The 206,358-nt window shown below is 71.3% G+C and carries 180 protein-coding genes, 3 tRNA genes and 4 pseudogenes (1 of these 187 cut by a window edge); 89 read left to right on the top strand and 98 right to left on the bottom strand.

Translation table 11 applies throughout. The features are described from left to right. Positions 1-205 precede the first annotated feature (205 nt). The 4 genes and pseudogenes from ACN27J_RS33030 to ACN27J_RS33015 all read right to left on the bottom strand — a co-directional run. Positions 206-994: pseudogene (locus ACN27J_RS33030) on the bottom strand (ISAs1 family transposase); the annotation flags it as partial. A gap of 100 nt (positions 995-1,094) precedes the next feature. Beyond that, positions 1,095-1,394 (bottom strand): annotated as a pseudogene (locus ACN27J_RS33025) (transposase family protein); the annotation flags it as partial. Between the two features lie 224 nt (positions 1,395-1,618). Beyond that, the gene (locus tag ACN27J_RS33020) at positions 1,619-2,380 is read right to left on the bottom strand and encodes a hypothetical protein (RefSeq protein WP_421362030.1); all 762 of its coding nucleotides are present in this window, start codon (positions 2,378-2,380) and stop codon (positions 1,619-1,621) included. Between the two features lie 2 nt (positions 2,381-2,382). Then, positions 2,383-3,042, bottom strand: coding sequence for an SH3 domain-containing protein (locus ACN27J_RS33015; protein WP_421362028.1), 660 nt, complete (start codon positions 3,040-3,042; stop codon positions 2,383-2,385). Positions 3,043-4,079: 1,037 nt separating this feature from the next. On the opposite strand from ACN27J_RS33015, the gene ACN27J_RS33010 reads away from it, so the two are divergent. Then, a complete protein-coding gene (locus ACN27J_RS33010) occupies positions 4,080-4,613 on the top strand; it encodes a hypothetical protein (RefSeq protein ID WP_421362026.1) in 534 nt (177 codons plus the stop codon). A gap of 29 nt (positions 4,614-4,642) precedes the next feature. On the opposite strand, the gene ACN27J_RS33005 is transcribed toward ACN27J_RS33010, so the two are convergent. Next, entirely contained in the window at positions 4,643-5,425 is a 783-nt protein-coding gene (locus ACN27J_RS33005) for a transposase family protein (RefSeq protein ID WP_421362024.1), read from the bottom strand. A gap of 276 nt (positions 5,426-5,701) precedes the next feature. After that, positions 5,702-5,941: a winged helix-turn-helix domain-containing protein gene (locus ACN27J_RS33000; protein WP_421362022.1), complete on the bottom strand. Its 240-nt coding sequence runs from the start codon at positions 5,939-5,941 to the stop codon at positions 5,702-5,704. Positions 5,942-6,248: 307 nt separating this feature from the next. Here ACN27J_RS33000 and ACN27J_RS32995 point away from each other — a divergent pair, with 307 nt between their 5' ends. The 7 genes from ACN27J_RS32995 (at position 6,249) to ACN27J_RS32965 (ending at position 10,485) form a co-directional block, all read left to right on the top strand. After that, positions 6,249-7,268 (top strand): ABC transporter substrate-binding protein, encoded by a 1,020-nt coding sequence (locus tag ACN27J_RS32995; RefSeq protein ID WP_421372058.1) that lies wholly within the window; start codon positions 6,249-6,251, stop codon positions 7,266-7,268. Next, positions 7,265-8,059: an ABC transporter permease gene (locus ACN27J_RS32990; protein ID WP_421372057.1), complete on the top strand. Its 795-nt coding sequence runs from the start codon at positions 7,265-7,267 to the stop codon at positions 8,057-8,059. Before ACN27J_RS32995 ends, ACN27J_RS32990 begins: the two co-directional genes overlap by 4 nt. Before the next feature lie 76 nt (positions 8,060-8,135). After that, positions 8,136-8,948, top strand: coding sequence for a class I SAM-dependent methyltransferase (locus ACN27J_RS32985; protein WP_421372056.1), 813 nt, complete (start codon positions 8,136-8,138; stop codon positions 8,946-8,948). A 69-nt stretch (positions 8,949-9,017) separates the two neighbouring features. Further along, positions 9,018-9,197 carry a hypothetical protein gene (locus ACN27J_RS32980; protein ID WP_416555659.1) on the top strand — a complete coding sequence of 60 codons (180 nt, stop codon included), beginning with the start codon at positions 9,018-9,020 and terminating at the stop codon, positions 9,195-9,197. 16 nt (positions 9,198-9,213) lie between these two features. After that, positions 9,214-9,414 carry a hypothetical protein gene (locus ACN27J_RS32975; RefSeq protein WP_421372055.1) on the top strand — a complete coding sequence of 67 codons (201 nt, stop codon included), beginning with the start codon at positions 9,214-9,216 and terminating at the stop codon, positions 9,412-9,414. Continuing rightward, positions 9,371-9,625, top strand: coding sequence for a hypothetical protein (locus ACN27J_RS32970; protein ID WP_416555663.1), 255 nt, complete (start codon positions 9,371-9,373; stop codon positions 9,623-9,625). The genes ACN27J_RS32975 and ACN27J_RS32970 overlap by 44 nt, the downstream gene beginning before the upstream one ends. After that, complete coding sequence (locus ACN27J_RS32965) at positions 9,622-10,485, top strand: hypothetical protein (RefSeq protein WP_421372054.1); 864 nt, start codon at positions 9,622-9,624, stop codon at positions 10,483-10,485. Before ACN27J_RS32970 ends, ACN27J_RS32965 begins: the two co-directional genes overlap by 4 nt. A 285-nt stretch (positions 10,486-10,770) precedes the next feature. On the opposite strand, the gene ACN27J_RS32960 is transcribed toward ACN27J_RS32965, so the two are convergent. From ACN27J_RS32960 to ACN27J_RS32950, 3 genes are all read right to left on the bottom strand, one after another. Next, positions 10,771-10,845, bottom strand: a tRNA-Val gene (locus tag ACN27J_RS32960). 11 nt (positions 10,846-10,856) lie between these two features. Then, a tRNA-Cys gene (locus ACN27J_RS32955) sits at positions 10,857-10,927 on the bottom strand. A gap of 35 nt (positions 10,928-10,962) precedes the next feature. Then, positions 10,963-11,035: transfer RNA gene (locus tag ACN27J_RS32950), tRNA-Gly, on the bottom strand. A 255-nt stretch (positions 11,036-11,290) separates the two neighbouring features. On the opposite strand from ACN27J_RS32950, the gene ACN27J_RS32945 reads away from it, so the two are divergent. The 6 genes from ACN27J_RS32945 to ACN27J_RS32920 all read left to right on the top strand — a co-directional run bounded on the left by ACN27J_RS32945 (position 11,291) and on the right by ACN27J_RS32920 (position 18,467). Beyond that, positions 11,291-11,893, top strand: coding sequence for a TetR/AcrR family transcriptional regulator (locus tag ACN27J_RS32945; RefSeq protein ID WP_278168229.1), 603 nt, complete (start codon positions 11,291-11,293; stop codon positions 11,891-11,893). A gap of 201 nt (positions 11,894-12,094) precedes the next feature. Further along, positions 12,095-13,138 carry a LacI family DNA-binding transcriptional regulator gene (locus tag ACN27J_RS32940; RefSeq protein WP_421372053.1) on the top strand — a complete coding sequence of 348 codons (1,044 nt, stop codon included), beginning with the start codon at positions 12,095-12,097 and terminating at the stop codon, positions 13,136-13,138. Between the two features lie 50 nt (positions 13,139-13,188). Then, positions 13,189-13,695 (top strand): L-rhamnose mutarotase, encoded by a 507-nt coding sequence (locus ACN27J_RS32935; protein WP_421372052.1) that lies wholly within the window; start codon positions 13,189-13,191, stop codon positions 13,693-13,695. Continuing rightward, the gene (gene rhaI, locus ACN27J_RS32930) at positions 13,692-14,852 is read left to right on the top strand and encodes an L-rhamnose isomerase (protein ID WP_278168226.1); all 1,161 of its coding nucleotides are present in this window, start codon (positions 13,692-13,694) and stop codon (positions 14,850-14,852) included. Before ACN27J_RS32935 ends, rhaI begins: the two co-directional genes overlap by 4 nt. Before the next feature lies 1 nt (position 14,853). Further along, positions 14,854-16,989, top strand: a complete 2,136-nt coding sequence (locus ACN27J_RS32925; protein ID WP_421372050.1) for a bifunctional aldolase/short-chain dehydrogenase — start codon at positions 14,854-14,856, stop codon at positions 16,987-16,989. Beyond that, entirely contained in the window at positions 16,986-18,467 is a 1,482-nt protein-coding gene (locus ACN27J_RS32920; protein ID WP_421372049.1) for a rhamnulokinase, read from the top strand. The genes ACN27J_RS32925 and ACN27J_RS32920 overlap by 4 nt, the downstream gene beginning before the upstream one ends. Here the strand turns inward: ACN27J_RS32920 and ACN27J_RS32915 are convergent. After that, positions 18,390-19,358: a hypothetical protein gene (locus tag ACN27J_RS32915; RefSeq protein ID WP_421372047.1), complete on the bottom strand. Its 969-nt coding sequence runs from the start codon at positions 19,356-19,358 to the stop codon at positions 18,390-18,392. The two genes, ACN27J_RS32920 and ACN27J_RS32915, sit on opposite strands and share 78 nt — an antisense overlap. A 218-nt stretch (positions 19,359-19,576) precedes the next feature. Here ACN27J_RS32915 and ACN27J_RS32910 point away from each other — a divergent pair, with 218 nt between their 5' ends. Then, positions 19,577-20,269 carry a class I SAM-dependent methyltransferase gene (locus tag ACN27J_RS32910; RefSeq protein WP_421372046.1) on the top strand — a complete coding sequence of 231 codons (693 nt, stop codon included), beginning with the start codon at positions 19,577-19,579 and terminating at the stop codon, positions 20,267-20,269. Between the two features lie 4 nt (positions 20,270-20,273). Beyond that, positions 20,274-21,428 (top strand): annotated as a pseudogene (locus tag ACN27J_RS32905) (cytochrome P450); the annotation flags it as partial. A 127-nt stretch (positions 21,429-21,555) separates the two neighbouring features. On the opposite strand, the gene bioD reads toward ACN27J_RS32905, so the two are convergent. Continuing rightward, positions 21,556-22,260, bottom strand: a complete 705-nt coding sequence (bioD, locus tag ACN27J_RS32900; RefSeq protein ID WP_421372678.1) for a dethiobiotin synthase — start codon at positions 22,258-22,260, stop codon at positions 21,556-21,558. Between the two features lie 17 nt (positions 22,261-22,277). Next, complete coding sequence (locus tag ACN27J_RS32895) at positions 22,278-23,417, bottom strand: 8-amino-7-oxononanoate synthase (protein WP_421372044.1); 1,140 nt, start codon at positions 23,415-23,417, stop codon at positions 22,278-22,280. A 41-nt stretch (positions 23,418-23,458) separates the two neighbouring features. Between ACN27J_RS32895 and bioB the strand changes: the two genes are divergently transcribed. Both bioB and ACN27J_RS32885 read left to right on the top strand, forming a co-directional pair. Continuing rightward, on the top strand, positions 23,459-24,454 hold the full coding sequence (gene bioB / locus ACN27J_RS32890; RefSeq protein WP_281554119.1) for a biotin synthase BioB: 996 nt from the start codon (positions 23,459-23,461) through the stop codon (positions 24,452-24,454). Positions 24,455-24,464: 10 nt separating this feature from the next. Continuing rightward, positions 24,465-24,653: a hypothetical protein gene (locus ACN27J_RS32885; protein ID WP_421372043.1), complete on the top strand. Its 189-nt coding sequence runs from the start codon at positions 24,465-24,467 to the stop codon at positions 24,651-24,653. 37 nt (positions 24,654-24,690) lie between these two features. Here the strand turns inward: ACN27J_RS32885 and ACN27J_RS32880 are convergent, their stop codons facing one another. Further along, positions 24,691-28,893, bottom strand: coding sequence for an AAA family ATPase (locus ACN27J_RS32880; RefSeq protein ID WP_421372042.1), 4,203 nt, complete (start codon positions 28,891-28,893; stop codon positions 24,691-24,693). A 257-nt stretch (positions 28,894-29,150) separates the two neighbouring features. Between ACN27J_RS32880 and ACN27J_RS32875 the strand changes: the two genes are divergently transcribed. Next, a complete protein-coding gene (locus tag ACN27J_RS32875; RefSeq protein WP_421372041.1) occupies positions 29,151-30,338 on the top strand; it encodes a S8 family peptidase in 1,188 nt (395 codons plus the stop codon). A gap of 32 nt (positions 30,339-30,370) precedes the next feature. Further along, positions 30,371-31,162: a lysozyme gene (locus ACN27J_RS32870; RefSeq protein WP_421372040.1), complete on the top strand. Its 792-nt coding sequence runs from the start codon at positions 30,371-30,373 to the stop codon at positions 31,160-31,162. 96 nt (positions 31,163-31,258) lie between these two features. Here the strand turns inward: ACN27J_RS32870 and ACN27J_RS32865 are convergent, their stop codons facing one another. From ACN27J_RS32865 to ACN27J_RS32820, 10 genes are all read right to left on the bottom strand, one after another. After that, complete coding sequence (locus ACN27J_RS32865) at positions 31,259-32,443, bottom strand: low temperature requirement protein A (RefSeq protein ID WP_421372039.1); 1,185 nt, start codon at positions 32,441-32,443, stop codon at positions 31,259-31,261. 156 nt (positions 32,444-32,599) lie between these two features. Further along, the gene (locus tag ACN27J_RS32860; RefSeq protein ID WP_421372676.1) at positions 32,600-34,954 is read right to left on the bottom strand and encodes a glycoside hydrolase family 9 protein; all 2,355 of its coding nucleotides are present in this window, start codon (positions 34,952-34,954) and stop codon (positions 32,600-32,602) included. A gap of 500 nt (positions 34,955-35,454) precedes the next feature. Beyond that, on the bottom strand, positions 35,455-36,522 hold the full coding sequence (locus tag ACN27J_RS32855) for a GNAT family N-acetyltransferase (RefSeq protein WP_421372037.1): 1,068 nt from the start codon (positions 36,520-36,522) through the stop codon (positions 35,455-35,457). A 135-nt stretch (positions 36,523-36,657) separates the two neighbouring features. Continuing rightward, positions 36,658-37,512 carry an amino acid-binding protein gene (locus ACN27J_RS32850; protein ID WP_278168208.1) on the bottom strand — a complete coding sequence of 285 codons (855 nt, stop codon included), beginning with the start codon at positions 37,510-37,512 and terminating at the stop codon, positions 36,658-36,660. A gap of 194 nt (positions 37,513-37,706) precedes the next feature. After that, a complete protein-coding gene (locus tag ACN27J_RS32845) occupies positions 37,707-38,753 on the bottom strand; it encodes a LacI family DNA-binding transcriptional regulator (protein WP_123600762.1) in 1,047 nt (348 codons plus the stop codon). Between the two features lie 85 nt (positions 38,754-38,838). Then, complete coding sequence (locus tag ACN27J_RS32840; protein WP_421372036.1) at positions 38,839-40,260, bottom strand: GH1 family beta-glucosidase; 1,422 nt, start codon at positions 40,258-40,260, stop codon at positions 38,839-38,841. Beyond that, positions 40,257-41,156: a carbohydrate ABC transporter permease gene (locus ACN27J_RS32835; protein ID WP_421372035.1), complete on the bottom strand. Its 900-nt coding sequence runs from the start codon at positions 41,154-41,156 to the stop codon at positions 40,257-40,259. Before ACN27J_RS32835 ends, ACN27J_RS32840 begins: the two co-directional genes overlap by 4 nt. Positions 41,157-41,162: 6 nt before the next feature. Beyond that, the gene (locus ACN27J_RS32830; RefSeq protein WP_416555700.1) at positions 41,163-42,149 is read right to left on the bottom strand and encodes a carbohydrate ABC transporter permease; all 987 of its coding nucleotides are present in this window, start codon (positions 42,147-42,149) and stop codon (positions 41,163-41,165) included. A gap of 140 nt (positions 42,150-42,289) precedes the next feature. Further along, positions 42,290-43,591: an ABC transporter substrate-binding protein gene (locus ACN27J_RS32825; protein WP_421372034.1), complete on the bottom strand. Its 1,302-nt coding sequence runs from the start codon at positions 43,589-43,591 to the stop codon at positions 42,290-42,292. A 334-nt stretch (positions 43,592-43,925) separates the two neighbouring features. Next, positions 43,926-44,471: a plasmid pRiA4b ORF-3 family protein gene (locus ACN27J_RS32820; protein ID WP_278168202.1), complete on the bottom strand. Its 546-nt coding sequence runs from the start codon at positions 44,469-44,471 to the stop codon at positions 43,926-43,928. Between the two features lie 148 nt (positions 44,472-44,619). Here ACN27J_RS32820 and ACN27J_RS32815 point away from each other — a divergent pair, with 148 nt between their 5' ends. The 11 genes from ACN27J_RS32815 (at position 44,620) to ACN27J_RS32765 (ending at position 57,877) form a co-directional block, all read left to right on the top strand. Beyond that, positions 44,620-45,435 (top strand): pyrimidine reductase family protein, encoded by an 816-nt coding sequence (locus tag ACN27J_RS32815; RefSeq protein WP_421372674.1) that lies wholly within the window; start codon positions 44,620-44,622, stop codon positions 45,433-45,435. Positions 45,436-45,608: 173 nt separating this feature from the next. Beyond that, positions 45,609-47,354: an ATP-binding protein gene (locus ACN27J_RS32810; protein ID WP_421372672.1), complete on the top strand. Its 1,746-nt coding sequence runs from the start codon at positions 45,609-45,611 to the stop codon at positions 47,352-47,354. A 44-nt stretch (positions 47,355-47,398) separates the two neighbouring features. Further along, on the top strand, positions 47,399-48,556 hold the full coding sequence (locus ACN27J_RS32805) for an exonuclease SbcCD subunit D (RefSeq protein ID WP_421372032.1): 1,158 nt from the start codon (positions 47,399-47,401) through the stop codon (positions 48,554-48,556). Then, a complete protein-coding gene (locus tag ACN27J_RS32800) occupies positions 48,553-51,042 on the top strand; it encodes an AAA family ATPase (protein WP_421372031.1) in 2,490 nt (829 codons plus the stop codon). The genes ACN27J_RS32805 and ACN27J_RS32800 overlap by 4 nt, the downstream gene beginning before the upstream one ends. Continuing rightward, a complete protein-coding gene (locus tag ACN27J_RS32795; RefSeq protein WP_421372030.1) occupies positions 51,039-52,058 on the top strand; it encodes a hypothetical protein in 1,020 nt (339 codons plus the stop codon). Before ACN27J_RS32800 ends, ACN27J_RS32795 begins: the two co-directional genes overlap by 4 nt. Positions 52,059-52,074: 16 nt before the next feature. After that, positions 52,075-52,932 carry a spermidine synthase gene (locus ACN27J_RS32790; protein ID WP_421372029.1) on the top strand — a complete coding sequence of 286 codons (858 nt, stop codon included), beginning with the start codon at positions 52,075-52,077 and terminating at the stop codon, positions 52,930-52,932. 78 nt (positions 52,933-53,010) lie between these two features. Further along, on the top strand, positions 53,011-53,706 hold the full coding sequence (locus tag ACN27J_RS32785; RefSeq protein ID WP_282230040.1) for a sigma-70 family RNA polymerase sigma factor: 696 nt from the start codon (positions 53,011-53,013) through the stop codon (positions 53,704-53,706). Continuing rightward, the gene (locus ACN27J_RS32780) at positions 53,703-54,572 is read left to right on the top strand and encodes an anti-sigma factor family protein (RefSeq protein WP_421372028.1); all 870 of its coding nucleotides are present in this window, start codon (positions 53,703-53,705) and stop codon (positions 54,570-54,572) included. The genes ACN27J_RS32785 and ACN27J_RS32780 overlap by 4 nt, the downstream gene beginning before the upstream one ends. A gap of 331 nt (positions 54,573-54,903) precedes the next feature. Further along, complete coding sequence (locus tag ACN27J_RS32775) at positions 54,904-55,614, top strand: hypothetical protein (RefSeq protein ID WP_278168194.1); 711 nt, start codon at positions 54,904-54,906, stop codon at positions 55,612-55,614. 276 nt (positions 55,615-55,890) lie between these two features. Continuing rightward, positions 55,891-56,799 carry a hypothetical protein gene (locus tag ACN27J_RS32770; RefSeq protein WP_278168193.1) on the top strand — a complete coding sequence of 303 codons (909 nt, stop codon included), beginning with the start codon at positions 55,891-55,893 and terminating at the stop codon, positions 56,797-56,799. Between the two features lie 118 nt (positions 56,800-56,917). Next, a complete protein-coding gene (locus tag ACN27J_RS32765; protein ID WP_421372026.1) occupies positions 56,918-57,877 on the top strand; it encodes a DNA-3-methyladenine glycosylase family protein in 960 nt (319 codons plus the stop codon). Between the two features lie 41 nt (positions 57,878-57,918). On the opposite strand, the gene ACN27J_RS32760 is transcribed toward ACN27J_RS32765, so the two are convergent. Beyond that, positions 57,919-58,449, bottom strand: coding sequence for a DUF1990 family protein (locus tag ACN27J_RS32760; protein WP_421372024.1), 531 nt, complete (start codon positions 58,447-58,449; stop codon positions 57,919-57,921). A gap of 142 nt (positions 58,450-58,591) precedes the next feature. Between ACN27J_RS32760 and ACN27J_RS32755 the strand changes: the two genes are divergently transcribed. The 3 genes from ACN27J_RS32755 to ACN27J_RS32745 all read left to right on the top strand — a co-directional run bounded on the left by ACN27J_RS32755 (position 58,592) and on the right by ACN27J_RS32745 (position 62,324). After that, positions 58,592-59,626, top strand: coding sequence for a class I SAM-dependent methyltransferase (locus ACN27J_RS32755; RefSeq protein WP_421372023.1), 1,035 nt, complete (start codon positions 58,592-58,594; stop codon positions 59,624-59,626). A gap of 92 nt (positions 59,627-59,718) precedes the next feature. Continuing rightward, positions 59,719-60,771 carry an ATP-dependent DNA ligase gene (locus ACN27J_RS32750; protein ID WP_421372669.1) on the top strand — a complete coding sequence of 351 codons (1,053 nt, stop codon included), beginning with the start codon at positions 59,719-59,721 and terminating at the stop codon, positions 60,769-60,771. Then, positions 60,768-62,324, top strand: coding sequence for an alpha/beta hydrolase (locus ACN27J_RS32745; protein ID WP_421372022.1), 1,557 nt, complete (start codon positions 60,768-60,770; stop codon positions 62,322-62,324). The genes ACN27J_RS32750 and ACN27J_RS32745 overlap by 4 nt, the downstream gene beginning before the upstream one ends. Before the next feature lie 94 nt (positions 62,325-62,418). On the opposite strand, the gene ligD is transcribed toward ACN27J_RS32745, so the two are convergent. Continuing rightward, positions 62,419-63,456, bottom strand: a complete 1,038-nt coding sequence (gene ligD, locus ACN27J_RS32740) for a non-homologous end-joining DNA ligase (protein ID WP_421372021.1) — start codon at positions 63,454-63,456, stop codon at positions 62,419-62,421. A gap of 69 nt (positions 63,457-63,525) precedes the next feature. Between ligD and msrB the strand changes: the two genes are divergently transcribed. The 3 genes from msrB (at position 63,526) to ACN27J_RS32725 (ending at position 64,839) form a co-directional block, all read left to right on the top strand. Further along, positions 63,526-63,948, top strand: a complete 423-nt coding sequence (msrB, locus tag ACN27J_RS32735; RefSeq protein ID WP_278168183.1) for a peptide-methionine (R)-S-oxide reductase MsrB — start codon at positions 63,526-63,528, stop codon at positions 63,946-63,948. Positions 63,949-64,069: 121 nt separating this feature from the next. Continuing rightward, positions 64,070-64,330: a Prokaryotic metallothionein gene (locus ACN27J_RS32730; RefSeq protein ID WP_421372020.1), complete on the top strand. Its 261-nt coding sequence runs from the start codon at positions 64,070-64,072 to the stop codon at positions 64,328-64,330. A gap of 20 nt (positions 64,331-64,350) precedes the next feature. Continuing rightward, positions 64,351-64,839 (top strand): GNAT family N-acetyltransferase, encoded by a 489-nt coding sequence (locus ACN27J_RS32725; RefSeq protein WP_421372018.1) that lies wholly within the window; start codon positions 64,351-64,353, stop codon positions 64,837-64,839. 107 nt (positions 64,840-64,946) lie between these two features. On the opposite strand, the gene ACN27J_RS32720 is transcribed toward ACN27J_RS32725, so the two are convergent. The 4 genes from ACN27J_RS32720 to hemE all read right to left on the bottom strand — a co-directional run bounded on the left by ACN27J_RS32720 (position 64,947) and on the right by hemE (position 68,748). Continuing rightward, the gene (locus tag ACN27J_RS32720; RefSeq protein ID WP_233605716.1) at positions 64,947-65,327 is read right to left on the bottom strand and encodes a hypothetical protein; all 381 of its coding nucleotides are present in this window, start codon (positions 65,325-65,327) and stop codon (positions 64,947-64,949) included. A gap of 116 nt (positions 65,328-65,443) precedes the next feature. Further along, on the bottom strand, positions 65,444-66,151 hold the full coding sequence (gene hemQ, locus ACN27J_RS32715) for a hydrogen peroxide-dependent heme synthase (protein WP_421372017.1): 708 nt from the start codon (positions 66,149-66,151) through the stop codon (positions 65,444-65,446). Beyond that, complete coding sequence (gene hemG, locus ACN27J_RS32710) at positions 66,148-67,578, bottom strand: protoporphyrinogen oxidase (protein ID WP_421372016.1); 1,431 nt, start codon at positions 67,576-67,578, stop codon at positions 66,148-66,150. Before hemG ends, hemQ begins: the two co-directional genes overlap by 4 nt. A 63-nt stretch (positions 67,579-67,641) precedes the next feature. Continuing rightward, complete coding sequence (gene hemE, locus ACN27J_RS32705; protein WP_421372015.1) at positions 67,642-68,748, bottom strand: uroporphyrinogen decarboxylase; 1,107 nt, start codon at positions 68,746-68,748, stop codon at positions 67,642-67,644. Positions 68,749-68,938: 190 nt separating this feature from the next. Between hemE and ACN27J_RS32700 the strand changes: the two genes are divergently transcribed. Continuing rightward, positions 68,939-69,514 carry a DUF3000 domain-containing protein gene (locus tag ACN27J_RS32700; protein WP_421372014.1) on the top strand — a complete coding sequence of 192 codons (576 nt, stop codon included), beginning with the start codon at positions 68,939-68,941 and terminating at the stop codon, positions 69,512-69,514. A gap of 5 nt (positions 69,515-69,519) precedes the next feature. On the opposite strand, the gene ACN27J_RS32695 is transcribed toward ACN27J_RS32700, so the two are convergent. After that, positions 69,520-70,578: a S1C family serine protease gene (locus tag ACN27J_RS32695; RefSeq protein WP_421372012.1), complete on the bottom strand. Its 1,059-nt coding sequence runs from the start codon at positions 70,576-70,578 to the stop codon at positions 69,520-69,522. 230 nt (positions 70,579-70,808) lie between these two features. On the opposite strand from ACN27J_RS32695, the gene ACN27J_RS32690 reads away from it, so the two are divergent. Further along, entirely contained in the window at positions 70,809-72,131 is a 1,323-nt protein-coding gene (locus tag ACN27J_RS32690) for an HRDC domain-containing protein (protein WP_421372011.1), read from the top strand. Positions 72,132-72,197: 66 nt separating this feature from the next. Here ACN27J_RS32690 and galE read toward each other — a convergent pair whose 3' ends face one another. Then, the gene (gene galE, locus ACN27J_RS32685) at positions 72,198-73,199 is read right to left on the bottom strand and encodes a UDP-glucose 4-epimerase GalE (RefSeq protein ID WP_421372010.1); all 1,002 of its coding nucleotides are present in this window, start codon (positions 73,197-73,199) and stop codon (positions 72,198-72,200) included. A 263-nt stretch (positions 73,200-73,462) separates the two neighbouring features. On the opposite strand from galE, the gene ACN27J_RS32680 reads away from it, so the two are divergent. Both ACN27J_RS32680 and ACN27J_RS32675 read left to right on the top strand, forming a co-directional pair. Then, positions 73,463-74,674 carry a thiolase family protein gene (locus ACN27J_RS32680; protein WP_421372009.1) on the top strand — a complete coding sequence of 404 codons (1,212 nt, stop codon included), beginning with the start codon at positions 73,463-73,465 and terminating at the stop codon, positions 74,672-74,674. After that, positions 74,674-76,740, top strand: a complete 2,067-nt coding sequence (locus ACN27J_RS32675; protein ID WP_421372008.1) for a 3-hydroxyacyl-CoA dehydrogenase NAD-binding domain-containing protein — start codon at positions 74,674-74,676, stop codon at positions 76,738-76,740. Before ACN27J_RS32680 ends, ACN27J_RS32675 begins: the two co-directional genes overlap by 1 nt. Before the next feature lie 95 nt (positions 76,741-76,835). On the opposite strand, the gene ACN27J_RS32670 is transcribed toward ACN27J_RS32675, so the two are convergent. From ACN27J_RS32670 to ACN27J_RS32650, 5 genes are all read right to left on the bottom strand, one after another. Continuing rightward, positions 76,836-77,138, bottom strand: coding sequence for a DUF6342 family protein (locus ACN27J_RS32670; RefSeq protein ID WP_421372007.1), 303 nt, complete (start codon positions 77,136-77,138; stop codon positions 76,836-76,838). 413 nt (positions 77,139-77,551) lie between these two features. Continuing rightward, positions 77,552-78,727 (bottom strand): sensor histidine kinase, encoded by a 1,176-nt coding sequence (locus ACN27J_RS32665; RefSeq protein ID WP_421372667.1) that lies wholly within the window; start codon positions 78,725-78,727, stop codon positions 77,552-77,554. Positions 78,728-78,795: 68 nt separating this feature from the next. Further along, a complete protein-coding gene (locus ACN27J_RS32660; protein ID WP_282230021.1) occupies positions 78,796-79,482 on the bottom strand; it encodes a response regulator transcription factor in 687 nt (228 codons plus the stop codon). A gap of 81 nt (positions 79,483-79,563) precedes the next feature. Further along, positions 79,564-80,967 carry a hypothetical protein gene (locus tag ACN27J_RS32655; RefSeq protein WP_421372005.1) on the bottom strand — a complete coding sequence of 468 codons (1,404 nt, stop codon included), beginning with the start codon at positions 80,965-80,967 and terminating at the stop codon, positions 79,564-79,566. Between the two features lie 74 nt (positions 80,968-81,041). After that, complete coding sequence (locus ACN27J_RS32650) at positions 81,042-82,097, bottom strand: LacI family DNA-binding transcriptional regulator (protein WP_421372004.1); 1,056 nt, start codon at positions 82,095-82,097, stop codon at positions 81,042-81,044. Positions 82,098-82,604: 507 nt separating this feature from the next. Here ACN27J_RS32650 and ACN27J_RS32645 point away from each other — a divergent pair. Further along, a complete protein-coding gene (locus ACN27J_RS32645; RefSeq protein ID WP_421372002.1) occupies positions 82,605-84,707 on the top strand; it encodes a cellulase family glycosylhydrolase in 2,103 nt (700 codons plus the stop codon). Positions 84,708-85,473: 766 nt separating this feature from the next. Next, positions 85,474-88,014, top strand: coding sequence for a non-reducing end alpha-L-arabinofuranosidase family hydrolase (locus ACN27J_RS32640; RefSeq protein ID WP_421372001.1), 2,541 nt, complete (start codon positions 85,474-85,476; stop codon positions 88,012-88,014). Between the two features lie 300 nt (positions 88,015-88,314). Here ACN27J_RS32640 and dxs read toward each other — a convergent pair whose 3' ends face one another. Genes dxs through ACN27J_RS32620 form a run of 4 tightly spaced genes read right to left on the bottom strand, consistent with a single transcriptional unit; the run spans position 88,315 to position 93,968 of the window. Beyond that, positions 88,315-90,306 carry a 1-deoxy-D-xylulose-5-phosphate synthase gene (gene dxs / locus ACN27J_RS32635; protein ID WP_421372000.1) on the bottom strand — a complete coding sequence of 664 codons (1,992 nt, stop codon included), beginning with the start codon at positions 90,304-90,306 and terminating at the stop codon, positions 88,315-88,317. Positions 90,307-90,353: 47 nt separating this feature from the next. Beyond that, complete coding sequence (locus ACN27J_RS32630) at positions 90,354-90,515, bottom strand: hypothetical protein (RefSeq protein WP_421371998.1); 162 nt, start codon at positions 90,513-90,515, stop codon at positions 90,354-90,356. After that, on the bottom strand, positions 90,512-91,819 hold the full coding sequence (locus ACN27J_RS32625; RefSeq protein WP_421371997.1) for a class I SAM-dependent RNA methyltransferase: 1,308 nt from the start codon (positions 91,817-91,819) through the stop codon (positions 90,512-90,514). Before ACN27J_RS32625 ends, ACN27J_RS32630 begins: the two co-directional genes overlap by 4 nt. A gap of 22 nt (positions 91,820-91,841) precedes the next feature. Beyond that, positions 91,842-93,968, bottom strand: a complete 2,127-nt coding sequence (locus ACN27J_RS32620) for an APC family permease (RefSeq protein WP_421371996.1) — start codon at positions 93,966-93,968, stop codon at positions 91,842-91,844. Between the two features lie 175 nt (positions 93,969-94,143). Between ACN27J_RS32620 and ACN27J_RS32615 the strand changes: the two genes are divergently transcribed. Both ACN27J_RS32615 and ACN27J_RS32610 read left to right on the top strand, forming a co-directional pair. Further along, entirely contained in the window at positions 94,144-94,809 is a 666-nt protein-coding gene (locus ACN27J_RS32615) for a potassium channel family protein (RefSeq protein WP_421371995.1), read from the top strand. Beyond that, the gene (locus tag ACN27J_RS32610) at positions 94,809-95,543 is read left to right on the top strand and encodes a potassium channel family protein (protein ID WP_421371994.1); all 735 of its coding nucleotides are present in this window, start codon (positions 94,809-94,811) and stop codon (positions 95,541-95,543) included. Before ACN27J_RS32615 ends, ACN27J_RS32610 begins: the two co-directional genes overlap by 1 nt. Positions 95,544-95,572: 29 nt before the next feature. On the opposite strand, the gene ACN27J_RS32605 is transcribed toward ACN27J_RS32610, so the two are convergent. The 4 genes from ACN27J_RS32605 to dut all read right to left on the bottom strand — a co-directional run bounded on the left by ACN27J_RS32605 (position 95,573) and on the right by dut (position 97,977). Next, positions 95,573-96,256, bottom strand: a complete 684-nt coding sequence (locus tag ACN27J_RS32605; protein ID WP_421371993.1) for a DUF3159 domain-containing protein — start codon at positions 96,254-96,256, stop codon at positions 95,573-95,575. Between the two features lie 49 nt (positions 96,257-96,305). After that, on the bottom strand, positions 96,306-96,686 hold the full coding sequence (locus tag ACN27J_RS32600) for an OB-fold nucleic acid binding domain-containing protein (RefSeq protein WP_278168155.1): 381 nt from the start codon (positions 96,684-96,686) through the stop codon (positions 96,306-96,308). A 123-nt stretch (positions 96,687-96,809) separates the two neighbouring features. Further along, positions 96,810-97,448, bottom strand: coding sequence for a DUF3710 domain-containing protein (locus tag ACN27J_RS32595; protein ID WP_421371992.1), 639 nt, complete (start codon positions 97,446-97,448; stop codon positions 96,810-96,812). 31 nt (positions 97,449-97,479) lie between these two features. Beyond that, positions 97,480-97,977 (bottom strand): dUTP diphosphatase, encoded by a 498-nt coding sequence (gene dut, locus ACN27J_RS32590; RefSeq protein ID WP_421371990.1) that lies wholly within the window; start codon positions 97,975-97,977, stop codon positions 97,480-97,482. Between the two features lie 97 nt (positions 97,978-98,074). Here dut and ACN27J_RS32585 point away from each other — a divergent pair, with 97 nt between their 5' ends. Next, the gene (locus ACN27J_RS32585) at positions 98,075-98,632 is read left to right on the top strand and encodes a DUF3093 domain-containing protein (RefSeq protein WP_421371988.1); all 558 of its coding nucleotides are present in this window, start codon (positions 98,075-98,077) and stop codon (positions 98,630-98,632) included. Positions 98,633-98,642: 10 nt separating this feature from the next. On the opposite strand, the gene ACN27J_RS32580 is transcribed toward ACN27J_RS32585, so the two are convergent. Beyond that, positions 98,643-99,467, bottom strand: a complete 825-nt coding sequence (locus ACN27J_RS32580; RefSeq protein WP_421371987.1) for a hypothetical protein — start codon at positions 99,465-99,467, stop codon at positions 98,643-98,645. A gap of 94 nt (positions 99,468-99,561) precedes the next feature. Beyond that, complete coding sequence (locus ACN27J_RS32575; RefSeq protein ID WP_123600728.1) at positions 99,562-99,858, bottom strand: DUF4193 domain-containing protein; 297 nt, start codon at positions 99,856-99,858, stop codon at positions 99,562-99,564. Between the two features lie 435 nt (positions 99,859-100,293). On the opposite strand from ACN27J_RS32575, the gene ACN27J_RS32570 reads away from it, so the two are divergent. Beyond that, positions 100,294-100,812: a LytR C-terminal domain-containing protein gene (locus tag ACN27J_RS32570; RefSeq protein WP_421372665.1), complete on the top strand. Its 519-nt coding sequence runs from the start codon at positions 100,294-100,296 to the stop codon at positions 100,810-100,812. Positions 100,813-100,842: 30 nt separating this feature from the next. Here ACN27J_RS32570 and ACN27J_RS32565 read toward each other — a convergent pair whose 3' ends face one another. Then, positions 100,843-101,655: an inositol monophosphatase family protein gene (locus tag ACN27J_RS32565; protein WP_421372663.1), complete on the bottom strand. Its 813-nt coding sequence runs from the start codon at positions 101,653-101,655 to the stop codon at positions 100,843-100,845. A gap of 360 nt (positions 101,656-102,015) precedes the next feature. Here ACN27J_RS32565 and ACN27J_RS32560 point away from each other — a divergent pair, with 360 nt between their 5' ends. The 4 genes from ACN27J_RS32560 to ACN27J_RS32545 all read left to right on the top strand — a co-directional run bounded on the left by ACN27J_RS32560 (position 102,016) and on the right by ACN27J_RS32545 (position 105,234). After that, positions 102,016-103,704: an RNA polymerase sigma factor gene (locus tag ACN27J_RS32560; RefSeq protein WP_421371986.1), complete on the top strand. Its 1,689-nt coding sequence runs from the start codon at positions 102,016-102,018 to the stop codon at positions 103,702-103,704. 242 nt (positions 103,705-103,946) lie between these two features. After that, positions 103,947-104,177 carry a DUF7455 domain-containing protein gene (locus ACN27J_RS32555; protein WP_123604458.1) on the top strand — a complete coding sequence of 77 codons (231 nt, stop codon included), beginning with the start codon at positions 103,947-103,949 and terminating at the stop codon, positions 104,175-104,177. 170 nt (positions 104,178-104,347) lie between these two features. Further along, the gene (locus ACN27J_RS32550) at positions 104,348-104,734 is read left to right on the top strand and encodes an ArsR/SmtB family transcription factor (RefSeq protein ID WP_421371984.1); all 387 of its coding nucleotides are present in this window, start codon (positions 104,348-104,350) and stop codon (positions 104,732-104,734) included. Next, a complete protein-coding gene (locus ACN27J_RS32545; protein WP_421371983.1) occupies positions 104,731-105,234 on the top strand; it encodes an SRPBCC family protein in 504 nt (167 codons plus the stop codon). Before ACN27J_RS32550 ends, ACN27J_RS32545 begins: the two co-directional genes overlap by 4 nt. A 16-nt stretch (positions 105,235-105,250) precedes the next feature. On the opposite strand, the gene ACN27J_RS32540 is transcribed toward ACN27J_RS32545, so the two are convergent. After that, positions 105,251-106,963 carry a DEAD/DEAH box helicase gene (locus tag ACN27J_RS32540; RefSeq protein WP_421372661.1) on the bottom strand — a complete coding sequence of 571 codons (1,713 nt, stop codon included), beginning with the start codon at positions 106,961-106,963 and terminating at the stop codon, positions 105,251-105,253. Between the two features lie 162 nt (positions 106,964-107,125). Next, the gene (locus tag ACN27J_RS32535) at positions 107,126-107,350 is read right to left on the bottom strand and encodes a DUF3039 domain-containing protein (RefSeq protein WP_123600724.1); all 225 of its coding nucleotides are present in this window, start codon (positions 107,348-107,350) and stop codon (positions 107,126-107,128) included. 90 nt (positions 107,351-107,440) lie between these two features. On the opposite strand from ACN27J_RS32535, the gene ACN27J_RS32530 reads away from it, so the two are divergent. Together ACN27J_RS32530 and ACN27J_RS32525 are read left to right on the top strand one after the other, a co-directional pair. Beyond that, positions 107,441-108,442: a pseudouridine-5'-phosphate glycosidase gene (locus tag ACN27J_RS32530; protein WP_421371982.1), complete on the top strand. Its 1,002-nt coding sequence runs from the start codon at positions 107,441-107,443 to the stop codon at positions 108,440-108,442. Next, a complete protein-coding gene (locus ACN27J_RS32525; protein WP_421371981.1) occupies positions 108,439-109,419 on the top strand; it encodes a carbohydrate kinase family protein in 981 nt (326 codons plus the stop codon). Before ACN27J_RS32530 ends, ACN27J_RS32525 begins: the two co-directional genes overlap by 4 nt. Here ACN27J_RS32525 and ACN27J_RS32520 read toward each other — a convergent pair. Both ACN27J_RS32520 and ACN27J_RS32515 read right to left on the bottom strand, forming a co-directional pair. After that, positions 109,387-109,749, bottom strand: coding sequence for a DUF3099 domain-containing protein (locus ACN27J_RS32520; protein ID WP_421371980.1), 363 nt, complete (start codon positions 109,747-109,749; stop codon positions 109,387-109,389). The two genes, ACN27J_RS32525 and ACN27J_RS32520, sit on opposite strands and share 33 nt — an antisense overlap. A gap of 94 nt (positions 109,750-109,843) precedes the next feature. After that, positions 109,844-110,419: an HhH-GPD-type base excision DNA repair protein gene (locus ACN27J_RS32515; protein ID WP_421371978.1), complete on the bottom strand. Its 576-nt coding sequence runs from the start codon at positions 110,417-110,419 to the stop codon at positions 109,844-109,846. Positions 110,420-110,530: 111 nt separating this feature from the next. On the opposite strand from ACN27J_RS32515, the gene ACN27J_RS32510 reads away from it, so the two are divergent. The 3 genes from ACN27J_RS32510 (at position 110,531) to sigB (ending at position 113,726) form a co-directional block, all read left to right on the top strand. Further along, complete coding sequence (locus ACN27J_RS32510; RefSeq protein WP_421372658.1) at positions 110,531-112,015, top strand: DUF7059 domain-containing protein; 1,485 nt, start codon at positions 110,531-110,533, stop codon at positions 112,013-112,015. A gap of 91 nt (positions 112,016-112,106) precedes the next feature. Then, positions 112,107-112,553, top strand: a complete 447-nt coding sequence (gene dtd, locus ACN27J_RS32505) for a D-aminoacyl-tRNA deacylase (protein ID WP_421371977.1) — start codon at positions 112,107-112,109, stop codon at positions 112,551-112,553. 195 nt (positions 112,554-112,748) lie between these two features. Further along, complete coding sequence (gene sigB, locus ACN27J_RS32500; protein ID WP_282234612.1) at positions 112,749-113,726, top strand: RNA polymerase sigma factor SigB; 978 nt, start codon at positions 112,749-112,751, stop codon at positions 113,724-113,726. 132 nt (positions 113,727-113,858) lie between these two features. On the opposite strand, the gene ACN27J_RS32495 is transcribed toward sigB, so the two are convergent. From ACN27J_RS32495 to ACN27J_RS32485, 3 genes are all read right to left on the bottom strand, one after another. Beyond that, complete coding sequence (locus ACN27J_RS32495) at positions 113,859-116,405, bottom strand: GNAT family N-acetyltransferase (RefSeq protein ID WP_421371975.1); 2,547 nt, start codon at positions 116,403-116,405, stop codon at positions 113,859-113,861. Positions 116,406-116,407: 2 nt separating this feature from the next. Then, the gene (locus tag ACN27J_RS32490; RefSeq protein WP_421372656.1) at positions 116,408-117,625 is read right to left on the bottom strand and encodes an acetoin utilization protein AcuC; all 1,218 of its coding nucleotides are present in this window, start codon (positions 117,623-117,625) and stop codon (positions 116,408-116,410) included. 158 nt (positions 117,626-117,783) lie between these two features. Then, positions 117,784-118,638 (bottom strand): sulfurtransferase, encoded by an 855-nt coding sequence (locus ACN27J_RS32485; protein WP_421371974.1) that lies wholly within the window; start codon positions 118,636-118,638, stop codon positions 117,784-117,786. A 107-nt stretch (positions 118,639-118,745) separates the two neighbouring features. Here ACN27J_RS32485 and ACN27J_RS32480 point away from each other — a divergent pair, with 107 nt between their 5' ends. Then, complete coding sequence (locus ACN27J_RS32480) at positions 118,746-119,471, top strand: metal-dependent transcriptional regulator (RefSeq protein WP_416594335.1); 726 nt, start codon at positions 118,746-118,748, stop codon at positions 119,469-119,471. Positions 119,472-119,547: 76 nt separating this feature from the next. Here ACN27J_RS32480 and ACN27J_RS32475 read toward each other — a convergent pair whose 3' ends face one another. Both ACN27J_RS32475 and ACN27J_RS32470 read right to left on the bottom strand, forming a co-directional pair. Further along, complete coding sequence (locus ACN27J_RS32475) at positions 119,548-120,159, bottom strand: hypothetical protein (RefSeq protein WP_421371973.1); 612 nt, start codon at positions 120,157-120,159, stop codon at positions 119,548-119,550. Between the two features lie 124 nt (positions 120,160-120,283). Further along, positions 120,284-120,532, bottom strand: a complete 249-nt coding sequence (locus tag ACN27J_RS32470) for a DUF5522 domain-containing protein (RefSeq protein WP_421371971.1) — start codon at positions 120,530-120,532, stop codon at positions 120,284-120,286. A gap of 91 nt (positions 120,533-120,623) precedes the next feature. On the opposite strand from ACN27J_RS32470, the gene ACN27J_RS32465 reads away from it, so the two are divergent. The 8 genes from ACN27J_RS32465 (at position 120,624) to helR (ending at position 131,203) form a co-directional block, all read left to right on the top strand. Further along, positions 120,624-121,724 (top strand): TRM11 family SAM-dependent methyltransferase, encoded by a 1,101-nt coding sequence (locus ACN27J_RS32465; protein WP_421371970.1) that lies wholly within the window; start codon positions 120,624-120,626, stop codon positions 121,722-121,724. A gap of 266 nt (positions 121,725-121,990) precedes the next feature. After that, positions 121,991-122,659, top strand: coding sequence for a class I SAM-dependent methyltransferase (locus ACN27J_RS32460; protein ID WP_421371969.1), 669 nt, complete (start codon positions 121,991-121,993; stop codon positions 122,657-122,659). Beyond that, positions 122,656-124,146: a class I adenylate-forming enzyme family protein gene (locus ACN27J_RS32455; protein WP_421371967.1), complete on the top strand. Its 1,491-nt coding sequence runs from the start codon at positions 122,656-122,658 to the stop codon at positions 124,144-124,146. The genes ACN27J_RS32460 and ACN27J_RS32455 overlap by 4 nt, the downstream gene beginning before the upstream one ends. Next, entirely contained in the window at positions 124,143-124,967 is an 825-nt protein-coding gene (locus tag ACN27J_RS32450) for an alpha/beta fold hydrolase (RefSeq protein WP_421371966.1), read from the top strand. The genes ACN27J_RS32455 and ACN27J_RS32450 overlap by 4 nt, the downstream gene beginning before the upstream one ends. 59 nt (positions 124,968-125,026) lie before the next feature. Beyond that, positions 125,027-126,052 (top strand): ATP-grasp domain-containing protein, encoded by a 1,026-nt coding sequence (locus ACN27J_RS32445; RefSeq protein WP_421371964.1) that lies wholly within the window; start codon positions 125,027-125,029, stop codon positions 126,050-126,052. Further along, positions 126,049-127,209 carry an AMP-binding protein gene (locus tag ACN27J_RS32440; RefSeq protein WP_421371963.1) on the top strand — a complete coding sequence of 387 codons (1,161 nt, stop codon included), beginning with the start codon at positions 126,049-126,051 and terminating at the stop codon, positions 127,207-127,209. Before ACN27J_RS32445 ends, ACN27J_RS32440 begins: the two co-directional genes overlap by 4 nt. Continuing rightward, positions 127,206-128,615 (top strand): MFS transporter, encoded by a 1,410-nt coding sequence (locus tag ACN27J_RS32435; protein ID WP_421371962.1) that lies wholly within the window; start codon positions 127,206-127,208, stop codon positions 128,613-128,615. Before ACN27J_RS32440 ends, ACN27J_RS32435 begins: the two co-directional genes overlap by 4 nt. A 281-nt stretch (positions 128,616-128,896) precedes the next feature. Beyond that, positions 128,897-131,203: an RNA polymerase recycling motor ATPase HelR gene (gene helR / locus ACN27J_RS32430; protein ID WP_421371961.1), complete on the top strand. Its 2,307-nt coding sequence runs from the start codon at positions 128,897-128,899 to the stop codon at positions 131,201-131,203. Here the strand turns inward: helR and ACN27J_RS32425 are convergent. Continuing rightward, entirely contained in the window at positions 131,187-131,759 is a 573-nt protein-coding gene (locus tag ACN27J_RS32425) for a TetR/AcrR family transcriptional regulator (protein ID WP_421371960.1), read from the bottom strand. The two genes, helR and ACN27J_RS32425, sit on opposite strands and share 17 nt — an antisense overlap. A 145-nt stretch (positions 131,760-131,904) precedes the next feature. Between ACN27J_RS32425 and ACN27J_RS32420 the strand changes: the two genes are divergently transcribed. Then, complete coding sequence (locus ACN27J_RS32420; protein WP_421371959.1) at positions 131,905-132,573, top strand: NADPH-dependent F420 reductase; 669 nt, start codon at positions 131,905-131,907, stop codon at positions 132,571-132,573. Positions 132,574-132,624: 51 nt separating this feature from the next. On the opposite strand, the gene ACN27J_RS32415 is transcribed toward ACN27J_RS32420, so the two are convergent. Genes ACN27J_RS32415 through ACN27J_RS32405 form a run of 3 tightly spaced genes read right to left on the bottom strand, consistent with a single transcriptional unit; the run spans position 132,625 to position 135,289 of the window. Next, positions 132,625-133,284: a response regulator gene (locus ACN27J_RS32415; RefSeq protein ID WP_281554044.1), complete on the bottom strand. Its 660-nt coding sequence runs from the start codon at positions 133,282-133,284 to the stop codon at positions 132,625-132,627. Next, entirely contained in the window at positions 133,281-134,471 is a 1,191-nt protein-coding gene (locus tag ACN27J_RS32410; protein ID WP_421371958.1) for a sensor histidine kinase, read from the bottom strand. Before ACN27J_RS32410 ends, ACN27J_RS32415 begins: the two co-directional genes overlap by 4 nt. Further along, positions 134,468-135,289, bottom strand: coding sequence for a CPBP family intramembrane glutamic endopeptidase (locus ACN27J_RS32405; RefSeq protein WP_421371956.1), 822 nt, complete (start codon positions 135,287-135,289; stop codon positions 134,468-134,470). Before ACN27J_RS32405 ends, ACN27J_RS32410 begins: the two co-directional genes overlap by 4 nt. A gap of 176 nt (positions 135,290-135,465) precedes the next feature. Between ACN27J_RS32405 and ACN27J_RS32400 the strand changes: the two genes are divergently transcribed. Further along, positions 135,466-136,176, top strand: coding sequence for a DNA alkylation repair protein (locus ACN27J_RS32400; protein ID WP_421371955.1), 711 nt, complete (start codon positions 135,466-135,468; stop codon positions 136,174-136,176). A gap of 6 nt (positions 136,177-136,182) precedes the next feature. Then, the gene (locus ACN27J_RS32395) at positions 136,183-136,845 is read left to right on the top strand and encodes a class I SAM-dependent methyltransferase (protein WP_421371954.1); all 663 of its coding nucleotides are present in this window, start codon (positions 136,183-136,185) and stop codon (positions 136,843-136,845) included. 57 nt (positions 136,846-136,902) lie between these two features. On the opposite strand, the gene ACN27J_RS32390 is transcribed toward ACN27J_RS32395, so the two are convergent. From ACN27J_RS32390 to ACN27J_RS32370, 5 genes are all read right to left on the bottom strand, one after another. Continuing rightward, entirely contained in the window at positions 136,903-137,334 is a 432-nt protein-coding gene (locus tag ACN27J_RS32390) for an SHOCT-like domain-containing protein (RefSeq protein WP_416594315.1), read from the bottom strand. A 20-nt stretch (positions 137,335-137,354) separates the two neighbouring features. Further along, complete coding sequence (locus ACN27J_RS32385; RefSeq protein WP_421371953.1) at positions 137,355-137,615, bottom strand: hypothetical protein; 261 nt, start codon at positions 137,613-137,615, stop codon at positions 137,355-137,357. Further along, positions 137,612-138,034, bottom strand: a complete 423-nt coding sequence (locus ACN27J_RS32380) for a DUF2089 domain-containing protein (RefSeq protein WP_421371952.1) — start codon at positions 138,032-138,034, stop codon at positions 137,612-137,614. The genes ACN27J_RS32385 and ACN27J_RS32380 overlap by 4 nt, the downstream gene beginning before the upstream one ends. 200 nt (positions 138,035-138,234) lie before the next feature. Then, positions 138,235-139,560, bottom strand: a complete 1,326-nt coding sequence (locus ACN27J_RS32375; RefSeq protein WP_421371950.1) for a cellulose binding domain-containing protein — start codon at positions 139,558-139,560, stop codon at positions 138,235-138,237. Between the two features lie 44 nt (positions 139,561-139,604). Then, positions 139,605-141,209 carry a glycoside hydrolase family 27 protein gene (locus ACN27J_RS32370; RefSeq protein ID WP_421372654.1) on the bottom strand — a complete coding sequence of 535 codons (1,605 nt, stop codon included), beginning with the start codon at positions 141,207-141,209 and terminating at the stop codon, positions 139,605-139,607. 422 nt (positions 141,210-141,631) lie between these two features. On the opposite strand from ACN27J_RS32370, the gene ACN27J_RS32365 reads away from it, so the two are divergent. After that, positions 141,632-142,429 carry a hypothetical protein gene (locus tag ACN27J_RS32365; RefSeq protein ID WP_421371949.1) on the top strand — a complete coding sequence of 266 codons (798 nt, stop codon included), beginning with the start codon at positions 141,632-141,634 and terminating at the stop codon, positions 142,427-142,429. A gap of 295 nt (positions 142,430-142,724) precedes the next feature. Continuing rightward, positions 142,725-143,876, top strand: coding sequence for a glycoside hydrolase family 11 protein (locus ACN27J_RS32360; protein ID WP_421371948.1), 1,152 nt, complete (start codon positions 142,725-142,727; stop codon positions 143,874-143,876). Positions 143,877-143,950: 74 nt separating this feature from the next. Here the strand turns inward: ACN27J_RS32360 and ACN27J_RS32355 are convergent, their stop codons facing one another. Beyond that, complete coding sequence (locus tag ACN27J_RS32355; protein WP_421371946.1) at positions 143,951-144,724, bottom strand: GOLPH3/VPS74 family protein; 774 nt, start codon at positions 144,722-144,724, stop codon at positions 143,951-143,953. Beyond that, positions 144,721-144,969, bottom strand: a complete 249-nt coding sequence (locus ACN27J_RS32350; RefSeq protein WP_421371945.1) for a hypothetical protein — start codon at positions 144,967-144,969, stop codon at positions 144,721-144,723. The genes ACN27J_RS32355 and ACN27J_RS32350 overlap by 4 nt, the downstream gene beginning before the upstream one ends. 546 nt (positions 144,970-145,515) lie before the next feature. Between ACN27J_RS32350 and ACN27J_RS32345 the strand changes: the two genes are divergently transcribed. Both ACN27J_RS32345 and ACN27J_RS32340 read left to right on the top strand, forming a co-directional pair. Continuing rightward, a complete protein-coding gene (locus ACN27J_RS32345; protein WP_421371944.1) occupies positions 145,516-146,790 on the top strand; it encodes a helix-turn-helix domain-containing protein in 1,275 nt (424 codons plus the stop codon). A 2-nt stretch (positions 146,791-146,792) separates the two neighbouring features. Continuing rightward, the gene (locus ACN27J_RS32340; protein WP_421371943.1) at positions 146,793-147,329 is read left to right on the top strand and encodes a flavoprotein; all 537 of its coding nucleotides are present in this window, start codon (positions 146,793-146,795) and stop codon (positions 147,327-147,329) included. 309 nt (positions 147,330-147,638) lie between these two features. Here the strand turns inward: ACN27J_RS32340 and ACN27J_RS32335 are convergent, their stop codons facing one another. The 4 genes from ACN27J_RS32335 to ACN27J_RS32320 all read right to left on the bottom strand — a co-directional run bounded on the left by ACN27J_RS32335 (position 147,639) and on the right by ACN27J_RS32320 (position 151,275). Beyond that, a complete protein-coding gene (locus tag ACN27J_RS32335) occupies positions 147,639-148,484 on the bottom strand; it encodes an ABC transporter ATP-binding protein (protein WP_421371942.1) in 846 nt (281 codons plus the stop codon). A gap of 62 nt (positions 148,485-148,546) precedes the next feature. Next, the gene (locus ACN27J_RS32330; RefSeq protein WP_421371941.1) at positions 148,547-149,392 is read right to left on the bottom strand and encodes an ABC transporter permease; all 846 of its coding nucleotides are present in this window, start codon (positions 149,390-149,392) and stop codon (positions 148,547-148,549) included. Next, positions 149,389-150,249 carry an ABC transporter permease gene (locus ACN27J_RS32325; RefSeq protein ID WP_421371940.1) on the bottom strand — a complete coding sequence of 287 codons (861 nt, stop codon included), beginning with the start codon at positions 150,247-150,249 and terminating at the stop codon, positions 149,389-149,391. Before ACN27J_RS32325 ends, ACN27J_RS32330 begins: the two co-directional genes overlap by 4 nt. A gap of 60 nt (positions 150,250-150,309) precedes the next feature. Then, entirely contained in the window at positions 150,310-151,275 is a 966-nt protein-coding gene (locus ACN27J_RS32320; RefSeq protein ID WP_421371939.1) for an ABC transporter substrate-binding protein, read from the bottom strand. A gap of 421 nt (positions 151,276-151,696) precedes the next feature. Here ACN27J_RS32320 and ACN27J_RS32315 point away from each other — a divergent pair, with 421 nt between their 5' ends. From ACN27J_RS32315 to ACN27J_RS32305, 3 genes are all read left to right on the top strand, one after another. Then, a complete protein-coding gene (locus ACN27J_RS32315) occupies positions 151,697-151,825 on the top strand; it encodes a hypothetical protein (RefSeq protein ID WP_421371937.1) in 129 nt (42 codons plus the stop codon). A gap of 305 nt (positions 151,826-152,130) precedes the next feature. Beyond that, positions 152,131-153,213, top strand: a complete 1,083-nt coding sequence (locus ACN27J_RS32310) for a TauD/TfdA family dioxygenase (RefSeq protein WP_421371936.1) — start codon at positions 152,131-152,133, stop codon at positions 153,211-153,213. A gap of 152 nt (positions 153,214-153,365) precedes the next feature. Further along, positions 153,366-153,890: a hypothetical protein gene (locus tag ACN27J_RS32305; protein ID WP_421371934.1), complete on the top strand. Its 525-nt coding sequence runs from the start codon at positions 153,366-153,368 to the stop codon at positions 153,888-153,890. A gap of 98 nt (positions 153,891-153,988) precedes the next feature. On the opposite strand, the gene ACN27J_RS32300 is transcribed toward ACN27J_RS32305, so the two are convergent. The 3 genes from ACN27J_RS32300 to nrdR form a co-directional block, all read right to left on the bottom strand. Continuing rightward, a complete protein-coding gene (locus ACN27J_RS32300; RefSeq protein WP_421371933.1) occupies positions 153,989-154,927 on the bottom strand; it encodes a DUF2332 domain-containing protein in 939 nt (312 codons plus the stop codon). A gap of 94 nt (positions 154,928-155,021) precedes the next feature. Continuing rightward, on the bottom strand, positions 155,022-160,151 hold the full coding sequence (locus ACN27J_RS32295; protein WP_421372653.1) for a vitamin B12-dependent ribonucleotide reductase: 5,130 nt from the start codon (positions 160,149-160,151) through the stop codon (positions 155,022-155,024). A 371-nt stretch (positions 160,152-160,522) separates the two neighbouring features. Next, the gene (gene nrdR, locus ACN27J_RS32290) at positions 160,523-161,020 is read right to left on the bottom strand and encodes a transcriptional regulator NrdR (RefSeq protein ID WP_421371931.1); all 498 of its coding nucleotides are present in this window, start codon (positions 161,018-161,020) and stop codon (positions 160,523-160,525) included. A 502-nt stretch (positions 161,021-161,522) separates the two neighbouring features. On the opposite strand from nrdR, the gene lexA reads away from it, so the two are divergent. After that, positions 161,523-162,317 (top strand): transcriptional repressor LexA, encoded by a 795-nt coding sequence (gene lexA, locus ACN27J_RS32285; protein WP_421371930.1) that lies wholly within the window; start codon positions 161,523-161,525, stop codon positions 162,315-162,317. 43 nt (positions 162,318-162,360) lie between these two features. Here lexA and ACN27J_RS32280 read toward each other — a convergent pair whose 3' ends face one another. Both ACN27J_RS32280 and hflX read right to left on the bottom strand, forming a co-directional pair. Further along, the gene (locus ACN27J_RS32280) at positions 162,361-164,187 is read right to left on the bottom strand and encodes a hypothetical protein (RefSeq protein WP_421371929.1); all 1,827 of its coding nucleotides are present in this window, start codon (positions 164,185-164,187) and stop codon (positions 162,361-162,363) included. A 94-nt stretch (positions 164,188-164,281) separates the two neighbouring features. Further along, positions 164,282-165,685: a GTPase HflX gene (gene hflX / locus ACN27J_RS32275; protein ID WP_421372651.1), complete on the bottom strand. Its 1,404-nt coding sequence runs from the start codon at positions 165,683-165,685 to the stop codon at positions 164,282-164,284. A 391-nt stretch (positions 165,686-166,076) separates the two neighbouring features. Here hflX and ACN27J_RS32270 point away from each other — a divergent pair. Continuing rightward, a pseudogene (locus ACN27J_RS32270) lies at positions 166,077-167,466 on the top strand (NAD-dependent malic enzyme); the annotation flags it as partial. Between the two features lie 213 nt (positions 167,467-167,679). Here the strand turns inward: ACN27J_RS32270 and miaA are convergent. Both miaA and ACN27J_RS32260 read right to left on the bottom strand, forming a co-directional pair. Then, complete coding sequence (gene miaA, locus ACN27J_RS32265; protein ID WP_421372649.1) at positions 167,680-168,636, bottom strand: tRNA (adenosine(37)-N6)-dimethylallyltransferase MiaA; 957 nt, start codon at positions 168,634-168,636, stop codon at positions 167,680-167,682. Then, positions 168,633-169,526: a class III extradiol dioxygenase subunit B-like domain-containing protein gene (locus ACN27J_RS32260; protein ID WP_421371928.1), complete on the bottom strand. Its 894-nt coding sequence runs from the start codon at positions 169,524-169,526 to the stop codon at positions 168,633-168,635. The genes miaA and ACN27J_RS32260 overlap by 4 nt, the downstream gene beginning before the upstream one ends. A gap of 265 nt (positions 169,527-169,791) precedes the next feature. Here ACN27J_RS32260 and ACN27J_RS32255 point away from each other — a divergent pair, with 265 nt between their 5' ends. Then, a complete protein-coding gene (locus ACN27J_RS32255) occupies positions 169,792-171,000 on the top strand; it encodes a DUF349 domain-containing protein (RefSeq protein ID WP_421371927.1) in 1,209 nt (402 codons plus the stop codon). Between the two features lie 286 nt (positions 171,001-171,286). Beyond that, complete coding sequence (locus ACN27J_RS32250) at positions 171,287-172,669, top strand: cellulose binding domain-containing protein (protein ID WP_421371926.1); 1,383 nt, start codon at positions 171,287-171,289, stop codon at positions 172,667-172,669. Between the two features lie 84 nt (positions 172,670-172,753). Here the strand turns inward: ACN27J_RS32250 and miaB are convergent, their stop codons facing one another. Together miaB and ACN27J_RS32240 are read right to left on the bottom strand one after the other, a co-directional pair. Beyond that, the gene (miaB, locus tag ACN27J_RS32245; RefSeq protein ID WP_421371925.1) at positions 172,754-174,253 is read right to left on the bottom strand and encodes a tRNA (N6-isopentenyl adenosine(37)-C2)-methylthiotransferase MiaB; all 1,500 of its coding nucleotides are present in this window, start codon (positions 174,251-174,253) and stop codon (positions 172,754-172,756) included. Positions 174,254-174,290: 37 nt separating this feature from the next. Next, positions 174,291-174,788, bottom strand: coding sequence for a hypothetical protein (locus ACN27J_RS32240; RefSeq protein ID WP_421371924.1), 498 nt, complete (start codon positions 174,786-174,788; stop codon positions 174,291-174,293). A 164-nt stretch (positions 174,789-174,952) separates the two neighbouring features. On the opposite strand from ACN27J_RS32240, the gene ACN27J_RS32235 reads away from it, so the two are divergent. From ACN27J_RS32235 to ACN27J_RS32220, 4 genes are all read left to right on the top strand, one after another. Beyond that, a complete protein-coding gene (locus ACN27J_RS32235; protein ID WP_278168048.1) occupies positions 174,953-175,705 on the top strand; it encodes an amino acid ABC transporter ATP-binding protein in 753 nt (250 codons plus the stop codon). A gap of 101 nt (positions 175,706-175,806) precedes the next feature. Next, positions 175,807-176,697, top strand: a complete 891-nt coding sequence (locus tag ACN27J_RS32230) for a glutamate ABC transporter substrate-binding protein (protein WP_421371923.1) — start codon at positions 175,807-175,809, stop codon at positions 176,695-176,697. A 99-nt stretch (positions 176,698-176,796) separates the two neighbouring features. After that, a complete protein-coding gene (locus ACN27J_RS32225) occupies positions 176,797-177,504 on the top strand; it encodes an amino acid ABC transporter permease (protein ID WP_123600670.1) in 708 nt (235 codons plus the stop codon). A 49-nt stretch (positions 177,505-177,553) separates the two neighbouring features. Beyond that, on the top strand, positions 177,554-178,585 hold the full coding sequence (locus ACN27J_RS32220; RefSeq protein ID WP_421371921.1) for an amino acid ABC transporter permease: 1,032 nt from the start codon (positions 177,554-177,556) through the stop codon (positions 178,583-178,585). Positions 178,586-178,621: 36 nt separating this feature from the next. On the opposite strand, the gene rny is transcribed toward ACN27J_RS32220, so the two are convergent. The 7 genes from rny to ACN27J_RS32185 all read right to left on the bottom strand — a co-directional run bounded on the left by rny (position 178,622) and on the right by ACN27J_RS32185 (position 186,908). Next, on the bottom strand, positions 178,622-180,400 hold the full coding sequence (rny, locus tag ACN27J_RS32215) for a ribonuclease Y (RefSeq protein WP_421371920.1): 1,779 nt from the start codon (positions 180,398-180,400) through the stop codon (positions 178,622-178,624). 499 nt (positions 180,401-180,899) lie between these two features. Continuing rightward, complete coding sequence (locus ACN27J_RS32210; protein WP_421371919.1) at positions 180,900-181,604, bottom strand: regulatory protein RecX; 705 nt, start codon at positions 181,602-181,604, stop codon at positions 180,900-180,902. Positions 181,605-181,609: 5 nt separating this feature from the next. After that, entirely contained in the window at positions 181,610-182,656 is a 1,047-nt protein-coding gene (gene recA / locus ACN27J_RS32205) for a recombinase RecA (protein WP_278168039.1), read from the bottom strand. A gap of 594 nt (positions 182,657-183,250) precedes the next feature. Further along, entirely contained in the window at positions 183,251-183,451 is a 201-nt protein-coding gene (locus ACN27J_RS32200; RefSeq protein WP_281554019.1) for a DUF3046 domain-containing protein, read from the bottom strand. A 9-nt stretch (positions 183,452-183,460) separates the two neighbouring features. After that, positions 183,461-184,777 carry an MFS transporter gene (locus ACN27J_RS32195; RefSeq protein WP_421371918.1) on the bottom strand — a complete coding sequence of 439 codons (1,317 nt, stop codon included), beginning with the start codon at positions 184,775-184,777 and terminating at the stop codon, positions 183,461-183,463. Continuing rightward, the gene (locus ACN27J_RS32190) at positions 184,774-185,469 is read right to left on the bottom strand and encodes a UdgX family uracil-DNA binding protein (RefSeq protein WP_421371917.1); all 696 of its coding nucleotides are present in this window, start codon (positions 185,467-185,469) and stop codon (positions 184,774-184,776) included. Before ACN27J_RS32190 ends, ACN27J_RS32195 begins: the two co-directional genes overlap by 4 nt. A gap of 89 nt (positions 185,470-185,558) precedes the next feature. After that, positions 185,559-186,908, bottom strand: coding sequence for an aminotransferase class I/II-fold pyridoxal phosphate-dependent enzyme (locus ACN27J_RS32185; RefSeq protein WP_421371916.1), 1,350 nt, complete (start codon positions 186,906-186,908; stop codon positions 185,559-185,561). 38 nt (positions 186,909-186,946) lie between these two features. Here ACN27J_RS32185 and ACN27J_RS32180 point away from each other — a divergent pair, with 38 nt between their 5' ends. Both ACN27J_RS32180 and leuE read left to right on the top strand, forming a co-directional pair. Next, on the top strand, positions 186,947-187,642 hold the full coding sequence (locus ACN27J_RS32180; RefSeq protein ID WP_421371914.1) for a pyridoxamine 5'-phosphate oxidase family protein: 696 nt from the start codon (positions 186,947-186,949) through the stop codon (positions 187,640-187,642). Positions 187,643-187,693: 51 nt separating this feature from the next. Beyond that, a complete protein-coding gene (leuE, locus tag ACN27J_RS32175) occupies positions 187,694-188,359 on the top strand; it encodes a leucine efflux protein LeuE (protein ID WP_421371913.1) in 666 nt (221 codons plus the stop codon). A gap of 84 nt (positions 188,360-188,443) precedes the next feature. Here leuE and ACN27J_RS32170 read toward each other — a convergent pair whose 3' ends face one another. The 10 genes from ACN27J_RS32170 to ACN27J_RS32125 all read right to left on the bottom strand — a co-directional run bounded on the left by ACN27J_RS32170 (position 188,444) and on the right by ACN27J_RS32125 (position 198,474). Next, complete coding sequence (locus ACN27J_RS32170; RefSeq protein ID WP_278168030.1) at positions 188,444-189,508, bottom strand: hemolysin family protein; 1,065 nt, start codon at positions 189,506-189,508, stop codon at positions 188,444-188,446. Beyond that, positions 189,505-190,842, bottom strand: a complete 1,338-nt coding sequence (locus tag ACN27J_RS32165; protein WP_421371912.1) for a hemolysin family protein — start codon at positions 190,840-190,842, stop codon at positions 189,505-189,507. Before ACN27J_RS32165 ends, ACN27J_RS32170 begins: the two co-directional genes overlap by 4 nt. Before the next feature lie 105 nt (positions 190,843-190,947). Next, positions 190,948-191,331 (bottom strand): monovalent cation/H(+) antiporter subunit G, encoded by a 384-nt coding sequence (gene mnhG / locus ACN27J_RS32160; RefSeq protein ID WP_421371911.1) that lies wholly within the window; start codon positions 191,329-191,331, stop codon positions 190,948-190,950. Further along, positions 191,328-191,618, bottom strand: a complete 291-nt coding sequence (locus ACN27J_RS32155; RefSeq protein ID WP_123600656.1) for a monovalent cation/H+ antiporter complex subunit F — start codon at positions 191,616-191,618, stop codon at positions 191,328-191,330. The genes mnhG and ACN27J_RS32155 overlap by 4 nt, the downstream gene beginning before the upstream one ends. After that, on the bottom strand, positions 191,615-192,235 hold the full coding sequence (locus tag ACN27J_RS32150) for a Na+/H+ antiporter subunit E (protein ID WP_421371910.1): 621 nt from the start codon (positions 192,233-192,235) through the stop codon (positions 191,615-191,617). The genes ACN27J_RS32155 and ACN27J_RS32150 overlap by 4 nt, the downstream gene beginning before the upstream one ends. Beyond that, positions 192,232-193,878, bottom strand: coding sequence for a Na+/H+ antiporter subunit D (locus ACN27J_RS32145; RefSeq protein ID WP_421371909.1), 1,647 nt, complete (start codon positions 193,876-193,878; stop codon positions 192,232-192,234). The genes ACN27J_RS32150 and ACN27J_RS32145 overlap by 4 nt, the downstream gene beginning before the upstream one ends. After that, entirely contained in the window at positions 193,875-194,360 is a 486-nt protein-coding gene (locus ACN27J_RS32140) for a Na(+)/H(+) antiporter subunit C (protein ID WP_421371908.1), read from the bottom strand. Before ACN27J_RS32140 ends, ACN27J_RS32145 begins: the two co-directional genes overlap by 4 nt. Position 194,361: 1 nt before the next feature. Beyond that, positions 194,362-197,334 (bottom strand): Na+/H+ antiporter subunit A, encoded by a 2,973-nt coding sequence (locus tag ACN27J_RS32135; RefSeq protein WP_421371907.1) that lies wholly within the window; start codon positions 197,332-197,334, stop codon positions 194,362-194,364. A gap of 180 nt (positions 197,335-197,514) precedes the next feature. After that, the gene (locus ACN27J_RS32130) at positions 197,515-197,961 is read right to left on the bottom strand and encodes a hypothetical protein (protein WP_421371906.1); all 447 of its coding nucleotides are present in this window, start codon (positions 197,959-197,961) and stop codon (positions 197,515-197,517) included. Between the two features lie 165 nt (positions 197,962-198,126). Further along, entirely contained in the window at positions 198,127-198,474 is a 348-nt protein-coding gene (locus ACN27J_RS32125; RefSeq protein ID WP_421371905.1) for a hypothetical protein, read from the bottom strand. A 187-nt stretch (positions 198,475-198,661) separates the two neighbouring features. On the opposite strand from ACN27J_RS32125, the gene ACN27J_RS32120 reads away from it, so the two are divergent. The 4 genes from ACN27J_RS32120 to ACN27J_RS32105 all read left to right on the top strand — a co-directional run bounded on the left by ACN27J_RS32120 (position 198,662) and on the right by ACN27J_RS32105 (position 205,718). After that, positions 198,662-203,305 carry an ATP-dependent helicase gene (locus tag ACN27J_RS32120; RefSeq protein WP_421371904.1) on the top strand — a complete coding sequence of 1,548 codons (4,644 nt, stop codon included), beginning with the start codon at positions 198,662-198,664 and terminating at the stop codon, positions 203,303-203,305. A 138-nt stretch (positions 203,306-203,443) separates the two neighbouring features. Beyond that, complete coding sequence (locus ACN27J_RS32115; protein ID WP_278168020.1) at positions 203,444-203,683, top strand: CPCC family cysteine-rich protein; 240 nt, start codon at positions 203,444-203,446, stop codon at positions 203,681-203,683. Positions 203,684-204,019: 336 nt separating this feature from the next. Next, a complete protein-coding gene (locus ACN27J_RS32110; protein WP_421371903.1) occupies positions 204,020-204,751 on the top strand; it encodes a DUF4142 domain-containing protein in 732 nt (243 codons plus the stop codon). Between the two features lie 121 nt (positions 204,752-204,872). Further along, positions 204,873-205,718 carry a DNA-formamidopyrimidine glycosylase family protein gene (locus tag ACN27J_RS32105; protein WP_421371902.1) on the top strand — a complete coding sequence of 282 codons (846 nt, stop codon included), beginning with the start codon at positions 204,873-204,875 and terminating at the stop codon, positions 205,716-205,718. Here the strand turns inward: ACN27J_RS32105 and pspM are convergent. Then, positions 205,621-206,358: the 3' portion of a phage shock envelope stress response protein PspM gene (gene pspM / locus ACN27J_RS32100; RefSeq protein ID WP_421371900.1), read on the bottom strand. It continues 48 nt past the right edge of the window; only the last 738 of its 786 coding nucleotides appear in the window; its start codon lies off the right edge, out of view — the gene reads right to left on this strand; the stop codon is at positions 205,621-205,623. The two genes, ACN27J_RS32105 and pspM, sit on opposite strands and share 98 nt — an antisense overlap.

Below are 206,358 nucleotides of genomic sequence, written 5' to 3'. Positions count from 1 at the left end.
AACGATACGCTGCCGGCTGTCTGATTTTGGTAGCACCGCGACCGCGTTGACCTCGCCGATGTGACCGGTCAACTCGGCCAGTTGCTCATCGGTGTCAGGGGTTCCAAACCCCGCACCAACCCCAAACCAACCCCACCCCGGAGATAATGGGGCCGTTGCCGTCCGCTCCTGGCACGCCGACCTAAACTTCACGGCCGTTTCAAGATCATCTGGTGAGGTCGAGGATGGTGAATGGCCTGGTCATGTTGCGGGCGGCCCATCTGGTGGCTTCCGTGACGTCGGTTCGGCCGGCCAGGCGTAGGGCGTTGATCGCGAGGTTACGTAGCGAGGCCAGGATCCGGGGCCCGGACCGGGTACGCGTGGTCGACCGGTCCTCCCGGTAGCAGGTGTCTCTGATCCAGTGCAACGATTCGATGGCCCAGTGACTGCGGTTGTAGGCGGCCAGTTCGGCGGGGCCGGCCTGGTCGGGAGTGTGGCTGGCGACGCCGAGCTGCGCGGCGGCGGACTGTTTCCCGGTGGCGGTGTGCGTGACGTAGCGTTCGATCAGCCAGACCTGGTTGACGTGCGGGAACGGCAGATCGGGCGGGGCGGGCAGGACACGGATCGTGCGGCGGGTCCGGCGGCCGTGTCCGATGTCGACGCTTTCCAGGTCGGGCGGGGTGTCGGCCCAGGGCAGTGTGTTGAGGGCGTCGAACAGGGTCCGGCGGTTCTCCTTGACCGGGAACATGAACTGGCCGCCACGGTGGTGGATCAGTTCGGCGGTCGCCCTGGCGGTGTGCAACGCGTCCGCGGTGACGGTCATGCCTGGCAGGTCGAGGGTCTGCAGCAGGGCGCGGGCGGTGGCCGGTTCCGTGGTCTTGGCGCCGTCGGTCGGCGCCTGGGCGAGCACGACGCCCACCGTTCCCGGTCGCGGGTCCCCGGCGAGAGCGGACAGCAGGTGCAACTGGTTCCCGTCGTCGTCGACGGCGCCGCCGACGGTCTTGCCGTCCAGGCGTAACTGGGTCGGCGCGCCGGCTCTGACGTGGGCGTGTCGTTGTCCATTCGGCGATGACGGCGTCGAGCACGTCGGCGTCGGCGTCGGTGCAGACCCGCCAGATCGTCGACCGGGACGGCCGTCCGGCCGGGCGGGCCGCGACCCGTTCGTAGAGGCTGTCCACGATCTCGCACGGCACGTCGGCGACCCAGCCCGCGATCGCCGTGTAGCCGGTCGCTCCGGCCACGGTCGCGGCCGCCACCAGCGTCAGGACGACCGCGACCGGATGGTCGCGCCCCTGTGCCGACCGGCCGTCGGACACCGCGATCAACAGCTCCAGCAGGTCGTGACACGACGACGCGACGTCACCGACGACCGGCGTGGACACCGGATCGACGGTAGGGGTGACAGAATGCGGCATGACGAAGCTCCGGGTGGACAAGATCCTTGAGAAGACCTCGTCCTAACGGAGCTTCGTCCCTACTCGACACGCCGACACACCAACCGTCACCCACGGTCACAATGATCTTGAAACGGCCATGACCTAAACTTTGACCGTTTTGGTGGCTCTCACCGACTACGCAGCGGCCCCGAGTTCACCACGCTCCGCATGGCATCACCACGGTGCTTCGCACCCTTCGGTGGTCACCAGGGATCTTCGACGCAGGTGGTTCGGGTTAGGGGTCCATCTTTTCCGGCATTGGTGTACATCGCCTCCGCGATCACGCACGTATCGATTGCGCTTATCATGTTGGAATATCCGTAGGAGCCGCCGTTTAGTCGCAGCGGGTATTTCTTGCGAACGTCGTCAGCGGGACGGTAGACGGCTAGGATTATCTGCCCGCCGCGCAGTTCAGGGGCAACATCCGGGTTCAGCTCAGCACGTGCCCAGACGGTTCCGCATAGCGGCGAGGCTCTCATCTCGAGTCGGCCGATGTCACGTTCGTTCGAATCGAGAATTCGGGGTCCGTCTTTGCCGATCGGACTTGTGACCGCCGAATCGACACAACCAGACTCCTCGGGGTCTCTACCATCGTAGGCGGAGCTAAATTCTGGATCCGAGCGGACTGCGAGGGCAGTCGCGGTCACGGTCACGGCGATCAAGGCCAGAGTCGCGGTTATGCCAAGCCACCGCCAGAGCGGTGATTCAACGTTGTATCGACCGTTGCTCACGGCTCGGCCAGCCTCAATGAGGGAGTGTCGCTTGTAGGCGCAGGCTAGCCAGACGACCGAGCCGCTGAACAGCAATGGCGCGGCTAGAAGCATGGTGTAGAGGAGCCATCCAGGGGCGGTCAGGTCGCCATTGAACTGGGCGGCGAGGCCGACCGCGGTCGCGGCCACGAAGGTCGTGATAACCTCGTAGACCGCGACGCGCGGCGGCAGCGGGTTGAAGCTGTGGCGGCCCATCGTTACCAAGTGATCGCGGATGAGGCGACGCCGTCAGCTGTGACCCAGTAGTTGGGACCGGCACCGGACCAGCACTGCCGGTCGGTGTACGCCGATCCGGCTGCATCGGTGGTGATGGTAAAGGTCCAGAAGCCGGCTGGGTCTGCGGAGTCGTGGCAGGTGACGATGATGTTCTTGTGGGCCGGGTAGCCAGTCAGCGTGATTGCGTATCGGAAGCCGGACGGGGCGGACTGCCCAGGCTCCACTCTGAGTTTCGGGCCAGCCGGAGCGTAGTCGTACCGATGGCCGTCGCACTGATTCGTTCGGGTTTGGCCTGCGACCAGTTCTGACCAGACGTATCCAGAGTAACCATTGTAGAGTCCATCGAGCAGGGTAACCCAAAACCAGCGCGGAGACAGACCCTCGATGGGAGCGTTGCCGTCGGTCGAGCACACCATCCTCACGGGCGTGCCGTTCGGCAGCCAGTCGATCACTCCGCATGCGTTGGTGCTGGTGCCGTGACTCGGCAGGGAAGGACAGGCACGTAGGTTCGCGCCGCCGCTCTCCGGCGACTGGATCTGGCTAGTCGGATAACTGTTGTCTGTGGCTGCAGCCGAGGGAACGGGCAGGGCGATCATGCCGGTCAGCGCCAGTGCTGCGACGGCGAAGTTGATGACCCTCACTTTACTTCTCCTTGGTGTCGCGTGGAACGGTCCACTCTCCGAGCAAGATCGACATAGGAGAGCGTCGCGCAGAGCTATGTGTCCAGGACGCTCCGGGCGAGACCGGTTGAGTCTCGGCCCCGCGTCCTGGCCATGATGATCTGTCGCCTACAGGTTACGGGCTAGAGACGGCCCTGGCGAGGGAGTTATGGACCCGCTGGCGGGTAGGAAGCTACCCTAGGGTCATGCCGTTCCGGGATCCTGGCTGGACGATATTCTACGAGGAGTTTCTTGCACACCTCGGCGAAACCACCTCTGCTGCCGTTGCCGCCCACCTTGGAGTCGAGGAAGAGACGGTTCGGAACTGGCGCAAAGGCCGCTCGCACCCTACCCTTGCGATGCTGCCGACGATCGCTGAGTTTCTGAAGATGGGTGTTTCTGGAGAAACGGGTGATCGTGATCCACTGTACCTACATCGGCGTATGGGGCTGCTCCCGCCCAAGCCGCCTGATGAACAGCTGATCGATGCGGCATACCGGCTACAGAAACTCGAGCAGAGACTTTCCGAGGCGATGGAACGGGCAGGTGCCCTTGGTCGGCGGGAAGGCGCGAGTGCTGTCGTACGCGCAGCAGTGAGGAGTGGAGAGTGGGCTGTCGCTGTATGGCCGGCAGTCGAAGGGCCGCCCAGATGTCGGCTGCACGTCGCCGATCGACTCGACATTCGCCCTGTCGACGGACGGCCGGTCACCCATCATGATGTCTGGCAAGACCCCACGTTGCGTAGCGCTCTACGCGCCGCATATGCGGTGCCGGCCGTTGGACGGAGACCCCGCTGGTCTGGGGAGGACAGCGTGTCTCACTGGGCGATCAGCCATGTGGGCTCACCTCGCAGTCCGCTGATCCGATTCCCACATTCCGCAGTCATTAGCGTTGTCTGCCTGGCTCTAACGATTGAGTCGTGGGTGAACGACGTCGCATCCCTAATCGGAACAGCGCTCGGATACGGGTTGACGACGACCCGAGATCTAGCGATGGAGGCATACGGCCTACACTCCGGCATGACGCGCGCCGAGCATCGCCTAGCTGCATACGACGCGAAGCTGCAACGGCCGCCAGAGTGCCGGGTACTCAGTCACCACACGCCGCTTCCTGGCTCGCTGCGGTCGCCGTTCATGCCGATGTCCGGGCGGTGGCCTGAGAACGTCGTCTTCGTCTGGCTTCGAGAGGACGACGGCCTGCTACGTCAGTGGCTGGAACGGCCGACATCCGAGTTCACGTTCGATAGGCTCGCTTCGGACCGGGCCGCGATCGACCAGTACGCGCAGGCGGCAGCGGAACCCGAGCGGATCATCACCGTGGACACTCGCCAGACCAGGGACACGACGGCGCGATGGCAGCAGGTCCTTGAGTCGGTCAGTACTGCGCTCTCGCAGATGGTCGAGCGCGGTCTTCTTACCACCGACCTTACCGCTGTTCAGGAGAAGGCCGAGTTGGATGACCCCGCCGTAGCCGGGCCCTTACTTCGCTGGCTTCGCGCGGATGCCTGTGCTGCTGTGCCTGAGGTAGCAGGACCCCACGCGTTCCGTTCATAAGTCCGGCCTTGACCTGCACTGAGCCGTTTTCATCCTGTGTAGCGATTGGCTTCGACGTGGTGCAGGACGAGGATGGCCTGCACGATCGCGGTGGCGCGGTGCGGGCTGCAGCGCAGCTTGGTCAGGATCTTCCAGGTCTTGAGCGTGGCAATGGCCCGTTCGCCGCGTGCTCGGATTTTCGCGTGCCCCCGGTTGATCGTCTTCTGTCGGCGTGACAGCCTCGGCCGGAAGCGGTGGCGCTTGAACGGGGTGCGAACGCTTCCCCGGGCGCCCTGGTAGCCCTTGTCGGCGAAGGTCATCACCTCAGCGCTGGTCAGCGCGTGGGTGATGCCGTGGACACGGGCGGCGGTGAGGTCGTGCGCCGAGCCCGGCAGTGCCCGGGAGGCCCAGACGAGCCGGCCGGCGGCGTCGGCGATGACCTGCACGTTCACGCCATGGCGCCGGTGTTTGCCGGAGTAGTACGGCTTCTGGTCCGCCACGCGGTCGATCGGGATCAGCGTGCCGTCCAGGATCGCGTACGCCAGGTGTCGGATGCGGCGCATCGCCGTGGCCAGGTCCTCGGCGACCGCGGCGAGTAGCGCGATCGCTTCCTGGACGTACCGCCAGGCGGTGGCGACACCGACGGCGAACCCGGCGGCGAGCCGGGTGTAGGTGTCGCCGTTACGCAGGTGAGCCAGGGCGAGTAGCGCCTGGCGGCCCGGGTCGAGGTGCCGCCATCGGGATCGATGCTGGTTGCGGTGGGCTCGGATGAGGTCGGTGAGGTGGTTGAGGGTGCGGCTGGACAGCGGGATCGTGGAGGGGTAAGACAGCACAGGCGAGGCTCCCGGTCGGGGCATCGGATCTTGGTCGACTGCTGTCTTACCTGGAGCCTCGCCCTCATCGCTCTCCGGGCTCGCTGCACCCGCCCCGAGCTGCAAGATCAGCTTGGAAAAGGCTCACTACATCGGTCCGGTGTAAACCGTCCCGGCGATGTCCGGCCAGCGGCGCGCGCCCGGGGGCAGCTGCCATCTCGGTCCCACCGTCACTGGACCGGTCCCCTCGCGGGGTGCGGAAGTGGAGCTTCGCAAACGTGGGCACCAGGCCCCTGGTCAGCTCGGTGCTGTGGTGACGTAGACGCCTCGGCCTTGGTGGCCTTGAAGGACGCCGCGTTCCTGGAGGCGCGCGAGGGCTTGGCGGACGGTGGGTGCTGAGCATTCGTACTGTTCGCGGAGTTCCGTTGTGGATGGGATCTTGTCGCCGGGTTTGAGGTCGCCGGTGGCGATGGCGGACTCGATGTCGCGCATGATCCGGCGGAAGACCGGCTCTGCGGGCTGGGAGGGGGTCGGCACGGCGGGCTCCTCGCGTAGGTGGAGCCATCGCATCACGCCTGACCTGTGTTGGCAAGTAAGTCAAGTGTCACGTGTTGACTTGGCTTACTTAGCAATCTAGGTTTTCGGTCTGGTTGAGGTGCCGTCCTCGCGTAGGGGCTGAGGCGGGATACCTCGACCGCGGCCTGCCCTCCTATGCCTGGGCGTCCCCCGTCGTCGAGGACGGGAGGGCAGGCCATCCCGCTCTGCCCGCTGCGGCTTCCTGGCGCCCGCGCCCTTCCGTGCGCGAGCGCATCCCAACATGTATTGCTAAGTAAGCGAGGTTCTGATGGTGCGTACGATGACCCGCCGCCGGCTACTCGCCGGTGGGGCCGCTGTCGCGGCCGGGGTAGCTGCCTCGGCTTGCGGTCGGTTGCCCGCTGCCGGCCCCGCCGCTGTGCAGACGGTCAAGGTGTTGACGGGTGCCGGGTTCCAGGGGCGGGAGGCTCCGCTGCTGGTGGCGCGGGCTCAGGGCTGGTTCCGTGACGTGGGTCTGGCCGTGGAGGTGCTGCCGGGCAAGGGGTCGGGCGAGAATCTGAAGCTGCTGGCGGCCGGGCGGGTCGACGTGGCGACGCTGGACGTGAACGCCGCGATGATCGAGGCCAGCACGCCCGGCGGTATCAGGGACTTCCGGCTGACGTCGGTGCTGCACCAGCGGAACCTGGCGTGTTTCGTCGCGTTGGCGTCGTCGGGCATCCGCACGCCAGGTGATCTGGCGGGCCGGCGGTTGTCGTACCTGCCGGGCGGCATCAACCACGTGCTGTTCCCGACGTACGCGCAGCTGGCCGGTTTCGACCCCTCGGGCGTTCAATGGGTGAGCAACCCGGTGCCGGCCCAGCACGCGGCGCTGCTCGCCGAAGGAAGAGTCGACGCCATCTCGCAGTTCGTGCCGGCGGTGGAGTCGGTGCGGTCCGTCGCGAAGCAGGACCTGTCGGTGCTGCCGTTCGCTGACTGGATCGGTGACCTGCACGGCTCGGCGATGGCCGTCTCCACAGCGACCGCGACCAACCGCGCCGACGTGGTCCGCCGCTTCAACCGGGCACTTTTACGCGGGCTGGACTACTGCATGTGCCACCCCGACCAGGCGGGCAAGGCGTACGCGGCACAGCCGGAGACGCAGGGCCAGCAGGCCCACCTCGCCACCGCCGAGCTGACAGCGCTGCGCGGCTACGTCACCCCGGAAGAAGGACACCTCGGCCACTTCGACGAGGCGAGGGTGGCCCGCAACATCGCGATCCTGCATGGTGCCGGTGCCATACCCGCTGGGCTGGTGCCGTCGGACATCATCGCCCCGGAACTTGTCTCATGAACCGGCCCACGCCGCCGACGCCGGGTCTCGCCTCGGCTGTCACCGCGCGGCTGTGGACGGTGGTCGCGGGAGCCTGCCCGCCGGTTCTCGGTGTGGCCGGGCTGGTCGCCGTCTGGTGGGCCGCCGTCGAGGTGTCCGGCGTGGCCGACTACATCGTGCCGCCGCCCTTCGCGGTCGCCGCCGTGATCGGCGACCAGCCCGGCTACCTGTTCCACCACGCCGCCGTCACCCTCGCCACGGCGCTGGCCGGCTACACGCTCGCCGCCGGCACGGCGGTCATGCTCGGCACCATCCTGGCCATGTCCCGGCAACTGGCTCGGGCACTCACCCCGACCCTGCTGGTCCTCAGTGTGCTACCGAAACCCGCCCTGGTGCCGGTGCTGATCATCGCCCTCGGCTTCGGCGCCGGTCCGAAGATCGTCCTGGTCTGGCTGATGTGCTTCCTGCCGATCGCCCTCGCGACAGCCACCCCGGCGGATCTGGTCGAGCTGGCCCGATCCCTGACCGCGTCCCGCTGGCAGACGTTCGTCAAGGTCCGGCTGCCGGCCGCGCTACCGCACCTGTGCTCCGGGCTGCGGATCGCGTTACCCCTCGCCCTGATCGGCGCCGTCGTGTCGGAGTTGTTCGGCGGGCTCGCCGGGCTCGGCGTCGTCATCCAATACGCCGGTACCCGCGCCGACATGGCCTTCGCCGCCATCACGGTCCTCGCCGCCATGAGCACCGCGATGTACGGGCTCCTCACCGCCGCCTGCACCCGGGCAGCGCCGTGGATCCGCCACACGACCACCTGACCCCCGGGCAGGCGCGCATCCGAACCGCCGGGTCCAGGCCATGCCCGCTGACCCCTAATGTTTGAAGGAGACAGCTGTGACCACCTCCACCTACCTGTTCGGCGACGCCCCACCCGACACCCGCGACGACAACGCGGTCATGCTCGACGCCCTGGCCGGCATGCTCGACCCGTTCTCCCGCCGACAGCTACGCCGCGTCGGAGTCCGCGCCGACGCCCGATGCCTCGTCGTCGCCGTCGGCGCCAGCTGCATCGCCGCGACCCTCGCCGAAATGGCCCCGCACGGCGACGTCACCGCCACCGACATCGACCTCACCCCCAGCCGCCGACACCCCCGCATCCGGCTGATCCGCCACAACATCGTCACCGACCCGCTGCCCGACGACGGCTACGACCTCATCCACGTCCGGCTCCTCCTCGCGCACCTACCCGCCGACCAGCGCACCGCCGTACTCGATCGGCTCGTCGACGCCCTCACCCCCGGCGGACTACTCATCGTCGAGGAGTTCGAACCCACCTGGCGCAGCTCCGTGCTGTCCGCCCCTGACCCCGACGAAGCCGACCGGCTCTTCGCCACCTACCACCGGGCGTTCGGGGCCGTGCTCACCGGCTCCGGCAACGACCTGACGTGGGGTCGCCGCGCCCACCACGCGATGCGCGCCCTCGGCCTGCATGTCGACACGACCGGCCACACCGGTACGTGGACCGGCGGGCAACCCGGCTGCCTCCTGCCCTACGCCACCGCCGGGGTAATCCGCGACCGGCTCACCGCCGCCGGCATGACCCCCGACGACATCGACGCCTTCCGTCGGCTGCTGCTCCACCCGGACCTGGTGGTCAAAGGCAACCTCGCTCTGTCCCACGTCGGCCGCGCTCCCGCCGGGAGCTGACGTGGCCGCCGAGTACAGCCTCGACACCACCGCCACCGCACCGCCCGCCGATGCGCTGAAGGCGAACCGGTGACTACCCCTGCCGCCGTCGCGGTCGGCATCATCCTGCTCGCCATTGCCATCCTCAACGCCGGTAACAGCGTGGCCTGGGCCTACGCCAAGTACCGGGCCCGCAGGCTCCTCACCGCCGGACTCCTCGTCCTCACCGCCGTCATCATCCTGCACCACCACACCGGCGAACCCGAATGAGCCCTACCCACGCTGCATGCACACAAGCCCCGAAGACGACGCGACCCTCGTCCACGACGGACAGATCGTCCTGCGCCAGCGCGACGGCCACATCGCCATCAACACCGACTGGCCCGGCTGGCACGAAATCCTGACCCTCCACTGGTACCGCGACGGATTCCTTGGACAGAGCCATGCCGACCAGCGCCACCTTCCGCGGCGAAACCCTCAATCGTGAGCAGGTCATCGACCTGCTCACCCGACGCCGCACCAATCCCGTCAGCGTCCGCCTCGGTGAGCATTACCTCGTCGGGGTCGTCAACGTTGCCTACGACCCCGGACACGACGAGATCGTGCTCGAGCTGGACCCCATCGCCCTGTCCGACATCCTCACCATCCTCGCCACCGACCGCGCCCACCTACCCGTACCGAGGACACCCAGCGCATGATCCCCTACCTCCGACTCACCACCGGCCACCGGCGACGCCTCGTCCTCCAGACGCCGATCAGCTCATACCGCCACCCCGACAGCGGGCAGCGAATCGTCGTCGTCGCCACGCACCACTACGCCGAGCCCGCCTACTACCGAGGACTCCTGCACGACATCGACTGTTACCAACAAGACGGATACGTCGTCCATTACGAGAACGCCCAGTACGAGACACCCGGCGGCGAACCCACCCAGGCAGAGCAGGCCGTCCTCGACGACCTCAACGCCCTACGCGACCTCGAAAGCGTCCGGATGGCCCCTCTCGGCTGGGTACGCCAACCCAGCCTGCTCCACCACCCCACCTGGCAGCGAAAAGACCTCACTGACCTTGACGTCATCCGTCAGGCCGGCACCGACGCCATGACCCGCTACCTCACCACCCGACGCGCCCTGTTCGACTGGCCCGACCAGCAGGTCTGGCAACTCAGCCGCGTCTACGCCTTCTTCGCCCTCAGTACCCGCCTGATCGCCTCCTCTGCGGCGAAGAACACCGTTCCCCGACCCCACCACGACCCCCGCATGCGGGCCGTGGCCCAGGTTCTCACCGACACCCGCACCGCCCTCGCCCTCGACGCCGCCGTGACGACCACCGAAGACACCGTCATGATCTGGGGCGCAGCCCACCTCCCCGGCATCCATACCGGGCTCACCGCCGCCGGGCACCACCTCGACGGCGACTCACAATGGCGCACCGTCGGCTACCTTCCCTCGATCGCCGCCTCCGCCCTGCGCTACCTCCTCCGACAACCACCCGCCATGCACCCGCGCTACCACCACGCCACGCCTGCCGCGCCCCTCGGCCCCGCGTCCACCAAGTGAGTCATCCAGGCCCGAGCCCTGACTCAGGCCGCGTCCAGTCCGGGACCCGAGATCAGCCGTGTTCAAGACCAGTAGCCTGCTGTGGGCGGCGCGGGACCATGTCGATCTCCCGCAAGAGTCGACCGCGCCGCCCACTACCCGAGCAGGACAACGGGTCAACGGAAGCTGTCACTCCCGAAAAGCGGTCCCGCTCCCCCTGTGGACCGACTCCAGGTAAGGGCCGGGACAGAAGTAGGGCCCGTTACCGGATGTCCGGCAACGGGCCCTGTGACGTGCTCGTACAGCTGGTGGGCGATACTGGGTTTGAACCAGTGACCTCTTCCGTGTCAAGGAAGCGCGCTCCCACTGCGCCAATCGCCCTCGTTGTGACGAGGTGGAGACGGGATTTGAACCCGTGTACACGGCTTTGCAGGCCGTTGCCTCGCCTCTCGGCCACTCCACCGAGGTTGCCCCCGACGTGCTGTGGTGGCATCTCCGAGCGGACGACGGGACTCGAACCCGCGACCCTCACCTTGGCAAGGTGATGCGCTACCAACTGCGCTACGTCCGCTTGTCTCTGCTGGCCTCCCCGCCCTCGGGCGTTCCTGCCAACGGATGAGAACTTTAGCCCAGCCGTCGCGAGAGTGCCAACTCGGGGGGTGTCCGGGCGCGCCTACGGCACGATACCCGACAAAGTTCTTATATCACCCCGCGAGCCGCCTGGCTCCGTGAAATCGATTCGCCTTACCTGATCCCAGCCTCTTCCTGAGTCAGGAAATTGACTGGTAACTCATCGTATCGATGATAGTGCGTTACCGTGTTCGCCGTGACAAGACGTTCGGCCGAAGTACGCCTTGACTCGCTGCTGCGCACCGCCTGTGAGGTGATCGTGGAGCGTGGCCTGGCCAACACCCGCACCGCAGACGTGGCGGAAGCCGCCGGGGTGAGTCAGGCGCTGGTCTTCTACCATTTCTCCACCAAGGACCGGCTGCTCGCCGAGGCGTTCGCGTACGCCGCCGAGCAGGACCTGGCCCGGCTCGACACGGTCGTCCGGTCGTCCGCCGAGCCGCTGGAGAAACTGAAGAAGATCATTCGGCTGTACGCCCCGACCGGCAAGTCCAAGGCGTGGACGCTATGGATCGACGGTTGGTCGGAGTCGCTGCGTACCCCCGCCTTGAACCGGGTGTGCCGCAACCTCGACCTGCGCTGGAAAGAGGCCCTGATCAAGGTGATCGCCACCGGGTGTGCCGACGGCACCTTCCAGTGCCCGGACCCGAAGGGCGCGGCTTGGCGGATCAACGCGCTGATCGACGGTCTGGCGGTGCAGGCCGCGATGCACGACCGGGTGGTTTCCCGCCGGCAGCTCACCGAGTGGATCCGGTTGGCCGTGGCGCGCGAGATCGGCCGCAAGCCGGAGGAGCTGGCCTGATCGTCGGCCGCGTCGAAACGGTTCAAACCGCCGCTTGACCCGCTGGGCGGGCGACCCGGCCCGCTCGGGCCGGTGGAACGGCAACCGGCGTCCGGTCGACCTGCCACTGTCCGGCGACGACCGGTAGGCGGATAATCGCCCCGGGAGCGGCCTGGACCTACCACCGGTGACCGCGCGCCGCCCGCGGAGAAGGAGGCCTGGGTGCCGGGAGCAGGGATCAGCATCCGGGACGTCGCCTCGCGGGCCGGCGTCTCCGTCGGCACCGTGTCGAACGTGCTCAACCGGCCGGACATCGTCGCGGCCGGCACCCGGTCCCGGGTGCTCGCCGCGATCAACGAACTCGGCTTCGTCCCCAACGACGCGGCCCGGCAACTACGCCGGGGCCGGGGCCGCACGTTGGGCCTGGTGGTGCTGGACGTGGCCAACCCGTTCTTCACCGACGTGGCCCGGGGCGTCGAGGACGCCACCAGCGGTGCCGGCATGCCGGTGATCTTCTGCAACAGCGACGGCGACGCCGGCAAGGAGAGCGCCTACCTGGACCTGCTGGAGGAGCAGCGGGTGCAGGGGGTGCTGATCACCCCGGTCGACGACGCCAGCGACCGGCTGCTGCGGCTACGCGATCGCGGCGTACTGGTGATTCTGCTGGACCGGCGGTCCCGCCGGCCGGACCTCTGCTCGGTCTCGGTCGACGACCGGCTCGGCGGCGAGCTGGCACTGCGCCATCTGATCGACGCCGGACACCGGCGGATCGCGTACGTCGGCGGGCCCGGGCATCTGGAACAGGTCCGGGACCGGTACGCCGGGGCGGTCCGGGCGCTGACCGAGGCCGGACTCGACGAACGACAGCTGCGCCGGTTCGATACGCCGAGCCTGACGGTGGCCGCCGGTAGGGACGCCGCCGCGCGGATGCTCGGCGTGCCCCGCACCTCCCGGGTGACCGCCGTGTTCTGCGCCAACGACCTGCTGGCCCTCGGGGTCCTGCAGGGGCTGACCCGCCAGCAAGTACGGGTACCCGAGGACATCGCGCTGGTCGGCTACGACGACATCGAGTTCGCCGCGGCGGCGGCGGTGCCGCTGTCCTCGGTACGCCAGCCCCGGCAGCGGCTCGGGCAGACCGCAGCGGCTCTGCTGCTGGAGGAGGCGACCAGCCCGGACTCGCACCGCCACCGGCAGGTGGTCTTCGAGCCGGAGCTGGTGGTCCGCGAGTCCAGTCAGGATACTCGCGGCACCCGGTTGGCTGGCTGATCCACGACCTTGACAGCCCGGTTTGGTCGCTCGTATGTTTGGGTCGGCTGTTGAAACGGTTCATCCGGGAGGTGCCGGTGCGGCGGTACTGCTTCGTGCTGCGGGTCCGACCGGATCGACTGGCCGAGTACCGGGCCCGGCACGCGGCCGTCTGGCCGGAGATGCTGCGTGCGCTGCGCGCCGCCGGCTGGCATGACTACGCGCTCTTCCTGCACCCCGACGGCCTGCTGGTCGGCCATGTCCGGGCTGACGATCTGGCCGCCGCACAGGCGGCGATGGCCGGCACCGAGGTCAACGCCCGGTGGCAGGCCGAGATGGCACCGTTCTTCACCGAACTGGACGGCCGGCGCCCCGACGAGGGTTTCGTCCTGCTCGAGGAGATCTTCGACCTCGACGAACAACTCGCCGCGCTCGACGGCCCGCACCCCGGCGATGCCCGGTCGCTGCGGCTGGGCCGGCCGCCGCAGCCAGCCCAGCCGCAGCCAGCCCAGCCGCCGCCGGATCAGCCGCCGCGATCGGCCGGCGACCCGACTTCGCACCAGAAACGAGTGATATGACCCGCCGGATCAAGGACGCGCTTCGGGAACAGCGAATCGAGGTGCCGTCCTGGGCGTACGGCAACTCGGGCACCCGGTTCAAGGTGTTCGGCCAGCCCGGGGTCCCCCGTACCCCCGAGGAGAAGATCGCCGACGCGGCCCAGGTGCACGCGGTCACCGGCATCGCCCCCACGGTCTCACTGCACATCCCGTGGGACCGGGTCGACGACTACGCCCAGCTCGCCCGGCACGCCGCCGACCTGGGGGTACGGATCGGCACCATCAACGCCAACGTCTTCTCCGACGACGACTACCGCCTCGGCAGCGTCACCAATCCCGACCCCCGGATCCGGCGCAAGGCCGTCGCTCACCTGCTCGACTGTGTCGACGTGATGGACGCCACCGGGTCGACCGACCTGAAGCTGTGGTTCGCCGACGGCACCAACTACCCCGGCCAGGACAGCATTCGTGTCCGGCAGGACCGGCTCGCCGAGGCGCTCGACGTCACCTACGCCCGGCTCGGCGAGCATCAGCGGCTGCTGCTGGAGTACAAGCTGTTCGAGCCGGCCTTCTACACCACCGACGTGCCGGACTGGGGCACCGCGTACGCGCACTGCCTACGACTCGGCGAGCGGGCCCAGGTGGTGATCGACACCGGCCACCACGCCCCGGGCACCAACATCGAGTTCATCGTGGCGTTCCTGCTGCGGGCCGGGCGGCTCGGCGCCTTCGACTTCAACTCCCGGTTCTACGCCGACGACGACCTGATGGTCGGCGCCGCCGACCCGTTCCAGCTCTTCCGGATCATGTTCGAGATCGTCTCGGCGGACGCGCTGCGCCCGGCCAGCGGCATCAACTTCATGCTCGACCAGTGCCACAACATCGAGCCGAAGATTCCCGGCCAGATCCGGTCCGTCCTCAACGTCCAGGAGGCCACCGCCAAGGCGCTGCTGGTCGACCCGGCGGCGCTGGCCGCCGCGCAGTCCACCGGGGACGTGCTGGGTGCCAACGCCGTGCTGATGGACGCCTATCACACCGACGTACGGCCGTTGCTCCGCGAGCTGCGCGCCGAGCAGGGCCTGGACCCGGATCCGATGGCCGCCTACGCCCGCAGCGGGTACGCCGAACGGATCGTCGCCGAACGGGCCGACGGCCAGCCGGCCGGTTGGGGGGCCTGACATGGCCGGACAGCCACAGAGCGCCGGACAGCCACAGACCGACCGACAGCCACAAACCGACGGACACCCGCAGCCCGCCGGGCATCCCGAGGTCGCCGCGCTGCTGGCCCGGGGCCACCGGCTGGGCGCTGACCGGCGGACCACGAACTACGGTGGCGGCAACATCTCCGCCAAGGCCACCGCCGACGACCCGGTCACCGGCGACCCGGTCGAGCTGATGTGGGTCAAGGGTTCCGGCGGCGACATCGGCACGTTGACCGACGCCGGGCTGGCGGTGCTGCGGGTCGACCGGCTGCACGAGCTGGCTGGACGCTACCTGGGCCGGCGACACGGCAAGCCGGTCGGGCCGCGACGTGAGGACGAGATGGTGCCGGCGCTCGACTACTGCCTGCACGGTCGAGGCGGCGCGGCCCCGTCGATCGACACCGCGATGCACGGCCTGATCGACGCCGCCCACGTCGACCACCTGCACCCGGAGGCCGGGCTGGCCTTCGCCACGGCGGCCGACGGGCCCGAGCTGACCCGGCGCTGCTTCGGCGACCGGGTGCGGTGGGTGCCGTGGCGGCGGCCCGGCTTCCAGTTGGGCGTCGACATCGCCGCACTGGCCCGGGACAATCCGCAGGCGATCGGCGTGATCCTCGGCGGGCACGGGATCACCGCGTGGGGGGCGACCAGCGACGAGTGCGAAGCCCGGTCAATGGAGATCATTCTCGGCATCGACCGGTTCCTGGCCGAACACGGCCGGCCGGAGCCGTTCGGGCCGGTCCGGGACGGGTACGCGGCGCTCGCCGCCGACCAGCGGGCCGCCCGCGCCGCCGCGCTCGCCCCACTGATCCGTGGCCTGGTCAGCACCGACGGCCGGCAGGTCGGCCAGTTCAGCGACGACCCGGCGGTGCTGGACTTCCTGTCCCGTACGGCGCTCCCCCGGCTGGCCGAGCTCGGCACCTCCTGCCCGGACCACTTCCTACGGACCCGGGTCCGGCCCCTGCTGCTGGACCTGCCGGCGGACACCCCGCTGGCCGAGGTCCGCGACCGGCTCGGTGAGCTGCACCAGCGGTACCGGGACGCGTACCGGGCCTACTACCAGCGGCACGCCGGACCGGACTCGCCGCCGATGCGCGGCGCCGATCCGACGATCGTGCTGGTGCCGGGGGTCGGCATGTTCAGCTACGGGCGGGACGCCGCGACGGCCCGGATCGCCGGCGAGTACTACCGCAACGCGATCGAGGCGATGCGCGGCGCCGAGGCGGTGTCGACGTACACGCCGATCGACGAGGCGGAAAAGTTCCGCATCGAATACTGGGCGTTGGAAGAGGCGAAGCTGCGCCGGCTGCCGGCGCCCCGGCCGTTGGCTGGACGGGTCGCGCTGGTCACCGGCGGCGGGTCGGGCATCGGCGCGGCCACCGCCCGCCGGTTGGCCGGCGAGGGCGCCAGCGTGGTCGTCGCCGACCGTGACGGCGCGGCCGCCGCCGAGGTGGCCGGCGGGATCGGCGGGCCGGACCGGGCGGTCGCGGTCACCGTGGACGTCACCGACGCCGATGCGGTCGAGGCGGCACTGGCCCGTGCCGCGCTGCTCTTCGGTGGGGTCGACCTGGTCGTCAACAACGCCGGGTTGTCGCTGTCCCGGCCGCTGCTGGAAACCACCGACGACGACTGGGACCGGCAGCACCGGGTGATGGCACGCGGGTCGTTCCTGGTGTCCCGGGCCGCCGCCCGGATCATGGTCGACCAGGGTCTCGGCGGCGACATCATCTACGTGGTCAGCAAGAACTCGGTGTTCGCCGGGCCGGAGAACGTCGCGTACGGCGCGGCAAAGGCGGATCAGGCGCACCAGGTGCGGCTGCTCGCCGCCGAGCTGGGCGCACACGGTATCCGGGTGAACGGCGTCAACCCGGACGGCGTGGTCCGCGGCTCGGGGATCTTCGCCGCCGGCTGGGGTGCCCAGCGGGCCGCCGTGTACGGCGTACCCGAGGCGGAGCTGGGCGCGTTCTACGCCCGCCGCACGCTGTTGAAGCGTGAGGTGCTGCCGGAGCACGTGGCCAACGCCGTCTTCGTGCTGGCCACCGACGACCTCTCCCACACCACCGGCACCCACCTGCCGGTCGACGCCGGCGTACCCGCGGCTTTCCTCCGGTGACCACCGACCGGGCGGCGGTGGCCGCCGTCGATCTCGGCGCGGCCAGCGGCCGGGTGATGCTCGGCGAGGTCGACCCGGACGGTGTCACGCTGACCGAGGTGCACCGGTTCGACAACAACGCGGTGCAGGTGGCCGGCACCCTGTACTGGGACGTGCTGCGGCTGTACTCGCAGACCCTGAACGGCTTACGGGCGACGGTGGCCCGCCGGGCCGATCTGACCAGCATCGGCGTCGATTCGTGGGCGGTCGACTACGGACTGTTGGACAGCGGGGGTGATCTGCTCGCCAACCCGGTGCACTACCGCGACCGGCGCACCGACGGGGTCGCCGACCGGGTGGTCGCCCGGCTCGGCGCCGACCGGCTCTACCGGACCACCGGCGTGCAGCAACTGCCGTTCAACACGCTGTTCCAGCTGGTCGCGGCCGCCGACACGCCGACGCTGGCGGCCGCCGACCGGCTGCTGATGATCCCCGACCTGCTCGCCTACTGGCTGACCGGGCAGGTCGGCACCGAGGTCACCAACGCCTCCACCACCCAGCTGCTCGACGTGCACACCCGCCGCTGGGCGACAGACGTGATCGTCGACGCCGGCATCCCGCAGCGGCTCTTCGGCCCGCTGCGCCGGCCGGGTGAGCCGGCCGGCGAACTGCGTCGTCAGGTACGGTCCGCGATCGGCGCCGACCGGCCGGTGCCGGTGACCACGGTCGGCTCGCACGACACCGCGTCGGCGGTGGTCGCCGTACCGGCGGTGGACGGATCGTTTGCGTTCATCTCGTGCGGCACCTGGTCGCTGGTCGGGCTCGAACTGGCCGCACCGGTGCTGTCGACGGCCAGCCGGGCGGCGAACTTCAGCAACGAGGCCGGCGTCGACGGCACCGTACGGTATCTGCGTAACGTGATGGGTCTCTGGCTGCTGCAGGAATGCCTACGGCACTGGCGGGAGCGGGGCCGGCCGGTGGAGCTGGCGGCGGTACTCACGCAGGCCGTCCGCCAGCCGCCGCTCGCCGCAGTGGTCAACCCGGACGACCCGGCGTTCCTGCCACCCGGTGACATGCCGGCCCGGCTGGCCCGGGCGTGCGCGGACACCGGTCAGCCGGTGCCGGACTCGCCCGCCGCCGTGGTCCGCTGCGTCGTCGACAGCCTCGCCCTCGCCCACCGGTCGGCGGTACGTCAGGCGGCCGAACTCGCCGACCACGAGGTGACCGTGGTGCATCTGGTCGGCGGCGGAGCCCGCAACGAACTGCTCTGCCAGCTCACCGCGGACGCATGCGGGCTGCCGGTGGTCGCCGGTCCGGTCGAGGCGACCGCGCTCGGCAACGTCGTGGTGCAGGCCCGAGCCGCCGGCACCGTCCGGGGCGGGCTCGCCGAGCTACGGGCGTTGATTCGACGCGGTCGCCGGTTACGGACGTATCTGCCCACGGCGGCCGGCGCCGAAGCCTGGTCGGCGGCGGCCGCCCGGGTCGGCCTGCCGGCCTGAGCCGAAGCGACCGGTCCGGCCGGCCCGACTCGACGGGCTCCAGCCGCCGAACGGGGGTGCCCCGGCACCCACACCGGCACCGGCGACGGCCGGCACCGCGTCGTCGGGGTCGGCGAGGCCGCGCATCAGCCGGGCCCGGACCCGCAGCAGCAGACCGAAACCGACGAAGACCATCGCGCCACCGGCGACGAACCAGGCGACCGGGATACCGGAGGCGTCGCCGGCCGGGATCGCGTCCACCAGCTGCGGGCCACCACCACCGGCCCCGGCCGGTGCGTCGCCGTCCGGCACCGCGGCCCCGGGCTGGCTGTCCACCGGCTCCTCGGCCGGCTCGGACGGCTCGGGATCCGAGCCACCGGGCTCGCCGACCACCGGCAGGGTCGCCGCAGTGTCGGCCAGCAACTGCGTGTTCTCGTCGTACGCCTCGACGGTGAAGGTCACCTTGCCCTCAGCGTCGTCGGCGAAGCTGAACTGGTACTGCGCGGTGACCGTACGGTCGGCGCAGAGGATGCCGGGATCGAGCTGCACGTCGGTCAGCCGGGCGTCGTCACCGTCGGTCTGCACGTCGACCGCGAACGCCGCGCCCTGCTCTACCCGGGCCGCCCGGATCTCGTCGAGGCCGACACCGTCCGAGCGCAGCACCAACGACCAGCGGACCTTCTCGCACTCACCGCCGAGGTTCCGGCTGACCACCACGGTCATCCCGACCGGCCCGGCACCGGCGACCGCCTCGTCCGGCAACTCGGTGACCTGCGCCCGGTAGCCGCCCTGGGCGAACGCCGGTGTCGCCGCGGTCAGCACCAGTCCGGCCACTGCGGCCAGCCCGACCCCGACCCGGGCCGCGATTCGCCCCACCCAGCTCACCACCTTCTCCGGGTTGCCACCCGGCATCCGTCCCAGCGTTGCCGTGTCGATCGTCCGTATCCGGTGTCCACCGGTACGGCCGTCGCCGTGTCCACTGGCCACGGTACGGCCGTACCGGTGGACCGGACAGGGTCCGTTCTTCTCACCCAGTGCGAACTGAAACGGGTTAATTCACCACCTGTGGTGAACCGGTAACCGCTGGCCGCGACCGACGCTCGCCGGACCGGCCGGGCACAATCCGGATGGTGACCACTGATCTGTCCAGCGCCGAGCTGTCGACCTTCGTCCGTGCCCACGCCCGGCTCGCCCCGGTGACCCACGTGCCGGAGCTGCGGCTCTACCAGGCGGCCGAGCCGATCGGCCTGTGGGAGCTGACCGAGGGCGAGTTCCGCAGCGAACAACCACCGCCGTTCTGGGCGTTCCCCTGGGCCGGCGGTCAGGCGTTGGCCCGGTTCCTGCTGGACCATCCGCAGACCGTCGCCGGCCTGCGGGTGCTGGATCTGGCCAGCGGCTCCGGGTTGGTCGCCATCGCGGCGGCCAGGGCAGCGGCGGCGACGGTACGCGCGGTCGACGTGGACCCGGTGGCCGGCGCCGCCGCCGGGCTCAACGCCGCCGCCAACCGGGTACGGCTGGACGTCACCGTCGCCGACCTGCTCGACGGCGATCACGGCGACGCGCAGGTGGTGCTGGCCGGTGACGTGTTCTACAGCGAGGCGATGGCCGCGCGGATGCTGCGTTTCCTGCTGGGCGCCGCCGCCGACGGGGCCCGGGTGCTGGTCGGTGACCCGGACCGGGCGTACCTGCCCCGGGAGCGGTTCACCGAGCTGGCCGACTACCAGGTGCCGGTACCGCCGGCGTTGGAGAGCGTCCGGGTCCGGCGTACCCGGGTCTGGCAGCTGCGCCCGCCGGTCCGCCGCCCGGCGCGGGCGCTAGCGTGACCGGGTGCTGTTCCGCAACTGGGAGACGGTCGACGACCAGTGGCCGCCGGTGGTCCGGGTCGCCGACCACACCGGTGCCCCGCACCTGCTGGTGACCCGACACGCCCTGGTCCGTCAGGTGCTCGCCGATCCGGCGACCTTCCGGCCGGACAACGCCCTGGACGCGGTCACCCCGGTGCCGGTCACCGCGCTGCGGGTGCTGGCCTCGTACGGTTTCCGGCTGCCGCCGACGCTGGCGAACAACGGCACCGCGAGCCATCCGGCTATCCGGGCGGTGGTCGCCGAGGCGCTGCACCCGACCCGGGTCGCCGCCCAACGGGACTGGCTGGCCGGGCTGGTCCGCGAGCGGGTGGCCGGGCTGGCCGCCACGCTGGCCGCCGGCGGCCGGGTCGACCTGTACGCCGGGCTGGCCGCCGACCTGCCGCTGCTGGTGCTGGCCCGGCTGGTGCAGTTGCCGCCGGCCGCGACCGACACGGTGAAGCGGTTCGCCCGCGCCGCGCTGGAGCTGTTCTGGGCTCCGGTCGACACCAACCGACAGCACGAGCTGGCCCACACGGTGGGCCGGTTCCACACCGTGCTGCGCGACTTCGCGGCGACCGGCGGCGGGCTGGCGAAGTCGCTGCGCGACGCCGGGCAGCCGGCCGACTCGGTGGTCGGGGCGCTGTTCTTCCTGCTGGTCGCCGGGCAGGAGACCACTTCGCAGTTTTTGACGCTGCTGCTGCACCGGCTGGCCGGTGAGCCGGCGGTGCTCGCCGGGCTCGCCGACGGCTCGGTCGACGTCGACGACGTGGTCGAGGAGGGGCTGCGCCTGGTGCCGCCGATCGTCACCTGGCGGCGGCGGGCGGCGCTCGACACGACGGTGGCCGGCGTGCCGGTGCCCGCCGGGTCGAGCATCGTGCTCTGGCTGGCCGCGGCCGGCCGGGATCCGGCCGTGGTGGCGCGGACCGACCAGTTCGTCCCCGGTCAGCCGGGTTCCCGCCGGCATCTGGCCTTCGGCGCGGGGGCGCACCGCTGTGTGGGGGCGCAGCTGGCCAGGATGGAGACGGCGGTGGTGGTCGAGCAGGCGGTGCCGCTGCTCACCGGCGCCGAGGTGGTCCGGGCGCCGTGGTCACCGGACAACCTGTCGTTCCGGATGCCGGACGCGCTGGTGATCCGGCGGCCGCCGCCGGACACCCGGCCACCGCCGGACACGCTGCCACCGCCGGACACGCTGCCGCCGCCGGACACCCGGCCGCCGCCGGACACCACCCCGGCGGGCTGACGCTGACCCGCGCGAGGCGGGGTGATCAACTGGTCTCGTCCGCCCACGCCCGCCAGTCGTCCAGTACGCCGTACAGCGCCGGGGTCAGCCAGCCGGGTGCGGAGCGGCGGAACACCCCCGGTTCGAGGGCGCCGGCGCCATCGGGCACCGCGCCGACCATGGTCGGGACCAGTTCGCTCAGGTTCGCCCAGTGCACCAGTTCGGGCTCGGCCGGCCAGGCGCCGAGCACCACGCCGGCGGGGACCGCCCGGCGGTCCAGCGCCTCCAGGGTCAACGCGGTGTGGTTGAGGGTGCCCAGCCCGGCCCGGGACACCACCACCGCCGGCGCGCCGAGCGACACCGCCAGGTCGGCGATGGTCCACGGCTCGCCGGACGGTCGCAGCCCCATCGGCACCAGCAGCCCGCCGGCCCCTTCGACCAGCACCAGATCGTGCTTGTCGGCCTCCTCGCGTACCGCGTCGACGGCCGCGTACAGCTCCAGCGGCTCGGCTGCGGCGACCCGGGCGGCGGCCAGCGGGGCCAGCGGCTCGGGATAGCTGGCGATGGTGCGTACGGTGGCCGGGTCGGCCAGCCGGGTCACGACGTCGGCGTCCGACGGCTCGCCGGTCGCCGTGCCGGTCTGGCCTGGTTTGACCATCGCCACCCGCAGGCCGGCGGCCTGGGCGGCGGCGGCGATCGCCGCGGTCACCACGGTCTTGCCGACGCCGGTGTCGGTGCCGGTGACGACCACCGCACCGTGCCAGCCGGTCACGGCGCACACTCCACGATCACGTCGAGCGCCCGGTCGAAGTCGGCCCGGGGGATCCCGACGTTGACGGTGATCCGCAGCCGGGCCCGCTGGTCCGGGGTGGACGGTGGTCGGAAGCAGCCGACCGCGACCCCCCGGTCGCGGCAGTCCCGCGCCCAGGCGAGCGCGGTCTCCGGCCCGGGCGCGCCGATCGACACCACCCCACCGGCCGGCGGCCCGCCGACGTCCAGACCGGCACCGGTGAACCGGCCCACGGCGGCGGCGACCCGGTCGGTCAGTTCGACCCGCAGCCGCGCCCCGTCGCGGGCCAGCGTCAGCGCGGCGTGTACCCCGGCGGCGACCGCCGGGGCGAGCGCGGTGTCGAAGATGAAGGTACGCCCGGTGTCGACCAGGTGCCGGATCAGCGGCTGCGGCCCGGCCAGCACTCCCCCGGCACCGCCGAGCGCCTTGGACAAGGTGGCGGTGACCACCACGTCGGGTTGGCCGGCGAGCCCGGCTGCGGCGACGCCGCCGGCACCGGCCGGCCCGATGACACCGAGCGCGTGCGCGTCGTCGACCAGCAGCAGCGCACCGTGCCGGCGGACGACCGCGTGCAGCGCGGCCAGCGGCGCCAAATCGCCGTCGACGGAGAAGACCGACTCGGTGATGACCACCGCGGGCCGCCCGGGGTGGTCGGCCAGCACCGCGTCCACGGCGCCCGGGTCGGCGTGCGCGACGACCTCGGTCTGCGCGCCGGCGAGCCGGCCGCCGTCGATCAGCGAGGCGTGGTTGTGCGCGTCGCAGACCAGCAGGGTACGGGGCCGGACCAGCGCCCGTACCGCGCCGAGGTTGGCCAGGTAGCCGGAGGAGAAGACCAGCGCCCGGTCGGCGCCGAGCCAGTCGGCCAGGTCGGTCTCCAGCGCGGCGTGCGCGTCGGTGGAGCCACGGACCAGCCGCGAGCCGGTGGCGCCGAGGCCGTACCGGTGCAGGGCGTCTGCCGCCGCCGCGACCACCTCGGCGTGGGTGGCCAGCCCGAGGTAGTCGTTGCCGGCCAGGTCGGTCAGCGGGTCGTCGGCGGTACGGGGGCGCAGCTCGCGGGCCAGCCCGGCCTTGGCCCGCAGCTCGGCCCGCCGCCGCAGGCCGTCCAACCAGTCCGCCACGGGTCCCCCTCGTCGTTCGCGCCGCCTTGTAGGGTACGACCATGTCCGACATCCTCGACCTAGCCCGCGCCCAAGTCCTGGAGCGTGGCGTCGGCCTGGACGAGGCCGGGGTCCTCGCCGTGCTGCGGCTGCCCGACGAGCAGGTCCCGGCCGCGCTGCAACTCGCCCACGAGGTGCGGATGCGCTGGTGCGGGCCGGAGGTCGAGGTGGAGGGGATCGTCTCGCTCAAGACCGGCGGCTGCCCGGAGGACTGCCACTTCTGCTCCCAGTCCGGCCTGTTCGCCTCGCCGGTACGGGCGGTGTGGCTGGACATCCCGTCGCTGGTCGAGGCGGCGAAGCAGACGGCGGCGACCGGGGCCACCGAGTTCTGCATCGTTGCGGCGGTGCGCGGGCCGGACGCCCGGCTGATGCGGCAGATGCGCGACGGTGTCGCCGCGATCCGGGCCGAGGTGGACATCCAGGTCGCGGCGTCGCTCGGGATGCTGACCCAGGAGCAGGTCGACGAACTGGTCGACATGGGGGTGCACCGGTACAACCACAACCTGGAGACGTGCCGCTCCTACTTTCCGAACGTGGTGACGACGCACAGCTTCGAGGAGCGGTGGGAGACGCTGCGGATGGTGCGCGATTCCGGCATGGAGGTGTGCTGCGGCGGCATTCTCGGGCTGGGTGAGACGATCGAGCAGCGGGCCGAGTTCGCCGCGCAGTTGGCCGCGCTGGACCCGCACGAGGTGCCGCTGAACTTCCTCAACCCACGGCCCGGCACGCCGCTGGGTGACCGTCCGGTGGTCGAGGCCCGGGACGCGTTGCGCGCCATCGCCGGCTTCCGGCTGGCTATGCCACGAACAATTCTGCGGTACGCCGGCGGCCGAGAGATCACTCTCGGTGATCTGGGCACCCGGGACGGGCTGCTCGGCGGCATCAACGCGGTGATCGTCGGCAACTATCTGACCACCCTGGGCCGCCCGGCGACGGAGGACCTGGCGCTGCTGGACGACCTGAAGATGCCGGTCAAGGCGCTGTCGGCGACGATCTGAGCGGCCGGGCGTGCAGGCGATCTGGTGCGACCGGTGCGGTGCCGGAACCAGCACCGGCAACCACGACGGCTGCGCCGCGGCGCGGGCCTGGGAGCCGCCCCGCTTCTGTACCAGGTGCCGACGGCGGATGAAGGTGCAGGTGCTACCGGCCGGTTGGTCGGCGCGGTGCGTCGAGCACGGCGAGGTCCGGCCGAGCTGACCCGCCCGGCGGTGCTGGTCTGCGGCAACCGGGCCGGTCATCGACACCGACGCGGCGGCTCGTCGCCGACCGCACGGGACGCTGGCGTCGCCACGGCGCAGAGCCGGGCCGCGACCCGGTCCGGGTCGAGGTCCCACACCTGGGCCGAGGTGTCGGTCGAACCGCTGAGCAGCAGACCGTCGGGGGTGAACGCGATCGCGTTGACGTTGTCGACGTGCCCGACGAGCACCGCTGTCAGCTCCCCGCTGTCGACCTGCCACACCCGGACCAGGTCGTCGCTGACGGCGGTGGTGACCAGCCGCCCGCCGTCCGGACTGAAGGCCACCGCGGACAGCCTGGTAGTGGGCGTGTCCACTGTGTCTATCAGGTCCAGTCCGGCGACGGTGCGCAGCTCGACCTGACCGTTGCTGCGGGCCACCGCGACCAGGTGTCCGTCCGGGCTGACCGCGAGGTCGGTCAGTTGAAGGTCCGCGATGACCGCCCGGTCCCTGCCGGACAGGTCGGCGGTGTGCCAGGATCTCAGCTCGGCCCGCACCACCGTCTCGTCGCCGCTCACCACGCCGTGGTTGGCGGTCGCCAACAGCGTGGTCCCGTCGGCGCCGAAGCCCAGTGCGCTCACCGCGCCACCGGTCGGCAGGAAGGTCGGTTCGGCGTCCCGGTCGAGCCGCCAGACCAGCACCCCGCCGTCCTCGCCGGCCGGGTCGAGCACGGCGACGGCGAGCAGCTGTCCGTCCGGCGAGTACGCCGGATGTCTGGTCGTCCAGCCGTCCCGCCCGGCGGCGGTGTCGTGCCCGACCGGTTCACCGGCGACGGTGTAGCGCAGCACGCCGCTGCCGGTGGTGCTGACCGCGAACGTGCCGTCACCGGCGACCGCGACCCCGGTGACGGTGTCCAACGCGCGGACGGTGGCCCGCACGGCGCGGGTGCCCAGGTCCCAGATCCGCACCACGTCGTCGCCGGCAGCGGTGACGACCCGGTCCGCCGCCGGGTCGACCGCGACGAACTGGACCGACTGCGGATGCCGCAGCAGCACCCCGGTGCGCCGGAACAGCACGGTCGGGGCGTCCGGTCCGGTGACGGCGACGGTCCGGCCGTCGGCGGCCACCGCCACGTCGGCGACGACCCGGCCGCCGTAGCCGGTGTAGGCCGAGGAGACCACCCCGGTGGTCAACGCCCAACTGTCGATCCGACCGGTACGCCACCCGCCGGTGGTCAGCAGCGAACCGTCCGGGGTGACGGCGAGCGGCACCGCGGCGCGAAACGGCCCGGCCGGCAGGGCGGTGCGCTCGCCGGACGACACCGACCAGCTGTTCAAAGCCCCGTCGGGCCCGCTGGTCACCAGCACGTCGTCCGGGCCGAAGGCCACCTGTTGGGCGGCGGGCAGGCTGCGGATCAGGGTCTGGTCGGTCAACTGCCAGACCTGGACGTCACCGTCGGTGGGGTTGGCGACGGCCAGCAGCGTACCGTCGGCGTTGACGGTCAGGTCGTAGCCGAGCATCCCGGTCGGCAGCGACCACTGCAGCTCGCCAGTGGTCGCCGACCAGCCGCCGACCTGCAACTCGGGCGACAGGTCGGTGCCGAGTCGACCGGCAACGACCGTGGCGCCGGTGGGCAGCCAGCCGAGCGCGCCGACCGCCGGCAGGGTGTACCGCAACTGACCGGTCGACACGTCCCAGATCCGGACACCGTCTCGGCTGAACGAGCCGGAGGCGAGGAACCGGCCGTCCGGTGAGAAGGCCAGTGCCACCACACCGACGTCGGTGGCGTGCCGCAGCTCGAGGTCGCGCTGGCGCAGGGTGGCGACGTCCCAGAGCCGGACCACACCGTCCTGGTGTCCCACCGCCACCGCCGTACCGTCCGGGCTGACCGCGGTGGACAGCCCGCCAGGCGCGGTGCCCAGCGGCCCGATCGTCCCCGCCGCCTGCGCGGACAGCAGCGCACCGTACGCCTCGACGGTGGGTGCCTGGTCCCAGGCGTCCAGCGCCCTGCCGACGGCGAGCAGGTCGTCGTCGGCGGCTGCGGCGATCTGCGACTCGGCGGCCAGCTGTCGGGAAGTCGCCTGCCGGCGTTGGTCCTCGGCGGCGGCCTGTCGGTTCACCGCGACCAGCCCGCCAGCGACGGCGAGCAGCAGTGCCGCCGCGAGACCCACGGTCAGCCGGTGCAGCCGCCGTACGCCGCGCAGCCGGGCCAGTTCGGCGGCCTCGGCGGCTGCCACGCTCGCGGACAGGAAGTCGACCTCCGTCGCGGACAGGTCGTTGCGGTCCACCTGGTCGCGCACCAGCGCCAGCCGGGTGCCGCGCAACAGCAGGTCGGGATCGCGGCCGGCGGTCTGCCAGTCCTCGGCGGCGACGGTCAGCCGCTGCCGCCGGATCAGTTCGTCCCGTGCCTCGGCGAGCCAACTGTCCAGGCGCGGCCAGTTGGTCAGCAGCGCCTCGTGGCTGATCTCGACGGTGTCGGCGGCGACGGTGACCAGCCGGGCCCGGACCAGCCGGGCAAGCAGGTCGGCGTCGAACAGCCGGCTGGCACCGCGACGGCGGGCCACCGCCCCGGTGTCGGTGACGGTGACCAGGCGCAGCATCGCGGTCCGCAGCGCGGCGCGGCCGGCGGGATCCAGGTCGAGGTGGATCCGCTCGGCCGACTCGGCAACGGCGCGGCGGATCCCGCCGGTGGCCCGGTAGCCGGCCACGGTCAGCCGCCGCCCGTCGCGCCGCTGCCAGGTCGCCCGCAGGGCGTGACCGAGCAGCGGCAGCGCCCCCGGGTCGTAGCCGGCGGGTGCCGTCGCGTTCAGGTCGGTGAGCAGCAACTCGACCAGCCCGGGTTCGATCTCCAGACCGGCCCGCGCCGCCGGCTCGGTCACCGCGCGACGCAGTTGATCGGCGTCCATCCGACCGAGGACCAGATGCCCGGCGGCCAGCGCATGCGCCAGCGGCGGCAGTTCGGCGCAGTCGGCGTAGAAGTCGGCGCGAACCGCGATCACCACGACGGCCGGCGCGGCGGCGGCCAGCGCGGTCACGAAGGCCAGCCGGTGGGCCGGATCGGCGCACTCGGTGAACAGCTCCTCGAACTGGTCCACCACGATCACCAGCCGACCGTCGACGGGCGCGGTCCGGGCGGCGAGCGCACCGAACAGCTCCGGGGCCGCGTGCACCCGCGCCGCCGGCAGGTCCGCGGCGTCCGCTCCGGCGGCGACGAGCGTACGGTCGACGAGCTCGTCCAGCGGCCGGACGCCCGGGGTCATCAGCAGCCACGGCCACCGGTCCGCCGGGCCGAGGGCACCGGCGGCGATCGTCGGCAGCACCCCGGCGCGCAGTACCGACGACTTGCCGACCCCGGACACCCCGGTGACGATCAGCGGTGGACCGCCCATAGCCTGCTCGGCGAGGCGGCTGAGCACCTGCGCGATCTGCTCCTGCCGGCCGTGGAACCAGGGAGCGTCCTCCGGCTCGAAGGCGGCCAGCCCGGGGAACGGGCACACCGGGTCGTCGGCTGCGTCCGGCCCGGGGTCTGGCCGGTCCGGTGCGACCTGCGGTTCGGCGGCCGCCTGCACCCGGCTGCTCAGCTGGGTGATGGTGAGCAGTTGCCGGCGTACCCGGTCCATCTCGACGCGCTGCTCATGGCTACGTTTCGCCAGTTCGCGGCGGACCTCGCCGAGCACGCGGTGGACGTCGGTCAGCATCCACCGCAGCGCGCCGACGTCGTGGCCGAGGGCCTGGAACATGGCGGCGAGGTCGTCGCGCAGCTGTGCGTCGGTCTCGGCCGCGGCGGCCAGCGCCACCTCGACCGCGTCGATGCCCCGCAGCAACTCACCGAGTTCGGCGCGGATCGCCTGGGACTGTTCCCCTTCGTCAGCGAGTCGGGCCAGGAGTTCCTCGGCCAACGCCTCGCGCCACTGTGCCTCGGTGGCCCGCCGGCCGCGCATCCGGTCGGCGGTGTCGACCAGCGCCTCGGACAGGTAGCCGCCGCCGATCTGGCCGAGTTGTTCGACGGCTGCTGCGAGCAGCCCGCCGGAGCCGATCCCGGTGGCGATCGGCGCCAGCGCCGAGGCGGTGAGGAAGGCGAGGATGCCGTACGGGGTGGCGTCGCTCAGTCGTGCCCCGGAACGCCGTGCGGCGGCCCGGACCCAGTCACGTACCCCGCGTCGGGCCCGTGCCGTGGCGTCGCCGGCCCGTCCGGCATCGCCCGAGCCGGCACCGTCGGAGCCGGCGGCATCGCCCGCAGCGGCGCCGTCCTGATCGGCCATGCCCGTCCTCCTCGCCCATTCGTCGTTACACAGTGAACAGCAGCCGTGCCCGCAGGCGGCGAAGACGCGCCGCAGCGCGGCGGCCGCCGACCATCGCCTGCCGCGCCATGCACCCGGACGGCACCATAACGTCAACTAGATATCCATGATGATGGGTATCTAGACGGCTACTCCTAGCAAGAGAGTAGGGAGTGAAGCTCGGCCCACCCGACGTCGACGCGGGTGGGGCGGGCCAGACCTGTCGAAGGGGACGTCCTGTGACCATTTCCGCAACCCGGAAAACTCTCACCGCCGGGCTGACCGCGCTGCTGGCGCTGGTCAGTTGGCCGGCAGCGGCCCAGGCCGCCGGACCACTCGGCGAGATCCGCCGGGCCGGTGGCACCACCGCCATCCCGGACAGCTACATCGTGGTGCTGGACGACGAGGCGGCCACCGCGCCGACGACCCGGCGGCTCGCCGACCGGTACGGCGCCACCGTGCAGCACGTGTTCGACACCGCCATCGACGGCTTCACCGCCCGGATGAGCGCCACCGCCGCCCGCAGGCTGGCCGCCCACCCGGCCGTCGCCTACGTCGAGCAGGACCACACCGTCACGCCGTTGACCGCCGGCGTCCAGCTGAATCCGCCGTCCTGGGGGCTGGACCGGATCGACCAGCGCAACCTGCCGCTGGACAACCGCTACGCCTACCCCACCACCGCGCCCAACGTGCACGCCTACGTCATCGACACCGGAATTCACCGGACCCACAGCGACTTCTCCGGCCGGGTCAGCACCGGCTTCGACGTGATCGACGGTGGCCCAGCCGACGACTGCAACGGCCACGGCACCCACGTCGCGGGAACGATCGGCGGCAGGGCGTACGGCGTCGCGAAGGCGGTCCAGCTGGTGCCGGTACGGGTGCTCAGCTGCAGCGGCTCGGGATCGATCTCCGGGGTGATCGCCGGAATCGACTGGGTGACCGCCAACGCGGTCAAGCCTGCCGTCGCCAACATGTCGATCGGCGGCGGTGCCAGCAGCACGCTGGACGCCGCGGTCGTCAACTCGATCCGATCCGGCGTCACCTACGCGGTGGCCGCCGGCGGCTCCAACACCAGTGCCTGCAACACCTCACCGGCCCGGGTGCCGGAGGCGTTGACCGTCGCCGGCACGACGATCACCGACGCCAGGATGAGTTCGGCGAGCTACGGCCCCTGCCTGGACCTGTTCGCGCCCGGGATGAGCATCACCTCGACCTGGCACACCGACAACTCCGCGATCCGGGTGCTCAGCGGCAGCTCGATGGCGACCGCCCACGTCACCGGCTGCGCGGCACTGGTCGCCGCCAGAAACCCGTCGTGGAGTGCCGCGCAGGTCGGCGGCTACCTGATCCGCAACGCCACCCCCGGTGTCGTCACCAACCCCGGGGCGGGCAGCCCGAACCGGCTCGTCTACTGCGCCGGCTGACCGCCGGATCGACCCGCGAGGAGGAACAGACGATGGCAACGACCGTCAACACGCACCCGCCCACCCGTACCGGCAACGCCACCGGCCGCCGCGGCACCGCCCGCCGGCTGCTGGCCACCGGTCTGACGCTGATCCTGACCACCGCCGCGCTGGTCGCCGGCACCGCGGCACCGGCGCAGGCGGCCACCACCCCGGGCATCGACGTCTCACACTGGCAGGGCTCGATCAACTGGACCAGCGTGCGCAACAGCGGCATCGAGTTCGCCTACATCAAGGCCACCGAGGGCACCAGCTACAAGGATCCCCGGTTCAACACCAACTACGTCGCCGCGTACAACGCCGGGGTGATCCGGGGGGCGTACCACTTCGCGCTGCCGGACCGGTCCTCTGGCTCGGTCCAGGCCAACTACCTGGCCAGCAACGGCGGCGCCTGGTCAGCGGACAGCCGGACCCTGCCGGCCGCGCTGGACATCGAGCACAACCCGTACGGCGCGATGTGCTACGGGCTGAGCCAGTCGGCGATGCGGAACTGGATCAGCAGCTTCCTGAACACCTACCGGTCGCGCACCGGACGGTACGCCGTCATCTACACCACCACCAGCTGGTGGAGCAGCTGCACCGGCAACTGGACCGGACCGTGGAGCAACCACCCGTTGTGGCTGGCCCGGTGGGCGAGCAGCCCTGGCACCCTGCCGGCCGGCGCACCGTACTGGTCGTTCTGGCAGTACACGGCCAGCGGCAGCGTCCCCGGCGTCTCCGGCGCGGTCGACCGCAACCACTGGAACGGCACCCGCGCCCGGTTGGTGGCGCTGGCCAACGGCTGACCCTGCTCGCTGGCCCCGGCCGGACCCGCATGGTCCATGCCGGGGCCAGCGACCTGCCCGGCCCGGCAGCCGTCGCCCGGGTGCCGGCACCGGTGGTCACAGCGGCGGAGCGGGCGGCACCGGGTTGCGTCGGCCATGCAGCGCCAGGTCGAACAGGATGATCACCAACAGCACCAGGTTGGCGCAGATCGCGACCAGCAGCGCCGGCCGGGTCAGCAGCGCCGGTCCGGTCAACGCCAACAGGAGCACACCCGCCAGCAGCGGCCAGGCGACCCGGCCGAACACCTCGTACTCGAGTCTGCTGCGGCCCAGCAGGAAGATAACCGGTCCACCGATCATGATGGCCAGCCAGTTGACCGGGACCGGGTCGGCCGGGCGCTCGATGATGAACTTCGCGCTGGTCGCGGTGGCCACCACGCCGGCGATCATCAGCAGATGGGTGTACGGCGCGGAGCGGGTGAACCGCCCCGGGTTGCGGGCGGCCTCGATCGCCTCGGTCAGCCGTGCCCCGGCGCAGTGCACGTAGATCCGGAACAGGATGGTCGCGCTGGCGAAGGCCACGACGAACCCGGCGGCGCTGCCCGGGGTGACCTCGGTGCGGCTGGACGCCAGCCCGGCCACCAGGATGATGTCGCCCAGGGCGATGATGAAGAACTGGTGGTACCGCTCCGCCATGTGCTCGGCGGTCGGGTTGAACTGGGTGGCCGGGATCCGCCCCCGACCAGGCACCGGGTAGCCGAGCGCGAAAACCGTGTAGTCGACGGCCAGCCCGACACCCCACAGCGTCACCCGGGCGGTCTCGTCGACCAGGACACCGGCCAGCCAGGGTACCGCCGAGACGGCGAACCAGCCCCAGATCCGCACCGCGCGCTGCCGGGCCATCTGGTCGTGCAGTGCGAAGAAGAAGAACAGGCCGCGGCCCAGATGGATGGCCAGGTACGCGCCGACGAAGATGGTCGCACGGTCCTCGAACGCTGCCGGTAGCGCCGCCGTCATCAGCAGCACGCCGAACATGATCGCGACCGTGACCACCCTGATGGACCGACTCTGCGGGTTGTAGAGATCGGTGACCAGGGTGGTCACCACCCATACCCACCAGACGGCGAGCAGCAGGATCGCCGCCTCGACGACGCCCAACGGACTCAGCCGCCGGGCCAGGGTCTCCGACAGCAGGGCGAGTGCGACCACGAAGGCCAGGTCGAAGTACAGCTCCAGGAAGGTGGCGCGCCGCGGTGCCTGCTCGCCCCGGAGCAGGCCGCGCGGGTCGCCGGCCGCCGTCACGACCGCACCGGGTAACGAGCCGACCGGTCGGCACCGGTAGACAAACTGGGCGACATATCGGTCTTAGCGTACGGCCTCGGTCGGCGGTCGCCGGCCCGATCGCGGTGACCGGCCCGGCCCTGGCCGGGCCGGTCACCGCAGGTCAACCAGCCGAGGTCAGCCGGCCGTGCAGGCCAGGCCGTTCACCGTGAACGAGGTCGGCCGGGGGTTGCTGCCGGAGTGGGTGCCGTTGAAGCCGATGCTGGTGCTCGCGCCGGGCGCCAGCCTGCCGTTCCAGGCGGCGTTGCCGGCACTGACCTGGTTGCCGCTCTGCGACCAACTGGCCGACCAGCCCTGGGTCACCTGCTGGCTGCCCGGGAACGTGAACCGCAGCGTCCACCCGTCGATCGTCGACGCACCGGTGTTGGTGATCGTCACCGATCCGGTGAACCCGGTGGACCAGTCGTTGGTGGTGTAGTCGACGCGGCAGCCAAGCACCGGCGGGCCGCCGGTCGGGGTGGGCGACGGTGACCCGGTCGGGGTGGGAGTCGGCGACGGGGTCGGGGAGACCGACGGCGACGGGGTGGGCGAGACGGACGGTGACGGCGACGGGGTCGGGGAGACCGACGGCGTGGGGGTGGGCGACGGTGACGGACCATCCGGCTCCTGTCCCCAGATCAGGGTGCCGGACTCGTAGAGCGGGACCGCCCGGTTCGGTCCGGCGGCCGCCTGGTAGGACGGGTCGTTCGCCGGATCCCAGGTGCCGCCCTCGGCCACCCCGATCTTCAACTGCACCTCCATCCGGTGGGCCGACTGACCGGCCGGCGCAATGGTCTGGCCGGAGCAGTCGACCTCGACGTACCACAGGTCACCCGAGTGCTGCCGGGCCTCGGTGGGTTTCGGACACCCCTGGCTGTACGGGCTGCTCACCTGCAGCGCACCCGCACCGTCGCGGACGAAGTAGTACCGGAACGTCGCGCCGGTCAACGCCTGGGCGGGGAAGGCCGACTTGTTGTAGATCATCACCTTGACCCCGGTCGACCGGGTCTCGTTCTGCATGACGGTCGTCTCGATGGAGATCTCGTCGATGTCCGGCGTCTCCGGCTGCGGGAAGTCCGACAGCGGCGTGCCGCCGTACTCCTGGTGCAGCCGGACCAGCGCGGAGGTGAAGCCGGCGTTGTAGTCGGTGGCGACCTCGTTCATGACGTAGTCGTCGCGGCGGTCGGTGTAGGCGTCGTCCGGTGCGGACGGGCCGCCGACCAACGCCCCGTACAGCACGTGCCGGGTCTCCTCGGGCACCTGCATGCTGTCCCACCAGGAACCGTGCGCGGTGCGGTGGTGCGGGTTGCGCGGCGGGTTCGCCCCGAACCCGATGACGTAGCTGGAGTTGCGCGGATTGTCGCCGAGCGCGTAGTCGATCTGCCGGACGGCGAAGTCGTGGTAGCGGGTCCGGCGGGTCGGGTCGGTGATGTTGTCGCTGTAGACGAGCGCGGCAAAGGCGGTGTTCGCGGCGTAGCGCAGCGCGCCCCAGGTGTCGAGAACCGCCATCCCGCCCGGTGAGGTACGCACCTTCTCGCCGTTGACGCCGACGGTCCAGTAGTCCAGCCACCGGTTGGCGTCGTCGACGTACTTCTGCTTGCCGGTCAGGTTGGCCAGCAGCACGTACGCGCCGAACTGCTTGTTGTCCCAGGCGAGGGTCCACTTGTAGGCCCGGGTGTCGGTCTGCGGCTCGGTGCCCAGGTCGTCGTACTCGGCTTCGGCCTTGGCCAGGTAGGACGCCTCCCCGGTGGCCCGGTGCAGCCAGATGGCGCCCCAGACCAGTTCGTCCTGGTATCCGCTCCACGAGCGGTAGAAGCTGGTCGCGTCGGTGATGCACTCGTGGTACGCCTTGCGCACGGTGTCGGCGAAGGTGTAGAGCTGCCGGGCGTGGCTGACCAGGGTGTCGGCGTACGCCGGATCGGTGGGTCGGAAGACCATCGACGACGCGGCCATCGCGGCCGCCGTCTCGGCCGCCAGGTCCGAGCCGCCACAGGTCGCGTCGATGCGGTACGCCGGACGCGCCATCGGCATCACCTCGGCCGGACCCCACCACTTGTGGTCGTCGTCGCCCTTGCCGACCTGGCCGTAGAGCACCTTGGGCGACGGATGCGCCTTGATGAAGTAGTCGTTGACGAACCGCAGGTTGTTCAGCAGGTGCGGCAGTTGCCCGGAGCTGGCGTAGCCGGCCCGGTATTCGACCGCACCCCAGGCCAGCATGGTGGTGGTGAAGGCCATCGGGAATCCGAACTTGACATGGTCCCCGGCGTCGTACCAGCCGCCGGTGAGGTCGAGGCCGACGTCTGCCCCGTCGTCGAGTGCCGAGTCCGCCCGCCACGAGACCCGGTTCCACTGCGGCAGCGGGCCGGACTGCTGCGCCTCGTAGAACAGCAGCGACTTCTGCAGCGCCTCCCCGTAGTTGAACGGTGGCGCCGCAGCGGCACCGGGTCGCGGGACCGCGGCTGTCGCGGCTGCGGCGGTAAGCAGGATGGCCATGCCGGTGGCCGCCAGCCTGCGCCGCCAACGGGTCCGGCCGGCCGGCCGATTGTCTGCGCGCACTACACTCGCTCCTGTCCGTGGAGCCGCGCGCGGCAACGCGTCGTGGAGGACACCGAGGGGCGGATGTGGGCGCATCCGCCCCTCGCCTCATGCCGGTCGCGCTGTCGCGGCGGTCAGCGGCCGGCCCGCCGGTGGGGTGCGGGGCCAGCCGGTAGAAGGCGGTTGATGGTTCTCGGCTGTTGGTTCACAGGGTCACGGTGCCAGCCGGCACCGACGCGATGGGAGCGCTCCCATCGACAGGGAACGATCGTCACGCGTACCGATGATTTAACCGCCTCGGCCCGGCTTTGGGAAGCCCGTAACCGCGACCAACCGGCACCGGAAAAGGGGCGGGGTCTCCTCCTGCCGTCCTACAGGAGGAGACCCCGCCGTGCCACCCGGGACCTCGCGTCCAACGCACCGGACCCGCACCAGGACCGGGACGTCGGGGCAACCGCCTAGGTCGTGGTGGCGGGAGTCGGTGCCGAGATGTCGACCGGCCGATCGACCAACGGCACCGTGACGCTCATCATTTCCCCGTCGCGCTCGACCGGACCCGGCCGGTGCAGCCGGGCCAGGGTACGCAGCATGCCGAGATCATCGGCGGCGATGTGTGCCACCAACGCCGCCTGCCCGGTCCGACCGGCATGGCCGGCCAGCCTGCGCAGCAGCGCCGTGCCGACCCCACGTCGGCGCCACCCGTCCTCGACCAGCAGTCCGACCTCGCCAAGGGCACCCTCGACGATCAACTGCCCAACACCGACGATCCGGTCCGCCGCCGCGCTGGAGTCGACCGCGACAAGCAGCACCCCCCGGGGCTGTTCCAGCATCCGCCGCAGCCGGGCGGCGATGACCTCGGACGGTCGGGCGAGAAGACCGGGCGTGCGGCTCTCCGGCGAGCACCGGACCACCATCGCGTGCAGCGCGTTGAGATCGTCGGAGACCGCCGGCCGCAGCAGCAACTCGGCACCGTCCGGCATCATCAGCGTCACCTGATCGCCGGTCCGTCGGTTGACCGCCGCCGCCAGCTCGACCAGGGCCTGCGCTCGGGCGAACTCGGCAGGGGTGAAGCTCGGCTCCCGCCGGACGACGTCGTAGCAGCCGCCGGCCGGATCCGGCAGCCGCATCGTGTCCGTCGACCGGGCAGCCACCTGCGAAGCTGGTGCCGGCCGCCAGGTCACCGAGCCGGCACCGAGCAGGGTACGCAGCACGTCTCCGAGCGCCTCCGGATCGCGCACCAGCCGGTTGGCCAGGGCGAGCGCCCGGGTGGGCTGGTCGGCCAGCCCTCGGGCCTCGGCCCGAGTGGCCCAGGCGTCCCGGCCCCGGCCACGCTCCACTGCCGCGACGAGATCCTTTTCGGTCATCGAGTCGGGCGCGTCGACGAGAAAGTCGTCGACCGCCCCGGCCTCGGTGGTGTGCACCTGGACGGCGAGGATGTTGACCGCGCGCAAGGCCAGGCTGGCGGTCAGCACGGCCAGGTAGCCCGGCCGGTCGTCGACCGTCGCTCTGATCCGCCACAGCGCCATGGCTGCTCCTCTCCCCAGGTGCTCGGTGCCCGCTTGGTCAGCGCCGCACTGCGCCCGCTTCCTACCTTGCCGCCGCGCTGTTTCCCTCAGGTTGCCCGGCGGTGACTTCTCGCGGTGCCGTCTGCGACCTGCGTCTCACCGTCTGGCGGCGACCGGATCGGCGGTCACCAGATCCAACCGGTCGCCCAGGATCACCGTCGCCGCCCGGACCAGCTGCGCGATCCGGTCCACCTCGGTGACGTGGAACGCGGCTGCCGGCAAACCGTCCCCGTCGACCCGGGACACGATCAGCACCAGGCCGGCCCGGCCGAACGGCACCGAGGCGTACCGCACCCCGTCCGGGCCGTCCATCGGCCGGGCACGCAGTGGTGTGACCTCAGGCAGCCGCAGCGGCACCGGTGCGCGCCAACTCGCGTAGGCGACGGCCGGTTCGCCGCCCGTAGGAGACTCGTCCACCGGCACGGTCAGGCCGGTCATGAAGTCGTCGTCGGGCAGTTGGCCACCGTCGAACCGCGACTCCGCGCCGGGCGTCGGAGCCGGCCCGGCCAGCCCGGCGGACTGCGCCGTGGCGGCACCGGCCGGCGGCCGGGACGCGCTGCGGATCGCCCAGTCGGCCGGCACCACGGCCGCGGCCGCCCAGTCAGCTGCCAGCAGCCCCGGCACCGCGTCGACCAGCGTGGCCAGGCCGTCAACCGGGTTGGCGGCGACCTGGGCGAGCAGTTCGGCGTCCTGACCTCCGGTCACCGGTGTGCCGATCGCCCGCCAGACGCCGTCGACCTGGACGCCGGGAATCGCGGCGAGGCCAGCGAGCAGCCGGTCGACCCGGGCGGCACCCGGCCACACCACGGTGAAGTCGTCCACCGCCCGACCGCCCAGCCGCTCCAGGACGGTCACCTGGACGATGTCGGCGCCCGCGACGCCGAGTGTGCGGGCCACCTGGCCGAGTGCACCGGGCCGGTCCGGCAGGGTCACGCGAACCCTCAGCAACATGTCAGTCCTCCCGTAACGCAGGCCGGCCCCTCCCCCGGTCGACAACCAGCCTGCCCGATGACCATTTCATCCCTGTTGCGATGACATGACTCGGCAGGAAAACCCCTGGAGAACAGGGTTGGACATGCTGCGCCATCACCCGTTCGGATGATCTTCACCCGGTCGGGCGGAGTCGCTGACAGGCCGACGCGCGGTCAGGCCGAGTCGCGGGCGACCATGTGGGTCTCCAGCAGGACGTACGGGACCTGCAGCTCATCGTGCCGGATCCGGGACAGCAGCAGTCGGGCCATCTGCCGGCCCATCTCCTCCACCGGCTGGAAGACGGTGGTCAACGGCGGATCGGACTGCCGGGCGATCGGGGCGTCCTCGAACCCGACCACGGCCACGTCGTCGGGCACCCGACGGCCGGCCTCGCGCAACGCCCGCAGGGCACCGCAGGCCATCAGGTCGGACGCGACGAACACCGCGTCCAGATCGGGATGACGCTCCAGCAGCTGGCGCATCGCAGCGGTGCCGCTGCCCTCGCTGAAGTCGCCGTACGCCACCAGGGATTCGCCACCCGGCGGGCCGCTGTGCCGGATCGCCTCGTGGTAGCCGGTCAACCGGGCGACGCCGACCCCCATGTCCTGCGGGCCGGCGATGGTGGCGACTCGCCGCCGGCCGCCGGCCAGCAGGTACTCGACCGCCAACCGGGCGCCCCCGGCGTTGTCGACGTCGACGAAGTAGGCCGGACGCGCGTCCGGATGCAGCATCCGGGCCGGCCGCCCGCCCAGGACGCTGGGCAGACCGCGCTGTTCGAGCAGGGTCGGCAGCGGATCCGCGTCGTGCAGCGACAACAGCAGTACGCCGTCGACGTGCTGGTTGGTCAGATGGTGCTCGACCCGCTCCCGTTCGGCGGGTGACTGGGCCATCGCCAGCCAGAGCTGCATCGGGGTGTCGAGCAGCCCGGAGCTGATACCCCGGACGATCCCGGCGAAGAAGGGTTCGCCGAAGACCCGCTCCTCCGATTCGGAGACGACCAACGCGACCGAGTCGGTCCGTTGGGTGACCAACGCCCGGGCTGCCCGGTTCGGCACGTACCCCAGCTCGGCGATCGCCTGCTGGACCGCTGCCCGCGCCTCGGGGCTGACCTGTGGCGACCCGTTGACGACACGGGACACCGTGCCCCGGCCGACCCCGGCACGCGCGGCAACCGCGTCGAGGGTGGGCCGCCCGAGTGACCGGGTGCGCTGGGTTGTCATCGTCTGTTCCTCCGACCCTTGGGCCGCCGGCGCCGGTTGCAGGGAACCGGCGCCGGCGCGGCCCGTTATTGCTGGCTGACCACGCCTATTGTGCGGCCAGACCGTTACGTCGGATCACATCGGCGTACCACCTGGCGCTCGACTTGGGGATCCGAAGCTGGGTGTCGTAGTCGACGTGGATCATGCCGAAGCGCTTCGAATAGCCCCAGGCCCATTCGAAATTATCCATCAAAGACCATGCGAAGTAGCCCCGTACCGGCACTCCGTGGGAGATCGCCTCGTGACAGGCACGCAGGTGAGCGTCGAAATAGGCCAACCTGTCCGGATCATCGACTTTGTCGTTGACGACGTCGTCGACGTAGGCCGAGCCGTTCTCGGTGATGTAGATCGGCACCTCGGGGTACTCGCCGTTGACCCGGCGCAGCACCTCCACCAGGCCGGGGGCGTCGACCTCCCACCCCATGTCGGTCACCGGGAGCCCGCGGGTGACAAATCGGATCCGCTCGCTACCCGGCCAGCAGGACGGTTCGTCGGCCGCGTCCGGAGCCGGCGCGCCGCTGACCACGTGCCGGCTGTAGTAGTTGATGCCGAGCACGTTCAGCGGAGTGGCGATGACGTCCAGGTCACCCTCACGGACGTGGGCCAAATCGGTCACCGGCTGCAGGTCCGCCACCACGTCCTGCGGGTACCGCCCGAGCAGGATCGGGTCCAGGAAGATCCGGTTGGCCAGACCGTCGATGCGCCGGGCCGCGTCGACGTCGACCGCCGAGTCCGTCTCCGGCGACACCGCGTACAGGTTGAGCGTGACGCCGAAGTCGTGGTCCGGCCGGGCCGCACGCATCGCCTGCACCGCCAGACCGTGGCCGAGCATCAGGTGGTGGGCGGCCCGGACCGAGTCGGCGCCGTCGGTGATCCCGGGGGCGTGCACGCCCGAGCCGTAACCCAGGAAGGACGAGCACCAGGGCTCGTTGAGCGTGGTCCAGTACCGCACCCGGTCACCCAGCGCCCCGTGCACCAGCTCCGCGTAGTCGGCGAACCGGGCCGCGGTGTCCCGGGCCGGCCACCCGCCGGCGTCCTCCAGCGGCTGCGGCAGATCCCAGTGGTAAAGGGTCAGCCACGGCTCGATGCCCTGGGCCAGTAGCTCGTCGACCAGCCGACGGTAGAAGTCCAGCCCGGCCTGGTTGGCCCCGCCGGACCCGTCGGGCTGCACCCGTGGCCAGGACACCGAGAACCGGTACGACTTGAGGCCGAGCTCGGCCATCAACCCGACGTCCTCGCGGTAACGGTGGTAGTGGTCGCAGGCCACGTCCCCACTGTCCCCGCCGAGCACCTTGCCCGGGGTGTGACTGAAGGTGTCCCAGATGGACGGCTTGCGGCCGTCGATGTTCGCTGCGCCCTCGATCTGGTACGCCGCGGTGGCGGCACCCCAGAGGAACCCGGGTGGGAAGAGTAGCTGCCCGGAGCCTTCGCGGAACTCGGCGGTCTGCGGAGTTGCTGCTTTGGTCACGACTTGACGGCGCCTTCCATGATGCCGCCGATGATCTGGCGGCCGAAGATGATGAAAACAACGAACAGCGGGAGCGTCGCGATCAGCGTTCCCGCGAAAATCTGGGAATTGTCGGCGAAGTACGCCGAGTTCAGGCTGCGCAGGGAGATCTGCACCGTCGGGTTGGTCGGGTCGGCGAGGACCACGAACGGCCAGAAGAACTGGTTCCACTGCTCCATGAAGGTCAACAGACCGAGCACCGCCGCCGCCGGGCGCAGCGCCGGCACGACCACGTGCCAGAAGATCCGCCAGGTGGAGCAGCCGTCCACCCGGGCTGCCTCGATCAACTCGTTGGGCACCGCCTGTTCGGCGTACTGCCGCATCATGAAGATCCCGAAGCCGCCGATCAGGAACGGCACGATCACCGACGGCATGCGGTTCAGCCAGCCGAGCTCGGACATCAGAATGTAGAGCGGGAGCACGCCGAGCTGGATCGGGATCATCATCGAGGCGAGCACGATGAGCAGCAGTGCGTTCTTGCCCCGGAAACGCAGTTTGGCGAAGGCGAAGCCGGCGAGCGAGCCGAAGAAGACCGTCGCCACGGTGATGGTGCCGGACACCAGGACCGAGTTCATCAGCCCTTTGAGAATGTTGGCGTCCTGGTTGGCGAGCACCCGGCCGATGTTCTCACCGAGGTTGCCGCCGGGCAGGAACGGCGGCGGCCAGGCGTTGGCGGCGTCGTTGGTCCGCGACGCGATGACGATCATCCAGTAGAACGGGAAGAACGACAGGAGCACGCCCAGGATCAGGCCGAACCAGGTCAACGGGCTCGCCTTGAACAGCCGCTCCGAGGTCGACGACGGGCCCTTGCCGCGCTTGGGCTTGTTGGCCACGGGTTGCAGGGTTGCGGTGGTCATCGCGCCTCACTTGTCCGAGCTGATCCGGCGGGCCAGCAGATAGTTGACCAGCGACATGAACGCGATGAGCAGGAAGAGCAGCAGCGACACGGCGCCTGCGTAGCCCCACTGGAACCGCTGGTTCATGACGTCGAGCAGGTACATGGTGATCGTCTGGAACTGACCCTGGGAACCGCCGGAGATGCCGCCGGGTCCGCTGGTGAACAGCAGCGGCTCGGTGAACAACTGCAGTCCGCCGATCGTCGAGATGATCAGGGTGAAGATGATGGTGGGTCGCAGCTGCGGCACGGTGATCGACCAGAACTGGCGGGTCCGCGACGCGCCGTCAAGGGCGGCGGCCTCGTACATGTCCTTCGAGATCGCCTGCATTGCGGCCAGGTAGATCAGCGCGTTGTAGCCGATCCACCGCCAGTCGACCATGGTGGAGATGGCGAACCAGGACCCGAGCTTGCTCGCCCGGAAGTCGATCGGCTCGACGCCGAACAGCGACAGCAGCCAGTTGACCAGGCCGAAGTCCCGCGCGTAGATCATGGAGAAGATCAAGGCGACGACCGCGGTCGAGGTGATGATCGGCATGGCGATGGCCAGCCGGAAGAACGTCTGTCCCTTGATCCGCCGGTTCAGCGCGTTGGCCAGCATCAGCGCGATCAGCAACTGCGGGACGGTGGACATCAGGAACATGCCGAACGTGTTGTAGACGGCGTTCCAGAACTGCGGGTCGTCGGTGATCAGCCGGACGAAGTTGTCCAGGCCGACGAAGCTGATCTCGGCGTTGAGCGGCGACCGGTCGGTCAGCGCGATCCAGACGGTGTAGACGATCGGATAGACGCCGAAGATCGCGAAGATCACGAAGAACGGCAGGACGTAGAGGTAGGGGGAGAGTTTGAGGTCCAGTCGGGTCAGCGAGCGGCGCCGGGCCGCCCCACCGCCGGCCGGACCCGCCCGGTGGCCGCGTGGCTGCGCCGACGCGGGGGTGTCTAGCTCCAGGCTCATCGGGAAAGTCCTTCAGTTGTACGGCGGCCGGCCGACGTCGGCCAGGGAGGTCAACGCGCCGCTGGCACCGCGACGCGGCGGGAGAGATGGCGCCGGCAGGTCATGCCGGCGCCATCTCTCACCCGGGTTGTGACACCGCGTTATCGGCCGGCGGCCGTGCCGTTCGTGATGGCGTCCTGCCACCCCTCTTCCGGCGACTGGCCCTGCTCGACCGCCCGCAGCGCGTTCTCCACCGCGGTACGGACCGCCTGGTTCTTCGGGCCGAGGTAGACCGGCTTGAGCTCACTGGCACCGGCGGCGAAGATCTCGCCGGTCGGGGCGTCGGAGAAGTACTCGTTGACCGCCTCGGCGACCTTCGGGTCGGCCAGCGCCTGCGGCGACGACGGCAGGTTGCCGACCGCCTCGAAGGCGGCGACGTGGCCCTCCGGGCTGGTCAGGTACTTGACCAACTCGGCGGCGGCGGCCTGGTACTTGCTGGAGGTCGGCACCGCCAGGAACGAACCGCCCCAGTTGCCGCCGTTGCCCGGCGCCTTGGCGATGTCCCACTTGCCGGCGGCCTCCGGGCCGGCCTGGCCCTCGATGACACCGGTCATCCAGGCCGGGCAGGCGATGGTGGCGAAGGTGGCGTTCTTGAAGCCGGCGTTCCACTCGTTGGAGAACGACTGCAGGTTGTTCGACAGCCCGGCCTCGATCATGTCGGTGGTGAGGTCGAACGCGGCCTTCACGTCCGGGTTGCTCTCCATGACGAACTGGTTCTCAGTGTCGTAGTAGGTGTACCCGGTGCCCTCGCCGGCGATCTGGCTCAGCACCAGGTTGTAGAAGCTGGTCGCCGAGTCGACGAACGCCTTGTCCGGCGTGGCCTCCTTGAACTCCTGGCCGACCGCGATGAAGTCGTCCCAGCTCGACCAGAGCGCGCCGACCTCATCCCGGTCGGTCGGCAGACCCGCCGCCTCGAACAGGTCCGCGCGGTAGCACAGGGCCATCCCGCCGACGTCGGTGCCGAGCCCGAGCACCTTGCCGTCGGGCAGCACACCGGCTTCCCACTTCCACGGCAGGAAGTTGCCCTCGAGTTCGTTGGCGCCGTGCTCACCGAGGTCGACGAACTTGTCGGCCTGGGCGAAGAACTGCGACATCGTGCCCTCTTCGATCGCCACCACGTCCCCGGCGCCGGAGCCGGCGGTGATCTGCTGGGTGAGTCGGGTGTTGTAGTCGCCGAGGCCGAGGCCGATGCCTCGCTGCTGAACGGTGACGTTCGGGTTGTCGGCCTCGTACTGCTCGATCAACTCGTCGTATCCGAAGCCTGCGTCGCCGAAGATGTCGACGACCAGGGTGATCGGGCCGTCCGGATCTGAATCGGCGTCGTCGGAGCCGCAGGCCGTGGCCGTCAACATGACAGCGGAGGCGAGTGCGACCGCGGCGTACCGCCGGAGCGTGACGCTCATCCTGACCCCTCTCAAGGTCGCTTTCTGTGGTGGGGGGTAACCGTGTGGTGTCCGCCGCGACAACGGGAACTGCGTTGGCGAAAGGGGTCCGTCGCCGGGGAGCGGGCACTGCACGACCGCACTCCGCGGTTGGTCAAGCAAGTGACGTGGATCTCACTCACCCCGGCCGGGAGCGCTCCCATGAGATTGCCGGGAGGTTTCGGAGGTGTCAAGAGGCCGATGGGAGCGTTCCCATTTCGTTACTGCCGAATCCCGGGTGCTCCCGGGTCAGATTCAGGTCGGCCCGGCCGGCCCGGCGGTCAGACCAGCCCGGGCAGTCAGGCCGGCCGGGTGGTCAGGTCAGCCGGCGCAGCAGGGTGGTGACCCGCGCCGGGTCGAACCCGAACCGATCGAACGTCGCGCTCACCCAGTCGGCCATCTCGGCGTGACGCGGATGCGCCGGATCGGCGATCGCGGCCCGGAACTCGGTGTACCCGAAGGCACCACCGACGTCCTCTGGAGGACACGCCTGGTCCCCGTCGACACAGAGCGGATAGCGCACGTCCGGTTCGGGCGCGGTGACGTCCTCGACGACGACGTCATGCTCCCACCAGTCACCGAAGTCGTACGTGTAGCGGAACCGGGCCCCCTTGGTGGCCACGGCGTCCAACCGGGTGTCCAGTTCGTCACGCAGCAGCAGTTCCCCGGCCGGATCCGGCTCGCCGTACTGCGCTCCGTTGATCTCGAACGAATGCAGGTGGCAGTCGCGCCAGCCCATCGCGTGCTGAATCACCCGGTGCACCCGGTCGAGCGTGTACCCGCCCGGCACCTGGACGCGGCGCCACACCGGCGGCGCGATGTCGGACAGGGTGACCAGCAGGTGGAAGATCTGACGGGGCATGGCCGCCCTTTCTCTGACCTAGGCTCGAACCCATGATCTGCGCTGCGTGCCGGAGAGGCCAGCACGATGGGTGTCGGGGTGGTAACTGGTGCGACTGTCAGCACCGTACCCCCGCTCCGACTCCACCGGTCACCGGTCCGGCCGGCGAATGACCGACCACCCACCGGTCCCGGACGCGCCGGCGCCGGACAGGCCGACCCCGGACCCGCCGGTCCGCCGGCTCGGGCCACAGCCGGCCGGGTCCGTGCTGGACGACCCGGCCCTGATCGAGGCGTACGCCGTCGCGCCTCACGACCAGCTCAGGGTGAACTTCGTGACCAGCGTGGACGGGGCGGTCGCGGTGGCCGGCCGGTCCGCCGGGTTGTCCGGACGCGCGGACAAACGGGTCTTCGGCGTACTGCGGATGCTCTGCGACGCGCTGCTGGTCGGTGCCGGCACCCTGCGCCAGGAGCAGTACCGGGCGCTGCGGCTGGACGACCGGCGCCGCCGCTGGCGCCGGCAGCACGGCCTACCCACCCATCCCACCCTGGTCGTCGTCTCCGCCTCGCTCGATCTCGACCCGGACCAACCGGCCCTGGCCGACGCACCGGCGCGGCCGATCGTGCTCACCACGACCGACGCGCCGGCCGAACGGCGACGTCGACTGGCCCGGGTCGCGGAGATCGTCCCGGCCGGCGAGCGCACCCTCGATCTGACCGCCGGGCTGAGCCAGCTGCGCGCCCATGGCCACCGTCGGCTGCTCTGCGAGGGTGGTCCGATGCTGCTCGGTTCGCTGACCGCCGCCGACCTGGTCGACGAACTCTGCCTGACGGTCTCCCCACTGCTCGCCGGTGCCGGTGCCGGCCGGATCAGTGCGGGTCCGGCCAGCCCGGTACGGCAGCTACGGCTGAGCCAGGTGCTGGCCGCCGACGACGGCACGCTGCTGCTCCGCTACACCCGGCCCGACCCGACCGCCACAGGATAGTCACCGTGAGTCAGGTCACGATCACCTGAGGGCAGTGGATCGGGTCGATCGAACCCCACCGTCGGCGAATTCAGCCGGCCCCGCCGAGTCGGATGCCGTACTGGTCGTACCCGTGGGGCAGGATGCAACCCGTGGGCATGACGCAACCGGACTTCAGCGACCAGTCCGTCACCATGAGTGACACAACGCCGGAGGGTGCGCCGGTGGGCCGGGTGCTGGGTACCGCCGACGCCACCCCACTGCAGTTCTGGACCGCGGTCGGCCCCGGCAGCTATCTGCAACTGGACGACGTCGTGGTGACCCGCCGCGAGCTGCCGGGCACCGATCCGGTGACCATCGCCGGAGTGGTCACCCAGGTCCGGGCCCGCCACGAAGGGGCGCAGTTCGACTCCGACGTGTTCGCCATCGCCGACGGCACCCTGCCCGCCCAGGTGCAGGAGGCCGCCGAGATCACCGCCACCCGGGTCGACCCGGAGATCTACGTACCGCCGGAGCCAGGCGCCCCAGTGTGGCGGGCCGAAGGCGACGCCCGCGCCCGCGCCCTGCACTTCGACCGGATGGAACGACGGATCCCGATGGGCACCGGCCGCGACGGGGTGCCGGTTTACCTCAACGCCGACTTCCTCGACGGCCAGCGCGGCGCACACGTGTCCATCTCCGGCATCTCCGGCGTCGCCACCAAGACCAGCTTCGCCACGTTTCTGCTCTACTCGGTGTTCCGCTCCGGCACGCTCGGCGGCGACGCGGTCAACGCCAAGGCGCTGATCTTCAACGTCAAGGGCGAGGACCTGCTCTTCCTCGACCATCCCAACGTCCGGCTCGACGAGGCGACGACCGCCGCGTACGCCAAGCTCGGCCTGCCCGCCGGCGCCTTCCCGGACGTACGGGTGTACGCCCCGCCGCGCGCCGGCGACGCCTCCGGCTCCCCCGACGTGACCAGCCGGCTCACCGGCGTGGACAGCTTCTACTGGACGGTCGCCGAGTTCTGCGATCAGCGGCTGCTGCCGTACGTGTTCGCCGACGCCGACGACGAACGCCAGCAGTACACGATGGTGGTGCACGCGGTCACCGCGTACCTGCACCGGCACGCGCAGCCGGCCGACGGCGGCATCAGCATCGACGGCCGACGGATCGGCTCGTACGGGGATCTGGTCGACCACATCGTCGACCAGCTCGGCGACGAGGAGACCCGGGCGGCGTGGGCCGGCTCGGCGGTCGGCATGGGCACGGTGAACGCCTTCGCCCGCCGGCTGATCAGCAGCAAACGCGACCTGGCCCGGCTGATTCGCGGCGATCTGGCCGCCCGTCGCCCGCACCAGATCAACACCGCCGAGAGTGCCCAGGTCACCGTCGTCGACCTGCACAACCTGCCGGACCGGGCACAGCGGTTCGTGGTCGGCGTGACCCTCAAGGGCGAGTTCGAGCGCAAGGAGCGGGCCGGCACCGCCAAGCCGCTGCTGTTCGTCGTGCTCGACGAGCTCAACAAGTACGCCCCCCGGGACGGGTCGTCACCGATCAAGGAGGTGCTGCTCGACATCGCCGAGCGGGGCCGCTCGCTCGGGGTGATCCTGATCGGTGCCCAGCAGACCGCCAGTGAGGTGGAGCGGCGGATCGTCACCAACTCGGCGGTCCGGGTGGTCGGCCGGCTCGACCCGGCCGAGGCGTCCCGGCCGGAGTACGGCTTCCTGCCGGCGGTGCAGCGGCAGCGGGTGCTGCTGGCCAAGCCGGGCACGATGTTCGTCAACCAGCCGGACATCCCGGTCCCGCTGTGCCTGGAGTTCCCGTTCCCGGCCTGGGCCACCCGCTCGTCGGAGGCCGGCGACGCGCCGTCGGGCACACTCCGCTCGATCGTGCAGGCCGCTGACCCGTTCGCGGTGGTCGGCGGCCGGTCCACCGCCGACGACGACATCCCGTTCTGACCGTTCTGCCCGTTCTGACCCTGAGGTCGAGGAGGTTCCCCCGGATGCGGATCCTGCACACCTCCGACTGGCACGTCGGCAAGGTCCTCAAGGGACAGGCTCGGTTGCCCGAGCAGATCCAGGTGCTCGCCCGGGTAGTCGAGATCGCCCGTACCGAACGCCCAGACCTGGTGATCGTCGCCGGTGACCTGTACGACACCTCCGCTCCCGGACCGGACGCCACCCGGGTGGTCACCCGGGCGTTGACCGCGTTACGCGGCACCGGCGCCGACGTGGTGGCGATCGGCGGCAACCACGACAACGGGGCCGCGCTGGACGCGCTGCGGCCGTGGGCCGACGCCGCCGGCATCATCCTGCGCGGCGCCGTCCGGGACACCCCGGACGAACACGTGATCACCGGCACCACCGGCGACGGCGAACGGTGGCGGCTGGTCGCGCTGCCGTTCCTGTCCCAGCGGTACGCCGTCCGGGCGACCGAGATGTACCAACTGACCGCGGCCGAGGCCAACCAGACGTACGCCGACCACATCGGACGGGTGCTGGCCCGGCTCACCGAAGGGTTCGGTGAGCCCGGCGTGGTGGATCTGATCACCGCCCACCTGACCGTGGTCGGCGGGCGGTCCGGCGGCGGCGAGCGGGAGGTGCACACCGTCCTCGGGTACGCCGTACCGGCCACCGTCTTCCCGACCGGGGCGCACTACGTGGCGCTCGGCCACCTGCACCGCGCCCAGCAGCTCGAGGCGCCCTGCCCGGTGCGCTACAGCGGCAGTCCGCTGCCCATCGACTTCGGCGAGGAGGACAACGTCGGGTCGGTCAGCATCGTCGACGTCACCGCCGGCACCGCTGCCCGGGTACGCGAGGTACCGGTGGACGCCGCGACCCCGCTGCGCACCGTCCGCGGCACCCTCGACGAACTGGCCGCCGGCGAGTACGGCGACGCCTGGCTGCGAGTGTTCATCCGGGAGACACCCCGGGCCGGGCTGCGCGAAGAGGTGCAGGCACTGCTGCCCCGGGCGTTGGACGTGCGCATCGACCCGGAGTTCACCCGGCCCGCGTCCGCCGCCGGTGCGACGCGCACCCCGCAGCGGGCCGGCCGGGCACCCGGCCAGCTGTTCGCCGACTACCTGGACGCGCGCGGGCACGGCGACGACGACGTACGGACCCTGTTCGACACGCTGTACGAGGAGGTGACCTCGTCGTGAGGCCGCTACGGCTGGACCTGGCCGGATTCACCGTGTTCCGGGAGGAGACCACGGTCGACTTCACCGACGCAGACTTCTTCGCCCTCGTCGGGCCGACCGGGTCGGGCAAGTCCAGCATCCTCGACGCGATCTGTTTCGCCCTGTACGGCGTGGTGCCGCGCTGGGGCAGCAGCCGGGGCATCGCCTCCGCACTGGCACCGTCGGCCACCGAGGCCCGGGTGCGGCTGGTGTTCGAGAGCGCCGGCAGCCGCTACGTCGCCACCCGGGTGATCCGCCGCGACTCGCGGGGCGCGGTCAAGACCGGCAACGCCGGCCTGCAGTTGATGCCGCCCGGGTTCGACGTGACCCGGCTGGACACCGGGATGAGCCCGGACGATCTCGGCGAGGTGCTGGCCGGCACGCCCGCCGAGATGGAGCAGGCCGTGCTGGACGCGGTCGGGCTGCCGTACGAGCAGTTCACCACCTGCGTGCTGCTGCCGCAAGGCCGGTTCGCCGACTTCCTGCACGCCAAGCCGGCCACCCGCCAGCAGATCCTGGTCAACCTGCTCGGGCTGCACGTCTACGAACGGGTCCGGGAGCGGGCCACCGCCCGGGCGGGCGCCGCCGAGGCGGCAGTCGCGGCGGTCGACCAGTTGCTCGGCGGCCTCGCCGACGCCGACGAAGCGGCGGTGGCGGCTGCGGCGCGTCAGGTCGACGCGATGCGGACGTTGGCGACCGCGGTCGACGCGACGCTGCCCCGGTTGGCGCAGGCCCAGCAGGCGGTGGCGACCGCGGCCGACCTGGTGACGGCCCTGGACGACGAGGTCGGGCTGCTGGCCGGCGTCGCCGCACCGGCGGCCGCCGCCCGGCTGGCCGATCAGGCGGCGGCCGCCCGGGTCGCCGCCGCCGACGCGGACCGGGCCGTCGCCGACGCCGAGGAACGCGAGGAGAAGGTCCGCGCCGAACTGGCCGCCATCGGTGACCCGGCCGACCGGCGGCTGCTGCTGCAGACACACGCCGAACGGGACCGGGTCGCCGCCGAATCGGCCGAGCTGGCTCCGGCGCTCGCCGCCGCGCAGGCCGAACAGGTCGCCAGCCAGGCGGCGCTGCGGTCGGCCCGGTCCGCCGCCGAGGCGGCGGACCGCGAGTTGGACCGCGCCCGGCAGACGTACCAGGAGGCGCAGTCCGCCGACCTGGCCGCCGCGTTACGCCACGAGCTCGTCGCCGGGGCGGACTGTCCGGTCTGCGCGCAGCCGGTGAGCACGGTGCCGCCGGTGCCGGCTGGGTCCCGGGTCGCCGAGGCGAAGTCCGCTGGTCAGGCCGCCCGGGCCGCCGCCGACCAGGCCCGCCAGGCGGTCACCGAGGCCGAGCAGTCGCTGCGCGGGGTGGAGCGGGCCGTCGACCGGGCCAGGGTACGGGCGGAGCAGCTGACCGCCCGGCTGGCGCAACTCGACGCCCGGTTGTCCGACTCGCCCGGCGCCGACGCGTTGCGCACCGATCTGGCCACGGTCGACCGGTTACAGCGCGCCCTCGACGACGCCGGTGGCCAGGTCCGCCGGGCCCGGGAGGCGGCCCGTCAGGCGCAGCGCGCCGCCGTGACCGGCGAACAGCGGCTGCAGGCCGGCTGGCGGGAGTTCGACGCCGGCCGGGACGCCGTCGCCCGGCTGGCGCCACCGGCCGCCGACCGCACCGATCTGGCCGCGGCGTGGACGCTACTGACCGACTGGGCGCACCAGTTGCTCGCCGAGCGCCGCACGGCGCGGGCGGAGGCGGACGCTCGGCTGGCTTCGGCCCGGTCAGCGGCCAGCGGCGTCGCCGCCGACATCGACGCGCTGTTCGTCGCCGCCGAGCTGGCACCGCCGGCCGGTGCCGATCCGGCCGGCTACCGGCAGGCGGCCGCGCTGGCGGTCCAGCGGGCGCAGACCGGCCACGAACGGATCACCGAACGGTTCACCCAGGCAGGTGAGCTGCGTGGCCGGCGGGCCGACCAGGAGCGGCAGGCCCAGCTGGCCCGGACGTTGGCCGGGCACCTGCGGGCCAACAACTTCGAGCGGTGGCTGCTGGTCGAGGCGCTGGACCTGCTGGTCGACGGCGCGTCGCGGATCCTGCGGGAGCTCTCCAGCGGTCAGTACGAGCTGGTGCACGACGCCGGTGAGTTCTTCGTCGTCGACCACCACGACGCCGGACTGCGCCGCGGGGTACGCACCCTGTCCGGCGGGGAGACCTTCCAGGCGTCGCTGGCGCTCGCCCTGTCGTTGTCGGAACAACTGGCCGGGATGTCGGCCAGCGCCGCCAGTCTGGAGTCGATCGTGCTGGACGAGGGCTTCGGCTCACTGGACGCGGCCACCTTGGACACCGTCGCCGCGACCCTGGAAGGGCTCGCCGCCCGAGGTGACCGGATGGTCGGCCTGGTGACCCACGTCCCGGCGCTGGCCGAGCGGGTACCGGTCCGGTTCGAGGTCAGCAAGGACGCCCGTACGGCCCGGGTCCGGCGGAGCGGGCTGTGACCGCGACCGTGACGGGCCGGCCGGCCACCGGGGTCCGCTGGTTCGTCGAGGGCTGGCAACCCGGCTACGGCACGTCGTTCGAGGCCGCCGACCCGGGTGGCCCCGGCGCCGCCGACGACGGTCAGGACGCCGCCGATCTCGCCGTGGAGCTGGATCCGGCGACGTGGCGGCCGTTGCGCCAGCCGGCCGATGTGCGCGCACCGGACGTGGTGCTGCTGGTCGACGGGGTGCGTCGGATCGACGCCTCGTTGTGGAGCGAGGAGCCAGACGGAGTCTCGTACCCGGCGCTGGCCGCCTCGTACGCCGCCGGTGTGGTGCGCTGTGACCTGCGGCGCGGGGCTGCCCGGTTGGCCGGAGCCCGAACCGAGCGGGGCCTGTTCACGCCGAGCACCGCCGCCACCGACCTGGTCGTCGGGCGGGTGCGCTATCCGGCGCGGCGGGTCGACGACGCCGATCCGGCCGTACTGCCGCAGGCGGTGCAGCCGGCGCTGGCCGCGCTGGAGATCGCCGTCTCCGAGCAGGCCCGCGTCGACGGCGCGGACGACCCGGCGGATCTGCTGGTGGTGGACGGTCCACTGCGCGGGCGCCGGCTGCCGAACACGGTCGGCTACGTCAAGTCGCAGCGCCAGCCGTACCTGCCGGCGAGTCTGATCCCGGTGGTGACCGCGCTGCAACCGGCGGAACGCAGCCCGGTCTTCCTGCGCGGCACCCGGTGGCGCAGCTACTCGTGGTATCTGCGGCTGCCCGGGCCGCGGGGTGCGCCGTGGGCGGGCATCGTCCGGGTGGAGTGCCGGCCAGACCTGACGCCGCAGGCGGCGATCGCGCTGGCCGACCTCTCGCTGGCGACGCTGCCCCGGTTCGCCTCGGCTCCGTACAAGGATCCCCGGGCACCGCAGAACCTGGTGCCGATCGCCGGGCTGGAGCGACGGCTGCGGGCGATGCTCGGCGACGCCCGGCTGCTGCACCGGGCGCTCAGCCTCTCGGCGGCCGGGCAGGAGAGTCCGGCGTGGCGGTGACCGGCATACTGTGCCGATGGGCCGTACCCGCAGGACAGCGCCGCCCGCGGTCCAGGTAGACACCGGCACCGCGCGGCTCGTCCCGGACCCGGACCGGCGGCGGGCGTACACCCTGCTGTTGGACGGCACCCAGCAGTCACACGTCGATCTCGACGATCCGACACACCTGGAGTTCGAGTACGTCCGCCGGATCGCCGCGGCGATCGACCTGGCCGCCCCGGCCGGTGCCCCGCTGCGGGTGCTGCACCTGGGCGGCGGTGGGCTGACCCTGCCGCGCTACCTGGCCGCCACCCGTCCCGGGTCGAGCCAGCGGGTGGTGGAGATCGACGCCGCGTTGACCGAGCTGGTCCGCCGCGAACTGCCCTGGCCGGCCGACCGCAATCTGCGGGTCCGGGTCGGTGACGCGCGGTCCGCCGTCGAGCAGGCTCGTACGGACAGCTACGACCTGGTGATCGCGGACGTGTTCGCCGGTGCCCGCACTCCGGCACGGCTGACCTCGGTCGAGTTCGTCACCGAGGTCGCCCGGGTACTCGCACCCGGCGGTCAACTGCTGTCCAACGTGGCGGACGGCCCGCCGTTGGGCTGGGCCCGCCAGCATCTGGCGTCGGTACGGCAGGTGCTGCCCGGCATCTGCCTGATCGCCGACGCGGCGGTGCTGCGCCAGCGCCGGTACGGCAATCTGGTGGTGGTCGCCGGACGCGCCGCGCCGGACGTCGGGGAGCTGACCCGGCGGGCCGCCGGTGACTGGTTTCCCAGCCGGGTGCTGCATGCTGCGGCGCTGGACCGGTTGATCGGGACGGCGTCGCCGATCGCCGACGCGACCGCGCAGCCGTCGCCGCCGCCACCGGACGGAATTTTTCCCGGCGGACGTTGATCCGTCCGCCGGGCGGCTCCGTACCTCGGGGTGGGCCCCCAGCCGCGGGCCGAGTCGACGTCGGATGGAGGTCCTGCGATGTACGCGGTCGCCAGCGGCTGGCAGGCGGAGAGGATCCGGCCGGGGGTGACCGGCAACGGTTCGGCCACGGCCCGCAGCACGCAACGTTGGCAGAGCATCGACGGGAGGGCGGCCGAGCGCGATGATGAGCCGGTGACGCCACGGACCGCAGGGAGCCGGCAGCAGGCCGGAACAGCGGAGTCCAGCCACGGGGACGATCTCGTCCGCACACTGTACGCAGAGCACGCCCGGCCGCTGCTGGGATTCGTGTTACGGCTCACCGGGGGGGACCGGCAACGAGCCGAGGACATCGTCCAGGAGACACTGCTGCGGGCGTGGCGCAACGCCCACCGGCTCGGCGCGCAGGGCCAGGCGTCGCTGCGACCGTGGCTGGTGACCGTCGCCCGACGCATCGCGATCGACGACCACCGCAGCGAGAAGGCCCGCCCGACCGAGGAGTACGACCGGGATCTGGAGAGCTTCGCCGAGTCCGACGGCACCGATCAGGTGCTGCGGCAGATGACCGTCGCCGACGCGTTGCGCACGCTCAGCCAGCCGCACCGGGAGATCCTGGTCGAGACGTACTTCCGCGGCCGCACGGTCCCGGAGGCGGCCGCGGAGCTGGGGCTGCCACTGGGTACCGCCAAGTCGCGGGTCTACTACGCGCTACGAGCGCTGCGGACGGCGCTGCAACAGCGGGGGGTTACAGAATGACACGGTCCGCCCACTGGGACGTCGGAGCGTACGCGCTCGGCGCACTCGATGCCGACGACGTCGAGCGGTTCGAGGAGCATCTCGCCGGCTGCTGGGCCTGCGCGGCAGAGCTGGAGTCACTCATTCCGATCGTCGGGTTGATGTCCACCGTAGACATCGACCAGTTGGAGGACAGCCCCGTCCTCCCTCAGTCCGGCCCCACCGGTGTGAACCGGGCTGGTGGGGCGGACGACGGCGACGGCGGCGCGCCGGTGCCGATCCGGCCGACCGTGCGGTCCGACGCCGACCAGCGTCGCGACCACGGTCAGGTCCGTCCGCTCGGCCACGCCGGTAGGTCCCGACGGCTGTTCGCGGGCCGCCCGCTACAGATCGCCGCCGGGTTCGTGCTGCTGGCGACGCTCACCGGTTTCTCGTTCTTCGCCGGGTCAGCCTGGTCAGATGGTTCGGCGACACCGCAGGCCGGGCCGCAGACGTCGGTCTCGGCCAGCCCGTCACCGGTCGATCCGCAGTCCGGGGTCGGTGGTCCGGAGGTCACCGGCGAGAAGTTCAACGCGGTCGACCCCACCACCGGGGTGGAGGCGGACGTGGTGCTGGAGGAAGCCGCGTGGGGCACCCAGGTGTCGTTCGCGCTACGCCGGGTGCCGGGTCCGATGCAGTGCCGGATCGTGGTGCTGCGGGCTTCCGGCACCGCCGAGGTGCTCTCCACCTGGACAGTGCCCGAGGCCGGGTACGGCACTGCGGAGCAACCCGCGCCGTTGCTGCTGAGCACGTCGACGGCGGCACCCCGGGACGACATCGAACGGATCCAGTTCCAGGCGGTCGACCAGTCCGGGGTCGCCACCGCGATCGTTACCGTACCGGTCTGAACGGAGGGTCGACGTCCATTCCTGACGTACGCCGCGAACGGGCGTCGCGATATCTGCGCCAGCAGATCCGACGTACGTGCAGCCCGTGGGTGTCCGAATTAACGGATACCCACGGGCTGTTCTGTCTCTGGTCGTCGTCAGGCGATTGCCGTTAACCCGTGACCGGTGCATTCTGCTCCTGATCGGCATGACGGCGGCCGGCCGCACGCAGGACACGACGACCCGGTTCAACGCCGGGCTGTGAAATTGTGCACTCGGCATTACCGATCCAATCCGGGATGCGCTGCGTACTCCTTGATGAAGCCCGATGTGGACGAATGAGGGAGGGCACGTGGCACTGGGAAAGCGGACCGTCATAGTCGCAGGCGCGCTGGCGGCACTCGTGTTGCCGGGTTGCGCCCCGGCAGGTTACAACCCGGACGACTTTGGCGGCGCTCAGGCCCAGCCGGTCGTCAACGCGGCAAACGCGGCGTCGGCCGCGCCCGAGCCGGTGGAGACCGAGGACATCGCGGTCGAGGTCGCCGACGAGGACCTCACCAAGGAGCTGGTCGGCAAGGCCGTCGACAAGATGGGTGACGTCGTCACCGACGAGGACGGCTGGCTGCTCTACCGCTTCGAGGAGGACTCCAACGACCCGGCGACCTCGAACTGCGAGGGTGACTGCGCCAAGATCTGGCCGCCGGCGCTGACCGACGGCGACCCCATTCTGTCCGGGGTGGACGAGGAGCTGGTCGGCACGGTGAACCGGCCGGACGGCACCCGGCAACTGACCATCGACGGCTGGCCGATCTACTACTACGCCGGTGACGAAAAGCCCGGCGACTGGAAGGGCCAGGGTGTCGGCGGCACCTGGTACGTCGTGCAGCCGGACGGCACGAAGAACCTGGAATGCCTGCCGGAGGGCACCCCGAAGCCGATTGCGGTGCCGGACGGTGACGGCCGAGACAACATCAAGGGCCTCGACGACAGCAAGGACTCTCAGAGCGAGGACTCGGACAGCTTCGACAGTGACTCTGAGGACTCGGGCGACTACGACTACTGACTCTCTCAGGGCGCCCGTGAATCGCGGCGGCCGGTCGTTGCCAGGGAGGGCGCGGCCGGCCGTCGCCACGTTTTACGGTGGATCCGCCACCGGCGCCTCGAGCCGGTTCTTGAAGCCCGCATTAAGTGCCTCCTAAGTGTTCCGTAGTTGCTCCAAGGATTGTTGACTGTTGTGGAGTGACATCCATACGGTCGACGGCAGTGGCGAACCACAGCCATCACCAACTGCGTTGCACCCGGACGACCAATTGGCGTTCGACGAAAGAGGTGGCACCACGTGAACAGCTCACAGCGCCGCAGGCGTACCAGCGACCAGCCGACACGCCGGGGCAGATCGGCGGGCAGCACCCGCAACCGCGTCATCGCGGTGACCACGATGTTGGCGGTCTTCGGCGGCGTGGTGGCGGTGACCCAGATCTCGTCTGCCGGAACCCGCGGCGACCGGGACCGAGACCGGGACCGTGGTCGCGACCGGGCCGCCGCGGTCTGTGTAAGCCCGAGCGAGTCGGTCGATCCGGCGGACACCGGGACCACCGTGGACAGCAACGGCGTACGGCACCACTGGGGTGACGGCCAGCGCGGCCCGGACCAGTGCCAGGACTCCCCCGCCCCCGGCGATCCGACCGACGCGCCGGCCGGGTTGGAGATCCTCGGCGACGACTGCACCGACAGTTCGTTGGCCCCGCACGAGGGTTTCCAGGACGGTGAGCGGTGTGTCAGTACGGCGTTCGGCGAGGTCGGCGACGCGGACACCAACCCGCAGCTGATGATCATCTCGTCGCCGAGGCGGGTACGTGCGAACCAACCGTTCACCCTGCGGATCAGCACCCGCAACCTGGTACGCGACCGGTTCCTGCCGGCCGGCCAGGGCGGCTACTACCTGGAGAGCTCGTTCCTGACCGAGGACGGCCTGACCCGGGGGCACTTCCACACCGCGTGCCGGATGCTGACCAGCAACCGCACCGCTCCCGAACCTGGCCCGGTGCCGGCGTTCTTCGTAGCCACGGAGGACGGTCGGGGTGGTGCCGGTGCCGACGAGGTCACCGTCGAGGTGCCCGGCCTGCCCGGCCCCGGCATCGCCCAGTGCGCGTCGTGGGCCGGCGACGGCTCGCACCGGGTGCCGATGATGCAGCGGGCCAACCAGATCCCCGCCTTCGACGTGGTCCGGGTGGTCGTCACCCGATGAGGTCGGCCGGCACCGGCGGTGACCGCCGGTGACCCGGGTCCAGCGAACCGACGCCGGGACGAGCAGCAGACTCGTCCCGGCGTCGGGGCTGTCCGCCGCTGCTGGCAAAGTGACCGGCATGGTCGTGGAAAGACGGACGTCCGGGGGCACGCCGGAGCCGGCTGGGGCCGCACCGGAGCGGGTCCGGGTGCTGCGGCCACCGGACGGCTACCAGCTGGCCGGCTCGGTACGGACCCTGGCGATGGGCCGACACGACCCGTGCGCCCGGTGGCTGGCGGACACCTTCTGGTGGACCGCCCGTACCCCGGCCGGGCCGGCGACCCTGGCGCTGCGCCGACACGGCGGCGATCTCGTCGCCGCCGGCTACGGACCCGGCGCCAGCCAGATCTGCGACATCGCCGATGCGGTCGCCGGGCTCCGCGACGACGTGTCCGATTTCCTCCCGCTGGCCCGCCGGCATCCCGTCGTCGCGGCGGTGGTCCGCCGCTACGCCGGCGTCCGGCTCCCGGCCACCGGGCAGGTGTTCGCCCGGCTGCTGCGGGCCGTGCTGGAACAGAAGGTCACCGGCGCGGAGGCGTACCGCGGGTACGCCGCGACGGTCCGCCGGTTCGGCGTACCCGCTCCCGGCCCGGTCGCCGGCCTCTGGGTCGCGCCGGAGCCGGCGGCCCTCGCCGCCGCACCGTACTGGTCGCTGCATCCGCTGGGCATCGAGCAACGACGGGCGCAGGCCCTGTGCGGCGCGGCGGCGGTCGCCGACCGGCTGTCGGACAGCGCCGACCCGCAGACGGCCACCCGGCGGTTGACCGCGCTGCCCGGGATCGGCCCGTGGACCGCCGCCGAGGTGGTCCGGGTGGCGTTCGGCGCGGCCGACGCGGTGAGCGTCGGCGACTACCACCTGCCGAACACGGTGGCCTGGGCGCTGGCCGGCGAGGCCCGCGGGACCGACGCCCGGATGCTCGAACTACTGGAGCCGTTCCGGGGGCACCGCGGCCGGGTCTGCCTGCTGCTAGAGCTGGCCGGGGTACGGGCACCACGGTTCGGGCCCCGGGCCCCGGTCCGCTCTTTCACCACCTACTGACCCGCTCTCACCGGGCTGGCTCTACACCGGGCTGCCGGCGGTCAGCGGGTGAGCCGGCGCAGCGCGGTGCCCAGCCGGTGGGCGTAGGCCCGCTGTGCCAGCGCACCCAGTGGGCCGGCCAGCCGCATGATCGGCGCCACCGGCCGGCTGAACGCCACCACCGACAGCCACACCCGGTCGCCGTCGCGGTACACCAGGAACGCCTCCTCTCCACTGGCCGGATGGCCGGGCAGGGTGCCGTACGCGAATCCGGCAAGGTCCGGCTCGTCGACCGCCCACACCACCGCGCACGGCGCGGCGATCCGCAGCGGCCCCACGCCGAGGCCGACCGTCACCAGCACACCGGCCTCGGCCCGGGGAGCCGACGCCGTCACCCGGGCACCGGCGGCCCGGTGCATCCGCCAGGTGAGCACCGCTTCGGCCGCCGCCGGGAAGCTGCCCGGCCGTAGCCGGCTACGGGACCGCAGGTGGCGGTAGCCCGCCGGCAGCGGCGGTACGGCCTGCCGGACCGATCCGGCCTGGTGGCGCAACACGGCGGTGGCACCGGTCTGCGGGTAGGTGAAGCTGGGCATGCGATCCGCCTTCCCCGTACGGTCGCCGGGACGGCGCCGACGAGCGGAGCAGGACACCGGCCAGGACAGCCGGTCCGGTCACCTGGATTGTCCTCCGATCAACCGTTTGTCGCTGCGGTAATCAGCGGTATGGTCTGCCACCATGACAGCGTTCACACCGGTCCTGCCCGAGCTGACCGCCGGCTACCTGCGGACCGGTCTGCACCAGGTCAAGGGCTGGCTGAACGTCTCGACCGCCGTGTACCTCAGTGGCGTGGAGGCCGCCCAGCGCGGGGCCGGGGTGAGCGGCGACGTGGCCGAGATCGGCATTCACCACGGCAAGTCGTTCCTGTGCCTCGCCCTGGATCTGCCAGCGGATCAGCGGGCGGTCGCCATCGACGTCTTCGACGACCAGGCTGCCAACCTCGACCAGTCCGGACGCGGTGACCGGGACATCTTCGAGCAGAACCTCGCGACCTACGGCGCCGGCGACAACGTCGACATCGTGCAGTCGTCGAGTCTCGACCTGGAGCAGGCCGGCTTCGTCGCCGCCGGGCGCCGCTTCCGGATCTTCTCCATCGACGGTGGCCACACCGACCAGATCACGGTGAACGACCTGCGAATCGCCGAGCGGACCGTGGTCGACCACGGGCTGGTGGTACTCGACGACGTACTCAACCGGCACTGGCTCGGCGTGATCACCGGCCTGTTCAGCTACCTCGGCGACGGCGGCAGCCTGGTGCCCGCCGTGTTGGTGCCCAACAAGCTGATCCTGGCCACCTCGACCGACCAGGCGAAACACTGCCGGGCGATGTTCGCCGAGCAGTTCCCGGACGGGCTGGAGAAGGCCGACGTACCGCTGGCCGGCCATCAGATCGACGTCTACGGCGACCGCCCCTGGCTGGTACGCGGCGAGGACGGCCGCAGCGAACCGGTCACCGGTCACGAGTTGATGGCGACGATCACTGCAGCCCGGCTCGCCGAGCTCGAACAGCAACTGCGCTCCACCCGGGCGGAACTCGACACGACCCACCGCCAGCTCGACAGGACGCGCCGCCAACTCGACGCGACCCGCCAGCAGCTGCGGACGGCGGCCCAGCCGTTGTACCGGCGCGCGGCACGCCGGCTCCCGTGGCTGGCCCGCCCGGTCCGGCCGGTGTTGCGCCGGGTCCGTGCCGTGGTCCGGCGGTCCCGCTAGTCGTCCTCCGCCGGCCGGCGGTCCGGCGGATCGTCGGACCGGGATGGTTCACTGGGTGGGTGACTTTCCCGATCGCCCTACCGATCGAGCCGATGCTGGCGAAACCGGTCGCGACGCTGCCGGTCGCCGCCGGGATGAGCTACGAGCCCAAGTGGGACGGCTACCGCTGTGTCATCTTCCGTGACGGTGATCAGGTCGAGCTGGCCAGTCGCGGCGGAAAGACGCTGACCAGGTATTTTCCCGAGGTCATCGAGCAGGCCCGACAGCAGTTGCCGCCCCGGATCGTGGTGGACGGCGAGTTGGTGGTGATCCGGCCGGAGACCGGGCGGTCCCGGCTCGACTTCGACCTGCTCGGCCAGCGGATCCATCCGGCGGCCTCCCGGGTGCGGCTGCTCGCCGAGCAGACCCCGGCCTCCTTCGTCGCCTTCGACCTGCTGGCGCTGGGCGACGAGGTGCTGCTCGACGAGCCGTTCACCACCCGCCGGGCCCGGCTGTCCGACGCGCTGGCGGCGGTCACCGCACCGGTGCATCTGACCCCGGTGACCACCGACCCGGACACCGCCCGCCGCTGGTTCGAGATCTTCGAAGGCGCCGGCCTCGACGGCGTCATCGCCAAGCCGGCCGAGCTGCGCTACGAGCCCGGGAAAAGGACGATGTTCAAGGTCAAGCACGGGCGGACCGCCGACGTGGTCGTCGCCGGCTTCCGCTGGCACAAGTCCGGCCCGGTGGTCGGGTCACTGCTGCTCGGTCTCTTCGACGATGCCGGGGTGCTGCACCACGTCGGCGTGTCTGCGTCGTTCACCGCCGCCCGGCGCGCGGAGCTCGTCGACGAGCTGGCGCCGTTGCGCACCACTGCCGCGGACCACCCGTGGGGGTCGGGTGACGACGGCTCCGGCCAACGGATTCCGGGCGCGCCGAGCCGGTGGAGCGGCGGCAAGAACCTCGAGTGGCAGCCGCTGCGGCCCGAACTGGTCGCCGAGGTCGCCTACGACGCGATGGAGGGCGACCGGTTCCGGCACACCGCACGGTTCCAACGCTGGCGTACCGACCGGGAGCCGGCCTCCTGCCGGTACGACCAGCTGGACCGGCCGGTCCGGTTCGACGTGGACCGGGTGCTGGCCGGCGACCCGACCAGCCAGCAGTGAGCCGACGCCGCTGGCTGCCCACGAGCCGGCGCCGCTGGCTGCCTGCCGTCGCGGCCGTCGTGGTTGGTTCGCTGGTCGGCCTGACCGGGTGCACGGCGGCACGGCCCGATCCCGGGGCGACCGGCGGGCCCGACCCACCGCCGCACTGGCAGCCCTGCCCGGAGTCGACCACGCAGCGGTACGGCCCACCACCTGACGGGCTGCGCTATGACTGCGCCACGATCGACGTACCGGTCGACTGGGCCGCCGGTCCCGCCGCCGGCACCCTCCCCGTCGCGCTGATCCGGGCCCGGTCGGCCCGGCAGCAGGACCGCATCGGCACCCTGGTGGTCAACCCGGGCGGGCCCGGTGTCTCCGGGGTGGACGCCGCCGCCCGGTTGGCGCTGGGCGAACGGCTCGGCGGCCTGCCGGAGACGGTGCTGCGCCGGTTCGACCTGGTCGGCTTTGACCCGCGCGGGGCCGGCCGCTCCGACCCCGTCGACTGCGTCGACGACAGCGACTGGGACGCCACCTTCGGGGCGGACCCGGACCCCCGTGACCCGGCCGCCTTCGCCGAGGCCGCCGCGCTCGGTCAACGGATCGCGGCCGGCTGCGCGGCGCGCTACGGCGAGCGGCTCACCGCGTACTCCACCCATCAGACCGCCCGGGACCTGGACGCCGTGCGGGCGGCGGTCGGCGACGAGCAGCTGACCTTCCTCGGCTACTCGTACGGGAGCCTGCTGGGAGCCACCTACGCGCACCTGTTCCCGCACCGGGTCCGCGCGCTGGTGCTCGACGGCGCGGTCGACCCGGGGCAGGACCCGGTCGCCGGGTCGCTGAGTCAGGCCGCCGGCTTCGAACGGGCGTTCGCCGCCTTCGGGCAATGGTGCTCCGGCGCACCGGCGGACTGCCCGATCAGCGCCGACCCGGCCGGCACGCTGGCCGAGGCGATGGACCGGGCCCGGCAGGCCCCGGTCACCGGGGCGGACGGCCGGGCGGCCACCGCCGGCTGGATCTTCTACGCCGTGGTCGCCTCGCTGTACGACCGCAGCGGCTGGCCACGGCTGGGCCGGGCGCTGGCCGAGCTGGGCGACGGCGACCCGGGCCCGGTTTTCGACCTCGCCGACGGCTACACCGGTCGCGGCGACGACGGCCGGTACGGCAACCTGTTCGCCGCCAACCTGGCGGTCAACTGTGCCGACGCCGAGGTGCCGCTGGGCACCGACGAGATCCGGCAGTTGCAGCAGCAGTGGCGCCGGCAGCATCCGACGTTCGGTCCGGCGCTCGCCGTCGGCCTGCTGGCCTGCGCCAACTGGCCGGTCGCGGCCGACCCGTACCCGGTCGGGCCGGCGGTCGGTGCCGCGCCGATCCTCGTCGTCGGCACCACCGGTGATCCGGCCACCCCGTACGAGCAGGCACCACGGCTGGCCGAGTCGCTCGGCACCGGCGTGCTGGTGACCCACGAGGGCGACGGGCACACGGCGTACCCGCACGTGGCTTGCGTGGCCGACGTGGTGGACGCGTACCTGATCGATCTGACGGTGCCCGACGACGGCCTGACCTGCCCGTCCTGACCCGGGCCCGGGCGGACGGCACCCGGGCCGGGCGGACGGCACCGGGCCGGGCGGACGGCACCGGGCCGGGCGGACGTCGCGGGTCCCGGGCGGGTCAGTCGCCGGTGACCGGGCGGGCCCGGGAGGGCTGCACCCGCATCGGTTCGCCGGGCATCTTCGGATGGTCCGGCGGGTACGGCATGTCACCGGCGCCGTCGCGGTCGTCCCGGTCGGCCCACTCCAGCAGCGGGGTGATGTCCCACGGCGTGTCGTCGATCCCGGCGTGCGGGTCGCCGACGGCGGCCAGCCGGGGCGGTACGGTGCGCAGGTCGAAGTCGTCCGGCTCGACCCGGGTCAACTCGTCCCAGGTGACCGGGGTGGAGACGGTGGCGCGGGCGTTCGCCCGCAGCGAGTAGGCACAGGCGATGGTCCGGTCCCGGGCCATCTGGTTGTAGTCGATGAAGACCTTCCGCCCCCGCTCCTCCTTCCACCAGGACGTGGTGACCAGGTCGGGCCGGCGCCGCTGCACCTCGCGGGCGAACGCGATCACCGCCCGACGGACCTCGGTGAACAGCCAGCGCGGCTGGATCCGCAGATAGATGTGCACCCCGCGGCCGCCGGAAGTCTTCGGGTAACCGATGGCGCCGAGCTCGTCGAGGATCGCCCGGACCTCGCCCGCCGCCGCCACCGCGTCGGCGAAGTCGGTGCCCGGCTGCGGGTCCAGATCGATCCGCAGCTCATCCGGCCGGTCCACGTCACCGGAGCGGACCGGCCAGGGATGGAACACCACGGTGCCCATCTGCGCGGCCCAGGCGACGTGGGCCAGATCCGCCGGGCAGAGTTCGTCGGCGGTACGGCCGCTGGGAAACTTGATCTCGGCGGTACGCAGCCACGGCGGCACGCCCCGGGCCGGCACGCGCTTCTGGAAGAACATCTCGCCGTCGACGCCGTCCGGGAACCGCTGCAGCGTGGTGGGGCGGTCGCGCAGCGCGCGCAGGATGCCGTCGCCGACGGCCAGGTAGTAGTCGAACACGTCCCGCTTGGTGTACCCCGGCCCGGGAAAGCACACCCGGTCCGGGCTGCTCAGCCGCACCTGGTGGCCGGCCACTTCGACGGTGGTCGCGGCCCGGGAACTCCGGCTCTGCCCTGTCACCCCTCGACCTTAGGCCAGCCGGCCGGTGATCGGCGGCCGGCGGTGCCATACCGCCGTACCGTAGTGACCATGACAGACGAGATGACGTCCCTGCCCCGTACCGACGAGCAGTGGCGGGCGCGGCTCAACCCCGAGGAGTTCCGGGTGCTGCGTCAGTCCGGCACCGAGGCGCCCTGGTCCGGCGAGTACGTCGAGACCACGACGGTCGGCACGTACCACTGCCGGGCCTGCGACACCCCGCTGTTCACCAGTGACACCAAGTTCGACTCGCACTGTGGCTGGCCGAGCTTCGACGAGGCGCTGCCCGGGTCGGTGCGCTACATCGAGGACCGCTCGCACGGCATGGTCCGCACCGAGGTGCGCTGCGCCACCTGCGACTCGCACCTCGGGCACCGGTTCGACGGCGAGCGGTACACCCCCCGCAACGCCCGCTACTGCATGAACTCGGTAGCGCTGCGGCTGGAGCCGGCGACCGATGCCACCCGGAGCTGACGGCCCACCCCGCTTTTCGCGCATCTCCCAGCATTTCGGTCCGAGCATTTCGGCGATTCGCCCGTTCCGGGCCTCCCCGATGCCGCACCCTGCGAATGAGGCTGACGTTGGGAGAAGCACGATGGCGACCTGTGAGGTCTGCGGCAACGACTACTGGCTGGCGTTCGACATTCGGACGGTCAGCGGGGACACCTACACCTTCGACTCGTTCGAGTGCGCGATCCAACTGCTCGCGCCGATCTGCGAGCACTGCCAGTGCAAGATCGTCGGGCACGGGGTCGAGGTGTCCGGACGGTTCTTCTGCTGCGCCCACTGTGCCCGGGCAGTCGACCATGAGCAGGGTGCCGAGGTCCGCGACGCGGTCGGCAGCCGGCCGGGCTGAGCCGCGTATCATCCGTCGGCGTGCCCCCCGAAACTGGCCTGACGCAGCACGTCGCGCACACCGCCGAACTGCCGCCGTTGGTGCTGTACCAGCTGCTCAAGCTACGGGTCGACGTGTTCGTGGTGGAGCAGCGGTGCGCGTACCCGGAGCTGGACGGCCGCGACGTCGAGCCGGACGCCCGCCAACTGTGGCTGTCCCGGGGTGACACGGTGGTGGCCTGCCTACGGCTGCTCGACGAACCGGGCGGCGGCGCGGAGCCCACGGCTAGGATCGGCCGGGTGGCCGTCGCCGCGACCGAACGCGGCCTGGGTCACGCCGGCCGGCTCGTCGAGGCGGCGCTGCGGCTCGCCGCGCCACGGCCCTGCGTGCTCGACGCCCAGGCCCACCTGACCGGGCTGTACGCGCGGTACGGGTTCGTCGTCGTCGGACCGGAGTACCTCGAGGACGGAATCTGGCACGCGCCGATGCGCCGTCCGGCAGATCCGGACGGCGCACTCGGCGGGACCTGACCCACCGGGGCGGTCCGCGCGAAAGACCGGCGACCGGATGGACGTGTCCATCGCGGCCGCCGGCCCGGCCCGCCGTACCCGTCACCGGGTCGGCGGCGCTTCGCGGGTCAGCGCTGTCGCTCACCCGAGTTCCGCCAGGCGCTGCCGGCCTTGGCCAGTCCTCGGCTGACCACGTAACCGATGGTCAGCAGCGCGACGTACAACCATGCGGTGCTGGCCGGGAAGGGATCCCCGCCACCAGCGGTACCCTGTACGCCGTCGATGTCCGGGTTGATCACCTGGGAGGCCAGCAGTACGCCGGCGACCGCGATCAGGTAGACGTAGAACTCGGTGCTGCGGAACGCCGACTTCGTCTCGGTGCCCGGGGTGATCGCCGGACGCATCCCGGCGTTCATGTCCATCTGGTGTGCCTGGCCGTCGGCCATCGGCTGCCCGGCCATCGGCCGGTTCACGGCGGTGGTGTTACGGGTCGGAGCTTGCGTACTCATCACACCCTCCTCCGGATCAGATGAGTGGTCCTTCTCCGGTCCGGTCGACCCGGTCGGGCTGACCGGGCAACCTCGGGGGGCAGTGGATAGGTACCCGGGCCGGCACCCCGGAAACGTCAGGGCAGATTTGCGACCAGGTCGGCGACGGTACGGTTCCGTCCGGTGAAGAACGGCACCTCCGCGCGGACGTGCCGCCGCGCCGACGAGGCCCGCAGGTCGCGCATCAGATCGACGATCCGGTGCAGTTCGTCGGCTTCGAAGGCGAGCATCCACTCGTAGTCGCCGAGTGCGAAGGATGCGACGGTGTTCGCCCGGACGTCCGGATACGGCCGGGCCATCTGCCCGTGCTCGGCCAACATCGCCCGCCGCTCCGCCTCCGGCAGCAGGTACCACTCGTACGAGCGGACGAACGGGTACACACAGATGTACGCCCGGGCCGGCTCGCCAGCCAGGAACGCCGGCACATGGCTCTTGTTGAACTCAGCCGGGCGGTGCAGCGCCAGCTGAGACCAGACCGGGGCGAGGTGACGGCCCAACGCCGTACGGCGCAACCGCCCGTACGCGTCCTGCAGCTCGTCGCTGTCCGCCGCGTGCCACCAGATCATGATGTCGGCGTCGGCCCGCAGCCCGGCGACGTCGTAGGTGCCCCGGACCGTGACGTCCTTGGTGGCCAGCTCGCCGATCAGCGACTCGACCTCACCGATCATGTCGTCGCGCAGCGCCGGCAGCCGCTCGGCGACCCGGAACACCGACCACATGGTGTACCGGATCGTCGAGTTCAGCTCACGCAACCGTGCCGCGTTGGTCTGCTCGTCGCCGCTCATCGGCGTACCCCTTCCAGGTTTGTCAGAATCTCATCGGCGGCGTTCTCGCCGGACCGCACGCACACCGGGATGCCGATACCGTCGTAGGCCGCGCCGGCCAACGCCAGCCGGTGCCCGGCGGCCCGCAGCGACCGACGGGCCGCCGCCACCCGGCTCAGGTGCCCTGGCGGGTACTGCGGCAGCGCGCCACCCCACCGCTGCACGTGCGACTGCACGGCGGCCGGTTGCCGGACACCGGTGAGCCGGGTCAGCTCCGCACGCACGGCGTCGACCAGATCGTCGTCGGAGCGTTGCAGTAGCCGCTCGTCGCCGTGGCGGCCGACCGAGGCACGGACCACGGCCAGCCCGTCCGACCGTCGCAGCTGGCTCCACTTGGTGCTGAACAAGGTGACAGCCTTGGTCATGGTCCGCTCGGTCGCCGGCACCAGAAAGCCGGAGATCTCCGGCAGCTGCGGCCGCGGCACCGCCAGGGTGACCAGGGCGATGCTGGCGTACTCGAGCGCGCCGATGCGGACCGCCGCGGCGGCGTCGACCGCGGCGAGCAGCCGGGCCGCCGGTCGGGCCGGCACCGCCAGCACCACCGCGTCGACGTCCACCCGCTCGGCGCCGCGGGTCGGACCGACGGTCAACCGCCAGCCGGCCGCCGAGGCGGCCAACTCCCGCACCACCGCCGAGGTCCGCAACCGGACCTCGGCTGCGCCGTCGGCGGCCGACAACGCGGCCCGGACCGCCGCCACCAGCCGGCTCAGCCCGCCGTCGACGGTGGCGAACACCGGCGCGCCGGCGGCCGGTGGCCGGGCGGCCAGCGCCGCGCGGACCGCCGCGACCAGGGTGTGTTCCGTGCGGGCCGCCGTCGCCAGCCCTGGGATGGTGGTGGCCAACGACAAGGTGTCGGCCCGACCCGCGTACACCCCGCCGAGCATCGGGTCGACCAGTTGCTCGACGACCTCGTCACCCAGCCGCCGACGGACCAGCTCACCGACGGCGACGTCCTCGTCCGGCTGCAGCAACGGCCGGCCCTGGTCGACGTCGCGCTCCGGTTCGACGCGGGCCACCCGGGCCACCGTCGCGAGGTCGCCGGGCACGCCGATCAGCGTCCCGGCGGGTAGCGGGACGAGCTGTCCGTCCCGGGCCAGCGCCGCCTGGCCGACCGCCGGGTGCCGCAGGTGGTCGCCGAGGCCGACTCGGCGGGCCAGCGCGACCGCGGCGGAGTCGCCGCCGGCCGGATCCCGCATCAGGAACGCCTCGGCGCCGCGCTCCACCGGCAGCCCGGCGAATTCCCTGGTACGCAGCTTGCCGCCCAGCTCGTCGGACTGCTCGTAGACCGTGATCCGGGTCCCTGCGGGTGCCCGGTCGCGCAGCCGCAACGCCGCGGCCAGCCCGGCGATCCCGCCACCCACCACGGCGATCCGCCACGGTTGCTGCATACCGTCACCTTGCCACCCGGGCGGTCGGGCCGGCCGGCCGGGCCTACCCGGGTGTGACGCGGGTCAGCGCTGCGACGTCTCGTGCACCAGCTCGACGACCCTGGTCAGCACGTCGGGATCGGTCTCCGGCAGCACCCCGTGACCGAGGTTGAACACGTGTCCGGGGGCGGCGAGCCCGTCGGCCAGTACCCGCCGGACCTCCGTGCGCACCACCGGCCACGGCGCGAGCAGCAGACACGGGTCGAGGTTGCCCTGCACGGCACGGTCCGGACCGATCCGCGCGGTCGCGATGTCCAGCGGGGTACGCCAGTCCACCCCGACCACGTCCGCGCCGGCCTCGCCCATCGCTTTGAGCAGTTCGGCGGTCCCCACTCCGAAATGGATCCGGGGCACTCCGGCGTCGGCCAGGCCGTGCAGCACCGCCGCGGAGTGCGGCAGGACGTGCCGACGGTAGTCGGCCTCGGAGAGCGTCCCGGCCCAGGAGTCGAACAGCTGGACTGCGGCGACGCCCGCCGTGACCTGCACCCGGAGAAACTCCAGGGTGATCTCGGCGAGCCGGGCGCAGAGCGCGTGCCAGGTCTGCGGATCGCCGTACATCAGGGCCTTGGTCCGCCCGTGGGTACGTGACGGTCCGCCTTCGACCAGGTAGCTGGCCAGGGTGAACGGCGCACCCGCGAACCCGATCAGCGGAGTCTCACCGAGCGCGGCGACGAGCAGCCGAACCGCCTCGTCGACGAAGCCGACGTCGTCCGGGGTGATCCGACGAAGCCGACCGACGTCGGCAGCGCTGCGGACCGGTTCGGCGATGACCGGCCCGGTGCCGGCGACGATGTCCAACTCGACGCCGGCCGCCGCCACCGGGACGACGATGTCGCTGAACAGGATCGCGGCGTCCACGCCGTGCCGCCGTACCGGCTGCATGGTGATCTCGGCGACCAGGTCCGGCCGCCGGCAGGACTCCAGCATGCCGATGCCGCTGCGCAGCTGGCGGTACTCGGGCAGCGAACGACCGGCCTGGCGCATGAACCACACCGGCGTGTGCGGCACCGGTTCCCGGCGGCAGGCCCGGACGAAGGCGGAGGTGGCCAGCGGTCCCACCGGGGCCGGGGCCCGCGCGGGTGTGTCGGGTGTCGCGTCGTGGGCGGCGTTGCCCGGCGTCGTCGTGGTCATCGGCGCCTATGGTGTCACGGCTGCACGGCTGGTCGGCAGCCGCCGCCCCGATCCGGTCCGGCCGCCCCGGTCGGTTACGGGCCGCCCCGATCCGGTCCTCGGCCGGCGAAGCGCTGTCGTCGCGGTCACCGCCACTGGGCCCCGGCGCGCCGATCCCCATCTGGTGGGAGCGCGGCCTAGGCTTTTGGCCATGGCCCCCCTTACCGCGTTGCCCGAGGCGTTCCACCGCGCCGTCGCCGGACTGCGCGCGGTGACCCCCCGGGAGGAGATCCAGATCGAGGAGGTCGGCGCCCCCCAGCGGCTGGCCCCCTACGCGTTCGCGTTGAGCGCCACGGTGCTGCGTGGCTCGGACGAGGTAGCCACCGGACGGTTGGTCCTGCTGCACGACCCGGACGGACACGACGCCTGGCAGGGCACCCTGCGCCTGGTGACCTACGTCACCGCCGACCTGGAGGTTGACCTGGTCGCGGACCCGCTGCTGCCGACCGTCGGCTGGACCTGGTTGACCGATGCGTTGGAGGTCCACGGGGCCGCCTACGGCGCACTGGGCGGCACGGTGACCCAGACCTGCTCCACCCGGTTCGGCGAGCTGGCCGGCCCGCCCGCAGGTGGCGACATCGAGATCCGCGCCTCGTGGACGCCGTCGGCCACTGGGCTCGACGCCCATCTGAGGGCCTGGTGTGACCTACTGGCGTCGACCGCCGGTCTGCCGCCGCCGGGGGTGACGGTGCTGCCGGGCCGGCGGCGGTCGGCAGGCACGGCCTGACCCGGTCAGCAGATCTCGAACACGTCGCAGGCGGTACGGATCGGCACAGCCAGCCCGATCCCCTCGGCGTCGCGGGCCTTCGCGGTGGCGATGCCCACCACCTGCTTGCCGCTGTTGATCACCGGCCCGCCCGAGTTGCCGGGGTTGATCGGAGCGTCGAACTGGATGACCGGGCCGGTGCTGTCGTCGGCGTCCCGCAACGCGCTGACCACCCCGATGGTCACCGAGTCGACGAGCCCGAGCGGGGCCCCGACGACGACGATCTGCTGACCGGACTTGACCTCGTCGGGAGCTGGCGGCAGGCCGGGGAAGGAACGGTCGGTCCGCAGCTGCGCCACGTCGCTGTCCTCGTCCACCGCGACGACCGCGGCCTCGATTCGTTCACCGTCGCGCTCCAGGAAGACGCGCCGGTTGCCGGCCAGATAGCTGGGCTCGACGACGTGGTAGTTGGTCAGCAGATTGGTGCCGCCGTCGGCTGACTCGCCCACCGCGAAGGCCGTGCCGGTGAACCGCCCGGCGCTGACCCGGAAGACGCTGGGCAGCACCGCCGTGGCGATCGCCTCGGGGTCGAAGGCCGCGCCGACCTGCCGTTCCAGCTCGGCGGCGCGCGCCTCGACCAGCTCGAAGCGGTCGGCGTCGGCTCCCTGCTCCCGGGCCAGCCGCTGGTCGACCTCGGCGAGTCGGGTGGTCAACTGGCGGATCTGGTGCGTCTGGAAACCCGCCAGGCCGGCCAGGAGCAGGACCAGCAGCAGCGCGGTCATCCCTGGCCATCCCCGCCGGACCGGGGTGACCCGGCGGAGCTGGTCGGCCGGCGGCGCCCACGAGCCCGGGCGGTCCGAGGTCGCGCCGGCCGGCGACCAGGACGTCGACGCCTCGGGAGCAGAGGGCGGCTCACCGGCGGCATGAGCCTTCTCGGCGGCGTGGGCGTCCTCGACGGTGTGGGCCGCCGGCAGCGTATGCGCCTCCGGCGCGGCATGTCGCGGGCCCGCGATGTCGGGGACAGCGACGGAGCGTGGATCGTCGTACCCATTGGTGGAGCGCGGATCGTCGTACCCACTGGTCATATCGTGGCAGCCTCTCCTTCAACGCGGCAGCCGGCCCACCTGCCGCTGAGCGGCGATACGACCGTACCGGGCAGTACGGTGTTTGTCGTCACCTCTCGCCCGGTGATCACACGATTGCCACCCGTTGGACACATCACCGGGGTGTCGCCGGTCAACTCGGCCCGGCTCGGAGCCGACGCGCCGGTGACACCTCGTGCGGCCGGCGGCAGGCCGGGCACTAGGGTTGTCAGGTGACCGACGAATCCCCCCTGCGCCGTCGGACCGCGCAACGCCCAGCAGGGAGCGAGCCGCACCACCCGCTGGCGCAGCCGCCGGCGTCCGATGTCGTGGGGTCCGACTCCTCGCCCGGCGGGCCCGTTGCGCTGACCGCTCCCCGCGACGGCACCCCTGCACCGGTGGCCGACGACGACGCTCTCGCCGAGGCCGTTGCCCGGTTCGCTGCCGGCTCCGGTCCGGTCGCCATCGACGCCGAGCGCGCCTCCGGATACCGCTACACCCAACGCGCCTATCTGGTGCAGCTACGCCGGGCGGGTGCCGGTACGGCGCTGATCGACCCGCTGCCGTTGCCTGAGCTGGGCACGCTCGACGCCGCGATCGCCGATGCCGAATGGGTGCTGCACGCCGCCAGCCAGGATCTGCCCTGCCTGGCCGATGTCGGGCTGCGCCCACGCCGGTTGTTCGACACCGAGTTGGCCGCCCGGCTGGCCGGCTACGAGCGGGTGGGGCTGGCCGCGCTGACCGAGGCGCTGCTCGGCTTCTCGCTGGAGAAGCATCACTCCGCCGCCGACTGGTCGACCCGCCCGCTACCGGAGTCGTGGCTGACCTACGCGGCGCTCGACGTCGAACTGCTGGTCGAGCTGCGGGACGTGCTCGCCCTGGAGTTGGAACGCCAGGGCAAGCAGCAGTGGGCGGCCGAGGAGTTCGCCGCCCTGGTCGCCTGGGGCAGCCAGCCGACCCGGGTGCGGCCGGAGCCGTGGCGGCGGACCTCCGGCATCCACCGGGTACGCGGAGCGCGGGCCCAGGCCCGGGTACGCGCGTTGTGGCAGGCCCGGGACGACGTCGCCGCCCGCCGCGATTCGGCACCGGGCCGGGTGCTGCCGGATTCGGCGATCATCGCGGCGGCCGAACTCGACCCCCGGGACGAGCGGGCCCTGCTGGCGTTGCCTGGTTTCAACGGCCGCTCGGTCCGGCGGTTGGCGCGGATCTGGCTGGACGCGCTGGACGTCGCCCGCGCCCTGCCCGACGATGCCCTGCCGACCACGCCCCCGGTCGACGGCCCTCCCCCGCCGCACCGCTGGGCGGAACGGGATCCGGCGGCCGCGGCACGGCTGGCCCGTTGCCGGGAGGTGGTGATCCGGACGGCCGCAGCGAACCTGCTACCGCCGGAGAACCTGATCGCGCCGGACTCGGTCCGCCGGCTCGCCTGGACTCCGCCGGAGGAGATCAGCGAGGAGTCGGTGGCGGCGACGTTGCAGGGGTTCGGTGCCCGCACCTGGCAGGTGTCGCTGATCGTGGCGGAGCTGAGCGCCGCGCTGCGGGACCCGCCGCGGTAGGCCGCCGCGGCGGGTCGACAGGAACGTCACGATGAAGGTCACCGTCGACGCGGCCGGAGGCCGTGCTCAGTCGTCGAGCACCTGGTCCCGCCGCGCCGACCAGGCCAGCGAGTGCCGGATGCCGTCGGCGATGGACAGCTCGGGCTTCCAGTCGAGCAGCCGACGCGCCCGTACGCTGCGGGTGTACGAGCCGGCGGCGTCGCCGGGGCGGGGCCCGGTCTCCCGGACCCGCAGCGGCTGGTCGACCACTGAGCGGAAGGCCTCGACGAACTCACGCACCGTGGTGCCGTCGCCGGTGCCGAGGTTGAGCACCTCGTAGCGGCGGTCGGCGCCGACCGGCAGAATCTCGTCGAAATGGCGCAGCGCCTGCACGTGCGCCCGGGCCAGGTCCCAGACGTGGATGTAGTCGCGGATTCCCGAGCCGTCCCGGGTGGGCCAGTCGACCCCGGTGATGGTGAACTCGGCCCCGGTCTGCACGGCGGTGATCAGCTTGCCGAGGACGTGGGTGGGCTGGCGGATCTGCAGGCCGGTGCGCAGCTGCGGGTCAGCGCCGATCGGGTTGAAGTAGCGCAGCGACAGCGCCCGCAGCGGCATGGCGGCGGCGCAGTCGGCGAGCAGCATCTCCATCACCGCCTTGGTCCGCGCGTACGGGCTGGTCGGCTCGAGCGGCGAGGACTCGTCGACGGAGAAGTCCTCACCCGGCCGGTAGATCGACGCCGAGGAGCTGAACAGGTACCGCTCGGCTCCGTTGCGGGCCACGTGATCGATGAAGTCGATCGACTTCGCGACGTTCTCCCGGTAGTAGCGCAGCGGTTCGGCGACCGATTCGGGCACCACGATCAGCGCCGCGGCGTGCACCACCGCGCTGATGTCCGGGTGTTCGGCAAAGATCCGGTCGATCAGGGCACCGTCGGCGATGTCGCCCTGGTAGAAGATCCGGTCGCGGGTGAACTCGATCCGCCCGGTGCTCAGGTTGTCCAGCACCACGGGTTCGATGCCGTCGTCGAGGCAGGCGGAGGCGATCGTACTGCCGATGAAGCCCGCGCCTCCGGCGATCAGAACCTTCACCGTGTCTCCTCTGTTGGGTTGTCGTCCGTCTGGGGTTGGTCGTCCGTCGCCCGTCCGGCGGGTCGCGAATGTCCGGTGCGGGCGGTGGCGCACGATTGACAGTCACGGTACCGGAGCCGGATCGGACCGATCCGCCGGAGGCGACCCCCGACCGGTGCCCCTGGTGTGGCCCGGGCCACACCAGGGGCACCGGTCGACCATTGTTACCGACAAGTAGCATGGAGGTCTGCCCCGCGTACCCAGGCCGGCAAGGAGGCCCCATCGTGCCGCGTGAAGTCCGGGACGTCGTCTTCGTCGACGGCGTCCGTACCCCGTTCGGCAAGGCCGGCGGGATGTACGCCCACACCCGCGCCGACGACCTCGTCATCCGCTGCATCCGCGAACTGCTGCGGCGCAACCCGCAACTACCCCCCGACCGGGTCGAGGAGGTAGCCATCGCGGCGACCACCCAGACCGGGGACCAGGGGCTCACCATCGGTCGCACCGCCGCGCTGCTGGCCGGGCTACCCAAGACGGTGCCCGGCTTCGCCATCGACCGGATGTGCGCCGGCGCGATGACCGCGGTCACCTCGGTAGCCGGCGGCATCGCGATGGGCGCCTACGACGTGGCGATCGCCGGCGGCGTCGAGCACATGGGCCGGCACCCGATGGGCGAAGGCGTCGACCCCAATCCGCGCATCCTGGCCGAGAAGCTGGTCGACCCGTCCGCGCTGATCATGGGCGCGACCGCAGAGAACCTGCACGACCGGCTGCCCGGCATCACCAAGGCACGCGCCGACGCCTTCGCCCTCGCCTCTCAGGTCAAGACCGCCAAGGCGTACGCCAACGGCAAGCTGCAGCCCGACCTGGTCCCGGTGGCGGTCCGCGACCCGGAGGCCGGCTGGGGGCTGGCAGTCGTCGACGAGGCGCCCCGGGAGACCTCCCTGGAGAAGCTGGCCACCCTCAAGACCCCGTTCCGGCCGCACGGGCGGGTCACCGCCGGCAACGCCGCCGGGCTCAACGACGGCGCGACCGCCAGCGTGGTCGCCGCCGAGGACGTGGCCCGTGAGCTGGGTCTGCCGGTGGCGATGCGGCTGGTCTCGTACGGCTTTGTCGGCGTGGAGCCGGAGGTGATGGGCGTCGGCCCGATCCCGGCGACCGAGAAGGCACTGCGGCTGGCCGGGCTGGGCATCGACGACATCGGCCTGTTCGAGCTGAACGAGGCGTTCGCCGTCCAGGTGCTGGCCTTCCTCGACCACTTCGGCATCGACGCCGACGACCCGCGGGTCAACCCGTGGGGTGGCGCCATCGCCATCGGGCACCCGCTGGCCTCCTCCGGCGTACGGCTGATGACCCAGCTGGCCCGGCAGTTCGCCGAACATCCCGAGGTGCGCTACGGGCTGACCGCCATGTGCATCGGCATCGGCATGGGCGGCTCGGTCATCTGGGAGAACCCGGCCTGGACCGGCCCGGCACAGCAGGGAGACGAGAACTGATGCTGCACAACCCCGACGAGGTGGTCACCCGGGCGCTGGTCCGGCAGGTGAACGTACCCGGACTGGACCGGCCCGCCGCGCTGATCACCCTGGACAACGGCCTGGACCACCGCAAACCCAACACCCTCGGGCCGGCCGGGCTGGCCGGTCTGGACGCGGCGATCACCGAGGCACTGGCCGGCGAGCCGGCCTTCGTGGCGGTCACCGGAAAGCCGTACGTCTTCTGCGTCGGCGCCGACCTCACCGCGATGCCGCAGCTCGTCGACCGTGAGCAGGCGCTGGAGATCGGCCGGACGGGCCACCGGATCTTCGCCCGGCTGCGCGACAGCGCGGTGCCGACCTTCGCCTTCGTCAACGGTGCCGCGATGGGTGGCGGGCTGGAACTCGCCCTGCACTGCCACTACCGGACGCTGTCCGGCGGAGCGGGTCCGCTGGCCCTGCCGGAGGTGTCCCTCGGTCTGGTGCCGGGCTGGGGAGGCACCCAGTTGCTGCCGAACCTGATCGGCATCCCGGCCGCCGCACAGGTGATCATCCAGAACCCGTTGACCCAGAACAAGATGCTCAAGCCGAAGCAGGCCGCGGAGATGGGCATCGCCGACATCCTGCTCGAACCGGCCGACTTCCTGGAGCGGTCCCTGCAGTGGGCGGCCGGTGTGGTCACCGGCGAGGTCACCGTCGACCGCCCGGAGGTCGACCGGGACATGTGGGACGGGGTGCTCTACTTCGCCCGCCAGCTGCTCGACCAGCGGCTACACGGTGCGGTACCGGCCGCTTACCGGGCCCTCGACCTGCTCGCGCTGGCCAAGGAGACCCCCTTCGCTGACGGCACGGCCGCCGAGGACGAGGCCCTCGCCGACCTGATCCTGTCCGAGGAGCTGCGCAGCGGGCTGTACGCGTTCGACCTGGTCCAGCGACGCGCCAAGCGGCCGGCCGGCGCCCCCTCGGCGGACCTGGCCCGGCCGGTCACCAAGGTCGGCGTCGTCGGGGCCGGGTTGATGGCCTCCCAGTTGGCGCTGCTGTTCGCCCGCCGACTGCAGGTGCCGGTGGTGCTCACCGACCTGGACCAGGCCCGGGTGGACGCCGGGCTGGGCTACGTGCACTCCGAGATCGAGAAGCAGGTCGGCAAGGGCCGGATGGACACCGGAACGGCGGCGAAGCTGCTGGCGCTGGTAAGCGGGTCGGTCGACAAGAGCGCCTTCGCCGACGCCGATTTCGTCATCGAGGCCGTCTTCGAGGACCTCAAGGTCAAGAAGCAGGTGTGGGCCGAGGTCGAGTCGATCGTCGGCCCCGAAACGATCCTGGCCACCAACACCTCGTCGCTGTCCGTCTCCGACATGGCCGCCGACCTGGCCCACCCCGAACGGGTGGTCGGCTTCCACTTCTTCAACCCGGTCGCAGTCCTGCCCCTGCTGGAGATCGTCCGCGGGGAGCGGACCGACGACGCGGCCCTGGCCACCGCGTTCGCCATCGGCAAGCAGCTGCGCAAATCCTGCGTGCTGGTGTCGGACGCCCCGGCCTTCGTGGTCAACCGGCTGCTGACCCGGTTCCTCGGCGAGATCTTCGCCGCGGTGGACGCCGGCACCCCGCCGGAGGTCGCCGACGCCGCGCTGGACCCGCTCGGCCTGCCGATGCGGCCGCTGGCCCTGCTGCAACTGGTCGGCCCGCCGGTGGCCCACCATGTCGGCGGTACGTTGCACGCCGCGTACCCCGACCGGTTCACGGTCAGCGACAACCTGCGGCGGATCGCCGAGTCCGGGCTGCCGTTGATGGTGGACGACGAGATAAACCCCGAGATCGGCAAGCTGCTGGAGGTCGGGTCGCAGCCATTGACCGCCGAGCAGGTCCGGCAACGGGCCCTCGACGCGTTGGCGCAGGAGGCCCGGCTGATGCTCGACGAGGGTGTGGTCGCCGAACCACAGGACATCGACCTGTGCATGATCCTCGGCGCGGGGTGGCCGTTCCACCTCGGCGGGATCACCCCGTACCTGGACCGGACCGGCACCGCGCAACGGGTGACCGGCCGGCGGTTCCTACCCGCCGGGGTGGCCAGCAGCCCAGCCGATTGACCGGACGAAACGGAACGGGATGTCGAAGCCGCCACCTCGGCCTCGACATCCCGTTTGCCGTCTGAGCTGGCCTACCTACAGGACAAATTCCAGACCTACCGGTAGGACAAGTTCGTCTGACCCTCGATCACCCGGCCGGCGATGTACAGATCGCCATTCGAGTCGAGAACCGCAATGATCTTCTTTTGACTCCCGTGATGGGTCGTGAAATAGATCTTGTCCGCTTCCTGCGAGGTCGAGTGGTTCGTGTTGACCGAAAGCTCGATGCTGACCGGCGAACTGATCAGGACGTCCTTCTTGGGCGAGCTCTCGTAGACCTGGTTCTGCCGGAGCCGGATGCGTCCGTGAGTGTCACCCTCGTCCCAATCCGTTGCGAGTCCAAGATCGACGTCGGGCATCGGATCTCCTTTCGTTTGCCCGGAATCCCTCCGGTAGGTCGACTCCCCTGGACGACCGAATCGGAGTCGACGCACTTCAGCCATCGACGCGACCTATTTATCCCACCCGATCCGGCGCCAATTCAATGGTAGGACAACCCCAACCACCTTGGCTAGACACAAAATTTGTCAGCAAAGCCGACCAACACCTTCACCCCGATGCAATTTCCACGACGCCCGACCCCACCAACCGACCACTTCGCCCCAAATGACTGGCCAGCACCGCAACACCTGTTGATTCGAGAAGATGATTCACATAACCGGTTCCGGCAAAACATATTTGTCGAACCCAAAGTCAAACCGATGGAGTCAAGTGAACATTGCTGACACCGGGCCCCGGCAAGCGGGCCGCAGGGTCAGGGCGCGGTGGCAGGTCAGTTCCGACGTACCGGCGAGGCAGCCACCGGCAGTGGCGTGTCAGCAGCCGGCAACATCAAGGTGACTTCAAGCCCGCCCCCGGGCTGGGCCACCGCGGACACCGTGCCGCCGTGTGCGTCGGCCACTGCCCGCACGATCGACAGGCCCAGGCCGGATCCGCGCGCTCCGGTCCGTTCCCGGCCGCCCCGGCGGAACGGCTCGAACAGGCCCGGCACGTCGGCCTGGTCCACCTCGAAGCCGGTGTTGCCGACCAGCAGGTAGACGTGCGAGCCGTGGCTGCCGGTACGCACCCACAGCCGGCCGTGCAGGTGGTTGTAGCGCACCGCGTTCTCGATCAGGTTGCCGGCCAACCGGTCCAGCAGGCTCGGGTCACCCACCACCACTGCCGGATCCAGGGCGGTACGCACGTCCAGCTTCAACCGGCGGGTCTCAGCCTGGACGGCCGACAACGCCGCGCAGACCCCCTCGGCCAGGTCCCGGGGCACCTTACGGACCAGCCGCCGGCCGGACTGCGCCTCGCTGCTGGCCAGCACCAGCAACGCGTCGAACAGCCCGTTGGCCCGCTCCGATGCGTCCCGGACCACCGTCGCCATCCGCTTGTACTCGGCCACGTCGGCGGTGTCGTCGGCCATCGTCACGTCGATCTCGGTGCGCATCACCGCCAGTGGGGTACGCAGCTCGTGGGAGGCGTTGGCGACGAACCGCTTCTGGGCCTCGAACGACGCGCTGAGCCGGTCCAGCATGTCGTCGAAGGTCGCGGCGAGCTCGGCCACCTCGTCACCGGTGCCGGAGTAGCCGATCCGCTGGTCCAGGGTCTGTTCGCCGAGCCGCCGGGCGGTCGACGTCACCTGCTGCAGTGGGCGCAGCGCCCGACCGACGACGGCGTACGCACCGACCACCCCGACCACGCTGATCGCCAGCAGCGCGACCAGCGCCTTGGCCAGCAGCTCACGGGACGCCCGCTCGACGATCCCGTCCTGCCAGGCGGCCGCGTCCAGCTCGCGACCGTCGGCGAGCACCACGGTGGTCCCGGGCACGAGCTGGTCCGCCGGGCGCAGCGCGTCGGTGACCAGCAGCCAGGCGAGCAGTACGAAGACGGCCAACGAGCCGACCAACAGGACGGCGTTGAACAGGGTGAGCCGCAGCCGCAGGGTCGGCCGGGGGGTGCGCAGCGTCGGCCAGCGTCGACCCGGCGAACCCGCCGTCGACGCCGCCGGGGCGGCGGATCCGGGCAGCCGGTTCACTGGTACGCCTCGTCGGGCAGCTCCGGTCCGGCGACCCGGTACCCGGCACCGACCACGGTCTCGATCAGCGGAGGTTCCCCGAGCTTGCGGCGCAGCGTCATCACCGTCACCCGTACGGTGGTGGTGAACGGATCAGTGTTGGCGTCCCAGACCCGCTCCAGCAGCTCCTCGCTGGACACCACCGCGCCACGCGCCTTGACCAGCTCCTCCAACACGCCGAACTCCTTGCGGGTGAGGTCGACCGGCTGGCCGTCCCGGGTGGCCACCCGGCGGGCGGGGTCGACGGTCAGGTCGGCGATGGTCAGCACCGGCGGGGCCGCCGGGGTGGCCCGCCGCCCGAGGGCCTGCACCCGGGCGACGAGCTCGGTGAACGCGAACGGCTTCGGCAGGTAGTCGTCGGCGCCCAACTGCAGACCTTCGACGCGGTCGGCGACGGTGCCGCTGGCGGTCAGCATCAGCACCCGGGTGAGAGCGCCGGAGCTGACCAGGTCCGCGCAGATCTGGTCACCGTGCACGCCGGGCAGGTCGCGGTCGAGCACCACCACGTCGTAGCGGGTCACGAAGGCCATCTCGTGTCCGGCGGAGCCGTCGTACGCCACGTCGACCGCCATGCCCTGCCGACGCAGCCCACGGACGATCGCGTCGGCGAGGTTACGTTCGTCCTCGACCACCAGTACCCGCACGACCGCCTCCTGTCAACGTCGGTTCCCACCCTGCGTGCCACGGTGTTAAGCCTGCGTGAAACCGCAGGGGTGACGCCGAAACTAGTCGGGCAACCGCCAGATGCCGAGTCCGCCACTGACATGTCGGCACACCAGCGCCTCGGCGCTCGCCTGGCAACTGTCCCTCGCGTCGGCCAACCGAAGCACCACCCGTGGGCGCGGTGCGCCCGGGGTGATCCGGGCCACCCACACCGCCGACTGGAAGGGATCGTGCCGCAGGCCGAGCCAGCCGTCGCCGGTGACGGCGAACGGCACCCAGTACGGGTCGGATGTCACCCGCTCGCCAGTGGCCGGATCGACCACCAGCCGCAGTGTCGACAGCAGTCCGGCCTGTCGGCCCGGAGCGATCAGTAGGTAGCGGCCGAACGCGGAGTCCAGGTCCCAGTCGTCGTTGACCCACCGGGTCACACCGTCGGTCGGTTCCAGCCCACGTACCCCGCCACCCGGATGAGTGACGCACAGCAGCGACGCGCAGGAGGTGATGCCGCTGGGCGGTGCTGCCGGCACCGACCATCGCAGAGTCAATCCGTCCAGGTCGAAGGCCGACAGGGTGTCGTCGGTCGCCCTCACCAGCACGTCGGCCACCGCCCAGCTGCGCCACGGCTCCACCGGTTGCTCCGTCTCGATCCTCCCGGCGGTATGCACCTGCCCAGTCCGCGCGTCGCGGACCCGGACCCGGTCGCCGGACTCGAGTTCGATCACCTCGGCGAGCCGGTCGCCGTCGAATCGGTAGACGAACTCACCCTGCGCCGATGTCGTCGCGGCCCAGCGGGTACGCCCGGAACCGGTCTCGACGACCTGCACTGTCGCCCCGGCCCGGACCGCTTCCTGGGATTCCGGGTCGACCACACTCAGCAGGCTCCACAGGGCCACCGCGCCGTCCGAGGTGGCACCCACCAGTTGGCCGTCGGCCAGCCAGCGCACCGACCCGTCGGCGGTGTCGACGGCGACGGTGCGCAGCACTCCGGCCAGGTCGACGGAGCCGACCAGCAGCAGGTCGCCGACGGGCTGCATGCCGATCACCTCGCGGCGAAGCAGCCCGTCACCGTGCTCCGGTACCGGGACCTGCCAGCGAAGGTCGCCGCCGGGCACCTCGTAGGCGGCGATCGACTGACCGCCGGTGCTGCTGTCGGCCGGGTCCCCGCCGAGCGCACCGTCGAAGACGAACAGCAGGTCGCCGTCGAGCACCAGCTGGGCTTCGAAACCGACCTCGAGGTAGGCCGGGTCCGGCAGCGCGGGAAACGGCCCGGCGCCGGCGACCGTGGCCAGTACGGCGATGGTCAGGATTGCGGCGGAGCGCCAGCGGCGCGCCGCCGGTGCCCCCGTGACGGCGGTGGCCCCGACCGCCCAGCGGTCCGCCGTCGTTGGCTGGGACCGGCCGGCACGGCCGACCTCGCCGAGATCGATCAGTGGTCCGTCGCCAAGGTTGTTCTCGCCCTTGTCCATCCGTACCCTCGCGGCCTTCGGTAACCACCCGGTGCCACCCTGCGCGCACCTGGGCCGAGCCTACGTGCACAGGTTCAGGGTGCCGGCGGTGCGGTGCTCTGGCGCACCGTCAGGGTCGTCGCCAGCTCCAGCCCGATCTGCCTGGTCTTTTCGCCACGGGCCAGCGCGAGAGCCAACTCGGTGGCGGTGGTGGCCATCTCGACCAGTGGTTGGTGGATGGTGGTCAGCGGAGGATCCACCAGCTCAGCCAACGGCAGATCGTCGAAGCCCACCACGCTGAGATCCGACGGAATGCGCAGCCCGGCCTTTCGCGCGGCCTGGTACACACCGAGTGCCTGGAGGTCGTTGCAGGCGAAGACGGCCGTGGGGCGGTCGGGACGCCCCAGCAGCTCCCGCGCGGCGGTCTCGCCGTCCTCCCGGTTCAGCCCGGCATGGACGATCAGGTCCGGCTGCGCGGGCAGACCGGCGGCGTCGATGGCGGAGCGATAGCCGTCCAGCCGGGCACGACAGCACAGAACCCGTTCCGGGCCGGCGATCATCGCGATCCGGCGGTGCCCCTGTTCGATGAGGTGGCGGGTGGCGGAGCGGCCGCCCGCCCAGTTCGTCGCTCCGACGAACGGTACGTCGTCGGGCAGCGCGGTGGTGGGGTCGAACACCACGAACGGAATCCCCCGGGCCCGTAGCTGGCTGCGCTGCTCCTCGTCCAGTTGGGCCACGCTGACCAGGCAGTCCGGGCGGCGGGCGAGAGTGCCGTCGATCCAGTATCGGATCGCGTTGCGCTCCGGGCCGAACTCGGTCAGGACGACACCGACGCGCTGTTGCCGGGCCGCCCGTTCGACGCCGCGGATGATCTGCAGCCCCCACATGTCCTCGATCTGGTCGAAGACGAGTTCCATCGTGTTGCTCCGGGTGACCGGCGACGGCCGGCGGTATCCGTACTGGCTGATCAATGCCTCGACCCGGGCCCGGGTGTCCGCCGCGACGCCGGACCGACCATTGATGACCTTGGAGACGGTCGGGATCGACACCCCGGCCGACTCGGCGATCGCGGCGATCGTCACCGGTCGCGACGGGTCGCCGAGCAGTTGGCCCAGTTCGGTGACCGGTTCGCCCGACTCGACGTCTGCCAACCTGGCCCCTCTCCTACCAACCGGGCGGTCACCGCCCGAGCCGCGTCACCCGAGCCATCTCACCCGAGCCGCCTCACCCGAGCCACGCCGCCGCCAGCGCGGCCGGGTCTCCGCTCAGCGTAAGGATAGCCTCGGCGCCATCGGGCATCGACCCGCGTCGTAGCCGCAGGACGCCACGATCCGCCCCTGGCCGCTCGCGGATGGCAGCCCCACCCGAAGCCAATGACATCGACGACCGTTGACGCCGATCAGTAGAAACTGTAACGTTCGCCAAGGAAACTTTCGAGCTCTGATGACCGATAGTTTCCGGCGGGAGCTCACGCTTGTCGCGGAGGCAGGGCAACCTCCGTACACCGCCCCCATCCGCCTGCGCGCCGTCCGACAGGCCGCCGCCGGCCGCCTGCGCGCCGTCCGACAGGCACCCCGCCATGGGTTGGGCCGTCGACACCGCCCTACGCCCTGGCTCCTCCTCAGCGAGATACATCGACAGCGATATGGAGTTTCCCGATGAGTTCGCACAGCGTCCGGAAGATCCCCTGGCGGGCCAGCGTCATCGCAGGTGGAATGGCCGCACTACTGCTGGCCGGGGTGGTGGTGACCACCAGCGCGCAGGCTGCGGCCGGATGCCGGGTGGCCTACGCCGTCTCGGCCCAGTGGCCAGGTGGCTTCACCGCCAACGTGAACGTCACCAACCTCGGTGACCCGATCAACGGCTGGGATCTGGCCTGGACGTTCCCGTCCGGCCAGCGGGTGACCCATGCCTGGAACGCGACGGTCACCTCGTCGGGCAGCCAGGTCACCGCGACCAACATGAGCTACAACGCGACCATCGCCACCAACGCGACGGTTTCGTTCGGCTTCAACGGAGCCTGGTCGACCAGCAACACCCCGCCCACCGCATTCTCACTCAACGGCGTCGCCTGCACAGGGAACGTCGGCCCCACCGCGACACCGACCCCCAGCATCTCCCCGTCGGTCTCGCCGTCGGTCTCGCCGTCGGTCTCGCCGACGCCGCAGCCGGGCGACCCGATGGCGATGGTGGCCGCGATGCAGCCCGGTTGGAACCTGGGCAACACGTTCGACGCCATCCCCGACGAGACCTCGTGGGGAAATCCACGAACGACCCGGGCGATGCTGCACCACCTACGCACCCAGGGGTACAACAGCATCCGGATCCCGATCACCTGGAGCAACCACCACGGATCCGCGCCTGACTACACCATCGACCCCGCCTGGCTGAACCGCATCCACGAGGTGGTGGACTGGTCACTGGCGGAGGGCTTCTACGTGATGATCAACCTGCATCACGACTCCTGGCAGTGGATCAACACCTACCCGACTGACCGCGCCGGAGTCATGGACCGGTACCGCGCCCTCTGGACCCAGGTTGCCACCTCCTTCCGGGGCCACTCGCGCAAGCTCGTGTTCGAGAGCATCAACGAGCCGCAGTTCGCCGGCACGTCCGGCGACACCGAGGGCGACCAACTACTGCACGAGCTCAACGTCGAGTTCGTCCGCCTCGTACGGCAGACCGACGGAAACAACGCCACCCGGCTGCTGGTGCTGCCCACCTTGCACACCAGCGGCGAGCAGGCCCGGATGGACGCGCTCCTCGGCACGTTCGACGAACTGGACGACCCCGACCTGGCCGCGACCATCCACTTTTACGGCTGGTGGCCGTTCAGCGTCAACATCGCCGGCGGCACCCGGTACGACAGCAACGTCGAGCAGGACCTCCTCAACACCTTCGATCGGGCGTACGACACCTTCATCTCCCGCGACATCCCGGTGGTCATCGGCGAGTGGGCCCTGCTCAGCTACGACTACACCCGGCCCGGCATCATCGAGCGGGGCGAACTGCTGAAGTTCTTCGAGGCCGTCGGATACCACGCTCGGATCAGGAACCTCACCACCATGTTGTGGGACGCGGGTTCCTTCCTGCACCGCCCCGAGCTACGGTGGCGGGACCAGGGCATCTACCAGCTGATGATGGCGAACCTGACGACCCGGTCCGCCACGGCCTCCGCGGACCAGATCTACGTGGACCGCGCCGGTGCCGTCACCAGCAGGACGCTCACCCTCAACCGCAACGGCCTCTCGTTCCGCAGCCTGTGGCAGGGCGACACCCGACTGGTCGACGGCACCGACTACACGGTCTCCGGGGACACTCTCACCCTGACCCGGTCGGCGATGAACCGGCTGGTCGGCGACCGCACCCAGGGGGTCAACGCCACCATCGAGGCTCGGTTCTCCGCCGGCGTGCCGTGGCAGATCAGCATCATCAGCTACGACCCACCGACCCAGGCAGCGGCCACCGGCACGACCAACTCGTTCGCGATTCCCACCGAGTTCCACGGTGACCAACTCGCCACGATGGAGGCCGAGTATGCCGACGGCAGTCCCGCCGGGCCGGCCAACTGGACCCCGTACAAGGAGTTCTGGACCCACTTCCAACCCGACTACGACGCGAACACGATCATCCTGAAGCCCGAGTTCTTCGCCGAGGTGACCGACGGCCCGGTCACCCTCACCTTCCACTTCTGGAGTGGCACCCAGGTCACCTACCACCTCACCAAGGACGGCAGCTCGGTTACCGGGCAGGCCGGCTGACCTGATCCGTAGTTCGACGGGGCCGCGACGGATCGTCGCGGCCCCGTCGATGCATGTCGCCTGCCGTTGTCTGCCCGTTGCCGGCGTCAATGGCCCGGCGCCCACGGCTGACCGGTCATTGCGGGCACACTGTCCGCAACGTTTCCGGTAACTCGAGCCGTTCTCTCGAAGTGCGACGGGGTCGCGCGACGAATGCCGCCGGCAGCGTGCCCATGAGAAGGCAGAGCCGCGCGGCACCTCGGCTGCCTCCGCCGACACCCTCAACAGCCACTTGTATCGACTGTGGCTGGAGAGGAAGGTCCAGCTCAGGAGGGCAGCACAGCCAGGCCACCGATCCGATCGAGGAGGCCCAGGGAGCGCACCATGGGCCGACAGTCCGGGCAACGCGGCCAACAACCACGAGCAGTCATGGCCGGAATCTACCGCTTGCCAACTCCGGAAGTTTCTGAAAATCTAGATACATCGATTGGCGTGTTAACGCTAACACTCAGCCAGCTTTGGAGGACATGTTCGAAACAGTGCAGATATGACCGATTCACCGGCATGGTGCTTCAGCACCGAGGCACCCGAACACCCACACCGGCTCCCCCAACTTGCTCAGGTGCCCGACGCCGTCGGCAGTCGGCACTCTCCGCGCCACCTGTGTGGTTGGCCGTCCGCTTTAGCGTCACCAACCGTCCCCCGCCGGCCACGGACACGCATCGCCGCTGGCCAGCTCTCACCTGAAGAGTGACACATTGTCCTACTTCGCTGTCGGAGGATCAGCATGATCTCCCAGACCCGTCCTGCCCGGCGTCGGTTCCGAACGCTCTGGGCGTCCACCATCGCCGCGCTTGTCGTGGTCCTGACCGTGTCGTTGATGCCGAATCTCGCCAGCGCGGCCGAAAGCACCCTGGGGGCGGCCGCCGCTCAGTCCGGCCGCTACTTCGGCACCGCCGTCGCCGCCAACAAACTCGGCGACTCGACCTACGTGAACATCCTCAACCGGGAGTTCAACAGCGTCACCGCCGAAAACGAGATGAAACTCGACGCCACCGAACCACAACAGAACCAGTTCAACTTCACCAACGGCGACCGGATCGTCAACCACGCCATCTCCCGCGGCATGGCCGTCCGCGGCCACACCCTCGCCTGGCACTCCCAGCAACCCGGCTGGATGCAACAGATGGAAGGCAACGCCCTCCGCCAGGCCATGCTCAACCACGTCACCCGCGTCGCCTCCTACTACCGAGGCAAAATCCACACCTGGGACGTCGTCAACGAAGCCTTCGAAGACGGCAACTCCGGCGCCCGCCGCAACTCCAACCTCCAACGCACCGGCAACGACTGGATCGAAGCCGCCTTCCGCGCCGCCCGCGCCGCCGACCCCGACGCCAAACTCTGCTACAACGACTACAACATCGACAACTGGTCCTGGGCCAAGACCCAGGCCGCCTACAACCTCGTCCGCGACTTCAAACAACGCGGCGTACCCATCGACTGCGTCGGCCTGCAGTCACACTTCAACTCCCAGTCCCCCTACCCCTCGAACTACCGCACCACCCTGTCCAGCTTCGCCGCCCTCGGCGTCGACGTACAGATCACCGAACTCGACATCGAAGGCTCCGGCAGCAGCCAGGCCAACGCCTTCCGCGGCGTCGTCAACGACTGCCTCGCCATCGCCCGCTGCACCGGCATCACCGTCTGGGGCATCCGCGACAGCGACTCCTGGCGCAGCTACGGCACCCCACTACTGTTCGACAACAACGGCAACAAGAAGCAGGCGTACGACGCCACCCTCGCCGCACTCAACGCCGGCGGCACCCCGGTCAGCCCGTCGCCGTCGGTCTCGCCCACCGCCCCGCCGACCACGCCACCACCGACCACGCCACCACCGAGCGGACCGATCGACCCGAGTGCGTACTACGAGGTGGTGAACCGCAACAGCGGCAAGGCGCTGGACGTCTGTGGGGTGTCCACCGCTGACAACGCTTGCATCCAGCAGTACGCCAGGTCGGGTGGGAACAACCAGCAGTGGCAGTTCGTCGACTCCGGCGGCGGCTACTACCGGCTACGTGCCCGGCATTCGGGCAAGGTGCTCGACGTCTACAACTGGTCCACCGCCAACGGCGCGGCCATCGTGCAGTGGAGCGACCTCAACGGCACCAACCAGCAGTGGCGGGTGGCCAACTCCGATGGCGGCTACATCCGGCTGATCAGCCGGCACAGCAACAAGGCCCTCGAAGTCCAGGGCGCGTCGACCGCCGACGGCGGCGCCGTCGTGCAGTACGACGACTGGGGCGGCGCCAACCAGCAGTGGCAGTTGATCCGGGTCGGCGGCAATCCGAACTCCAACCCGACTACCGCGCCACCCACGACCGCACCGCCGACGACCCCGCCACCGACCACCGCACCGCCGACCTGCAACCTGCCGTCGAGCTACCGCTGGACCTCCACCGGCGCACTCGCCCAACCCCGCTCCGGCTGGGTGTCACTGAAAGACTTCACCCACGCCCCCTACAACGGCCAACACCTCGTCTACGCCACCAACCACGACTACGGCACCTCGTGGGGCTCCATGAACTTCGGCCTCTTCTCCAACTGGAACCAGATGGGCTCCGCCAGCCAGAACGCCATGCCCTTCTCCGCCGTCGCACCCAGCCTGTTCTACTTCGCCCCCCGCAACATCTGGGTCCTCGCCTACCAGTGGGGCGGCCCCGCCTTCTCCTACCGCACCTCCACCAACCCCACCAACGTCAACAGCTGGTCCGCCCACCAGACCCTCTTCACCGGCAGCATCAGCAACTCCGGCACCGGACCCATCGACCAAGCACTCATCGGCGACGACCAGAACATGTACCTCTTCTTCGCCGGCGACAACGGCCGCATCTACCGCGCCAGCATGCCCATCGGCAACTTCCCCGGCAGCTTCGGCTCCAACTACACCACCATCATGACCGACACCACCAACAACCTCTTCGAAGGCGTCCAGGTCTACAAACTCCAAGGCCAACAGCGCTACCTCATGATCGTCGAAGCCATCGGCTCCCAGGGCCGCTACTTCCGCTCCTTCACCGCCACCAACCTCGGCGGCACCTGGACCCCCAACGCCACCAGCGAAAACAACCCCTTCGCAGGCCGTGCCAACAGCGGCGCCACCTGGACCAACGACATCAGCCACGGCGAACTCATCCGCACCAACGCCGACCAGACCATGACCATCGACCCCTGCAACCTCCAAATGCTCTACCAAGGCCGCTCCCCCAACTCCGGCGGCGACTACGGACTCCTGCCCTACCGCCCCGGCGTCCTCACCCTGCAACGCTGACCGAAGCCCACACCACACCATGACAAGGCGGGCCCGGCATCCACGCCGGGCCCGCCCGTCATGCCGCACGGTGAGGCGTGATCGAATGCGGCCCAGCTGACTCAGTGTCGGCGTGTCGAGTCGATGAGGCGTAGTGGATCAACCCCGAACGACAGCCGTTCGCTGGGATCCCCAGGCGCGGCTGTCGAGCGAACCCGCATGACCGTCATACCGGCCGGGTGAGGGTCATGCGGGTTCCCACGCCGTCAGGCTTCGTCAGACTGAGCTCGCGGGAACCGGTGCGCGAGCGACTGACGACGCTCAGCTGCGCCGGCCGGCACCACGTCGGGTGGTGGCCCGGTCACCGGAAACGTCACCGACGAAGCCCGCGCCGGCCGGCGGGTCGTTGTCCGGATCATCCAGCCCGGAGATCCAGCCGGTCACGTCGCGCGCCACGTCCTGCGCGGTCAGCCGCAGATCGGCAAGGATCTGCGCCCGGCTGCCGTGCGGATGCCAGTCGGCCGGTACGCCGAGATCACGCAGCGGCACCGGCACATCGGCATCGCGCAGCGCCTTGGCAACGGCGTCCCCGACACCGCCGGTGCGCACCCCGTCCTCGACGGTGACCACCAACCGGTGGGCCGCGGCGAGCTCGACCAGCTCAGCGGCGACCGGACGGACCCAGCGCGGGTCGACCACGGTCACCCCGTAGCCCTGCTCGGCGACCCGGGTCGCCACGTCGACGCCGAGGTGTCCGAACGCGCCGACGGCGACCAGCAGCACGTCACGCCGGTCGGACTCGACCAGCACGTCCACCCCGCCGACCCGACGCACCGCCGGCAGGTCGGCGGCGACCGAACCGGTCGGGAAGCGCACCAGGGTCGGGCCGTCGTCGACCGCCACCGCCTCGCGTAGCTCCTCACGCAGGGTCGCCGCGTCCCGGGGGGCGGCGATCCGCAGCCCCGGCACCACCCCGAAGACCGACATGTCCCAGATGCCGTAGTGGCTGGGCCCGTCCGGGCCGGTCACCCCGGCCCGGTCCAGCACGAAGGTCACCGGCAGCTTGTGCATCGCCACGTCCAGCAGCACCTGGTCGAACGCCCGGTTGAGGAACGTCGCGTAGACCGCGACCACCGGGTGCAGCCCGCCCATCGCCAGGCCGGCGGCCGAGGTGGTGGCGTGCTGCTCGGCGATGCCGACGTCGTACACCCGGTGCGGGTGCTTGCGGGCCAGCGATGCGATACCGGTCGGTTCGGCCATCGCCGCGGTGATCCCGACGACGTCGGGCCGCTCGTCGGCGACCGCCACCAGCTCGTCGGCGAAGACGTGGGTCCACTTCACTGCCGGCGCGGCCAGCAGCTTGCCGGTCTCCACATCGAAAGCGCTGCTCGGACCGTGCAGGCAGTCGGCCTCGTCCTCCTCGGCCGGCCGGTAGCCGTACCCCTTGCGGGTCACCACGTGCACGATCACCGGAGCGCCGAAGCCCTTGGCCCGCTGCAACGCCGACTCGACGGCGGCCAGGTCGTGGCCGTCGATCGGGCCGACGTACTTGATGCCGAGGTCCTCGAACATGGTCTGCGGCGCGACCGCGTCCTTGATGCCCTTCTTGACCGCGTGCAGCACCTCATACATCGGTCGGCCGACCATCGGGGTGGCGCCGAGAGTGTCCTTGACCAGGTCGAGGACCTTCTCGTAGCCCGGGTTCAGCCGCAGCGCCGCCAGGTGGTCGGCCAGACCGCCGATCGTCGGAGCGTACGACCGGCCGTTGTCGTTGACCACGATGACCAGCGGGTTGCGCGCACCGGCGATGTTGTTCAGCGCCTCCCAGCACATGCCGCCGGTCAGCGCCCCGTCACCGACGACGGCGACCACGCTGCGCGCCTCGCCGCGCAACGCGTACGCCTTGGCCAGACCATCCGCGTAGGACAGTGCGGTGGAGGCGTGCGAGTTCTCGATCAGGTCGTGCTCGCTCTCGGCCTGGCTCGGATAGCCGGACAGGCCATCACGCTGGCGGAGCTGGTCGAAGGCGGCCTGCCGGCCGGTCAGGATCTTGTGTACGTACGCCTGGTGACCGGTGTCGAACAGGAACCGGTCCCGGGGTGAGTCGAAGACCCGGTGCATGGCGATGGTCAGCTCCACCACACCAAGGTTGGGCCCCAGGTGCCCGCCGGTGCGGGACACCTTGGCGACCAGGAAGTCACGGATCTCGGCGGACAGCACCGCCAACTCGTCGGCGGAGAGCCGCTTGACGTCCTGAGGTGTGCGGACGGTGGCCAGCAGGCGGCCGTCGGATCCTGCCTCTACCTGGCTCAATTTCGCTCCCAACTGCCCGGCGCGCGCCGATGTGCGGCGCTGGGCGGCTACCCGGCGGCGGCGTACGCTCCGGCCCGCGTACGGCGTCCGCCCATGACCGCAGAGTCTATCGGGATCGCGCCGCTGCGCAGCGCCGCCGACCAGTCGACGTGCGGCCGGCCGGCGGGCCGATGTGCGGCCGGCCGGCGGATCCGTCCGACCGGGGTCATCGACCGACGGCCGGGGTGAGCAGGGCGACGCACTCGACGTGCCGGGTCATCGGGAAGCAGTCGTAGCCGCGCAACGCCGTCAGCGACCAGCCGAGGTCGCGGAAGGTGCGCACGTCCCGGGCGAGCGCGGCCGGGTCACAGGCAACGTAGGCGATGGCCCGCCGGGTGGCCGCTGCGATCCCGGCGACCACCCGGGCGCCTGCACCGGCCCGGGGCGGATCGAGCACCACCAGGTCGACCGGTCCGGTGATCCGGCGGCGGGTCAGCGCCGTCTCCACCCGGGCCGCGACCACCTCGATCCGGGGCAGGTCGGCCAGGTTGAGTCGGGCCGCGGCCACCCCGGCGGGCGACGACTCGACCATCGTCACCCGCCCGTGCGGCCCGGTCCGGCCGGCCACCGCGGCGGCGAACAGACCGGCACCGCCGTACAGGTCCCACGCCGACTCGCCGGGACGGGGACGCAGCAGGTCCAGCACCGAGGTGACCAGGGTGTCGGCGGCCGCCGGGTGCACCTGCCAGAACGCCCCGGCCGGCAGCCGCCAGCGGCGGCCGGCGGCGGATTCGGTGATCTGCGTCACCGGACCGGGCAGCGCGTCGGACACCGCGTCGGGCAGGTCCGACTGCGCACCGGCCCCAGCGCCGGACGTCCCCGCCGACCGGGGTGCCGACCCGCCGACCGGGGTGACGACGACCTCGCCGGCGGCCGAGGCGACCACCTCGACCGCGTCAACCCCCGGCCACCGACGTCCGCTGGCCGGCACCACGGGTGCCGCCTGCACGGTCGGGTGGGCGATCAGGCAGCGGTCCACCGGCACCACCTCGTGTGACCGGTGCTTGAGCAGGCCGGCCCGGTCCGCGGCGTCGACGGTGTAGCGCACCCGGGTCCGCCAGCCGAGCGGTCCGCCCGGCAGCGGCCGGACCTGCGGCGCCAACCCGTCGACCTCGGCCTCGGTCAGCCCACCGAGCCGCCGCAACTGCTCCCGGACCACCGCCTCCTTCCAGGCCAGCTGACCGGCCACGGTGACGTGCTGCAGATCGCAGCCGCCGCAGCGGCCGGGGCCGGCGTACCGGCAGGGCGGCTCGACCCGGTCCGGGGCCGGTTCGTGCACGGTCACCGCGTCACCGCGCAGGTAGCCCCGGTGCGTCTCGGTGATCTCGACGGTGACCAGTTCGCCCGGCAGGGCGTGCCGGACGAAGACCACCTGGCCGTCGACCCGGGCGACGCAGTGCCCGCCGTGCGCCACAGCGCCCACCTGTACCGTCGTCCGATCGCCTTCCGCCAGGTCGGCCCGTCCTGAACTCACGGCCCCTGCTGAACTCACGGCGTCACCGGTCACCGCGTACCTGCCCTTCCGACGCCGGCCGTTGGCCGCCCGACCCGGCGGGATCCGCCGGCGCCGCCGGCCCGGCCGGATCGGACGCGACAGCCAGATCGTCCGGGTCGACCGGGTCGACCGGATCAGTGGGCATCGGGCGCGGACCGCGCGCCGGGCCGCGACTGAGCGACTCGTCGTACCGGCTCAGGTCCCGGCCGACGCTCGACGCCAGCTGCCATGGGACGCTGGTCACCATCACCCCCGGTTCGAACAGCAGCCGGCCCTTGAGCCGCAGCGCGCTCTGGTTGTGCAGCAGGTTCTCCCACCAGTGGCCGACCACGTACTCGGGGATGAACACGGTGACCACGTCGCGCGGCGCGTCGCGGCGCACCGACTTGACGTAGTCGATGATCGGCCGGGTGATCTCCCGGTACGGCGAGTCGACCACGGTCAGCGGCACCGGCAGCTCACGGCGGTCCCACTCGGCCTGCACCGCGCGGGTGTCCGCGTCGTCCACCCGTACGGTGAGCGCGGCCAGCGAGTCCGGGCGGGTGGCCTGGGCGTACGCGACCGCCCGCAGCGTCGGCAGGTGGACCTTGCTGACCAGCACCACGGCGTGGTTGCGGGCGGGCAGCACCGGCCGGCCCTCGGCAGGGGTGAGTTCCCGGGCCACCGTGTCGTAGTGCCGACGGATGCCCAGCATCAGCGCGTACACGCCGGTCATCGCGGCGATCGCGATCCACGCGCCGAGGGCGAACTTGGTGACCAGCACGACGACCAGGACGGCGCCGGTCAGCGTCATGCCGAATCCGTTGATCGCCCGCGCCCGGTGCATCCGACGGCGGACCGCCGGGTCCCGCTCGGTACGCAGCCGCCGGTTCCAGTGCCGAAGCATGCCGGCCTGGGACAGGGTGAACGAGACGAACACCCCGACGATGTAGAGCTGGATCAGCCGGGTCACCTCGGCCTGCAGCACCACGGTCAGCACGATCGCGAAGCCGGCGAGGAACAGGATGCCGTTGCTGAACGCCAGCCGGTCGCCCCGGGTGTGCAGTTGGCGGGGCAGGTACCGGTCCTGGGCGAGGATCGAGCCGAGCACCGGGAAGCCGCTGAACGCGGTGTTCGCGGCGAGGAACAGGATCAGCGCGGTCACCCCGGCGGCGACGAAGAGCAGCGCACCGGAGCCGAAGACGGTCTCGGCCAGCTGGGCCACCACCGTCTTCTGCACGTAGCCGTCCGGGCCGGACTCGATCTGCAGCGCCGGGTTCTCCACGAACTGCAGCCCGGTGAGCTGGGCCAACCAGATGATTCCGGCGATCATGGTCACCGACAGCGCGCCGAGCAGCACCAGGGTGGTGGCGGCGTTGCGGCTCTTCGGTGGGCGAAATGCCGGCACCCCGTTGGAGATCGCCTCCACCCCGGTCAACGCCGCGCAGCCCGACGAGAAGGCCCTCAGCAGCAGGAACGCCATCGCGAAGCCGGTCAGGTCGACCCACTCGGCGGCGATGACCAGGTCCGCGCTGGGCGCGCGCAGGTCGTGCCCGAGGATGAAGATCCGGATCAGGCCGGTGGCGATCACCGCGGTGATCACGATGACGAAGCCGTACGTCGGGACGGCGAACATCCGCCCGGACTCGCGCACCCCGCGCAGGTTGAGGGCGGTGAGCAGCACGATCGCGGCCACCGCCACCGGCACCTTGTGCTCGGCCACGAACGGCAGCACCGAGCCGAGATTGGCCACCCCGGAGGCGACCGAGACGGCGACGGTGAGGACGTAGTCGATCAGCAGGGCGCTGGCCACCCCGACGCCGAACCGAGGGCCGAGGTTGACGCTGGCCACCTCGTAGTCGCCGCCGCCCGACGGGTAGGCGTGCACGTTCTGCCGGTAGCTGGCGACCACGGTGACCATCACCACCGCCACCGCCAGGGTGACCCACGGCGAGTAGACGAACGCGGCCGCCCCGGCGATGGACAGGGTCAGCAGGATCTCGTCCGGCGCGTACGCCACCGAGGAGAGCGCGTCGGACGAGAAGACCGGCAGCGCCACCCGCTTGGGCAGCAGGGTGTGCTGGAGCCGGTCGGACCGGAACGGCCGGCCCAGCAGCAGCCGTTTGATCAGGGAGGTCGGACTGGCCACAAGCGCTAAGGGTACGGCCGTCCGGCTCCCGACGAATCCGGGTGGCTGATCACGCGGCCCGCCCGCCGGCACGGTACGGTCGGCGCGTCATCCGGCCGCCGCGTGGCAGGCTGGCAGGTGAACGTGGCGACCGTACCGGCACGTGTCCGACGGATCGCCCGGCGGGAGGGTTCAGGTGCACGTGGTGATCATGGGTTGCGGCCGGGTCGGCTCGACCCTGGCACACAACCTGGAGGACCGCGGCCACTCGGTCGCGGTGATCGACAAGGACGCCACCGCGTTCCGCCGACTGCCCAGCGACTTCGCCGGCACCCGGGTCACCGGCTCCGGCTACGACCGCGACGTGCTGCAGTCCGCCGGCATCGAGCAGGCCGACGCCTTCGCGGCGGTCTCCAGCGGCGACAACTCCAACATCATCTCGGCCCGGCTGGCCCGTGAGACGTTCGGCGTGTCCCGGGTCGCCGCCCGCATCTACGACCAGCGGCGGGCCGAGGTCTACGAACGGCTCGGCATCCCGACGGTGGCGACCGTACGGTGGACCGCCGACCGGATGCTGCGGCATCTGGTCCCCGAAGGGCACGTGGAGATCTTCCGGGACCCGACCAGCACGGTGTCGATCGTCGAGGTGCCGCTGCACCGGGAGTGGATCGGCCGGCCGCTGCAGGCGCTGGAGCGGGCGGCCGGCACCCGGGCGGCGTACCTGATGCGGTTCGGAATCGGCACCCTGCCGACCCCGTCCACCGTGCTGCAGGAGGGTGACCAGGTCTTCATGCTGGTCACCGACGACATCGCCGACGCCGTCACGTTGACCGCCAGCAGTCTGCCGGAAGGAGCGCGGTGATGCGGGTGGCCATCGCGGGTGCCGGCAATGTCGGCCGCTCCATCGCCCAGGAGCTGATCGGCAACGGTCATCAGGTGACTCTCGTCGAACGTAATCCCGCGCTGTTCCTGCCGGACCGGGTGCCGGAGGCCGACTGGGTGTTGGCCGACGCGTGCGAGGTGGCCAGTCTGGAGGACGTCGAGCTGAGCACGTTCGACGTGGTCGTCGCGGCTACCGGTGACGACAAGGTGAACCTGGTGGTCTCGCTGCTGGCCAAGACGGAGTTCAGCGTCCCCCGGGTGGTCGCACGGGTGAACCGGGCCGAGAACGAGTGGCTGTTCACCGAGCAGTGGGGCGTCGACGTGGCGGTCAGCAAGCCACGGGTGATGGCGGCGCTGGTCGAGGAGGCGGTGACGGTCGGCGACCTGGTCCGGCTGATGACCTTCCGGCAGGGTGAGGCGAACCTGGTGGAGATCACCCTGCCGACCGACGCCCCGTACGTCGGACACGCCGTCCGCACCGTGCCGCTGCCCCGCGACTCCGCCCTGGTGGCGATCGTGCGGGGCAAGCGGGTGCTGGCCCCCGGCCCGGACGACCCGCTCGAACCCGGTGACGAGCTCGTCTTCGTCTGCACCGCCGAGGTGGAGGACGACGTCCGGGCGGTGGTCCTCGGGGCGGACAGCGTGGCCCGCACCCGGCGCGGCGAGCAACCGCCGGCGCCGGTCCGCGACGAGCAACCGCCACCGCAGGACTAAACCCGGCCGGGCCGACGGACAGGCGGGCGTCAGTTCGAGGCGGCCAGCACCGGTCCGGAGTCGTGGCGCTCACGGTTGACCCGACGGACCACCCAGATGGTGATCGCCAGCAGCACCGCGTACGGCGGATAACCGAGCAGCAGCCGGGAGACGCCCAGCGCGGTCTCCATCGAGGCCAGGTAGAAGCCGGCCTGCACACCGACTTTGAGCAGCCAGACGACGCCCCAGAGCACGGTCAGCCGGTTGAAGGTGCGGATCAGCACCGGGTCGGCGCGCCACTCGGACCGGCCACCTGCCGCGAGCACCGACCAGATCCAGCCGACCAGCGGTTGGCGGATCACCACCGAGCCGAGCAGGGCCAGCCCGTAGCCGATGCCGTACAGGATGCCCGGCAGGTAGAAGTCGCGTTCCTCGCCGGTCCGCCAGGCGAGCAGGGCACCGATGCCGATGCCGAACAGCCCGTTGACCGCGTGCCGGATCGGACGGCGCTGCAGCAGCCGGACCACCGCGATACCGACCGCGACACTCACCGCGGCGATCAGCGCCACCGACAGGTCCCAGATGACGTTGCAGACCACGAAAACGGCGATCGGCACGCTCGACTCGACGAGTCCGCGCCAGCCGCCGAGCTGCTCGGCCATCTGCTCGGTGATGCTCGGCAGGCGTTCCTCGTCGTCATTGCCGGCTGCCGGGGGGTGCTGTCCAGAGGTCATCGGCACCGCCTTCCTTTGTTGGTGGCGGCGCCGGACGTGACCGGCCGGCTCACCGGGGGGATTCCAACTCGTAGTGCGGGTTGTAGATCACCTTACGGTCGTCGCGGACCGCGACCCGGCCGCGGGCGGTGAGCTGGCGGCCCGGTTCGATACCGGCGATCCGTCGCCGGCCCAGCCAGACCAGGGTGACGACGTCGCTACCGTCGTAGAGGTCGGCCTCCAGGCTCGGCAGGTTGGTCCGAGGGCAGTAGACCACGGTACGGAGCCGACCGGAGACCGAGACGACCTCGCCGCGGTGACACTGCCCGGCGGGGGTAGCTCCGCACTCGGCGCTCTCCCGCTGTAGCTGTTCGGCGTCCAGCTCGGCTTCGGTGGCGGCGAGCCGGCGCAGGAACCGGCGCAGCGACGGACGGCGTTCATCGATCGCCATGACCGTCTGCCCCTCCTCGGCGTCGCCGGTGCGGCGCGGATCCACGTCGGGTGCGGACCGCCCCACCAGGGTACGCCGCGACCGGCACCGGCCGGACCGCCGGTGCGTGTCGCGGCGGTACCGCTACGGCGTGGCCGGCGGCGACTGCCGCGCCTGCTCGGCGAGCTCGCGGGGCAGCCGCAGCGGCAGCGGTTCGCGTACCGGCTTCGCCTCCTGGCCGCGGTCGACGACCAACCCGCGCAGCACTTCGGTGAGCGTCGTGGCGGCCGCCGGGTCCACGGCGGCCGGGCCCTGGAACAGCGCCCGTACCATCCAGCGTGGTCCGTCGATGCCGACGAACCGCAGGTCGGTGCCGCCGTCCGGGGTACGCACCTGGGCCAGCAGCTCAGGGCCGTACTCGCCGGTGGTCTCCCGGACGGTCGCCCCGTCGCGGCGCAGCGATTCGGTGATCTCGACGCGCACCTCGTCCCAGATGCCCTCGGTACGCGGTGCGGCGAAGACCCCGAGCTGCAGCGCGCTGCCCCGGTTGGCGAGGACCACCTGCTGGATCGCCCCGTCCGGGTTGGCCTGGACCCGGACCTCGACCCCTTCGATCGCGGGGATCTGCAGGCTGCCCAGGTCGAGCCGGCGGACGCCGGTCGGGGCCTCGGTCACGTCGTACGGGCCCTGCGTCGGGTTGCCGGGCGCCAGGTCGTCGGTCTCGGGACCGACGGATCCGTCCTGCGCGTGCCGGCCGCGCCCGCGGCCGCGGGAGAAGACCACGATGCCAACCTTCCGTATGCGCTGTCGCTGGTCAGCGGGCTGCCGGTTCGGCCGGGGTCGGCTGGGCCACGACGGACAGGCCGGCATGGCCGCCGGTCGAGCCGTGCCCGGCGGAACCTCGCGCCGAGTCGGGCAACTCGTCAACGACAGAGAACTCTGCTGTTTCGACGCGTTGTATCACAAGTTGCGCTATCCGGTCACCTCGACAGATCCGGGCCGGCCGGGACAGATCGTGGTTGATCAGGTTCACCAGGATCTCACCGCGGTAGCCCGCGTCGACCGTACCGGGGGCGTTCAGCACGGTGACGCCCAGCCGCGCGGCGAGGCCGGATCGGGGGTGGACCAGCCCGACGCACCCGGCCGGCAACGCGACCGCCACCCCGGTACGCACCAGCGCCCGCGCGCCGGGCGCCAACTCGGCGTCCTCGGCGGCGTACAGATCGGCTCCGGCGTCGCCGGGATGGGCGTAGCCCGGCACCGGCAGACCCGGATCGAGCCGGCGTACCGCCACCCGCACCGTGTCAGACATGAACCCCCACCCTCTCCGCCACCGCCGACCGGGACGACCTCTGCGGACAACAGGCCGCCGAACACACCCCGCTGCCGGGCCCGTACCCTCGGACGACGTGGCATCCGCTTCCGCCGAACCCGACACACCGTACCGGGCCGTCGTGCACTACCGGGAGCGACTCCGCCTGCCGTGGTGGCTCTGGGTGGGCGGGTCGGCGCTCGCCGCCTTCCTGGCGGCCGAGATCTGGATGGGCACCTCCGGGGTCCGGGCCTGGCTGCCGTTCAGCGTGCTGCTGCCGTCGACCGTCGCCGGCCTGTGGTGGCTGGGGCGAATCCCGATCCGGGTCACCTCGGACGAGCTCCAGGTCGACGATGCCCGACTGCCTCTGCGGTACGTCGCCGAGGTCGTCGCCCTGGACGGGGACGGGCGCCGGGAACTGCTCGGGGTAGGCGCCGACCCACTGGCGTTCGTCATCCAACGGCCGTGGATCGCCGGCGCCGTACAGGTCGTGCTGAACGATCCGGCGGACCCCACGCCGTACTGGGTGGTGAGCACCCGGGATCCGGTCCGGTTGGCCGGCGAGATCCGCGCCGCCCAGCAGAGCCTGGCAGCCGGCGCGACCGGTGACCGCGCGACGGATGACGGCGCCGCTGCCGACCCGCCGGCCAGCTGAGACGCCCGGATCATTCGGGCCGTGGGCGCACGCCCCCGATCGCCGGTGGAGCCGGCGGATGCATCAGACCGAGCGCCCGCCGCTGGCTACGCAGGTCGGCGCGGACGCGGTCGGCGAGTGCCCGGGTCGCCCGACGGTTGAGGTAGCTGGCCACCGCCGCGCCGGTCAGGAACGGGCCGAGGGTGGTGAGGTTGCGGCCGAACCGGCGAAGCAGCAGCTCGCCCAGCTCGCGGCGGGCGGCGGTGCCGAGCACCGCGCCCACTCCGACACCGGGCACCATCGGGTTGACGCCCCGCTGGTTGGCCCAGGCGTGGATCATGTTGACGGCGCGTTCCGTGCCGGCGCCGGGCACCGGTACGCCGTACACCTGGTGCAGCTCGCCGACCAGTTTGAGCTCCACGGCCACGACGGCGACCGTCTCGGCCGCCAGCAGCACCGGCGCGGACAGCAGGGTCGGGGTGACGGTCCACTGGACCGCCGAGACGCCGCCACCCGCCGCGCCGATCCCGGCGCTGACCCGGCTGGCGTTGCGGATCAACCGCTCGGCCAGCTCCTCGTCGTCGAGGTCCGGATGGTGCCGGCGCAACGTGGCCAGGTCGCGGACCGGGAGGTACGGGGCGACGTCGGCCACCGCCTGGACCAGCCACCGGCCCGCCGCCGCCGGCTTGAACAGCTCGGTCACGCCACGCCGACGCAGTTGTTCCACGAGCCGCCCGAGCAGGCGTCGCCGGTCGACCGGCGGAGTCGCGTCCCCGGTCAGTTCCGCCACTGTGGCGGCGAACCGGTCGGTCCCGGCCCGGTCGCCGTCCGGTGCGGAACGGTCGGGATCGGTCATGCTGCCTCCAGAGCCGACGGCCGGACGCGGTCACGGCGACTGCGGCGACCTCGTGTCGAGGTCGCCGCGTGTCCCCCTCATCCCCCGTTTGTCGTCAGGTGCACTCGCGACAGATCAGCTCGTTGTTGCGCTCGACGGCGAGTTGGCTGCGGTGGTGGACCAGGAAGCAGCGCGCGCAGCGGAACTCGTCCGACTGCATCGGCAGCACCTTCACCGTCAGTTCCTCGTCCGCCAGGTCGGCACCGGGCAGCTCGAAGCTCTCGGCCACCTCGGCTTCGTCCACATCGACGGCGCCCGACTGTGAGTCGACGCGCCGTGCCTTGAGCTCCTCCAGGCTGTCCTCGCCGAGGTCGACCTCGTCGCGACGCGGAGCGTCGTAGTCGGTGGCCATCGGTTCACTCTCCCGTATCGTTCAGTCGCTTCCGGTGATAACGCCGGACGACGGTATTTCGGTTCCCATGCGAGCCTTGGTGGGACCACATCCCGGCGAAACGTCCCGTTTTGTGCCGTTTTGCGGTTGCCGCAGGAAACTCCCCCCGCGAGCGCGGTACCTTACCCCTCTCTGGCCGACGCATGTATACCGCCCTTGTGGGACTGATGTACGCCCAGACACCGGAAGTTGTTCCCAGTGTGACTCAGGCGACACGAAGATAGGGGTACCCGCCGGCCGATCGGCGCCGGCACGCCGGCCGGACGGCGAGCTGTTTACCGTGCCGTCCGGACAACCGCTAACCTCGGCGGGCATACTCGGTACTCGCCAGTGCGGCGGGCCGACACCCGGCACCGCCACACCTCGCAGGGGGCCAGATCCATGAGCTTTGCGCGCGTGCGAGCGCTCGTCGTCATCGGCGGACTTGTCGTGTTCGCCCTGGTCTTCGTCATCGTCGCGATGATCCGCGACAGCCAGGGTGGCGAGGCCACCGCGACCACCTGCCCGGACGGCTGGGCCCTGGCCGACGTCCAGCTACGGGAGGCCAAGGACGTCCGGCTCAATGTCTACAATGCGACCGACACCAGCGGGCTCGCCACCAACATCGCCGACGATCTGAGCAACCGCAACTTCCAGATCGAGGAGGCGGCCAACGACCCGGAGGGCCGGCGGATCGACGACGTGGCCGTGCTGCGGTACGGCCCCGAGGCGGTCGGCTCCGCCCACCTGATGCGCGCCTACTTCCTCGACCAGGCCAGGACCGAGTACGACCCGGCCCGCGAGGACGACATCGTGGACGTGGTCATCGGCAACGCGTTCCGGCAACTGGCGACCACCACCGAGGTGAACCAGTCGCTGGCGGCACTGGGCAAGCCGGTCCTGCCGCCACAGACCTGCGCCGCGCCCGAGGACTGACCGACCGCGACGGACTGACCGACCCGGCCGTCACGGCCCGCCGGCGGCGTCCAGCCGGATCAGGTGCCCCTGCAGCGCCGGGAACAACGCCGGCGGGGCGGCCACCACCATCTGCGGTCCGGCCGGTGCCCCGGCCAGTCCGGCGACCAGCAGGCCCGCCTCCGCCGCCACCAGACCCCCCGCCGCCTGGTCCCAGAGGTTGAGCCCCTTCTCGAAGTACGCGTCGACCTGGCCCTCGGCGGCCAGGCACAGGTCGATCGCCGCCGCGCCGAACCGGCGGATGTCCCGCACGTGCGGCATCAGGCCGACGAGCACCTGCGCCTGGTGCACCCGACGCGCCGAGTCGTAGCCGAACCCGGTGGCGACCAGCGCCTGGGCCAGCTCCGACTGATCGGAGCCGACCAGCCGTCGCCCGTCGCGGTAGGCACCGCCGCCCCGCACGGCGGTCCATTCGGCCCCGGTGGCGGCGTTGCGCACCACTCCCGCGACCACTTCGCCGTCCACCTCAGCGGCGAGCGACACGGCGTAGTTCGGCAGCCCGTACAGGTAGTTCACCGTCCCGTCGATCGGGTCGAGGATCCAGCGCACCCGGCCCCCGGCCGGGGCGGAGTCGCCGTACTCCTCGCCCAGCACGGAGTCGGTCGGGCGCCGCTCGCGCAGCGCCGCGACGGCCTGCCGTTCGACCGCTCGGTCCGCGGCGGTGACCACGTCGGTCGCGGTGCTCTTGGTGGCCAGCCCGGAGACCCCGGCCCGGCGCATCTCGGCCGCGGTACGCGCCGCCGCCCGCGCGACGTCGACCGCGATCTCCAACAGGTGGTCCGGTTCGGGTGTCCGCTCCGCCATCGTCTCCCCTTCTCCGCCGTACGCCCGGTCGCCGGCCCCGCTGACGGACCCGCGAGGGCCGGCCGGGGACCGGGTGGCCGCCTCGGCCGGGTGGTCAGCGACAATCACCCGTACGGCAGGGGTAACATCCTGTCAAAGTCCACGTTCGTTCCATGTCGGTGGCCCCCGACCGGCGGCTGGCTCGCGCGTGGCGGGATGATCCCCACAAACGGCGTTACAATTCACGCCTGCCCTCGTGTCACGGTCAGCCGGTCCGGCCGGTGGAGCGGTCGCGGGGGGACACAATCACAACCGGCACGTCGCTCCGCGCTGCGGTGGCCGGTCCGGCCGTGCTCGTTCATCGCCTCCGGAAGGTCATTCGTGACAGAACTCCGCCACACCGGCGCCGACGTACGCTCGCTAACCGACACCCTGATCGCCCATGCCGAACAGGCCGGCGGTCAGCTAACGTCGGCCGAGGTCGCACGGACGGTTGAGTCCGCCGAAGTGACTCCGGCCCAAGCCAAGAAGATTCTCCGCGCGCTCGCTGACGCCGGCGTCACCGTGGTGGTGGACGGCTCGGCCAGTACCCGACGCCGGGTCGCCGCGGCCCGGTCCGCCACCCCGGCGTCCAAAGCCACCACGGCCAAGACCACCCGTCGGGCCCCGACCGCCCCGAAACAGGCGCCGGGCCCCGACGAGCCGGCCCCGGCGGTGGCCGTGCCGGCGAAAAAGGCCACCACCCGCAAGGCCACCACGGCGGCGGTGCCGGCCGCAGCGCAGAACGGCACCCCGGCCGAGGAGTCGGCGGCCAAGCCCGCCGCGAAGCCCGCGCCGAAGAGCACCCGGACCCGGGCCGCCAAGGCGGCCGGTGGTGCCGCCCCGGCCAAGGCCGCCGGCGCCACGCCGGCCGGCAAGGCCCCGGCCAAGGCGGGCAAGGCCACCGCGAAGGACGGCAGCAACCCGGACACGCCGGACGAGGAGATCGATCCGGAGACACTGGCGGCAGAGATCGAGGACGTCGTGGTGGAGGAGCCGGCCGAGCTCGCCCAGGCGGCCGAGGCCGACGCCACCCGGGACAACGACTTCGAGTGGGACGACGAGGAGTCCGAGGCGCTCAAGCAGGCCCGCCGGGACGCCGAGCTGACCGCCTCGGCCGACTCGGTCCGGGCGTACCTGAAGCAGATCGGCAAGGTGCCGCTGCTCAACGCCGAGCAGGAAGTCGAGCTGGCCAAGCGGATCGAGGCCGGGCTGTACGCGGCGGAGCGACTGCGGGCCGCCGACGAGAGCGACCAGAAGATGCCCACCCAGCTGACCCGGGACCTGGGCTGGATCTCCCGGGACGGGGAGCGGGCCAAGAACCACCTGCTGGAGGCGAACCTGCGGCTGGTGGTCTCGCTGGCCAAGCGGTACACCGGTCGGGGGATGGCCTTCCTCGACCTGATCCAGGAGGGCAACCTCGGCCTGATCCGGGCTGTCGAGAAGTTCGACTACACCAAGGGCTACAAGTTCTCCACCTACGCCACCTGGTGGATCCGCCAGGCCATCACCCGTGCCATGGCCGACCAGGCCCGCACCATCCGGATCCCGGTGCACATGGTCGAGGTGATCAACAAGCTGGGTCGTATCCAACGCGAGCTGCTGCAGGACCTGGGCCGTGAGCCCACGCCGGAGGAGCTGGCCAAGGAGATGGACATCACACCGGAGAAGGTGCTGGAGATTCAGCAGTACGCCCGGGAGCCCATCTCGCTGGACCAGACCATCGGCGACGAGGGCGACAGCCAGCTCGGTGACTTCATCGAGGACTCCGAAGCCGTGGTGGCGGTGGACGCGGTCTCCTTCTCGTTGCTGCAGGACCAGCTGCAGCAGGTGCTGCAGACCCTGTCGGAACGCGAGGCCGGGGTGGTCAGGTTGCGGTTCGGTCTCACCGACGGGCAGCCGCGGACGCTGGACGAGATCGGACAGGTCTACGGGGTCACCCGGGAACGGATCCGCCAGATCGAGTCCAAGACGATGTCCAAGTTGCGACACCCGTCACGTTCACAGGTGCTCCGGGACTACTTGGACTGACCGGTTCAGGACAACCCAATGTGTAACTTTGGTCACTTGGCGTCTACCAAGCCCAGGTCATCACGACGTTACCCGGCGGTGATCGTTGACGTGGCACCCTTGGTTCACGGCACACTGTGCCTACCAGGTGTGAGCCCGGTCCCCCGGGGGCACATCGGGAAGGCGGGGACCCCCGCCGGTGTTGGACGATGGGTGACAGACCGAAGAGTGTGTTCATCGGTGACGACCAGAGGAGGAAGGCGATGACCCCGACTCTCACGCCTCCGGAGACGGTGGATGCCCTAGGCGCCGATGAACGGTGCGACCGGTGCAACGCGGCCGGCAAACTACGGGTGACCTTGGCGGGCGGCAGCGAGTTGGTGTTCTGCGGACACCACGCCAACAAGTACGCCGACGATCTCGTCAAGATCGCGGTGCAGTTCAAGGCCGACCCTGAGTTCACTTGGCGTGGCGCCGATCTGATGGCCAACTGACACGACGAGACCACCTGGACAGCGACGACGGCTGGGCCCCACCGGACGGTGGGGCCCAGCCCTTCTTTTTGGCCGCGCCAGCTGCTTATTCAACCAAGTTGTTGCGAAGCTGCCCGGGATCAGCATACCCTCTTGTTCAACCAGAAGGTTGAACAAGAGGGAGGTGCCGGGTGAGCGAGGACCAGCTGTCGCGGGTGTTCGCGGCGCTGGCCGATCCGACCCGCCGGGACATCGTCACCCGGCTGACCGACGGCGACGCCACCGTCAATCAACTGGCCGCGCCCTACGACATCTCCGTGCAGGCGGTCTCCCGGCACATCAAGGTGCTTGAGGACGCCGGCCTGGTCAGTCGCAGCCAGGACGCCCAGCGGCGGCCCTGCCACCTGGAAGCCGAGGTCTTCGACCTGGTGTCCCGGTGGCTCGACCGGTACCGCCAACGCGCGGAGGAGCGGTTCAGCCGGCTGGACGCCGTACTGGCCGCGCTGGACGACGACCAGTCGACCACCGACCGGCACAGCACCCACGGAATCGACCCCGAACAGCAGGGAGCAGCGTGAAAGCCACGACCACGACCGACGACCCGACCGCCCGTACCCGCATCGAGGCGCACCCCGACCTGCCCTGGATCCGGATCATCCGCGACTTCGCCGCGCCCCGGGCCCGGGTGTTCCGCGCCTGGATCGACCCCGACCTGGTCACCCAGTGGCTCGGCCCGAAGGACCTGGAACTGCGGATCGAACACTGGGACGGCCGCACCGGCGGCAGCTATCGCTACACGAACTGGCGCGACGGCGAACAGATCGCCGGGTTCTACGGTTCCTTCCATGAGGTACGCCCCGACGAGCGGCTGGTGCAGACCTTCACCTACGACGGGGTGCCCGACGGGGTCAGCCTGGACACCGCCACCTTCGAGGACCTGCCGGACGGCGGTACCCGGGTCACCGTACTGTCGCTGGTCGAGAACCTGGTCGCCCGCGACCAGATGCTGGCCAGCGGGATGGAGCACGGCGTCCGCGAGGGGTACGAGAAGCTGGACCACCTGCTGGCGACCGGCTGACCGGCGCCTACCCGGGTCACAGCGTCTGCACCATCGCGATCCGCTCCTCCAGCTGCTCGATGGTGGCCTGCGCGCTCGGCGGACCGCCGCACCGCCGCCGCAACTCGGCGTGGATCTTGCCGTGCGGCAACCCGGTGCGGTGGTGGTGCGCGGCGACCAGGGCGTTCAGCTGACGGCGCAGGGTGATCCGCCGCTCCCCGGCGGTCGGTGGCCGTTCCGCCGGCCGGGTGGCGGGTACCGGTTGATCCGTCGACCGGGCCCGCCGCTGCGCCGCGACCTGCTCGGCCTGCCTACGGTTCAGCAGTACCGTGACCTGATCGGGGGTGAGCAGGCCGGGCAGGCCGAGGTACTCCTCCTCCTCGAGGGTGCCGGCCTGGGCCCCGGTACCGAACGAGGCACCGTCGAAGATCACCTGGTCCAGCTCGGCGGTGGCCGACAACGCCTCGAACCGCTTCTCCAGCTCCCCGCTGGCCTGCTCGTTGCGCTGGGCACGCTCCAGCAGGTCGTCGTCGAAGCCCTCCCGTTTCTTGGCCGCCCCGATCACATGGTCCCGCTCGGCCTCCATCTCACTGGCCAGCCCGAGCAGGTGCGGGACGCTGGGCAGGAACACCGTCGCCGACTCCCCCGGCCGGCGGGCCCGGACGAACCGGCCGATCGCCTGGGCGAAGTACAGCGGCGTCGAGGCGCTGGTCGCGTACACGCCGACGGCCAGCCGGGGGATGTCCACCCCTTCGGAGACCATCCGGACCGCCACCATCCAGCGCTGCTCGGACCGGGCGAACGCGGCGATCCGGGCCGACGCGCCAGCGTCGTCGGAGAGCACCACCGCAGCCTTCTCCCCGGTCAGTCGCTCCAGCAGTCGGGCGTACGAGCGGGCCGCCGCCTGATCGCTGGCGATGACCAGACCACCGGCGTCGGACATGCCACCGTCGCGCAGGAAGGTGAGCCGGGCGTCGGCCGCGCGCAGCACCGCCGGCATCCAGTCGCCGGCCGGATCCAGCGCGGTCCGCCAGGCCTGGGCGACGAGGTCCTGGGTCATCGGCTCACCCAGCCGGGCGGCGAGTTCGTCCCCGGCGCTGGTCCGCCACCGGGTCTCCCCCGAGTAGGCCAGGAACAGCACCGGCCGGACCACTGCGTCGCGCAGCGCGTCGGAGTAGCCGTAGATGCTGTCGGCCCGGGATCTCGGCAGGCCGTCGCCGCCCGCCTCGTAACGCACGAACGGGATCGGGTTGTCGTCGGAGCGGAACGGCGTACCGGTGAGCATCAGCCGGCGGACCGCCGGCTCGAACGCGGCCTTGATCCCGTCGCCCCAGGACCGGGAGTCACCGGCGTGGTGGATCTCGTCGAGGATGACCAGCGTCCGCCGGGTCATCGTGCGCCGCCGGTGCACCTGGGGGGCCATCCCGACCTGGGCATAGGTGACCACCGCACCGTGAAAGTCGGCGGCCGAGTGCAGGTCGGCGTTGCGGAACGCCGCGTCGAGCTGGATGCCGACCCGGCCGGCCGCCGCCGCCCACTGGGTCTTCAGGTGCTCGGTCGGTGCGACCACGGTGACCGCCTCGACGGTGCCGTCGGCCAGCAACTCGGCCGCGATCCGCAGCGCGAACGTGGTCTTACCGGCACCCGGCGTGGCGACGGCGAGAAAGTCCTCGCTGCGCCGGCGCAGATACTCCACCAGTGCCCGGCGCTGCCAACCGCGCAGCGCCGGGAACGTGTCGACCGTCGGCATGGTGGTCGGCACGCGAACCCCTTTCCCCCGTGATCGGGTCCGGACCAGCCGGCGATCACGGAACCGTCTACCCGCTCGTCCGGCGGCCGTGACCGGAGTGCGGTCGACGGCCACGAAAAGGCCCTCGCGGCCGGTGGACGCGAAGGCCGATCGGAGTCCGGCTCAGCCGGTCATCGACTCGTAGATCTCCTTGCACCGGGGGCAGACGGGTGATCCGGGTTTCGGCGTACGGGTCACCGGGAAGCGTTCGCCGCACAGTGCGATCACGAAGGTGCCCATCACGGCGCTCTCGGCGATCTTGTCCTTGCGGACGTAGTGGAACATCTCCGGGCCGTTGTCGGCGTCGGCATCCTTGACCTCGGGACGCTCAAGAACCTCGGTAGTCACGTCGTCTCCCACCTCCAGGCTGAGAGTTTGGCAGTTTGTGGCGTACGGGTCCAACGTCCGGCGCGACCCCCGCCCCGTACCGTGGTGATCATGGCAGAATCCGCAGGCCGCACCGGGCCGTTGCACTACGACATCCAGTACGGCGCCGAGGTGGCCGACGCCCGCCGGGACGGACGGGCCATCGTCGCCCTGGAAAGCACCATCATCGCACACGGCCTGCCGCGACCCGACAATCTGCGGGTCGCCCGCGAGATCGAGGCCGCGGTACGGGCCACCGGCGCGGTGCCGGCCACCATCGGCATGCTCGGCGGGCGGCTGGTGGTCGGCCTGGACGACGCCGAGCTCACCCGGCTGGCCGGCTCCGACACCGTCGCCAAGCTCTCCGCCCGGGACCTGGCGCTGGCCGCGGCGAGCGGCGTGGACGGGGCGACGACGGTCGCCGCCACCAGCGTGGTCGCCGCGGCGGCCGGGATCGGCGTGTTCGCCACCGGCGGGCTCGGCGGGGTGCACCGGGAGGCGGCGCAGACCTTCGACGAGTCAGCTGACCTGGTCACCCTGGCCGGTACGCCGATCACCGTGGTCTGTGCCGGGGTGAAATCGATCCTGGACGTGGCGGCCACCCTGGAGCGGCTGGAGACCCTCGGCGTGGCGGTCGCCGGCTACCGCAGCCGGCGGTTCCCCGGATTCTTCGTCACCGACAGCGGCCACGAGCTGCACTGGTCGCTCGACTCGCCGGAACACGTCGCCGAGGTGATCCGGGCGCGGCGCCGGCACGGCCTCGGCGGGGGTGCGCTGGTGGTGGCGAATCCACTGCCGCCGCAGGAGCAACTGGATCCGGGTCTGCACGACACCACGCTGGCCACCGGGCTGGCCCGGATGGCCGAGGCGGGCGTCACCGGCAAGGAGGTCACCCCGTTCCTGCTGGCGCACTTCCACTCGGCCACCGCGGGTGCCAGCCTGGCGGTGAACATCCGGATCATCCTGCGCAACGCCGACCTCGCCGGGCGGATCGCCGTGGCGGCGGCGGTGGCGGAGGCCGCCCACGCGGCCGAGTTCGCCGGCGCCGCGGAGCCCACCGGCACGGCGGGGTGACCGGCCGCAGGCTGACCGGCGACGGCCCGGCCCCTGGTCGGCCGCGCCCCGGCCGGGTCCTGGTCGTCGGCGACCTGGTCACCGACGTGGTGGCCGTGCTCACCGCTCCGCTGGCGGCCGGTTCGGACACGGCGGGCGGGATCCGGTTCACCGGCGGCGGCCAGGCCGCCAACACCGCGGCCTGGCTGGCCGCGCAGGGCGTACCGGTGACGTTGGTGGCGGCGGCGGGCGACGACGACCTCGGGGACATCCGGCTGGCCGAGCTGGCCGAGGCCGGGGTCGACCTGGCGGTACGGCGCTGCCCGGGCACGGCGACCGGCACGGTGATCGTGCTGGCCCACGGTGAGCAGCGGTCGATGGTCGCCGACCGGGGTGCCAACCTGTCGCTGCGGGCCGGTGACGTCGACGACGCCGTGGCGCTGTTTCCCGACGCGACACACCTGCACCTGTCCGGCTACCCGCTGCTGCACCCGGGCAGCCGGGAGGCGGGCCGCCACGCGCTGGTCGCTGCCCGGTCGCGCGGCATGTCGACCAGCGTCGACGCGGCGTCGGCGGCTCCGCTGCTGGCCGCCGGACCGGCGAGGTTCCTCGACTGGGTACGCGGGACCGACCTGCTGCTGGCCAACCTCGACGAGGCCACGGCGCTGGGGCTGGCCGACGGACTGCCGACCCCGGCGCCGGTCCGGCGGCTGGTGGTCAAGCGGGGCTCCGGCGGAGCCGTCTGGCACGAGCCGGCAACGGTGATGTCGGCGGCGACGGTGGTGTCGGCGGCGGCGACGACCGTGCCGGTGGTCGACCCGACCGGCGCCGGTGACGCCTTCGCCGCAGGGCTACTCGCCGCCTGGCTCACCGGCGATGATCCGGTGACCGCGCTGGCCGCCGCCGGGCGGGCGGGCGCGACGGCGGTGGGGGTGGTCGGTGCCCGGCCGGTTCGCCGCGTCGGGTCAGGGCTCGACGTCGATGACGCGGGCCGGTGACGGCGTGGCCGGCACCGCGCCGACCTGCGCCGGGCCGCCCCGAGGAGTGGGTTGGCGCCGCTGGTTGCGCATCCGGTGCCGGTCCTTCGGCGGCCGGTCGTTGGCCAGCAGCACGGCCAGCCACGGCACCAGGATCATGCCGACCGCGCAGATCGGCAGCCACAGCCAGAGCAGCGGCGCCTCGCTGGTCACCAGGACCGCGCCGACGATCAGACAGATGCCCCGGATCGACATCATCAGCACGTACCGACGTTGCCGGCCGCGCAGTTGGTCTCCCGGGCTCGGTTCGGCGTCGGTGATCACGGTCGGTTGCCCAGCGGTCCGTCGCACCGTGCCTCCTCGTGTCGCGTACCGCCATCGTCGCACCTGCCGGCGCACGTCGCCGAACGCCCAGCCGCAGACGTGACCGGCGGGACGCGGCCGGTCAGCCCTTGGCCGCCTTCGCCGCCGCCTTCATCTGCTGCTTGTGTTCGCGTACCCGGACCAGGGAGTCCTCGTCGACGATGTCGGCCACCGAGACGTGCACCCCGTCCCGGCCGAACTCACCGGCCGCCTCCCGCCAGCCCGTCGGCTGTACGCCGTACCGCTTGCCGAGCAGCGCCAGGAAGATCTGCGCCTTCTGCTTGCCGAAGCCGGGCAGCTCGCTGATCCGGGCCAACGCGGTCGCCCCGTCCGGGGCGTCGGTCCAGATCCGGGCCGGGTCGTTGTCGTACCGGTCGACGACGATCCGGCAGACCTGCTGCACCCGGGCGGCCATCGCCTTCGGGAACCGGTGCAGCGCCGGCCGCTGGGCGAAGACCGCGATCAGCTCCTCGGGGTCGTACTCGGCGAGTTCACGGGCGTCCGGCTGGTGCCCCAGCCGCAGACCCAGGTCGTACGGCGCGGAGAAGGCGCGCTCCAGCGGCACCTGCTGATCCAGGACCATCGCGACGACCAGCGCCAGTGGGCTGCGCCGCAGCAACTCGTTGGCGTCCGCGTCGATGGGCAGCGAAAGGCTCATCCGCGTATCCTGCCGGATCGGAGCAGATCGCCCGGCGACGACCCGCCCCGCCGGGCAGGATGGGCCAGGATTAGTCAGCTGACCGGGCAGGATGGCAACGTGACCGACGACATGACCGATTACCCCGCGCTGCTCGACGCGGCCGGGATCGACCAGTTGCGGACCGCGCTGACCACGGCCCGGTTCACCTCGACCGGGATCGCCGAGCGGTTGGGGCCGCAGGCCACCTCCGCGGTGGCCCGCAACGATCACCGGGAAGCGCTGCGGCGCACCGCCGACGGTGATCCGCTCGCCACCCTGGTCCGCCTGTTCGTCTGCGCCCAGACCGAGCCGGCCGACACGGTCGCCGCCGCACTGGCGCCGCTGCCGCTGGCCGACGCGCTCGCCGCCGGGCTGGTGGAGCAGTCACCGGACGGACCCGGACTGCGGCAGGGCGTCGACCTGGAGCCGTACGGCGACGCCTGGTGGGTGATCTCAGACGTGCCGTCGCACCTGCGGGCAGGCCAGCCGCTCGCCGCCGATCACGTCCTCGGCATCGGGGGCTCGTCGACCACCCTGGCCGGTGCGGTGCACCGGCGGCCGGTCGGCGCGGCGCTGGATCTCGGCACCGGCTGCGGCGTACAGGCGCTGCACCTGGCCGGCCACGCCGACCGCGTCACCGCGACCGACCTGTCGGCCCGGGCGCTGCGGTTCGCCGCCACCACCGCCGCCCTCAACGGCCAACGGTGGGAGTTGCTGCACGGTGACCTGACCGCGCCGGTCGCCGGTCGCCGGTTCGACCTCGTGGTCAGCAACCCGCCGTTCGTGGTCGGGCCGGGCACCGCCACCCACACGTACCGCGACTCCGGCCGGATCGGCGACGGAATCTGCGCCGAGCTCGCGGCCGCCGCCCCGGATCTGCTCGCCGACGGCGGCACCATGCACTACCTGGCGAACTGGATGCACGTCGCCGGGGAGGACTGGACCGAACGGGTCGCGGGCTGGCTGGCCGGCACCGGGCTGGACGGCTGGGTGATCCAGCGGGAGGTGGCCGACCCGGTCTCCTACGTCAATCTGTGGCTGGCCGACGCCAGCGAGGGCCCGGACGCGCACCGGGCGGCCGCCTGGCTCGACTGGTTCGACGCGCAGAAGGTCGAGGCGGTCGGCTTCGGCCTGGTCACCCTGCGCCGTAGCGGACACGCCGACCCGGTGGTCCGGGTCGAGGAGCTGCGCCAGCAGGTGGCACCGCCGCTGGGCGACCGGGTCGACGAGTGGTTCGCCCGGCAGGACTGGCTGCGCGCCCGCGACGCCGCCGGTCTGCTCGACGCCCGCTACCGGTCCGCCGACGGGCTGCGGCTGCAGCAGGAGGCCGGCATCGGCGACGACGGCTGGGCGGTCGACCGGCAGACCGTCACGTTGACCGGTGGGCTGCGCTGGACCGAGGAGATCGATCCGCTGGTACAGGCGGTGGTCGGCGGGTGCACCGGCCGGTTGCCGATGCGCGAGCAGTTGTCGCTGCTGGCGCTCGCGCACGACGTACCCGAGCAGGAGCTCGCCGAGGCCGCCGTGCCGGTCCTGGCCCGGCTGGTCGAACGCGGCATCCTGCTGCCGGAGTGACCGGCGGCGGTGTGACCGGCCGACCGGCACGCCGACACGGCGGGCAGGCCGACGCGACAGGCCGGCTGGCCGGTGTGGCAGGCTGGCCGGTGTGCGGGCGGTGGTGCAGACGGTCGGTCGGGCCTCGGTGACGGTCGACGGCGAGGTGGTCGCGGCGATCGGCCCCGGTCTGCTGGTGCTGCTCGGGGTGACCCACACCGACACGGTCACGACCGCCGCCGAAATGGCCCGCAAGATCTACGAGCTGCGGATCTTCCCGCCGGATCCGGCCGGCGAAAGCTCCGCCGAGCGCTCCGCCGCCCAGCTGGCCGCGCCGGTCCTGGTGGTCAGCCAGTTCACCTTGTACGGCGACGCGCGCCGGGGACGACGGCCGAGCTGGTCCGCCGCCGCCCCGGCGGAACTGGCCGAGCCACTGGTGACGGCGGTGGTCGAGGCACTGGCCGCGCGCGGCGCGACGGTACGCACCGGACGGTTCCGGGCACACATGCAGGTGGAGAGCGTCAACATCGGACCGCAGACCATCCTTCTGGAACTGTGACGTCACTGTCAGCAACCGCCAAGCGGTGTGCGGCAACGGTCAGGTCCCGAATTCATGCCACCTGGCCCCCGGCTAACCGTGACTTCACGCCCTACCCGGCAAGCTGGTTGTCACCAGCGGCACTCCGCTGCTGGCTTACCACTTGTCGACGCGGGGAGGCGACTGAGAGTGGTCACGCGTACCATCGAAGACGACATCGACACCACCGTCCAGGTCACCACCGACGGTCAGCACGACCTTGACGCCACCGACGACCGCGGCGCTTCGGCCGATCTGGTCCGCGCATACCTGAACGGGATCGGACGCACCAAGCTGCTCACCGCCGTCCAGGAGGTGCTGCTGGCCAAGCGGATCGAGGCCGGGCTGTTCGCCGAGGAGAAGCTCGCCGGGCCCGACCGGCTGTCCGCGCAGCTGCGCGCCGACCTGGCCGTCGTCGCCGCCGAGGGCCGCGCCGCCAAGGACCACCTGCTGGAGGCGAACCTGCGGCTGGTGGTCAGCATCGCGAAGCGGTACACCGGTCGGGGGATGGCCTTCCTCGACCTGATCCAGGAGGGCAACCTCGGTCTGATCCGGGCTGTCGAGAAGTTCGACTACGCCAAGGGCTACAAGTTCTCCACCTACGCCACCTGGTGGATCCGCCAGGCCATCACCCGTGCCATGGCCGACCAGGCCCGCACCATCCGGATCCCGGTACACATGGTCGAGCAGGTCAACCGGATGGTACGGGCCCGCCGTGACCTGTCGGCGACGCTGGGGCGGGAGCCGACGATCGGCGAGATCGCCGCCGCCATGTCGGTGCCCGAGTTCCAGGTGATCGAGCTCATCTCCTACGACCGGGAGCCGGTCAGCCTGGACCAGACCGTCGGCGAGGACGGCGAGAGCGCCCTCGGCGACTTCGTCGCCGCTGTCGACCCGCGCGAGCAGGGCGGGGAATCCGCGTCCGAGGGCAAGCTGCGCAACGAGGTGGAGATCGTCCTGTCCACCCTGTCCCAGCGGGAGCAGGCGGTGATCCGGCTGCGGTTCGGGCTGGACGACGGCCGGCAGCGCACCCTCGACGAGGTGGGCCGGGAGTTCGGCCTGTCCCGGGAGCGGATCCGGCAGATCGAGAAGGTCACGCTGCTCAAGCTGCGGCACCCGTCGCGGGCGCAGCGGCTGGAGACGTACGCCGGCTGACCGGGGGGACAGCCGGCGCATCGGGGGCGGCGGCCGGTCGGAGCAGGGCTCCGACCGGCCGCGCGACGTCAAGACGGTCACCGCCGGCGCGGGCCGACGGAGCGGTCCACAGCCGGGCGCGGGCCGGTACGGTCACAGCCGGCGCGGGCCGGTGTCCGGGCGGGCGTCCGGCGGACCGACCACGACGCTGGCGTGCAGCACCGCCAGCCCGTCCGGCCGGGCCAGCACCGGGTTGAGCCGTAACCGGTGGACCTGCGGCTGCTCGTCGGCGAGCCGCCCCACCCGCAGCAGCAGATCGACCAGGGCGGCCCGGTCCACCGGGCCGGCTCCCCGGTAGCCGGACAACAGCGGTGCCGCCCGGGGTTCGTCGACCAGCCCGGCCGCGTCCCGGTCGGTCAGCGGCGCGGCCCGCCAGGCCCGGTCACCCAGCAGATCGGTCGCGACGCCGCCCAGCCCGAAACCGACCACCGGGCCGAAGGTGGGGTCGGTGGTCGACTCGACCACGCAGGCGACGCCGGGTGGCACCATCCGTTGGATCAGCACCTGCGCGCCGAACTGGGCCGCGACGTCACGGTACGCCCGTTCCACCGCGTCCACGGTGGCCAGATCGAGCCGTACCGCGCCGAGGTCCAACCGGTGTCGCAGTCCGTCCGCGGCGGCCTTGAGCACCACCGGCAGGCCGAGCCGCCGCGCGGCGGCCACCGCCTGGTCGACCGAGGCGGCCGGGATCGAGTCGACCACCTCGATGCCGTACCCGGCGAGCAGCCCGACCGGGTCGACCGGGTCGACGGTCAGCGCGGCACCGGCCGCAGCCGGGTCGATCCCGGCCAGGTCCGGCACCGTACCGGGCGGCTCGCGCAGCCAGTCGGCGTAGTCGGCGACCCGGGCCAGCGCCCGGACCGACTCCTCCACCGACGGGTAGGTCGGCACCCCGGCCGGCGGCTGGCCGACCAGCAGCGTCGCGACCGTCGGCTTGTCACCGGCGAGCGCGACGCTGGCCAACGCCGACGTGAAGTCGGCGTCCTCGTCCGCCAACTGGTTGGGCAGCGGCGGCGCGAACACCACCACCAGGGCGTCCACGGCAGCATCGACGGCGGCGTCGGCGAGCGCGTCGGCGAACTCGTGCGCGCCGGCTTCGGGCGCGACGGTACGCGGGTAGTCGGCCGCCACGGTGAGCCGCTGCGCCCGGCAGGCCGCCGCGGCCAGCATGGTCAACGCCGACGAGTTGCCGACCACGGCCACCCGCCGGCCGACCGGCAGCGGCTGGTTGGCCAGCAGGGTGCCGACGTCGAACATCTCCGCGACCGTGTCGACCCGGATCACCCCGGACCGGGCGAACAGCCGGGTCACCGCGGCGGCGTCCGGGCCCTGCTCGACGGGTGCCGCCGGGCCGGCGCCGGAGGCCAACGCCACCACCGGCTTGGTGCGCCCGATCCGGCGGGTCAGCCGGGCGAACTTGCGGGGATTACCGAACGTCTCCAGGTACAGCAGGATCACGTCGGTGCCGGGGTCGTCCTGCCAGTACTGCAGCAGGTCGTTGCCGGAGACGTCGGCCCGGTTGCCGGCCGACACGAACGTCGACAACCCGAGCCCACGCCGGTCCGCCTCGGCGAGCAACGCCACGCCGAGCGCACCGGACTGGCTGAAGAAGCCGACCCGGCCGGCCGGCGGAAGCTGCGGCGCCAGCGTCGCGTTGAGCCGGATCCGAGGGTCGGTGTTGGCCACGCCGAGACAGTTCGGTCCGACCACCCGCAGCCCGGCCACGTGCGCGGTACGGATCAGTTCCCGCTGGGCGGCGGCGCCGGCCGGGCCGGACTCGGCGAACCCGGCCGAGATGACCACGACGCCGTGGGCGCCGGCCGCGGCGGCGTCGGCGACCACGGCCGGCACCGCGTCCGGCGCCACCGCGACGACCGCCAGGTCGACCGGGTGGCCGGCGTCGGCCGCCCGACGGTACGCGGGCAGCCCACCGATGCGGTCCACCGCCGGATGTACCGGGACCACGTCCCCGGTGAACCCGCCGTCGCGCAGGTGGCCGAGGACGGCCGCGCCGACCCCCTGGCCGGTGGCGCTGGCACCGTAGACGGCGACTCCGCGCGGGGTCAGCAGCCGGGCGATGGACCGGGCCTCGGCGCTGTGTTCCCGGCTCCACTGCACCTGCAGGGACGCCTCCGTCGGGGCGATCGGGAAGCTCAGGTGGACCACGCCGTCGGCGTACCGGCGGCGGACCTGGAATCCGGCGTCGGCGAAGACCCGCAGCATCGGCGCGTTGACCGGCAGCACCTCGGCGACGAACGAGGTGACGCCTTCGGACCGGGCGGCGGCGGCGAGATGCTCCAACAGCACCGAACCGACGCCCCGGCCCTGGTGGGCGTCCTCGACGACGAAGGCGACCTCGGCTTCGGGCGAGCCCGGACCCATCCGGTCGTAGCGACCGACCGCGAAGATCCGGTCACCGGAGACCACCACGAACGCCTCCCGGTCGTGGTGGTCGACGTTGACGAAGCGCGCCAGGTCACGGTCGGGGATCCTCGGGTACGGGGAGAAGTACCGCAGGTAGCGGGTGCGGTCGGAGAACCGGGCGTGCATCGCGACGATCGCGTCGGCGTCGTCCGGGCGGATCTGCCGCAGGTGGACGGTGGTGCCGTCGCGCAGCAGCACGTCAGCCGATCGGTCCATGGTCAGTCCCGGGGGTCGTGCGGATCGAGTCCGTGCAGGGGGAAGACCGCCCGGCGGGTCGCCATGATCGCCCGGTCGATCGGGTCCGGGTCACCGGCCGGCTGCCACGGCTGGAAGTCCAGGTCGGCCTCGTCGGTCATCCGCAGCGGGACCTGTCGGCCGGGGCAGCGGGCGGCGGCCAGCTTCCGCCACCGGGGCGGGATCAGCGTGGCCGGGTCGATCGGCGCGCCGGTGGCGATCGCCAGCAGGTGGGTCCAGGCCCGGGGCACCACCTCGACCAGGGCGTACCCGCCGCCACCGGTGGCGACCCAGCGGCCGCCGCAGTGCTCGTCGGCGAGGGCCCGCAGCGTCAGGTACGCGGCCCGCTGGCCGTCGACGCTGAGCCCAAGGTCGGCCAGCGGGTCGAGCCGGTGCGCGTCCGCCCCGCACTGGGTGACGAGCAGCTGCGGCCGGAAGGCGCGCAGCAGCGACGGCACCACGGCGTGGAACGCACGCAGCCAGCCCCGGTCGGCGGTGCCGGACGGCAGCGCGACGTTCACCGCGCTGCCCTGCGCGCCGGGGCCGCCCACCTCGTCGGGGAATCCGGTGCCGGGGAACAGGGCCAGCGGCGTTTCGTGCAGGCTGACGGTGAGCACCCGCGGGTCGTCGTAGAAGATCTCCTGCACCCCGTCGCCGTGATGCACATCGATATCCACGTACGCGATGCGTTCGGCGCCGAGGTCGAGCAGCCGGGCGATCGCCACCGCCGGGTCGTTGTAGACGCAGAACCCGGCGGCCCGGCCGGGCATCGCGTGGTGCAGTCCGCCGGAGACGTTGACCGCCCGCCGTACGTCGCCGCGCCAGACCGCCTCGGCGGCGGCCATCGTGGCACCGGCGACCAGCGCGCTGGCGTCATGCATCCCGGCGAAGGTCGGATTGTCCGGGGTGCCGAGGCCGTACCCGGAGAAGAACGGGTCGTCGTGCGCGACCCGGACGGCGTCGAGGTAGTCGGCCCGGTGCACCCGGGTGAGCGCCGCGTCGTCGGCCGGCGCCGGGGCGAGCAGCCGCACACCGGGGCGGTCCAGCAGTCCGTACTCGCGGGCCAGTGCGATGGTCAGCTCGACCCGTACCGGGTCCAGCGGATGGTCACCGAGGTCGTACGTGAGCAGGCGCTCGTCCCAGACCACCAGCGTCGCGTCGGTACCGCCCGCCGCCCGCGCCTGGTTCGTCCCGTTCGGCATCTGACTCGTCCCGTCCGACATCTGGCCATCGTCGCACGCACCCGCCGACCCCGGGCCCGGGCGGGCTGGCCGGACAGCCAGCCCGCCCGGCGGCAGACCCCGGGTCAGCCCGGCCGGCGGCAGACCCCGGGTCAGCCCGGCCGGCGGCAGACCCCGGGTCAGCCGGGGTCCGCGCCGGTGGCGACCGGCCGGGCCGGGTCGGTGATCCACTCGCTCCACGATCCGGGATACAGCGCCGCGTCGGTGCGGCCGGCGCGGTGCAGGGCGAGCACCGTGTGCGCGGCGGTCACCCCCGACCCGCAGTACGCCGCGACCGGGGCCTGCGGGCGCAGCCCGGCACCGGTGAACCGGTCCCGCAGCGTCCCGGCGTCACGCAGCAGCCCGGCGTCGTCGAGGTGCAGCGTGGTCGGCAGGTTGACCGCGCCGGGGATGTGCCCGGCCACCGGGTCGACCGGCTCATGCTCGCCCCGGTACCGGGCGTCGGCGCGGACGTCGATCAGCAGTCCACCCTGCCGGGGTAGCCGGCCGGCGGCGGCGGCGTCGAGCACCGGCATACCTCCCGGGCGTACGGTCACGTCGCCGGGCGGCGGTGCCGGCACGTCGGCGGTGACCGGTCGGCCGGCCGCCAGCCAGGCGGGGTAGCCGCCGTCGAGCACCCAGGTCGGCCGGTGCCCGGCCCAGCGCAGCGTCCACCAGGCGCGGGCGGCGGCGAGACCGTCGCCACCGTCGTAGACGACGACCGGCCACCCGGTGCGCACCCCGGCCCGGCGCAGCGTCCGCTGCAGCGGCGCCGGGTCGGGCAGCGGGTGCCGGCCACCGGCGCCCGGTGGGCCGCACAGGTCGGCGTCCAGGTCGACGAAGACCGCGCCGGGCAGGTGGGCGGCGACGTAGTCGTCGCGGCCCGGCGGGCCGACGAGCCGCCAGCGCACGTCCAGCAGGGTCGGCGGTCGCCCACCGGCCAGCGCGGCGGCGAGCCCGGTGACGGCGACGGTAGGGTCTGCGGTATCGAACACCATCCCAGTCAACACCATGCGGGGCTACGCCTGTCCCTTGCCGATCGTCCGTTCCGGCTGGTTATCGGTGCTGCAAGGTAAGATTGAACACTGGAGGGCAGCTAACCGTGAATGATCTTGTCGATACCACAGAGATGTATCTGCGCACCATACTTGAGCTCGAGGAAGAGTCGGTGCCGCCGCTGCGTGCCAGGATCGCCGAGCGGCTGCACCAGAGCGGCCCCACCGTCAGCCAGACGGTCGCCCGGATGGAGCGCGACGGGCTGCTCACCATCGAGGACGACCGTAACCTACGACTCACCGAGCTGGGCCGGGCCCAAGCGGTCTCGGTGATGCGCAAGCACCGGCTCGCCGAGCTGCTGCTGGTCAACGTCATCGGCATGCCCTACGAGGAGGCCCACGAGGAGGCCTGCCGTTGGGAGCACGTGATGAGCGACGCGGTCGAGAAGAAGGTCTACGACCTGCTCAACCGGCCGACCCGGTCGCCGTACGGCAACCCGATTCCCGGCCTGGACGCGCTGGGTGACGGACCGGCGGAGCTGGCGAATCCGGACATCAGCCCGGACACCGAGCGCAACCTGGCGTTCCCCGGCCTGACCGGCACGGTCGTGGTCCGTCGGATCTGCGAGAGTGTGCAGACCAACGCCGACGTGCTCCGCCAGTTGCACGCCGCCGGGGTGGACCCGGGGGCGACGGTCACCGTCGCGCAGGAACGCGACGGGGTGACCATCGACCGGTCCGGCGACAAGATCCACCTGCCGCGCGAGGTCGCGTCCCGGGTGTTCGTCGCGGCCGCCGACCACGGACGGTCGCTGGCCGGCGCGGCCGCCTGAGTTACCGGCGCTCCGCCGGTCGGCGCGACCGCCCTGGGCGCGACCCGGCCGGCGGTGTCCCGGCACGGCCGGCCGGTCACTTCTTGCGGTTGTCGTGCACCACCCGGGCCAGCTCGACCATCTTGGGCGCCAGCTCCACGGCGGACAGTTCGTCGTCACCGGGGGCGAACGTCCAGCGCAGGCTGATCAGTTTCGGGTCCCCGGTGATCCAGTTGACCTCCAGCGCCGCACCGTACCCAGTGTCCGGGTCCGGCTTGACCGGGATCCAGTAGGCGGCCTTGCCGAGATCCTTGATCTCCTTGGCACCGACCGGGGCGACGTCGTCGGCGAAGACCGACGCGCTCGCCTTGGTGTCCGAGATGGAGACCATCAGGTCGGGCAGCGGCTCCTCGGCCGGCCGCAGCACGCACGACTGCGTCTTGTCGTGCTTGTTGGCCGCCGCCACCTCGAACCGGAACCCGACGGTCTGCTCGACCACGTCGAAGTCGAACACCGTGCATGCCCCGCCGGACTCGGCGGCCGGCGGACGGGGCACCTCCGGGTACGGCTCGACCGGGCTCGGCGACGGACCGGCCTGGGCCGGGTCGTCCGGGGCGGGGTTCTCGGTGGCCACCGCCCGGTCGGAGCAGCCGGCGGCGAACAGCAGCAGGATCAGCCCGGCGCCGGACAGACGCAGCCGAACGCCCACAGTGACCTCCCACGGTCAGGCCGGCCGAAAAAGGCGGATTGTTCGTCGCACACCGTACGGGTTCCGCCGCCGCCGCGAAAGCCCGCCACCCGCACCGACCGCGCCGCGTAGGAAATCCCCGGAATCACCCCAGATACGGGCAGTGCCGGCAACCCTGGTCACAGCAGGTGCCCCGGCGGGCCAGGAACGCCGCGGTCAGCACGAACAGCCCGGTGCCCGGATCCAGGTAGCCGGCCTCGCCGGCGTCGAGCGCTGCCGCGTGTGCGGCCAGCACCGCCGCCCGGTGCGGGTGGTCGGCCGGCAGCCGCGCCGGATGCGGTTCGGTGAGCGGGCGGTCCGCCAGCGGCAGACGCCGCCCCCGCTGCCGTGCCATGCCGGTGACCTTACGCAGGCCGCCGGTGTGGTAACACTCGTGGGTCCCACCGCGTCATGACGGCGCGGCCACCGACCCGAACGGACCGCCGATGACCGCGTACGCCCTGCTGATCCACCCGTCGGCGAACCGGGTGTACGCCGAGTCGGCGGTCGGTCTGGCCGCCGCCGAGCTGACCGTCTTCGGCGGCCGGGCTCTCGGCGGCCGGCTCGCCGACGTCACGGTCACCACGATCGGCGGGCTGCCGTACGTCACCTTCACCGGCGTCGATTTGACCGACCGGGACCTGTCCGTGCTGGCCAACCTGTCCGCCCGGTACGCGTTCTTCGCCTGCGACGGCGATCTGCTGCGGCCGCTGGAGGTGACCGGCCGGGACCGCTTCGACAGCGACCTGATCACCATCCCGAAGTACGCCGGCAAGACCAACGAGCAGTTCACCAAACTGCTGTTGAACGTGACCGCGCTGGCCACGACCGACCGGGCCGGCACGGCTGGGACCATCGGCACCGGCGGGACCGCCGTTGCCGTCGGGGCGGCGGCCAGCCCGTTCGGCCCGGACTCGCCGCCACTGCGGGTCCTGGATCCGATGTGCGGCCGGGGCACCACGCTCAACCAGGCGATGATGTACGGCTGGCACGCCGCCGGGGTGGAGATCGACGGCAAGGACTTCGAGGTGTACGCCAACTTCATCCGTACCTGGTTGAAGCACAAGCGGCTCAAGCACTCGGCCGAGATCGCCCCGGTGCGGCGCAACCGGGCCGTACTGGGCCGACGGCTGGCGGTCACCCTGGCTGCCAGCAAGGACGACCACCGGGCCGGGCGGACCGTCGACCTGACGATGGTGCACGCCGACACCCGCCGCAGCCGGGAGGTGTTCCGGGCCGGCAGCTTCGACGCGATCGTCACCGACGCGCCGTACGGGGTGCAGCACGGCACCCGCGGTCAGGCGGACCGGTTGACCCGCGATCCGTTGGGTCTGCTGGCTGAGGCGTTGCCGGGGTGGGTGGCACTGCTGCGCCCCGGCGGGGCGCTCGGTATCTCCTGGAACACCCTGGTCGCCGCCCGCGACGATCTGGCCGCGCTGCTGGTCAAGGCGGGCCTGGAAGTGGCCGGCGGTCCGGGGTACGGCGGCTTCGCCCATCGGGTCGACCAGGCGATCGTCCGGGACCTGATCGTGGCCCAAAGAGCCTGACAAACGCCAATTCCTGACACGATCGACAGTTCGTCAAAAACGGACAACATGATCGACAATGTGACCAGCATCACACTTCGATATCGACGGCTCTCTTCATTGCTCTGCCGCTCCTTGATACTTTCTGAATAGCACATGCCGGCAAGCGGATGCGCGCACCACAGGAATCACCATCCGACAATGCGTCGGCTCAGCAAACCACAGTTTGTCCAGCATCCGACGCCAGTGCCACAAAAGCGCCGACCGGTGACCCACGGGGGATTATCGTGACCTTCGAGCTGTGGAATCCCACTACCTACGATGCACTGCGGCGTCAACTCATCCCGTCATTCGACCTGTTGTACGGCAGCGCGTCCAGCGCGGTGCAGATGTCGGTGCCGGGCCACGCACGGATCCTGGATCTGGGCGCAGGGACCGGGCTGCTCAGCGCAGCGCTGATCGCCCGCATCCCCGAAGCAACGATCACTCTCGTCGACCATTCCGAACGGATGCTCGCACAGGCAAAACAACGGTTCGACAGTGCCCATCGGGTCAGTTTTGCCGTTCAGGGACTGATGGATCCGTTGCCGGCGGGGCCGTACGACGCAGTTGTTTCCGGCCTAGCTATCCACCACCTCGAGCATCACGAGAAACAAACGCTGTTTGGTCGCCTACCCGACATTCTGCGGCCGGGTGGGATCTTCGTCAACGTCGAGCAGGTCCTCGCGCCCACACCGCGACTGGAGGAGATGTACGACCGGCAACACGAAGGCCACGTACACGCCGCCGGAACGCCTGCCGACGAATGGGCGGCCGGCCGCGAACGGATGAAGCACGACATCTGCATCGACGTCGAAACTCAACTCGGCTGGCTCCGCGCCGCCGGCTTCGACACCGTGGACTGCCTGGCCAAGGACTGGCGATTCGCCACCTACGCCGGGTGGCTGGCGTCGTGACCGCTGCTGGGCTCTACCAGGCCGTCCGCGACGTGGCCGGCCGTCGACCCGACGCCGTGGCGGTACGCACCACCGACGGTGCGTCCGTGACGTACCGCGAACTCGTCGAGACGACCGACCGGGTCGCCGCCGGCCTCCCCGCGCACGGCGTCGCGGCTGGCGACACCGTCGCCGTGGTGCTGCGCAACAGCATCGGGTACGTCTGCCTGATCCTGGCGGTGGCCCGGCTCGGTGCCCGCTACGTACCGCTGATGGCGAACTTCGACGACGCCGGGGTGCGGACCGCTCTCGACCGGGCACGCCCCACCCTGCTGGTCACCGACGGGCACCGCCGGATCCCCGCCGACGGCCCGGCCACTGTCGACCTCGACACGCTGACCGCCTCGACGCCCCGGCCGGAGCCCACCGCAGAGCCCACCGCGGACTCCACCGCCTCGGCGGCCACCGCCATATTCCGGCTACTATGGACCTCCGGCTCGACCGGCTTCCCGAAGATGATGGCCTGGCGGCAGGACCGCTTCGTCACCGAACGGCGCCGCTGGCTGGCCGACACCGGGATCCGCTCCGACGACGTCTTCTTCTGCCGCCACACCCTGGACGTGGCGCACGCCACCGACCTGCACGTGTTCGCGGCGCTGCTGTCCGGTGCGCAACTGGTGCTCGCCGACCCGCACGCGCCGGCCGGCACGCTGCTGACCCAACTGGCCGCCCACCAGGCGACCGTGACCAGCGCCCTGCCGCAGCACTACGCCGACCTGGTCGCCGCCGCCCGGCACCATGGCCGGTTCCCGCTGCCGGTGCTGCGCCGCCCCCTGTGCGGTGGTGCCTATCTCAGCCCGACGATCGTCCGGGACGCCGCCGACGTGCTCGGCGTACACATCCGGCAAATCTACGGCTCGACCGAGTTCGGCCTGGCGCTTGGCAACATGGACGACGTACCGCAGACCGACACCGCCATGGTCCCGGTCCGTGGGGTCGGCACCCGGCTGGAACCCTTCGTGCCCGGCCACCCCGACATCGGGGAGCTGGTCCTCTACTCGGACTGCACCAGCGAGGGGTACGTCGACGCGCCGCAAGCCAACGCCCGTACCTTCCGCCGGCCCGAGTTCTGGACCGGGGACGTCGCCGAACGCAACCCACAGGGCGGCTACCGGATCCTGGGCCGGGTGTCCGAGACGCTGGCCACCCCCGCCGGGCCGCTGCCGGCGCCAGTGCTCGACACCGAACTCGGCGCGGCCGAGGCAGTGGCACAGGCCGTCAGTCTGGCCGTGCACCCCGGCGACTACCGCGACGCGGTCGCCGTGGCCGTCGCCCCGGCAGACGGGCACTCCGACGACGAGGCCGTCAAGGCCGTCGAGGAACTGCTCGCCCGGCACGGGCTGACCGGTTCGGTGCACCTCGTCGCCGCGATGCCCCGTACCCCGGTCGGCAAGATCGACAAACCGTTGCTCCGCACGCGACTCGGGCTGGCCGGGGGCAGCCAATGACCCGGCACCCGGACCACGGTCACGGACCGGCCCTGGTCACGCGCGGTCACGGACCGGCCCTGGTCATGGTGCCCGGGCTGGCCGCCACCGCCGCGTTCTTCTCCGACGCGGTGGCTCGGCTCGCCAACCGGCACCGGGTGGTCGTCGTCGAACTGCCCGGACACGGCGACAACGCCACCGCCGACCGTCCGGCCAGCCTCACCCGCGCCGCCGAGGACCTGCACACCACCATCGAGAAGCTCGACCTGACCGACGTCACCCTGCTGGGCTGGTCGCTCGGCGCGACCGTGGCCTACGGCTACCTGGAGCAGTTCGGGGCTGCCCGGATCCGGGCCCTGGTGTCGGTCGAGCAGACCCCACGGCTGCTGCGCGACGACGACTGGCCGTACGCGGCCTTCGGCAACCTCGACGCCGCCGGGGCCGACGCCGTCCTGGCCAGCGTGACCGACGACTACCCCGCCTTCGCGGCCGGGCTGGTCCGCGGCTCGTTCGCCGCCGGCACCGACGCCGACCAGACGACGCTGGCCGGCCTCATCGACGAGACCCGCCGGTGCGACCCGGACGCCGTACGGGCACTGCTCGCCGAGGCGCTCACCGTGGACTGGCGCGACCGGCTGCGCCGGATCAGCGTACCGACGCTGCTCGTCCACGGAGCGCACAGCCAGGTCTACCCCGGCGACGTCGGCGGGTGGCTGCGCTCGGCGATACCGGCGTCCCGGCTGGAGGTGTTCACCGGCAGCGGCCATCTGCCGTTCGTCGAGGAACCTGACCGGTTCGCGGACCTCGTGTCGACCTTCGTCGACCACCCGGTGGCCACCTGAGCCACCCGCCCGGGACCCCGCCGGCCGAGGACCCGCACCACACCGCAAGGGAGAGGGCATTGACCGATCGCACGGCCGCGCCCAGTACGGCGCGGCGCCTCAGCTGGATCTACCCCGACCGGGGCACCGCCTGGCTACGGCAGGCCGAGCAGGACGCGGTCTGGGGGCCGTACCAGGCGGTCGCCGCCGACCTGGGCCTGAATTTCACGGTGAACAAGCCCGAGGAGGTCGCGGTCGACGCGACCGACCCGGGCCAGCCCAAAGTCTGGCTCAACGGTGAGCCGGTCACCCCGGCCGACACCATCTTCGTCACCTCGCTGTACTCCCTGCCGCACCAGACCCAGGACGTGTGCAACCAGGTGTTCCTGTTCACCATCCTGGAACGGCTCGGCTTCTACCTGCCGATCCCACCGGCACTGTCCTACATCGGTGAGGACAAGCTGGCCAGCGTGGTGCACCTGGCCGGCAGTCCGATCCCGCTGCTGCCGACGATCCGGGTGGGCAGCGGCCGGGAGGCGATGGCCGGTCACAGCGACGCCGCGCTCGCCGCGCTGCCGTTTCCGTTGATCGTCAAACCTGCCTACTGGGGCATGGGCCTGGGCATCTCGGTGGTACACAACATGAACGACCTGAAGGGTCTCATCGGACTCGCCGGTGGCTCGGACACCGCGCTGGTCGCCCAGCCCTACCTCAAGGTGGTACGCGAACAGCGGGTGTACGTCGTCGACGGGCAGGCACACACCGTGCTGTACGGCTACAAGGACGGCTACTGCCTGGCCGTCACCAAGGCCAGCGGGGGCCGGCACGAACGCGGCTACTCCGCTCTGCCGCCGGAGCTCGCCGACGCCGTCGCCTACGTCGCCGAACGGCTGCCCACGCCGTACTTCACGCTGGACTTCCTCTTCGACGGCGAGCGGCACTGGGTGTCGGAGATCGAACTCGACGGCGCGGTCGCGTTCAACGGCATTCCCGAGCAGGACGCCGCCGCCCGGGCGATCGTCCGGGCCCGGTTCGAGGCGTACCTGGCCGGGCACGCCCGGTGGCACGCCGCCGGTGACGACCAGTCGCGTCGGCGGCCGGGATGATCGGCGCGGTGCCCTGGGACGCGCTGCGCGACCAGGCCCGACGTAACGCCGCCGCCGGTGCCCCGGCCGTGCCGGACACCGCCGCCGGGCTCGCCGACCTGCCGGTCACCGGACCGGACGAGATCTTCGCCGTCTCGCACGCGGTGACCCGGCGGACCGGTGCACTGCTGCTGTCCAGCGGCGGCACCACCGGGCAGCCCAAGCTCACCTACGTGGCGTACCACCAGGCCATCGACCGGCTGCTGCGGCAGTGGCGACCGCTGGTCGGCGGTGACCTCCTGCTCAACCTGTTCACCCCCGGCCGGCTGTGGGCGTCGCACTACTACATGCAGGAGCTGGCCGGACGCTGCGGTGCCGACGTGGCACCGTTCGGTCCGATCACCCCGGAGGAGGTCGACGGCTGGCTGCCGACCCTGAGTCGGCTCGGCGTCAACGCGGTCGCCGGCACCCCGACGGCCCTGGCCGACCTGGCCCGGGGCGTACTCGACGCGGGCGCGGCCACCCCGATCGAAAAGATCATCTGGATGGCCGAGCCGTGGACAGAGGAGAAGGCGACCATCGTGCGGAAGGCGTTCCCGCAGGTCCAGCTCTGGGGCAACTACGGCTCGGTCGAAACGTACGTCATCGCCACGAACACCCCGGCGTGCGACACCTCGGTGCTGCACCTGATGCCCGACCAGGTGCTCGAGCCCGACGACGACGGCGCCCTGCTGTCCAGAGTGGGCGACGGCTGGACGGTGCCGACCGTCCGGTACCGGCTCGGCGACCGGGTCGCGGCGGCGGCCTGCGGCTGCGGCCGACCGGACGCGCTGCGGGTGCTGGGCCGCGCCGACGACGCGATCAAGCTGCACGGCGCGCTGGTCGGCATCGGTACGGTGCTGGACATCGTCCGCGCCGCACCAGGGGTACGCGACGCACAGCTGCTGCTGCGGCGGGCCGCCGGTGAACGCCACTCGGTCAGCGCGGTGACCGTGCACTACACCGGAGACGCCGACCCGGCGGCGGTACGCACCCGGCTGCTGCATCAGTTCTACGACCTGGGCGTCGTCGCCCAGCACCATCCGACGGCGATCGCCGTCGAACAGGTGCCGCGGCTGCGCCGGGTGGACCGCACCAACAAGATCCCCCCGATGATCTGGCTGGAGCCGACCGGATGACGACCGTGAGCGAGCCGAAGCTGACGAAACTGCGCGGCAACCCGTGGGCGGTGCTGGCCGTACTGTCGCTGGCGTACTTCCTCACCCAGCTCGACGTGGCGGTGCTCGCCGTCGCGGTGCCCAGCATCATGGCCGACCTCGACGCGTCGGCCGACCAGGTGGTGTGGTCGCTGAGCGCCTACATCTTCCTGCTGGCGATGGCTCTGATCACCGCCGGCCGGCTCGGCGACCTCTACGGCCGCCGGCGGATCTTCCTGCTCGGGGTCGCCGTCTTCACCGCCGCCAGTGTCGCCGCCGGCCTAGCCCAGGGGCCCGGCCAGCTGATCGCCGCCCGCGCGGTGCAGGGCCTCGGCGCGGCGCTGCTCACCCCGCAGACCCTCGCCCTGCTGATGGAGGCGTTTCCCCCGGACCGCCGGGGCACGGCGTTCGGCATCCGGGGTGCGGTCGGCGGGATCGCCGCGATCAGCGGACCGGCCGCCGGCGGGGTGCTGGTCAGCACCCTCGACTGGCGGTGGATCTTCTGGCTGAACCTCCCGCTCGGGTTGCTCATGCTCGTGGTCGGCCGGCTGGTGTTGCCCGAGGTCGCGCAACGCGTCCGCCGCCGGCTCGACGTGCCCGGTGTGGTGCTGGCGTCGGCAGCGCTGTTCTGCCTGGCGTTCGGCATCAGCCAGGGCGAACGGTACGGCTGGAACGCCGGCATCTGGGCGACGCTCGGTGTGTCCGGGCTGTTCGTGGCGGCCTTCCTCACGCAGCAGCGCCGCCGCCAGGACCGGGAGCCGCTGGTGCCGTTCACCCTGTTCCGGCGACGCAACTTCCCGCTTATGAACGGCTTCTCGCTGACCACCTCCGGCACCGTGATCGGCCTGGTGCTGGTGCTGTCGCTGTACTTCCAGCAGGTGCTCGGCCTCGACGCGTGGGCCGCCGGGCTGATGATCGTGCCGGCGTCGCTGTTCTCCACCCTGCTCGACCCGGTGGCCGGCAGACTCGCCGACCGGGTCCAGGGCCGCTACCTGCTGCTGGTCGGGGCGGCGGCCACTGTCGCCGGCATGGCGTGGGCGGCGATCGAGATGCGCGACGGTGCGACGTGGACGGCGTTCGTCGCCCCGATGTGCGTCATCGGTGTCGGCAACGCGTTCCTGTTCACCCCGCTGGCGGTGGTCGCGTTGTCCGACGTCGAACAGCAGCAGGCCGGCGCCGCGTCCGGGGTGCTGATCACCTCGTTGCAGATCGGTTCGATGCTGGGTGCCGCGGCCGTCGGCACCCTGCTGCACAGTCAGATCGGCGAGGTCGTCACCGTCGGGGCGGCCCGCGCGGCGATGCTGCTGCTGGCCGGGGTGGCCGTGCTGGGCGGTATCGCCTGCCTGGTCGCCGGCCCGAACCTGACCAGGACGACATCGCAACCGTGACGGCGGTCGCCCCCGCCGTTGGCCGTTCGACCCGCTGGCCGGCCAGCGGCGCGGATCAGCTCGAGGGAACCGTCATTGTCGCCACATCGGTCCTGAGACAACCATGTGGGTTCCCTCGGCGGCGGAGCACCGACTGGCGCCCCCGTCTCCCGCCACTATCAACATATAGCGCATAGGGGGTCTTGCGGCAAGACCCGGGTCGTCGCGCACAATCGCGTTCCTACGCCAGTTCTCCGGCATTTGCCAATCGCTGGACGCTGCGCTTTTTCGCCGACCCGAGAATGGAGCTGATCGAGGTGCGCCCGCTGACCACCAGCGCTTTCGATCTCCCCGACCGGCTGCACGCCAAGGCCGACCCGAAACTGATCGCCGACGACGAACGGCATTTCGCGGCGATCGCACACCGCCTGGAACAACTTTCCGCCGACCTGTCGCAGCGGCTCGACGCGGCCCGTAGGGCACCGGCCGGCAAGGGCCGGCGGGCGGTGGACCGCGACCAGGAGGTCCGCCGACTCACCGTACGGCTGCGGGCGCTGCGCCGGTTCGGCCTCGACCTGTGCCTCGGCCGGATGGTCCCCGACGCCGGTGCCAACGCCGCCGGCTCGGACGGCGGTGGCGGTGGCGCCGGTGCCGACGGCGGACCGGTGTATGTCGGACGGCAGGGGCTGACCGACGACACCGGCCGTCAACTGCTGCTCGACTGGCGTTCCCCCGCCGCCGAGCCGTTCTTCGGCGCCACCCACGGCAACCCGATGGGCCTGGCCAGCCGTCGGCGTTACCGCTGGACGATGGGCCGGATCAGCGACTACTGGGACGAGGTGTTCGCCGCCGACGCACTCGACGGGCACGCCGCCCTCGACGAGCAGTCGGCCTTCATCGCCAGCCTCGGCGGGCACCGGTCGGACCGGATGCGCGACGTGCTGGCCACCATCGCCGCCGACCAGGACGCCATCATCCGTGCCGGTTCGTCGGGTGCCCTCGTCGTCGACGGCGGACCCGGCACCGGCAAGACCGTCGTCGCCCTGCACCGCACCGCGTACCTGCGCTACCACGACCCCCGACTCGGCCAGCGTCGCGGCGGGGTGCTGTTCGTCGGACCGCACCAGCCCTATCTGGCGTACGTCGCCGACGTCCTGCCCAACCTCGGCGAGGACGACGTGCAGACCTGCACCCTGGCCGGCCTGGTCGCCGAGGGTGCAGGCGCAGCGGCCGAACCCGACCCTGAGGTGGCCCGGCTGAAGTCGTCGGCGCGGTGGGAGGCGGCGGTCGAGGCGGCCGTCCGGTTCTACGAGGAGCCGCCGCAGACCGCGACGACGGTGGCCGCCGGTTGGACCGAGCTGACCCTCACTCCCGGCGACTGGGCCGACGCGTTCGCCGCACCCGGGCCGGGTGTGCCGCACAACGAGGCCCCCGACCAGATCATGGACGAACTGCTGACCATTCTGGTCGGCCGCTACGACGGCGACGAGCCGGAAGACCAGGTCCGCGCCGCACTGGAACAGAACCGGTCGCTGCGTACCGCGGTCAACCGGGCCTGGCCGCTGCTCGACCCGGCCGACATCGTCGCCGACCTGTGGTCGGTCCCCGCCTACCTGCGCCGGTGCGCGCCGTGGCTCGACCCGGCCGAGATCCGTACGCTGCAGCGCGCCGACCCTCGGGCCTGGACGGTCGACGACCTGCCGCTGCTGGACGCGGCCCGGCTGCGCCTGGGCGACGCGCAGGCGTCCGACCGCGAGCGGCGGCACCGGGCGGCGGTGGCCATCGAACGGGTCCACCGGGCCCGGGTGATCGACGACCTGCTCGACGCGCACAGCTACGACGACGGCGAAGGCGTCCTGGCGATGCTGCGCCACCAGGACCTGCAGGAAACGCTGATCGACGAGACGGGCGGACCGGACGCCGACCCGGATGCGTTGGCCGGCCCGTTCGCGCACATCGTGGTCGACGAGGCGCAGGAGTTGACCGACGCGCAGTGGCAGATGTTGCTGCGCCGCTGCCCGTCGCGCAGTTTCACCATCGTCGGTGACCGCGCCCAGGCCCGGCACGGCTTCACCGAGTCGTGGCCGGACCGGCTCGCCCGGGTCGGCCTGGACCGGGTCGACGTCGCCACGTTGACGGTCAACTACCGGACGCCGGCCGAGATCATGGCGTACGCCGAACCGGTGATCCGCGCCGCGCTGCCGGATGCCAACGTGCCGACCTCGATCCGGCACAGCGGCGTCCCGGTCACGCAGCGGCCGGTCGCCGACCTGCGGCAGATCCTGGACGGCTGGCTGGCCGACCACGTCGACGGCACGGTCTGCGTGATCGGCGTGGCACCGGTCGATGTCGCCGCCCTGCCGGCGACGCCCCGGGTCCGGTCGTCGACTCCGGAGCTGGCCAAGGGGCTCGAGTTCGACCTGGTGGTGGTGGTCGACCCGGCGTCGTTCGGCGACGGGGTCACCGGCGCGGTCGACCGGTACGTGGCGATGACCCGGGCCACCGGGCGACTGGTCGTACTGACCGACCAGGGACCGGATGCTCCCGGCCGCCCGGCGGTGGCGGTAGGCCCGGAGGCGAGCGTGTCGGAGGTCAGGCCCTTGCTCTGATGCCGTCCAGGGCCATGGTCAGCACCCGGTCGCGCTGGGCCTCCTGCACGAAGTTGGCCCCGCTGACGCCGTTGACCAGGAACAGCACATCGTCGAAGGTGACGTCGGCGCGGGCCGTTCCGGCGCGCTGGGCGCGTTCGAGCAGCGGCCGCCCGGCGGCGTGGATGATCTCCCGGCCGGAGACGAACATCGCCTCGTTGTGGGCGATCGCGTCGTACACGGCCTTCTTGGTCGTGGCGTAGCTGACGAACTGGCGCAGCCAGCTTTCCAGCGCGTCCCACGGGTCGAGGTGGTCGAGATCGGCGGCGGTCCGGGCCAGGGTCTGCACCTCGTCGAGGTACGCGGCCTCGAACAGGTGCTGGCGGGTCGGGAAGTTGCGGTAGAGGGTGGCGATGTTGACCCCGGCGCGTCGGGCGATGCCCTCCAGGGAGGCCCCGGAGCCGTCGGCGGCGAACGCCTCGCGGGCGGCCGCCAGGAGGGCGTCGAAGTTGCGGCGTGCGTCGGCCCGCTGCGGTCGGCGCACGGGCATGCGCGACTCGGGCTCGGTGGCGGCCATCACAGTCCCTTCGGCGGTACGCGATTGCAAAACGCAGGCACCGCTGCACTAAAGTCAAGGAACCCCTTCGGTACGCGAGGCTGTTCTCACTCTAGCCAGCGGTGGTCACCCGACCCCGCATCTCCCCGACAAGTCAGGAGCCACCATGAGCACGGTCGGTTTCATCGGCAGCGGCAAGATCGGCGGCACGCTCGCCCGGCTCGCCGTGGACGCCGGACACGACGTCGTCCTCAGCAACAGCCGGGGACCGGACACCCTGCGGGACCTGGTCACCCAGCTCGGACCGCAGGCGCGCGCCGCCACGCCCGGCGAGGCCGCCCGCGCCGGGGACGTCGTCGTGGTGACGACCCCATTCAAGGCCTACCTCGATGTCCCCGTCGCGCCGCTGCGCGGCACAGTCGTCATCGACACTCTCAACTACTACCCGGAACGCGATGGCCACTTCCCCGAACTCGACGCCGGCCGGACCACCACCGGCGAACTGCTCCAGGCCCACCTGCCCGAGTCGTTCGTCGTCAAGGCGTTCAGCAACATCTTCTTCAAACACCTGGCCACGCTCGGCCGGCCCGCCGGAGCCGCCGACCGCAGCGCCATCGCCATCGCCGGTGACGACCGCACCGCGAAGGCCACCGTCGCCGCCCTCATCGACACCCTCGGCTACGACGTCCACGACGCGGGCGCCCTCGCCGACAACCGCCGGTTCGGCCCCGGTACGCCGGCCCACCACGCCTACCTCGACCCGGACGGCATGTTCGCCGCCCCCGGCCGGCCAGCCAGCGCGGCCCGGCTCGCCGAACTCCTCGACAGCAACTGACCGGCCGCCAGCCGGCTAGCAGCCGGCTAGGAGACTCCGTGCCGACCTGCGTCAGGCCACCAGGCCACGACGATAGGCGTAAATCACTGCTTGGACGCGGTCACGCAGATCCAGCTTGGTAAGAATGCGCGAGACGTACGTCTTGACGGTCTCCTGGCTGATCACCATGGCCGCGGCGATCTCGCTGTTCGACAGGCCGTCGGCCATCAGCCGCAGCACCTCCAGCTCGCGCGGGGCCAGCGGGACCTCACCCGACGGGTCAGCGACCGGGCGGACCCGTTCCGCGTACCGGCCCACCAGACCGCGGGTCACCTCCGGAGCGAGCAGCGCCGCACCGGAGGCGACCGTGCGGATGCCCTGGAGCAGCTGGGCCGGGGGCGCGTCCTTGAGCAGAAATCCGCTCGCCCCGGCGCGCAGCGCCTCGTACACGTACTCGTCGAGGTTGAACGTGGTCACCACGAGCACTTTGACCGGCGCCGCCACCCCCGCGCCCGCCAGCATGCGGGTGGCGGCGATGCCGTTCAGGACCGGCATCCGCACGTCCATCACCACCACGTCCGGGCGCAGCCGGCCAGCCAGGTCAACCGCCGTCTGCCCGTCGCCGCACTCCCCCACCACCTGCAGGTCGGGCTGCGCGCCGATGATCGTGGCGAACCCGGTACGGACCAACGCCTGGTCGTCGCAGACCAGGACCCGCAGCGGCACCGTCATGACGGATCCCCTGCGGGGATCCGGGCGCGGACCACGAACCCGCCGCCGGGCCGCCGTCCGGCGCTGAACTTTCCGCCGAGCGCACCCACCCGCTCACGGAGACCGGCGAGGCCACGCCCGCTGCCACCCGGTGACGCGGCGCTCGACCCTGTGCCGTCGGTGTGAACTTCCACAGTGACCTCCCGCACGTCGTAGCGCACCTGGACCACGGTTCGGCCGCCGTGGTCGTGTTTCAAGGCGTTCGTCAACGACTCCTGGACGACCCGGTACGCTGCGGCCTCGGCGCTTCCGGCCACCTCGGGTGGCCTGCCCTGCTGCGTGAACTCCACCGGCTGCCCGCCTTGCCGGGTTTGTTCAACGAGCGAGGCGAGCGAGTAGAGCGCGCCAACGGAACCGTTCGGACCGGTGTCGCCGTCCGCCGACGTGCGCGCCCCGGTTCCGTGATCCGGATTGAGCAGGTCAAGCAGGTGCCGCAGGTCCCCGACGGCTCGCCGGCCGGTGTCGGTGATCGCGGTCAGGCTCTCGTCGAGACGCTTCGGGACAGCGGTCAGATATCGTGCCGCCTCAGCCTGCACCACCATCGCGGTCACGTGATGCGTCACCACGTCGTGCAACTCCCTGGCGATCCGGGTACGCTCCGCAGCCCGGGTACGCTCCGCGACATGCCGCCGGTGATCCGCCTCGGCGGCTCGCGACATCCGCAGCCACGACCCGACGCCCCAGGCGAAGGCCAACGCCAGGTAGAAGGTCCCGAACCCGATCACCCCCTCGGTCGAGCCGTGCCGGTGCAACGCGACGGCCAGCACCACGTACCCCACCGTGGCCACCGCGACAGTGGTGCGTCGGTGGCGGCCCAGGTGCAGCCCCGCGCTCAGCAGTGCGATCGGCAGGGCCATACCGGCAACCGTGTGATAGAAGCGCAGCTGATCGATCGCGAAGCCGAGCGCCACCAGACCGAGGCAGAGGGCCGGCAGGCGCCGTCGCACCACGAGCGGCAGACACTCCAGCGCCAGCACCACGCCGGTCAGCTCGTCGAACGGGCGACTGGGCAGGTCACCGAGCTGTGTTCCACGACTGTGCAGCGCGGGCACCAGCGACGCGACCACGAGCAGCAGCGCGAGCGGCAGATCTCGGACCACGACGTCGGACCGCCGCCACAGCTCCGGCAGGCCCCGGAGATCGATCACCGGGCGACTGTAGCGTTCGTCTTGGCCCGACGCGGGACGATGTGACCGCGGCGACGCGCGAGCCACAGAAAGAACACAGTCAGCGCCACCCCGGCGCCGACCGTGTAGAGGCTGCCCTCCGGCCCGAAATCGCCACCGGTCAGCAGATCCGGACCCGACGTCGTCGCTTCCAGCAGCCCTTGCGGCTCTCCGTTGCCGGAGACCACCGTGCCGAAAATGCCGGCTGCGACGAAGTTCCAGCCAAAGTGCAACCCGATCGGCACCCACAGATTCCGGGTGGCCGCATAGCAGGCGGCGAGCATGAAGCCGGCCGAGATCACGATGGCGACCGCGCCCCACAGCCCGGCGTCCGGATTGCCCAGATGGAACAGACCGAACAGCACCCCGGTCAGCACCAAGGTGAACCAGGTGCCGAGTCGTTCCTCGACGATCCGGAACAACACGCCACGGAAGAGTAGCTCCTCGGTCACCGAGGCGGCCGCCATGAGACCGAGCAGGCCGGCGGCGCCGCTCACCGAGCCCAGGCCGTGCACGTGGTAGCCGCCGAGGAGGGCGATGTTGGCAATGACGGCGCCGAACATCCCGGCCCCGATCAGCACCCCCACGGCGGTTCTGACGACTGCCCCGGAAGCAGCCACCTCGACGGGGGCGCGCTGTTCGGTGCGCCGCACCACCCACCGGTAGACAAGGACGGCGGCGACGCAGGTCACGACACCGATGAGCAAGGTGAGCCAGGCGTTGTCCTGCAATGCAGCGGCGCTGCCGCCACCGACGAAGGCGACTGCCCCGACGGCCACCAACTGTTTCACCAGACGCACGAGGATTCCCTTCACCAGGCCGCGACCTGGGTGCCGCGGCTACGACGAAAACGCTATGGCTGCGACGGACAGCCCGCTTCACCCCGCAGTGGACACTTACCGGTAGCTCGCACGGGGGACACGTCCGCCGGGCGACTCGACGTGCCGATCGGTGGCAGGCGTAGATTCGGCGGTCGATGGCCACCTGTGACGATGTCCGCCGGGAACTCGCCGCCTTCGCCGACCCGCGTCGCGCGGAGCAGGCGCGCCGGTTCCTGCAGATGCAACCCGGTGGGTACGGCGAGGGCGACCGGGCGATCGGCGTACCCGTGCCGGACCAGCGCCGGGTGGCCGGCCGGTACTGGCGTGACCTGTCGTTGGCCGAGACGACCCGGCTGCTGACCAGCGAGGTGCACGAGGAACGGCTGACCGCGATCTTCATTCTGGTGCGGATGTTCGACAAGGGCAGGCAGCGGCAGCGGGCCGCCATCGTCGACACCGTGCTGGCGCACACCGACCGGATCGACAACTGGGACCTGGTCGACTCGTGTGCCCCGTACATCGTCGGGCCGTGGCTGCTCGACTCCGACCGCTCGGTGCTGGACCGGCTGGCCGCCTCGGAGCTGGTCTGGGACCGGCGGATCGCGATCATGGCGACGTTCGCCTTCATCCGGGCCGGGGACTTCGACTGGACGTTGCGGCTAGCCGAGCGGCTGCTGCACGACCCGCACGACCTGATCCACAAGGCCGTCGGCTGGATGCTGCGCGAGGTCGGCAACCGCGACCGTACGGTGGCCGAGCAGTTCCTGACCCGGCACCAACGCGACATGCCGAGGGTGATGCTGCGGTACGCGATCGAGAAGTTCGAGCCGCAGCGTCGCGCGGCGTACCTCGCCGGTACGGCCTGACCGGTGGTGTCCGCCTCCCCTGCCTCGCCTGATCCGCAGGGCATTCGGGTCGCCTACGACACCGTGGCCGGCGACTACGCGGCCCGCATGCCGGACACCCGGGTTGAGGCACCGCTGGATCTCGCCATGATCGACACCTTCGCCGAGGCGGTCCGCTCCGGCGTTGACCCGCTGGTGCTCGACGCAGGCTGCGGTGCGGGTCGGATGAGCCGGTATCTCGCCGACCGGGACTGTCAGGTGGTCGGGGTCGACCTGTCACCAGGCATGATCGCCATGGCCCGCCGCGACCACCGAGGGCTGCCGTTCGCCGTCGGCTCGCTGGCCGACCTTCCGTTCCCAGACGAGCTGTTCGGCGGCGTACTGCTGTGGTATTCGACGATCCACACGCCACCGGCCGGTCAGGGCCGCGTCTTCGCCGAGGCGGCCAGGGTGCTGCGCCCGGGCGGCCAGCTGCTCGTCGGTTTCCAGGCCGGAGACGGTACGCGCGACGTCGCCGCGACGTACCGCCGGTTCGGCCACGAGATCGTGCTGGAGCGGCATCTCGTCACCACAGACCAGATGGCGGCCTGGATCAAGGCGGCCGGCCTGCGCGAAGTGTGCCGCCTGGTTCGTCGCGCCCAGGGTGCCGAACGCGACGACCAGGCGGTCCTGCTGGCTACGGTGTGGTGACCGTCGGCTGCCCGCCCGACCCCGTGGTCCGGGCGGGCAGCCGACGCGGTCGCGGTGTCACTCGCAGAAAACCTTCACCTTGGCGTCGGGCTGGTCGACGTCGACGGTGAGGTCGTCGAGCTGCTCGACCAGATCCTCGATGTGCTGCGGCTTGAGCTGGGTGAGGTCGATCGGCACCCCCGACTTGCCCAGCTCGGCGTTGACGTGGGCGAGCGCCTGCGGCGGGATCAGGCTGGTGAGCCGCACGCCGGCGCGCAGCAGCTGCAGCGGGACCCGTACGTTGATCCGGCCCGGCCCGTCACCGCCGGAGCCCTCAGCCGAGTCCACGACGACCCGCAGGTACTTCGGTCGGGCCTTCGGACGGGTTGCGCCGGCAGGCGACGGCTCGGGCTGCTCCCGGTCGAGGGCGTCCATCAGCTGCTCGGCCTCGGCGGCGGTGATCTTGCCTTCGGCCAGCATCTCCAGGATCTGGCGGCGTTGTTCGTCCATCTCGGGCTTCTCCTTCGCTGTCATCTGACACTTACCAGCAGGGCCGTACGGCCCTGGGCGAACTCGACGCGGGCGCCGGGCAGCGCCCACAGCAGACCTCCGGCGGCGCGCAGCGCGCCGGTCGGGCTGATCCGGTACATCAGGCAGGCGATCAGGCCGCCGGCCAGGGCGATCGCCAGCAGCGGCGACAGCACCAGCAGCACCGGTAGGACCGGGACCCACAGCCGCCGCCGGCGACCGTCGGCCTGACGCCAGCGCACCGTCACCAGCTGCGGGATCATCGGGGACCGTCCAGCTCGGCCAGCGCCTGCCGGACGGTGATCTCGCCCCGGCGCAGCCGGTCGACGACTTCGGCGCTGGCCGATGCCGGGCCGGTGTCGGCGATGTCGAGCTGCTCGACGAAATCGAGCTGCTCGGCGATCCGGTTCAGCCGGGACTTGACCGTCGGGTAGCTCACCCCGAAGATCCGCTCCATCTCCTTGATCGACCCGTGCGACCGGACGAACGCGGCGACGAAGACCTGGTCGTCGGCGCTGAGCTGGGCCAGCTGCGGCGGCTCGAACTGGCCCTCGACGGCGACGCCGCTGTCGGCCAGCCGCACCCGCTCGACCACGAACGGCTGCCCGCGGGTCAGGTCGGTCAACTCCTGCCAGTCCACTGCTCGGCTCCCCCTGCTCTCGGCGATGTGCTCGCCACTCATTTGTACCTCACTTTTCTCGTCCGTACCACATCTTGATCTTGATTTTCTTGAGGTTGACCTTGAATTTTCTTATTTTGCCAGCTCAGCGGCCCACACATGCCACTGGCGGCGGATCCATCCGCCTGTCGGACGCGCGGGACGCGTCGACAGGTGAGGGATCCGCCGCCAGTCGCGGGGAGCGGGTCGAGGACCCAGTACGGTTACGGGCTGGCGCAGCTCACCGTCGGGCTCGACGGTGAGCCGGTGCCGAGGAACCCGAAGGTCGCCGTACCGCCGGCCGGCAGTTGGCCGTTGTAGTCGACGTTACGGACGGTCACGGTCGACCCGCTGACGCTCAGCGCGCCGTTCCAGCTCTGGCTGATGCCCTGACCACCGGCGAGGGTCCACCGGGTGGTCCAGCCGTTGATCGCCGCGCTGCCGGCCCGGACGGTGACCTCGCCCTGGAACCCGCCCGGCCACGAACCGATGGTCTGGTACGTCGCGGTGCACGCACCGGTCGCGGGCGGCGGGGTCGTCGGTCCGGGTGGTGGAGTGGTCGGACCCGGCGGAGGGGTCGTCGGGTCCGGACCCGGCGCGGCACCGAACTGGGTGAAGAAGTCCCAGGTCTCCCCCGGCAGCCAGGTCCGGGTGCCGCTGTCACCGGGAGCACCGTCCTGCGGTGCGGCGATGTGGCCACCGTCGAACGCCGCCCACACCACCGGGTAGCCGGCGCGGCAACCCGAGTAGGTGGTGGTGCGGTGGGTCAGGCTGCCGACCGCCGGCTCCGGCGGATTCTGCGGCGTACAACCGTTGTTGCGGACGAACCGGTCCCGCATCGCCCGGCCGCTGGCGATGACGTCGCTGACGCCGTGCGCCCCGAAGTACGCGATCGGCTGGGTGCCGCCGCTGCATCCGCTGAGTTCGCGGGGCGGACCGTACAGGGCCACCGCGCGGAACACGTCGGCCCGCGCGCAGGCCAGGGCGTAGCTCATCGCAGCGCCGTAGCTGAAGCCGAGCGCGAACCGCTGCGTCGTCTCGATGCACAGGTTGGCGTCGAGTTGCCGCAGCAGGTCGTCGACGAAGGTGACGTCGGAGCCGCCGGTGTTGGCCCAGCCGTTGTCGATGCCCTGCGGGGCGACGAAAATCGTGCTGTTGTTGGCCAGCCGGCGCAGCCCGTAGTAGGACCAGACGTCCCGCTGCACGGTCTGTCCGGTGTCGACGTCGACCGCCGTGCCGCCCCACCAGTGGAAACCGAGGACCAGGCGGTACGGCTGATTCTGCTGGTAGTTGTCCGGCAGCCGCAGGATGTAGCTGCGGGTCCGGCCGCCGCTCTGGATCGTACGGGTGCCGCTGGCCAGCCCCGGCGCGCGGCCGCAACCGGCCGTCCCGGCGGTGATGCCGACGGTGTCGCGGGACGCGGCCGTTCTGGTGTCGGCGGCGGACGTACGGGTGTCGGCGGCCGCCGCGCTCACGGTGGTGACGGTGAGCGCCGCGACCAGCGCCGCCGCGACGCCGACCGGCCGGAACAAGGATCTGGGTCTACGCATCAGGAATCTCCCAGTGACGCGGTGAGTGGAGACGGACGCGTCGGCTACGCGCGGGCCCAGCGCTGGTTGGCGTTGCCGTGGCAGGACCAGACGATCACCGCCGTGCCGTTGGCGGTCGCGTTGCCGTTGACGTCCAGACACAATGACGGGAACTGGACGCTGCTCACCGTGCCGTTGCCGTTGAGCGTCCACTGCTGGTTGGCGCCGCCGTGGCAGTCCCAGACCACGACCCGGGAGCCGTTGGTCGCGTTGCTCGGGATGTCCAGGCACTTGCCGAGGACCCGCAGCGTCTGGCCGTTCTGGGTGATCTGCTGGTTGGGGTTGCTGTGACAGTCCCAGATCAGCGTGCCGGTGCCGTTGGCGGTATTGGAGTTGTCCAGGTCGAGGCAGCGGCCGGACGATTCGCTGCGCAGCCGGAACGTGGTCGGGGTCGGCGGGTCGACGGTGCCGCCGCCGCTGACCCGGTAGACCACCGTGCCGTGCGCCGGGACACTCGCCGAGATGTTGCCGGAGGTGGTCGAGGTGCCGTTGGTCCAGGCGTCGAGCAGGGTGAACGAGGAACCGGACTTGCCGATCGCCGCCGCCGTGGTGGAGACCGTAGTGGTCGAGTTGCCCTGGTTGAACAGGGCGACGGCGACGTCGCCGTTGGCCAGGCGCTTGGCCAGCACCCGACGGGTGCCGTCGTGGGAGATCTGGACCGCCTGCAGCCCGAGGGAGTCCTGGTTGATGGCGATCAAATTCTGGTTACGCAGGATGTTCAGCGTCGCCGTGTTGGCTGAGCGCAGGTCGTTGCCCATCATCAGCGGGGCGGCCATGATCGCCCAGAGCGCGAAGTGGCTGCGCATCTCGGTGTCGTTCATGCCGCCGTTGCCGATCTCCATCATGTCCGGGTCGTTGAACCCGCCGGGTCCGGCGTAGCCGGCCAGTGGCACGTTGACGTCGACGATGTTCTTGACGCCCATCGGGTAGCCGTTGGTCTGGCCGCTGTCCCACGTGTTGGTGATGTCCTCAGTGGTGCGCCAGAGGTTCGCCACGTCGCTCCAGTTGCGCTGCGGCCCGGTCTTCTCGTGGATGCTGTTCGAGTTGATGCTGTAGACGATCGGCCGGCCGGTGGACGCGAGGGCGTCGCGCATGATGCTGAACCGGGCCACCTGGTCGTTGATGGTGCCGGTCGGCGAGCACCAGTCGTACTTCAGGTAGTCGACGCCCCAGGCGGCGAACTGCCGGGCGTCCTGATACTCGTGGTTGAGGCTGCCGGTGGCCCCGGGGAACGCGCCGAAGTACTGGGCACAGGTCCGGTCCAACGGCACCTGGTAGATGCCGAACAGCAGGCCACGGGAGTGCAGGTAGTCACCGAGAGCCTTCATGCCGCTGGGGAACCGCTCCGGGTGGGCCTGCAGGTTGCCCTGCGCGTCCCGGTTCGGGTTAAACCAGCAGTCATCGACAACGACATACTTGTAGCCGAGGTCGCGCAGCCCGTGGTTGACGATGGCGTCGGCCATCTGGCGGATCAGCGTCTCGTTGATGTTGCAGCCGAAGGTGTTCCAGGTGTTCCACCCCATCGGCGGCGTACGGGCGACCCCGTTGTCCAGCGCCTGTGCCGGCGTGGGGGCCACTCCTTCACTCGCCACGGTCGTCGCGAGCGTCATCGCGAGCACGCCCAGGACCGCAGTCAGCCACTTCTTGGGTTTCCACACGTGCATCTCCTTGTCTACCGGTGCCGACCGGTGGCGGATGGACGTCGCCACGGCGGTCGGGGCGGCCGTCACCGGGGCGGGGCGGCCGTCACCGGCGCTCGGCCGGGTGGTGCGGCCGGTGACCCACAGGCCGTCCCGTCGGGTCGGGTCCGGTCGGATGGTGCGGATGCCGGGGCGACGTCACGAAGGTGTCAGCAATGTTAACGCTGACATCGGCATGTGTAAATGAGCTGCGGTCGCCGGCGTCGGTTAGAACCGATTCGCGCTTTCGTCGAACTGTTTCCGCCCGGTGCCGTCCCGCGACACGCCGCCCCCGGCCCGGCACAGACAACGTGGTGAGCGATCACATTGCTGCGATGACCGATGATCGGGCGGTGACGAACCCCGCTGCGTCGTCGGTGAGCCCGACGCCGTACTCGTTGACCACCCCGCCGCTGTTCGCCGCGCTGGCCCCGGCCCGCAACATTCTGATCGCCGGTGCCGGCGGCGGCTTCGACGTGTACGCCGGACTACCGCTGGCCTTCGCGCTGTGGCACCGCGGCGCGCGGATCCACCTGGCCAACCTGTCGTTCTCCGAACTCGAACTCGTCGACCGTGCCGCATGGGTGGCCGACCACGTCGTCGCCGTCACCCCGGAGACGACCAGCCCCGACTGGTACTTCCCCGAAGGCACTCTCGCGCGGTGGCTGGCTGGCCACGACCTGCCGTCCACGGTGTACGCCTTCCCGCCGCTCGGCGTACAGCCACTGCGCGACGCGTACCGTTTCCTGATCGACCGGCACGACATCGACGCGGTGGTCCTGGTCGACGGCGGGTACCTCGGCGCGTTGTCGATCCCCCGGAGCAGCAGGGAAGCCACGCTCTACCGGGACGCGGTCGCCGACGCCCAGGCGGCGACACCGCAACGGCCGAGCATCGTCAACGGGCAGATCGCGGCGGCCACCGCCGGCGAGTTCGGCGACGTGCAGTTCACCCGGCGCACCAGCGGCAGCGCGCTGTTCGTCAACCCGCTGATGGCGGTCTACTTCACCGTCGACCTCGACACACTCGCCGCCCGCTGCCTCTACCTGGACCGGATCGAGAACACCTACGGCAGACGGCAGGTGATCACGCGCATCGAGGCGTTCCGCGACGAGGTCTCCACCCGCATCCCCCGCGCGTACCCGCACTGAGGGCACTGCCCGCACGGACCAGGCGCCGACGTCGGTCCGGCTGGTCAGTGGCGCCGGTTGGGCAAGAAGTCTTGACTGACGCCGTACAGCCAGATAACGATATCGGTAAATATCGATGTTGACTTGACTCCAGGACCACCGCGGCGACGTGAAGCAGCAGTGGCGCACCCACAGCCAGCGGTCCGGCTGTTCCGTCCACCCTGGCGCGGCACCGGCGCGTGGTGGCGGTCGTCCCTCGACCGCACCCACCCCGCCCGTTGCTTCGCGCCGCCTCGCACAAGGAGAAACACGCGAAATGAAGAACGTCCCCCCGCAACTTGAGAGCCGCCGACGCGGCCGGCTCCGCAGAATGCTCATCAGCGGTGCCTGCGCCGTAGCGTTGGTCACGACCGGCACCGCCGCACTCCTGGCCAGCCCCGCCCACGCCGAAGCCGACCGGCAGGTCTGCTCGAACACCACCGGCACGCACAACGGGTTCTACTTCTCGTTCTGGAAAGACAGCGGCGACGCCTGCATGGTGTTGCGCGAGAACGGCCGGTACTCCAGCTCCTGGGGCAGAAGCACCAACAACTGGGTCGGCGGCAAGGGCTGGGCCACCGGCAGCCGCCGAACGATCAGCTACTCGGGCAGCTACAACCCGGGCAACAACAACACCTACCTCGCCCTGTACGGATGGACCCGCAACCCGCTCATCGAGTACTACGTGGTCGAGAACTTCGGCAGCTACAACCCGAGCAGCGGCGCGCAGCGGATGGGCACGGTCACCACCGACGGCGGCACCTACGACATCCTGCGCAGCCAGCGGGTCAACGCGCCGTCGATCGACGGCACCCAGACGTTCTGGCAGTACTGGAGCGTCCGGCAGCAGAAGCGCACCGGCGGCACCATCACCACCGCCAACCACTTCGACGCCTGGGCCCGGGCTGGCCTGAACCTCGGCAGCAGCTGGGCCTACCAGGTCATGGCGACCGAGGGCTACCAGAGTCAGGGAAGCTCCGACATCACCGTCTGGGAAGGCGGCAGCGGCAACCCCGGTAACCCGGGCAACCCCTCCAACCCACCGTCCGGTTCCGGCCAGATGATCGTCGGTCAGCAGTCCGGCCGGTGTCTCGACGTCCCGAACGCAAGCACCACCAACGGCACTCAGCTGCAGTTGTACGACTGCTGGGGTGGCGCCAACCAGCGGTTCACCCAGACCTCGAGCAGGCAGCTGACGGTGAACGGCAAGTGCCTGGACGCCTCAGGCGGGGGAACCAGCAACGGCACACCCGTGATCATCTATGACTGCCACGGCGGCGCGAACCAGCAGTGGAACGTCTCCAACGGCACCATCACCAGCGCGCAGTCAGGGTTGTGCCTCGATGCCGGCGGCAGCGGTAACGGGACGATGATCCAGCTGTACAGCTGCTGGGGTGGGTCGAACCAGCAGTGGAGCCTGCGGAACTGACCGCTCGCCTCGGGGCCAGGCACTGACGGGTCTGGCCCCGAGGCAGGTGTGGTCGGCTGGGCCGGCGGTCGCGATCACCGCCGGCTCCGTCGGCCGTGCTGGCTCCGTCGGCCGTGCCGGCTCCGTCGGTCGTGCTGACTGTGCCGGCTCCGTCCGTCGGCGGCGGCAAGATGCCGCACCAGCTGGTCGACCCCCGGCGGTACGGGGGTGAGCAGTTGCCGTAGTTGCCGGCGGGCGGTCGACGTGTCCACGCCGAGCACGTAACCGCCGAGTCCGGTCGCCACACAGAGTCGGGCCAACGTGCTGTCGTGCGCGCTGAGGCGGGTGTGGCGGCGTACCCGCATCGACAACCGCGCCCACGGCCAGGCCGCGACGTTCGTGTCGACCGGCGGGTATGCGGTGTCCCGACGCCACCAGCGGCGGACCGTGCGGGGCCGGACCAGCCCGGCGACGGTGAGCCGGTCGGCGACACTGCGGTACGCGTGCCCGGCGAGCCGGTCGATCCAGGCGTCCGGCGGGTGCGGTGTGTCAGTCTCGATCCAGCGCAGCACCGTACGCCCCCACGGGTCGACGGCACCCGGCGCTGCCGTACCGGTGACGACCATGCCGGTCGCGGCGACCGTGACCGCTCCGACGTAGGCCAGGTCGGCGAGCATCGCGGCGGCCAGCCCACGCCCAACGACCCCGGCCGGGGCGCGCAGTCGGCCGGTCACGTCGTCGTGGGCGATCAGGAACAGTTCGTCGGCGAGCCAACCGGCGGGCCGCAGCGGCACGGCCGGCTCCGCCAACGGCGCCGCTCCGGGTGACGTGGTCGACCAGTCGCGGGTGCAGGTGCGGTAGACGGTCACCGGCCGGCCCGCCTCGCCCACGCCAGGAACCGAGTGAACATCTCCCCCGGCGTCGCCTCATCCGGCAGGTCCGCGATCGCCTCCACCATCCGCTCCGCCGCGTACATGCTGCGCGAGATCGGGTCCAGGTTCGCGATCAACTCGGCCCGCGCGTACTCACACGGCCAGTCGACCCGCGGCCCGCACCCCGAACAGGACCAGACCGGCCGTACGGGCACGTGCAGCACGTCGTCGCGGCCGGTCACCGGTGCTGCACCCCGGCCTGATTGCGGTGTCGCCGCCCGCGCAGGCTCGACTGCGGCAGAGGCGGTGGCGCGGTGCCCCAGGTCCGCTCGATCGGCGCGGTGCAGTCCCGGCAGGTCAACGTCTGCCCGCACACCGGACACCACCGGTGCCGGCACCGACACAACACGAACCCACCCACCAGGCCAACGAGCCCAGCCAGCACGCCGACCACTGTTGTGAGGAGGAGGCACATGACGTTCTCCAATCTCCGTAAGGGTTTGGGCTTGCCGCCGCCAACGACGGGGGGACACCGGCGGCGGCAAGCGGTTCGTGGCGCTGGGCGGACGCCGATCGAACCGTGAATACAGTGGACGTAGCGGTTGTCCCGGCAGAAGCGGTAAGGGAGGGGAACTGATACGCGTTCCCGGGAAGAAGATCCCGGATGGGGATTCCCTTCCCAACAGTCAGCCTCAGTCACGTCAAACTCCGACTCGACCGGTCGTGACGGATCGGGTCAATGCCACTACGCTGGCCCGTGGGCCGATCGTCCGAACGGGGGTACGCCGATGAACGAGTTGTTCCGCGCCGCGAGGGAACGGCAAGGGCTGTCACGCCGGGCACTTGCCGAGGCCGTCAACGTTGTTCGCCATGGTGATCGTGAGCGGGCCGCTCGGGCGGCCTTCAACGCCAACCATGTGGGAAAGATCGAGAACGGCAGAGTGCGTTACCCGGACGACGACCTGAGACGCGCTTTGCGGAGCGTACTCAAGGTCAACAGTGACGAGGAGCTGGGCTTTCGCCCACACCGCCGATTGCGGAACAGTGGCAGCACATCAGCAGCGGGATCGTGTGGCCCGACGGCGTACTCCACGTCCACCAGCCAGCTGGCAGCTGAGCTGCGACGGCGACAGATGTTCACCCCCGCTGAAGCGGTGGGTAGCGCCGGAGTGGATCTTGTGCAGTTGCGGAACGCTGTCGGTGCGGCGCACCTGGCCTACCAACGGGCAGAGTATGCCGACCTGGTGAGCCTGCTGCCTGATCTCGTTCATCGAGCGGACGGTGCCGCCCGGCGTGGTGCGGAACAGCACCGCGCACTCGGCATCCTCGGGGCAGCTCATCTGGCGGTGTCCAAGCTGGCTCTCAAGCTCGGTGATCCCGGCCTCGCCTGGGTAGCGGCCGACCGAGCGTTACGCAGTGCGCAACAGGCCGGTGCCGACAACCTCGCAGCAGCCGCCGCCTATTCGGTGGCGTGCGCTCTGCTTGCCTCCCCCGGGCACGTCGCGGACGCGGCCGACGCAGCGGCTGAGGGACTCGCCCGGATACCTGAGCAGTCCAGTCCTGCCGCCTTGTCGGTAAGCGGATCATTGACGTTGCTACTGGCGCTCGTGGCCGCACGGCGCGGCAAAGCGAAGATCGCGCTCGGTCACCTGGATGACGCAGCGGCCCTGGCCGACCGGCTGGGGAAGGACCGGAACTACTTCTGGACCGGGTTCGGTCCGACGAACGTGCTGATCCACCGGGTAACCACCGCCGTCAACGTTCGCCAGTTCAACGCTGCGGTCGAGCTCGGAGAACGCATCGACACGTCGACCCTGCCGCCATCACTGGTGAGCCGGCGAGCTCAGGTCCACCTGGACCTGGCTGCGGCATTCACCGCGCAGCCGGGCGGCGACCCATCAGCGCTGCTTCACCTTCTGGCGGCCGAGCGCACTGCACCTCAGATCTTCCAGGTGCACGATCAGACTCGCGCGCTGGTCACCACCATGCTCGCCAGGGAACGTCGCGCTGCCACACCCGGCCTGCGCGCCTTGGCAGTGCGTGCCAGGATCGACGCCAACTGATCATGACTGGCACCGGGAAACCGACGCTGTACCTGGTCTCCTCCGCCGCTCCGCCGATTCGCAACATCGACGAGTGCGTCGCTCTGCTGCAGGCCGATGGATGGTCGGTATGCCTGATCGTCACGCCCACGGCGGCTACCTGGGTCGACACGGACAAGCTCACAGCCCAGACAGGGTTTCCGGTCGCGTCACGACTTCGCACCCCTGACGAGCGGGGAACGTTGCCGCACGCCGACGCCGTCGTGGTAGCACCGGCGTCCTTCAACACGATCAACAAGTGGGCCAGCGGAATCAGCGACAACCTGGCGCTGGGCGTGCTGAATGAGACTCTCGGTGCTGGGCTGCCGATGATCGTTTCGCCGTACGCCAAGCCGGCCCTCACCCAGCATCCCGCCTACCGAGCCTCCGTCGAGACCCTGTCAAGCCTCGGCGTGCACTTCACCGAGACCGAGGCCCTCAAGCCTGAGCATGAGGGCAGGCAGTTCCGCTGGGACGTCATTACCGAAGCGCTTCGTACGACCAGGCACTCCCTTGGATAGTGACCTCAGCGCGGCCTCTCGATGTCCATTCGGCCCCATCGGGTGTGGCGAGGTGGTGCTGCACCAGCGCAGGCCGGCACCGGCCGACCGGCGGTCAGGGTTGACGGCGGGACTGCGGTTCAAGATCAGATGATGTAAATACGGGCTCCTATCGGCGTGTCGCCCGTATTTACATCATCTGATCTTGGAGTCGACTCCCTATGTACACGGGCTGGCCCAGAATCCGTCGATCAGCACGATGGTGCCGGGTGCAAACACCAGACGTCCTCGGTCAGAACGCCCTCACTGCAGCCTCCTGGGCGGGAGTGGTCAGGCCGGGTCGGCCGACAGGGAGGTACGCCGTTGGGAGGACATGACGAGCGAGTAGACCTCTTCCCGAAGCTCGCCGAAGGTCGACGTCTGTTTGGTCGCGATCTGGTCCCGGGGCCGGTCGAGTGGGACCGGCAGGTCGGCGACGACGGTGGACGGGCCCTGCGACAGGACGATCACCCGGTCGGACAGGTACACGGCCTCGTCGATGTCGTGAGTCACGAAGAGCACTGTCGTCCCGGTCTCCGCCCAGATCTTGAGCAGCAGATCCTCCAGGCTCGCCCGGGTCTGGGCGTCCACCGAGGCGAACGGCTCGTCCATGATCAGCATCTCCGGCCGTACGGCGAGTCCGCGCGCGATCGCCACCCGCTGTTGCATGCCGCCGGAGAGCTGCCACGGATACAGGCCGGCGGCGTGGGCCAGACCGACCATCTCCAGTGACTGCCGTACCCGGTCGCGGATCTCGGCCCGGGGCAGCCGCCGGTCCCGCAGCGGCAGGACCACGTTCTTCTCGACCGTCAGCCAGGGAAACAGCGACCGGCTGTAGTCCTGGAAGACGACCGCGACACCGTCGCGGGGGCCGGACATGGTCTCCCCCCGGAAGACGACCTCCCCGGTGGAGATGGGCAGCAGGCCGGCGATGCACATCATGAGGGTCGTCTTGCCGCAGCCGGAGGGGCCGACGACCGAGACGAACTGGCCGGCGTGCACGGCGAACTCGATGCTGCGTACGGCGAGCACGTCCCCCTTGCGCGAGGGGTAGGACTTGCCCACCTCGCGGACGTCGAGCACGGGTGTCGCGCTGCCCGGGTCCTGCTGGTGGTGCGGGATCGTCACCGGTTCCATCCGGTCCTCCTCTGCGTTGTGCCTGGTGTGGTCGACCGACGGGTCAGTGGCGTTCCGCGCCGTCAGTGACGTTCCGCGCCGTCCGGGCGCACGTTGCGGTGCCAGCCGAGCAGCAGGCGTTCGACCAGGGCGAAGATGGCGTTGAAGAGGATTCCCAACAGCGCCAGGAGCACGATCGCCGACCACAGCTCCGGGAACCGGAACAGCCGCTGCTGGTTGACGATGTAGAAGCCGAGCCCGGCGGTCGCGGCGTAGAGCTCGGAGATCACCATGAGGACAAGGGCGATGCCGATGCTGATCCGCAGGCCGGCGAAGATCGCCGGGCTGGCGCCGGGCAGCAGCACCTGGAGGAAGTAGCGACGCCGGGTCAACCGCAGGCTCTTCGCGGCAGTGACCGCGGTGCGATCCAGGCTGCGGACCCCGTCGTAGGTGTTGATGAGGATCGGCCACAGGCAGCCGAGCGCGATCAGGAAGACGTTCATGCCGCTGGTGATGCCGAAGACCACGATCGCGATGGGCAGCAGCGCGGTCACCGGCACCGACATGCCGAGCCGGATCAGCGGGTTGAAGAACGCACCGGCGGGCCGCCACACGCCGATCAGGATGCCGGCGCAGATGCCCACCGTGGCGGCCGCGCCGTAGCCGAGGCCGAGTCGCGCCAGGCTGGGCAGCACGTCGGTGCGGAACTGTGCACTGAGGAACAGCGACGACGGTGAGGCGGACAGCCAGGTGTCGACGAAGGCGACGAAGATCTGCGACACCGGCGGGATGAACAGGGAGCCGGCGAACCGGGCGGCGATCTCCCAGACCACCAGAAGCAACGCGAGCAGCCACAGTGACTGCACGCTCCGCCCCACCGCCAGCGCCGAGCCGACCAGGCTCGGCCGCGTCGCGTCGTTGGTGCTCATTTCCCGCCCTCCCGTTGCGCCTGGCCCCACGGCACGATGAGGCGTTCGGCCAGGTTGAAGCCGTAATAGAGCAGCATTCCGAGCACTCCTACGAGGAGAATCCCCGCGTATACGAAGTCCGGGCGTTGCGCCTGCTGGTACGTGGTGATCACGTTTCCGACGCCGCTGGTGGCGCCGAGCAGCTCGGCCGAGAGCACCACGATCAGCGCCGTCGAGCTGGCGACCCGCAGGCCGGTGGCGATGGAGGGGGCTGCCGACGGCAGCACCACCCGGCGCAGCAGCCGCAGCCGTCCCCAGCCCATGCTGCGGCCCGTGGCCAGCATCAGCGGTTCGGTGTCCCGGACGCCGTACATGGCGTTCAGCAGGATCGGCCAGAAGATCGCGTAGATCGCCAGCGACACCTTCATCTGCGTGCCCAGCCCGAACAGCAGGATGGCGATCGGGAGGAACGCCGAGGAGGGGATCGACCGGCCGGCGTGGACGACCGAGGACGCGGGTCGGTTCAGGGCGGAGAAGTAGCCGAGGGTCAGACCCAACGGGATCCCGACGGCGCTGGCGGCGGCCATGGCGATCAGCCAGGCCCACAGGGTGTGCGCCACCTCCGTCAGGAAGGTGGGGTCGACGAGGAGCTCGCCGACGCGCAGCAGGGTGGTGCCGGGGTACGGCAGGGAGTCCGTGGACACCGCACCGCTGCGGACCACCAGGTCCCATAGCACGAGCATCGTCGCCACGCCGGCCAGCCCGATGACCCAATCGGGTACGGGGCGCCTCCGGCGGGCCGGGATCGGCCCGCCGGAGGGCGGCGTAGGACGGACCGTCGACTCGACTGTCTGGGTCACACCGACGCCAGGCGCCATGTCACGTCTCCCTTCCGTACGCTGCGTCCTTGCCACGCCGCGTCCTTGTCCGGAAGCGGCTCAGGACCGGGCGAAGTCGGCGACCAAGGACTCGAGGTCGGGCGTCTCCGGCATCAGCTTGAGGTCGACCATCTGCTGGGCCATCTGCTCCAACGCGGCCATGTCGACCGCTGGCTCCAGCGCGTTCTGTGGCTGAGCGGCCAGGGTCTCCGCCGGGACCTTCTGGCACTCCGACAGCAACCGGAACGACTCGTCGGTGTTGGCCGGGTCCTCCAGCTGCTGCATGGTCTCGGTCAGCGCCTCGTGGAAGCGCCCGGCCGCGTCGCCGTCGGCCACGAACTCCTTCGAGGAGACGTACGTGGCGATGTAGACCTTCTCGATGCTGGCGAACGGGTCGGCCAGGCTCCGTACGGTGTCGTTGTTGTCGCCCAGCAGCGAGTAGCCCAGCTGCGCCGCGTCCACCCGGCCGTTGAGCACCGCCGGGATCTGCTCGGCGAACGGCAACGCCACGAAGCTGACGCTGTCCGGCTCCACCCCGTTGGCCTTCAGCCAGTTCGAGGTCACGATCTGGTTGATGCCGTTGATCTCGTTGACGGCGATCTTCTTGCCGACGAGATCGGTGGGAGCGTCGATCGGTGAGTCGTTGCCGACGAAGACGCCCTGGGCGGGCTCGGCCGGCGGCAGTGCGTTGACGTTCGCACCGGAGACCATCTGGATCGGGAAACCGGTGTTGTAGGCGTTGATCGCCGTGTAGCCGTTGACGTAACCGAAATCGGCCGCCCCGGAGAGCACGGCGGCCACCGCCGCCGAACCGCCGCCGGCCCGGACCAGTTCGACTTCCAGTCCGTGCTTGGCGTAGATGCCCTTGTCGATCGCCCAGGTGTTCCAGATCTCGCAGCCGAAACTGGTGACGGAAACCTTGGTGTCGCCACCGGTGGCGTCGCCGGAGTCGTCGTTGCCGCCGCAGGCGCTCACGAGGAGCAGCGCGGCGGAGACCGCCACCGCGCCCAGACGTCGTGTGCTCATGTCACCACTCCTGATCTTGTGTATGCAGCTGAGGTCGCCTGACACCGGAACTGGTGACAGGGCTGTGCAGCGAAGGAAGTAGCTGGTTTATGGGGTGTTCACGGCCGACGGGATCGGTCTGGCACGCAGGTTCATGGCATCGCCGAGCTGGCGTGGCCGTTACTCGGTCGGGCCGCGCCCGGCTGCACCCCAGCAGCACCTGACGCTCTCACCGACTTGCAGCGAACGTACGGGCCGAGAAATCCAATGTCAAGATACGGGATGTGATCTCGCCTGGCGGCGTCTACCGAACCGGGAGAAGCACCGTCATCAGTTAACACGCGTGTCACATGGCGATACACCATCCCTGTTGACAAGACGTAGGGCGGCGGCTAGCTTCGCCAACAGATTGCCCCGTGAATCCGTCGACCCGGGAGTGGACATGAGCTGGGAGAAGCCCGTCGCGGCCGTACCAGCCATCACTCGTGCGCCGATCGGACACTGGAAGGGCCCGGAGTTCCCCGCGATCCGCCCCGGCACCGGTGCCGGCAAGGCCCTCGTACGCTTCTAACGCCGCAGCCCCGCCTTTTGGCACCACTCTGCCCAAAATCGGGCACGGTGCCGCCACGGCGTTCGACCCATCCACGGGTAGCGACCCGTTTCATCGATGGTGACCGAAGGCCGCGTGACGCGGCAATTCCCATCCCTGTCTCCGCCAGTCCGAGACGGCTCCGACGCGCGAGTTCGACTTCACCCCCGCACCCCAGCCGGGCAGGTGAAGCGATGCTCGTACCCCAGCGCATTGGCGGCCGGCCTCGGCGTAGCGCCTGTCCGGGCAGCCGACCCGTCCGGGCAGCCGAAAGGAAGCATCCGACGATGACCACTGTCCCCGCACTCACCCCGGTCACCGCCCCGTGCGCGTGGCGGGGCGACCAGCTCTCCGCCAACCAAGAGTGGATCCACCACCTGAACGACACACAGATCGACGAGCTTGAGCAGGTCGGTCGCCGTTTCGTGGCCGACGATCCGGACCTGCGCACCATCACCGCCGCCGAGTACCCGCTCCCGGTCACCGCCGGGGCGATCACCGGGTTCGGCCGGGAGATGGACTCCGGTCGGGGCTTCGTCCTGGTCCGAGGTCTGCGGATGGACGACTACGACGACACGCTCGCCGCAGCCATCTTCTACCTGATGGGCCTGCACCTCGGCGTGCCGATGCGGCAGAACGAGCTCGGCGACCTCGTCGATCACGTGATCGCCACGTCCGACAAGACCCTGCAGGACCGCACCGCCCTACCGTCGCGGGTACGGGACAGGCTGCCCTTCCACTCCGACAGCTCCGACGTGGTCGCCCTGATGTGCCTGCGGCCCGCGAAGGAGGGCGGCGCGAGCAGCCTGGTCAGCGGGGCCACCCTGTTCAACGAGGTGCTGCGGCGGCGCCCCACCCTCGCGCCGCTGCTGCTGGAGCCGTGGTACTTCGACTGGCGTCGGCAGGACCCCGACGCGCCGGCCGACTGGTACACCTCGCCCATCGTCAGCTGGACCGAGGGCGTGTTCAGCATGTACGCGGGCAGCGGCATGATCAAGGCCGCCCAGGCTTATCCGGACGTGCCGCCGTTGACCCCGGAGCAGCTTGAGGTGCTGACCCTGCTCGACGACATCAGCCAGGAGCCCGGCGTGGCCCTCGACATGGACTTCCAGCCCGGCGACATCCAGTGGCTGCTGAACTACGCCGCACTGCACTCGCGGACGGAGTTCGTCGACCACCCCGAGCCGGGACGGCAACGCCACCTGCTCCGGCTGTGGCTCAAGCGGGAGACCGGCCGCCCACTCGTGCCGAACTTCGGACGGCACGTGGTGATGGACCGTACCGAGACCCGGGACGACGCGACGTCGAGCGGGTCGGAACACTTCACGATCACGAAGGCGGCGGTGCCCCGGCGGGACTGGGGCGTCTGATAGTCCCGGCAGCCCACTCCGGAGCTACTGCTTTCCGTCCGCCGGCAGGCGCTCCGGCAGGCCGAGCCGCGCGAACTGGTCGCTCGCCATGGAGGACGCCGTCCTGGAGTTCCTGGAGCTGCCCTGACATGCCAGAAATCGAGCAGTCTGCGATGCGTAGCGCGGCGGCCTGCAACAACGCCGGCTGGTGCGCGGCGGTCTCCCGCTCCCACGGCTGCCCCGACACCGTCGACGACGCCGCCTGGTGCAGCGCCCGCCGGACACCGCCGTACTATCCCGACGCGGTCACCCTGCGTCCCGACGCGACACCCGCCGACATCCTCGACCGGATCGACACGACGTCGCCGGGATGCTCGGTCAAGGACAGCTTCGCCACCCTGGACCTCACCCCGGACGGCTTCGTCGAGCTGTTCGGCGACAGCGGCGACGGCAGGCCCGCCGGCGGCTTCGTCCTGACCTGTGACGGCGACGTCGTCGGTCTGTCCAACCTGTTCGCCGCCGACAGCAGCCGCCGGTCCGATGTCTGGACAGCCGCCATCATCGAGGCAGCCGCCCACTTCCCAGGGCTGCCGCTGGTCGGCTACGAGCAGGGCGACGACCTGGCCCGCGCCCGCGCACACGGCTTCGCCCCGATCGGCGCCCTGCGGGTCTGGCTGCACCAGCCCGGCCAGCCATGATCACTTGATGAAAAACCGGCCGACACGCCGACACGATCCCAGCAGAGCATCAAGTGATCATGGACCCGGGGTCGGGATCACCCGCCCGGAGCGGACCGTCAGCCGAACCAGGTCAGGCCCTGGCCGTGTGGGCGGGTCCAGGCCAGTGGCCGGCCGTCCAGGGCAAGCACGTTGTGCAACGTGTCGTCCGGTGGCGGCGGCAACGTGCCGTGCCGCAGGATGTCCGGCCCCTCGTTCGCCACCCAGTGGCCGGGCAGGCCGCGTACCAGGTCGACGAAGGCCGACCGGCGCGGTGCCGGCACGTGGTAGAGCACGGCGGTGTGGAACACGACCAGCGTCGCCGCCGGCGGTGCCGACGCGGCCAGGGCCGGCAGGTCGTCGACCAGGTCGCCCCGGACCAGCAGCGGCGGATCGGCCGCCGCCACCACCGCCGCGGCCGCCAGCCGGGCCCGCCGATGCTCCTGCTCCGGCCAGATCAGCGCGTCCAGCCAGGCGACGTCGTCGGCGTCGGTGACGTCCAGCGGGGTCAGGTCCAGCCCGGCCCGCCACACCACCTCCGGCCGGGTACGCGGCGGCGTCAACCCGGTCGTCGCGCAGTCGAGCACCGGCTCACCGTCCCCCACGGTCGGGCCGTCGTCGTAGCGGTAGGCGTACCGGTCCGGGTAGAGACACAGGCCCGCCGACGCGCCAACCTCCAGCAGCGCCAGCGGCTGCGGCAACGCCGCCAGCACCGGCAGCAGTACGGCGCACCGGCCGGCCTCGTTGGTCTGGGTGAGCCGGCGACGCATCTGCGCCTCGACCGCCGGCCAGTGCGCCACCGTGAAATCGTGGAACGCGGCCGGGTCGTCGACCGGCCCGCCGAGCAGCCGGACTACGCCGAACAGCAGGTTCGGCTGCCGGGTCGGCGGCGGCAACGAGTCGAGCAGCGCCAAGAGATCGTCGTCGCGGGCGACCGCGTACGCCAGCCGCTCGTAACTGGGCGACACCCCGGACGCCTGCCGGCGGGCAAAGTCGACGTACACCTCAGCGGTCCCCACCGCCAGATGATCGCCCCGCCGGGGCGGTGCCGTCATCAGCCAGACCGCGAACGGGGAGCCGGATCACATCCGGCTCCCCGTGACACGTGTTCGATCAGCTGCAGCCGGAGGTGGAGCCGCAGCCTTCACAGACGTAGCAGCTGCCGGCCGGGCGCATCTTGGTGCCGCAGGTGAAGCAGAGCGGCGCGTCGGCGGCCTTGCCGATCACCGCCTCCAGCAGCTCCGTCGACGAGTGCACCGATGCCGGAGCCGGCGTGCTCGCGGCGGCCGGCTCGGTCGCCGTACCGCTGCCGGAGTCGGCCGACGACGGTGCCTTCGCCTCCGGATGCTTCGGCTCGACCGGCGCGGACACCGCCATCTCCGACAGCTCCGACGCCGCGTTCTCCGCCTCCGCCTCGGCCCGCATCTGCGCGGTCCGCTCGGCGGCGGTGAAGATGCCCAGCTCGGCCCGGCGGTCGTACGGCAGGAAGTCCAACGCCAGGCGACGGAAGATGTAGTCCATCACCGACGCGGCCATCCGCACGTCCGGGTCGTCGGTCATGCCCGCCGGCTCGAAGCGCATGTTGGTGAACTTCGCGACGAACGTCTCCAGCGGTACGCCGTACTGCAGGCCGATCGAGATGGCCACCGAGAAGGCGTCCATCACCCCGGCCAGCGTCGAACCCTGCTTCGACATCTTGAGGAAGACCTCGCCGAGGCCGTCGTCCGGGTACGACGAGGCGGTCAGGTAGCCCTCGGCACCGCCGACCGAGAACGACACCGTCTCCGACGGGCGCTTCTTCGGCAGCCGCTTACGCACCGGACGGTACTCGACGACCTTTTCGACGACCTTCTCGATCACCTTGGCCTGCTCGGCGGCGGCGGTCTCCTTGGCCTTGTCCGACTTTGCCGCCGACAGCGGCTGGCCCACCTTGCAGTTGTCCCGGTAGATCGCCAGCGCCTTCAGGCCCAGCTTCCAGCCCTCGAAGTAGATCCGCTCGACGTCGGCGACGGTCGCCGCCTCCGGCATGTTGACCGTCTTGGAGATCGCCCCGGAGATGAACGGCTGCACCGCCGCCATCATCCGCACGTGCCCCATCGGCGCGATCGACCGCTCCCCCATCGCGCAGTCGAACACCGGGTAGTGCTCGGTACGCAGGCTTGGCGCGTCAACCACGTGCCCGTGGTCGGCGATGTGCTCGACGATCGCCTCGACCTGCTCCTCCGGGTAGCCGAGGCTACGCAGCGCGCGCGGCACCGTCTGGTTGACGATCTGCATCGAGCCGCCGCCGACCAGTTTCTTGAATTTGACCAGCGCCAAATCCGGCTCGACGCCGGTGGTATCGCAGTCCATCATCAAGCCTATTGTCCCAGTGGGCGCCAATACACTTGCCTGAGAATTGCGCCAGCCGTTTTTCTCGCCAATTTTGTTGCCCATTTCCCATTGCCGGGCGGCTTCGCGGGCCAGGGCGGTGGCGGTCGGGCCGGTCGGACGGATCTCGTCACTGGCGGCGGCGTGCTTGCGCATCACCCGCTTGTGGCCCTCGGCGTTGCGGGCGTAGCCGTCGTAGGCGCCGACCACACCGGCCAGCTCAGCCGAGCGGCGGTACGCCGTACCGGTCATCACCGAGGTGATGGCGGCGGCGTAGGACCGGCCGGCTTCCGAGTCGTACGGCAGGCCGGAGGCCATCAGCAGCGCACCGAGGTTGGCGTAGCCGATGCCGAGCTGCCGGTACGCCCGGGTGGTCTCGCCAATCTTCTGCGTCGGGAAGTCGGCGAAGCAGATGGAGATGTCCATCGCGGTGATGACGAACTCGACGGAGCGGACGAACTTCTCCACCTCGAAGCCGCCGTCGGCCCGCAGGAATTTCATCAGATTAAGCGACGCCAGATTGCACGACGAATTGTCAAGGTGCAGGTATTCCGAGCAGTTCCGGACGACCACGCCGTTTGCGATGTACGAGTGGTTGCGCGGCTCGGACAGGTTGTAGGTGGTCTCGAAACCGTCGAACTCGCGGCTGACCAACCTCGCCGTCTGATCCGTCCGGTAGAACCGGTGCTGTTCGAGCCAACGGGCCACCCGCTGGGCCTTGGCCTGGTGGTCGAACCCGATCCGGCTGGCGAACAGGCGGATGTTCTCCCCGCTGATCCGCAGGTCGTAGAGCTGCTTGCCGTGGTACTCGCGCTCGTCGCCACCGTTCGTGGTGTACCGGAAGGTGGTGTCACCGGCCTTGCGGGTGGCGTAGATCCGGCTGCCGATGCCGAACCCGCTCAGCAGACGCTGCGCCTCGCGGAGCAGTTCGATCGAGACCGCGCCGAGCCCGACGTAACGGGTGCCGTTGGCGGTCTCGGCGGCGCAGCCGTCCGCGTCGAACAGCCCGCGCAGGAAGGCGGCCTGGATCTCGGGCGGCGCCTCCAGCACCGACGACGGCAGTCGCTTGTCCACGGCGCGGGCAGTGCTCACGCCGAGCCCGGTCAGGAAGTCGACGACGGCAGTACGGTTGCTGCGCAGCTGCACGGTGCCGTTGGGCATCTGCACCGGGTCGAATCGCAGGCCGACGATGCTTTCCAGCACCGTCTGGTGCCGCTGGACGATGGCCTCCGGGTCGGACTGGCTGTAGACCCAGCTGGCACCGGGTCCGTTGCCGCGTACGCCCGGGGTGCCTTCCCGGACTGAGCCGTCGCCGACCAGCCAGCCGAGCAGGTGGGCGAAGTCCTCGGTCCACTTCTCCGGCAGTCGGGACTCACGTTGCCACTTGGTCGGCACGACGTCGCCGGGTGACACCCTGGCGTCCGCGCGCATGCGGAACTCCCAGGACGCGGCGGTCGCCGGGGTGGGCTGGTTGAGCGGCAGGATCTGGTCGTCCGGGGTGAGGTCCCTAGCTTCGACGTACCCCCGGTTGGTGGTCCAGATCCGGTGGTTCGGGGTGCAGCGCAGCACCATACCGTTGCTGAACTCGAGCCGGGTGATCTCGTTCGTCCCGGTGATCATGACCGCTTCGGGGCTGGTCAGCACGACCTGGTCAGCGGGCGCGTCCGGGTTGGTGGCGTCGTGGGTGTAGACGCCAAACGACTCGCCCTGACGGCTCCGGTCCACTAGGGCGTCGAACCGGATCAGCCCCTTGTCGGTGTGGACCAGGGTGTCGCCGGCGAAGCAGGGGTTGGACGCGGTGATGCGTCCGCTCTCCGGGCAGGTGTGCCAGTCGTTGATCGTGTCGTCGTACTGCAGACCGGGGTCGGCGCATTCCCAGGCGGCCTGCGCGATGGTGCCGAACAGCTTCTTGGCGTCGACGGTGTCGATCACCGAGCCGTCGAGCCGGGCCCGCAGGTCGAAGCTGCCGGCGTCCTCGTACGCCCGCATGAACTCGTCGGAGACCCGGACCGAGTTGTTGGCGTTCTGGTACTGAACGCTGACGATGTCGGCACCACCGAGGTCCATGTCGAATCCGGCGTCGCGCAGCGCCCGGATCTTGTCCTCCTCGCGGGCCTTGGTCTGCACGAACTCCTCGATGTCGGGGTGGTCGACGTCGAGGATGACCATCTTGGCGGCCCGGCGGGTGGCGCCGCCGGACTTAATGGTGCCGGCCGAGGCGTCGGCGCCGCGCATGAAGCTGACCGGGCCGGAGGCGGTGCCGCCGCTGGACAGCAGTTCCTTGGAGGAGCGGATCCGGGACAGGTTGACCCCGGACCCGGAGCCGCCCTTGAAGATCAGCCCTTCCTCTTTGTACCAATCGAGGATGGAATCCATCGAGTCGTCGACGGCGAGGATGAAGCAGTTGTGCACTCGCAGGTTGTCGGAGAGGTACTCCCCCGACTCGGTCTGGATGTCGTAGACCTCCATCGCCCCGAGCGGTTCGACCCGGTCGATGACGAGGCGTTTCGTCGCCTTGGCGGACCGGCCCACCTTGGCAAAGCTCTCCTCCAGCTTGCCGGACTTGCGGGCGTCGACGAACCCAATTTCTGCGGCGAAGGTGTCCCGGTCGCCGTGGTTCTGGATGCGCAACGACCAGGTGCCGTGCCGGTTCGGTCGCGGGTCGGCCTTGAAACCGACCCGGGCGAAGATCCCAAAGCGCAGCAGCAGCCGCTGCAGCCCGCGAATCAACCGCTCGCCGATCATGTCCACGCCGACCAAGGTGGACGCCTCACGCGCCGAGACATAGCCCTCTGCCTGGAAGATGCTCTTCAGATAGGCGGCGACGACCGGCAGCGGCGCGGTGAACAGCGTTGCCGGCACCTCCATCTCGGTGCCCCGGGCAAGCAGGCCCCACTTGTCGATGAACGGGCGCAGATTCTTCCCGTACAACCGGGTCCGCCGGCAGTCGAGGGTGACGTCCTGGGTGACGACGCGGCGTTCATGGCGGTGCGCGCCAGGGAAGACCTGGTCGATCGCGGCGACGACCCAGCTGAGTTCGTCGTCGTTGACGGTCATCGCCTCGATTGTCAGCGACCGGTTGGTGCCCTGATCGTACTGGCCGACGAAGCCGTCTGACTGCAGCCAACCGGCCAGCGCGGCCTCGTGGACGTCGCCGGGGTGGAACTCCGCCTCGCCGTCGCTGCCCCGCCGGTGCCATTCGAGAGTGTCGCCAGCGACCAAGGTGCCGGCTTCGACGAACCGACCGGTGCCCTCGCCGGTCGATTTCCAGACCAGGTGGTCTGCGGTGACGTCCAGGGTGTAGCCGGCTTTGGTGTGCAGGCGCAATACGTCCTTGATGCCATTGGCCTGGACCGCGAGAATTCGGGTCAGCCCGTGTGCGTCGTAGACCTTGGCTCCGACGGCGTTTTCCTCGACCAGCTTGCCGATCGGGACGAGGCCGGCCGGCGTGCTCACGAGCGAGTGGTACGGCTGGCACGCTGATACCTGCTGGGGGGAGGCGGTGCCGACGTTGAACCAGACCGGCGAGTTGAAGCTGAACACCTGGTGCAGCAGCATCCAGGTCAGCTCGTGCTCGAAGATCTCGGCGTCGGCCGGGGTGGCGAAGTAGCCGTGCTGCTCCCCCGCCGCCCGGTAGGTCTTCACCACCCGGTCGATCAGCTGCCTGAGCGACCATTCCCGCTGCGGGGTACCCACCGCCCCACGGAAGTACTTGGTGGTGACGATGTTGGCCGCGTTGACGCTCCACGACTCCGGGAACTCCACGCCGCGCTGCTCGAAGTTGACCGTGCCGTCGCGCCAGTTGGTCATCACCACGTCGCGGCGCTGCCAGGTCACCTCGTCGTACGGGTGCACGCCCTCGGTGGTCCACACCCGCTCGACGGTCAGGCCAGCCGCGCCGGCCTTGGCCCGTACCCGCGCGTTGGAGCCCGCGGCCGATCCGGCCTTGCCGTTCGTCGATCCGGCCTTGCCGTTGGCCTTGGCCGCACCGTTGGCCGAATCCGCCGCACCGTTGGCCTTGGCCGAACCCGCCGCGCCGTTGGCCTTCGCCGTGCCGCCGCTACCGCTACCGCCTGTCTTCGCGGTCACACCTTCCCCCGCCATCTGATCGCCCCCTCAGGCTCTCGCGCAGCGTCGTGCCACGCGGTCGTTTCCGTCTTGCCGTTCAGCTTTTTCTCCGGCCGTACCCGCCGGGACCGGCGGTCGGCCGTACGCCTTGCTCTTCCCGAGTCGCGGCGGGCCGGTCAGCCGGGCCCGGCCCCGGCCGCCGCCGGGCTCGTCGCGGCCTCCCGCGCCCCGGCGGCGGCCCGTAGCGTCTCGATCTCGCGTTCGAAGTCGTCCAGCGAATCGAAGGACCGGTAGACGCTGGCGAACCGCAGGTACGCCACCTCGTCCAGCTCGCGCAGCGGCCCGAGGATCGCCAACCCGACGTCGTGGCTGGGGATCTCGGCCGCGCCCTTGGCCCGGACGGTCTCCTCGACCTTCTGGGCCAGCAGGGCGATCGCGTCGTCGTCCACCGGTCGGCCCTGGCAGGCCTTGCGCACCCCGCCCATGATCTTGGATCGGCTGAACGGCTCGGTGACGCCGCTGCGTTTGACCACGGCGAGCACCGCCTCCTCGACTGTGGTGAACCGTTTGCCGCACTCCGGGCAGGACCGGCGGCGGCGGATGAGCTGGCCGTCGTCGGCTTCCCGCGAGTCGACCACGCGCGAGTCGGCGTGCCGGCAGTACGGGCAGCGCATGCCGATGTCCCTTCCGTCGAGCCGCGAGGTCGAAAATGGGCGCGCAGTGGTCACCGCAGGTTGTCGCGGGTACGCGGGGCCAGCCTGCTGGAGACATTGCTCTCAGTCAGGAGACCCAACCTGTGGACAACTTACGCCCTTGTAACTACTAGATGTTGGGGTCGACGGTAGGCCGCAACCGGGGTCCGGTCAAGTTGACCGACACCCTTCGGCGCGTCGTCACTCTGCCAACACCGATCCCTGCCCGAGGGTTACCGCCCATGCCGCCACCGAAATCCGATCGAACGTGTGTACGATAGTTTTCTACCACAGATTCCGTCACGACCGACGCCGCGACGGCGCACCGGAACGACACACACCGACACGACACGGCCTGCGCCGACGCGACACGCGACGACATCTCGTACAGATGTTTGAACCTGACCGGATCTCTGGTTACCGTCTTGGTCGACACCATTGGTGCCGATCAGGACGCGATCTGACGGCCGGGGAGAGGACGGATGTGTCGAGCGACGACAGGGCGGGCCCGCCTCAGCAGAGTAGCGGCAGTGGCGGCGCGACGACGGTCAACGCCGGTGCGTCGATACGTGGACGGCGGGGCAGCCGCTCCGGCGAGTCCCGGTTGCGCGCCGTGACACCGGTGGTGAGCGCCTTCCCCGAGCCGGTCAACGGTGAGTTGACCGCCCGGCAGCGCCGGATCCTGGAATTCATCCGCAGCTGGGTGGACCGGCACGGCTACCCGCCGAGTGTGCGGGAGATCGGCGAGGCGGTCGGCCTGGTCTCCCCCTCCAGCGTCGCCTACCAGCTCAAGGAGCTGGAGCGCAAAGGCTTCCTCCGCCGGGATCCGAACCGCCCCCGGGCGGTCGACGTGCGTCCGCCGCACGACGCCGCCGACGACGAGGCCGAGCGGGCGCTGCGGCCGGCTCCGGCGTACGTGCCGATGCTGGGTCGGATCGCCGCCGGTGGGCCGATCCTGGCCGAGCAGGCGGTGGAGGACGTCTTCCCGCTGCCCCGCGAGCTGGTCGGCGAGGGTGAGGTGTTCATGCTGCAGGTCAAGGGCGATTCGATGATCGACGCGGCGATCTGCGACGGCGACTGGGTGGTGGTACGTCAGCAGCCGACCGCCGACTCCGGGGAGATCGTCGCCGCGATGATCGACGGCGAGGCAACGGTGAAGACCTACCGGCGGCGCGACGGGCACGTCTGGTTGATGCCGCACAATGCCGCGTTCGACCCGATCCCCGGTGACGAGGCCACCATCATGGGCCGGGTGGTAGCGGTGCTGCGCCGGGTCTGACCCGGCGCGCACCAGACCTCGGCGGGGTGTCAGCCGCAGGGTGTCAGCCGCGCCATTCGTCCGGGTGTTCGGGGGCGGACCGGCCGTAAACGCCGGGTTCCCGCTCGCTGCGGCCGGCGGGTGGGCGCGGCCCGCTGCCGGCTCGTGGCTGGTCGTAGCGGTCGGCTGGGTAGCCGTCGCCCGGGTAGTCGCCGCCGAGGTCCCAGGATCCGCCCGGGTCGCGTGCGTCCCCGCGCTCGCGTGATCGGCCGGAGTGCCCGGTCCCGCCGTAGACGCCGCCCGCGCCGGGCCGAGCCGGGGGCGCCGGTTTCGCCGCCCCGTACACCGCTCCGGAATCGACCCCGCCGGCCGGGCGGTAGCCGCCAGTGTCCGGCGGCGGTGCTGCGGCCCCGTAGACGCCGGCCCGGCCACCGGTGGCGGGCTTGGCTGCGCCGTACGTGCCGCCGTCGGCGGCGGGCGGTCTTGCCGCCGCCGCGCCGTAGACGCCGCCACCCGGCGCTGCCGGGGCGGTGGACCCGGCGACGGGTTTCGCCGCGCCGTAGACGCCGCCGGCTTTGCGGCCGGCCGGGGCCGGTCCGCCACCGGGCAGGGCGCCGCTGCCCAGTGCCCCGCTGGCGTAGGCACCGCTGCCCAGCGAATCGCTGGCGTAGGCCGCCGCGCCGTCCCGGTCCCCCGGGTCGCGGTCGGACCGGTCCGGGTCGCGGCCGACGCGGCCCACGCCGCGTGCGCCGGCCACCGCCGACCGGGCCGCCCGCGTCGACCGCCGGGCCCGGACGATGCCGAAGATGCCGAGCCCGACCAGCAGCGCGCCCAGCACACCGACCGCCGCGATCAGCAGGTTGATCTCCTGCAGGCTGATCCGGTTGAGCCAGGACGGTCCGTCCCGGTCGCTGCCGCCACCGGCATCGTCGGCCTCCGCCGCGACCTCGGTGCTCGGGGTGTATCGCAGGATCTCCACCGGGGTCCCCTCGTCGAGGGCGGCGACGTCGGAGACGGTGAGGAAGGTGGTGCCGTCCGGGGAGTAGGCGATCGACTCGCCGAACGGGTCGGTGAGCGGGGTGGCCCGGGGGCGTTCGCTGGTGAGCGTCGCGACGATGTCGCCGTTGGCCGGCAGGTCCCACTCGAAGGCGTCGGCATAGGTGCGGACGGCGACCCGGCTACCGTCCGGGGAGCGGGCCGCGCCGGTGACGGTGAGCCGGCCGGCGGCGGCGAACAGGTTCGGGGTGCTGGTGGTGGGCAGTTCGAGTTCGCCGACCCGCTCCATCGGCACCGGGTCGTCGTTGTCGCTGCGAAGTTGTTCGACCGGGCGGTACAGGCCGGACGGGCCGGTCTCCTTGGTGATGATCAGCGGGGTGCCGTCGTTGGCGATCAGCAGCGCCTCGGCGTCGTGCGGGCCGTCCGGGTAGCTCACCCGGTGGATGACCGGTTGGGCGGAGCCGTCGATTGGCAGGGACCACAGCGCGATTCGTTCGCGACGCTCGTCGGCGGTCGGGTTGTCCCCGACATCGGCGATCCAGAGCGTCTGCCCGTCCGGGGAGATCGCCAGGTCCTCCGGGTCCAGCGGTGGTGTCGGGTACTGGACAGCGTTGGCGACGTCGCAGGACGAGTCGAGGAAGAACACCCGCTCGTTACTGTCGATCTCGGTGCTGTCGTTGACCACGACGTAGCCGTCGGCGGTGGCGACGAGACCGGAGACCTCCCGCAGCCGCTCGTCGGTGATCTCGCAGACCGACTCGCCCGGTGTCACCTGCTGGGCAGCGGGCGGGGACGGGTCCTGGGCGGGCAGGGCCATGGCGGGGCCGGCCGAAGTCAGGAGGTGGATCGTGAGTAGTCCGACGGCGATCGTGGCCGGGGTCAGGAGCCGACGCATCCGACGAGTGTCGCACGCCGGCCTCAGTCCGACTGTTACACCGTGATCAATCACGTGAAGTCTTCGGTGGATCACTGAGTTTGCGGGAAGAATGTCACTCGCCCGGAGTCAGGAACGGTTGGAGTTCGGCGGCGAGTGCCTCGTCGACGCGCGCCTGCAGCAGCGTACCGGCGGCGGTGTGCCGGGTACCGAGGACCTCGCCCCGGTGGTGCACCCGGGACACCAGGTCACCCCGGTGGTACGGCAGCATCACGCTGACCTGGATGGCCGGTCGTGGCAGGCGTTGCTCGATCGCGGCGCGCAGGTCGTCGATGCCCCGGGCCTGCCGGGCGGAGACGAAGACCGCGTCGGGCCAGAGCCGCTTGAGCCGCAGCAGCTCCTCCTCGCTGGCCGCGTCGATCTTGTTGACGACCAGCAACTCGGGGCGACGGTCGGCGCCGACCTCGGCGAGCACCTCGCGGACCGCGCGAACCTGTTCCTCGGGGTCAGGATGGGCACCGTCGACCACGTGCACCACCAGGTCGGCCTCGGCGACCTCCTCCAGGGTGGAGCGGAACGCCTCGACGATCTGGTGCGGCAGGTGCCGAACGAAGCCGACGGTGTCCGACAGGGTGTAGACCCGGCCGTCGGCGGCGTGCGCCCGGCGGGTGGTCGGGTCGAGGGTGGCGAACAGCGCGTCCTCGACCAGCACCCCGGCACCGGTGATCCGGTTCAGCAGGCTGGATTTGCCGGCGTTGGTGTAGCCGGCGATCGCCACCGCCGGCACCGCGTTGCGGGTGCGCCGGGCGCGTTTGGTCTCGCGTACCGTCCGCATGCCTTTGATCTCCCGCCGCAGGCGGGCGATCCGGGTGCGGATCCGGCGCCGGTCGGTTTCCAGTTTGGTCTCACCGGGGCCGCGCAGGCCGACGCCGCCGCCGGCGCCGCCGCCACGGCCGCTGCCGCCGGTCTGCCGGGACAGCGTTTCGCCCCAGCCGCGCAGCCGGGGCAGCAGGTACTCCAGCTGGGCCAGCTCGACCTGGGCCTTGCCCTCTTTGCTCTTGGCGTGCTGGGCGAAGATGTCCAGGATCAGTGCGGTCCGGTCGATGACCTTGACTTTGACTTTCTGCTCCAGGTTGCGCAGCTGCGACGGGGAGAGCTCGCCGTCACAGATCACCGTGTCCGCGCCGGAAGCGAGCACCACGTCGCCGAGTTCGCCGACCTTGCCCCGGCCGACGTAGGTGGCCGGGTCGGGCCGGTCGCGGCGCTGGATCAGGCCCTCCAGGACCTGGGACCCGGCGGTCTCGGCGAGCGCGGCGAGCTCGGTGAGCGAGTTCTCCGCGTCGGTCACCGTCCCACTCTCCCAGACTCCCACCAGCACCACGCGCTCCAGCCGCAGCTGGCGGTACTCGACCTCGGTGATGTCGGCGAGTTCGGTGGAGAGCCCGGCGACGCGGCGCAGCGCGTGCCGGTCGGCCAGCTCCAGGTCGCCGACGGTGGTGTCGTCGTCCGTCGGCTCGATCGGACCGTCCGGGCCGGTTTGACCGTTGGGGCCGGTTCGGCCGTCCGGGTCGGTTCGGCCGTCCGGGTCGGTGGCGGTCGACAGGTGGAACGGCGGGTGAACCGTCTCCTCGGCACGATATGTACGCAAAAGCTGCCTCCTCAGGATTCGATCGTGACACGCCGACGGCCGCGCCGCACCTACATATCAGGACGCGGGCTGCCCGCACGGCCGGTACCCGGCCGGGTCGCGTCCTGTGCGGGCCCGTTCGCGGCCGACGCCGGGCCGCCGCGACCTGCGGCTGAACGGCTACGGCACGCCGTACGCGGGGCGGAGCGGGCACGGTGCGGATCACGCGCAAGAATGGTGCAGCGGCCCGGTCCGGCCGCCCCACCAACGACGGAGGGATCCCGTGGCGACCACCCGCCTGCCCAGTGCCGGCTTCTCCATCACCATCCGGATCAGCATTCCCGCCGACGCGTCCGCGATCGGCCGGTTGACCACCTGTGTCGGCGATGCCGGTGCCATCGTCACGGCTCTTGACGTGGTCGACTCCGACCCGGTCAGCGTGGTGGTCGACCTGACCTGCGACACGGCCGACGCGGCGCACGCCGACGACGTGGTCAAGGAGCTCGAGGCGCTCGACGGCGTCGAGGTCCGCAAGGTGTCGGACCGGACGTTCCTGCTGCATCTGGGCGGCAAGATCGAGGTAGCCCCAAAGGTGTCGCTACGGAACCGGGACGAACTGTCCCGGGCGTACACGCCGGGGGTGGCGCGGGTATGCCTGGCGATCGCCGACAATCCGGCCGACGCGCGCCGGCTGACCATAAAGCGCAACACCGTGGCGGTGGTGACCGACGGTTCGGCAGTGCTCGGGCTGGGCAATCTCGGTCCGGCGGCCGCGCTGCCGGTGATGGAGGGCAAGGCGGCGCTGTTCAAACGGTTCGGTGACGTCGACGCCTGGCCGGTGGTGCTGGACACCCAGGACCCGGACGAAATTGTCTCGATCGTACGGGCGATCGCCCCCGGCTACGGCGGGATCAACCTGGAGGACATCGCCGCGCCGCGCTGCTTCGAGATCGAGTCGAAGCTGCGGGAGCTGCTCGACATCCCGGTCTTCCACGACGACCAGCACGGCACGGCGATCTGCGTGCTGGCCGCGCTGACCAACGCACTGCGGGTGGTCGGCAAGCAGCTCAGCGACGTACGGGTGGTGGTCTCCGGGGCAGGTGCGGCCGGCACCGCCATCATCAAGCTGCTGCTGCGCCAGGGCGTCGGCGACGTCATCGCCTACGACCGGCCGGGGGCGCTGCACCAGGGACTGAGCGGGTTGAACCCCACCTGGCAATGGCTGGCCGAGCACACCAACTCGACCGGGTACGCCGGGGATCTGCCCGGCGCGCTCCGGGGCGCGGACGTGTTCATCGGGGTGAGCGCGCCGAACCTGCTGACCGGCGACGACATCGCCGCCATGGCGCCGGACTCGATCGTGTTCGCGTTGGCGAACCCGGACCCCGAGGTGGACCCGCGCGAGGCCCGCCGGCACGCGGCCGTGGTCGCGACGGGGCGGTCCGACCAGCCGAACCAGATCAACAACGTACTGGCGTTTCCGGGCGTGTTCCGGGGCATGCTCGACGCCCACGCGGAGTCGTTCACCGACGATATGGCGTTGGCGGCGGCGCGGGCCATCGCCGATGTGGTGGGCGAGGATCGGATCAACCCGACGGTGATCGTGCCGAGCGTGTTCGATCCCCGGGTGGCACCGGCGGTGGCCGCTGCGGTCCGAGCCGCGGCGCAGGCCTCGGACGCGGCCGCGCAGCCGGCCGTCGTCGCGCAGACAGCCGTCGTCGCGCAGCCGGCCGTGGCCGAACAGCCGTCCGTGGCCACCGCCCCGGCCGGTGTGCCCACCATCCAGCAACGGTCAGCGGCAGCCGACAACTGACCCTGGGCGGCTGGCGGTACCCGGACCGGGTTCTGGCGCGGTACCCGGACCGGGTTGGCACCAGCCGCGCCGCTCAGCGCCGCGGAGCGCGCAACGCGGCGTACGCCGACCGGACCAGGTCCGGGTCGGCGCCGTCGAGCCAGCACACCCGGGCGTCGCGGCGGAACCAGGAACGTTGCCGGCGGACGAACCGGCGGGTCGCCCTCACCGTGTCCGCTCGGGCCTGTTCGTCGTCGTACTCGCCGTCGAGCATCCGCAGCACCTGCTGGTAGCCGAGCGCTCGACTGGCCGTACGGCCGTCCCGCAGGCCCTGCCCGAGCAGCGCGCGAACCTCGTCCACCAGGCCCTGCTCCCACATCCGGTCCACCCGGCGGGCGATCCGCTCGTCGAGTGGCCCGGTGGGCAGATCGACACCGAGTTGTACGGCGTCGTAGTACGGCGCCGGCTCCGGCAGCGCGGCGGTGAACGGCCGCCCGGTCAGCTCGATCACCTCCAGCGCCCGGACGATCCGCCGCCCGTTGCCGGGCAGGATCGCGGCGGCGGCCGCCGGGTCGGCGGCGGCCAGCCGGGCGTGCAGCGGACCCGGGCCGGTCTCGGCGAGCTCGGCTTCGAGCCGGTCACGCAGCGCCGGGTCGGTGCCGGGGAAATCGAACTTCTCCAGCACCGCCCGCACGTACAGGCCGGAGCCGCCGACCAGCAGCGGCAGCCGTCCCCGGCGCAGGATGTCGTCGATGGCGGCGCGGGCCAGCCGCTGGTATTCGGCGACGCTGGCCGGCGCGGTGACCGGCCAGATGTCGAGCAGGTGGTGCGGTACGCTGGCCCGTTCGTCGACGGTGAGCTTGGCGGTGCCGATGTCCAGGCCCTGGTACAGCTGCATCGAGTCGGCGTTGACCACCTCGGCACCAAGTTGCTCGGCGAGGGTGATGCTCAGCGCGGACTTGCCGGCCGCGGTCGGGCCGATCACCGCCACCACCCGGTCCGGGCGGATGGTCGGTGGTCGGCGCGGCCCGGTACCGCGCCCGTTGGTCAGTTCCGGTCCCACGAGGCGACAAAGTACGCGACGCCGTACGGTGCGGCGTAGTAGGTGAGCCGGCCGGTCCAGTCGATCACATCGCCGGCCGCCGCACCGCCGTTCGTAGCGCCGGGGGTTTCGGTGCCGGCAGCAACGGTGCCGTCCGCAACGGTGCCGGCAACCACCTGCCAGGCGGCCCGGCCGGCGACCCGCAGCGCACCGGCCAGGGCCGGGTCGAGACGGGCGATGGTCCGGTGGTCGGCCGTGGCCAGGGCGGCGGCCACCTCGTCGTCGAAGGGTTCCGCCCGGTCGTCCTGGTAGCCGGGTGAGGAGAGACCCCGGCAGGCGGAGCCGTCCCCCATCACCAGGGCCGCCCACGGTCGGGCGGCGGTCCGGGGTCCCGCTGCGGCGGACCCGGCGAGCAGCCGCCCGCGCCGTAGGCACTGTGCGGGTGGCGTACCGGCGGGGACCGCGACCATCTCGACCGCTGTACGGGCGGGGTCGACGCCGGCGCGGGTGAGCAACCACGCCGCGACGGTCAGGCTCAGCGGCAGGCGGCGGCCGGCACCGGTCGACGCGGTGCCGGGGGCCGGTGTGGCCTCAGGTGCGGCACCGGGCGGCGCCGCGCCCAAGGGTACGTCGACCGCCACCCCCCAGGGCCGGAAGCTGGCGGACAACGGTGGCCGCCAGACCCGCTCCGTCGGATCGGGATCGGTGGACGGATCGGGATCGGTGGACGGATCGTCGGTGCCGATGACCACGATTCGCTCGGCGGGGCAGTCGACCAGTGACCGGACGGCGTCGGTGGCGGCGCGCCGCAGCTCGTCGAGCTCGGCGGCGGCCCCGCCGGCCAGTTCGGGAACGATCACCGGCGGGTGTGGGCAGAAGGCGACGCGCAGCGGGGGCACGGCTTCCACGGTAACCCGTAGCCCTGTTGCGCCGCGCAGTCGGCCAATCACCTTCAGTGTCGAAATTTGGCCCCTTTGGCACCGACTCGTGGGCCAACCACCGACAAGGACACCGTATGGTCACGGTCGGCGACAGGCGCTCGACGCCGGCAGGGTTGGACCTGTGACAATGCGCGGGGGAAACTTACCCGCAACCTAACTGCGCCGTGGCGGCGTCCATCGGGACATCTCGATCCTGCGACGCCGGGAGAACGAGGATGGGCACATGAGCGACTGGACTTCCTTCGGACGGGTTGATGCGGACGGCACGGTCTACGTCAAGACTGCCGAAGGAGAGCGCGCGGTCGGGTCCTGGCAGGCTGGAGCGCCGGAGGAAGGCCTGGCACACTTCGCCCGCCGGTTCGCCGACCTGGTCACCGAGGTCGATTTGACGGAGGCCCGGTTGCAGTCCGGCGCCGCCGACGCGACGCATTCGCTCAGCACGATCCGACGACTGCGCGGGTCACTGGCCGAGGCCCATGTGGTCGGCGATCTCGATTCGCTGGCCGACCGGCTGGACAAGCTGGCGACCCTCGCCGAGGAGAAGGCGGCGCAGGCCAGAGCGGCCCGCGACGCTGCCCGCGCCGCCGCGCTGGCCCGCAAGACCGAGCTGGTGGTCGAGGCCGAGCAGCTCGCGGCCGAGTCCACCGGGTGGAAGAGCACCGGCGACCGGTTCCGGGAGATTCTCGACGAGTGGAAGACGATCCGCGGCGTCGACAAGAAGACCGACGGGGAGCTGTGGAAGCGGTTCGCTGCCGCCCGGGACGGGTTCACCCGTCGGCGGGGCGCGCACTTCGCCACCCTCGACGCGCAGCGCAAGCAGGCCCAGTCGGCGAAGAACGAGCTGGTCGCCGAGGCCGAGACGCTGGCCGAGTCGACCGACTGGGCCAGCACCGCGAGCCGGCTCAAGGAGCTGATGGCCGAGTGGAAGGCTGCCCCACGCGCCTCGAAGGAGGCGGAGCAGAAGCTGTGGGAACGGTTCCGTTCGGCGCAGGACACCTTCTTCACCCGCCGTAGCGAGGTCTTCTCGGCCCGCGACGCCGAGCAGCGCGCCAACCTGGAGCGCAAGCAGGCGCTGCTGACCGAGCTGGAGGCGGTCGACATCGATGCGGATCCGCGTACCGCGCAGGCGAAGCTGCGCGAGGTGCAGGGCCAGTGGCACGACATCGGCCGGGTGCCACGCGAGGCGGCGTCGGGGCTGGACCGTCGACTGCGGGCGGTTGAGGACCGGGTACGCGAGACGATGGACTCGGCCTGGCGGCGTACCGAGCCGTCGGCGAATCCTCTGTTGACCCAGATGCGCGAGCAGGTCGCCGAGGCCGAGCAGCGGCTGGAGCGGGCCAGGGCGGCCGGTGACGCCAAGCGGATCCGCGAGGCGGAGAAGGCGCTCGCCGGCAAGCGGCAGTTCCTGGAGCTGGCGGAGAAGGCGGGGTAGCCGGCTGGTGCCGGAGCGGCGGCCGTCCGCCGCTCCGGCACCGGACTCGGGTGACCGGGCCGCTGCGTGACGCGCAGCGGCCCGCAGTCGTCCGCGACCCATTGTCATCGAAGCGCTTCTATGATTTCCTGGCGGGACGGGGAACCGCTTCCCCGTCCCTTGTCGGAAGCGGGCCCCGTCATGTCAACCGGCGGGACCGCGTCGCCCGGTACGACGCACACCCGAGCCGCTCCGGGCACGGCTCGGCTACCGGCGTACGCGCCTGCTCTGTCGCTAGGAGTCCACAGTGCCCGCAACCCAACGCAGACTGACCCTGGTCACTGCCGCAGTCACCACGATCGCGCTGACCGGCGCGGCAACCGCCATCGCCACCGCGGCCCACGCCGCCACCGGCTGCCGGGTCGACTACACCGTCGGCGCCCAGTGGCCTGGTGGTTTCACCGGCAACATCACCATCACCAACCTCGGCGACCCGCTGTCCGGCTGGACCCTGCGCTGGAGCTTCACCGCAGGCCAGCAGGTGGTCCAGGGGTGGAACGCCGAACTGTCGCAGAGCGGCAGCACCGTGACCGCCGGCGACGCCGGCTGGAACGGCAACCTTGGCACCAACGCGAGCACGTCGATCGGCTTCAACGGATCGTGGAACAACTCGGCGAACCCGGCACCCGTCGACTTCACCCTCAACGGCGTGGCCTGCACCGGCGGCACCAATCCTGACCCGACCACGCCGCCACCGAACCCGACGACGCCACCGCCGAACCCGACCACGCCGCCACCTGACCCGACCACGCCACCGCCGGGTCCGACCCCGACCGGCATCGTCGGCTGGGCCACCCACAACGGCGGCACCACCGGCGGCGGCAACGCCGGCACCACCACCGTCACCACCGCCGCCGCCCTCGAATCAGCCGTCGGCTCCTCCACCGCCGCCGTCATCCGCGTCTCCGGCACCATCAACTGCTCCGGCATGCTCCGCGTCCGCTCCAACAAAACCATCCTCGGCGCCGGCAACTCCGCCACCATCTCCGGCTGCGGCCTCAACATCAACGGCGACCGCAACGTCATCATCCGCAACATCAACTTCCGCAACTGGAACGACGACGCCATCAACGTCCAGGAATCCGCCACCAACATCTGGATCGACCACAACAACTTCACCAACGGCTACGACGGCGCCGTCGACATCAAACGCGGCTCCGACTACATCACCGTCTCCTGGAACCGCGTCTTCGGCCACGACAAATCCATGCTCCTCGGCCACTCCGACAGCAACGCCGGCCAGGACGTCGGCCACCTGCGCGTCACCTACCACCACAACTGGTTCGACGGCTCCAACCAACGCCACCCCCGCGTCCGGTTCGGCAACCCCGTCCACGTCTTCAACAACTACTACGACGGCGTCACCGGCTACGGCGTCGCCTCCACCATGAACGCCGGCGTCCTCGTCGAAGGCAACTACTTCGAAAACACCGACGACCCCTACCACCTCGGCGAAGGCTCCTCCGGACCCGGCAGCCTCGTCGCCCGCAACAACCACTTCGTCAACTCCGGCAACGGACAGACCGGCGGCAGCGTCGCCGCCATCCCCTACGGCTACACACTGACCACACCCAGCCAGGTCAAATCCGTCGTCACCAACGGCGCCGGCACCGGCAAGATCGGTCTGTAGGTCGAATTGGGGCCGGCCGCCGGCCGTCGTGCGGCGGCCGGCCCGAGCCGCGTGGGGCAGGCCGGCCGGCGGGACGGATCAGGATCAGCGGTCGCAGGCCGAGGCGGTCAGCGGTGCCGGTGGCGGCGCGCCCACCGTCGGCAGACCGAGCAGCACCCCGGCGGTACGCGGTGTCTGCCCCGCCTCGTACGCGTCACCGGCCCGGGTCCGGCGGTGGGCGACCGGCTCGCCGTCGGCGTTGAGGTGGTGTGGTGCCGCGTAGCTGACGACCACCTCGACGAGGTCGCCGGGGCGAACGCGCCCGGCGAGCCGACCGGCGTCGAAGTGCACCAACCGGCCGTCCCGGGCCCGGCCGGACAGCCGCCCGGTCCGCCCGTCCTTACGCCCCTCGCCGACCGCGACCAGCACCTCGACGGTCTGGCCGAGCAGCCGACGGTTCTCCGCCCAGGTGATCTCCTCCAGGCAGGCGATCAGCCGGTCGTAGCGCTCCTGCACCACCGGCTTCGGCAACTGACCGGGCATGTCGGCGGCCGGCGTGCCGGGGCGTTTCGAGTACTGGAAGGTGAACGCCGAGGAGAACCGGGCGGCCCGTACCACGTCTAGGGTGCGTTCGAAGTCGGCGTCGGTCTCACCGGGGAAGCCGACGATGATGTCGGTGGTGATCGCCGCGTCGGGCATCGCCGCCCGTACCTTGTCTATGATGCCGAGGTAGCGGTCGGCGCGGTAGGAGCGGCGCATCGCCCGCAGCACGGCGTCCGAACCGGACTGCAGCGGCATGTGCAGCGAGTGGCAGACGTTGTCGGTCTCGGCCATCGCGGCGATCACGTCGTCGGTGAAGTCCTTCGGGTGCGGGCTGGTGAACCGGACCCGTTCCAGCCCGTCGATCCCGCCGCAGGCGCGCAACAGTTTGCCGAACGCGAACCGGTCGCCGAACTCGACGCCGTAGGAGTTGACGTTCTGGCCGAGCAGGGTCACCTCCAGCACACCCTCGTCGACCAGGGCCCGCACCTCGGCGAGGACGTCGCCGGGCCGGCGGTCCTTCTCCCGGCCGCGCAGCGACGGCACGATGCAGAAGGTGCAGGTGTTGTTGCAGCCGACGGAGATCGACACCCAGCCGGCGTAGGTCGACTCCCGCCGGGTCGGCAGGGTGGAGGGGAAGACCTCCAGCGACTCGAGGATCTCGACCTCGGCGGCGGAGTTGTGCCGGGCCCGGTCCAGCAGGGTCGGCAGCGCGCCGATGTTGTGCGTGCCGAAGACGACGTCGACCCAGGGGGCCCGGCGGACGATTTCGCCCCGGTCCTTCTGGGCGAGGCAGCCGCCGACCGCGATCTGCATCTGCGGCCGCTTCTCCTTGACCGGTCGCAGATGACCGAGGTTGCCGTACAGCCGGTTGTCGGCGTTCTCCCGCACCGCGCAGGTGTTGAAGACGACGACGTCCGGATCGTCGGACTCCCCCGCCCGGACGTAGCCGGCCGATTCCAGCAGGCCGGAGATCCGTTCGGAGTCGTGCACGTTCATCTGGCAGCCGTAGGTGCGCACCTGATAGGTACGCGAGTGGCGGGCGTCTGCTGCGCTGGTAGTCATGACAACAGACAGCGTAGCCGGCCGCCCGCCGCCGGGCTCACGCGGCGAGTGTCGGGGCCACCGAGTCGGGCCCCCACCGCGAGCCGCCGCAGAACAGCCCGGCGCGGCAGCCGGGGTCGGTCAGGCTGCACAGCCGCAGGTTGGTGCGTCGGTCCCCGACGCTGGTCGGTTCGATGTCCAGGTGCACCGGGCGGACCGTGCCGTCCGGGGACACCAGCAGGTGGCGGGTCGCGTCGAGCGTGTCGTCGGCGAGTACGCAGCGACGTCCGGTCCGGCGGGCGAACGCGGCGAGCACCCGGTGCTCGGGCGGATCGACCGGCGCGGCGTAGCAGTCGATGTTCACCGGGAAGTCCCCGGTCCCGTGCCAGACGTCGCAGAGCACCACGCCGTCCGGGAACCGCTCCGCGGGTACACCACCGAGCGTTACCACCGGACGGCCGATGATGGCCGCGAGGGTGGCTCGGATCTGGCCCGGGGCGAGCGGTCCGTCGACGGACCAGTTCCACAGTGTGGTGCAGAACGGTGCAATCGCCATACGATCATGTTGCCCGGACAGCCGACGGCACGTGGGGTGTGTTACCGCTCCGTGACCATTCGAGTTGCCTTCCGACACATCGCCCCGCCTAAAGTGGCGGGACGGACGTGAGGTGACCTCGACCGATCGTCACGACAAGGTCGGTGCATGGACAGGGACGGTGCATGACAGTGACAGCCAGTGAGCCGCTGATCGTGCTCAGCGGGGTCAACAAGTGGTTCGGTCCGCTGCACGTACTCGACGACGTCGACCTCTCAGTCGACCGTGGTGAAGTGGTGGTGGTGATCGGGCCGTCCGGCTCCGGCAAGTCCACACTGTGCCGCGCGATCAACCGTCTGGAGCCGATCAGCTCCGGGACCATCCTGTTCGACGGCCGGCCGCTGCCGGCGGAGGGCCGGGCCCTGGCCCGGCTGCGCAGCGAGGTCGGCATGGTGTTCCAGTCGTTCAACCTGTTCGCGCACCGGACGATCCTGGACAACGTGACGCTCGGCCCGGTGAAGGTACGCCGGGAGAAGGCGTCGGTGGTCCGGGAACGGGCGCTGCAGCTGCTCGACCGGGTCGGCATCGCCAACCAGGCGGACAAGTTCCCCGCCCAGCTCTCCGGCGGGCAGCAGCAGCGGGCGGCGATTGCCCGGGCGTTGGCGATGCAGCCCAAGGCGATGCTGTTCGACGAGCCGACCAGCGCGCTCGACCCGGAAATGGTCGGCGAGGTGCTGGACGTGATGACCTCGCTGGCCGCCGAGGGGATGACGATGGTCGTCGTCACCCACGAGATGGGCTTCGCCCGGCACGCCGCGAACCGAGTCATCTTCATGGCCGACGGGCAGCTGGTCGAGGACGCCCCGCCGACCGAGTTCTTCACCAACCCGCGCAGCGACCGGGCGAAGGACTTCCTGTCGAAGATCCTCACCCACTGACATCCCGACCCACTGAACATCCCGCTCGGAGACGAGTTTCATCCAACGTGGAGCCGGCCACGACCCGGCGGGCTTCCCATCCTGAAGGAGAACACTGAGCAATGCGTATCTCACGCATGGCGGCGGTAGCCGCATCGGCCGCGTTGGCGGTGTCCATGGCGGCCTGTGGCGACAGCGGCGGGGACGGCTCCGGCAGTGAGAACCCCGACGTGGCGACGCCGAGCTTCGAGGCCGGCACCACGATGGCCGAGCTGAGCGAGGCCGGCACGATGACCGTCGGCACCAAGTTCGACCAGCCCGGCTTCGGCCTGCAGGGCCTCGACGGCGAGCCGGCCGGCTTCGACGTCGAGATCGCCAAGCTGATCGCGGCCGAGCTGGGCATCGCCGCCGACGACATCGAGTACGTCGAGGCACCGTCCGCGGTCCGCGAGGAGCTGCTGGAGCAGGACCGGGTCGACATCGTGGTGGCCACCTACACGATCAACCCCGCCCGCAAGGAGCGGATCGACTTCGCCGGCCCGTACTACGTCGCCGGCCAGCACATCATGGTCCGTGCCGACGACGACTCGATCACCGGGCCGGAGTCGTTCGAGGCCGGGGACAAGAAGGTCTGCTCGGCGCAGGGTTCGACGCCGGCGGAGAACATCCAGGAGTACCTGGCCGACGCCGGCGAGCAGCTGGTGCTCTTCGACGTCTACGAGAAGTGCGTGGACGCGCTGCGCGGCGGTCAGGTCGACGCGGTCACCACGGACAACGTGATCCTGCTCGGCTTCATCGCCGACAACGAGGGCGAGTTCAAGCTGGCCGGTGAGAAGTTCACCGACGAGCCGTACGGCATCGGGGTGAAGAAGGGCGACGACGCGTTCCGCGACTTCATCAACGACACCCTGGAAAAGATCTACGAGGACGGCTCGTACGCGCAGGCGTGGGAGTCCACCGCAGGCGAGTTCGACAACAACACCCCGACCGGTCCCGCGGTCGACCGCTACTGACCGTCGACGGTCGCACCTGATCGATCCCGGCCGGCCCGGTGGCGTCAGCTCCGGGCCGGCCGGTCGCCCAGGCGGACGGTTCGCAGAAGGGTCTTTCGTGTGAGAGTGCTCGTCGACCACTTCGACGTGTTCGTCGGAGGTTTCTGGCTCACCCTGCAGCTGTGCGTGCTGTCCGCGACCGGCGCCCTGCTGATCGGCACGTTCGTCGCGATCCTGCGGATCTCACCGGTGCCGCCGCTGCGCTGGCTCGGCGGGGCGTACGTGACGGTGCTGCGTAACGTGCCGCTGACCGTTGTGATGTTCTTCTCGGCCTTCGGGTTGCCGGCGCTCGGGTCGAACGCCGACTTCCTGCGGATCCCCGGGCTGAGCACCGTGTTCAGCCGGCTCGGCATCGATCTGCCGTACTTCCGGTTCGCGATCATCGCGCTGAGCGTCTACACCGGCGCGTTCGTCTGTGAGGCGATCCGCAGCGGGATCAACGCGGTGCCGCCGGGTCAGGCGGAGGCCGCCCGGGCGATCGGTCTGACCTTCACCCAGAACCTGCGGTACGTGGTGCTCCCCCAGGCGTGGAAGGCCGCGATCGTTCCGCTGGGCAGCGTCATCATCGCCATGATCAAGAATTCGGCGCTGGCCGGCTTCTTCGGGGTGGTCGGTGACCTGTCCAACTCGGCGCAGAACCTGACCAGCGCCCTCGGCGAGCCGATCATCCCGGTCTTCGTCGGCATCTCGATCGGCTTCCTGATCATGACCGTGCCGCTCGGGCTGCTGCTCGACCGGGTCGAGGCCCGCCGGGCGGTGGCCAGATGACCATCCCGTCCCCCGCGAGCGCCGCAGCCGTCACCGGAGGAACCACGCCATGAGCCAGCAGCAGAGCGTGCTGTACGACGCCCCCGGACCACGGGCCAGGCGGGTCACGCTGATCGTCAGCGTGCTGTCGGCTGTCGCCGCCGTCATCGCCGGCTATTTCCTGGTCTACCGGCCGCTGGCCGAACGCGAGCAGTTCACCATGGAGAAGTGGGGTCCGCTGATCGACCCCGGCAACGAGGTGTTCGGTCAGGTCTGGACACTCCTCGGCGAGGGTGTCACCGCCACGCTGACCGCCGCCGGGCTGGCGATCGTGCTGTCGTTGCTGTTCGGCACCGCGCTGGCGGTGCTGCGGATCCAACTGAAGGCGTTGCTGCGCCGCCGGTTCACCGGGCTCGCCACCTCGTTCGCGCTGGCGTTGCGGGCGCTGAGCTGGCTGCTGAACCTGGTGACCCGGTTCTGCGTCGAGGTGTTCCGCGGCCTGCCGGTGGTGATCACCATCTTCTTCGTCGCCCGGGGCCTGCCGGATCTCGGGGTGGAGATCGTCCTCCCGTTCGGCCACGAGATGCTGCCGTACCTGGTGCTGGGCCTGACCATCTACAACGGCGTGGTGATCGCCGAGATCCTGCGCTCCGGGATGGAGGGTCTGCCGTCGGGGCAGCGCGAGTCGGCCGCCGCGATCGGGCTGACGTCGTTCCAGACCACCCGGATGATCCTGCTGCCGCAGGCGTTCCGGATCATGCTGCCGGCTCTGATCAGCCAGCTGATCGTGGTGCTCAAGGACACCTCGTTGGGCTTCATCATCGGCTACCAGGAGACGCTGCTGGTCGGCCGGACGATCATCCAGAACCTGCGTAACCCGATCCAGGTGTACCTGGTGATCGGGGTGCTGTTCATCGCGGTCAACTACGCGCTGTCCAAGCTCGCCGAGTCGGTGCAGCGGCGACTGGCCCAGGGCCGGCGGACCAGCACCGCGGCCCAGCCGCCGACACCACCGCCGGCATCGACGTTGGCCGGCCAGCAGACCGGTGCCGGGACCGGCGGCAGCGCCACCACCGGCACGGCTACGTCGGACACCGCCTGACCGGACGGTCCGCCCGCTGACCGGCCGTCCGGCCGGTCAGCGGGCGATCTCGGTGACCCGGGACTCGCGGACCACGGTCACCCGGATCTGCCCCGGGTAGGTCAGCTCCTCCTCGATCTGCTTGGCCACATCGCGGGCCAGCACCGCGGCACCGATGTCGTCCACGTCGTCCGGCTTGACCATCACCCGGATCTCCCGGCCGGCCTGCATGGCGAAGACCTTCTCCACCCCGATCTTGCCGGCGGCGATCTCCTCGATGCGCTCCAGCCGTTTGACGTACGCCTCCAGGCTTTCCCGCCGGGCGCCGGGACGGCCGCCGGAGCACGCGTCGGAGGCCTGGGTGAGCACCGCCTCGACGGTCTGCGGCGGCACCTCGTTGTGGTGTGCCTCGATGGCGTGCACCACCTCTTCGGACTCACCGTACTTGCGGGCCAGGTCGGCGCCGATCAGCGCGTGGCTGCCCTCCACTTCGTGGGTGAGCGCCTTGCCGATGTCGTGCAGGAACGCGCACCGCTTGATCAGCGGGACGTCCAGGCGCAGCTCGGCGGCCATCACACCGGCGATGTGCGCGGTCTCCACCAGATGCTTGAGCACGTTCTGGCCGTACGAGGTCCGGTAGCGCAGCCGGCCCAGCAGGGTGGCGAGCTCGGGGTGGATCTCGGTGATGCCGACGTCGACGAGCGCCTCCTCGGCCGCCCGGTGGCACAGCTGCTCCACCTCCTGCCGGGCGGTCTCGAAGACCTCCTCGATCCGGTGCGGATGGATCCGGCCGTCGAGCACCAGCTTCTCCAGGGTGAGCCGGCCGGTCTCCCGGCGTACCGGGTCGAAGCAGGACAGCAGGACCGCCTCGGGTGTGTCGTCGATGATCAGGTTGACCCCGGTGACGGATTCGAACGCCCGGATGTTGCGGCCTTCCCGCCCGATGATCCGGCCCTTCATCTCGTCGCCGGGCAGATGCAGGACGCTGACCACACTCTCCGCGGTCTGTTCGCTGGCGACCCGCTGGATGGCGTCTACCACGATGTGCCGGGCCCGCTGGTCGGCGGTGTTGCGGGCGTCGGCCTCGATGTCGCGGACCAGGATCGCCGCCTCCCGTTTGGCCTGGCCCTCGATCGCCTCGACGAGCTCGCCCCGGGCCGCCTCGGCGGTCAGCCCGGCGACCCGTTCCAGCTCGCGCTGCCAGCGCTCCTCGGCGGCCGCCAGGTCCGCTTCCCGGGCGGCCAGGGCTGCCTTGCGCTCGGCGAGTTCGGCGGCGGTGGCGGTCAACCGGCGGTCCCGCTCGGCGACCCTGTCGGCCTCCTCGGCGTGCTGACGTTCCCGCTCGTCCATCCGCTGGCCGCGCCGGTCCAGCTCGGCGGACTGCTCCTTGACGGTCCGGGAGAGCATCGCGATCTCCCGTTCGCCGCTGCGCCGGGCCGCTGCCCGGACCTGCTCGGCCTCGGTCTCGGCCTGCCGGTGGGCCCGCTCCAGGATGGTGTCCGCCTCGGCCCGGGCGGCGTCGAGCACCCGACGGGCCTCGGCCCGGGCGGCGGTCGCTTCGGCCTTGGCGGCGGCGGCGTCGGTACGGGCCGCAGCGGCGGCGGCCTTGGCCTGCTCGACGGCGGAGGACGCCTCGTCGGCCGCGGTACGCAGCGCGGCGAGGGATCGTTCCTGCCGGTCGCGGGCGGCGATGAAAGCCGGGTCCTCCTCGACCGGTGTCGCGGCCGCCGGTGTGGTGAGCCGGCGCAGCGCGCGGGTGCCGAGCGCGAGACCGGCGAGCACCAGGCCGGCGAGCACGACGACCGCGGCGAAGAGCATCCACTCCAGCCCGGTCATGCCGACCCTCCGGGCCTACCGACACTCGCGTGTCCCGCCGGCTTCCTGCGCTGCGCCACGACCGCCTCCAGTCCGCCGTCGGCCTTCCCGGAGGCTTCTCGCTCCGGCCGGCCACGGCTATGGGAACGCCCGACCGTGGCGGCTGACCAACGACCAGACAGCACCCACGTGGGTGCGGACACGACCACGGCGAAACGGCCGTTGTGCGTGCTGTCGCCGCCGGACCGGCCTGTCCGGTTGCGGCATGTCTGGCTACTGAACTGCTGCTGCGAAGTGATGCCGTACTGTTATGCGATCTATGTTGTGCGGTTAGCCTGCGACGGGTCGGTTGTTCGTCTGTAACGCGAGGCTAGGTCGCGAGGGGCCGTTCGGTCAAGAAGTCATGATCAGACCGACAACGGAACGTAGGGCATCGGCGCGCTCACAGGCAGCATATCGCGCTCAGGACGCGTCGGGATGAGTCGGAAATTTGGCACATCCCGCAGGGGATGGCGTCCCGTCAGGTGGACCAGGGCTGCTCAGCATCCGGGTCGGGAACCTCGCCGATCAGTGCCTCCGCATCCACCGTGTCGGTGAACTCGGCCGCCTCGGCGGACCGGGCGGCCAGCGCCTCCCGGACCACCGGCACGGCCACCCCCGCCGAGTAACCCTTGCGGGCGAGCATCGCGACCAACCGCCGGAACACCACGTCCGGAGCACCCCGGGCGGTACGCAGCTTGCGCTCGACGAGCTCCGCCGCAGTGGCCCGCTCGGTCGACTCGTCCAGCCCGTCCAGCGCGTCCCGGGCGATCTGCGGATCCACGCCGCGCTGACGCAGCTCGGCGGCGAGGTTACGCCGGGCCAGCCCTCGGCCGTGGTGCCGGCTGGTCACCCAGGCCTGGGCGAACGACGCGTCGTCGATCATCCCAACCTCGTCGTACCGGTCGAGGACCGATTTGGCCGTGGCCTCGGAAATGCCGCGTCGCCGCAGCACGGCGGCGAGCTCCGCCCGGGTCCGGGGGCGGACAGCGAGCTGCCGCAGACAGATGTCGCGGGCCTGCTGCGCCTCGTCCACCGGCTGCCCACCGCCGCCAGCGGCGGACCCGGCGGCATGGTCGACGGACCCGGCCGCCTCGGCGGAGCGGCCGGCACGGGAGGAGCGGGGACGGGGCGGAGCCGCATCCCAGCCCCGGCCCGTCCGTGCGCCGCGTCGTCGACCAGCCATCCGGATCAGAAGTCGACCGGCGGCAACTCAGGCCCGCCGGCCTCGTCGGCACCGAGCGCACCGACGCCGAGCTTCTCCAGGATCTTCTTCTCGATCTCAGCCGCCACGTCCGGGTTCTCCCGGAGGAACTCCCGAGCCTTCTCCTTGCCCTGACCGAGCTGGTCGCCCTCGTAGGTGTACCAGGCGCCGGACTTGCGGATGATCGACTGCTCGACGCCGACGTCGATCAGCGAACCCTCCCGGGAGATGCCCTTGCCGTACATGATGTCGAACTCGGCCTGCTTGAACGGCGCGGAGACCTTGTTCTTGACGACCTTGACCCGGGTCCGGTTGCCGACCACGTCGGTGCCGTCCTTGAGGCTCTCGATCCGTCGCACGTCGAGCCGCACCGAGGCGTAGAACTTCAGCGCCCGGCCACCGGTGGTGGTCTCCGGCGAGCCGAACATCACGCCGATCTTCTCCCGCAGCTGGTTGATGAAGATCGCGGTGGTGCCGGTGCTGTTCAGCACACCGGTGATCTTGCGCAGCGCCTGGCTCATCAGCCGGGCCTGCAGACCGACGTGGCTGTCCCCCATCTCGCCCTCGATCTCGGCACGGGGCACCAGGGCCGCGACCGAGTCGATCACGATAATGTCCAGCGCGCCGGAGCGGATCAGCATGTCGGCGATCTCCAGCGCCTGCTCACCGGTGTCCGGCTGGGAGACCAGCATGGCGTCGGTGTCCACGCCGAGCGCCCTGGCGTAATCCGGGTCGAGCGCGTGCTCGGCGTCGATGAACGCCGCGATGCCGCCGGAACGCTGGGCGTTGGCCACCGCGTGCAGGGCGACCGTGGTCTTACCGCTGCTCTCCGGGCCGTAGACCTCGACCACCCGGCCCCGGGGCAGGCCACCGACGCCGAGTGCCACGTCGAGCGCGATGGAGCCGGTGGGGATCACCGCGGTCTGGATCACCGGCCGCTCACCCAGCCGCATCACCGAACCCTTGCCGAACTGTTTGTCGATCTGAGCCAGCGCCAGATCGAGCGCCTTTTCCTTGTCTGGCACTGCCGCCATTGCTGCCACCCCTACGTTCGCCGACTTCCCAGGCGTCCTGGCCGAGCTTCTCGTCACCCGGGTCACGCTAGGCGCTGGGTCCGACAGAAAACAGCCGACGGGCCGCAACCTGTGGATGAGCGCCTAGCTGTGGACAATAGCCGAACAGATGTACGAGTGGAAAACCAGACACGCCCACGAATTTCACCACTCAAAGCAGCCATTCGACCGCACAGAGTAGATGCAGTTACGTGGACCCACGACCGTCGAGCAGAGGTACGACCGTCAAGTAGAGGTACGACCAAGCGGAGGTACGACCGGCCGGCCAGCGACGCACTCAGGCCGACTCCCGGACACCCGAGATGCTTTCCAGGTTTGATGCCACAGGTGCATCCTGATGCACCTGTGGCATCAAACCCAATCAAACCCAACCAGCACCCCGGAACCAGTACGGTGACACGATGCACATCGACTGAGGCTTTCCGTAATCGACAGATCGAGGATCCCAGCTCGACCGGCACTCGCCGTCCGCTCGCACAACCGGCGCGGGAGTCAGCACAACCGGCGCGGGAGTCAGCGCAACCGGCGCGGGAGTCAGCACAACCGGCGCGGGAGTCAGCGCAACCGGCCGGGGACCCGGTCGGGGTACGCGGCGCAGACCGCCCGCCAGACCACCGCCGTCTCCTCACCCGCCGCGAGCGCCTGCGCGATGGTGCGCCCACCCAACTGGGCCAGCACCTGATCGGTGGCGATGCTGCGGGCGTACGCCGGCCCGAACGCCTCGTCCAACCGGCCCCAGAAGTCCGTCAACCGCATCCTGCCTCCTTACTGCTTCGACGGAGCCGGCACCGGGCGCAGCACCAACCCCAGCAGCGGCACCGTGGCCAACGCCGACAGCAACGTCAGGACGCCGTAACCGGACAGCCCGACGATGATCCCGCTGACCGCCCCGGCGGATGCGCCGGCCAGCCCCATCACCAGGTCCGACAGGCCCTGGACCGACGGGCGGACGTCGACCGGCACCGACTCCGACAGCAGGGTCGAGCCCGCGACCATGGTGCCCGACCAGCCGAGCCCGAGCAGCACCAGCCCGATCACCAGGCGTACCGGGTCGTGGCCGGCGGTGCCCGCCACAGCGCACGCGGCCAGCAGCAGCCCGACCCCACCGACGATCACCGGCCGGCGACCGGCCCGGTCGGTGAGCCAACCTACCACCGGCGACAGCGCGTACATCCCGGCGATGTGCAGGCTCAGCACCAGCCCGACGGTGCGCAGCAGGTCACCACCGGAGTGCCCCATCCCGATGTGGACCGGCGTCATCGCCATCACCCCCACCATCACCAGATGGCCGACGGCGACGGCGCAGACCCCGAGCCGAGCGGCGGGTCGGGCGATGACCACCGCGAACGCGGCCCGCAGGCCTCGGCCGGACCCGGCTCGCAGACCCCGGCCGGACCGCACCGGGGCGGTCGCCGCGGCGGGGCCGGCGATCCGCCGGGCGGTCAGCAGCGGATCCGGTCGCAGCAACACCAGCACCAGCAGCGCGGCCAGCAGGAACGCCAGCGCGCTGACGGCGAACGGACCGGCCAGCGGCGGCAGGCCGACCCCACTGGCCGACCGGTCGGCCAGCCCGGCAAGGTTGGGGGCGGTCACCGCGCCGACCGTGGTCGCCCAGACCACCAGCGACAGTTGCCGGCCCCGACGACGCGGCTCGGCGAGGTCGACCGCCGCGTACCGGGCCTGGAGCCCGGCGGTCGTCGCGCCGCCGAACAGGACCATGCCGACGAACAGCAGCGGCACCCAGCGCACCGCCGCGGCGGCCACCACCAGCACCGCCCCGGTCGCACCCGTCAGGTACGCGAAGACCAGGCCGGGTCGGCGGCCGTGCCCGTTCATGATCCGGACCACGGGTACGGCGAGCAGCGCCCCGCCGACCACCGCGGCGCTCTGCGCCAGGCCGGAGACGGTCACCCCGCCAAGCTCGGCGGCGAGCAGGCCACCGACCGAGATCCCGATGGTGACGCCTACGCCGCCGATCATCTGAGTACCGGCGAGCAGCCGCAGCGTACGGCGTTGGATGCGGGTGACGTCACCAGGTGGCGGCGGATCGGTCACCGACGGCGGTGCGGTGAGTGCGGTCATCGGCGTACCGCCGGGGTCGGGCTGCCCCGACCGGCGAGCAGTCCGCGGACGACGCCGAGGTCGGTGACCAGCCCTCGGTAGGCGATCTGCTGGTCGTCGGCGCGCAGCACCGCAGAGGGATGGATGGTGGCCACCAGCTGCGCCGGGCCCACCGGGAACTCCTCGGGCCGCTCGGCCGAGGCCGGCCACGGCAGCGGTACGCCACGCGAGCGGGTCACCCGGAACGCCGGGCCGAGCAGCGCCCGGGCCGCGGTCGCGCCGAGCACCACGACGACGTCCGGGCGCAGCATCGCGAACTCGGCGACCAGCCAGGGCCGGCAGGCCAGGATGTGCACCCGGTCCGGGGTCTGGTGGATCCGTCGACCGCCGCGCGACACGAAGCGGAAGTGCTTCACCGCGTTGGTCAGATAGATCTGATCCACCGGGATCCCGGCGTCGTCCACCGCCCGGCGCAGCAGCCGGCCGGCCGGGCCGACGAACGGCAGACCCTGGCGGTCCTCGACGTCCCCGGGCTGCTCGCCGACCATCACCACCCGGGCATCGGGGTTGCCCCGACCGAAGACCACCTGGCTGGCAGGCTGATGCAGCTCGCATCCCTGGCAACCGGGGGCGGCAGCGCGCAGGTCGGCGAGGCTACGGGCACCGGTGGGGACGTACCCATCGGCTCCGACGGTGGTTTCGTGCGCGGTCACGGCTCCTTCCTACCCGGTTGCGAGTTGACCGGTGCGCCTGGGTCTACCGGTGTGCCTGGGTCTACCGGTCCGGGTACGGCCCGCGTACCTCACCTGCCGACCGCGGCAAGTCCCGCTGGACGCAGTGCGTCGCGTACCGCCGCAGCGAGCTCGCCGGCCCGGTCCTCGTCGAGACCGCTGACGGTGATTCTGATACCCGGCGCGCCGCGTAGCCGGTGGCGGGCTCCGGCCGAGACGGTGAATCCGGCTGTCTGCAGCGCGGTCACTACGTGGGTCTCGTCCGTCACCGGCACCCAGACGTTGAGCCCGCTGCCGCCGTGGCTGGCCACGCCGTGGCCGGCGAGCGCGGCCCGCAGCGCCTCCCGGCGGCGCTGGTAGGCCTGGCCAGCCTCGGTCACCGAGGCGGTGACCGAGGGGTCGCGCCACAACTGTCCGAGCAGCCGCTGCAGGACCGTGGAGACCCAGCCGGAACCGATACGCATTCGACCGGCAACCCGGCTCAGTGTGGTTTCGTCGCCGGTCAACAGCGCTATCCGCAGGTCCGGGCCGTACGGCTTGCTGGCGGAGCGGACAAACGCCCACCGGGATGTCGCGCCGGCCAGCACGTGCGGTGGGCCGTCGGAGAGCTCGGCGGCGTGGTCGTCCTCGATGAGCAGCACGTCGTCGGTTTCGCGCAGCAGCCGTCGCAGCCGGTCGGCCCGGTCGGCGTCCAGGGCGGCGCCGGTCGGGTTCTGCGCCCGGGTGGTGACCACGATGGCGGACACCCCGGCGGACAGCGCCGCCCGCAAGCCGGGTTCGGTGGGGCCACGGTCGTCCACCGGCATCGGCACCGGGGTGAAGCCCAGTGCCGCGATCAGGTCCAGCAGGTTGGCCCAGCCGGGGTCCTCCACCGCGATCCGGTCGCCAGCGCGCAGATTGCTGGTGAGCAGGCGTTCGATCCCGTCCAGCGCGCCACTGGTGACGGTGAGACCGGCAGCCGGCAGGCCGGCGTCGGCCAACCGGACCGCAGCGAGCGCGGCGAGGTCGGGCAGCAGGCCGGCGTCGGCGTAACCCTGCCCGGACGAGGTGTCGGCCAACTGCCGGGCGACCGCAGCGAGATGTGTCGCCAGCGGCGGCAACAGACGTGGATCCGGCTCGCCGGTGGACAGGTCCAGGGTGCCCGGCGGGGCCGGCGCGGACGGACCGGGCCGGGTCACGGCGACCGGTGGGCGGGCGCGGACCCGGGTGCCCCGTCGGCCGTCGGTGTCGACGATCCCCCGCTGGCGCAGCGCCTGGTACGCCTTGGCGACGGTGGCCGGGCTGACCTCGAGTGCGTCGGCGAGCGTACGCACCGCCGGCAGCAGGGCGCCAGGTGCCAACGCGCCGGTGCGGACACCGGTCTCGACGCTGGCCGAGATCTCGGTCGCGGTCGCACCGGTCGGCTGATATTGTTCTGACACAATAAACGAATTGTACTAGCACAATCTCGGGAGATCAAGTGTACCCCGCCACCGCCCGCACCACCGCCGCACGACGCCTCAGCCGGGTCACCTACCAGCGCACCGAGGCGCACCGCATCCTCGACGAGGCGTACCACTGCTGCCTGGCGTTCGTCGCCGACGGCGCGCCCCGGGCACTGCCTACCCTGCACGTACGCGTCGACGAGACCCTGTACCTGCACGGCTCCACCGCGAGCACCCCCCTATTGGCCGCCCGCGCCCCGCAGGGGCTCGCCGTCTGTGTGGCCGTCACCCTGCTCGACGGCCTGGTCTACGCCCGCGCCCAGGCGCACCACAGCGCCAACTACCGGTCAGTCGTCGTGCACGGCACCGCCCGGCTGGTCGACGACCCGGCCGACAAGCGGCGGGCACTCGACGCCCTGATCGACAAGGCGGCCCCGGGCCGGGCCGCGGACAGCCGGCCACCGACGAACCGGGAACTCGCGCAGACAGCGGTGCTCGCCGTCGCTCTCGACGAGGTGTCGGTCAAGGCCCGCACCGGTGACCCGGTCGACGAGCAGGCCGACCTCGCGCTGCCGTACTGGGCCGGGGTGCTGCCGTTGCGCACCGTCGCCGACCCGCCGCGCTCCGCCGCCGGAGTCACCTGGGCGGCGCCGAGCTACCTCACCGCCGCGGCCCCGGTGGCGGCCACCGCCCCGGCACACCCGGACACGGTGCCGCAGCGCACACCTTGACCAGCCGAATATCTCTCGCCCGACCGCTGGTCCAGGTAGCAGGATGTCCCCATGCTGGGCATCACCGACATCTGGACGTACATTCTGGGCACCGTGGCGATCGTCCTGCTGCCCGGGCCGAACTCGTTGTTCGTCCTGTCCACCGCCGCCCGCCGCGGCGTGCGGCACGGCTACCGGGCGGCCGGCGGCGTCTTCCTCGGCGACACGGTGCTGATGGTGCTCTCCGCAGCCGGGGTCGCCTCCCTGCTCAAGACCCATCCGGCGATGTTCACCGTGATCAAGTACGCCGGGGCGGCATACCTCGGCTATGTCGGTGTCACCATGTTCCGTGGTGCCTGGCGGCGCTGGCGGCGGCGCGACGACCCGGCCGCGCCCCGGTTGGTGGACGCCGCCGAGCCGGCGGCGGTGCGCCACCCGTTCCGGCGGGCGACGGTGATCAGCCTGCTGAACCCGAAGGCGATCCTGTTCTTCGTGTCATTCTTCATCCAGTTCGTCGACCCGGCGTACCCGTACCCGGCGCTGTCGTTCCTACTGCTCGGCGCGATCGCTCAGCTGTTCAGCGTCATCTACCTGACCGTGCTGATCTTCACCGGGACGTACCTGGCGATGCAGTTCCGGCAGCGGCGCCGGCTCGCCGCGACGGTCACCAGCGGGGTGGGCGCTCTGTTCCTCGGCTTCGGGGTCAAGCTCGCCACCGCCAGCGCCGGAGCAGCCTGACCGCCGGAGCATGGCCGCCGGAACAGCCTGACCGTAGGAACAGCCTGGCCGCCGGTCGGCCAACCGCCACCGTCGGCACGCAGGTCAGCGCATCCGCCGTCCCCTCGGTACGGTGTCCGTCTCGTCGTCGAACTCGCCGATGACCTCCTCCAGCAGGTCCTCCAACGCCACGAAACCGATCGGCCGGTCGGCCCCGGCACCGTTGGTGACCAGCGCCAGCTGGACCTGGTCGGCGCGCATCGCCGCCACCGCCTCGGTTACGGTGGCCGTCGCCGGCAGCAGGAACGGCCGGCTCATCAGCGATTCTGCGGTCGGCGCGCCGTCGCAGGTGTTCGCCCGTACCGCGTCGCGTACGTGCACGATGCCGATCAGATCGCCGGCCTCCCCGCAGACCACCAGGCGGGACCGGCCGCTGCCCCGGGACAGCTCCTCCACCCGCTCGGCGGTGTCCGTCCGGGCCACCGCGACGACCTGGTCCACCGGCTGCATCACGTCCCGGACGGTGGTGCGCTCCAGCTGGAGCATCTTGGCCAGCAGCTCGTGCTGGTCCGGCGGAAGCAGGCCGTGCTCCCGCGACTGTTCCAGCAGGATGCGCAGCTCGTCCGGGCCGTGCACCTGGGCGAGCTGGTCCTGCGGTTCGACCCGGAACGCCCGCAGCACGGCATTGGCGATCGCGTTCAACCCGGACAGGACCGGCCGGGACACCCGGGCGAACGCCCGGAACGGCAGCGCCAGCAGCAGCGCCGACCGCTCCGGATGGGTGATCGCCCACGACTTCGGTGCCATCTCGCCGACCACCAGGTGCAGGAAGACCACCAGGGCGAGGGCGAACAGGAACGCGACCAGGTGACTGGCCGCGTACGGCAGACCGGCCCGTTCCAACAGCGGCGCCATCAGCCGCTCCACCGCCGGCTCGGCCAACGCGCCCAGGCCGAGGGTGCAGACGGTGATGCCCAACTGCGCCCCGGCGAGCATCAGCGACAGCTCGCGGGAGCCGTCCAGCGCCGCCCGGGCCGCCCGCGAGCCGCCCGCCGCGGCCTGTTCCAGGCGGTACCGCTTGCTCGCCACCAGGGCGAACTCCGCGGCCACGAAGAACCCGTTCAGGGCGAGCAGCACCAGTGAGGTCAGCAACGCCCACCCGGTGCTCACCCGATCACCTCCAGCCGTACCGAGTCGGGCACGTGCCGGTCGACGGAGATCACGTGCAGTACGGCCCGCCGGGCCGGATGGTGACCGTTGCCGGCGGTCATCTCGTCCAGGCTGATCGAGATCTGGTCGCCGACCTGGGGCACCCGGCCCAGTTCCCGCATGACCAGGCCGGAGAGGGTGTCGTACTCGGGTGCGGTCGGCAGCTCGACACCGGTGGTGTCGGCGACCTCGTCGATTCGCCAGCGGGCCGGCACCAGCCAGGAGCCGTCCGGCTGGCGGGCCGGGGCCGGCTCCGGCGGGTCGTCCTCGTCCCGGATCGGGCCGACCAGCTCCTCGGCGATGTCCTCCAGGGTGATCACCCCGGCGAAGCCGCCGTACTCGTCGACCACGCAGGCCAGCTGCCGGTGCCCCTTACGCAGCCGGTCCAGCACCGCCGGCAGCGGCAGGGTCTCCGGCACCAGCAGCGGGGGGACCATCACCGCCGCGACCGTCGTCACCGCCCGTCGCGACGGCGGTACGGTGAGCACGTCCGCGATGCTGGCGATGCCGACCAGGTCGTCGACGCCGTCCGAGCCGTGCACCGGGAACCGGGAGTGCCCGGTGTCCAGCAACTCCACCAGCCCGGTCAGCGGCACGTCGACCCGTACCGTGTGCACGTCGACCCGCGGCACCATGGCCTCGCCGGCGGTCAGCTGCCGGAAGTGCAGCCCTCGGTCGAGCAGCGTGGACATCGCCGAGTCGAGGTGCCCCTCCTGGCGGGACTCGGCGATGATCTGGCCGAGGTCCTCGGCGGTGGCGCCACTGGGCAGCTCCTCGATCGGCTCGATGCCGACCCGCCGTAGCAACCGGTTCGCCGCGATGTCGAACATCCGGATCAGTGGTCCGGCGACGGCCAGGTAGATCAGGGTCGACCGGCTGAGCGCCCGGGCCAACGTCTCGGCCCGGGCGAGAGCGAGGTTCTTGGGGGCCAGCTCACCGAGGACCATCTGCACCACGGTCGAGATGATCAGCGCCAGCCCGACCGAGATGGTCAGGCTGGCGGCCGGCGGAACCCCGACCCCACCGAGCAGCTCGGACAGTCCGGCGCCGAGGTACGGCTCGGCGACGTAGCCGACCAGCAACGCGGTGACCGTGATCCCCAACTGGGCGCCGGAGAGCATGAACGACAGCCGGCTGGTCACCCGCAGCGCCCGGGCGGCGGCCGGGTCGCCCCGGTCGGCCAGGGTCCGCAGCCGGCCCCGGTCGACGGCGACGTAGCCGAACTCCTGGGCGACGAAGTAGCCGGTCGCGACCGTCAACACGGTGATCAGAAAGAGACCGAAGACGATCAGCACCGGGGGCTCAGCGCTCCGGCGACCGGCGGCCGGAATGTCGGCAGCCGGGTGCTACCCGGCTGGCTACTGCTGCCCTCCTGGGCAGGAGCGTCGGTCATGGCCGGATTATATAGTGGCCTGCCGCTGCCCACCGGTTCCGTCGCCGCCGGTGCCGTCGACCGCCATTCCGTCCGCCTCGTCGGTGACCAGCAGGTCGCGCCGGACCAGATCGGCCCGGTAGGCGGCCCGGCCGATGATGTGGGCCGCGACCGGCGCGGTCGCCATCTGGAAGACCGCCACCATCAGCAGAGTGGCCAGTTCGGTGCCGCTCTGCAGCCGCAGCGCCAGCCCACTGAGGACCAGCAGCAGGCCGAGAACCTGCGGCTTGGTCGCCGCGTGTATCCGGGCGGCGACGTCGGGGAAGCGCAGCAGACCGATGCTGGCCGCCAGGCTGAGCAGCGCGCCGCCGATCAGCAGCGTGCCGGACAGTACGGTCAGCACCCCGTTCACCGTTGCTCCCGTTCGGCGGCGGCGACCGCGGGCGGGCGGGCGGCGACGAACCGGACGATGCTGACCGAGCCCACGAACCCGAGCAGGGACAGCACCACGAGCACCGGCAGGGTGGTGGCGTGCCGGTTGACCGCCGCCTCCGCGGCGAGCCCACCGACGATGATGGCGATCAGCACCTCGGCGGCCACCACCCGGTCGAGCAGTGTCGGACCACGGATGATCCGCCCGACGGTCAGCAGGGCCGCCACGGCCAGCAGGACGGTCACCACAACGGCTACGAAGGTCATCGATTCTCTCCGTTCCCTGGGCGGGGATCGTTTCCGGAAAGGGGATAGTCGGCCGGGCGAGGACCGTCGGCCGGGCGAGGACCGTCGATTTGCCGTACGTCGTCCGCCGAGCCGACGGCGCGGACGATCCGCTCCTCCAACGCCAGCACCTTCCGCCGGGCCCGCTCGACGTCACGGTGATCGACGACGTCGAGCACGTGAACGTAGAGGGTGCCGCTGGCCGGGTCGGCCTCGACGATGAGGCTGCCCGGGATCAACGACAACGCCTCCGCGGTGAGGGTCAGGTTCAGGTCCGTCCGGACCCGTAGCCGCACCGCGATGACCGCGCTGCGCGGCGTGTGCCCGAACCGGATGGCGGTCCAGGCCACCTGCGCACTCGCGGTGAACAGGTCAACGACGAACCGGACGAGGAAGCGCAGCACAGCCAGCGGTCGGATCCGGCCCTCGAAGGCGACCGGCGGCAGTGGGAAGACGGTGACCACCACCAGTGCGACGACCGTCCCGCCGAGCAGATTGCCGACGGAGAACCGCCCGTAGAACAGGTTCCACAGCACCACCAGAGCGGCGACCGCGACGATCTGGGTACGCCAGCGCGCGGCCCTGGACACCGGACTCATCGGGCTCCTCCCGGCGGCAACACCGCGTCGACGTACGGCGTCCGACTCACCAGGTTGGCTGCCGCCTCGGTGCCGATCTGGTACAACGGTCCGGCCAGCACGGTCAGCGCCAGGCCGAGCAGCACCAGTGCGGTAGTCGCGCCGACCAGCAGGGGCGGCATCGGTTCCACCGACCCCGGGCCGTCGGCGGCGAGCGGGGTGGAGGCCGAGTCGGTGGACGGCACCCGGACACCGGACACCGCCCGGGTTGCGGACGGCACCGTCGCCGGCTGCGGGGCCGCAGCAGGTGCCGGTGCCGTCGCCGGACCGCCCGCTGTGGTCTGCGGGGCGGTCTTGCGCCAGAAGGCGAGATTCCACACCCGGGTCACCGCGTACAGGGTGAGCAGGCTGGTCAGCACGGCACCGGCGACGACCACCCAGACCAGCGGGCCGCCGTCGGCGACCCCGGCCTGCAGCAACCCGAGCTTGCCGAGGAACCCGGAGAACGGTGGTATGCCGGCCAGGTTCAACGCCGGCAGAAAGAACAGCGCGGCGAGCAGCGGCGCGGCCCGGGCCAGCCCGCCGAGACGTTCCAGGTTGGTGCTGCCGCCCCGGCGCTCCACCAGTCCGGTCGCCAGGAACAGCGTGGTCTGGACGGTGATGTGGTGCACCACGTAGAAGATCGCCGCCGCCAGTCCGGCGGCGGTGCCGAGCGCGATCCCGAACAGCATGTAGCCGATGTGACTGACCAGGGTGAACGAGAGCAGCCGCTTGATGTCCGACTGCGCGACGGCACCGAGGATGCCGACCACCATGGTCAGCAGCGCGACCACCAGCAGCAGGTCGCGGGTGCGTCCGCCGGGAAACAGCAACGTCTCGGTACGGATGATCGCGTAGACGCCGACCTTGGTCAGCAGACCGGCGAAGACGGCGGTGACCGGAGCCGGCGCGGTCGGGTAGCTGTCCGGCAGCCAGGCCGACAGCGGGAACACCGCCGCCTTGATGCCGAACGCGAGAAGCAGCATCAGCTGCAGCACCAGCCGCAGGTCGTCGGGGAGTCCGTCGAGCCGGTCGGCCAGCTGCGCCAGGTTCACCGTGCCGGTGGCGGCGTAGACCAGCCCGATCGCGGTGAGGAAGATGACCGAGGAGAGGATGCTGACCACGACGTACGTCGTGCCGGCCCGGATCCGTACCTCGGTGCCGCCCAGGGTGAGCAGCACGTAGCTGGCGCCGAGCAGGATCTCGAACCCGACGTACAGGTTGAACAGATCCCCGGAGAGGAACGCGTTGGTCACTCCGGCGGTGAGAATCAGGTACGTCGGGTGGTAGATCGCCACCGGTGTGCTCTCCCGACCGTCAGCGCGACCTTCACCGATCGAATACAGCAGTACGCAGAGCGTCACCGCGGTGGAGACCACCAGCATCAGGGTGGCGAGCTGGTCGGCGACCAGCACGATGCCCAGCGGCACCGGCCAGCCGCCCACCCGTACCACCTGGGGTCCCTCGATGTGGGCGGTGATCAACAGGGCGAGCGCGACGCCGAAGGTGACGGTGAGGGCGGCGACGCTGGTGGTCCGCTGGGCACGCGGATGCCGGGCCAGCACCAGGGTGATCCCCGCGCCGAGCAGCGGCACGATCACCGGCAACGGCACCAGGAAACTCACGGGTCGCTCCGATCGAGATCGCCGGCGCGGGCCGGGGCGGTACGGGGGGCACCGATCGCGTCGATCGGGTCGGTGTCGTGGTCGTCGCTGTCCTCGGCGTCGTCCTCGGCGTTAGGTCCCTGGTCGGCGAGGGCGCGCTGCACGATGAGCCGGTCCTCCAGGTCGTCCTGGACCTCGTCGTGGCCGAAGAGCAGCCAGCTGCGGTACGCCATGGCGAGCAGGAACGCGGTGAGCCCGAGCGTGATCACGATCGCGGTGAGGATGAGGGCCTGCGGCAGCGGGTCGCTCATCTCCTCGGCGGCGGTCACCTCGGCGATGGGTGCCCCGCCGGGCCGCCCACCCAGCAGGATCAGCAGGTTCGCCCCGTTGCCGAGCAGGATCACCCCGAGCACCACCCGGGTGAGACTGCGTTCCAGCAACAGGGTGACGCCGGCGGCGAAGAGCACCCCGACGGTCAGGACGAGCACGATGTTGGGCGGCATGTCAGCTCCTTCCTCCGGCGACCCGGTCGCCGCCGGCACCCGGCGCGCTGGCTGTACTGCCGGCACCAGGCACGCCGGCTGTGCCGGCTGTGTCAGCGGCGACGAGCTTGCCCTGCGGGGTGTCGTCCACCTCGACGTCCGGTTCGGCGGACCGCGCGATCTGCCGGTCGACCTCGGCACCGAGGCTGCGCAGGATGTCCAGGACCAGACCCACCACGATCAGGTAGACGCCCACGTCGAAGAAGAGCGAGGTGACCAGGTGGACGTCGCCGATCACCGGCAGGTGCAGGTCCACGATGGCGCTCTGCAGCACGTCGGCGCCGACCAGGATCGGGCTCAGCCCGGCCCCGATCGCCAGGAACAGACCGACGCCGAGCACCAGCCCGGCGTCCACCGGCGCCGCCTCGTTGAGTTCGTGGCGGCCACCGGCGAGATAGCGCACCGCCAGCGCCAGCCCGGCCACCAGCCCGCCGGCGAACCCGCCACCGGGCGCGTTGTGGCCGGAGAAGAGCAGGAATATCGAGTAGACCAGGATGGCGTGGAACAGCAGCCGGGTGACGACCTCGAAGATGATCGACCGGCCCCGCGGGGTCTGGGTCGCGCCGCCCCGTAGCCAGATCCGCTGGCGCCGGGACCGGGCCGGCGGGGACGGGCCGCCCGGCCGACCGCCGGGGCCGGCTACGGTCGCGGCGCCGACCCGGCGTGGGCCCGGACCGGTACGCGGCCGCAGGAACACCAGGCTGGCCACGCCGGTCGCCGCGACGACCAGCACCGAGATCTCCCCCATGGTGTCCCAGGCGCGGATGTCGACCAGCGTCACGTTCACCACGTTGCGCCCGCCGCCGTACTCCACCGCCTGTTCGGGGTAGGCCTCCGAGACGGGTGCCGCGTCCCGGTTGCCGACCGCCGCCATCGCCATGCCGGACATCACCACGCCGACGACGACACCCAGGGCGATCCGCGCGTACCGGCTGGAACGCAGTGGACGTTCCGAGAAGTAGATCGGCAGCCGACGAACCACCAGGACGAACACCACGATGGTGATCGTCTCGACGAGGAACTGGGTGAGCGCCAGGTCGGGTGCGCCGTGCAGGACGAACATCAACGCGGTGCAGTACCCGGTCACTCCGGCCAGGATGACGGCCTTCAGTCGGCGTTGCGCCCGGACCGTGGCGATCGCGGCGACCACCAGGACCGCTGCCACCGCGATCTGCACCGGCGTGTCGTACCAGCGCCACTGCCCGGTCCACGGCCGGGTCACCAGCAGCGCTCCACCGGGCACGGTGACCAGCACCAGCAGGATGATGCTGAGGTACTGCGGCAGCGACCCGCGCTGGGTGGCGCCGGTGACCTCCACCGAGATCCGGTCCAGCAGGTGGGTCGCCTGGGCGTAGCTGGTCGCCCCGTCGGTCGGGGCCCGCAGCCGCCGCTGCACGGCGGCCACCCGTTCCCGGGCCAGGAACAACGCGGCACCGCCGACGAGCGCGATGAGGGACAGCCCCAGCGCGGGGGTGAACCCGTGCCACAGCGCCAGGTGGTAGTCACCCGGGCCGAACAGCCCGGCGTACGGGGTGAGCACCGTGTCGACCGCACCGGCCGCCGGCCCGAGCAGCAGGCCGAGCAGCGCCAGTACGCCGACCGGCAGCACGAACACCGGGCCGACCGGCGCGGCGGCGGTCGGCTCCCGACCGGGCTTGCCGGCGAACGCACCCCAGATGAACCGGGCACTGTACGCGGTGGTGAACACCGAGCCGAGAACGATCAGCGCCAACACGACCGGGTCGGGCGCGAACGCCTCCAGCACCGCCTCCTTGCCGACGAAGCCGAGCAGCGGCGGCACCCCGGCCATCGACGCGGCGGCGAGCGTGGCGGCCACGGCGACCGCCGGCATCCGCCGGCCCAGCCCGCTCAGCTCGGTGAGGTCGCGGGTGCCGGCGCACCGGTCGACGATGCCGACCACCAGGAACAGGGTCGCCTTGAACAGGGCGTGGGCGAGCAGCATCGTCGCCCCGGCCAGCGCCGGGCCGCGTTCACCCGCGCCGGTCACCACCACCAGCAGGCCGAGCTGGCTCACGGTCCCGTACGCCAGCAGCAGCTTGAGGTCGGTCTGGCGCAGCGCCGCCCAGCCGCCGACCAGCATGGTGGCGGTGCCGGTGGTGACGATCAACCAGTACCACCAGGGGTTGCCCGCGTACACCGGTGACAACAGGGCCACCAGGTAGACGCCGGCCTTCACCATGGCGGCGGCGTGCAGGTAGGCGCTGACCGGGGTGGGCGCGGCCATCGCCGAGGGCAGCCAGAAGCTGAACGGGAAGATCGCCGACTTCGACAGCGCGCCGACGAGCACCAGCACCAGCGCGACGGCCAGGTAGCCGCCCCCCGGCGGTGGGCTGGCCGCGATCTGCGACCAGCGGTAGGTGCCGGCCTGCTCGCCGAGCATGATGAACCCGACGAGCATCGCCAGGCCGCCCAGGGTGGTCACGATCAGCGCCTGGGCGGCGGCCCGGCGGCTGGCCCGCTTCTCCGGATGGTGGCCGATCAACAGGTAGGAGAAGACGGTGGTCAGCTCCCAGAAGACGTAGAGCAGGATCAGGTCGTCGGCGAGGACCAGACCGAGCATGGCTCCGGCGAATCCGACGAAGTTCGCGGCGAACCGGCCAAGGTTGGGCTCACCCGGCGCGAAGTAGCGGGCGCAGTAGATCAGAACCAGGGCTCCGACGCCGCCGACCAGCAGCACCATGAGCCAGGACAGGGTGCCGACCCGAAACGTCAGGTCGAGGCCGAGCTGCGGCACCCACCGGTACGTCTCGTCGAGCGTGGCACCGTCGCGTACCGCACCGGTGTTGGCCAGTGCCCAGGCTGCGGCGGCACCGGGCGCGGCGGCCAGCAGGTAGCAGGCACGCGGACCCCACCAGCGGACCAGCACCGGCGCCACGAGCGCCGTCACCAGGTGGACGATGAGCAATACCAGCACGCACGGCTCCAGGTAGGTGTCGTCGCGGGCCCGCGCGTCGGCACGGGTCCGTTGCCGGGCTTGCCCGCCCGGCGGGAGAGGAACGCCGGACGGCGCGTCGCGGCCGTGGCGGGGGGTGACGTGGAAGTGGCGGAGGCTCGGGACGTCCGGCCTCGGACTCCGCCGGTTCGGTGGCCCGGTTCAGTCGAGAATGGGCAGGTGTGCGGCCGCGGTGGTCAGCTGCGCCGCCAGCTGGTCGGGTGGTGCCCGGCTGGAGCAGGGTCGGGTGCCGCGGTGCAGGAGCGGACCGGCGGCCGACGACCGGGCCGCCTGGCCGGTGGCGGATGGCGCGGCGGGCCAGGTTGGCGTGGTGACGGCACCGGTCGGAGTGCCGTGGTCGTCGCCGGCTGGGCCGGGCCGGGCCGACACGCTCTGCTGCTGCCGGTGGTCGGCGTCGTCGACGCAGTTGCGACCACCGGGCGAGACGGTCTGGTGCAGCAGCGCGGCTCCGATGGAGGCCGGCCCGGCAGCGACGGCGACGGCTGGTACGGCGACCGAGGCGGCACCGTGCACGGCGGTGAGGGTGAGCAGGACGAGTAGAACGACGGCGATCCTGCGCGGAGCCGGGAGGTGGCGCAGCTGTGCCATCCGTGCCCCCTCCGCTGTCGATCCCCGCCAGCCTACCGGTCTCCCGGTGCCGGCCGCCTGGCTGGCCGGGCCCGCCGGGCGGTGGCCGGGCCTGGACGTCGCTGGTTCCCGGAGCTTGGATGGTAAGCGATCGAAGCGGATTCGGTGATTACCGTACGGTTACCGTCATGTGCCGGCTGGTTCGGTGGGAGCCGTTGCCGTCGCCGTCGCGGCGGGCATCGCCGGGCGGGCCGGCGTCGCGGGTCCGGCGGGTGCGGGCACGTCGGCGAGCGGCAGCAGACCTCGTCGGCTGGCCAGCAGCATGTGGTAGTGCACGGTGGCGCGTACCCGCGCCCGGTCGGCGGCGCTCGCCGATCCGCTGTCGACGACCAGGGCCCGCAGGGTGTCGGCGAACCGGTCCACCGCCGCCGGGTCGAGCCGGTGGTGCCGCAGCCGCAGCAGCGCCACCAGTCCGTCCACCTTCCGGAGTAGAACCTCCGTGTCGTGGTGGAGGCCGCGCTCGACAACGGGCATGGAGGTACTCCTTGAGAGATCGGACGATGACGGAAAGTTACTCCATAACTACTAAGTCGGGCAAGCCAGACCTGCCGGTTCCACTCGAATTTGTGGATCCGGGTCAGCCGGGCGGCCCAGCTTCGTCGTACCCGGCGGGCAGGATGGTTCACGCCGGCAGCCGGATGTACCGATGGAGGGACCAGCGATGACCGCGGTGTTGGAGCGCTTCGGGGCGGCCACCCGGGAGTGGTTCTCCGCCGCTTTCGCCGCGCCGACCGCCGCGCAGACCGGCGCGTGGGAGGCGATCAGCGACGGCCGGCACGCCCTGGTGGTCGCACCCACCGGATCCGGCAAGACCCTCGCCGCGTTCCTCTGGTCCCTGGACCAGTTGACCCGCTCGCCCGCTCCCGACGATCCGCGGCTGCGGTGCCGGGTGCTCTACCTGAGCCCGCTCAAGGCACTCGCGGTCGACGTCGACCGCAACCTACGTACCCCGCTGGTCGGCATCGGCCAGGCCGCCGCCCGCATCGGTGCTCCGGCGCCGCAGGTGACCGTCGGCATCCGCACCGGCGACACCCCGGCCGATCAGCGACGCGCCTTCCTCCGGCAACCGCCGGACATCCTCATCACCACTCCCGAGTCGCTGTTCCTGCTGCTCACCTCGGCCGCCCGGGAGTCGCTGCGCGGCGTGCGTACGGTCATCGTCGACGAGGTGCACGCGGTCGCCGGCACCAAACGCGGCGCGCACCTGGCGTTGTCGCTGGAGCGGTTGGACGCGCTGCTGCCGGCACCCGCCCAGCGGATCGGCCTGTCCGCCACGGTCCGGCCGATCGAGGAGACCGCCCAGTTCCTCGGTGGCCGTCAGCCCGTGCAGGTGGTCGCCCCGGCCACGACCAAGACCATCGATGTCAGCGTCCAGGTGCCGGTGCCGGATCTCGACCAGCTGGACGAACGCGAGGCGGCGCAGGAGGACCCCGACGGTCCGCCGCCGGCCGGCCGGTCGATCTGGCCGGCGGTCGAGGAACGCGTCTTCGACCTGATCCGGCGGCACCGGTCGACCATCGTGTTCACCAACTCCCGGCGCTCGGCGGAACGGCTCTGCGCCCGGCTCAACGAACTCGCCGCAGGCCGGGCGGACGGCACGGACCAGCAGTCCGGCCCGCCCGGCGGCGACCGCGGCGGCGGCGACCGGCGGTCCAGTACCCGGATGCCGGCGGAGATCATGGCCCAGTCGGACACCGCGCACGGCGCTCCGGCAGTGATCGCCCGCGCCCACCACGGCAGCGTGTCGCGCTCCGAACGGCAGCAGATCGAAGAGGCGTTGAAGTCCGGCCAACTGCCGGCGGTGATCGCCACCTCCAGCCTGGAGCTCGGCATCGACATGGGTGCGGTCGACCTTGTCGTACAGATCGAGGCACCGCCGAGCGTCGCCGCCGGCCTGCAGCGGATCGGCCGGGCCGGGCACCAGGTGGGCGCGCTGTCGCACGGGGTGATCCTGCCCAAGCACCGTGGCGGCCTGCTGGCCTGTGCGGTGGTCAGCGAGCGGATGGTCCGCGGCGCGATCGAGCAGCTGCGGTACCCGCGCAACCCGCTCGACGTACTCGCCCAGCAGATCGTCGCGATGGTGTCGCTCGATCCGTGGCCGGTCGACGCGTTGGCGACGCTGGTGCGCGGCGCGGCCCCGTACGCCGAACTGCCCGACTCGGCGCTGCACGCGGTGCTGGACATGCTCTCCGGCCGGTACCCGTCGACCGCGTTCGCCGAGCTGCGGCCCCGGCTGCTCTGGGACCGTGACGCCGACCTGCTCACCGGGCGGCCGGGCGCGCAGCGGCTGGCCGTCACCAGTGGCGGCACGATCCCGGATCGCGGCCTGTTCGGTGTCTTCCTGGCCGGGGCTGAACGGCCGGTGCGGGTCGGCGAGCTCGACGAGGAGATGGTCTACGAGTCCCGGGTCGGCGACGTCTTCCTGCTCGGTGCGACGTCGTGGCGGATCGAGGAGATCACCCCGGACCGGGTGCTGGTCACCCCCGCCCCGGGCCAGGCGGCCCGGATGCCGTTCTGGAAAGGCGACCAGCCTGGTCGCCCGATCGAGCTGGGCCGGGCGCTGGGCGCCCGGCTGCGCCAGGTCAGCCGGCAGGACCCGACCGCCGCCCGCGCCGGGCTGCTGTCGTCCGGTCTGGACGACTGGGCCGCCGACAACCTGCTGCGCTACCTCGACGACCAGCGCACCGCCGCCCGCAGCCTGCCGGACGACCGGACGGTCGTCGTCGAACGGTTCCACGACGAACTCGGCGACTGGCGCCTGGTCGTGCACAGCGTCTTCGGTGCCCAGGTCAACGCCCCGTGGGCGCTGGCGATCGGGCACCGGATCAGCGAGCGGTACGGCGTCGACGCCCAGGTGCTGCCCGCCGACGACGGCATCGTGGTCCGCCTGCCCGAGATGGCCGACACCCCACCCGGCGCCGATCTGGTCGCCTTCGACAGCGACGAGATCAGCCAGCTCGTCGAAGCGGCCGTCGGCGGGTCGGCCCTGTTCGCCGCCCGGTTCCGGGAATGCGCCGCCCGGGCGCTGCTGCTGCCCCGCCGGGATCCGCGACGGCGGCAGCCGCTGTGGCAGCAGCGGCAACGCGCCGCCCAACTGCTCGACGTGGCGCGCGAGTTCACCGACTTCCCGATCACTTTGGAGGCGGCGCGGGAATGCCTGCGGGACGTCTTCGACATGCCGGCGTTGGCCGGGCTGATGGGTGACCTGGCGGCACGGCGGCTGCGGCTGGTGGAGGTCGAGACACCCCGACCGTCGCCGTTCGCCCGTTCCCTGCTGTTCGGCTACGTTGGAGCCTTCCTCTACGAAGGGGACCTGCCGCTGGCCGAGCGCCGGGCCGCCGCGCTGAGCCTCGATTCGACGTTGCTCGGCGAGCTGCTCGGCCGGGTCGAGCTGCGGGAGCTGCTCGACCCGGCGGTGCTCGACGAGACCCACCGGCAGCTGCAGTGGCTGGACGGACACCGCCGGGTACGCGACGCCGAGGACCTGGCCGAGCTGCTGCGGGTCGTCGGCGACCTGTCCGACGCCGAGTTGCGGGCCCGGCAGATCGACCCGGGCTGGCCGGCCGAGCTGGCCCGGGCCCGGCGCGCGCTGCGGGTGCGGATCGCCGGGCAGGAGCGGTGGATCGCGGTGGAGGACGCCAGCCGGATGCGCGACGCGCTCGGTGTCGCGCTGCCGGTGGGCGTCGCCGCGGCGTACCTCGCCCCGGTGGCCGACCCACTCGGCGACCTGGTCGCCCGCTACGCCCGTACCCGGGGGCCGTTCGACACCGCCGGCTGCGCCGCCCGGTTCGGGCTGGGCACCTTCGTCGTCGAACAGACCCTGCGGCGGCTCGCCGCGACCGGACGGATCGTGGCCGGCGAGTTCACCCCGGACCGGGCCGGCACCGAGTGGTGCGACGCCGACGTGCTGCGGCTACTGCGGCGCCGCTCGCTCGCGGCGCTGCGCCGCGAGATCGAGCCGGTGCCGGCCACCGCCCTGGTCCGGTTCCTTCCCCGGTGGCAGCAGGTCGCCGGCCCGGGACGCGGGGTGGACGGGGTGGCGGCCGCCGTCGAGCAACTGCAGGGAGCGGCCCTGCCGGCCGGCGCGGTGGAACGGCTGATCCTGCCCGCCCGGGTGGCCGACTACTCCCCCGCGTACCTGGACGAGCTCTGCGCCTCCGGCGAGGTCACCTGGTCCGGTGCCGGCGCGGTCGGCTCCGGTGACGGCTGGATCCGGTTGGTGTTCACGGAGACCGCACCGCTGCTGCTGCCGCCGCCGGACCCGGCGCTGGCACTGACTGCGGTGCACGAGGCGGTGCTCGCCGCCCTCGCCGACGAGCAGGCGCTGTTCTTCCGGCAGCTGGCCGACCGGGCCGGCGCGGCGCTCGCCGACACCGCTGGCGTCGTGCCCCCCGCCGACACCGCTGGCGGGACGCCCGCCGGCAACGCCGATTCGGCCGGGCGGATCGAGACGGCGATCTGGGACCTGGTGTGGGCCGGCTGGCTGACCAACGACACGCTGGCGCCACTGCGGGCCGTACTCGGACCACGCCCGACACAGCGGGTGCGCACCGCCGCCGGGCCGCGGGGCCGGGCCCGGCGGGTCGGTCGGGAGTTCGTCGCCCGTACCGCCGCGCCGCAGCTGGCCGGTCGGTGGTCGCTGCTGCCACCACGTGACCCCGACCCGACCCGGCGGGCGGCGCTCGCCGCCGACGTACTGCTCGAACGGCACGGGGTGGTGACCCGGGGAGCGGTCGCCGCTGAGGGACAGCCGGGTGGGTTCGCCGCGGTGTACCCGGTGCTGGCCGCGCTGGAGGAACGCGGCGCGGCCCGCCGAGGCTACTTCATCGACGGGCTCGGTGCGGCCCAGTTCGCCGTACCCGGTGCGGTGGACCGGCTGCGGGAACTCGCCGGCTCCGATCCGGCGCACCGCCGGCAGCTTGAGACAGTGGTGCTGGCGGCAGCCGATCCGGCGAACCCGTACGGCGCGGCACTGCCCTGGCCGCAGCGCCCGGTGGACAGCGCCGACGAGTCGGCGGCGGGGCACCGACCCGGGCGCAAGGCCGGGGCGCTGGTGGTCCTGGTCGACGCGGAGGCGGCGCTCTACGTCGAACGCGGCGGTCGCAGTCTGCTCTGCTTCACTCAGGACGGACAGCGGCTCGAGGCGGCGGCCCGGGCGCTGGCCGGCGCGGTGAGCACCGGGGCGCTCGGCACCATCTCGGTCGAACGCGCCGACGGGGAGCGGGTGCACAGCTCCCCACTGCGGACGGCGCTGGCCGCCGCCGGCTTCCGGGCCACCCCGCGTGGACTGCGGTTACGCGGCTGATCGACGACGTCGAGCGGGGCACCACCGCCACGGCGCGGTCCGCTGGCAGCGCACCGCCGTCGGCGGTGCGCTGCCAGCGGACCATCGACGGGGTACCTCAGGCACATGCCCGAAACGTTCCTGTGGAAGGCTTAGCGGGTGGTCCCGTACTCCGTCGACAGATGCCCCTGCTGTGGTTACCGGACCGGATGCACCACCTGCCCCGTCTGCTTCTGGACCGACGACGGCCAGGGCGATGACGACGCCGAGGTGGTGCGTGGCGGGCCGAACGGCGACTTGAGCCTGTCCCATGCCCGGCTCAACTTTGCGATCTACGGTGCCAGCCACCTGCGGTACGCCGACATCGTCCGACCCCCGCGTCCCGACGAGTATCCGTAGCGATTCCAGTGATCCGCCGGGTCAGGAATGGGCCGACATTCTGCTACGGTGTCGGCACCCTGTTACCGCGACGCCACAAACTGCACTCCTGCCGCGGTATGTCAAGCGGCCAGATTCGCACTGGGTGAACAACCCCCTGACCTCGATGTTGAACCGGGGACATCAGCCGAACGGCCGATGCCGGCGAGTTGAGTCAGATTAGCCACAGGAAACGATTAAATGCTTCTTTTTTCTGCGGATTCCAAGCCAGCGGCATTGACGCGCGGGCGGTATTCGACATAACGTTCTGACCGATCATCAACCGCTCTGTCGACCCCACTCGGAGGTTGAGACACTATGGCCCGGGCACGATCTGCGGCACACACCCCACGCCGGCTGACAGTGGTCCTGGTGGGTCTCGTCGCCGGGCTGCTCGCACTGCCCGGCGTCGCGCTCGCCCAGCCCTCCGGGGCGACCCAGCTCGCCGCCACCGACATTCAGCTGCTCAACGGGGTCCGGCTCGCCGGACTGTGGGAGATTCCCGCCGGTCAGCTGGCGGCGGAGAAGGGCAGCACGCAACGGGTGCGCGAGGTCGGCGCCGCGATCGCCGAACAGCACGTCGAGCTCGACCTGCTGGTGGTCGAGGCGGCGAACAAGCTGGGTGTGGAGCTGCCCACCGACCCGACCGCCACCCAGCAGGGCTGGGTCAACGAGATGAAGACCTCGGAGGGTGCCCGGTTCGACCGGATCTTCGTCGAGCGGCTTCGCGCCGCCCACGGCAACATCTTCCCGGTCATCGGTGCGGTCCGGGCGAGCACCCGCAACGACGTTGTCCGGCAGCTCGCACAGGACGCCAACGGCTTCGTCCAGACCCACATGTCGCTGTTGGAGAGCACCGGTCTGGTGCGGTACGGCGAGCTTCCCCCGGTGGCTGTGCCGGCACCGGCTGACGACAGCCTCTTCGCTGCGGTCCAGGCCAATGCGGAGCTCAACAACGGCGTCAACTCGACGGCGATCTGGGTGGTGCTGATCGGCGCGCTGGCGCTCGGCACCGCCGCCACCTTCGCCGTGTTCCGACGACGGTACTGACCCTTGTCGTCACCCCGACTGCCTGGGCCGGAGACATCCGGCCCAGGCAGTCGGTATCCGGCCCGGGCAGTCGGCCGGCTATCCGGCCCATTCGGTCGCGACCTGCGGCAGGATTGTCGTCGTGCCTGAAGGCGACACCGTCTGGAACACCGCCCACCGGCTGCGCGAAGTGCTGGCTGGCCGGCGGCTCACCGGCAGCGACTTCCGGATCCCCCGGCTCGCGACCACCGACCTGTCCGGCTGGACCGTGCTGGACTGCGTGAGCCGTGGCAAGCACCTGCTGCTGCGGCTCGCGGCACCCGACGACCGGCGGTACACCCTGCACTCGCACCTGCGGATGGACGGCAGTTGGCGGACCTACCGGGTCGGTCAGCGCTGGACGGCCCGGCCGGCACACCTGATCCGCGTGGTGCTGCGCACCGATGAATCCTGCGCCGTCGGCTACCACCTGCACGAGCTGGCCCTGGTGAGGACGGAGCGGGAGTCGGAACTCACCGCCGGGCTGGGGCCGGATCTGCTCGGTGCCGACTGGGACGCCGCCGAAGCGGTCCGCCGGCTCGCCGCCCGACCCGAGACGCCTGTCGTCGAGGCGCTGCTCGACCAGCGCAATCTCGCCGGGATCGGCAACGTCTACGCCTGCGAGTTGCTGTTCCTGCGTGGTGTCGCGCCCGGTACGCCGGTCCGCGAGGTGCCGGACCTGGCCGCCGTCGTCGACCTGGCACGCCGGCTGCTGGTCGCAAACCGGGGGCGGGCCAGCCGCAGCATCACCGGCCTACCCGGGGAGGCCACCTACGTGTATGGCCGCTGGCGGCGGCCGTGCCGCCGCTGCGGCACGGCAGTGCGTCGCGTCGAGCCGGCGGTGGGGCGGGTCACCTACTGGTGCCCGACGTGCCAGCCGGGTCCGGTGGCTGGCGCAGCTCCGCCAGCCCGGCGGCAACCCCCCGCAGCAGGTCACCGGCCTCGGTGAGCCGGCTCACCGACGGGTGCTGCCCGACCGCCCGACCGTCCTCGGCGACGTAGTTGGCGGCCGCCGCGACCAGACCTTCGTAAGCGACGGTGCCGGCTTCCAGTTGCTCGACGAGCACCCGGTGCGAGTTGGCCAGCCCGGCGTCGGCCGGAGCCAGTCGTACCGCCTTCTCCACGCTGGCCACCCGGTACGCCAGGTCGCGCAGTGACTGCTCGGCCACCGCGGCTTCGAGCTGCGCCGACTCGCCCGGCCCGGTCAGTCGCGGCACCAGCCCGGCGAGGGTACGCGCGGCCCGGTCCAGCCGGGTCCAGGTGTCGGCCGCCGCCGTTCCGCGCAACGCCAGCAGCGCCTGCTGTCGGCGTACCTCGCCGACGGCGGCCCGGCCGAGCGGAATCCGCTCGACGGTGGCGACCAGCTTGAGCCGGGCCTGCTCGGCGGCGATGGCCGGATCCGGCGCGGGGGGCGGCGGTTGCGCGGTCAGCGCCCGTAGATCGGACCAGCGCCAGAAGGCCAACGCCGTGCTGGCACCGGCCGCCGCCGCCCACACCGCGTCGACCGGGCTGACCCCCGCGTACGGCAGCAGGACCGCCGCCGCGCCGCCGAAACCGCCAGCGAGCACGGTCCACCGGCGGGCACCCCG

Origin of the sequence: Solwaraspora sp. WMMB762 (assembly GCF_049179115.1) — a bacterium.
Taxonomy (GTDB): domain Bacteria; phylum Actinomycetota; class Actinomycetes; order Mycobacteriales; family Micromonosporaceae; genus Micromonospora_E.
The sequence above is the reverse complement of the archived record's forward strand: the minus strand, read 5'-3'. Positions and strand labels throughout refer to the sequence as shown.

Excerpts from the sequence above, each read along its gene's own strand:
- ACN27J_RS33020 (WP_421362030.1), bottom strand. The coding sequence starts at position 2,380 with ATGGGCCGCCACAGCTTCAACCCGCTGCCGCCGCGCGTCGCGGTCTAC.
- nrdR (WP_421371931.1), bottom strand. The coding sequence starts at position 161,020 with ATGCGCTGCCCGTACTGCCGGCACGCCGACTCGCGCGTGGTCGACTCG.
- ACN27J_RS32210 (WP_421371919.1), bottom strand. The coding sequence starts at position 181,604 with ATGGCTGGTCGACGACGCGGCGCACGGACGGGCCGGGGCTGGGATGCG.
- ACN27J_RS32855 (WP_421372037.1), bottom strand. The coding sequence starts at position 36,522 with ATGGCGCTGTGGCGGATCAGAGCGACGGTCGACGACCGGCCGGGCTAC.
- ACN27J_RS32530 (WP_421371982.1), top strand. The coding sequence starts at position 107,441 with ATGGCAGAATCCGCAGGCCGCACCGGGCCGTTGCACTACGACATCCAG.
- ACN27J_RS32120 (WP_421371904.1), top strand. The coding sequence starts at position 198,662 with ATGACCGCGGTGTTGGAGCGCTTCGGGGCGGCCACCCGGGAGTGGTTC.
- ACN27J_RS32200 (WP_281554019.1), bottom strand. The coding sequence starts at position 183,451 with ATGCGGTTGACGGACTTCTGGGGCCGGTTGGACGAGGCGTTCGGGCCG.
- ACN27J_RS32820 (WP_278168202.1), bottom strand. The coding sequence starts at position 44,471 with ATGCCCCGTCAGATCTTCCACCTGCTGGTCACCCTGTCCGACATCGCG.
- ACN27J_RS32540 (WP_421372661.1), bottom strand. The coding sequence starts at position 106,963 with ATGCCGACGGTCGACACGTTCCCGGCGCTGCGCGGTTGGCAGCGCCGG.
- ACN27J_RS32780 (WP_421372028.1), top strand. The coding sequence starts at position 53,703 with ATGACACGGTCCGCCCACTGGGACGTCGGAGCGTACGCGCTCGGCGCA.
- bioB (WP_281554119.1), top strand. The coding sequence starts at position 23,459 with ATGTCCGACATCCTCGACCTAGCCCGCGCCCAAGTCCTGGAGCGTGGC.
- ACN27J_RS32195 (WP_421371918.1), bottom strand. The coding sequence starts at position 184,777 with ATGACCGCACTCACCGCACCGCCGTCGGTGACCGATCCGCCGCCACCT.
- ACN27J_RS32400 (WP_421371955.1), top strand. The coding sequence starts at position 135,466 with ATGGCCACCTGTGACGATGTCCGCCGGGAACTCGCCGCCTTCGCCGAC.
- ACN27J_RS32750 (WP_421372669.1), top strand. The coding sequence starts at position 59,719 with ATGCTGGCGAAACCGGTCGCGACGCTGCCGGTCGCCGCCGGGATGAGC.
- ACN27J_RS32700 (WP_421372014.1), top strand. The coding sequence starts at position 68,939 with ATGGCCCCCCTTACCGCGTTGCCCGAGGCGTTCCACCGCGCCGTCGCC.
- ACN27J_RS32805 (WP_421372032.1), top strand. The coding sequence starts at position 47,399 with ATGCGGATCCTGCACACCTCCGACTGGCACGTCGGCAAGGTCCTCAAG.
- ACN27J_RS32155 (WP_123600656.1), bottom strand. The coding sequence starts at position 191,618 with ATGACCTTCGTAGCCGTTGTGGTGACCGTCCTGCTGGCCGTGGCGGCC.
- ACN27J_RS32675 (WP_421372008.1), top strand. The coding sequence starts at position 74,674 with ATGCTGCACAACCCCGACGAGGTGGTCACCCGGGCGCTGGTCCGGCAG.
- ACN27J_RS32645 (WP_421372002.1), top strand. The coding sequence starts at position 82,605 with ATGAGTTCGCACAGCGTCCGGAAGATCCCCTGGCGGGCCAGCGTCATC.
- recA (WP_278168039.1), bottom strand. The coding sequence starts at position 182,656 with ATGGCGGCAGTGCCAGACAAGGAAAAGGCGCTCGATCTGGCGCTGGCT.
- ACN27J_RS32965 (WP_421372054.1), top strand. The coding sequence starts at position 9,622 with ATGATCCCCTACCTCCGACTCACCACCGGCCACCGGCGACGCCTCGTC.
- rhaI (WP_278168226.1), top strand. The coding sequence starts at position 13,692 with ATGACCCGCCGGATCAAGGACGCGCTTCGGGAACAGCGAATCGAGGTG.
- ACN27J_RS32760 (WP_421372024.1), bottom strand. The coding sequence starts at position 58,449 with ATGCCCAGCTTCACCTACCCGCAGACCGGTGCCACCGCCGTGTTGCGC.
- ACN27J_RS32610 (WP_421371994.1), top strand. The coding sequence starts at position 94,809 with ATGCGGGTGGCCATCGCGGGTGCCGGCAATGTCGGCCGCTCCATCGCC.
- ACN27J_RS32730 (WP_421372020.1), top strand. The coding sequence starts at position 64,070 with ATGGCGACCTGTGAGGTCTGCGGCAACGACTACTGGCTGGCGTTCGAC.
- ACN27J_RS32790 (WP_421372029.1), top strand. The coding sequence starts at position 52,075 with ATGGGCCGTACCCGCAGGACAGCGCCGCCCGCGGTCCAGGTAGACACC.
- ACN27J_RS32670 (WP_421372007.1), bottom strand. The coding sequence starts at position 77,138 with ATGCCCGACGTCGATCTTGGACTCGCAACGGATTGGGACGAGGGTGAC.
- ACN27J_RS32315 (WP_421371937.1), top strand. The coding sequence starts at position 151,697 with ATGAGCTGGGAGAAGCCCGTCGCGGCCGTACCAGCCATCACTCGTGCG.
- dut (WP_421371990.1), bottom strand. The coding sequence starts at position 97,977 with ATGTCTGACACGGTGCGGGTGGCGGTACGCCGGCTCGATCCGGGTCTG.
- ACN27J_RS32150 (WP_421371910.1), bottom strand. The coding sequence starts at position 192,235 with ATGAGTCCGGTGTCCAGGGCCGCGCGCTGGCGTACCCAGATCGTCGCG.
- ACN27J_RS32880 (WP_421372042.1), bottom strand. The coding sequence starts at position 28,893 with ATGGCCGATCAGGACGGCGCCGCTGCGGGCGATGCCGCCGGCTCCGAC.
- leuE (WP_421371913.1), top strand. The coding sequence starts at position 187,694 with ATGCTGGGCATCACCGACATCTGGACGTACATTCTGGGCACCGTGGCG.
- miaB (WP_421371925.1), bottom strand. The coding sequence starts at position 174,253 with ATGACTACCAGCGCAGCAGACGCCCGCCACTCGCGTACCTATCAGGTG.
- ACN27J_RS32605 (WP_421371993.1), bottom strand. The coding sequence starts at position 96,256 with ATGACCTCTGGACAGCACCCCCCGGCAGCCGGCAATGACGACGAGGAA.
- ACN27J_RS32220 (WP_421371921.1), top strand. The coding sequence starts at position 177,554 with ATGAGCCAGCAGCAGAGCGTGCTGTACGACGCCCCCGGACCACGGGCC.
- ACN27J_RS32110 (WP_421371903.1), top strand. The coding sequence starts at position 204,020 with ATGGCCCGGGCACGATCTGCGGCACACACCCCACGCCGGCTGACAGTG.
- ACN27J_RS32495 (WP_421371975.1), bottom strand. The coding sequence starts at position 116,405 with ATGGACCGATCGGCTGACGTGCTGCTGCGCGACGGCACCACCGTCCAC.
- ACN27J_RS32765 (WP_421372026.1), top strand. The coding sequence starts at position 56,918 with ATGGTCGTGGAAAGACGGACGTCCGGGGGCACGCCGGAGCCGGCTGGG.
- ACN27J_RS32140 (WP_421371908.1), bottom strand. The coding sequence starts at position 194,360 with ATGCCGCCCAACATCGTGCTCGTCCTGACCGTCGGGGTGCTCTTCGCC.
- ACN27J_RS32360 (WP_421371948.1), top strand. The coding sequence starts at position 142,725 with ATGAAGAACGTCCCCCCGCAACTTGAGAGCCGCCGACGCGGCCGGCTC.
- ACN27J_RS32325 (WP_421371940.1), bottom strand. The coding sequence starts at position 150,249 with ATGGCGCCTGGCGTCGGTGTGACCCAGACAGTCGAGTCGACGGTCCGT.
- ACN27J_RS32235 (WP_278168048.1), top strand. The coding sequence starts at position 174,953 with ATGACAGTGACAGCCAGTGAGCCGCTGATCGTGCTCAGCGGGGTCAAC.
- ACN27J_RS32470 (WP_421371971.1), bottom strand. The coding sequence starts at position 120,532 with ATGGCACGGCAGCGGGGGCGGCGTCTGCCGCTGGCGGACCGCCCGCTC.
- ACN27J_RS32450 (WP_421371966.1), top strand. The coding sequence starts at position 124,143 with ATGACCCGGCACCCGGACCACGGTCACGGACCGGCCCTGGTCACGCGC.
- helR (WP_421371961.1), top strand. The coding sequence starts at position 128,897 with ATGGAGCTGATCGAGGTGCGCCCGCTGACCACCAGCGCTTTCGATCTC.
- ACN27J_RS32510 (WP_421372658.1), top strand. The coding sequence starts at position 110,531 with ATGACCGATTACCCCGCGCTGCTCGACGCGGCCGGGATCGACCAGTTG.
- ACN27J_RS32655 (WP_421372005.1), bottom strand. The coding sequence starts at position 80,967 with ATGGACAAGGGCGAGAACAACCTTGGCGACGGACCACTGATCGATCTC.
- ACN27J_RS32600 (WP_278168155.1), bottom strand. The coding sequence starts at position 96,686 with ATGGCGATCGATGAACGCCGTCCGTCGCTGCGCCGGTTCCTGCGCCGG.
- ACN27J_RS32375 (WP_421371950.1), bottom strand. The coding sequence starts at position 139,560 with ATGCGTAGACCCAGATCCTTGTTCCGGCCGGTCGGCGTCGCGGCGGCG.
- ACN27J_RS32575 (WP_123600728.1), bottom strand. The coding sequence starts at position 99,858 with ATGGCCACCGACTACGACGCTCCGCGTCGCGACGAGGTCGACCTCGGC.
- ACN27J_RS32310 (WP_421371936.1), top strand. The coding sequence starts at position 152,131 with ATGACCACTGTCCCCGCACTCACCCCGGTCACCGCCCCGTGCGCGTGG.
- ACN27J_RS32870 (WP_421372040.1), top strand. The coding sequence starts at position 30,371 with ATGGCAACGACCGTCAACACGCACCCGCCCACCCGTACCGGCAACGCC.
- ACN27J_RS32970 (WP_416555663.1), top strand. The coding sequence starts at position 9,371 with ATGCCGACCAGCGCCACCTTCCGCGGCGAAACCCTCAATCGTGAGCAG.
- ACN27J_RS32810 (WP_421372672.1), top strand. The coding sequence starts at position 45,609 with ATGAGTGACACAACGCCGGAGGGTGCGCCGGTGGGCCGGGTGCTGGGT.
- ACN27J_RS32330 (WP_421371941.1), bottom strand. The coding sequence starts at position 149,392 with ATGAGCACCAACGACGCGACGCGGCCGAGCCTGGTCGGCTCGGCGCTG.
- ACN27J_RS32465 (WP_421371970.1), top strand. The coding sequence starts at position 120,624 with ATGACCGCGTACGCCCTGCTGATCCACCCGTCGGCGAACCGGGTGTAC.
- ACN27J_RS32845 (WP_123600762.1), bottom strand. The coding sequence starts at position 38,753 with ATGACAACCCAGCGCACCCGGTCACTCGGGCGGCCCACCCTCGACGCG.
- ACN27J_RS32390 (WP_416594315.1), bottom strand. The coding sequence starts at position 137,334 with ATGGACGAACAACGCCGCCAGATCCTGGAGATGCTGGCCGAAGGCAAG.
- ACN27J_RS32830 (WP_416555700.1), bottom strand. The coding sequence starts at position 42,149 with ATGAGCCTGGAGCTAGACACCCCCGCGTCGGCGCAGCCACGCGGCCAC.
- ACN27J_RS32755 (WP_421372023.1), top strand. The coding sequence starts at position 58,592 with ATGACAGCGTTCACACCGGTCCTGCCCGAGCTGACCGCCGGCTACCTG.
- hemE (WP_421372015.1), bottom strand. The coding sequence starts at position 68,748 with ATGACCACGACGACGCCGGGCAACGCCGCCCACGACGCGACACCCGAC.
- ACN27J_RS32345 (WP_421371944.1), top strand. The coding sequence starts at position 145,516 with ATGAACGAGTTGTTCCGCGCCGCGAGGGAACGGCAAGGGCTGTCACGC.
- ACN27J_RS33010 (WP_421362026.1), top strand. The coding sequence starts at position 4,080 with ATGACGCGCGCCGAGCATCGCCTAGCTGCATACGACGCGAAGCTGCAA.
- ACN27J_RS32555 (WP_123604458.1), top strand. The coding sequence starts at position 103,947 with ATGACCCCGACTCTCACGCCTCCGGAGACGGTGGATGCCCTAGGCGCC.
- ACN27J_RS32415 (WP_281554044.1), bottom strand. The coding sequence starts at position 133,284 with ATGACGGTGCCGCTGCGGGTCCTGGTCTGCGACGACCAGGCGTTGGTC.
- ACN27J_RS32720 (WP_233605716.1), bottom strand. The coding sequence starts at position 65,327 with ATGAGTACGCAAGCTCCGACCCGTAACACCACCGCCGTGAACCGGCCG.
- ACN27J_RS32835 (WP_421372035.1), bottom strand. The coding sequence starts at position 41,156 with ATGACCACCGCAACCCTGCAACCCGTGGCCAACAAGCCCAAGCGCGGC.
- ACN27J_RS32125 (WP_421371905.1), bottom strand. The coding sequence starts at position 198,474 with ATGCCCGTTGTCGAGCGCGGCCTCCACCACGACACGGAGGTTCTACTC.
- ACN27J_RS32255 (WP_421371927.1), top strand. The coding sequence starts at position 169,792 with ATGAGCGACTGGACTTCCTTCGGACGGGTTGATGCGGACGGCACGGTC.
- ACN27J_RS32335 (WP_421371942.1), bottom strand. The coding sequence starts at position 148,484 with ATGGAACCGGTGACGATCCCGCACCACCAGCAGGACCCGGGCAGCGCG.
- ACN27J_RS32640 (WP_421372001.1), top strand. The coding sequence starts at position 85,474 with ATGATCTCCCAGACCCGTCCTGCCCGGCGTCGGTTCCGAACGCTCTGG.
- ACN27J_RS32580 (WP_421371987.1), bottom strand. The coding sequence starts at position 99,467 with ATGACCGATCCCGACCGTTCCGCACCGGACGGCGACCGGGCCGGGACC.
- ACN27J_RS32340 (WP_421371943.1), top strand. The coding sequence starts at position 146,793 with ATGACTGGCACCGGGAAACCGACGCTGTACCTGGTCTCCTCCGCCGCT.
- ACN27J_RS32925 (WP_421372050.1), top strand. The coding sequence starts at position 14,854 with ATGGCCGGACAGCCACAGAGCGCCGGACAGCCACAGACCGACCGACAG.
- ACN27J_RS32975 (WP_421372055.1), top strand. The coding sequence starts at position 9,214 with ATGCACACAAGCCCCGAAGACGACGCGACCCTCGTCCACGACGGACAG.
- ACN27J_RS32825 (WP_421372034.1), bottom strand. The coding sequence starts at position 43,591 with ATGAGCGTCACGCTCCGGCGGTACGCCGCGGTCGCACTCGCCTCCGCT.
- ACN27J_RS32995 (WP_421372058.1), top strand. The coding sequence starts at position 6,249 with ATGGTGCGTACGATGACCCGCCGCCGGCTACTCGCCGGTGGGGCCGCT.
- ACN27J_RS32990 (WP_421372057.1), top strand. The coding sequence starts at position 7,265 with ATGAACCGGCCCACGCCGCCGACGCCGGGTCTCGCCTCGGCTGTCACC.
- hemQ (WP_421372017.1), bottom strand. The coding sequence starts at position 66,151 with ATGAGCGGCGACGAGCAGACCAACGCGGCACGGTTGCGTGAGCTGAAC.
- ACN27J_RS32385 (WP_421371953.1), bottom strand. The coding sequence starts at position 137,615 with ATGATCCCGCAGCTGGTGACGGTGCGCTGGCGTCAGGCCGACGGTCGC.
- ACN27J_RS32420 (WP_421371959.1), top strand. The coding sequence starts at position 131,905 with ATGAGCACGGTCGGTTTCATCGGCAGCGGCAAGATCGGCGGCACGCTC.
- ACN27J_RS32850 (WP_278168208.1), bottom strand. The coding sequence starts at position 37,512 with ATGTTGCTGAGGGTTCGCGTGACCCTGCCGGACCGGCCCGGTGCACTC.
- ACN27J_RS32130 (WP_421371906.1), bottom strand. The coding sequence starts at position 197,961 with ATGGCACAGCTGCGCCACCTCCCGGCTCCGCGCAGGATCGCCGTCGTT.
- ACN27J_RS32490 (WP_421372656.1), bottom strand. The coding sequence starts at position 117,625 with ATGCCGAACGGGACGAACCAGGCGCGGGCGGCGGGCGGTACCGACGCG.
- ACN27J_RS32515 (WP_421371978.1), bottom strand. The coding sequence starts at position 110,419 with ATGAGCCTTTCGCTGCCCATCGACGCGGACGCCAACGAGTTGCTGCGG.
- msrB (WP_278168183.1), top strand. The coding sequence starts at position 63,526 with ATGACAGACGAGATGACGTCCCTGCCCCGTACCGACGAGCAGTGGCGG.
- ACN27J_RS32860 (WP_421372676.1), bottom strand. The coding sequence starts at position 34,954 with ATGGCCATCCTGCTTACCGCCGCAGCCGCGACAGCCGCGGTCCCGCGA.
- ACN27J_RS32320 (WP_421371939.1), bottom strand. The coding sequence starts at position 151,275 with ATGAGCACACGACGTCTGGGCGCGGTGGCGGTCTCCGCCGCGCTGCTC.
- ACN27J_RS32915 (WP_421372047.1), bottom strand. The coding sequence starts at position 19,358 with ATGCCGGGTGGCAACCCGGAGAAGGTGGTGAGCTGGGTGGGGCGAATC.
- ACN27J_RS32815 (WP_421372674.1), top strand. The coding sequence starts at position 44,620 with ATGACCGACCACCCACCGGTCCCGGACGCGCCGGCGCCGGACAGGCCG.
- ACN27J_RS32695 (WP_421372012.1), bottom strand. The coding sequence starts at position 70,578 with ATGACCAGTGGGTACGACGATCCGCGCTCCACCAATGGGTACGACGAT.
- ACN27J_RS32565 (WP_421372663.1), bottom strand. The coding sequence starts at position 101,655 with ATGGCGGAGCGGACACCCGAACCGGACCACCTGTTGGAGATCGCGGTC.
- ACN27J_RS32435 (WP_421371962.1), top strand. The coding sequence starts at position 127,206 with ATGACGACCGTGAGCGAGCCGAAGCTGACGAAACTGCGCGGCAACCCG.
- rny (WP_421371920.1), bottom strand. The coding sequence starts at position 180,400 with ATGACCGGGCTGGAGTGGATGCTCTTCGCCGCGGTCGTCGTGCTCGCC.
- ACN27J_RS32280 (WP_421371929.1), bottom strand. The coding sequence starts at position 164,187 with ATGCGTCGGCTCCTGACCCCGGCCACGATCGCCGTCGGACTACTCACG.
- ACN27J_RS32630 (WP_421371998.1), bottom strand. The coding sequence starts at position 90,515 with ATGACCCCGGTCGGACGGATCCGCCGGCCGGCCGCACATCGGCCCGCC.
- ACN27J_RS32380 (WP_421371952.1), bottom strand. The coding sequence starts at position 138,034 with ATGAGTGGCGAGCACATCGCCGAGAGCAGGGGGAGCCGAGCAGTGGAC.
- hemG (WP_421372016.1), bottom strand. The coding sequence starts at position 67,578 with ATGCAGCAACCGTGGCGGATCGCCGTGGTGGGTGGCGGGATCGCCGGG.
- ACN27J_RS32425 (WP_421371960.1), bottom strand. The coding sequence starts at position 131,759 with ATGGCCGCCACCGAGCCCGAGTCGCGCATGCCCGTGCGCCGACCGCAG.
- ACN27J_RS32785 (WP_282230040.1), top strand. The coding sequence starts at position 53,011 with ATGTACGCGGTCGCCAGCGGCTGGCAGGCGGAGAGGATCCGGCCGGGG.
- ACN27J_RS32370 (WP_421372654.1), bottom strand. The coding sequence starts at position 141,209 with ATGACGCTCGCGACGACCGTGGCGAGTGAAGGAGTGGCCCCCACGCCG.
- ACN27J_RS32305 (WP_421371934.1), top strand. The coding sequence starts at position 153,366 with ATGCGTAGCGCGGCGGCCTGCAACAACGCCGGCTGGTGCGCGGCGGTC.
- ACN27J_RS32440 (WP_421371963.1), top strand. The coding sequence starts at position 126,049 with ATGATCGGCGCGGTGCCCTGGGACGCGCTGCGCGACCAGGCCCGACGT.
- ACN27J_RS32230 (WP_421371923.1), top strand. The coding sequence starts at position 175,807 with ATGCGTATCTCACGCATGGCGGCGGTAGCCGCATCGGCCGCGTTGGCG.
- ACN27J_RS32240 (WP_421371924.1), bottom strand. The coding sequence starts at position 174,788 with ATGGCGATTGCACCGTTCTGCACCACACTGTGGAACTGGTCCGTCGAC.